The 223869-nt window shown below is 72.8% G+C and carries 202 protein-coding genes and 8 tRNA genes (1 of these 210 only partly in view); 154 read left to right on the top strand and 56 right to left on the bottom strand.

Going from position 1 to position 223869, the window contains the following annotated elements:
- Positions 1-595, bottom strand: partial view of a DMT family transporter gene (locus AB0N63_RS13655; RefSeq protein ID WP_365528297.1) — the 5' portion only. Its footprint begins 302 nt before the window's first position; only the first 595 of its 897 coding nucleotides appear in the window; the start codon lies at positions 593-595; its stop codon lies off the left edge, out of view.
- 750 nt (positions 596-1345) lie between these two features.
- Here AB0N63_RS13655 and AB0N63_RS13660 point away from each other — a divergent pair.
- From AB0N63_RS13660 to AB0N63_RS13675, 4 genes are all read left to right on the top strand, one after another.
- The gene (locus AB0N63_RS13660) at positions 1346-2296 is read left to right on the top strand and encodes a hypothetical protein (protein ID WP_365528299.1); all 951 of its coding nucleotides are present in this window, start codon (positions 1346-1348) and stop codon (positions 2294-2296) included.
- A gap of 178 nt (positions 2297-2474) precedes the next feature.
- The gene (locus tag AB0N63_RS13665; protein WP_365528301.1) at positions 2475-4022 is read left to right on the top strand and encodes an APC family permease; all 1548 of its coding nucleotides are present in this window, start codon (positions 2475-2477) and stop codon (positions 4020-4022) included.
- Between the two features lie 148 nt (positions 4023-4170).
- Positions 4171-5004, top strand: coding sequence for a molybdopterin-dependent oxidoreductase (locus AB0N63_RS13670; protein WP_365528304.1), 834 nt, complete (start codon positions 4171-4173; stop codon positions 5002-5004).
- Positions 4988-5614 carry a cytochrome b/b6 domain-containing protein gene (locus AB0N63_RS13675; protein ID WP_365528306.1) on the top strand — a complete coding sequence of 209 codons (627 nt, stop codon included), beginning with the start codon at positions 4988-4990 and terminating at the stop codon, positions 5612-5614. The genes AB0N63_RS13670 and AB0N63_RS13675 overlap by 17 nt, the downstream gene beginning before the upstream one ends.
- A gap of 30 nt (positions 5615-5644) precedes the next feature.
- On the opposite strand, the gene AB0N63_RS13680 is transcribed toward AB0N63_RS13675, so the two are convergent.
- The 3 genes from AB0N63_RS13680 to AB0N63_RS13690 all read right to left on the bottom strand — a co-directional run bounded on the left by AB0N63_RS13680 (position 5645) and on the right by AB0N63_RS13690 (position 8436).
- The gene (locus AB0N63_RS13680) at positions 5645-6409 is read right to left on the bottom strand and encodes an SDR family oxidoreductase (protein WP_365528308.1); all 765 of its coding nucleotides are present in this window, start codon (positions 6407-6409) and stop codon (positions 5645-5647) included.
- A 10-nt stretch (positions 6410-6419) separates the two neighbouring features.
- A complete protein-coding gene (locus AB0N63_RS13685) occupies positions 6420-7817 on the bottom strand; it encodes a gluconate:H+ symporter (protein ID WP_365528310.1) in 1398 nt (465 codons plus the stop codon).
- Positions 7818-7890: 73 nt separating this feature from the next.
- Complete coding sequence (locus AB0N63_RS13690; RefSeq protein ID WP_365528313.1) at positions 7891-8436, bottom strand: gluconokinase; 546 nt, start codon at positions 8434-8436, stop codon at positions 7891-7893.
- Positions 8437-8578: 142 nt separating this feature from the next.
- Between AB0N63_RS13690 and AB0N63_RS13695 the strand changes: the two genes are divergently transcribed.
- Positions 8579-9280, top strand: coding sequence for a FadR/GntR family transcriptional regulator (locus AB0N63_RS13695; RefSeq protein ID WP_365528315.1), 702 nt, complete (start codon positions 8579-8581; stop codon positions 9278-9280).
- A gap of 36 nt (positions 9281-9316) precedes the next feature.
- Here AB0N63_RS13695 and AB0N63_RS13700 read toward each other — a convergent pair whose 3' ends face one another.
- Positions 9317-9691, bottom strand: a complete 375-nt coding sequence (locus AB0N63_RS13700; RefSeq protein WP_365528318.1) for a YchJ family metal-binding protein — start codon at positions 9689-9691, stop codon at positions 9317-9319.
- A gap of 159 nt (positions 9692-9850) precedes the next feature.
- On the opposite strand from AB0N63_RS13700, the gene AB0N63_RS13705 reads away from it, so the two are divergent.
- Together AB0N63_RS13705 and AB0N63_RS13710 are read left to right on the top strand one after the other, a co-directional pair.
- Positions 9851-10162, top strand: a complete 312-nt coding sequence (locus AB0N63_RS13705) for a dsRBD fold-containing protein (RefSeq protein WP_365528320.1) — start codon at positions 9851-9853, stop codon at positions 10160-10162.
- Positions 10163-10172: 10 nt separating this feature from the next.
- Positions 10173-11465 carry a phosphoribosyltransferase family protein gene (locus AB0N63_RS13710; protein WP_365528323.1) on the top strand — a complete coding sequence of 431 codons (1293 nt, stop codon included), beginning with the start codon at positions 10173-10175 and terminating at the stop codon, positions 11463-11465.
- A 57-nt stretch (positions 11466-11522) separates the two neighbouring features.
- Here AB0N63_RS13710 and AB0N63_RS13715 read toward each other — a convergent pair.
- Positions 11523-11610, bottom strand: a tRNA-Leu gene (locus AB0N63_RS13715).
- 236 nt (positions 11611-11846) lie between these two features.
- On the opposite strand from AB0N63_RS13715, the gene AB0N63_RS13720 reads away from it, so the two are divergent.
- The 3 genes from AB0N63_RS13720 (at position 11847) to AB0N63_RS13730 (ending at position 14629) form a co-directional block, all read left to right on the top strand.
- Positions 11847-13172, top strand: coding sequence for a M20/M25/M40 family metallo-hydrolase (locus tag AB0N63_RS13720; protein WP_365528325.1), 1326 nt, complete (start codon positions 11847-11849; stop codon positions 13170-13172).
- A gap of 164 nt (positions 13173-13336) precedes the next feature.
- Complete coding sequence (chpH, locus tag AB0N63_RS13725; RefSeq protein WP_009187766.1) at positions 13337-13570, top strand: chaplin ChpH; 234 nt, start codon at positions 13337-13339, stop codon at positions 13568-13570.
- A gap of 192 nt (positions 13571-13762) precedes the next feature.
- Positions 13763-14629, top strand: a complete 867-nt coding sequence (locus tag AB0N63_RS13730) for a chaplin family protein (protein ID WP_365528328.1) — start codon at positions 13763-13765, stop codon at positions 14627-14629.
- 126 nt (positions 14630-14755) lie between these two features.
- Here the strand turns inward: AB0N63_RS13730 and AB0N63_RS13735 are convergent, their stop codons facing one another.
- Entirely contained in the window at positions 14756-14944 is a 189-nt protein-coding gene (locus AB0N63_RS13735) for a DUF5703 family protein (RefSeq protein ID WP_027758838.1), read from the bottom strand.
- Between the two features lie 47 nt (positions 14945-14991).
- Here AB0N63_RS13735 and AB0N63_RS13740 point away from each other — a divergent pair, with 47 nt between their 5' ends.
- Entirely contained in the window at positions 14992-15708 is a 717-nt protein-coding gene (locus AB0N63_RS13740; protein WP_365528331.1) for a hypothetical protein, read from the top strand.
- A 42-nt stretch (positions 15709-15750) separates the two neighbouring features.
- On the opposite strand, the gene AB0N63_RS13745 is transcribed toward AB0N63_RS13740, so the two are convergent.
- Together AB0N63_RS13745 and AB0N63_RS13750 are read right to left on the bottom strand one after the other, a co-directional pair.
- Complete coding sequence (locus AB0N63_RS13745) at positions 15751-18393, bottom strand: helix-hairpin-helix domain-containing protein (protein ID WP_365528334.1); 2643 nt, start codon at positions 18391-18393, stop codon at positions 15751-15753.
- Complete coding sequence (locus tag AB0N63_RS13750) at positions 18390-19373, bottom strand: aldo/keto reductase (RefSeq protein ID WP_365528336.1); 984 nt, start codon at positions 19371-19373, stop codon at positions 18390-18392. The genes AB0N63_RS13745 and AB0N63_RS13750 overlap by 4 nt, the downstream gene beginning before the upstream one ends.
- Before the next feature lie 222 nt (positions 19374-19595).
- Between AB0N63_RS13750 and AB0N63_RS13755 the strand changes: the two genes are divergently transcribed.
- Both AB0N63_RS13755 and AB0N63_RS13760 read left to right on the top strand, forming a co-directional pair.
- A complete protein-coding gene (locus tag AB0N63_RS13755) occupies positions 19596-20651 on the top strand; it encodes an LLM class F420-dependent oxidoreductase (RefSeq protein WP_365528339.1) in 1056 nt (351 codons plus the stop codon).
- A gap of 316 nt (positions 20652-20967) precedes the next feature.
- Positions 20968-21759, top strand: coding sequence for a ferritin-like domain-containing protein (locus AB0N63_RS13760; RefSeq protein WP_365528341.1), 792 nt, complete (start codon positions 20968-20970; stop codon positions 21757-21759).
- 65 nt (positions 21760-21824) lie between these two features.
- Here AB0N63_RS13760 and corA read toward each other — a convergent pair whose 3' ends face one another.
- A complete protein-coding gene (corA, locus tag AB0N63_RS13765; protein WP_365528344.1) occupies positions 21825-22826 on the bottom strand; it encodes a magnesium/cobalt transporter CorA in 1002 nt (333 codons plus the stop codon).
- 61 nt (positions 22827-22887) lie between these two features.
- Between corA and AB0N63_RS13770 the strand changes: the two genes are divergently transcribed.
- The 4 genes from AB0N63_RS13770 to mshC all read left to right on the top strand — a co-directional run bounded on the left by AB0N63_RS13770 (position 22888) and on the right by mshC (position 26547).
- Entirely contained in the window at positions 22888-23574 is a 687-nt protein-coding gene (locus tag AB0N63_RS13770; protein ID WP_365528347.1) for a histidine phosphatase family protein, read from the top strand.
- 103 nt (positions 23575-23677) lie between these two features.
- On the top strand, positions 23678-24268 hold the full coding sequence (locus AB0N63_RS13775) for a DUF3090 domain-containing protein (RefSeq protein WP_019986154.1): 591 nt from the start codon (positions 23678-23680) through the stop codon (positions 24266-24268).
- Entirely contained in the window at positions 24232-25074 is an 843-nt protein-coding gene (locus tag AB0N63_RS13780) for an SCO1664 family protein (protein ID WP_365528350.1), read from the top strand. The genes AB0N63_RS13775 and AB0N63_RS13780 overlap by 37 nt, the downstream gene beginning before the upstream one ends.
- A 243-nt stretch (positions 25075-25317) precedes the next feature.
- On the top strand, positions 25318-26547 hold the full coding sequence (gene mshC, locus AB0N63_RS13785; protein WP_365528352.1) for a cysteine--1-D-myo-inosityl 2-amino-2-deoxy-alpha-D-glucopyranoside ligase: 1230 nt from the start codon (positions 25318-25320) through the stop codon (positions 26545-26547).
- An 87-nt stretch (positions 26548-26634) separates the two neighbouring features.
- Here mshC and AB0N63_RS13790 read toward each other — a convergent pair whose 3' ends face one another.
- The 5 genes from AB0N63_RS13790 to AB0N63_RS13810 form a co-directional block, all read right to left on the bottom strand.
- Complete coding sequence (locus tag AB0N63_RS13790) at positions 26635-27705, bottom strand: PAC2 family protein (protein WP_365528354.1); 1071 nt, start codon at positions 27703-27705, stop codon at positions 26635-26637.
- A gap of 374 nt (positions 27706-28079) precedes the next feature.
- Positions 28080-29696 carry a glycerol-3-phosphate dehydrogenase/oxidase gene (locus AB0N63_RS13795; RefSeq protein WP_365528357.1) on the bottom strand — a complete coding sequence of 539 codons (1617 nt, stop codon included), beginning with the start codon at positions 29694-29696 and terminating at the stop codon, positions 28080-28082.
- Between the two features lie 9 nt (positions 29697-29705).
- A complete protein-coding gene (glpK, locus tag AB0N63_RS13800) occupies positions 29706-31244 on the bottom strand; it encodes a glycerol kinase GlpK (protein WP_365528359.1) in 1539 nt (512 codons plus the stop codon).
- 95 nt (positions 31245-31339) lie between these two features.
- A complete protein-coding gene (locus tag AB0N63_RS13805) occupies positions 31340-32134 on the bottom strand; it encodes an MIP/aquaporin family protein (RefSeq protein ID WP_365528362.1) in 795 nt (264 codons plus the stop codon).
- 359 nt (positions 32135-32493) lie between these two features.
- Positions 32494-33258 carry an IclR family transcriptional regulator gene (locus tag AB0N63_RS13810; protein ID WP_009187750.1) on the bottom strand — a complete coding sequence of 255 codons (765 nt, stop codon included), beginning with the start codon at positions 33256-33258 and terminating at the stop codon, positions 32494-32496.
- 305 nt (positions 33259-33563) lie between these two features.
- Between AB0N63_RS13810 and metH the strand changes: the two genes are divergently transcribed.
- The 3 genes from metH to AB0N63_RS13825 all read left to right on the top strand — a co-directional run bounded on the left by metH (position 33564) and on the right by AB0N63_RS13825 (position 40203).
- Positions 33564-37082, top strand: coding sequence for a methionine synthase (metH, locus tag AB0N63_RS13815; protein WP_365528366.1), 3519 nt, complete (start codon positions 33564-33566; stop codon positions 37080-37082).
- Positions 37083-37405: 323 nt separating this feature from the next.
- Positions 37406-38107, top strand: a complete 702-nt coding sequence (locus AB0N63_RS13820; RefSeq protein WP_365528369.1) for an HAD family phosphatase — start codon at positions 37406-37408, stop codon at positions 38105-38107.
- A gap of 491 nt (positions 38108-38598) precedes the next feature.
- Positions 38599-40203: an ABC transporter substrate-binding protein gene (locus AB0N63_RS13825; RefSeq protein WP_365528371.1), complete on the top strand. Its 1605-nt coding sequence runs from the start codon at positions 38599-38601 to the stop codon at positions 40201-40203.
- A gap of 114 nt (positions 40204-40317) precedes the next feature.
- Here AB0N63_RS13825 and AB0N63_RS13830 read toward each other — a convergent pair whose 3' ends face one another.
- Both AB0N63_RS13830 and AB0N63_RS13835 read right to left on the bottom strand, forming a co-directional pair.
- Positions 40318-40989: a response regulator transcription factor gene (locus tag AB0N63_RS13830; RefSeq protein ID WP_365528373.1), complete on the bottom strand. Its 672-nt coding sequence runs from the start codon at positions 40987-40989 to the stop codon at positions 40318-40320.
- A gap of 22 nt (positions 40990-41011) precedes the next feature.
- A complete protein-coding gene (locus tag AB0N63_RS13835) occupies positions 41012-42121 on the bottom strand; it encodes a PD-(D/E)XK nuclease family protein (RefSeq protein WP_365528376.1) in 1110 nt (369 codons plus the stop codon).
- A gap of 175 nt (positions 42122-42296) precedes the next feature.
- Between AB0N63_RS13835 and AB0N63_RS13840 the strand changes: the two genes are divergently transcribed.
- The 3 genes from AB0N63_RS13840 to AB0N63_RS13850 all read left to right on the top strand — a co-directional run bounded on the left by AB0N63_RS13840 (position 42297) and on the right by AB0N63_RS13850 (position 45629).
- A complete protein-coding gene (locus AB0N63_RS13840) occupies positions 42297-43811 on the top strand; it encodes a site-2 protease family protein (RefSeq protein ID WP_365528378.1) in 1515 nt (504 codons plus the stop codon).
- Between the two features lie 121 nt (positions 43812-43932).
- A complete protein-coding gene (locus AB0N63_RS13845; protein WP_009187743.1) occupies positions 43933-44835 on the top strand; it encodes a tRNA (adenine-N1)-methyltransferase in 903 nt (300 codons plus the stop codon).
- 215 nt (positions 44836-45050) lie between these two features.
- Positions 45051-45629, top strand: coding sequence for a hypothetical protein (locus AB0N63_RS13850; protein WP_365528381.1), 579 nt, complete (start codon positions 45051-45053; stop codon positions 45627-45629).
- Positions 45630-45698: 69 nt separating this feature from the next.
- On the opposite strand, the gene AB0N63_RS13855 is transcribed toward AB0N63_RS13850, so the two are convergent.
- A complete protein-coding gene (locus tag AB0N63_RS13855) occupies positions 45699-46004 on the bottom strand; it encodes a ferredoxin (protein WP_365528383.1) in 306 nt (101 codons plus the stop codon).
- A gap of 243 nt (positions 46005-46247) precedes the next feature.
- On the opposite strand from AB0N63_RS13855, the gene arc reads away from it, so the two are divergent.
- The 6 genes from arc to prcA all read left to right on the top strand — a co-directional run bounded on the left by arc (position 46248) and on the right by prcA (position 52414).
- On the top strand, positions 46248-48014 hold the full coding sequence (gene arc, locus AB0N63_RS13860; protein ID WP_365528385.1) for a proteasome ATPase: 1767 nt from the start codon (positions 46248-46250) through the stop codon (positions 48012-48014).
- A gap of 234 nt (positions 48015-48248) precedes the next feature.
- Positions 48249-49760, top strand: a complete 1512-nt coding sequence (gene dop / locus AB0N63_RS13865; RefSeq protein WP_365528388.1) for a depupylase/deamidase Dop — start codon at positions 48249-48251, stop codon at positions 49758-49760.
- A gap of 186 nt (positions 49761-49946) precedes the next feature.
- Positions 49947-50165 carry a ubiquitin-like protein Pup gene (locus tag AB0N63_RS13870; RefSeq protein ID WP_019986142.1) on the top strand — a complete coding sequence of 73 codons (219 nt, stop codon included), beginning with the start codon at positions 49947-49949 and terminating at the stop codon, positions 50163-50165.
- 290 nt (positions 50166-50455) lie between these two features.
- Complete coding sequence (locus tag AB0N63_RS13875) at positions 50456-50806, top strand: endonuclease VII domain-containing protein (protein ID WP_365528391.1); 351 nt, start codon at positions 50456-50458, stop codon at positions 50804-50806.
- The gene (gene prcB / locus AB0N63_RS13880; protein WP_009187736.1) at positions 50758-51603 is read left to right on the top strand and encodes a proteasome subunit beta; all 846 of its coding nucleotides are present in this window, start codon (positions 50758-50760) and stop codon (positions 51601-51603) included. Before AB0N63_RS13875 ends, prcB begins: the two co-directional genes overlap by 49 nt.
- Before the next feature lie 61 nt (positions 51604-51664).
- Complete coding sequence (gene prcA / locus AB0N63_RS13885) at positions 51665-52414, top strand: proteasome subunit alpha (RefSeq protein ID WP_365528395.1); 750 nt, start codon at positions 51665-51667, stop codon at positions 52412-52414.
- Between the two features lie 98 nt (positions 52415-52512).
- Here prcA and AB0N63_RS13890 read toward each other — a convergent pair whose 3' ends face one another.
- Positions 52513-53529 (bottom strand): LacI family DNA-binding transcriptional regulator, encoded by a 1017-nt coding sequence (locus AB0N63_RS13890; protein ID WP_365528397.1) that lies wholly within the window; start codon positions 53527-53529, stop codon positions 52513-52515.
- A gap of 180 nt (positions 53530-53709) precedes the next feature.
- Here AB0N63_RS13890 and AB0N63_RS13895 point away from each other — a divergent pair, with 180 nt between their 5' ends.
- The 16 genes from AB0N63_RS13895 to AB0N63_RS13970 all read left to right on the top strand — a co-directional run bounded on the left by AB0N63_RS13895 (position 53710) and on the right by AB0N63_RS13970 (position 70484).
- Positions 53710-54978, top strand: coding sequence for an MFS transporter (locus tag AB0N63_RS13895; RefSeq protein ID WP_365528399.1), 1269 nt, complete (start codon positions 53710-53712; stop codon positions 54976-54978).
- A 9-nt stretch (positions 54979-54987) separates the two neighbouring features.
- Positions 54988-56349, top strand: coding sequence for a Pup--protein ligase (gene pafA, locus AB0N63_RS13900; RefSeq protein ID WP_365528401.1), 1362 nt, complete (start codon positions 54988-54990; stop codon positions 56347-56349).
- A gap of 329 nt (positions 56350-56678) precedes the next feature.
- A complete protein-coding gene (locus AB0N63_RS13905; protein ID WP_365528404.1) occupies positions 56679-57698 on the top strand; it encodes an FKBP-type peptidyl-prolyl cis-trans isomerase in 1020 nt (339 codons plus the stop codon).
- A gap of 96 nt (positions 57699-57794) precedes the next feature.
- Positions 57795-58166, top strand: a complete 372-nt coding sequence (locus AB0N63_RS13910) for an FKBP-type peptidyl-prolyl cis-trans isomerase (protein ID WP_365528407.1) — start codon at positions 57795-57797, stop codon at positions 58164-58166.
- Positions 58167-58302: 136 nt separating this feature from the next.
- The gene (locus AB0N63_RS13915; protein WP_164393933.1) at positions 58303-59280 is read left to right on the top strand and encodes a WYL domain-containing protein; all 978 of its coding nucleotides are present in this window, start codon (positions 58303-58305) and stop codon (positions 59278-59280) included.
- Between the two features lie 18 nt (positions 59281-59298).
- On the top strand, positions 59299-60387 hold the full coding sequence (locus AB0N63_RS13920; RefSeq protein ID WP_365528410.1) for a WYL domain-containing protein: 1089 nt from the start codon (positions 59299-59301) through the stop codon (positions 60385-60387).
- Positions 60384-60677, top strand: a complete 294-nt coding sequence (locus tag AB0N63_RS13925) for a hypothetical protein (RefSeq protein ID WP_365528413.1) — start codon at positions 60384-60386, stop codon at positions 60675-60677. Before AB0N63_RS13920 ends, AB0N63_RS13925 begins: the two co-directional genes overlap by 4 nt.
- A gap of 10 nt (positions 60678-60687) precedes the next feature.
- Positions 60688-60882 (top strand): hypothetical protein, encoded by a 195-nt coding sequence (locus AB0N63_RS13930; protein ID WP_365528415.1) that lies wholly within the window; start codon positions 60688-60690, stop codon positions 60880-60882.
- Between the two features lie 305 nt (positions 60883-61187).
- A complete protein-coding gene (gene tatA, locus AB0N63_RS13935; RefSeq protein ID WP_365528417.1) occupies positions 61188-61469 on the top strand; it encodes a Sec-independent protein translocase subunit TatA in 282 nt (93 codons plus the stop codon).
- A 47-nt stretch (positions 61470-61516) separates the two neighbouring features.
- On the top strand, positions 61517-62482 hold the full coding sequence (tatC, locus tag AB0N63_RS13940; protein ID WP_365528420.1) for a twin-arginine translocase subunit TatC: 966 nt from the start codon (positions 61517-61519) through the stop codon (positions 62480-62482).
- A gap of 130 nt (positions 62483-62612) precedes the next feature.
- Complete coding sequence (locus tag AB0N63_RS13945; protein WP_365528422.1) at positions 62613-65465, top strand: DEAD/DEAH box helicase; 2853 nt, start codon at positions 62613-62615, stop codon at positions 65463-65465.
- 372 nt (positions 65466-65837) lie between these two features.
- Entirely contained in the window at positions 65838-67463 is a 1626-nt protein-coding gene (locus tag AB0N63_RS13950) for an ATP-binding protein (RefSeq protein WP_365528425.1), read from the top strand.
- A complete protein-coding gene (locus AB0N63_RS13955) occupies positions 67460-67867 on the top strand; it encodes a roadblock/LC7 domain-containing protein (RefSeq protein ID WP_009187722.1) in 408 nt (135 codons plus the stop codon). The genes AB0N63_RS13950 and AB0N63_RS13955 overlap by 4 nt, the downstream gene beginning before the upstream one ends.
- Entirely contained in the window at positions 67864-68277 is a 414-nt protein-coding gene (locus AB0N63_RS13960) for a DUF742 domain-containing protein (protein WP_365528428.1), read from the top strand. The genes AB0N63_RS13955 and AB0N63_RS13960 overlap by 4 nt, the downstream gene beginning before the upstream one ends.
- The gene (locus AB0N63_RS13965; RefSeq protein WP_365528431.1) at positions 68258-68878 is read left to right on the top strand and encodes an ATP/GTP-binding protein; all 621 of its coding nucleotides are present in this window, start codon (positions 68258-68260) and stop codon (positions 68876-68878) included. The genes AB0N63_RS13960 and AB0N63_RS13965 overlap by 20 nt, the downstream gene beginning before the upstream one ends.
- 43 nt (positions 68879-68921) lie before the next feature.
- The gene (locus AB0N63_RS13970) at positions 68922-70484 is read left to right on the top strand and encodes a cytochrome P450 (RefSeq protein ID WP_365528434.1); all 1563 of its coding nucleotides are present in this window, start codon (positions 68922-68924) and stop codon (positions 70482-70484) included.
- Between the two features lie 54 nt (positions 70485-70538).
- Here AB0N63_RS13970 and AB0N63_RS13975 read toward each other — a convergent pair whose 3' ends face one another.
- The 3 genes from AB0N63_RS13975 to AB0N63_RS13985 form a co-directional block, all read right to left on the bottom strand.
- Positions 70539-71492 carry an RluA family pseudouridine synthase gene (locus AB0N63_RS13975; protein WP_365528436.1) on the bottom strand — a complete coding sequence of 318 codons (954 nt, stop codon included), beginning with the start codon at positions 71490-71492 and terminating at the stop codon, positions 70539-70541.
- Positions 71493-71808: 316 nt separating this feature from the next.
- Positions 71809-72654, bottom strand: a complete 846-nt coding sequence (locus AB0N63_RS13980; protein ID WP_365528439.1) for a siderophore-interacting protein — start codon at positions 72652-72654, stop codon at positions 71809-71811.
- 126 nt (positions 72655-72780) lie between these two features.
- The gene (locus AB0N63_RS13985) at positions 72781-73686 is read right to left on the bottom strand and encodes a 5'-3' exonuclease (protein WP_365528756.1); all 906 of its coding nucleotides are present in this window, start codon (positions 73684-73686) and stop codon (positions 72781-72783) included.
- 189 nt (positions 73687-73875) lie between these two features.
- Here AB0N63_RS13985 and AB0N63_RS13990 point away from each other — a divergent pair, with 189 nt between their 5' ends.
- The 4 genes from AB0N63_RS13990 to AB0N63_RS14005 all read left to right on the top strand — a co-directional run bounded on the left by AB0N63_RS13990 (position 73876) and on the right by AB0N63_RS14005 (position 79292).
- Positions 73876-74967 (top strand): betaine/proline/choline family ABC transporter ATP-binding protein, encoded by a 1092-nt coding sequence (locus AB0N63_RS13990; RefSeq protein ID WP_365528442.1) that lies wholly within the window; start codon positions 73876-73878, stop codon positions 74965-74967.
- A complete protein-coding gene (locus AB0N63_RS13995) occupies positions 74960-77575 on the top strand; it encodes an ABC transporter permease/substrate binding protein (RefSeq protein WP_365528445.1) in 2616 nt (871 codons plus the stop codon). Before AB0N63_RS13990 ends, AB0N63_RS13995 begins: the two co-directional genes overlap by 8 nt.
- Positions 77576-78006: 431 nt before the next feature.
- Entirely contained in the window at positions 78007-78573 is a 567-nt protein-coding gene (locus AB0N63_RS14000; RefSeq protein WP_365528447.1) for an XRE family transcriptional regulator, read from the top strand.
- Positions 78573-79292, top strand: coding sequence for a helical backbone metal receptor (locus tag AB0N63_RS14005; protein WP_365528450.1), 720 nt, complete (start codon positions 78573-78575; stop codon positions 79290-79292). Before AB0N63_RS14000 ends, AB0N63_RS14005 begins: the two co-directional genes overlap by 1 nt.
- On the opposite strand, the gene AB0N63_RS14010 is transcribed toward AB0N63_RS14005, so the two are convergent.
- Positions 79204-80376: a TDT family transporter gene (locus tag AB0N63_RS14010; RefSeq protein WP_365528453.1), complete on the bottom strand. Its 1173-nt coding sequence runs from the start codon at positions 80374-80376 to the stop codon at positions 79204-79206. The two genes, AB0N63_RS14005 and AB0N63_RS14010, sit on opposite strands and share 89 nt — an antisense overlap.
- Before the next feature lie 70 nt (positions 80377-80446).
- On the opposite strand from AB0N63_RS14010, the gene AB0N63_RS14015 reads away from it, so the two are divergent.
- On the top strand, positions 80447-81418 hold the full coding sequence (locus tag AB0N63_RS14015; protein ID WP_365528455.1) for a LysR family transcriptional regulator: 972 nt from the start codon (positions 80447-80449) through the stop codon (positions 81416-81418).
- An 82-nt stretch (positions 81419-81500) separates the two neighbouring features.
- Here the strand turns inward: AB0N63_RS14015 and AB0N63_RS14020 are convergent, their stop codons facing one another.
- Positions 81501-82703, bottom strand: coding sequence for an amino acid deaminase/aldolase (locus tag AB0N63_RS14020; protein ID WP_365528457.1), 1203 nt, complete (start codon positions 82701-82703; stop codon positions 81501-81503).
- 1355 nt (positions 82704-84058) lie between these two features.
- Between AB0N63_RS14020 and AB0N63_RS14025 the strand changes: the two genes are divergently transcribed.
- The 3 genes from AB0N63_RS14025 (at position 84059) to AB0N63_RS14035 (ending at position 86992) form a co-directional block, all read left to right on the top strand.
- Positions 84059-84949 carry a hypothetical protein gene (locus AB0N63_RS14025; RefSeq protein WP_365528459.1) on the top strand — a complete coding sequence of 297 codons (891 nt, stop codon included), beginning with the start codon at positions 84059-84061 and terminating at the stop codon, positions 84947-84949.
- A gap of 116 nt (positions 84950-85065) precedes the next feature.
- Positions 85066-86220 (top strand): type VII secretion-associated serine protease mycosin, encoded by a 1155-nt coding sequence (gene mycP, locus AB0N63_RS14030; protein ID WP_365528759.1) that lies wholly within the window; start codon positions 85066-85068, stop codon positions 86218-86220.
- 34 nt (positions 86221-86254) lie between these two features.
- On the top strand, positions 86255-86992 hold the full coding sequence (locus AB0N63_RS14035) for an SseB family protein (RefSeq protein ID WP_365528461.1): 738 nt from the start codon (positions 86255-86257) through the stop codon (positions 86990-86992).
- A 34-nt stretch (positions 86993-87026) separates the two neighbouring features.
- Here AB0N63_RS14035 and AB0N63_RS14040 read toward each other — a convergent pair whose 3' ends face one another.
- Positions 87027-87425, bottom strand: coding sequence for a DUF1844 domain-containing protein (locus AB0N63_RS14040; protein ID WP_365528464.1), 399 nt, complete (start codon positions 87423-87425; stop codon positions 87027-87029).
- 369 nt (positions 87426-87794) lie between these two features.
- Here AB0N63_RS14040 and infC point away from each other — a divergent pair, with 369 nt between their 5' ends.
- The 10 genes from infC (at position 87795) to AB0N63_RS14090 (ending at position 98656) form a co-directional block, all read left to right on the top strand.
- The gene (infC, locus tag AB0N63_RS14045; RefSeq protein ID WP_365528466.1) at positions 87795-88469 is read left to right on the top strand and encodes a translation initiation factor IF-3; all 675 of its coding nucleotides are present in this window, start codon (positions 87795-87797) and stop codon (positions 88467-88469) included.
- Between the two features lie 109 nt (positions 88470-88578).
- A complete protein-coding gene (gene rpmI / locus AB0N63_RS14050) occupies positions 88579-88773 on the top strand; it encodes a 50S ribosomal protein L35 (protein WP_007829094.1) in 195 nt (64 codons plus the stop codon).
- Positions 88774-88884: 111 nt separating this feature from the next.
- Entirely contained in the window at positions 88885-89268 is a 384-nt protein-coding gene (gene rplT, locus AB0N63_RS14055; RefSeq protein ID WP_006141703.1) for a 50S ribosomal protein L20, read from the top strand.
- 163 nt (positions 89269-89431) lie between these two features.
- Positions 89432-90292: an RNA methyltransferase gene (locus AB0N63_RS14060; protein ID WP_365528471.1), complete on the top strand. Its 861-nt coding sequence runs from the start codon at positions 89432-89434 to the stop codon at positions 90290-90292.
- Between the two features lie 53 nt (positions 90293-90345).
- A complete protein-coding gene (locus tag AB0N63_RS14065) occupies positions 90346-91524 on the top strand; it encodes an ATP-binding protein (RefSeq protein ID WP_365528474.1) in 1179 nt (392 codons plus the stop codon).
- A gap of 196 nt (positions 91525-91720) precedes the next feature.
- Complete coding sequence (gene pheS / locus AB0N63_RS14070; RefSeq protein WP_365528477.1) at positions 91721-92839, top strand: phenylalanine--tRNA ligase subunit alpha; 1119 nt, start codon at positions 91721-91723, stop codon at positions 92837-92839.
- Complete coding sequence (gene pheT / locus AB0N63_RS14075) at positions 92839-95343, top strand: phenylalanine--tRNA ligase subunit beta (RefSeq protein ID WP_365528479.1); 2505 nt, start codon at positions 92839-92841, stop codon at positions 95341-95343. The genes pheS and pheT overlap by 1 nt, the downstream gene beginning before the upstream one ends.
- A 208-nt stretch (positions 95344-95551) precedes the next feature.
- Complete coding sequence (locus tag AB0N63_RS14080; protein ID WP_365528481.1) at positions 95552-96478, top strand: PP2C family protein-serine/threonine phosphatase; 927 nt, start codon at positions 95552-95554, stop codon at positions 96476-96478.
- 255 nt (positions 96479-96733) lie between these two features.
- On the top strand, positions 96734-98074 hold the full coding sequence (locus tag AB0N63_RS14085; protein ID WP_365528484.1) for a transcriptional regulator: 1341 nt from the start codon (positions 96734-96736) through the stop codon (positions 98072-98074).
- Positions 98075-98116: 42 nt separating this feature from the next.
- Positions 98117-98656 (top strand): NUDIX hydrolase, encoded by a 540-nt coding sequence (locus AB0N63_RS14090; RefSeq protein WP_365528486.1) that lies wholly within the window; start codon positions 98117-98119, stop codon positions 98654-98656.
- A 165-nt stretch (positions 98657-98821) separates the two neighbouring features.
- Here the strand turns inward: AB0N63_RS14090 and AB0N63_RS14095 are convergent, their stop codons facing one another.
- Positions 98822-99694, bottom strand: a complete 873-nt coding sequence (locus tag AB0N63_RS14095; protein ID WP_009187697.1) for a 3-hydroxybutyryl-CoA dehydrogenase — start codon at positions 99692-99694, stop codon at positions 98822-98824.
- Between the two features lie 172 nt (positions 99695-99866).
- Between AB0N63_RS14095 and AB0N63_RS14100 the strand changes: the two genes are divergently transcribed.
- On the top strand, positions 99867-101120 hold the full coding sequence (locus AB0N63_RS14100) for a family 10 glycosylhydrolase (protein ID WP_365528489.1): 1254 nt from the start codon (positions 99867-99869) through the stop codon (positions 101118-101120).
- A gap of 65 nt (positions 101121-101185) precedes the next feature.
- On the opposite strand, the gene AB0N63_RS14105 is transcribed toward AB0N63_RS14100, so the two are convergent.
- Both AB0N63_RS14105 and AB0N63_RS14110 read right to left on the bottom strand, forming a co-directional pair.
- Positions 101186-101389, bottom strand: coding sequence for a DUF1918 domain-containing protein (locus tag AB0N63_RS14105; protein ID WP_365528492.1), 204 nt, complete (start codon positions 101387-101389; stop codon positions 101186-101188).
- Positions 101390-101513: 124 nt separating this feature from the next.
- Positions 101514-102353, bottom strand: a complete 840-nt coding sequence (locus AB0N63_RS14110) for a DMT family transporter (protein WP_365528762.1) — start codon at positions 102351-102353, stop codon at positions 101514-101516.
- 466 nt (positions 102354-102819) lie between these two features.
- Here AB0N63_RS14110 and AB0N63_RS14115 point away from each other — a divergent pair, with 466 nt between their 5' ends.
- From AB0N63_RS14115 to AB0N63_RS14125, 3 genes are read left to right on the top strand one after another with little or no spacing between them, the layout of a single operon-like run.
- Positions 102820-104319 carry a PLP-dependent aminotransferase family protein gene (locus AB0N63_RS14115; RefSeq protein ID WP_365528495.1) on the top strand — a complete coding sequence of 500 codons (1500 nt, stop codon included), beginning with the start codon at positions 102820-102822 and terminating at the stop codon, positions 104317-104319.
- Complete coding sequence (locus tag AB0N63_RS14120) at positions 104316-104753, top strand: GNAT family N-acetyltransferase (RefSeq protein ID WP_365528497.1); 438 nt, start codon at positions 104316-104318, stop codon at positions 104751-104753. The genes AB0N63_RS14115 and AB0N63_RS14120 overlap by 4 nt, the downstream gene beginning before the upstream one ends.
- Positions 104754-104804: 51 nt before the next feature.
- On the top strand, positions 104805-105398 hold the full coding sequence (locus AB0N63_RS14125) for a histidine phosphatase family protein (protein ID WP_365528500.1): 594 nt from the start codon (positions 104805-104807) through the stop codon (positions 105396-105398).
- Here the strand turns inward: AB0N63_RS14125 and AB0N63_RS14130 are convergent.
- From AB0N63_RS14130 to AB0N63_RS14140, 3 genes are all read right to left on the bottom strand, one after another.
- A complete protein-coding gene (locus tag AB0N63_RS14130; RefSeq protein WP_365528503.1) occupies positions 105380-105823 on the bottom strand; it encodes a DUF6314 family protein in 444 nt (147 codons plus the stop codon). The two genes, AB0N63_RS14125 and AB0N63_RS14130, sit on opposite strands and share 19 nt — an antisense overlap.
- A 113-nt stretch (positions 105824-105936) precedes the next feature.
- Positions 105937-106362 (bottom strand): carboxymuconolactone decarboxylase family protein, encoded by a 426-nt coding sequence (locus tag AB0N63_RS14135; RefSeq protein ID WP_365528506.1) that lies wholly within the window; start codon positions 106360-106362, stop codon positions 105937-105939.
- Positions 106359-106790, bottom strand: coding sequence for a MerR family transcriptional regulator (locus AB0N63_RS14140; protein WP_365528509.1), 432 nt, complete (start codon positions 106788-106790; stop codon positions 106359-106361). The genes AB0N63_RS14135 and AB0N63_RS14140 overlap by 4 nt, the downstream gene beginning before the upstream one ends.
- Before the next feature lie 348 nt (positions 106791-107138).
- Between AB0N63_RS14140 and AB0N63_RS14145 the strand changes: the two genes are divergently transcribed.
- From AB0N63_RS14145 to AB0N63_RS14180, 8 genes are all read left to right on the top strand, one after another.
- Complete coding sequence (locus AB0N63_RS14145) at positions 107139-109937, top strand: YfhO family protein (RefSeq protein WP_365528512.1); 2799 nt, start codon at positions 107139-107141, stop codon at positions 109935-109937.
- A gap of 21 nt (positions 109938-109958) precedes the next feature.
- Positions 109959-110936 (top strand): glycosyltransferase family 2 protein, encoded by a 978-nt coding sequence (locus tag AB0N63_RS14150; RefSeq protein ID WP_365528514.1) that lies wholly within the window; start codon positions 109959-109961, stop codon positions 110934-110936.
- Positions 110936-111334, top strand: a complete 399-nt coding sequence (locus AB0N63_RS14155) for a GtrA family protein (RefSeq protein ID WP_365528517.1) — start codon at positions 110936-110938, stop codon at positions 111332-111334. The genes AB0N63_RS14150 and AB0N63_RS14155 overlap by 1 nt, the downstream gene beginning before the upstream one ends.
- Positions 111335-111446: 112 nt before the next feature.
- Complete coding sequence (gene argC / locus AB0N63_RS14160; RefSeq protein WP_365528519.1) at positions 111447-112475, top strand: N-acetyl-gamma-glutamyl-phosphate reductase; 1029 nt, start codon at positions 111447-111449, stop codon at positions 112473-112475.
- Between the two features lie 112 nt (positions 112476-112587).
- The gene (gene argJ / locus AB0N63_RS14165; protein ID WP_365528522.1) at positions 112588-113739 is read left to right on the top strand and encodes a bifunctional glutamate N-acetyltransferase/amino-acid acetyltransferase ArgJ; all 1152 of its coding nucleotides are present in this window, start codon (positions 112588-112590) and stop codon (positions 113737-113739) included.
- Positions 113736-114674, top strand: coding sequence for an acetylglutamate kinase (argB, locus tag AB0N63_RS14170; RefSeq protein ID WP_365528525.1), 939 nt, complete (start codon positions 113736-113738; stop codon positions 114672-114674). The genes argJ and argB overlap by 4 nt, the downstream gene beginning before the upstream one ends.
- Positions 114671-115855, top strand: a complete 1185-nt coding sequence (locus AB0N63_RS14175; RefSeq protein WP_365528530.1) for an acetylornithine transaminase — start codon at positions 114671-114673, stop codon at positions 115853-115855. The genes argB and AB0N63_RS14175 overlap by 4 nt, the downstream gene beginning before the upstream one ends.
- A 19-nt stretch (positions 115856-115874) precedes the next feature.
- Positions 115875-116426 (top strand): arginine repressor, encoded by a 552-nt coding sequence (locus tag AB0N63_RS14180; protein WP_365528532.1) that lies wholly within the window; start codon positions 115875-115877, stop codon positions 116424-116426.
- A gap of 368 nt (positions 116427-116794) precedes the next feature.
- Here the strand turns inward: AB0N63_RS14180 and AB0N63_RS14185 are convergent, their stop codons facing one another.
- The 5 genes from AB0N63_RS14185 to AB0N63_RS14205 are packed head-to-tail and all read right to left on the bottom strand — an operon-like array spanning position 116795 to position 121714.
- Entirely contained in the window at positions 116795-117532 is a 738-nt protein-coding gene (locus AB0N63_RS14185) for an FAD:protein FMN transferase (protein ID WP_365528764.1), read from the bottom strand.
- 55 nt (positions 117533-117587) lie between these two features.
- Entirely contained in the window at positions 117588-118370 is a 783-nt protein-coding gene (locus tag AB0N63_RS14190) for an FMN-binding protein (RefSeq protein WP_365528535.1), read from the bottom strand.
- 29 nt (positions 118371-118399) lie between these two features.
- Positions 118400-119782, bottom strand: a complete 1383-nt coding sequence (locus tag AB0N63_RS14195) for a ferredoxin reductase family protein (RefSeq protein ID WP_365528538.1) — start codon at positions 119780-119782, stop codon at positions 118400-118402.
- A 59-nt stretch (positions 119783-119841) separates the two neighbouring features.
- Positions 119842-120318 carry an FMN-binding protein gene (locus AB0N63_RS14200; protein ID WP_365528541.1) on the bottom strand — a complete coding sequence of 159 codons (477 nt, stop codon included), beginning with the start codon at positions 120316-120318 and terminating at the stop codon, positions 119842-119844.
- 43 nt (positions 120319-120361) lie between these two features.
- Positions 120362-121714: a ferric reductase-like transmembrane domain-containing protein gene (locus tag AB0N63_RS14205; RefSeq protein ID WP_365528544.1), complete on the bottom strand. Its 1353-nt coding sequence runs from the start codon at positions 121712-121714 to the stop codon at positions 120362-120364.
- A gap of 152 nt (positions 121715-121866) precedes the next feature.
- Between AB0N63_RS14205 and AB0N63_RS14210 the strand changes: the two genes are divergently transcribed.
- Complete coding sequence (locus AB0N63_RS14210; protein WP_365528546.1) at positions 121867-122616, top strand: response regulator transcription factor; 750 nt, start codon at positions 121867-121869, stop codon at positions 122614-122616.
- Positions 122613-124148, top strand: a complete 1536-nt coding sequence (locus AB0N63_RS14215) for a HAMP domain-containing sensor histidine kinase (RefSeq protein ID WP_365528548.1) — start codon at positions 122613-122615, stop codon at positions 124146-124148. Before AB0N63_RS14210 ends, AB0N63_RS14215 begins: the two co-directional genes overlap by 4 nt.
- 98 nt (positions 124149-124246) lie before the next feature.
- Here the strand turns inward: AB0N63_RS14215 and AB0N63_RS14220 are convergent, their stop codons facing one another.
- Positions 124247-124834 (bottom strand): pyridoxamine 5'-phosphate oxidase family protein, encoded by a 588-nt coding sequence (locus AB0N63_RS14220; RefSeq protein ID WP_365528551.1) that lies wholly within the window; start codon positions 124832-124834, stop codon positions 124247-124249.
- A 229-nt stretch (positions 124835-125063) separates the two neighbouring features.
- Between AB0N63_RS14220 and argH the strand changes: the two genes are divergently transcribed.
- The 4 genes from argH to AB0N63_RS14240 all read left to right on the top strand — a co-directional run bounded on the left by argH (position 125064) and on the right by AB0N63_RS14240 (position 129711).
- Complete coding sequence (gene argH, locus AB0N63_RS14225; protein WP_365528554.1) at positions 125064-126491, top strand: argininosuccinate lyase; 1428 nt, start codon at positions 125064-125066, stop codon at positions 126489-126491.
- Between the two features lie 89 nt (positions 126492-126580).
- The gene (locus AB0N63_RS14230) at positions 126581-127552 is read left to right on the top strand and encodes an aldo/keto reductase (RefSeq protein ID WP_365528557.1); all 972 of its coding nucleotides are present in this window, start codon (positions 126581-126583) and stop codon (positions 127550-127552) included.
- Positions 127553-127651: 99 nt separating this feature from the next.
- Positions 127652-128203, top strand: coding sequence for a helix-turn-helix domain-containing protein (locus tag AB0N63_RS14235; RefSeq protein WP_365528560.1), 552 nt, complete (start codon positions 127652-127654; stop codon positions 128201-128203).
- The gene (locus tag AB0N63_RS14240) at positions 128200-129711 is read left to right on the top strand and encodes an MFS transporter (protein ID WP_365528563.1); all 1512 of its coding nucleotides are present in this window, start codon (positions 128200-128202) and stop codon (positions 129709-129711) included. The genes AB0N63_RS14235 and AB0N63_RS14240 overlap by 4 nt, the downstream gene beginning before the upstream one ends.
- Positions 129712-129825: 114 nt before the next feature.
- Here the strand turns inward: AB0N63_RS14240 and AB0N63_RS14245 are convergent, their stop codons facing one another.
- Entirely contained in the window at positions 129826-130587 is a 762-nt protein-coding gene (locus AB0N63_RS14245) for a lysophospholipid acyltransferase family protein (RefSeq protein WP_365528566.1), read from the bottom strand.
- Between the two features lie 339 nt (positions 130588-130926).
- On the opposite strand from AB0N63_RS14245, the gene AB0N63_RS14250 reads away from it, so the two are divergent.
- From AB0N63_RS14250 to AB0N63_RS14260, 3 genes are all read left to right on the top strand, one after another.
- Positions 130927-132183: a glycerophosphodiester phosphodiesterase gene (locus tag AB0N63_RS14250; protein WP_365528569.1), complete on the top strand. Its 1257-nt coding sequence runs from the start codon at positions 130927-130929 to the stop codon at positions 132181-132183.
- A 74-nt stretch (positions 132184-132257) separates the two neighbouring features.
- On the top strand, positions 132258-132764 hold the full coding sequence (locus AB0N63_RS14255) for a sigma-70 family RNA polymerase sigma factor (RefSeq protein ID WP_365528572.1): 507 nt from the start codon (positions 132258-132260) through the stop codon (positions 132762-132764).
- Positions 132765-132809: 45 nt separating this feature from the next.
- Positions 132810-133307: a GNAT family N-acetyltransferase gene (locus AB0N63_RS14260; RefSeq protein ID WP_365528575.1), complete on the top strand. Its 498-nt coding sequence runs from the start codon at positions 132810-132812 to the stop codon at positions 133305-133307.
- A gap of 115 nt (positions 133308-133422) precedes the next feature.
- Here AB0N63_RS14260 and AB0N63_RS14265 read toward each other — a convergent pair whose 3' ends face one another.
- Positions 133423-133854, bottom strand: coding sequence for a hypothetical protein (locus AB0N63_RS14265; protein WP_365528577.1), 432 nt, complete (start codon positions 133852-133854; stop codon positions 133423-133425).
- Between the two features lies 1 nt (position 133855).
- On the bottom strand, positions 133856-134215 hold the full coding sequence (locus AB0N63_RS14270) for a hypothetical protein (RefSeq protein ID WP_365528579.1): 360 nt from the start codon (positions 134213-134215) through the stop codon (positions 133856-133858).
- Positions 134216-134872: 657 nt separating this feature from the next.
- On the opposite strand from AB0N63_RS14270, the gene AB0N63_RS14275 reads away from it, so the two are divergent.
- The 8 genes from AB0N63_RS14275 (at position 134873) to AB0N63_RS14310 (ending at position 146967) form a co-directional block, all read left to right on the top strand.
- Positions 134873-135928: an ATP-binding cassette domain-containing protein gene (locus tag AB0N63_RS14275; protein WP_365528581.1), complete on the top strand. Its 1056-nt coding sequence runs from the start codon at positions 134873-134875 to the stop codon at positions 135926-135928.
- On the top strand, positions 135925-136722 hold the full coding sequence (locus AB0N63_RS14280) for a methionine ABC transporter permease (RefSeq protein WP_365528584.1): 798 nt from the start codon (positions 135925-135927) through the stop codon (positions 136720-136722). The genes AB0N63_RS14275 and AB0N63_RS14280 overlap by 4 nt, the downstream gene beginning before the upstream one ends.
- A gap of 72 nt (positions 136723-136794) precedes the next feature.
- On the top strand, positions 136795-137634 hold the full coding sequence (locus AB0N63_RS14285; RefSeq protein ID WP_365528586.1) for a MetQ/NlpA family ABC transporter substrate-binding protein: 840 nt from the start codon (positions 136795-136797) through the stop codon (positions 137632-137634).
- A gap of 174 nt (positions 137635-137808) precedes the next feature.
- Positions 137809-138447: a GNAT family N-acetyltransferase gene (locus AB0N63_RS14290; RefSeq protein ID WP_365528589.1), complete on the top strand. Its 639-nt coding sequence runs from the start codon at positions 137809-137811 to the stop codon at positions 138445-138447.
- Positions 138448-138572: 125 nt separating this feature from the next.
- Entirely contained in the window at positions 138573-139790 is a 1218-nt protein-coding gene (gene cbiE, locus AB0N63_RS14295) for a precorrin-6y C5,15-methyltransferase (decarboxylating) subunit CbiE (protein WP_365528592.1), read from the top strand.
- A gap of 394 nt (positions 139791-140184) precedes the next feature.
- On the top strand, positions 140185-144648 hold the full coding sequence (gene cobT / locus AB0N63_RS14300; protein ID WP_365528594.1) for a nicotinate-nucleotide--dimethylbenzimidazole phosphoribosyltransferase: 4464 nt from the start codon (positions 140185-140187) through the stop codon (positions 144646-144648).
- 213 nt (positions 144649-144861) lie between these two features.
- The gene (gene cobA, locus AB0N63_RS14305; protein ID WP_365528596.1) at positions 144862-146094 is read left to right on the top strand and encodes a uroporphyrinogen-III C-methyltransferase; all 1233 of its coding nucleotides are present in this window, start codon (positions 144862-144864) and stop codon (positions 146092-146094) included.
- 54 nt (positions 146095-146148) lie between these two features.
- Positions 146149-146967 (top strand): RNA methyltransferase, encoded by an 819-nt coding sequence (locus tag AB0N63_RS14310; RefSeq protein WP_365528599.1) that lies wholly within the window; start codon positions 146149-146151, stop codon positions 146965-146967.
- A gap of 30 nt (positions 146968-146997) precedes the next feature.
- On the opposite strand, the gene AB0N63_RS14315 is transcribed toward AB0N63_RS14310, so the two are convergent.
- Entirely contained in the window at positions 146998-148449 is a 1452-nt protein-coding gene (locus AB0N63_RS14315; protein WP_365528601.1) for a protein kinase, read from the bottom strand.
- Between the two features lie 590 nt (positions 148450-149039).
- Here AB0N63_RS14315 and AB0N63_RS14320 point away from each other — a divergent pair.
- From AB0N63_RS14320 to AB0N63_RS14330, 3 genes are all read left to right on the top strand, one after another.
- Entirely contained in the window at positions 149040-149234 is a 195-nt protein-coding gene (locus AB0N63_RS14320) for a hypothetical protein (RefSeq protein ID WP_365528604.1), read from the top strand.
- Positions 149235-149438: 204 nt separating this feature from the next.
- Positions 149439-150377: an aminoglycoside phosphotransferase family protein gene (locus AB0N63_RS14325; RefSeq protein WP_365528606.1), complete on the top strand. Its 939-nt coding sequence runs from the start codon at positions 149439-149441 to the stop codon at positions 150375-150377.
- Between the two features lie 80 nt (positions 150378-150457).
- Positions 150458-150736: a zf-TFIIB domain-containing protein gene (locus AB0N63_RS14330; RefSeq protein WP_078511993.1), complete on the top strand. Its 279-nt coding sequence runs from the start codon at positions 150458-150460 to the stop codon at positions 150734-150736.
- A gap of 51 nt (positions 150737-150787) precedes the next feature.
- Here AB0N63_RS14330 and AB0N63_RS14335 read toward each other — a convergent pair.
- From AB0N63_RS14335 to AB0N63_RS14355, 5 genes are all read right to left on the bottom strand, one after another.
- A tRNA-Val gene (locus AB0N63_RS14335) sits at positions 150788-150859 on the bottom strand.
- Between the two features lie 40 nt (positions 150860-150899).
- Positions 150900-150971, bottom strand: a tRNA-Val gene (locus tag AB0N63_RS14340).
- Positions 150972-150993: 22 nt separating this feature from the next.
- Positions 150994-151065 (bottom strand) — tRNA-Val (locus tag AB0N63_RS14345).
- Position 151066: 1 nt separating this feature from the next.
- Positions 151067-151140, bottom strand: a tRNA-Cys gene (locus tag AB0N63_RS14350).
- Positions 151141-151177: 37 nt separating this feature from the next.
- Positions 151178-151250, bottom strand: a tRNA-Gly gene (locus AB0N63_RS14355).
- 221 nt (positions 151251-151471) lie between these two features.
- Between AB0N63_RS14355 and AB0N63_RS14360 the strand changes: the two genes are divergently transcribed.
- The 3 genes from AB0N63_RS14360 to AB0N63_RS14370 all read left to right on the top strand — a co-directional run bounded on the left by AB0N63_RS14360 (position 151472) and on the right by AB0N63_RS14370 (position 154456).
- Positions 151472-152509: a chorismate-binding protein gene (locus tag AB0N63_RS14360; RefSeq protein ID WP_365528609.1), complete on the top strand. Its 1038-nt coding sequence runs from the start codon at positions 151472-151474 to the stop codon at positions 152507-152509.
- A gap of 107 nt (positions 152510-152616) precedes the next feature.
- Entirely contained in the window at positions 152617-153438 is an 822-nt protein-coding gene (locus AB0N63_RS14365) for an aminodeoxychorismate lyase (protein ID WP_365528611.1), read from the top strand.
- 196 nt (positions 153439-153634) lie between these two features.
- Positions 153635-154456, top strand: coding sequence for a GNAT family N-acetyltransferase (locus AB0N63_RS14370; protein WP_365528613.1), 822 nt, complete (start codon positions 153635-153637; stop codon positions 154454-154456).
- A gap of 190 nt (positions 154457-154646) precedes the next feature.
- Here the strand turns inward: AB0N63_RS14370 and AB0N63_RS14375 are convergent, their stop codons facing one another.
- Complete coding sequence (locus AB0N63_RS14375; protein WP_365528616.1) at positions 154647-155195, bottom strand: DsbA family protein; 549 nt, start codon at positions 155193-155195, stop codon at positions 154647-154649.
- A gap of 234 nt (positions 155196-155429) precedes the next feature.
- Here AB0N63_RS14375 and AB0N63_RS14380 point away from each other — a divergent pair, with 234 nt between their 5' ends.
- Positions 155430-155879 carry a hypothetical protein gene (locus tag AB0N63_RS14380; protein WP_365528619.1) on the top strand — a complete coding sequence of 150 codons (450 nt, stop codon included), beginning with the start codon at positions 155430-155432 and terminating at the stop codon, positions 155877-155879.
- 258 nt (positions 155880-156137) lie between these two features.
- Entirely contained in the window at positions 156138-156290 is a 153-nt protein-coding gene (locus AB0N63_RS14385; protein WP_365528621.1) for a hypothetical protein, read from the top strand.
- A 77-nt stretch (positions 156291-156367) separates the two neighbouring features.
- Here the strand turns inward: AB0N63_RS14385 and AB0N63_RS14390 are convergent, their stop codons facing one another.
- Together AB0N63_RS14390 and AB0N63_RS14395 are read right to left on the bottom strand one after the other, a co-directional pair.
- Positions 156368-156928 (bottom strand): CGNR zinc finger domain-containing protein, encoded by a 561-nt coding sequence (locus AB0N63_RS14390; protein ID WP_365528623.1) that lies wholly within the window; start codon positions 156926-156928, stop codon positions 156368-156370.
- A gap of 299 nt (positions 156929-157227) precedes the next feature.
- A complete protein-coding gene (locus AB0N63_RS14395) occupies positions 157228-157641 on the bottom strand; it encodes an SsgA family sporulation/cell division regulator (RefSeq protein WP_004002642.1) in 414 nt (137 codons plus the stop codon).
- Between the two features lie 191 nt (positions 157642-157832).
- Here AB0N63_RS14395 and AB0N63_RS14400 point away from each other — a divergent pair, with 191 nt between their 5' ends.
- The 4 genes from AB0N63_RS14400 to AB0N63_RS14415 all read left to right on the top strand — a co-directional run bounded on the left by AB0N63_RS14400 (position 157833) and on the right by AB0N63_RS14415 (position 159492).
- The gene (locus AB0N63_RS14400) at positions 157833-158306 is read left to right on the top strand and encodes a TIGR02611 family protein (protein ID WP_365528625.1); all 474 of its coding nucleotides are present in this window, start codon (positions 157833-157835) and stop codon (positions 158304-158306) included.
- Between the two features lie 93 nt (positions 158307-158399).
- Positions 158400-158471, top strand: a tRNA-Val gene (locus AB0N63_RS14405).
- A 460-nt stretch (positions 158472-158931) separates the two neighbouring features.
- Positions 158932-159378: an SRPBCC family protein gene (locus AB0N63_RS14410; protein WP_365528627.1), complete on the top strand. Its 447-nt coding sequence runs from the start codon at positions 158932-158934 to the stop codon at positions 159376-159378.
- A gap of 39 nt (positions 159379-159417) precedes the next feature.
- A tRNA-Val gene (locus AB0N63_RS14415) sits at positions 159418-159492 on the top strand.
- A 136-nt stretch (positions 159493-159628) separates the two neighbouring features.
- Here AB0N63_RS14415 and AB0N63_RS14420 read toward each other — a convergent pair.
- Complete coding sequence (locus AB0N63_RS14420) at positions 159629-160357, bottom strand: 3'-5' exonuclease (RefSeq protein WP_365528767.1); 729 nt, start codon at positions 160355-160357, stop codon at positions 159629-159631.
- A 191-nt stretch (positions 160358-160548) separates the two neighbouring features.
- On the opposite strand from AB0N63_RS14420, the gene AB0N63_RS14425 reads away from it, so the two are divergent.
- The 4 genes from AB0N63_RS14425 to AB0N63_RS14440 all read left to right on the top strand — a co-directional run bounded on the left by AB0N63_RS14425 (position 160549) and on the right by AB0N63_RS14440 (position 165131).
- Positions 160549-161115: a DUF4365 domain-containing protein gene (locus tag AB0N63_RS14425; RefSeq protein WP_365528630.1), complete on the top strand. Its 567-nt coding sequence runs from the start codon at positions 160549-160551 to the stop codon at positions 161113-161115.
- Positions 161112-162413 carry a hypothetical protein gene (locus AB0N63_RS14430; protein ID WP_365528631.1) on the top strand — a complete coding sequence of 434 codons (1302 nt, stop codon included), beginning with the start codon at positions 161112-161114 and terminating at the stop codon, positions 162411-162413. The genes AB0N63_RS14425 and AB0N63_RS14430 overlap by 4 nt, the downstream gene beginning before the upstream one ends.
- A 101-nt stretch (positions 162414-162514) precedes the next feature.
- Positions 162515-164491, top strand: a complete 1977-nt coding sequence (gene thrS / locus AB0N63_RS14435; protein ID WP_365528634.1) for a threonine--tRNA ligase — start codon at positions 162515-162517, stop codon at positions 164489-164491.
- Positions 164492-164573: 82 nt separating this feature from the next.
- The gene (locus AB0N63_RS14440; RefSeq protein WP_365528636.1) at positions 164574-165131 is read left to right on the top strand and encodes an HIT domain-containing protein; all 558 of its coding nucleotides are present in this window, start codon (positions 164574-164576) and stop codon (positions 165129-165131) included.
- 9 nt (positions 165132-165140) lie between these two features.
- Here AB0N63_RS14440 and AB0N63_RS14445 read toward each other — a convergent pair whose 3' ends face one another.
- Together AB0N63_RS14445 and AB0N63_RS14450 are read right to left on the bottom strand one after the other, a co-directional pair.
- Positions 165141-166796: a hypothetical protein gene (locus AB0N63_RS14445; protein ID WP_365528638.1), complete on the bottom strand. Its 1656-nt coding sequence runs from the start codon at positions 166794-166796 to the stop codon at positions 165141-165143.
- 193 nt (positions 166797-166989) lie between these two features.
- On the bottom strand, positions 166990-169188 hold the full coding sequence (locus tag AB0N63_RS14450; RefSeq protein ID WP_365528641.1) for an elongation factor G-like protein EF-G2: 2199 nt from the start codon (positions 169186-169188) through the stop codon (positions 166990-166992).
- 321 nt (positions 169189-169509) lie between these two features.
- On the opposite strand from AB0N63_RS14450, the gene pgsA reads away from it, so the two are divergent.
- The 15 genes from pgsA (at position 169510) to AB0N63_RS14525 (ending at position 185192) form a co-directional block, all read left to right on the top strand.
- Entirely contained in the window at positions 169510-170184 is a 675-nt protein-coding gene (gene pgsA, locus AB0N63_RS14455; protein ID WP_365528643.1) for a phosphatidylinositol phosphate synthase, read from the top strand.
- Positions 170181-171089, top strand: coding sequence for a phosphatidylinositol mannoside acyltransferase (locus AB0N63_RS14460; RefSeq protein ID WP_365528646.1), 909 nt, complete (start codon positions 170181-170183; stop codon positions 171087-171089). The genes pgsA and AB0N63_RS14460 overlap by 4 nt, the downstream gene beginning before the upstream one ends.
- Positions 171086-172249 (top strand): glycosyltransferase family 4 protein, encoded by a 1164-nt coding sequence (locus AB0N63_RS14465; protein WP_365528648.1) that lies wholly within the window; start codon positions 171086-171088, stop codon positions 172247-172249. Before AB0N63_RS14460 ends, AB0N63_RS14465 begins: the two co-directional genes overlap by 4 nt.
- A gap of 191 nt (positions 172250-172440) precedes the next feature.
- Positions 172441-172983 (top strand): hypothetical protein, encoded by a 543-nt coding sequence (locus AB0N63_RS14470; protein ID WP_365528650.1) that lies wholly within the window; start codon positions 172441-172443, stop codon positions 172981-172983.
- Positions 172984-173186: 203 nt separating this feature from the next.
- A complete protein-coding gene (pdxS, locus tag AB0N63_RS14475; RefSeq protein WP_009187630.1) occupies positions 173187-174101 on the top strand; it encodes a pyridoxal 5'-phosphate synthase lyase subunit PdxS in 915 nt (304 codons plus the stop codon).
- A 7-nt stretch (positions 174102-174108) separates the two neighbouring features.
- Positions 174109-174720 carry a pyridoxal 5'-phosphate synthase glutaminase subunit PdxT gene (gene pdxT, locus AB0N63_RS14480; RefSeq protein ID WP_365528652.1) on the top strand — a complete coding sequence of 204 codons (612 nt, stop codon included), beginning with the start codon at positions 174109-174111 and terminating at the stop codon, positions 174718-174720.
- 79 nt (positions 174721-174799) lie between these two features.
- Positions 174800-175552, top strand: coding sequence for a YebC/PmpR family DNA-binding transcriptional regulator (locus AB0N63_RS14485; protein WP_009187628.1), 753 nt, complete (start codon positions 174800-174802; stop codon positions 175550-175552).
- A 114-nt stretch (positions 175553-175666) separates the two neighbouring features.
- Positions 175667-176215 carry a crossover junction endodeoxyribonuclease RuvC gene (gene ruvC / locus AB0N63_RS14490; RefSeq protein WP_365528655.1) on the top strand — a complete coding sequence of 183 codons (549 nt, stop codon included), beginning with the start codon at positions 175667-175669 and terminating at the stop codon, positions 176213-176215.
- The gene (ruvA, locus tag AB0N63_RS14495; protein ID WP_365528658.1) at positions 176212-176817 is read left to right on the top strand and encodes a Holliday junction branch migration protein RuvA; all 606 of its coding nucleotides are present in this window, start codon (positions 176212-176214) and stop codon (positions 176815-176817) included. The genes ruvC and ruvA overlap by 4 nt, the downstream gene beginning before the upstream one ends.
- Before the next feature lie 342 nt (positions 176818-177159).
- Positions 177160-178230, top strand: a complete 1071-nt coding sequence (ruvB, locus tag AB0N63_RS14500; protein WP_365528660.1) for a Holliday junction branch migration DNA helicase RuvB — start codon at positions 177160-177162, stop codon at positions 178228-178230.
- Between the two features lie 164 nt (positions 178231-178394).
- On the top strand, positions 178395-178889 hold the full coding sequence (gene yajC / locus AB0N63_RS14505) for a preprotein translocase subunit YajC (protein WP_365528663.1): 495 nt from the start codon (positions 178395-178397) through the stop codon (positions 178887-178889).
- Between the two features lie 131 nt (positions 178890-179020).
- A complete protein-coding gene (gene secD / locus AB0N63_RS14510) occupies positions 179021-180808 on the top strand; it encodes a protein translocase subunit SecD (protein ID WP_365528665.1) in 1788 nt (595 codons plus the stop codon).
- A gap of 4 nt (positions 180809-180812) precedes the next feature.
- A complete protein-coding gene (gene secF / locus AB0N63_RS14515; RefSeq protein ID WP_365528668.1) occupies positions 180813-181928 on the top strand; it encodes a protein translocase subunit SecF in 1116 nt (371 codons plus the stop codon).
- 5 nt (positions 181929-181933) lie between these two features.
- Positions 181934-182473 (top strand): adenine phosphoribosyltransferase, encoded by a 540-nt coding sequence (locus tag AB0N63_RS14520; protein WP_365528770.1) that lies wholly within the window; start codon positions 181934-181936, stop codon positions 182471-182473.
- A 205-nt stretch (positions 182474-182678) separates the two neighbouring features.
- Positions 182679-185192, top strand: coding sequence for a bifunctional (p)ppGpp synthetase/guanosine-3',5'-bis(diphosphate) 3'-pyrophosphohydrolase (locus AB0N63_RS14525; protein ID WP_365528671.1), 2514 nt, complete (start codon positions 182679-182681; stop codon positions 185190-185192).
- A gap of 98 nt (positions 185193-185290) precedes the next feature.
- Here the strand turns inward: AB0N63_RS14525 and AB0N63_RS14530 are convergent, their stop codons facing one another.
- Both AB0N63_RS14530 and AB0N63_RS14535 read right to left on the bottom strand, forming a co-directional pair.
- Positions 185291-186520 (bottom strand): DUF349 domain-containing protein, encoded by a 1230-nt coding sequence (locus tag AB0N63_RS14530; RefSeq protein WP_365528674.1) that lies wholly within the window; start codon positions 186518-186520, stop codon positions 185291-185293.
- 138 nt (positions 186521-186658) lie between these two features.
- Positions 186659-187498, bottom strand: coding sequence for a peptidylprolyl isomerase (locus AB0N63_RS14535; RefSeq protein ID WP_365528676.1), 840 nt, complete (start codon positions 187496-187498; stop codon positions 186659-186661).
- Positions 187499-187677: 179 nt separating this feature from the next.
- Between AB0N63_RS14535 and AB0N63_RS14540 the strand changes: the two genes are divergently transcribed.
- The 5 genes from AB0N63_RS14540 to rpsD all read left to right on the top strand — a co-directional run bounded on the left by AB0N63_RS14540 (position 187678) and on the right by rpsD (position 193047).
- Positions 187678-188385: an MBL fold metallo-hydrolase gene (locus tag AB0N63_RS14540; RefSeq protein ID WP_365528679.1), complete on the top strand. Its 708-nt coding sequence runs from the start codon at positions 187678-187680 to the stop codon at positions 188383-188385.
- 11 nt (positions 188386-188396) lie between these two features.
- Positions 188397-189659: a histidine--tRNA ligase gene (gene hisS, locus AB0N63_RS14545; protein WP_365528682.1), complete on the top strand. Its 1263-nt coding sequence runs from the start codon at positions 188397-188399 to the stop codon at positions 189657-189659.
- A gap of 321 nt (positions 189660-189980) precedes the next feature.
- Positions 189981-190637: a vitamin K epoxide reductase family protein gene (locus tag AB0N63_RS14550; protein ID WP_365528685.1), complete on the top strand. Its 657-nt coding sequence runs from the start codon at positions 189981-189983 to the stop codon at positions 190635-190637.
- A gap of 115 nt (positions 190638-190752) precedes the next feature.
- Positions 190753-192108: a replication-associated recombination protein A gene (locus AB0N63_RS14555; protein ID WP_365528688.1), complete on the top strand. Its 1356-nt coding sequence runs from the start codon at positions 190753-190755 to the stop codon at positions 192106-192108.
- 324 nt (positions 192109-192432) lie between these two features.
- Positions 192433-193047, top strand: coding sequence for a 30S ribosomal protein S4 (gene rpsD / locus AB0N63_RS14560; protein WP_009187613.1), 615 nt, complete (start codon positions 192433-192435; stop codon positions 193045-193047).
- A gap of 112 nt (positions 193048-193159) precedes the next feature.
- On the opposite strand, the gene AB0N63_RS14565 is transcribed toward rpsD, so the two are convergent.
- Positions 193160-195316: an AAA family ATPase gene (locus AB0N63_RS14565; protein ID WP_365528691.1), complete on the bottom strand. Its 2157-nt coding sequence runs from the start codon at positions 195314-195316 to the stop codon at positions 193160-193162.
- A gap of 162 nt (positions 195317-195478) precedes the next feature.
- Between AB0N63_RS14565 and AB0N63_RS14570 the strand changes: the two genes are divergently transcribed.
- The 13 genes from AB0N63_RS14570 to nusB all read left to right on the top strand — a co-directional run bounded on the left by AB0N63_RS14570 (position 195479) and on the right by nusB (position 208921).
- Positions 195479-195928, top strand: coding sequence for a DUF948 domain-containing protein (locus AB0N63_RS14570; RefSeq protein ID WP_365528694.1), 450 nt, complete (start codon positions 195479-195481; stop codon positions 195926-195928).
- Positions 195929-195937: 9 nt separating this feature from the next.
- Positions 195938-196297: a hypothetical protein gene (locus AB0N63_RS14575; RefSeq protein WP_365528697.1), complete on the top strand. Its 360-nt coding sequence runs from the start codon at positions 195938-195940 to the stop codon at positions 196295-196297.
- Complete coding sequence (gene alaS / locus AB0N63_RS14580; RefSeq protein WP_365528700.1) at positions 196297-198969, top strand: alanine--tRNA ligase; 2673 nt, start codon at positions 196297-196299, stop codon at positions 198967-198969. The genes AB0N63_RS14575 and alaS overlap by 1 nt, the downstream gene beginning before the upstream one ends.
- Positions 198970-198993: 24 nt before the next feature.
- Positions 198994-199458 carry a Holliday junction resolvase RuvX gene (gene ruvX, locus AB0N63_RS14585; protein WP_365528703.1) on the top strand — a complete coding sequence of 155 codons (465 nt, stop codon included), beginning with the start codon at positions 198994-198996 and terminating at the stop codon, positions 199456-199458.
- Between the two features lie 120 nt (positions 199459-199578).
- Positions 199579-201339, top strand: a complete 1761-nt coding sequence (mltG, locus tag AB0N63_RS14590; RefSeq protein ID WP_365528706.1) for an endolytic transglycosylase MltG — start codon at positions 199579-199581, stop codon at positions 201337-201339.
- Positions 201320-202159 carry a shikimate dehydrogenase gene (locus AB0N63_RS14595; RefSeq protein ID WP_365528709.1) on the top strand — a complete coding sequence of 280 codons (840 nt, stop codon included), beginning with the start codon at positions 201320-201322 and terminating at the stop codon, positions 202157-202159. Before mltG ends, AB0N63_RS14595 begins: the two co-directional genes overlap by 20 nt.
- Before the next feature lie 148 nt (positions 202160-202307).
- Positions 202308-203492, top strand: a complete 1185-nt coding sequence (aroC, locus tag AB0N63_RS14600) for a chorismate synthase (RefSeq protein WP_365528712.1) — start codon at positions 202308-202310, stop codon at positions 203490-203492.
- Entirely contained in the window at positions 203489-204007 is a 519-nt protein-coding gene (locus tag AB0N63_RS14605) for a shikimate kinase (protein WP_365528714.1), read from the top strand. Before aroC ends, AB0N63_RS14605 begins: the two co-directional genes overlap by 4 nt.
- The gene (gene aroB / locus AB0N63_RS14610; protein WP_365528717.1) at positions 204004-205095 is read left to right on the top strand and encodes a 3-dehydroquinate synthase; all 1092 of its coding nucleotides are present in this window, start codon (positions 204004-204006) and stop codon (positions 205093-205095) included. The genes AB0N63_RS14605 and aroB overlap by 4 nt, the downstream gene beginning before the upstream one ends.
- Positions 205096-205390: 295 nt before the next feature.
- Positions 205391-206353, top strand: a complete 963-nt coding sequence (locus tag AB0N63_RS14615) for a Pro-rich N-terminal domain-containing protein (protein ID WP_365528720.1) — start codon at positions 205391-205393, stop codon at positions 206351-206353.
- 401 nt (positions 206354-206754) lie between these two features.
- Positions 206755-207861 (top strand): aminopeptidase P family protein, encoded by a 1107-nt coding sequence (locus AB0N63_RS14620; RefSeq protein WP_365528722.1) that lies wholly within the window; start codon positions 206755-206757, stop codon positions 207859-207861.
- A gap of 47 nt (positions 207862-207908) precedes the next feature.
- On the top strand, positions 207909-208475 hold the full coding sequence (efp, locus tag AB0N63_RS14625) for an elongation factor P (protein ID WP_009187601.1): 567 nt from the start codon (positions 207909-207911) through the stop codon (positions 208473-208475).
- Positions 208476-208477: 2 nt separating this feature from the next.
- Positions 208478-208921, top strand: a complete 444-nt coding sequence (gene nusB / locus AB0N63_RS14630) for a transcription antitermination factor NusB (protein WP_365528725.1) — start codon at positions 208478-208480, stop codon at positions 208919-208921.
- 226 nt (positions 208922-209147) lie between these two features.
- On the opposite strand, the gene bldD is transcribed toward nusB, so the two are convergent.
- Positions 209148-209651: a transcriptional regulator BldD gene (gene bldD / locus AB0N63_RS14635; protein WP_019984640.1), complete on the bottom strand. Its 504-nt coding sequence runs from the start codon at positions 209649-209651 to the stop codon at positions 209148-209150.
- Positions 209652-209906: 255 nt separating this feature from the next.
- On the opposite strand from bldD, the gene pyrR reads away from it, so the two are divergent.
- From pyrR to AB0N63_RS14700, 13 genes are all read left to right on the top strand, one after another.
- Entirely contained in the window at positions 209907-210512 is a 606-nt protein-coding gene (pyrR, locus tag AB0N63_RS14640) for a bifunctional pyr operon transcriptional regulator/uracil phosphoribosyltransferase PyrR (protein ID WP_365528729.1), read from the top strand.
- Positions 210513-210660: 148 nt separating this feature from the next.
- Positions 210661-211638 (top strand): aspartate carbamoyltransferase catalytic subunit, encoded by a 978-nt coding sequence (locus AB0N63_RS14645; protein ID WP_365528732.1) that lies wholly within the window; start codon positions 210661-210663, stop codon positions 211636-211638.
- A 3-nt stretch (positions 211639-211641) separates the two neighbouring features.
- Positions 211642-212928: a dihydroorotase gene (locus tag AB0N63_RS14650; RefSeq protein WP_365528735.1), complete on the top strand. Its 1287-nt coding sequence runs from the start codon at positions 211642-211644 to the stop codon at positions 212926-212928.
- Positions 212925-213524 (top strand): hypothetical protein, encoded by a 600-nt coding sequence (locus AB0N63_RS14655; protein WP_365528738.1) that lies wholly within the window; start codon positions 212925-212927, stop codon positions 213522-213524. Before AB0N63_RS14650 ends, AB0N63_RS14655 begins: the two co-directional genes overlap by 4 nt.
- Positions 213521-214663, top strand: a complete 1143-nt coding sequence (carA, locus tag AB0N63_RS14660) for a glutamine-hydrolyzing carbamoyl-phosphate synthase small subunit (protein WP_365528741.1) — start codon at positions 213521-213523, stop codon at positions 214661-214663. Before AB0N63_RS14655 ends, carA begins: the two co-directional genes overlap by 4 nt.
- Positions 214656-217964 carry a carbamoyl-phosphate synthase large subunit gene (carB, locus tag AB0N63_RS14665; protein WP_365528744.1) on the top strand — a complete coding sequence of 1103 codons (3309 nt, stop codon included), beginning with the start codon at positions 214656-214658 and terminating at the stop codon, positions 217962-217964. The genes carA and carB overlap by 8 nt, the downstream gene beginning before the upstream one ends.
- A 119-nt stretch (positions 217965-218083) precedes the next feature.
- Entirely contained in the window at positions 218084-219199 is a 1116-nt protein-coding gene (locus AB0N63_RS14670; RefSeq protein ID WP_365528772.1) for a quinone-dependent dihydroorotate dehydrogenase, read from the top strand.
- Entirely contained in the window at positions 219196-220041 is an 846-nt protein-coding gene (gene pyrF, locus AB0N63_RS14675) for an orotidine-5'-phosphate decarboxylase (RefSeq protein ID WP_365528746.1), read from the top strand. The genes AB0N63_RS14670 and pyrF overlap by 4 nt, the downstream gene beginning before the upstream one ends.
- Positions 220042-220296: 255 nt before the next feature.
- Positions 220297-220620, top strand: a complete 324-nt coding sequence (locus tag AB0N63_RS14680) for an integration host factor (RefSeq protein ID WP_003977346.1) — start codon at positions 220297-220299, stop codon at positions 220618-220620.
- Positions 220621-220679: 59 nt separating this feature from the next.
- A complete protein-coding gene (gmk, locus tag AB0N63_RS14685; protein WP_027758538.1) occupies positions 220680-221273 on the top strand; it encodes a guanylate kinase in 594 nt (197 codons plus the stop codon).
- Positions 221274-221324: 51 nt separating this feature from the next.
- Positions 221325-221597 carry a DNA-directed RNA polymerase subunit omega gene (gene rpoZ, locus AB0N63_RS14690; protein ID WP_009187588.1) on the top strand — a complete coding sequence of 91 codons (273 nt, stop codon included), beginning with the start codon at positions 221325-221327 and terminating at the stop codon, positions 221595-221597.
- Between the two features lie 136 nt (positions 221598-221733).
- On the top strand, positions 221734-222936 hold the full coding sequence (coaBC, locus tag AB0N63_RS14695; RefSeq protein ID WP_365528749.1) for a bifunctional phosphopantothenoylcysteine decarboxylase/phosphopantothenate--cysteine ligase CoaBC: 1203 nt from the start codon (positions 221734-221736) through the stop codon (positions 222934-222936).
- Between the two features lie 237 nt (positions 222937-223173).
- Positions 223174-223869 (top strand): S-adenosylmethionine synthetase N-terminal domain-containing protein (locus AB0N63_RS14700; RefSeq protein WP_365528752.1); only part of this gene is annotated, 696 nt, incomplete at its 3' end.

Raw genomic sequence — 223869 nt, forward strand, 5'->3', positions numbered from 1 at the left:
AGCTGGTGAACAGCTCCGCCCAGCCGCCCGCCGAGAACCGCTGCCCGCTCACCCGGGTCAGCGCGTCCTGCACGCCGTACAGCAGCCCGGCCGCCACCGCCAGCAGCACCGGGCCCCAGTTCAGCCGGGACCGCTTGGCGTAGGCGGTCAGCACCAGCGCCGCCCCCACCATCGTCCCGATGATCAGCCAGTGCCGCAGCGGATCGGTGACCGCGGTGCCGGCCCGCGGCTGGCCGCCGAGGATGAACGCCGTCACCCCGCCCGCCAGCAGCGCCAGCCCCAGCCAGCCCTGGCGGCCCAGCGGCTGCCGGGTCTGTCTCTGCGACAGGGCCAGGGCGAACAGCAGGTTCGTCGCCAGCAGCGGTTCCACCAGGGAGATCTCACCCCGGCCGAGCGCTACGGCGCCCAGCGCCATGCCGGCGACCATCAGTCCGAGACCGCCGAGCCAGCGGGGCACCTTCACCAGGTCCAGCAGGAGCCGGGGTGAGAGGAAGTCGCTCAGTGGCGCCTGCTGCGCGGCGTTCTGCTGGAGCACGAATCCGAAGCCCAGGCAACAGGCGGCGCTCACGGCGAGAATCAGAACCAGAACCGACACGCTGCGTACCTCGATCATCCGGCCGGGCCACGGGGTGCGTAATGGCCGACTTTAGCGTCCCAAAGCACTGTTTGCCGCTGCTAGTACCCGGAACCGGGCAGCCGACTCCGTCACGACGCCCTCTGCGTCAGGGCGATGTCCCGGCCGTACGGTCATGGTGGGACCCTCGGTGGCGCCACGCCATGGTGTACGCCACACGGGTGAAGTCTGCTGGGGGACTTGACGGGAGGGGCCGGACGCCCCGTGGTGGGAGACCACCGGGTCCGCAGGTGACGCACCGCCGCTCCAGGGCGGGACACCGCCGACTCCGGGGTGCGGCGCCCCTGGCGCCGACGGAACCAGGCGGCCGACGCGAGGCGGTGCCCGCGTCCCGTCCGTGCCCTCCGGCCCCCGGACCGGCGGGCGTTCCTCCGTGGCGCCGTTCCCCATGCCGACGCGGTACGGCACCCGGGCCGACGCCCCGCGGGGCCCCGACCGAAGCGCTGCGGAGGCCCCACAAGTACCCATCGCATCACGCCAGTTGACGCGTGTAACGCACCGGCGGCCCTTGACGCCGAGTGTGGGCTGAGGGTTTGCTGTCCGTGATCGGCCGACGGTCGGCCGGTGACCGAAGGGCAGGCCGCGGCGAGCGGTCCGGACGGGGCGGCGCCGCTCCGACCCGCCCGCGGACACCGCACGAGAACCGGCGTGCGCAGCACGGACCCCACACGAACACAGCACCAACGAAGAGCGCGTAGAGGAAGTCCCGCGGTGCCCCCACCCCCGCCTCCCCTCGGCCGTGGCCGCAAACGTGCGGCCCACGCCTTCGACGCCGCTCTCGACGACGCCGAACTCGTCACCGCGCGGGCGGCGTTGGCACAGGGACGATGGCAGGCCGTGCGCACCCTGCTGACCGGCACCGGCGACGACTGGGACCGGCGCGGCCACCGTGTCACCGTCCTGGCCGAACCACCGCACACCGCGGCCTGGGTCCGCGACTGGCTGCTGGCCGAACCGGAGTCCGCCGACGCCTCCGTCCTGCTCGGCATGGCGCTCGTCCGGCGCGCCCTGCGCGGCGAGGAGAAGCCTGACCACGCCCGCGAGACCTGCCGGGCGGCGGCCGCCCTCGCGCCCGCCGACCCCACCCCGTGGCTCGGGCTGCTCCTGCTGGAGCGCGCCCTGGGCGAAGAGGCCGACGTGGTCCGTCTCTTCGACGAGGTACGGCTGCGCCACCCCGACCACCACCACGCCCACCACGCGATGGTGGCCGCGCTCGCCGAGCGCCACGCCGAGGCCGGCCCGGACCCGCTGCACGAGGTCTACGACTTCGCCAACTGGGCCGCCGAGCAGACCCCCGCCGACTCCCCGCTCGCCATCCTGCCCGTGGTCGCGCACGCCGAGCGCTACCGCGTCCTGGCCGCCGCCGGCCTCGCGACGGCCGACCCGGCGGCCTCCGGCCACTGGGCGGGCCGCCGGGCCCGGCAGGTGATGAAGTCCGCCTTCGACTGGTGGCTGGAGTGGGGCCAGGAGGGTCACCCACGGCACATGATCGACCTGAACTACCTCGCGCACGCCAAGCACTGCGAGGGCCGCGCCGCCGAGGCCGCCGCGTTGTTCCTCCGCATCGGCGAGCACGCCACCCCGACGCCGTGGTCGTACCCCGACCGCGACCCGTACACCGCCTTCCGCACCGCCCGTGCGAGCGCCCTGGGTACCGCCTAGCCCACCGGCCCGCACCGGCCCCGCGCACGACCGCAAGCCGCACGACCGCGCGCAGCGCGACCGCACCGAGGAGCAAGTCCGCAGGCCCGCACACAGAGCAAGCCGCGAGTCCGCGAGTCCGCAACCGGACATGAGCCACCCCCGCAAGCCTCCCGAGGCCCGAAAGGACGGTCCCCCGATGACGACGGGCAGTTCGAGCACGAGCAGACCCACCGCCGGCGGCGACGGCATCAGCACCTTCAAGGGACAGGAGCGGGCGCTGCGCGCCGACCGCCTCGGCACGGGCGGCCTGCTCCTGTCCGTGCTGGCCGCGACCGCCCCGCTGATGGTGGTCGCCGGCGTGATGCCCACCACGTACGCGGTGATGGGCATCGTCGGACAGCCCCTGCTCTTCGTGGTCCTCGGCGTGGTCCTGATCCTTTTCAGCGTCGGCTACGCCGAGATGAGCCGCCACGTCCACAACGCGGGCGCCTTCTACGCGTACATCTCCCGCGGCCTCGGCGGCACCGCCGGCGCGAGCGCCGCGCTCGTCGCGCTGGTGGCGTACAACGCTCTCCAGGTCGGCATCTACGGCATCTTCGGCTTCGAGGTCTCCAACCTCTTCGACACCTACGCCGACGTCACCGTGGCCTGGTGGATCCCGGCGCTGGCGGCCGTCGCCGCCGTCGGCGCGCTCGGCTGGCTGAAGATCGACGTCAACGCGCGTGTGCTCGGCGTCCTGCTGGTGATCGAGGTGGTCCTGGTGGTCGTCTTCGACGTGGCCGCGATCGGCGACCCCGCCAAGGAGGGCCTGTCCCTGCACGCCTTCAACCCCGACACCCTCTCCGGCGCCGGGATCGGCACCGCGCTGTGCTTCTGCATCGCGGCCTTCCTCGGCTTCGAGCAGGCCCCGGTGTACGCGGAGGAGACCAGCCGCCCGCATCTCCTCGTCCCGCGCGTGATGTTCCTGGCGGTGGCCGGCGTCGCCGTCTTCTTCGCCGTCAGCAGCTGGGCGCTGACCGTGGCCACCGGCCCGTCCGCGATCGTGGGCACCGCGCGCAAGGAGAGCGCGGGACTGCTGTTCACGCTCACCGAGTCCCGGCTCGGCGGCACCTTCACGGACGTCCTGCACGTCTTGTTCGTCACCGGCATGTTCGCGGCCATGCTCAGCTTCCACAACGTGGTGGCCCGCTACGCCTTCGCCATGGGCCGCGAGGGCCTGCTGCCCGCGGCGTTCGGCCGCACCTCCAGCGCCAGCGGCGCCCCCGCCACCGGATCGCTCTCGCAGACCGTCTTCTCGCTGGTCGTCGTGATCGCCTTCGCGGTCGCCGACGACAAGCCGGCCGGGGATCCCACCGCGCCCGTGCTGCACCTGTTCACCTGGGGCGGCAACATCGGCGCGCTCGGCGTGATCCTGCTGATGGCGGCGGCCTCCCTGTCGGTGATCGTCTTCTTCGTACGGCGCGGGGCCGCTGCGGCGCAGTCCTGGCGGCTGGTCACCTCCGCCCTGGCAGCCCTCGCCCTGCTGGTGATCGCCGTCTACACGGTCAAGGACTTCGACGTCCTGGTCGGCGCCGGACCCGGCTCGGCGCTCAGCCGCGTCCTGCCCGGCGTCATCGGCCTCGCCGTCGTCGTCGGCCTGGTCCAGGGCGCCGTACTGCGCAGGCGCAGGCCCGAGGCGCACGCCCGCATCGGGCTGGGCAACGAGGCGTTCCAACTGGACAAGGCGGCGGAGCCACAGCCGTAGCAACGTCTCCCGGGCGGCCTCCGGCGGCTGCCCGGGCGTTTCCTCGGCGGCTCCCGAGAAGGCGACGGAAGTCGGAAAAGATGACGGAAGTCTGACGAGTGCCCGCGTTCCCTGGCTCCGCGCGGGGCGCGGGTGCTCGAATGGAGGCGTGCATTCCGAACCGCCCGGACACCCGGGACCGCCCGAGGGACCCGAACCGTCCGAGAGCCCCGAACCGCCCAAGGGCCGCAGCCCCGCCGACGGCCGCGGCCCCGCCGAGGAGCCAGGCCCCCCGGAGGAGTCCGGCCGACCCGTCGGCCGCCGTGTCTTCCTCGCCACCCTCGGCCTCGGCGCCCTCGGCGTGGCCGCCGCGCCCACCCTGCAACGCGGTCTGGAGGACTTCCTCGGCGCCGCCTCCGGCCACGACCCCACGGGCCTGACCGGACTGCTCCCCAACGGCGGCGGCTTCCGCTACTACTCCGTCACCGCCTCCGTGCCGCACCGCGACGCCGGCGACTACCGCCTCACCGTCGACGGCCTGGTGGACCGCCCGACGACGTACACGCTGGCCGATCTCAGGGCCCTGCCGCAGACCCGCACGGTGCGCGACGTGCAGTGCGTCACCGGCTGGCGGGTGCCCCGCACGCCCTTCGAGGGCGTCCGGCTGTCCCGGCTGCTGGACGCGGCCGGAGTGCGCCCCTCGGCGAAGGCGGTCCGCTTCACCTGCTTCGACGGCGCCTACACCGAGAGCCTCACCCTCGCCCAGGCCCGCCGCCCCGACGTGCTGGTCGCGCTGCGCATGCGGGACGAGGACATCGGCCACGACCACGGCGGCCCGGTCCGCCTCTACGTCGCCCCCATGTACTTCTACAAGTCCGCCAAGTGGCTCTCCGGCATCACCGTCACCGACGAGGTGAGACCCGGCTACTGGGAGGAACGCGGCTACGACGTCGACGCCTGGGTCGGCCGTTCGAACGGACGCAGTGATGACCCCACGAGCTGACACCTGCGCACCGCCCGACGGCGCCGTCCGCCGCTTCGGCCCCGCCCAGCGGTGGGTGCACCGCGGCACGGCCGCGCTGATGGGGGTGTGCGTCGTGACGGCGGCCTGCCTCTACGTCCCCCAGCTCGCCGTCCTCGTCGGCCGCCGCGACCTGGTCGTCCGCCTCCACGAATGGGCCGGTCTCCTGTTGCCGCTGCCCGTCCTGCTGGGGCTGGCCTCCCGCGCCTTCCGCGCCGACCTGCGGCTGCTGGACCGGTTCGGCCCGCACGACAGGGTGTGGCTGCGGGCCGCGCTGCGCCGCGACAGGCGCCGCTCGGCGCGCCCGGCCGGGAAGTTCAACGCGGGCCAGAAGATCTACGCCGCCTGGATCGCCGGGGCCGCGCTCGTGATGCTCGGCACCGGGCTGCTGATGTGGTTCACCCGGCTCGCCCCGCTGACCTGGCGCACCGGCGCGACCTTCGTGCACGACTGGCTGGCCCTGACCGTCGGCGTCGTGCTGGCCGGTCACATCGGCATGGCCCTCGGCGACCCGGAGGCCCGTCGCGGCCTGCGCACCGGGCTGGTCAGCCGTCGGTGGGCGGAGAGCGAACACCCGCTGTGGCGGCCGTAGCCGTGTGCCTGAGCAGGATGCCCGGGACGGCTACAGCACGCTCGTCATGCCGCCGTCGACGTACAGCACCTGCCCGGAGACGAAGTCCGCGGCCGGCGAGACGAGGAACAGCAGCCCGCCGACCAGGTCCTCGGTGCGGCCCCACCGCCCGGCCGGGGTGCGCCCGCGCACCCAGGAGCTGAACTGCTCGTCCTCGACCAGCGGCCGGGTCAGCTCGGTCTCGACGTAACCGGGACCGAGCCCGTTGACCTGCACCCCGTACGGGCCCCAGTCGGCGCACATGCCCTTGGTGAGCATCTTCAGGGCGCCCTTGGCCGCCGCGTACGGCGCGATGCCGGGGCGGACCACCTCGCTCTGGAGCGAGCAGATGTTGACGATCTTGCCGTGGCCGCGTGCGGTCATCCGCCGGGCCGCCTCCCGGCCGACCAGGAAGGCGCTGGTGAGGTTGGTGTCCACGACGCGGTGCCAGTCGGCCTCGGTGAAGTCGAGCAGGGGCGCGCGCAGTTGCATGCCCGCGTTGTTCACCAGGATGTCGAGCGGGCCCACCCGCTCCTCGACGTCGGCGATGCCCGCGGCCACCGAGGCGCCGTCGGTCACGTCGAACGCGGCCGTGTGCACCCGGTCGCCGGGCAGCGCGGCGGCGGCCTCGGCCAGTGTGTCCGCGTCGCGGCCGTTGAGGACGACCGTGCAGCCGGCCTGAGCCAGACCGCGGGCCAGGGCCAGCCCGATGCCCCGCGAGGAGCCGGTGACCAGGGCCGTGCGGCCGGCGATGTCGAAGAGGGGGTGAGCCGTCATCGCCGTGCCCCTAGAGGATCAGGGAGAGCGCGAGGACCAGGGCCCCGGCCACCACGGACAGGATCGTCTCCATGAACGACCAGGTTTTGATCGTCTGCCCGACGTCCAGCCCGAAGTACTCCTTCACCAGCCAGAAACCGGCGTCGTTGACGTGGCTGAAGAACAGCGAGCCGGCGCCGATCGCGAGGACCAGCAGGGCGGTGTGGGTGGTCGACATGTCGGCCGCCAGCGGGGCGATCAGTCCGGCCGCCGAGACCGTCGCCACGGTCGCCGAACCGGTCGCGAGGCGGATCACCACCGCGATCAGCCAGGCCAGCAGCACCGCCGGGATCGACCAGTCCTTGGAGATGTCCAGGATCATCTGGCCCACGCCGCAGTCGATCAGCGTCTGCTTGAAGCCGCCGCCCGCGCCCACGATGAGCATGACGCCCGCGATGGGCATCAGACCCTTCTCCACGGTGGAGTTGATCCGCTCCTTGCTGAACCCGGCGGGCCGGCCCAGCGTGAAGATGCCCACGATCACCGCGGCCAGCAGCGCGATCAGCGGGGAGCCGATCACGTCGAACACGCGCTGCGTGGTGTCCGCCGGGTCGTCCACGACGATGTCGACGAGCGCCTTGGCCAGCATCAGCACCACCGGCAGCAGCACCGTGGACAGCGCGGCGGCGAAGCTCGGGCGGCGCTCCAGCTGCTCGGAGGCGCGCTGCGGGAGCATCCGGTCCGGGGCGGGCACGTCCACCCAGCGGGCGGCGACCTTGGAGAACAGCGGACCGGCGATGATCACCGAGGGGATCGCCACGACGATGCCCAGCGCCAGCGTCACGCCCAGGTTGGCCTTGAGCGCGTCGATCGCGACCAGCGGGCCGGGGTGCGGCGGGATCAGGCCGTGCATCACGGACAGACCCGCCAGCGCGGGTATGCCGATGCGCATCAGGGAGTAGTTGCCCCGCCTGGCCACCATCAGCACCACCGGGATCAGCAGCACGATGCCGACCTCGAAGAACAGCGGCAGACCGATCACCGAGGCGATCAGCACCATCGCCCACGGCATGGCCCGGCCCCCGGCCTTCGCCAGGATCGTGTCCACTACCTGGTCCGCGCCGCCCGAGTCGGCGAGCAGCTTGCCGAGGACGGCACCCAGCGCGATCAGCACGCCGACGCCGGCGACCGTCGAGCCCAGACCGGTGGTGAAGCTGGTGATCGCCTTGTCCAGGGGCGCCCCGGCGACCGCGCCGAGCACCAGCGACCCGATGGTCAGTGACAGGAAGGCGTGCAACTTGAACTTGGTGATGAGCAGGACGATGACGGCGATGCCCGCCAGGACGGCGATGCCCAGCTGAGCGTGTCCGGCCGAGGTGATCGGCGAGGGCGCGTCCGCTGCCAGCATCTCGACGCTGAGTCTGGTCACGGGGGTGATCCCTTGGGAGTGAAGAGGGGTGGGGTTCAGGTGTGCCGCGGCCGGCGGCCGTGGGGGAGAGACGTCACCGGGGGGACGGTGCGGCCCCGGCCGGCGGGGTGGCGGCGTCGAGGTCGTCCAGGGCGGCGACGGCGCGCGCGGTGATCTCCTCGGGAGATCCGGCCACGTCCACCGCCACGCCCCGCTCGTCCGCTTCGAGCGGCTGGAGCGTGGCGAACTGGGAGTCCAGCAGGGCGGTCGGCATGAAGTGCCCCTGACGGTGCCCCATGCGGTCCTCGATGAGCTTCCGGTCGCCCGTCAGATGGACGAAGACGACATCCGGAGCCGCGGCCCGGAGCCGGTCGCGGTACGACCGCTTCAGCGCCGAGCTGCTCACCACCCCGCCGAGTCCGGCCCGCCCGTGCGCCCAGGCGCCGATGGCGTCCAGCCACGGCCACCGGTCCTCGTCGTCGAGCGGCGTCCCGGCCGACATCTTGTCGATGTTGGCCTGCGGATGGAAGTCGTCGCCCTCGGCGTACGGGACGCCGAGCCGGTCGGCGAGCAGGGGACCGATCGTGGTCTTGCCCGTGCCGGCGACGCCCATCACCACGACGACGTGGGGGGTGCGCATCACTGCCTCGCTGTCTTCCTCGACATGCGACGCCGACATCCGGCGTCGCCACACTGAAACCTATTAGGTACGACGAATTCAAGAGTCTGTGACATATAAGTCTGACTTTTTCAGCGCGTGATCCACCCCGTACGCTGAGTCCATGACCACACCGGGCCGGGGGCTGCACGGCCGCGTCCTGGACGCCCTCGGCCCCGCCATCACCGCCGGCGACTACCCTCCGGGCAGCGTGCTGCGCACCGACGAACTCGCACAGAGTTTCGATGTGTCGCGCTCCGTGATGCGCGAGGCGGTCCGCGTGCTGGAGTCCATGCACCTGGTCGCGTCCCGCCGCCGCGTCGGCGTCACGGTGCTCCCGGCGCACGAGTGGAACGTCTATGACCCGCAGGTCATCCGCTGGCGCCTCGCCGGGGCCGACCGCGCCCGGCAACTGCGCTCCCTGACCGTGCTGCGCTCGGCGGTCGAACCCGTCGCGGCCGGCCTCGCCGCCCGGCACGCCACGCCCGAGCAGTGCTCGGAACTCACCGAGTGCGCCCTCGGCATGGTGGCCAACTCACGCGGCCACCGCCTGGACCAGTACCTCCTGCACGACGTCGCCTTCCACCGGGTGATCCTGTGCGCCTCGGGCAACGAGATGTTCGCCCGCCTCGGCGACGTCGTCGCGGAGGTGCTGACCGGGCGCACCCAGCACGAGGTCATGTTCGAGGACCCCGACCCGGCCGCCGTCACCCTGCACGTCCGGGTCGCCGAGGCGGTCCGCGCCGGCGACGCCGAACGCGCCGAGCAGCTCACCCGCGAGATCACGGTCGGCGCCCTGCAGGAACTGGACATCCTGGCGCCGTAGCGCACCGGGAAGCCCGTCAGCGCGGGCCGCCCGCCGCTACTCGGGAAAGTCCCCGTCGACGTACACCCACGCCCCCTCGACCCGCTCGAACCGACTGTGCTCGTGCAGTGAACCGCCCCGGTAGGAGGCGCGGAACGTCACGGTGCCGGTGGTGTGGAAGGCGGTGCCGCCCGTCGCGCCGAGGATCTCCAGCCCCCTCCAGCGCATCCCGGGGTCGAGTTCCAGCCGCACCGGCCGGGTCCGCGGGTGCCAGGTGCGCAGCAGATAGGCCGCGTCCCCGCGCACGAAGGCGCAGTACCGAGACCGCATCAGCGCCTCGGCGGTCGGCACCGCGGCGGCCCCCGAGTGGAAACGGCCGCAGCACTTCTCGTACGGCTCGGGCAGCCCGCACGGGCAGGAACGCGTGGTCATGGCCCCCATTCTGCCCGCGCCCGGCAGCCGCCCGGCAGCCGCCCGGCACCGGCCGCCGTGGTGCCGCCCCCGCCCGGCGGGGGCACAGTGGAAGGGACGACGAGCGAACCGGCGGCCACGAGCCGAGAACCGGTGACCACAGCTGAGGAGGGACGGACGATGACGCGACCCGCCGACAGCCGGCCCCCGTCCGTCAGGGAGTGGCGGCTGAACCTCTACCTGTCCGAACACGACCCGGACACCACGGCCCGGATCGTCCTGGACACAGGCGACAACGTCCTGGAGACCTGCGCGGAGGCCCGCCGCAACCCCTACGACCCGGCGGTCCCCGAGATCGGCGACGAACTCGCCGCCGGACGCGCCCTCATCGCCCTCGGCCACGATCTGCTGCGCGCCGCCGCGGGCGACATCGAGGCGGTCGGAGCGCCCGAGGCGACACCGCCCGCCCCGCTCTGGTCGCCCCGCGAGTGAGGCGCCGGCCGTGCTCTTCAGGGACCGCCCGGAGGCGGGCAGGCGGCTGGGCGACCGGCTGGCGCACCTGAGCGGACAGGACGTGGTGGTGCTCGGACTGCCCCGCGGTGGCGTGCCGGTCGCCGCCGAGGTCGCGGCGACCCTCGGCGCACCCCTCGACCTGTGCCTGGTGCGCAAGCTCGGCGTCCCCTCGCAGCCCGAGCTGGCCATGGGGGCGATCGGCGAGGACGGGGTGCGCGTGATCGACGAGGCCGTGGCCGGCCGGGCCGGGGTGCCGGACCGCGTCCTGGCCCGGGTCGAGGAACGCGAGCGCCGCGAACTGGACCGGCGCGCCGCCCGCTACCGCGGCGAGCGCCCGCCGGCCGCCGTCGCCGGACGGACCGTGGTGCTGGTGGACGACGGGGTGGCCACCGGCTCGACGGCCCGCGCCGCCTGCCGCACGGTACGCGCCCGGGGCGCCGCCCGGACCGTGCTGGCGGTGCCGGTGGCGCCCCCGGACTGGACGGCGCGGCTGGCCGGGGAGGCCGACGAACTGATCAGCCTGGAGACCCCGGCCGGCTTCTTCGCGGTCGGCCAGTTCTACGACGACTTCACCCAGCTCGACGATGACGACGTGGTGGCCTGTCTGCGCCGGGCGCGGGCGGGCGGAGCCCGCCCGGAGGTCGACCGGGAGACGGCACTGGACATCGGCCCCGCCCGTCTGACCGGGCGTCTGACGGTGCCCGCCGACGCGCTGGGCGTCGTCGTCTTCGCCCACGGCAGCGGCAGCGGACGGCACAGCCCGCGCAACCGCTTCGTCGCCGCCGGCCTCAACCGCGCCGGCCTCGGCACGCTCCTGTTCGACCTGCTCACCGAGGAGGAGGCGGGCGACCGGGCCAAGGTGTTCGACATCGGCCTGCTGGCGGCCCGCCTGGCGGCCGTCACCGACCACCTGCGCGCCCTGCCCGAAGCCGGGAACCCGCCCGTCGGCTACTTCGGCGCCAGCACCGGTGCGGCCGCGGCCCTGCGCGCCGCCGCCGCACCGAACGCGCGGATCGCCGCCGTGGTCTCCCGCGGCGGACGCCCCGACCTGACCGGACCCGCACTGTCCTCGGTGACGGCTCCCACCCTGCTGGTCGTCGGCGGCGCGGACCACACGGTCCTCGCCCTCAACCGTCAGGCCCAGACCCAGCTGACCTGCGAGAACCACCTGACGACCGTCCCCGGCGCCACCCACCTCTTCGAGGAGCCCGGCGCCCTGGAAGCGGTCACCGACCTGGCCCGCGACTGGTTCACGGACCACATGACCCCGGCCCACGGATGAGCGCACGAGGGACGACACACGAAAGCGGCGCCGACTCGGTCGGCGCCGCTTTCGCAGTGGTGTCCGAGGGGGGACTTGAACCCCCACGCCCGATAAAGGGCACTAGCACCTCAAGCTAGCGCGTCTGCCATTCCGCCACCCGGACAAGGTGTCTGTCGCGCGGGGTGTTCCCCTCGCGGCGACGAAGGAAACATTACCAGGCTTTCGAGCCGGCCCGATCACCCCGGTGCGCCGTGTGCGCCGTGCCCTGCGCCGCGCCGCCGATGTGAACGCGGTGTATCGGGCCGGGCCCTGTCTTGGGGCCACGGGCGGACGGGGGAGAGGATGAGTGGACCACCGGTACTCGAGGTGGACCACCAGCACACAGCGGGAGGAAGCAGCGTGAGCGAGACGGACACCGCCAGGGGCGTCACCGGCGAGGACGAGGTCGTGGACCTCTGCAGCGAGCTGATCCAGATCGACACCAGCAACTACGGCGACCACTCCGGCCCGGGCGAGCGCAAGGCCGCCGAGTATGTCGCCGAGAAGCTCGCCGAGGTGGGGCTGGAGCCGACGATCTTCGAGTCGCACCCCGGCCGCGCCTCCACCGTGGCCCGCATCGAGGGCGAGGACCCGTCCCGGCCCGCGCTGCTGATCCACGGCCACACCGACGTCGTGCCGGCCAACGCCGACGACTGGACCCACCACCCCTTCTCCGGCGAGATCGCCGACGGGTGCGTGTGGGGCCGCGGCGCGGTCGACATGAAGGACATGGACGCGATGACGCTGGCCGTCGTGCGCGACCGGCTGCGCAGCGGCCGCAAGCCCCCACGCGACATCGTGCTCGCCTTCCTCGCCGACGAGGAGGCCGGCGGCACCTACGGCGCCCGCCATCTGGTCGACCACCATCCCGATCTCTTCGAGGGGGTCACCGAGGCGATCAGCGAGGTCGGCGGCTTCTCCTTCACGGTCAGCGAGCAGCGGCGGCTCTATCTGATCCAGACGGCCGAGAAGGGCATGCACTGGATGAAGCTGACCGTGGCCGGCACCGCCGGGCACGGCTCCATGATCCACCGGGACAACGCCATCACCGAGCTGTCGGAGGCCGTCGCCCGCCTCGGCCGGCACAAGTTCCCGGTGCGGGTGACCAAAACCACCCGGGCCTTCCTCGACGAGTTGGGCGACGCGCTCGGCACCGAGCTGGACCCGGAGAACATGGAGGGCACCCTCGCCAAGCTCGGCGGCATCGCCAAGCTCATCGGCGCGACCCTCGGCAACACCGCCAACCCGACCCAGCTCGGCGCGGGGTACAAGGTCAACGTCATCCCGGGCGAGGCCACGGCGCACGTGGACGGGCGGTTCCTGCCCGGCTTCGAGGAGGAGTTCCTGGCCGACCTGGACCGCATCCTCGGCCCCCGGGTCAAGCGCGAGGACGTGCACTCGGACAAGGCCGTCGAGACCACCTTCGACGGCGCCCTGGTGGACGCGATGCAGTCCGCGCTGCTGGCCGAGGACCCGGTCGCCAAGGCGGTGCCGTACATGCTCTCCGGCGGCACCGACGCCAAGTCCTTCGACGACCTCGGCATCCGCGGCTTCGGCTTCGCCCCGCTGAAGCTGCCGCCGGAGCTGGACTTCGCTGGCATGTTCCACGGCGTGGACGAGCGGGTGCCGGTGGACGGTCTGAAGTTCGGCGTACGCGTGCTCGACCGGTTCATCGACGCCTCCTGAGGAGAGGTTCCGGCGCGCCTTTTCCGGCCCGGAAATTCGGGCGCGCGTACGAGAGTGACTGAGAAGGGTGAATGCGACGATAAGCTCGTAGCTCCAATGGTTCAGCCTCGTTACAGGTATTGCGATCGGCAAGGTGAGATCGCTTTTGCCAACGAGGAGGAATAATGATCAAGAAGGTCGTCGCTGCTGCGGTTGCCACCGGTGGACTGGTTCTCGCGGGTGCCGGCATGGCCGCCGCCGACTCCGGCGCCCAGGGTGCCGCCCTGCACTCCCCGGGTGTCGCCTCCGGCAACGTGGTGCAGGTGCCCGTGCACGTGCCGGTGAACGTCTGCGGCAACACGATCTCGGTGATCGGGCTGCTGAACCCCGCCTTCGGCAACACCTGCATCAACCACTGACGTTGTGCACCGCCCCGTGAGGGTCTGACCTCATCGACTCCGTGGGGGGTCTGAACCCGTCGGCCCCGAGAGCGCGCGCCATGCGCTCCGGGGCCGACCGGTTTTTCCGCGTGGTCACGACGGCGAATTCCCGATTCCGTCGCGAACGCGCGTTCCGGAAGGTTCGAAAAGTCGAAAGCAGGGATTCAGTACATGCGACAGGTCACCCGCAAGGGCCTGATGACCGTGGCCGCGGCCACCGGCGTGATCGCCGCCGCGAGCGGCGCGGCGCACGCCGACGCGGGAGCGTCCGGGTTCTCGTCCGGCTCGCCGGGCGTGCTGTCCGGCAACACGGTCCAGGTGCCGGTGCACATCCCGGTGAACGTCTGCGGCAACACCGTCAACGTCGTGGGGCTGCTCAACCCGGCGGCGGGCAACAAGTGCGCCAATCCGGGCGGCGGTGACTCGTCCGGGGGGAACGGCGGCAGCGGCCACGGCGGCTCGCACGCCGGTGGGCACGCGAGCGACTCGCCCGGCGTCGGCTCCGGCAACCACGTCCAGGTGCCGGTCGACGTCCCGGTGAACGTCTGCGGCAACAGCGTCAACGTGGTCGGCGTCGGCAACGCCGCGCTCGGCAACGGCTGCGCCAACGGAGGCCACCACAACCCGCCGGGCAACCCGGGCTCCCCCGGTAATCCGGGGAACCCCGGTCATCCCGGCAACCCGGGGACGCCTGGGAACCCCGGTACGCCGGGCAACCCTGGTACACCGGGCAACCCCGGGACCCCGGGTACGCCCGGGAACCCCGGAACCCCCGGCAACCCCGGAACCCCCGGCAACCCGGGCACTCCCAATCACCCCGGCACGCCGGCCACTCCGCCCGGCACGGGTGGCAAGACGCCCGGCGGTGCGGTGCACGTCAACCATCCGGGCACCCAGACCGTGACCACGCCCGGCAGCGGGGGACAGCTCGCCCACACCGGCAGTGAGCTGCCGATGGGCCTCGTCCTGCCGGTCGGTGCGGGCGCGCTGCTGGCCGGCGCCGTCCTGTACCGCAGGGCGCGGGCCACCCAGGTATGACGGGGCGGCCCCGACGGGTCCCGTGGTCCGGCCCCGGACCACGACCGTGAGGGCCGTGGACATGACAGAGCGGGCTCCGCGTGTGTACGCGGAGCCCGCTGCGGCGTCGGCTGCGGCCCCCTCAGCTCACCACGTGGCGCGCACCTGGCGGATGATCCGCCGACGCAGGCGCACCCTGCGACTGCCGTCGCGCAGCAAGCTCAGGCGGTACAGCTCCCAGTGTCCGTACTCGGCGTGGTCGGTCAGCAGACGGGTCGTCTCCTTGCGGGAGACCCCGCGCGGCACGTACACGTCGACAAATTCGTATTCCGGCATCGCATCTATTGTGCGGGCTGGGGCCCGGTACGGATAGCGTCTGCACTATGTCTGATGCTGCGCAGCCCACCGCTGCCGAGGTACGTGCCGCCGCCGAGGCGGTCAAGACCGCGCTCGACCGCCACCTGGCCGCGGTCGAACGCAGGTCGGGGGAGGACGACCCGGCCGTCTACGAGGCGTTCAACGAGCTTGCCGCGGCCGCGGAGGTGTACGACGAACTGCTCTACGACCGCTACGACGAAGTCACCCCCTTCGAGATCCCCGGTGAGGACTCGCTGCCGCCGTACACGGGGCCGGAGGAGCCGAACGCGATCAGCGTGCTGATCCGCCGCGACTACGCCGTGGCCGAGCCCCAGCGGCTGCTGGCCCAGGCCCAGCGGATCGAGGCCGCGGACGTGGAGGCCGGCGCCGGCATCGGCGCGGGCGCCACCGGGACGGTGCACGGCGCTCTCGGCACGCTCTTCGGCGAGTTCGAGGCGGACGAGATCGCCTCCCGGCACAAGGAGTTCGGTCTGGAGGAGGGCGACTCCACGCTCTGGGTCACTGCCTCGGACGAACCGGCCGACCCCGGCGAGTGGCTGGAGGCGCCCTTCGAACACGTCGATCCGCAGCAGGTGGTGTGCCGCTTCGACGTCAGCACGGTCTTCGACGACGACCTCGACGAGGAGGACGACGAGGACGAGGACGACATCGAGGACATGGTCACCACCGGTCTCGCCGAGGACGACGACGACATCGAACCGCTGGACACGACGGACCGTTAGGACCGTTCCGGGCGCGGCCCCCGGCCGCGCCCGGCCTCCGGGTCACGCCTCGGCCCCCTCCTCGGTCCGTGCTTGAGCGGCCTGGGCCGCCTGTGCGGCGAGCAGGAGGGACAGCCGGGTGGTGCGCGGTCTGGCCGGCACCTCGGCCACGGCCCGCGGCAGCGCCTGCTCCACCCCATGCACCACGGACAGATGGCGGCCGGCCCGGCTGAACGCCGTGTAGACCCACGGCCGGCTGAGCGCCTGCGCCGCGTCCCCCGGCAGCACCACGACCGCCGCCGGCCACCGGCCGCCCACGGCCTGATGCGCCGTCAGCGCCCATCCGTGCCGCACGGAGGCCTCCACCCGCTCCCTCGGCACGACCACGGGGACGCCCGAGCACGACAGGTGCAATCCCTCGGCGTCGGCCGCCACCACCCGGCCCGGCAGCGTACGGCCGGGGACGGGGGAGTAGGCGATCCGGTCGCCCGGGTCGAAGCCGCCGAACCGGCCGGGGCCCGGATTGAGCCGTTCCTTCAGCGCCGCGTTGAGCACGCGCGTGCCCGCCGCGCCGCCATGGCCCGGGGTGATCACCACCGTCTGCTCGGCCGGCACGCCGATCGCCCGGGGCACCGAGTCCGCGACGAGCTGCACCGTCCGGTGCACGGCCTCGCCCGCGTCGCGCACCGGGACGATCACGACCTCCTTGCCGGGCGCCGCGACCTGGGTCAGCTCGCCGACGCCGATGCCGGAGACCAGCTCGCCCAGCGGTCCCGGGTCCGGCAGCCGCGAGGCGATGTGCGGGCACACCCGGGCGGCCAGCAGATCGGCGAAGACCCGGCCGGGTCCCACCGACCACAGCACCGCCGGGTCCCCGGACAGAACCAGCCGGGCCCCGTCCGGCAGCGACTCCACGAGCAGGGCCGCCGTCTCCACGTCCAGTTGCGGGGCGTCGAGCACGACGAGGAGGTCCAGGTCGAGCGCGCCGTCGGCGTCCCGCCCCGGCCCCTCCGCACCCGACAGCAGCCCGGCCACGGTGGCGACGGCACGGCTCTGAGCGCCCCCGGGCACGCCGTCCCCTCCCTGCCCGGTCCGTGCGTGACCCGCGGGGCCGCCTTCCGTCCGTGGTGCGCGCCCCGCGTCGGGCGCGCCCTGGCCGGCGTCGGTCGCGCGGAGCAGTTCCGTGAAGCCGTCCCGGCCCAGGGGACTGTGGGTGGCCGCCCAGGCGCGCAGCCCGAGCACCCGTGCCCCCGCCAGCAGCCGGGCCGGTTCGGCACGGGACGCCTCACCGCCCGTGTGCAGCACCAGGCCGTGCCCCGACACCGCGCGGATCAACTCACCGGCCGAGCCCCGGGCCGCGGCCGCGGCCTGCTCCCAGCCCTCGGCCGTGCCGTGCTCGCCCGGTGCCGAGTTGATCAGCCGGGCCAGTCCGTCGGCCAGGCTCTCCTCGGCGAGCGCGTACCGCTCAAGGCCGACGAGTACCCGTACCGGCCGTTCCTCGCCGGTCTCCTCCCCGTCCCCGTCCCCGTCCGCTTCCGGGGCGGGGGCCGGTGCGCCCGGATCCTCCAGGGCGTCCTGGAACACCAGGGCCTCGCCCTCCGCGAGCGCGCTCTGCAGGGCCGCGTCCGCGTCGGGCACCCCGCGCAGAGCCAGCGCGGAGGTCAACGCCGGCGCCTCCAGGGACGTGTGCCCGGCGAGGGCCGCCTGCTCCAGCAGCCAGACCGTGAAGGCACGGCCGCGCCGCTCGTCGTCGGGGCGGCTCTCCGCGCCGAGCAGCGCCCGCGCGAAACCGTCGGCCTGCTCCGGCCGCACGCCCGTGATGTGCAGCAACTGCCACGGGTCGGCGCGCAGCCGGTCCGCCGCGCGCTCGCCGAGCGCCGTCGCCACCGGCAGGGCCAGCGACTCCGGGGCGCCGCCCGCGGTCAGCACCTGACGCACGGCCTGTACCGTCTCGGGCGCGGGCGCCGCGGGGACGGCGCCGGCCCCGGCCGTCACGGGGCCCGGCCGCCGGACCGGCTCGGGGGCCGCCCTGCGCCGCGCGGGCTCCGGCTCGGGCGGCGTGAACACCGCCGCCGCGGGCTTCTCGCCGCTCTCGACGGCCCGCACCGCCGCGAGCAGGTCGGCCGCCCGGCCGCTGAGCTTGGCCCCGCTCTCGACCGGCCCCTTCTTCTCGGCCTTCCGCCGCTCGATCCGCCCCCGCTCGGCCCGCTGCGCCGCCAGCTCGGCCTCCGCCTCGGACATCTTCCCGGCCGCACCCCCGGCGTCCGCGTCCGCCCCGGGACCGGAGCCCGCGTCCGAGCCCTCGCCCGCGTCCGCACCGGAGCCTGCGGCGGAGTCTTCCGCGCCCGCTTCGGCAACGCCCCGGCCTGCGTCTTCCACGTCCGCTGCGGAAGCCTCGCCCGAGGCTTCCGCGCCGGCCCCGGAGCCCCGGCTCGAATCCGGCTTCGCCGAACCGTTCGCGGCCGCGCCGGAGTCCTGAGCCCCGGCCTCCGAACCGGCCCCTGCGCCCTCGGCCGCCTCGCCGTCGTGCACCGTCTCGTCGCCCGCGGCCGTGCCCTCCGTCGCGTCCCCGGCCACCGCCTCGTCTCCCGGCACCCGGCCCTCGTCCGGCGTGCCCTCCCGCGGGTCCCGGGCCGCCGAGGGGTCCACCTCCGGGTCCGGGCTCCCCGGCCCGGCCTTCTGCGTGGTCTCCGGCTCCGTGCTCACAGCGTGCTCCAGTCGTGATCGGGATAGCGGTGCACGGGCGCCGACACATCGTCGAGAGCCCGGCAGATCTCGTCAGGAAGACTAAGCGCCTCCACTGACAACGCCGCCGTGAGCTGCTGGAGCGTGCGAGGACCGATGATGGGCGCGGTCACGCCGGGCCGGTCCCGGACCCAGGCGAGGGCGACCTGGAGCGGGGTCACCGCCAGCCCGTCCGCCGCCGTCGTCACCGCGTCCACGACGCGCCTCGCCGTGTCGTCGAGATAGGGCTCGACGAACGGCGCCAGATGCTCCGAGGCGCCCCGCGAGTCGGGCGGAGTCGCGTTGCGGTACTTGCCGGTCAGCACGCCCCGGCCCAGCGGCGAGGAGGGCAGCAGCCCGACGCCGAGGTCGAGCGCCGCCGGCAGCACCTCCCGCTCGACGCCCCGCTGCAGCAGGGAGTACTCCATCTGCGTGCTCGCCAGCCGAATCCGGGCGCCCGGCGCGGCCAGCTGCCAGGTCGCCGCCTTGGCCAGCTGCCAGCCGCAGAAGTTGGAGACCCCCGCGTAGCGCACCCGGCCGCTGCCGACGGCCAGGTCGAGGGCCTGCAAGGTCTCCTCCAGCGGCGTCCCGGGGTCGTACGCGTGCACGTGCCACACGTCGACGTGGTCCGTGCCGAGGCGGGCGAGCGAGGCGTCCAGGGCCGCCAGCAGATGGCCGCGGGAGCCGTCGAAACGGCGGTCCGGGTCGGGGACGCTGCCCGCCTTGGTGGAGACGACCAGGTCACGGCGGGGCACCAGGCCGTCCATGAGCCGCCCGAGCAGGTACTCGGCCTCCCCGTCGCCGTACACGTCCGCCGTGTCGACGAGGGTGCCGCCCGCCTCCCAGAACGCCTTCAGCATGTCCGCGGCGTCGTGCTCGTCGGTGTCCCGGCCCCAGGTCAGGGTGCCGAGCCCGATGCGGGACACGCGCAGGCCGGTACGGCCGAGATGCCTCTGCTCCATGGACGCCGAGATTACTGGCCAGGGGGCAGGCGCGGGCCACCCTGTGGACAACCCGCTCGCGCCCCTGTGGACAACCTCGTCCCGCCCCCGTGGACCAGCCCCGCGAGGCCCCCGACCGCCGCGCGAGGCGGCTGTCACACCCACGCGGTCTGCCGCATCCGAGCCGCCCCGCGCTACTGTCTCCCGCGACAGGAACGTTACTCAGCGGTAAGGGGATGCGGCATGCGGCTCGGGATCAATCTCGGCTACTGGGGCTCCGGGATGGACGCGGACAACCTGGCCGTCGCCCAGGAGGCGGACCGGCTCGGATACTCCGTGTGCTGGGCCGCCGAGGCCTACGGTTCGGACGCGGCCACCGTGCTCTCGTGGGTGGCCGCGCAGACCGAACGCATCGACGTCGGCTCGGCCATCTTCCAGATCCCGGCCCGCCAGCCCGCGATGGCGGCGATGACCGCCGCCACGCTCGACTCGCTGTCCGGCGGCCGGTTCCGCCTCGGCCTCGGCGTCTCGGGGCCGCAGGTGTCCGAGGGCTGGTACGGCGTCAGGTTCGACAAGCCGCTGGCCCGCACCCGCGAATACGTCGAGATCGTCCGCAAGGCCATGTCCCGCGAGCGGCTGACGTACGAGGGCGAGCACTGGACGCTGCCGCTGCCCGGAGGTCCCGGCAAGCCGATCAAGCTGACCGTGCACCCGCAGCGCGAGCACATCCCGCTCTACATCGCCGCCATCGGCCCGAAGAACCTGGAGCAGACCGGCGAGATCGCCGACGGCGCGCTGCTGATCTTCCCCTCAGCCGAGCACCTGGAGGAGACCGCGATCAAGCCGCTGCGGGCCGGCCGCGAGAAGGCGGGCCTGACGATGGACGGCTTCGACGTCTGCCCGACCGTGCCGCTCGCCCTCGGCGAGGACGGGGACGTGGCCGCGCTCGCCGACACCTTCCGCCCCTACACGGCGCTCTACGTCGGCGGTATGGGCAGCCGGCAGCAGAACTTCTACAACCGGCTGGCCCAGCGCATGGGGTACGAGCAGGAGGCCGCCGAGATCCAGGAGAAGTACCTGTCCGGCGACAAGCAGGGCGCCGCGGCCGCCGTTCCGCACGACCTGATCGACCGGACGACCCTGCTCGGCTCCGTCGACCGGATCGCCGACCGGATGAAGGCCTACGCCGCGGCCGGCGTCACCACGCTGACCCTCGCCCCCGCCGGTTTCACGCTGGACGAGCGGGTCGCCGCCCTCCGCGCCGGCACCGAGGCCCTGGAGCGCGCCGGTCTGGCCTGAGGCGCGCGGCACCACCACGGCGCCCGGCGGGGCCGCAGAGCCTCGGAGGGCGCGGTGTCACCGGCGCGGGGGAGTGTACGCGGCGCGGAACGAGGCCGCCTCGGGTTCTCGCGGCCGTGGTGGGGGCTCGGGGGACTTCCCCGCCACGGCCGCCGTCACCGGGAACAACGCCCCCCGCCCCGCCCGGTTACGGGCGCGCGGCGGGCAACCGCTGCGCCGTTCGGCCGAGCGGGCCCCGCCCGCTGTTGCGGCGCCCCCGCGCCCGCATTTGACTCGTCCTGCGCGACGGCCGGCGGTGCGGCGGGAAGGTGGCACGATGCTCTCACCCGGGAGCCTGTACCAGGAGATCCTCGACCACGACGAGTCCTTCCGGCTGTTCTGCTCGATCGCGGCCGGCGGAGAGGCCCAGGGCGGCTGGGAGAACGGGCGGATCGCCGCCCTCGCGCCCCCCGAGTGCCGCGACCTCGCGCCGAGGATCGCCCGCCACGGCGCGGACGAGGACAAGCACGGCCGGATCTTCCGCGCCCTGCTGCGCCGACGCGGCCTGGACCCGGTCCCGGTGCCGCCCGAGGCCGACTACACGATGCTCCTGGAACGGCGCGGCATCGGTCTCGCCCACCAGCGGCTGGAGTCCGACCGGCCCCTCACCGTGCACGACATCATCGTCTACCTCGCCCACAGCAGGGTCACCGAGCAGCGCGCCGCCGAGCAGATGGCCCTGCTGTGCCGGCACTTCGGCGACCATCCCGAACTGGGCCGGGCGGTGCGGATGATCGCCGCCGACGAGGACGCCCACCTCGCCTACTGCCACGAGGAACTGCTACGGCTGGCCGCCGCCGGGCACGGCCGCGCCATCCAGCGGACGCTGCGTGCCTGCGCGCTCGCCGAGATCGGCGTCCACCGCGACGTCAGCCTCGCCGTCACGGCCCGGATGGGCCGCATCCTCGGCTGGTCGCCGGCTCGCTCGGCGTTGCTCGCGGCCGGCATCCACGCCGTGCACCGCTACGAACGGCTGACCGGCTGGCGCCGGATGACGTCCCTGGCGATGCCGGAGCGCCGCGACCCCCTCGGCAGCCCGCCCGTACCGGCCCCTGAGCCCGCCGTCTGAGCCTGCCCCGCACGGCCGCCACGGCCCGCCGAACCCTCTCAGCCGCACGGCGGCCGCCCCGGCCCTTACAGCCACCCGCGCTGCTTGAACGTCCGGTACAGCACCACTTCCAGCACCGCCATCAGACCGATCACCGCCGGATACGCCCACACCCAGTGCAGCTCGGGCATGTGCTCGAAGTTCATCCCGTAGATGCCGGCGAGCATCGTCGGTATGGCGGCCATCGCCGCCCACGCGGAGATCTTGCGCATGTCGTCGTTCTGCTGGACCCCGGTCTGGGCCAGGTGCGCGGACAGGATGTCCGAGACCAGCCGGTCCAGGCTCTCCACGGACTCGTTGACGCGGGTCAGATGGTCGCTGACGTCCCGGAAGAAGGGCCGGGCCTTGTCGTCCACGAACGGCACCGCCGTCGCGAAGGCGCTCTGGCCGGTGCCGCCGAGGCGGGACATCGGCAGCGCCAGCGGACCCGTCGCACGTCTGAACTCGGTGATCTGGCGCTTGAAGTTGTAGATCCGCGAGGCGGTGTTGCGCGAGCCGCCCCGCTCCGGCGAGAAGACCTCCGCCTCCAGCTCCTCCAGGTCGGTCTGGAGTTCGGTCGCCACGTCCAGATAGTGGTCGACGACCGTGTCGGCGATGGCGTAGAGCACGGCGGTCGGGCCCTTGCCCAGCATCTCCGGCTCCTGCTCCAGGCGGTGCCGGACGGCGGTCAGCCCGTCGCCCTCGCCGTGCCGGACCGTCACCACGAACGAGTCGCCCAGGAAGATCATGATCTCGCCGGTCGAGACGGTGTCGCTGTGCGGCTCGTACACCACCGGCTTGAGGACCACGAACAGCGAGTCGTCGTAGACCTCCAGCTTGGGCCGCTGGTGAGCCTTCAGGGCATCCTCGACCGCCAGCGCGTGCAGCGCGAACTCCTCGCTGACCAGCGCGAACTCCTCCTCGCTCGGCTCGTGCAGGCCCACCCACACGAACCCGCCGGCCGCCCGTGCCTGGTCCAGGGCGTCGGAGAAGTCCTCCGGGCCCTCCGTGCGGCGCCCGTCGCGGTAGATACCACAGTCCACGATCACGGAGCGTGTTCTCCTCTCACCCGGCCCACGCCGGAGTCACCGGTACGCCTACCCTGGCCGCATGCCCACGTTGATCCTCGTCAGGCACGGACGCTCCACCGCCAACACGGAGGGACTGCTCGCCGGCTGGACCCCCGGCGTCGCCCTCGACGAGCGCGGCGCCGCGCAGGCCGCCGCACTGCCCGGCCGGCTCGCCGGCCTGTCGATCGCCGAGGTCGTCACCAGCCCGCTGCGGCGCTGCCAGGAGACCGTACAGCCACTCCTGGACGCACGGCCCGAGCTGAGCGCGCACACCGACGAACGCATCGGGGAGTGCCACTACGGCGACTGGTCCGGCCGCAAGCTCGCCGAACTCAAGGACGAGCCGCTGATGGAGGTGGTGCAGGCGCACCCCACGGCGGCGGCCTTCCCCGGCGGCGAGTCCATGCGCGCGATGCAGCACCGCGCCGCCGAGGCGGTGCGCGAGTGGAACGCGCGCGTGGAGCGGGACCACGGCCCCGACGCGGTCTACCTGATGTGTTCGCACGGCGACATCATCAAGTCCCTCGTCGCCGACGCGCTCGGCCTGCACCTCGACCTCTTCCAGCGGATCTCCGTCGAGCCCTGCTCCGTCACCGCGATCCGCTACACCCGGCTGCGCCCCTTCCTGGTGCGGCTCGGCGACACCGGCGACTTCGCCTCCCTGGCGCCCCGCGAGGAGTCCGCGGACGGCGACGCACCGGTCGGGGGCGGCGCGGGCGCGCCGTGATCGTCGGCCGCAGTAGGGTGAAGCGGTCGCCGCCGACCTCCCTCGGCAGCACCCCAGCCCCCCGCCCATCCAGTCGTTCCCCCCGATCCCATGGAGACAGGACGTGTCCCGTCAGGTGTTCCTCTACGACCCCCCGGACCGCTTCGTGGCCGGTACGGTCGGACTGCCCGGACGCCGTACGTTCTTCCTCCAGGCCACCGCCGGCTCCCGGGTGACCAGCGTGGCCCTGGAGAAGACGCAGGTCGCCGCGCTCGCCGAGCGCATGGACGAACTGCTCGACGAAGTGGTGCGGCGCAGTGGCGGCAACGCCCCCGTGCCCGCCATGGCCCCCGCCGAGATCGCCGACACCGCCCCGCTGGAGACACCCGTCGAGGAGGAGTTCCGGGTCGGCACCATGGCGCTCGCCTGGGACGGCGAGGAGCAGCGCATGATCGTCGAGGCGCAGGCCCTGGTCGAGCTCGACGCCGACACCGAGGAGGACCTCGCCGAGGCCGAGGAGCGGCTGCTCCAGGACGAGGAGAACGGACCCCCGATGCTGCGGGTCCGGCTCACCGGCACGCAGGCGCGGGCCTTCGCCAAACGCGCCCTCGACGTCGTCAACGCCGGGCGGCCGCCGTGCCCGCTGTGCAGCCTGCCCCTGGACCCGGAAGGACACGTATGTCCGCGACAGAACGGATACCGCCGCGGAGCGTGACGCCGGGCACGGCGTCCGACGCGGCCCGCGTCGAGCTGCTCGCCCACGGTGAGCTGACCGTACGCGGCCGCATCCGCGAGGCCTCCAACGCGGCGCTGTTCTGCACGGTCGCCCGCGACGGCCGGGAGGCGTCCTGCGTCTACAAGCCCGTCGCCGGGGAGCGCCCGCTGTGGGACTTCCCCGACGGCACCCTCGCCGGGCGCGAGGTGGCCGCCTACGAGGTCTCCGAGGCGACCGGCTGGGGCCTGGTGCCGCCCACCGTGCTGCGCGACGGCCCCTACGGCGAGGGCATGGTCCAGCTGTGGATCGACGCCGACCCGGAGGCCGCACTGCTCGCCCTGATCGACGCCGAGGAGCCCGGGCCCGGCTGGAGGGCCATCGGCTTCGCCGAGGTCGACGAGGACCGCACCGCGCTGCTGGTGCACGCCGACGACGCACGGCTGCGCCGGCTCGCCGTGCTGGACGCGGTGCTCAACAACGCCGACCGCAAGGGCGGCCATCTGCTGCCCACGGCGGACGGCCGGCTGTACGGCATCGACCACGGCGTCACCTTCAACGTCGAGAACAAACTGCGCACGCTGCTGTGGGGCTGGGCCGGCGAGCCGCTGCCCGCTGAGGCGCTCGGCGTCCTGAAGGGACTGCGGGACGCCCTCGGCGAGGGCGGCTCCCTCGCCGCCCGCCTGACCGGGCTGATCACCCCGGCCGAGACGGACGCCACGCGCGCGCGGGTGGACGCCCTGCTCGCTTCCGGCGTCCATCCCGAGCCGAGCGGCGAGTGGCCGGCGATCCCCTGGCCGCCGGTGTAGCGGCCGGGCGCCGCCCCGCCGGGAGCGCCGCATCCGCCGGCCCGGGCCGCCGGAAGTGCCCGCACCCCTTCGGCCGGGCCGGCCCCGAGGAACCGCACACGCGGGTCCCCACGAGCCGCGCACCCGGCTGGGAGCCGCTCCGGCAGGGGCTGCACACGCGCGGGAAACCGGCAAGAGCGCCTATCCGGCCATATGGCACGGTCCGGTTCGTTGACGGGACCGCGGTCCGGTTACGCTCATGACATGCATGCCTGGCCCGCTTCCGAGGTCCCCGCCCTGCCTGGTCAGGGTCGCGACCTGAGGATCCACGACACCGCGACCGGCGGACTGGTCACCCTCACCCCCGGTCCCGTCGCCCGTATCTACGTCTGCGGCATCACGCCGTACGACGCGACCCACATGGGTCACGCGGCGACCTACAACGCGTTCGACCTCGTGCAGCGCGTGTGGCTCGACACCAAGCGGCAGGTCCACTACGTCCAGAACGTGACCGACGTCGACGATCCGCTGCTGGAGCGGGCGCAGCGCGACGACCTCGACTGGGTCGCGCTGGCCGAGCGGGAGACGGCCCTGTTCCGCGAGGACATGACCGCCCTGCGGATGCTGCCGCCCCGGCACTACATAGGCGCCGTGGAGGCGATACCCGGCATCGTTCCGCTGGTGGAGCGGCTGCGCGAGCTGGGAGCGGCGTACGAGCTGGACGGGGACGTGTACTTCTCCGTCGAGTCCGACCCGCGCTTCGGCTCGGTCTCCCGCCTCGACGCCGCCGCGATGCGGCTGCTGTCGGCCGAGCGCGGCGGCGACCCCGACCGGCCCGGCAAGAAGAACCCGCTCGACCCGATGCTGTGGATGGCCGCCCGCGAGGGCGAGCCCAGCTGGGACGGCGGCTCGCTCGGACCGGGCCGGCCCGGCTGGCACATCGAGTGCGTGGCCATCGCCCTCGACCACCTCGGGATGGGCTTCGACGTCCAGGGCGGCGGCTCCGACCTCGCCTTCCCGCACCACGAGATGGGCGCCTCGCACGCCCAGGTGCTCACCGGCGAGTTCCCCATGGCCAAGGCCTACGTCCACGCCGGCATGGTCGCCCTCGACGGCGAGAAGATGTCCAAGTCCAAGGGCAACCTCGTCTTCGTCTCCCGGCTGCGGCGCGACGGCGTGGACCCGGCGGCGATCCGGCTGGCGCTGCTCGCCCACCACTACCGCTCCGACTGGGAGTGGACCGACCAGGTGCTCCAGGACGCCGTCGCCCGGCTCGGCCGCTGGCGCGCGGCCGTCTCGCGCCCCGACGGGCCGGCCGCCGACAAGCTGGTCGAGGAGATCCGCGACGCCCTCGCCGAGGACCTCGACGCCCCGGCCGCGCTCGCCGCGGTCGACGGCTGGGCGGCGCTCCAGGAGGAGCGGGGCGGCACGGACACGGGCGCGCCCGGTCTGGTGTCGCGCGCCGTGGACGCCCTGCTCGGCGTGGCGCTCTGACGGTCCGGCGGCCCGCCCGCGTGGTGGGCCGCCACAGCAGGGAGGGGCGGGGCGCTCACGAGCGCCCCGCCCCTCCCTGCTGCCGGCTCAGTCCTCGGACGAGTCCTCGTCGCCCGGCGCCGCATCGCTCTCCGGGCGCGGACCGGCGCCCGGCCGCGGGTCCGGTCCGGACCGTTGGTCCGGCTCCGGCTGCGATCCCGGCCCCGGCTCCGGCTTCGGCGGCATCGGCGGCCGGGTGCGGCCGCCGCCGGGGCTGTCGCGCAGGTACGAGCCGTCGCCGCCGTCCGCCGTGGCGTGGCCGCCCGACGCGGGGCCGCCGCCGTCCCGGCGCCGCAGATACCGCTCGAACTCGCGGGCGATGGCCTCGCCCGACGCCTCCGGCAGCTCGGCGGTGTCCCGGGCCTCCTCCAGCGTCTGCACGTACTCGGCGACCTCGCTGTCCTCGGCGGCCAGCTGGTCCACGCCCACCTGCCAGGCCCGCGCGTCCTCCGGCAGCTCACCCAGCGGGATGCGCAGGTCGAGCAGGTCCTCCAGCCGGTTGAGCAGGGCCAGCGTGGCCTTCGGGTTGGGCGGCTGCGAGACGTAGTGCGGCACGGCCGCCCACAGGGAGACCGCCGGGACGCCGGCGTGCGCGCACGCCTCCTGCAGGACGCCCACGATGCCGGTGGGACCCTCGTACTTGGTCTCCTCCAGGTCCATCCGGCGGGCCAGGTCCGCGTCCGAGGTGGTCCCGCTGATCGGGACCGGACGCGTGTGCGGGGTGTCGCCGAGCAGGGCGCCCAGGACCACCACCAGCTCCACCCCGAGTTCGTGCGCGAAGCCCAGCAGCTCGTTGCAGAACGAGCGCCAGCGCATGGACGGTTCGATCCCGCGCACCAGCACCAGGTCACGGGGTTTGTCGCCGCCGACCCGGACGACGGAGAGCCGCGTCGTCGGCCAGGTGATCTTGCGCACGCCGCCGTCCATGAACACCGTGGGGCGGTTGACCTGGAAGTCGTAGTAGTCCTCGGCGTCCAGCGCCGCGAACACCTCGCCCTTCCACTCCCGCTCCAGGTGCGCGACCGCGGTCGAAGCGGCGTCGCCGGCATCGTTCCAGCCCTCGAACGCGGCCACCATGACCGGGTCGATCAGCTCGGGAACCCCCTCGAGCTCGATCACCCAGCGCCTCCTTCCGACGTGCCCTCGCCTGACCCACCAACCTTACGGCGTTCGGCGGGGGCGCCCGCAGCCCCCGTGCACGGGGGAGTGAACGCATCACTACCCGTACGGGCCACCCGAACACCCATGATCGCCGATCCCGGACCTTCCGGTCGCCACGGCCCCCGGGCCGGAGGCGGCTGACCCTCCGTCACCCCGCGGCCCCGCTCCGTCGCCACGCGCCGGACCGGCCCGAGCAGCCCCGTGACCAGGGCGGCTGACGCGCCGTGAGGCGGCCCGAGCGAGCGGGACGCGGCGCACGCGGGCGCGCCGGAGGGCCGGCTCCCCCTGCGGAGGGCGCCGGCCCCGTACCGGTGACCGGGGTCACCCGGCGGTCACTTGCCGTCGAGCAGCCCCTGCACCTTCGCCCGGACCTCGTCCGTGGCCAGACCGCGGATCGTCAGCGTCGTACGGCGGCGCAGCACGTCGTCCGCCGTCTCGGCCCACTCGTGGTCGCGGGCCCAGACGACCTGCGCCCAGATCTCCGGGGCGTCGGGGTGGACCCGCTCGCCCAGCTCCGGGTTCTCGTTCGCCAGCCGGGCGATGTCGAAGGCCAGCGAGCCGTAGTGCGTGGCCAGGTGCCGGGCGGTGTCCGGGGCCATCCGCGGGCCGGGCGCCGGGCGGTCCACCAGCAGCCGGTGGGCGACCGCGCGCGGGTTGGCGATGCCCGGCAGCGGCAGCTTCTTCGGCAGCGTCGAGATCGGCTCGAAGTCGTCGCCGAGCGGGTGGCCGGGCAGCTCCTCCAGCTTCCTCATCACCGTGCGGCCGATGTGCCGGAAGGTGGTCCACTTGCCGCCCGCCACGGACAGCATCCCGCCCCTGCCCTCGGTCACCACCGTCTCGCGCTTGGCCTTGGCGGTGTCGCCGGGACCGCCCGGCAGCACCCGCAGACCGGCGAAGGCGTAGGTGATCAGCTCCCGCTGGAGCTGCTGGTCCCGGACGGAGAACGCGGCCTCGTCCAGGATCTGGGCTATGTCCTTGTCGTTGACGGACACGTCCGCCGGGTCGCCCTCGTACTCCTCGTCGGTGGTGCCGAGCAGCAGCATGTCCTCCCAGGGGAGGGCGAAGGTGATGCGGTACTTGTCGATCGGCGTGGCCAGCGCGGCCTTCCACGGCGCGGTCCGCTTCAGGACCAGGTGCGCGCCCTTGGACAGGCGGATGGACGGCGCGGCGTCCGGGTCCTCCATGCGGCGCAGGTGGTCCACCCAAGGGCCGGTGGCGTTCAGCACCAGGCGGGCGTTCACGCCGAACTCGTCGCCGGAGAGGCGGTCGCGCAGCTCCGCGCCGGTCACCCGGCCCTTGGTGAACCGCAGTCCGCTCACCTCGGCGTGGTTGAGGACGACCGCGCCCGCCTCGACGGCCGCGCGGACCGTCATCAGCGCCATGCGCGCGTCGTTCATCTGGTCGTCGCCGTAGACGGCCACGGCCCTGAGGTTCTCGGTGCGCAGCTCGGGCACGTCCCGCGCCGCCTTGGCGGGGGAGAGCAGGTGGCCCACGCCGTCGCCGAACGCGGAGAGTGCGGAGTAGGCGAACACGCCCGCCCCGAGCTTCGCCGCGCCGTGCGGCCCGCCCTTGTACACGGGGAGGTAGAAGGTGAGCGGGTTCGCCAGGTGGGGGGCCACCTGGCGGGAGACCGCACGGCGCTCGAAGTGGTTCTCCGCCACCAGCTTCACCGCGCCGGTCTGCAGGTAGCGCAGACCGCCGTGCAGGAGCTTGGAGGAGGCGGAGGAGGTGGCGCCGGCGAAGTCGCCGGCGTCGACCAGGGCCACCCTGAGGCCGGACTGCGCGGCGTGCCAGGCGGTGGAGATGCCCAGGATGCCGCCGCCGATCACGAGGAGGTCGTACGTCGCCTTGGAGAGCTGCTCCCGGGTCTCGGCACGGCTCGGGTTGGAGCCGGAGGCCGGGTGCGTCCCCAGGGCAGGCACGGACTGCAGGGTGGACTGACTGGTCATTGCGGTTTCTTACTCCTCGTCCTCGATCCAGCCCATGGTCCGCTCGACGGCCTTGAGCCAGTTCTTGTACTCACGGTCGCGGGTGTCCGCGTCCATGCGGGGGGTCCATTCGGCGGCCCGGCGCCAGTTCTGGCGCAGATCGTCGGTGGAGGCCCAGAAGCCGACGGCGAGACCGGCGGCGTAGGCGGCGCCGAGACAGGTGGTCTCGGCGACCATCGGGCGCACCACGGGGGCGTCCAGGAAGTCCGAGAGCGTCTGCATCAGCAGGTTGTTGGAGGTCATGCCGCCGTCGACCTTGAGGGCGGTCAGCTCCACCCCGGAGTCCTTGGTCATGGCGTCGGCGATCTCCCGCGTCTGCCAGGCGGTGGCCTCCAGGACGGCGCGCGCGAGGTGCGCCTTGGTGACGTACCGGGTCAGGCCGGCGATCACACCGCGGGCGTCGGAGCGCCAGTACGGGGCGAACAGGCCGGAGAAGGCCGGCACGAAGTAGGCGCCGCCGTTGTCCTCGACCGAGAGCGCGAGCGTCTCGATCTCGGCGGCGGTGGAGATGAGGCCCATCTGGTCGCGCATCCACTGCACCAGCGAGCCGGTGACGGCGATCGAGCCCTCCAGGGCGTAGACCGGCTTCTGGTCGCCGATCTGGTAGCCGACGGTGGTCAGCAGCCCGCTGTAGGAGTTGATGATCTTGTCACCGGTGTTCATCACCATGAAGGTGCCGGTGCCGTACGTCGACTTGGTCTCGCCCTCGGAGAAGCAGGTCTGGCCGAACAGGGCCGCCTGCTGGTCGCCGAGCGCGGAGGCGACCGGGATGCCGCCGAGCAGGTCGCCGAGGCGGCCGCCCTTGATCTCGCCGTAGACCTCGGCGGAGGAGCGGATCTCGGGCAGGATCGGCGTGGGCACGCCGATCGACTCGGCGATGCGCTCGTCCCACTGCATGGTGTGCAGGTTCATCAGGAGGGTGCGGGAGGCGTTGGTGACGTCGGTGACGTGCCGGCCGCCGTCGACGCCGCCGGTCAGGTTCCAGATGACCCAGGTGTCCATGGTGCCGAAGAGGATGTCGCCCGCCTCGGCGCGCTCGCGCAGGCCCTCGACGTTGTCGAGCAGCCAGCGGGCCTTGGGGCCGGCGAAGTAGGAGGCCAGCGGCAGGCCGGTCTCGCGGCGGAAGCGGTCCTGGCCGACGTTGCGGCCCAGCTCCCGGCACAGGGAGTCGGTGCGGGTGTCCTGCCAGACGATGGCGTTGTGGACGGGCTCACCGGTGTTCTTGTCCCACAGCACGGTCGTCTCGCGCTGGTTGGTGATGCCGATGGCCTTGATGTCGTCGCGGGTGATGCCGGCCTTCTCGACGGCGCCGGCGACGACCTCCTGGACGTTGGTCCAGATCTCGGTGGCGTCATGCTCGACCCAGCCCGGCTTGGGGAAGATCTGCTCGTGCTCCTTCTGGTCGACGGAGACGATGCGGCCGTCCCGGTCGAACACGATGCAGCGGCTGGAGGTGGTGCCCTGGTCGATCGCGGCGATGAACGGTCCGGCGGTGTGCGCGTCGGTCACTGTCTGCTCCTGGGGTCCGTGTGGCTGTGGTGCGGTGGATGCGGCGGTGCGGCGGGGGCCGGCGTCCGGGCCTTCGGCCGCGGACGCCGTGCTCGTCAGGCGAAGGCGATGTTGTAGATGCCTGCGCCGATGGCGCCGCCGATCAGCGGGCCGACCACCGGGATCCAGGCGTAGCCCCAGTCGGAGCCGCCCTTGTTGGGCAGCGGCAGCAGGGCGTGCACGATGCGGGGGCCCAGGTCACGGGCGGGGTTGATGGCGTAGCCGGTGGGGCCGCCCAGGGACAGGCCGATGGAGACCACCACGAGCGCGGTGATCAGACCGCCGAGGGGGCCGAGGCCGTTGCCGCTGTCGTTCAGGCCCTGGGTGAGGACCGCCAGGATCAGCACCACGGTGCCGATGATCTCCGTGGCGAGGTTCTGCACCACGTTGCGGATCTCCGGGCCGGTGGAGAAGATGCCGAGGACCGGGCCGGCACCCTGCTCCTGCGCCTCCACGGCCTTGGCCGAGGTCGACTGCGCGCCTGGGCCGCCGACGATCTCCTTGTCGGTCAGGTGCGCCTGGAACTGGCCGTAGTAGGCCAGCCAGACCAGCGTCGCGCCGATCAGGGCGCCCAGCATCTGGCCGCCGATGTAGGTCGGCACATTGGTCCAGTCGCCGTCCTTGATGGCGAGGGCCACCGTCACGGCGGGGTTGAGATGCGCGCCCGAGAGCGGGCTGGAGATGTAGACGGCCGTCATCACGGCGAAACCCCACCCGAAGGCGATGGCGAGCCAGCCGGCGTTACGGGCCTTGGAGGCCTTCAGGGTGACGGCGGCGCAGACGCCGCCGCCGAGCAGGATGAGTATGGCGGTACCGATGGTCTCGCCGATGAAGATGTCGGAGCTGGACACCCGCGACTCCTTTGTCCTTCGTCCAGGGGTAGCCGAACCCCGGGTCCCGCCGGGGGTCTGGCGCCCTCAGGGGTGAGAGCGATTCCGGCCTCTGGCGTTGTCACACTCTAACGCGTATTGCCGCAAGGTGTTCGACAATGCCGACCGATGGACGCGAGTCTCACCCGCCGCCCCATGGGCGTCAAGAGTTCTGTTGTCGAAAGCACGATCGTTACTGATCGGCCACCGCGCGCCGGTGCCGTCCGGGCCCGCCGGGCACGCGAAAAGGCCGGTACGGCGACTGCCGTACCGGCCCGGAGGGACGGGGTGCTGCCTGGTGCTGCCCGGTGGGACGGGCGGGGCTCCCGCCGTACTGGAACTCAGAAGCGCCCGGCGCCCAGGTCCCGGGAGACGGCGCGGGCGCAGTCGCGCACCGCGGCGATCAGCTCGGGGCGCAGTTCGCCGTCCGGCCGCACCCGCTCCACGGCGCCCGTGATGCCGACCGCGCCCACCGGCATCCGCCGCCGGTCGTGGATGGGCGCCGCGATGGACGCGACGCCCTCCCAGGTCTCCTCCACATCGGCCGCGTAGCCCCGCGCTCGTGTGAGGTCGAGGATGTGCTCGAAGTCCTCGACGCCGCACACCGTGCGGTCGGTGAACACCTTGCGCTCGGCCTCCAGCGCCTCGCTGTGCGCCACCGGGTCGTAGGCCGACAGCACCTTGCCGAGCGCGGTGGAGTGCAGCGGCTGCATCGCCCCGATCTCCAGCACCTGCCGGCTGTCGTCCGGGCGGAAGACGTGGTGCACGATCAGCACGCCCTGCTGGTGCAGCACGCCCAGATAGACGCTCTCCCCGCTCGACCGCGCGAGGTCGTCGGCCCACACGAGGGCACGCGCCCGCAGTTCGTGCACGTCGAGATAGGTGGTGCCCAGGCGCAGCAGCTCCGCGCCCAGCTGGTAGCGCCCGGAGGCGTCGTCCTGTTCGACGAAACCCTCCTGCTGGAGGGTGCGCAGTATGCCGTGCGCGGTGCCTTTGGCGAGGCCCAGCGACGAGGCGATGTCCGACAGGCCGAGCCGTCGCTCGCCGCCCGCGAGCAGCCGCAGCATCGCGGCCGCCCGTTCGAGCGACTGGATGTTCCGTGCCATCGCCGTCCTGCCCTCCGTCCCCTCGGCCGTCGGTGGTGATCTCGTCTACCGCCGTTCGGCAATGTCGAACACTACCGGTCGATGCCGACTCACCGCTAATGGTCGGTCGACACCTGTGACGACGTCCGTCGCCTCGACGTGACCCGGGGCCATCCTCGTCCGCCCCGTGGACGCCCTGAACATCAGGGCCCGGCCCCCGCTACGCTTGCGGCGTGCACCGTCCCCGGACAGCTCCGTGCCGAGCGCGCGGAACCGCCCGGGGAAGACGCAAAGCCGACAGCCGTCGCACCTAAGGGAGCCCCTTCATGGCCTCGTTGCCGCCGTCCCCTTCCGCCGACAGCCGGACCCGTGTGTCCGCCCTCCGCGAGGCGCTCGCCACCCGAGTGGTGGTCGCCGACGGAGCGATGGGCACCATGCTCCAGGCCCAGGACCCCACCCTCGAGGACTTCCAGAACCTCGAGGGCTGCAACGAGATTCTGAACGTCACCCGGCCCGACATCGTGCGCTCGGTGCACGCCGCCTACTTCGACGCGGGCGTCGACTGCGTGGAGACCAACACCTTCGGCGCCAACCACACCGCGGCCTCCGAGTACGAAATCGCCGACCGGGTGCACGAGCTGTCCGAGGCCGGCGCACGCCTCGCCCGCGAGCTGGCCGACGAGTACACGGGCCAGGACGGCCGCACCCGCTGGGTGCTCGGCTCCATCGGCCCCGGCACCAAGCTGCCCACCCTCGGCCACGTCGGCTACACCACCATCCGGGACGGCTACCAGGCCAACGCCGAGGGCCTGCTGGCCGGCGGCGCCGACGCGCTGATCGTGGAGACCACGCAGGACCTGCTGCAGACCAAGGCCTCGGTCCTCGGCGCCCGGCGTGCCATGGAGGCCACCGGGGCGGACGTGCCGCTGCTGGTGTCGATGGCGTTCGAGACCACCGGCACCATGCTCCTCGGCTCGGAGATCGGCGCGGCGCTCACCGCCCTGGAACCGCTCGGCATCGACATGATCGGCCTGAACTGCTCGACCGGCCCCGCCGAGATGAGCGAGCACCTGCGCTACCTCACCCGGCACTCCCGCATCCCGCTGCTGTGCATGCCCAACGCCGGCCTGCCCATCCTCACCAAGGACGGCGCGCACTTCCCGCTCGACCCCGAGGGCCTGGCGGACGCGCAGGAGAACTTCGTCCGCGACTACGGCCTGTCCCTGGTCGGCGGCTGCTGCGGCACCACGCCCGAACACCTGCGCCAGCTCGTGGAGCGGGTGCGCGACGTGGCCCCGGTGGAGCGCGACCCGCGCCCCGAGCCCGGCGCCGCCTCCCTCTACCAGACGGTCCCCTTCCGCCAGGACACCTCCTACCTGGCGATCGGCGAGCGCACCAACGCCAACGGCTCGAAGAAGTTCCGCGAGGCCATGCTGGACGGACGCTGGGACGACTGCGTGGAGATGGCCCGCGACCAGATCCGTGAGGGCGCGCACATGCTCGACCTGTGCGTGGACTACGTCGGCCGGGACGGCGTCGCTGACATGGCGGAACTGGCCGGCCGGTTCGCCACCGCCTCCACGCTGCCGATCGTGCTGGACTCCACCGAGGTCGAGGTGATCCGGGCCGGCCTGGAGAAGCTCGGCGGCCGGGCCGTGATCAACTCCGTGAACTACGAGGACGGCGACGGCCCCGAGTCCCGGTTCGCGAAGGTCACCGCGCTGGCCCGCGAGCACGGCGCGGCGCTGATCGCGCTCACCATCGACGAGGAGGGCCAGGCCCGCACCGCCGAGAAGAAGGTGGAGATCGCCGAGCGGCTGATCGAGGACCTGACCGGCAACTGGGGCATCCACGAGGAGGACATCCTCGTGGACTGCCTGACCTTCACCATCTGCACCGGCCAGGAGGAGTCCCGCAAGGACGGCATCGCCACCATCGAAGGCATCCGCGAACTGAAGCGGCGCCACCCGAAGGTGCAGACCACGCTCGGCCTGTCCAACATCTCCTTCGGCCTCAACCCGGCCGCCCGGATCCTGCTGAACTCGGTCTTCCTGGACGAGTGCGTCAAGGCCGGTCTGGACTCGGCGATCGTGCACGCCTCCAAGATCCTGCCCATCGCACGCTTCGACGAGGAGCAGGTCACCACCGCCCTGGACCTGATCTACGACCGCCGCCGCGAGGGCTACGACCCGCTGCAGAAGCTCATGCAGCTGTTCGAGGGCGCCACGGCGAAGTCCCTGAAGGCCGGCAAGGCCGAGGAACTGGCCGCCCTCCCGCTGGACGAGCGCCTCAAGCGGCGCATCATCGACGGCGAGAAGAACGGCCTGGAGGCCGACCTGGACGAGGCGCTGACGCAGCGTCCGGCGCTCGACATCGTCAACGACACCCTCCTGGACGGCATGAAGGTCGTCGGCGAGCTGTTCGGCTCCGGCCAGATGCAGCTGCCGTTCGTCCTCCAGTCCGCCGAGGTGATGAAGACGGCCGTCGCCCACCTCGAACCGCACATGGAGAAGTCCGACGAGGCCGGCAAGGGCACCATCGTGCTCGCCACCGTGCGTGGCGACGTGCACGACATCGGCAAGAACCTCGTCGACATCATCCTGTCCAACAACGGCTACAACGTCGTCAACCTCGGCATCAAACAGCCCGTCTCCGCGATCCTGGAAGCCGCCGACGAGCACAAGGCCGATGTGATCGGCATGTCCGGACTGCTGGTGAAGTCCACGGTGATCATGAAGGAGAACCTGGAGGAGCTGAACCAGCGCGGACTGGCCGCCACCTACCCGGTGATCCTCGGCGGCGCCGCCCTGACCCGGGCCTACGTCGAGCAGGACCTGCACGAGATCTACGAGGGCGAGGTCCGCTACGCCCGCGACGCCTTCGAGGGGCTGCGGCTGATGGACGCCCTCATCGGCGTCAAGCGGGGCGTGCCCGGCGCCAAGCTGCCCGAGCTGAAGCAGCGCCGGGTGCGCTCCACGGCCGCCGTCCAGGTCGAGGAGCAGCGTCCCGAGGAGGGTCACGTCCGCTCCGACGTGGCCGTCGACAACCCGGTCCCCGAGCCGCCGTTCTGGGGCACCCGGGTGATCAAGGGCATCCAGCTCAAGGAGTACGCGAACTGGCTGGACGAGGGCGCTCTGTTCAAGGGCCAGTGGGGGCTCAAGCAGGCCCGCACCGGCGACGGGCCCACCTACGAGGAACTGGTGGAGACAGAGGGCCGGCCCCGGCTGCGCGGCCTGCTGGACCGGCTGCACACCGAGAACCTGCTGGAAGCCGCCGTCGTCTACGGCTACTTCCCGTGCGTGTCCAAGGACGACGACCTGATCGTCCTGGACGAGCGGGGCAACGAGCGCACCCGCTTCACCTTCCCGCGCCAGCGCCGCGGCCGGCGGCTGTGCCTGGCCGACTTCTTCCGCCCGGAGGAGTCCGGCGAGCAGGACGTCGTCGGCTTCCAGGTCGTCACCGTCGGCTCCCGCATCGGCGAGGAGACCGCACGGCTGTTCGCCTCCGACGCCTACCGCGAGTACCTGGAGCTGCACGGCCTGTCCGTGCAGCTGGCCGAGGCCCTCGCCGAGTACTGGCACGCCCGGGTCCGCGCCGAACTCGGCTTCGGCGGCGAGGACCCGGCCGACGTGGAGGACATGTTCGCCCTGAAGTACCGGGGCGCGCGCTTCTCCCTCGGCTACGGCGCCTGCCCCGACCTGGAGGACCGCGCGAAGATCGCCGACCTGCTCCAGCCGGAGCGCATCGGCGTCCACCTCTCCGAGGAGTTCCAGCTCCACCCGGAGCAGTCCACGGACGCGATCGTCATCCACCACCCGGAGGCGAAGTACTTCAACGCCCGCTGAGGCGGTCCGGGAGGGCGGCGGGCGGGATCGCCAGGTCCGCCGCCCTCCCGGCCTCGGGCGCCCGCCGACGTGCGGTTGCTCCGGGCGGCGTGCGGCCATGACGTCCGCCGTCCGGCTCGCGGGCGGCCCACGGGGCTCGTGGCGCCGCGGCCCGCCCGCTGTCCGGTTTCCCCGTTCGGCGTCCGGCGAACGGGGGTACGCGGAAGCGTGGCGCGTCGTCCATGAGCCGTTCGTACCGATCACGTCGTAGACTGGTCGGTCCACTGCAGGCCGGTTCCCCGCGCGGGAACCGGCCTGCTCGTCCCTCAAGGAGGTGCGCCAGGATGACCAGTACGGTCCCCGCGCTCGGAACCCGGTACTCGGACGGCTCAGCTCTCCAGGCCGTGCTCCTCGACATGGACGGCACCCTGGTGGACACGGAGGGCTTCTGGTGGGACGTCGAGGTCGCGGTGTTCGCCGCCCTCGGACACACCCTGGACGAGGCCTGGAGACACGTCGTCGTCGGCGGTCCCATGACCCGCAGCGCCGGCTTCCTGATCGAGGCCACCGGCGCCGCCGTCACCCTCGCCGAGCTGACCGTGCTGCTGAACCAGGGTTTCGAGGAGCGTATCGGGGGCGCCGTGCCGCTGATGCCGGGCGCCGCGCGCCTGCTGTCCGAACTGTCGGCGCACCGGATCCCCACCGCCCTGGTCTCCGCGTCCCACCGGCGCATCATCGACCGCGTGCTCGCCGCGCTCGGCCCGCAGCACTTCGACCTGTCCGTCGCCGGCGACGAGGTGGCCCGCACCAAGCCGTACCCCGACCCGTATCTGCTGGCCGCCACCCGCCTCGATGTGGACCCGGCCCGGTGCGCGGTCGTCGAGGACACCGCGACCGGCGTCGCCGCGGCCGAGGCGGCCGGCTGCCACGTGGTCGCCGTGCCCTCCATCGCCCCCATCGCCCCCGCCCACCGGCGCACGGTCGTCGCCTCGCTCGAAGAGGTGGACCTGCCCTTCCTGCAGGGTCTGGTCACGCACACGTGTTAGCCGCCCGCAGGGCATCGAGGGGGTGCCGGACCGGGCGTCCGTGAGGATGCCGGACCGGGCGTGAGCGGGTGTGCCGGAACGGCGTCCGGCGCGGGCCGGACCGCCCCTCCGGCGCGCCCCGGAAAGCACGCTAAACACGCCGGACGGCTGAATTCCGCTACGGCTGCGCAGAGTTGTCGAGGTGACGTTCATCACCTGCATCAGGGTCGACAGGGAAGGCGCGATGTGCTTCCCGCCCCCTTTCCGGCAAGGTGCGCGTGCCCTTGTGTCCCGTTTGGTGAGACGCTGCACGAATCCTTCCACTGGCGCGTTTTCGGTGTGTCCACACCCGGTTCCGCTGTGTGATGACACCCCGCCTCCGGCGGCCGGGAGCCGCCGCGCGGGCGCGGACTAATCTCGTCGCGAGTACATCGAACCAACCCCGTGATCCGCCGCGACACACCCTCAGCACGCCGGGTACACGGACCTGACAGCCCTGGAGAAACCCGAGCATGAACCGCAAGACTTTGGTGCTGCCGGCCGTCGTCGGCCTGCTCGCGCCGGTACTCGCCGCGTGCGGCGGGTCCGACAGCGGAAGCGACAGCGGTAACGCCATCGTCGTCGGCACCACGGACCGGTTCACCGCCTCCGAGGACGCACCGGCCCCCCTCGACCCGGCCTTCGCCTACGACGTCGGCACCTGGAACATCCTGCGCCAGACGGTGCAGACCCTGATGATCCAGCCCAAGGGCGACGGCGACCCCGTCCCCGAGGCGGCCGAGAAGTGCGGCTTCACCGACAGCGGCAACGAACGCTACGCCTGCACCCTGCGTGACGGCCTGGAGTTCGCCAACGGCGACAAGGTCACCGCGGCGGACGTGAAGTACTCCGTCGACCGCGCCCGCGCCATCAACGCCGACAGCGGTGTCGCCGCCCTGCTCTCCACCGTCGACACGGTCGAGACCCAGGGCGACCGCGAGGTCATCTTCCACCTCAACACCGCCGACGCCACCTTCCCGTACAAGCTGTCGACGCCCGTCGCGGGCATCGTCAACCCCAAGGACTACGAGAAGAACAAGCTGCGCGACGGCTTCCAGATGGACGGCTCCGGCCCGTACACGATGAAGGCCGACGTCAAGAACGGCGAGATGGTCGACGCCGTCTTCACCAAGAACCCCAAGTACAAGGGGACGCTCCAGCTCAACAACGACAAGGTGCAGATCCGTTCCTTCGCGGACGCCGACGCCATGGGAACCGCCCTGGACAAGGGTGACATCGACGTCATGTCCCGCACCATGTCGCCCGAGCAGATCAAGAAGCTCTCCAACGCCTCGGGCGGCAACGTCGACGTGGTCGAGATGCCCGGCCTGGAGATCCGCTACCTGGCCTTCAACACCGACGCCCCCAGCGTCAAGGACAAGGCCGTCCGCCAGGCCATGGCGCAGATCGTCAACCGCAGCGCCCTGGTCGCCAAGGTCTACGGCACCCAGGCCGAGCCGCTGTACTCGCTGGTCCCGGCGACCATCACCGGCCACTCCAACTCCTTCTTCAACAAGTACGGCGACCCCAGCGACAGCAAGGCGCGCACGCTGCTGAAGAAGGCCGGCATCACCACCCCGGTGAAGCTGACGCTGCACTACACGACCGACCACTACGGTTCGGCCACCAAGCAGGAGTTCCAGATCCTGCAACAGCAGCTCAACGCCAGCGGCCTGTTCGACGTCGGCATCGAGGGCACCGAGTGGAAGGTGTTCCGCCCGGCCGAGCAGAAGGGCTCCTACGACGTCTACGGGATGGGCTGGTTCCCCGACTTCCCGGACGCCGACAGCTTCCTCGCACCGTTCCTCGACAAGAACAACTTCCTCGGCTCGCCCTACGTCAACGACAAGATCCGCAACGAGCTGATCCCGCAGTCCCGCCGCCAGGCCGACCGGCTCTCCGCCTCCAGCAGCCTGACGGACATCCAGGACGCCGTCGCCGATGACGTCCCGGTGCTGCCGCTGTGGCAGGGCAAGCAGTACATCGCGGCCCGCGACGACATCACGGGCGCCGCGTACGCCCTCAACTCCGCCTCGACGCTCCAGCTGTGGCAGCTCGGCCGGGGCGTGAGCAGCTGACGCCGCATCACCCGCACGAGCGAGGGCGCCCCTCCCGGAACTCCGGGAGGGGCGCCCTCGCTCGTGCCGGCGGTCGCACCGGGCCGGTCCCGCGGGAGCCGTACCGGCGAACCGCTACTGCGCGCCCGGCCGCACCAGACCGCTCTCGTACGCGTACACCGCCGCCTGCACCCGGTCCCGCAGCCCCAGCTTCGTCAGCACGTGCCCCACATGCGTCTTGACGGTCGTCTCGCTGACGAACAGGTCCGCGGCGATCTCCGCGTTCGACAGGCCGCGCGCCACCAGCTTCAGCACCTCCACCTCACGCTCGGTGAGGGTGTGCAGGGTGTCCGGCACCGGCTCCTCGCCCGAGGGCAGATGCGTGGCGTACTTGTCCAGCAGCCGGCGGGTGATGCTCGGCGCGAGCATCGCCTCGCCCGCCGCCACCACACGGATCGCCTGCACCAGCTCGTCGGCGGGAGCGTCCTTCAGCAGGAAGCCGCTCGCCCCGGCGCGCAGCGCCTCCACCACGTACTCGTCGAGATCGAACGTGGTCAGCACCAGCACCTTCGCCGGGCCGTCGCGCTCGGGACCGGTGATCTGCCGGGTCGCCTCCACGCCGTCCATCCGCGGCATGCGGATGTCCATCAGCACCACGTCGGGCTGCAGCGCCCGCACCTGGTCCAGGGCCTGCAGACCGTCGCCGGCCTCGCCCACGACCGCGAGATCCTGCTCCGCCTCCAGGATCATCCGGAATCCGGTGCGCAGCAGTGGCTGGTCGTCGACCAGTAGGACGCGGATGGCCACGTGAGTCTCCTTCGCCGGTTCCCTAGTCCACGCCCATTCTGCCCTGCACCGGCGGTGCGGCCGGTGCCAGGGGCAGCGGGTAGGGCGGGGGAGTGCCGCCGAACTCCGGGCAGTGCGCCCGGTGGTCGCACCAGCCGCACAGCTTGGTGGGCCGCGGCCGCCAGTCACCGGTCTCGGTGGCCTGCCGGATCGCCTCCCACAGCGCGTGCAGCTTGCGTTCGATCCGCTCCAGATCGGCCGGGACCGGGTCGTACGTCAGCACGTCGCCGCTGCCCAGGTACACCAGCTGGAGCCGCCGCGGGACGACCCTCTTCAGCCGCCACACCACCAGGGCGTAGAACTTCATCTGGAACAGGGCGCTCTCGGCGTACTCGGGACGGGGCGCCTTGCCCGTCTTGTAGTCGACGATCCGCACCTCGCCCGTCGGGGCGACGTCCACCCGGTCGATGATGCCGCGCAGCCGGAGCCCTGAGGCCAGCTCCGCCTCCACGAACAGCTCCCGCTCGGCCGGCTCCAGACGGGTCGGGTCCTCCAGCGTGAACCAGCGCTCCACCAGCCGCTCCGCCTCCGACAGCCAGCGCGCCAGCCGCTCACCGTCCGTGTCGTCGGCGAACAGCTCCACCAGCTCCGGCCGGGACTCGCGCAGCCGGTCCCACTGACCGGGGATCAGCGCCCTGGCCCGGGGCGGGGTGCGCTCCGCGGCCGGCGCGTCGAACAGGCGCTCAAGCACCGCGTGCACCAGGGTGCCGCGCGTCGCCGCCTCGCTCGGCTTCTCCGGCAGCCGGTCGATCACCCGGAAGCGGTACAGCAGCGGGCACTGCATGAAGTCCCCGGCCCGCGAGGGCGACAACGAGGCCGGCGGCACCGCCGCCCGGCCCGCGCCGGCGGCCGCGCCGTCCGGCGCTGTCACTTCCGCGTCCGCTCCGCCCGCGCCGTCCGGCGCCGCCATGCCCGTGTCCGCGCCGTCCGCCGGCTCCTCGTCCGTCGCCGTCCCGCCCACCGCCTGCCCGGTGGCCGTCCGGGCGCCTGCCGCCTGGGCCGGCACCGTCGGGGCCGTGGCCGGGGCGGGGCCGGACTCCGGTGTCCGGTCCGGTGCGGGCTCCGGTGTCGGGGCCTCCGTGCTCGTCTCCATGCCCCAGACCCTACGGCCGGCCGCCGACAGTGACCCATTCGTGCCGACCGACCTGCGCGCCGACGGGGCAGATGTCAGGGGTGCCGGGCTGGACCGCGCGCCGCCGCCGCATACCATCGACCCGAGACCTCCCGTCCGGCAGGCACGGGAAACGCGCTTCGAACGAGGGGACACCGTGGACGTGAGCGGCGGAAGCGGGCAGCCGCGGTCCGGCAACGACGAGCCGGCGCAGTCCCCGGCGGACCCCACCACGCCGGACGGGCCCCGTACGGCCCCGGCCCCCGGACGGAAGACCGAGGAGACGCCGAAGGCCTCCGGCGACAACCGTCCCGGCAGCGCCCCCGAACCCACCGGCGGCCCCACCGACCGCGACCACGCCGGCGACAGCCCGGGCACGGGCGGCGCACCCCCGCCGCCCTCACCCCCTCAGCGCCCCCCGGCCGGAGCCCATGGCACCGGCCCGGGCGCCGACGCCCACCCCGACCGCGCCCACGCGCACTCCGCCCCCGGCGGCCCCCGCCCGCCCCGCCGCCCCAGGGAACCCGGCGGCGGCATCCTCATGGGCCGCCCCTTCGGCGTCCCCGTCTACGTCGCACCCAGCTGGTTCCTCGTCGCCGCCCTGATCACCTGGGTGTTCGGCGGCCAGCTCGACCGGGTCCTGCCCGAGCTGGGCGCCGCCCGCTACCTGGTGTCCCTGTTCTTCGCCGTCGCCTTCTACGGCTCCGTCCTCGTCCACGAACTCGCCCACACCCTCGCCGCCCTCCGCTTCAAGCTCCCCGTGCGCCGCATCCAACTCCAGTTCTTCGGCGGCGTCTCGGAGATCGAGAAGGAGGCCGAGACCCCCGGCCGCGAATTCGTCCTCGCCTTCGTCGGACCCCTGCTCTCCCTGGTCCTCGGCGGCGTCTTCTACCTCGCCCTGCAACCCGTCGAACGCGGCACGGTCCCCGGCGTCCTGCTCGCCGCCCTGATGATCTCCAACCTCATCGTCGCCGTCTTCAACCTGCTGCCCGGCCTCCCCCTGGACGGCGGCCGGATGCTGCGCGCCGTCGTCTGGAAGATCACCGGCAGGCCCATGAGCGGCACCGTCGCCGCCGCCTGGGTCGGCCGTGCCCTCGCCGTCACCGTCCTCATCGGCCTGCCCTGGGTCAGCCAGTCCGGCGCCCTCGGGGACGCCGCCGAGGGCAGCGTCGGCGTGGACACCGTCACCGACGCCCTGCTCGCCGCCATCATCGCCGCGATCATCTGGACCGGCGCCGGCAACAGCCTGCGCATGGCCCGGCTGCGCGAACACCTCCCCGAACTGCGCGCCCGCACCCTCACCCGCCGTGCGGTGCCCGTCGAGACCGGCACCTCCCTGGCCGAGGCGCTGCGCCGCGCCAACGCCGCCGGCGCCCGCGCCCTGGTCGTCGTGGACGGCCACGGCGAGCCCCTGGCCATCGTCCGCGAGTCCGCGATCGTCGGCGTGCCCGAGCACCGCCGCCCCTGGGTGTCGGCCGGCGAACTCGCCCAGGACCTCACCGAGGGCATGCGGGTCTCCGCAGAGCTGGCCGGCGAGCAGCTCCTGGACGTCCTGCGGGCCACCCCGGCGACCGAGTACCTCGTCGTCGAGGAGACCGGCGAGATCTACGGCGTGCTGTCCGCCGCCGACGTGGAGCGCGCCTTCGTCAAGGCCATGGCCCGCCCCTCCTGAACCGGCCGCACCCCCGCCCCGTCCGGGCGCCGTGCCCGCGAAGCCGGAGCACCGGTTTCCCGGGGCGGTGGTCCGCGCAGCGGTGGTCGGCGGCCCTCCCAGGGGCCGGTAGGCTGGTCACATGTCCGAACCGACCGGTGCCGCCCGCCGTCGCGGGCCCTTCAAGGTCGGGGACCAGGTACAGCTGACCGACCCCAAGGGCCGCCACTACACGTTCACGCTCGAGGCCGGGAAGAACTTCCACACCCACAAGGGTTCCTTCCCGCACGACGAACTGATCGGCGCACCCGAGGGAAGCGTTGTCCGCACCACCGGCAACGTCGCCTACCTCGCGCTGCGTCCCCTGCTCCCCGACTACGTCCTGTCCATGCCCCGCGGGGCAGCCGTCGTCTATCCCAAGGACGCGGGGCAGATCCTCGCCTTCGCCGACATCTTCCCCGGCGCCCGCGTCGTGGAGGCCGGCGTCGGCTCCGGCTCGCTCAGCAGCTTCCTGCTGCGCGCCATCGGCGACCAGGGCATGCTGCACAGCTACGAGCGCCGTGCCGACTTCGCAGAGATCGCCCAGGCCAACGTCGAGCGCTACTTCGGCGGCCCGCACCCCGCCTGGCAGCTCACCGTCGGCGACCTCCAGGACAACCTGTCCGACACCGAGGTCGACCGGGTCATCCTCGACATGCTCGCCCCCTGGGAGTGCCTGGAGGCCGTCTCCAAGGCGCTCGTCCCCGGCGGCATCCTGTGCTGCTACGTCGCCACCACCACCCAGCTCGCCCGGACCGTGGAGTCCATCCGCGAGATCGGCTGCTTCAACGAGCCGACGGCCTGGGAGACGATGATCCGCAACTGGCACATCGAGGGCCTGGCCGTCCGCCCCGACCACCGCATGATCGGGCACACCGGCTTCCTGCTCACCGCCCGGCGCCTCGCCGACGGCGTCGAGCCGCCCATGCGCCGCCGCCGCCCCGCCAAGGGCGCCTACGGCGAGGACTACGAGGGTCCCAACGCCGACGGCGGCGCCGGCCGCTGAGGCGGCCCCCCGCCGCACACAACGAACGGGCGCCGTGGCGCAGTTCCCGACCCCGGTCGGGAACTGCGCCACGGCACCCTCACGTTGGGCGGGGCGACACGGCCCCGCGCGGCAGAGAGCGGAACCGGGTACCCACCCCACCGTTCCCCCGCACTGTGACGTGTGGCACGATGCTGGCCACCCCACCGGCACAGCCCTCACGGGAGACACTCCTAGTGCAGCACTCCGCCGTCCCGGACCTGGCACACACGCACACCCGCCCCGTCCACTGGGTCGCCACCGCGACCGCCGTAGCCGGTGTGATCGCCCTCTCCTCGGCCCTCCAGCCCGGCTCCGCCACCGCCGCCCAGTCCGGGCCCGGCGAGACCAGGAGCGCCCCCGCCGCCGTCGCCCCGCCCAGCACCACGGGCGTGACCTTCCCCGTCGACTGCGGCCCCGTGAAGGCGGTCGTGGCGAAGAAGGCCACCGGGGACCTCGACGGCGACGGCCGGCCCGAGACCGTGGCCGTCGTCCACTGCGACGCCTCCATGGGCACCCCGCCCGACGGCGTCTACGTCCTCACCCGGGCCCGCGGCGCGACCGCGCCGCGCGTGGTGGCCACCCTCGTCGACCCCAAGGACCGGTACACCGTCACCGACTTCGCGGTACACGCAGGCCAGATCACCGCCACCCTGCTCGGCTACTCCTCGCCCGACGTGCCCAATTGCTGCCCGGACCTCAAGGAGGGCGCGAAGTGGCAGTGGAAGAACGGCGCGTTCGTCCGTTCCGCTCCCGCCCGGGCCCGCAGTATCTGACGCATCCGAGTCCCTTGCCCGCCACGCGTGTGAGAAATCAGACAGCAGTGACGACAGGCGCTCGTGCGATCACTCCGCGTCAGGTCCGTACACTTCCACCCTGTCCGAAACACGCCGCACATGGATGCACTCGCCGGGGCACTCCCGCGCCGAGTCCACCACGTCCGTGAGAAGCGGCAGCGGCACGGGCGTTGTCGCCCCCCTGGCCTGGAGCAGCTCGTCGTCCGCGCCCTTCACGTAGGCCAGACCGTCGATGTCCAGCTCGAACACCTCGGGCGCGTACTGCGCGCAGATCCCGTCACCGGTGCACAGGTCCTGGTCGATCCAGACCTCCAGTGCCTCGCCGCCGTCCGCGGTCTGCTGCTGCACGCTCACATCTCCTGACCTGTCACGTCGAACCGCGCGGGAATCCGGCCAGCTCTGACGGGTGTTGAACGACTCGACCCTACCTCTGACGGCTTTCCAATCGCGTTCGGTGGGTATTCCCCTGGCGTGAGGGAGAGCGCAAGGGTGAAGATCGGACACACCCCGACAGTCTTTGTGATCTAGGGGTTTCAATCGACACCCACCCAGGTAGGGTCTGGAAGCGTCCAGCTCCCCTTGGAGGAGGTGAGGACCGTGGCAGCCCACGACGACGACATGAACCGCGGCATCCGCCCGGGACGAGGGTCCGACGACCCGGCCGGGCAGATCGCCTACCTTGAGCAGGAGATCGCCGTCCTGCGACGCAAGCTCGCCGACTCTCCGCGACACACGAGGATTCTCGAAGAGCGGATCGTCGAGCTGCAGACCAATCTGGCCGGCGTGTCCGCGCAGAACGAACGACTGGCGAACACGCTCCGCGAGGCCCGCGACCAGATCGTGGCCCTCAAGGAAGAGGTCGACCGGCTGGCCCAGCCGCCCGCCGGCTTCGGCGTCTTCCTGCAGGCCAACGAGGACGGCACGGCCGACATCTTCACCGGCGGCCGCAAGCTGAGGGTGAACGTCAGCCCCAGCGTCGAGCTCGACGAGCTCCGGCGCGGCCAGGAAGTGATGCTCAACGAAGCGCTCAACGTGGTCGACGCGATGGAGTTCGAGCGCGTCGGCGACATCGTCACCCTCAAGGAGATCCTCGAGGACGGCGAGCGCGCCCTGGTGATCGGGCACACCGACGAGGAGCGGGTGGTACGGCTCGCCGAGCCGCTGCTGGACGTCACCATCCGCGCCGGCGACGCCCTCCTGCTCGAACCCAGGTCCGGCTACGTCTACGAAGTCGTGCCCAAGAGCGAGGTCGAGGAACTCGTCCTCGAAGAGGTGCCCGACATCGGCTACGAGCAGATCGGCGGCCTCGGCAACCAGATCGAGATGATCCGGGACGCCGTCGAGCTGCCCTACCTCTACCCGGACCTGTTCAAGGAGCACGAACTGCGCCCGCCCAAGGGCGTCCTGCTCTACGGGCCGCCCGGATGCGGCAAGACGCTCATCGCCAAGGCCGTCGCGAACTCGCTGGCCAAGAAGGTCGCCGAGGTGACGGGCCAGGCCGCCGGCAAGAGCTTCTTCCTCAACATCAAGGGCCCCGAGCTGCTGAACAAGTACGTCGGCGAGACCGAGCGGCAGATCCGCCTCGTCTTCCAGCGGGCCCGGGAGAAGGCCAGCGAGGGCACCCCCGTCATCGTCTTCTTCGACGAGATGGAATCCCTCTTCCGCACCCGCGGCTCCGGCGTCAGCTCGGACGTGGAGAACACCATCGTCCCGCAGCTCCTCGCCGAGATCGACGGCGTGGAGGGCCTGCAGAACGTGGTCGTGATCGGCGCCTCCAACCGCGAGGACATGATCGACCCCGCCATCCTGCGGCCCGGCCGGCTCGACGTGAAGATCAAGATCGAGCGTCCCGACGCCGAAGCGGCCAAGGACATCTTCGCGAAGTACCTCACCGAGCGTCTCCCGCTGCACGCGGACGACCTCTCGGAGCACGGCGGCGAGAAGGACGCCACGGTCCAGGCCATGATCCAGACCGCGGTCGAGCACATGTACGCCGAATCCGAGGAGAACCGCTTCCTGGAGGTCACCTACGCCAACGGCGACAAGGAAGTCCTCTACTTCAAGGACTTCAATTCCGGTGCCATGATCGAGAACATCGTGGGCCGGGCCAAGAAGATGGCGATCAAGGACTTCCTGGAGAAGAACCAGAAGGGCCTGCGCGTCTCCCACCTCCTCCAGGCATGCGTGGACGAGTTCAAGGAGAACGAGGACCTGCCCAACACCACCAACCCGGACGACTGGGCCCGGATCTCCGGAAAGAAGGGCGAGCGGATCGTCTACATCCGCACCCTGATCACCGGAAAGCAGGGCGCGGACACCGGACGCTCCATCGACACGGTGGCGAACACCGGTCAGTACCTGTAAAAACGGGGCGGCTGCGGGTTCCCACGGAGGGTACCCGCAGCCGACCTGTTTTCCAGGGCCACGCATGGAGCAGGCAATGACGCAAATGATCTCCCCACCAGCGCAGAGGCGTTCTAGGCTCTTTCGTACCGCCGGGTCGCGCAGTGCGGGGACGGGCACCGCACCGGCACCCGAGCATCAGCGGTACTTGAGCGCCGCCCTCGACCGAGGGCGCCGCCGGGCAAGGAGGGCCGCATGACCGTACGGCGAGTGATGGGCATCGAGACGGAGTACGGGATCTCCGTCCCCGGTCACCCGAACGCCAATGCCATGCTCACCTCGTCCCAGATCGTCAACGCCTACGCCGCGGCGATGCACCGGGCCCGCCGGGCCCGCTGGGACTTCGAGGAGGAGAACCCGCTGCGGGACGCCCGCGGCTTCGACCTCGCCCGCGAGGCCGCCGACTCCAGCCAGCTCACCGACGAGGACATCGGCCTGGCCAACGTCATCCTGACCAACGGCGCCCGGCTCTACGTCGACCACGCCCACCCCGAGTACAGCGCCCCCGAGGTGACCAACCCGCGCGACGCCGTCCTGTGGGACAAGGCCGGCGAGCGGATCATGGCCGAGGCCGCCGAGCGGGCCGCCCAACTGCCCGGCGCGCAGCCCATCCACCTCTACAAGAACAACACCGACAACAAGGGCGCCTCCTACGGCACGCACGAGAACTACCTGATGAAGCGGGAAACCGCCTTCTCGGACATCGTGCGCCACCTGACGCCCTTCTTCGTCTCCCGCCAGGTCGTCACGGGCGCCGGCCGGGTCGGCATCGGCCAGGACGGCCACGAACACGGCTTCCAGCTCAGCCAGCGCGCGGACTACTTCGAGGTCGAGGTGGGCCTGGAGACCACCCTCAAGCGGCCCATCATCAACACCCGCGACGAACCGCACGCCGACGCCGAGAAGTACCGGCGGCTGCACGTGATCATCGGCGACGCCAACCTCTCGGAGATCTCCACCTACCTCAAGCTCGGCACGACCGCGCTGGTCCTGTCCATGATCGAGGACGGCTTCATCGCCGTCGACCTGGCCGTCGACCAGCCCGTACGCACCCTGCACCAGGTCTCGCACGACCCCTCGCTCAAGCGTCTGATCACGCTGCGCAGCGGCCGGACGCTGACCGCGGTGCAGCTCCAGATGGAGTACTTCGAGCTGGCCCGTAAATACGTCGAGGAGCGCTTCGGCGCCGACGCCGACGACCAGACCAAGGACGTCCTGACCCGCTGGGAGGACACCCTCAACCGGCTGGAGAACGATCCGATGAGCCTGGCCGGCGAGCTGGACTGGGTCGCGAAGCGGGAGCTCATGGAGGGGTACCGCCGCCGTGACGGCCTCGACTGGGACGCCGCCAAGCTCCACCTGCTCGACCTCCAGTACGCCGACGTGCGCGCCGAGAAGGGCCTGTACAACCGTCTGGCGGCCCGCGGCCGCATGAAGCGCCTGCTGGAGGAGAGCGAGGTCGACCGGGCCCGCAGGAAGCCCCCGGAGGACACCCGGGCCTACTTCCGCGGACGGTGCCTGGAGCAGTACGCCGACGACGTGGCGGCGGCCTCCTGGGACTCGGTCATCTTCGACCTCCCGGGCCGCGACTCCCTCCAGCGCGTCCCAACCCTGGAACCGCTTCGCGGAACGCGTAATCACGTCAAGGAGCTGCTGGACCGCTGCCGCACGGCGGAGGACCTGGTCAGGGTCCTGTCCGGCCACTGAATGGGTACTCGAACCGGGCCGGCCGACCGGGGTGGAAACCCCGGCGCCCGGGAATCATCGAGACGGGCCCCGTACGTTGCGGAAACTGCGGGGCCGATGTCGGACCCAACTTGTAGGGTCTGATCATCACCGATCGGCCGTAATGCCGACCATGTCGGGCGAACCGAACTGAGCGGGGTGAGGGTTATGGCGACCAAGGACACCGGCGGCGGGCAGCAGAAGGCCACGCGCTCGACCGAGGAGGTCGAGGAGCAGGCACAGGACGCCCAGGCGAGCGACGACCTGAAGGAACGCCACGAGAAGCTGAGCGACGACGTCGACGACGTCCTGGACGAAATCGACGATGTACTCGAGTCCAACGCCGAGGACTTCGTGCGTTCCTTCGTGCAAAAGGGCGGAGAGTAAAGGTCCAGTCGGCCTTCCTGCTTGGAAGCGAAGGTACGGGGGTGGATGTGTCCGGCGGTCCACACACGAAGGGCTGCAGGAAGCACAAGCAGGAGCTGCCTCTTGCCGCGTTCGCGCGCGACAGGAATCGGCGTGACGGCCCCAGGCGCATTGCCGGTAGTGCGTGGCGGAATGCAGTGCCGCGCACTACCGGCGCCGCCGGGAAGCCATCGGCAAGCAGGTCCGCGAGAAGGCCGGCGTCCCGGCAGGGCGCAAGCTCCGCCGGACGTGCGGCGAGATCGAGCCTCACCGTGAGCGGCATCGGAACGCCACGGCCTCGGACGGCCTGTCCACTCGCTGCAGGGCGTGCGGGGCGCTCCGCGGGCGGCGGGCGTCAGTACGCCCTCACCGAAGCCGAGCGCGACGAGCTGGTCGTCTTCCAGGGGGGCGTCTGCTGCGTATGTCTGTCGGCCCTTCCCGAGCATGTGGATCACCGCCATGAGACGGGTAGGGTCCGTGGCGTACTGTGCTTCAGCTGCAATGCCGCACTGGGGCAGTTCAAGGATCGGCCCGATGCCATAAGGCGGGCTGCTGCATATGTGGAAGGAAACGCGTGGAAGCCAACACTCGTAGCACCGGGCGTCTACCGGCTGCCTTCCTGACGCCTGGGTCCTCGTCCTTCATGGACTTCCTCGCCGAGCATCAGCCGGAGCTGTTGCCCGGCAAGCGGCAGCTGCCGCCCACCCAGGGCGTCATCGAGGCGCCGCACGGCACCACGATCGTGGCCGTGACCTTCCCGGGGGGCGTCGTGCTGGCCGGTGACCGGCGGGCGACCATGGGGAACGTCATCGCGCAGCGGGACATCGAGAAGGTGTTCCCGGCGGACGAGTACTCGGCCGTCGGCATCGCCGGCACGGCCGGTCTGGCCGTGGAGATGGTCAAGCTGTTCCAGCTGGAGCTGGAGCACTTCGAGAAGGTCGAGGGAGCGCAGCTCTCGCTGGAGGGCAAGGCGAACCGGCTGTCGACCATGATCCGTTCCAACCTGGGCATGGCCATGCAGGGGCTGGCCGTGGTCCCGCTGTTCGCGGGTTACGACGTGGACCGTGACAAGGGCCGCATCTTCTCCTACGACGTCACCGGCGGCCGCAGCGAGGAGCACGGGTACGCGGCGACCGGCTCGGGTTCGATCTTCGCGCGCGGCGCCATGAAGAAGCTGTACCGCGAGGACCTGTCCGAGGCCGAGGCGACGACTTTGGTGGTGCAGGCCCTGTACGACGCGGCAGACGACGACTCGGCGACCGGCGGTCCCGATGTCGCCCGCCGGATCTATCCGATCGTCACCGTGATCACCGATGACGGCTTCCGCCGACTGACCGAGGACGAGTCCTCCGAGATCGCCCGCTCGGTGCTGCAGCGGCGTCTGGAGCAGCCCGACGGCCCGCGGGCCGCGCTGCTGTAGGCGGCGGCGGATTCTCGTCCAGGGTGATCCAGTGACCACAACAGAAAGGGACGGATAACCGGTGTCGACGCCGTTCTATGTCTCACCCCAGCAGGCCATGGCCGACCGGGCCGAGTACGCCCGCAAGGGCATCGCCCGCGGCCGCAGCCTGGTAGTGCTGCAGTACGCCGACGGCATCGTGTTCGTCGGTGAGAATCCGTCCCGTGCGCTGCACAAGTTCAGCGAGATCTACGACCGGATCGGCTTCGCCGCGGCCGGCAAGTACAACGAGTACGAGAATTTGCGCATCGGCGGTGTGCGCTACGCCGACCTGCGTGGTTACACGTACGACCGGGACGACGTGACCGCGCGCGGTCTGGCGAACGTCTACGCGCAGACGCTGGGCACGATCTTCTCCAGTGCGGCGGAGAAGCCGTACGAGGTGGAGCTGGTGGTCGCCGAGGTGGGGGAGACCCCGGAGGGTGACCAGATCTACCGGCTGCCGCACGACGGTTCGATCGTGGACGAGCACGGCTCGGTCGCGGTCGGCGGCAACGCCGAGCAGATCAGCGGCTATCTCGATCAGCGTCACCGGGACGGGATGACGCTGGCGGAGGCGTTGAAGCTGGCGGTGCAGGCCCTGTCCCGCGACACCAACGGCAGCGAGCGGGAGATCCCCGCCGAGCGCCTGGAGGTGGCGGTGCTGGACCGTACGCGGCCGCAGCAGCGCAAGTTCAAGCGCATCGTCGGACGCCAGCTGGCGCGGCTGCTGGAGGGCGGTACGGCGGACACCGCGCAGGACTCCGACGACAACGGCGACGAGGAGAAGTAGCCGCCGCCCCCCGCACTCCCCGGAAGCCCCGGCCGACGACTCGGCCGGGGCTCCCGGCGTCCTGGGGCCCCGGCGCCCCAAGGGGCCGCTCAGGCGCCTCAGGGGGCGCCGGGCGGGGCCGTGGAGCCCCGGACCACCAGTTCCACGGGGATGTCGCCGCCGTCGGGCGTGCGGCCCTCCAGGACCGCCAGCAGGGCCCGCATGCCGTGCTCGCCGAACAGTTCGGCGTCCAGCCGGACGGTGGTCAGCTCGGGGTCGACGGCGGTGGCGAGGCCGAGGTCGTCGACGCCGGTGACGGAGATGTCGTCCGGGACCCGCAGGCCGAGGCGGCGCAGTGCCTTGTACGCGCCGACGGCCAGCTTGTCGTCGTCGCAGACCACAGCGGTCGGCCGGGGCCCCGGGGCGTTCAGGGCGGCCTCGGTGGCGGCGCGGGCGTCCTCGACGGCGATGGCGGCGCGGGCGGTGCGCAGGGAGGCGCCGGGCGCCGCGCCGAGGCGCGCCGCCAGTTCCCGGGCCCGCACCTCGAAGGTCCAGGACGGCACATCGGCGGCCAGGTGCAGGAAGCGGCGGTGGCCGAGGTCCAGCAGATGGGCGGTGACCTGCCGCATCGCGTCGGCGATGTCCAGGTTCACGGTCGCCGCGCCGAGGCTGCCCGCGGGGTCGCTGTCCAGCATGACCAGCGGGAGGCGGTCGCCGCGGATGGCGGTGAGGGCGTCCGCGGCCATCGAGGAGGCGATGACGCCGTCCAGGGCGGCCTGGGCGGAGGCGAAGGGGTTGCGGGCGGGGCCGACGCCCTCGGGGGAGGGGTAGAGGACCACGCCGAAGCCGTGCTCGGCCGCGACGCGGGCGGCGCCGGTGTAGACGCCGGCGAAGAACTCGGTGGTCAGCGCCGGGACGACGAGGAGCACGGTCCGGGTGTGGCCGAGGCGGAGGTTGCGGGCGGCGAGGTTGGGCCGGTAGCCGAGGTCGTCGGCGGCCCGGCGCACCCGTTCGGCGGTGGCCTCGGAGACCCGGCCGCGCCATTTGTCGCCGAGCACCAGGGAGACGGCTGCCTGGGAGACCCCGGCTGCCTGGGCCACGTCACGGCTGGTGGGGCGCGTGCTTCCTCGTGCCACCGTGGGGCCGCTCCTTGTCGTTCGGTCGTCGTCCGGTCGTCGTCGGGGCGCGCTGTCCTCGTCGGCCGCCGGCCGGTCCGGTCGCCCGCCGGTACCGTCGGCTCGTCTGGACTGCGACCAGCGCACATGGTACGTATGGCGACAGACGTTATACGTAAAACTTGACCATGGAGGCGCGCGATGGCCGCGGGACTCGCGGGATACCTGGAGATCCTCAGGACGCGGCACGCCGCTCGGCTGCTGACCGGCACGCTGGTGGGCCGGCTGCCCAACGCCACGGCGGCCATCGCGATCGTGCTGTTCGTGCGCGCGGGGGGCGGCAGCTACAGCCTGGCCGGGGCGCTGGCCGCCGTCTACGGCGTGGCCAACGCGATCGGGCAGCCCGTGCTCGGCCGGCTGGTGGACCTGTACGGACAGCCCCGGGTGCAGCTGCCCGCGGCGCTCGCGGCGGCCCTGGCGATGACCGCCTTCGCCCTGACCGGCGCCGAGCCGCGCGCACTCGCCTACCCGGCCGTCGCGGCGGCCGGGCTGTTCACGCCGCCCCTGGAGGGCGGTCTGCGCGCCCTGTGGCCGTCCGTGCTGCGCCGGGAGGGGCAGGTGCACACCGCGTACGCCATGGACGCGGTGGCGCAGGAGGTCATGTTCACCGTGGGACCCCTGCTGGTCACCCTGTGCGTGTCCCTGTGGTCCGCCCGGGCGGCGCTGATCGTGCTGAACGCGCTCGGGGTGCTGGGGGCGCTGTCCGTGGTCCTCTCCCCGCCCTCGCGGGCGTGGCGCTCGGCGCCGCGGGAGGCTCACTGGCTCGGCGCGCTGCGCTCGCCCGGCCTGCTGGCCCTGCTCGCGGCGTTCCTCTTCGTCGGCGTGGCGCTCGGCTCCATCACGGTGGCGTCGGTCCCGTACGCGGACGACCACGGCGGCGACGCGGTGTACGGCTGGCTGATGGCGGCGCTGGGCCTGGGCGCGCTGGCCGGCGGCACCGTCTACGGGGCACGGCAGTGGGCGGGCGTGCCCGAGCGGCGACTACGGGTGCTGGTGGCGCTTCTGGCGGCGTGTTACCTGCCGCTCCTGCTGCTGCCGGGCGCGGTGGCGATGGTGGCGCTCACGGCGCTCGCGGGGGTGTTCCTGGCGCCGTGCATCGCCTGCGCGTTCGTCATCGTGGACCGGCACGCGCCGGCCGGGACGGTGACCGAGGCGTTCTCCTGGCTGGTGACCACGTTCACGGTGGGCGCGTCGGTGGGGACGGGGGTGGCTGGGCCGGTGGTCCAGGCCGGCGGGGCGCTGTGGGGGTTCGCGGTGCCGGGGGCCGCCGGGGGCCTGTCGTTGCTGGTGCTGCTGGCCACCGGGCGGGTGCTCGCAGCTCCCGCCGGAGGGGCGGTCGTTGCGGCTTCATCGGAAAATGATCCAAATCGTGCTGCCGAACCCCGTTTCAGCTCGGGGGATCGGGCGTAATGTTCAGTCATGGACCGCCGCATTTTCGGGCTGGAGAACGAGTACGGCGTCACGTGCACGTTCAGGGGACAGCGCCGCCTGTCGCCTGACGAGGTGGCGCGGTACCTCTTCCGCCGTGTCGTGTCATGGGGCCGCAGCAGCAACGTGTTTCTGCGAAACGGCGCCCGGCTCTATCTCGACGTGGGGTCACATCCGGAATACGCCACACCCGAATGTGACAATGTGATCGAACTGGTCACCCACGACAAGGCCGGCGAGCGCATTCTCGAGGGACTCCTGGTAGACGCGGAACGACGCCTGCACGAGGAGGGAATCGCGGGCGACGTCTACCTCTTCAAGAACAACACCGACTCGGCGGGCAACTCCTACGGCTGCCACGAGAACTATCTGGTGGCCCGGCACGGGGAGTTCTCCCGGCTCGCGGACATCCTCATCCCGTTCCTGGTCACCCGGCAGCTGCTGTGCGGCGCGGGCAAGGTCCTGCAGACGCCGCGCGGGGCCGTGTACTGCGTGAGCCAGCGGGCGGAGCACATCTGGGAGGGCGTCTCCTCGGCGACGACCCGGTCGCGGCCGATCATCAACACCCGCGACGAGCCGCACGCCGACGCCGAGCGCTACCGCCGGCTGCACGTCATCGTCGGCGACTCGAACATGTCCGAGACGACGATGCTGCTGAAGGTCGGCGCCACCGATCTGGTGCTGCGCATGATCGAGGCGGGCACCGTGATGCGCGACCTCACCCTGGAGAACCCGATCCGGGCGATCCGCGAGGTCAGCCACGACATCACGGGCCGCCGCAAGGTGCGCCTGGCCAGCGGCCGGGAGGCCTCCGCGCTGGAGGTGCAGCGCGAGTACTACGAGAAGGCCGTGGACTTCTGCGAGCGCCGCGGCATCCGCACCGGCACGGTGGAGCGGGTGCTGGAGCTGTGGGGCCGCACGCTGGACGCGATCGAGGCGGAGGACCTCGACCGGATCGGCACCGAGATCGACTGGGTGATGAAGTACAAGCTCATCGAGCGGTACCGGGCCAAGCACAACATGACCATGTCCCATCCGCGGGTCGCCCAGATAGACCTCGCGTACCACGACATCCACCGTCGCCGTGGCCTGTACTACCTGCTGGAGAAGAAGGGTCAGGCCACCCGGATCTGCAACGACTTGAAGATCTTCGAGGGCAAGTCGGTTCCCCCGCAGACCACTCGGGCGCGGCTGCGCGGCGACTTCATCCGGCGGGCGCAGGAACAGCGCCGTGACTTCACCGTCGACTGGGTGCACCTGAAGCTGAACGACCAGGCGCAGCGGACCGTGTTGTGCAAGGACCCGTTCCGTTCGGTGGACGACCGGGTGGAGAAGCTCATCGCCGGAATGTGACCGGAAGGCGAGCGATATGCGGTGAGAGCGGGATTCCGCGGAAATGCGGGAACGCCGCACAGGCGCCGTACGTTTCGCGTACGGCGCCTTCGCATGCCCTGTGACCGCGGTGGTTTCGGGCTTCGCGAGGGAGGTTCGCGCTTCGGGGATTCGACTGCGTGCCCCCGCTTCGGCGTCCGCTTGCGCCGGCCGCGCGGCCGGCGCAAGCGGACGCTTGTCGCGGTCCGACGGCCGAAACCGGTGCGGGCCGCAGCCGGTATCGGGGGCTGATCGTCAGTAAGGTAGCGCGCACGCCATCCACAGGACCGACCGATTACGAGGCCCCCACCGTGCGCCGACGCTCTCTACTGATTTCCGTACCCGCGGGACTGGTCACGCTGGCCGCCTGCGGCAGCGACAAGTCCGACTCGGGCAAGACCAGCGACAGCGCTTCCCCGGCCCCCTCGTCGTCGCCGTCGGCCGCGGCCACCTCCGCCCCGCCGGCGCCGAAGATCGTCTCCGGGCCGCTGCCGGCCATCACCGCGGGCACGAAGTTCGGCGAGAAGCCGACCGTCGCCAAGGGGACCGGCCAGCCCTCCAAGGACCTGGCCGTCAGGACGGTGATCGCCGGCGGCGGCCGCACCCTGGCGGAGAACGACTACGTCCAGGCGCACTACCTCGGCCAGATCTGGGACACCGCCAAGGTCTTCGACAACTCCTACGACCGCAAGGCGCCGCTGCTCATCCAGCTCTCCCAGGGCACCGTCATCGACGGCTGGCGCTATGCGCTGACCGGCAAGAAGGTTGGCAGCCGGGTCCAGTTCGCGGTGCCGCCCACCTGGGGCTACGGCCCGCAGGGCAACGCGCAGGCGGGTATCAAGGGCACCGACACCCTGGTCTTCGTCGTGGACGTGCAGAACGCCTTCAACGCCAAGAGCTCGGCCAAGGGCAAGGTCGTGCAGAAGACGGACGCGAACCTGCCGACCGTGGGCACCGCCACCGACGGCAGCGCCCCCGAGATCACGATTCCCAAGACCGCCGCGCCGAAGAAGCTGGTCGCCGAGTACGTGATCGAGGGCGACGGCCCCGTGGTCAAGGCGGACAGCACCGTGCTGGTCCAGTACAAGGGCGTGCTGTGGGACGGCGGCAAGGAGTTCGACTCGACGTACAGCCGCAAGTCGCTGACGTCCTTCTCCCTCCAGCAGGTCGTCAAGGGGTGGGCGCAGGGCCTGACCGGCAAGAAGGTCGGCAGCCGGGTGCTGATCGTGATCCCGCCGGCCGACGGCTACGGCGACAACCCGCCGCCCAACAGCGGCATCAAGAAGGACTCCACGCTGGTGTTCTCGGTGGACATTCTGGCGGCGATGTAGCGCGCCACGCTGCGCGGCCTCCGGCGCGGCCGCGGCGGGCCGGGGGATGAAAGACTGTCCGCGTCACGTGTCGTACACAAGCAGGAGCGTTAAGACGTGAGCATCGACAAGCCCGAGATCGACTTCCCGGGCGGCCAGCCCCCGGCGGACCTCGAGATCAAGGACATCTGGGAGGGCGACGGTCCCGAGGCGCAGGCCGGGCAGACCGTCACCGTCCACTACGTGGGCGTCGCCTTCAGCACCGGCGAGGAGTTCGACGCCAGCTGGAACCGGGGCACTCCGTTCCGCTTCCCGCTGGGCGCCGGCCGTGTCATCCAGGGCTGGGACCGGGGCGTGCAGGGCATGAAGGTCGGCGGCCGCCGCCAGCTGACCATCCCCGCGCACCTCGCCTACGGCGACCAGAGCCCCACCCCGGCGATCAAGCCCGGTGAGACCCTGATCTTCGTGGTGGACCTGCTCGGGGTCTGATCCCCGAGCGGAGTCGGACCGGATCCGATCACCTGGGGCCCACGCCTGTCCGGCGTGGGCCCTCGGCTTTTGCCGGTGCGGTGCGGGGCGGTACGGTCAACGGTCGTAAGGACCATGAGGAAGGCGAAAGGCATCGATGGCCATTGCCAAGGCGGAGCGGCTGATGAACCTGGCACTGTGCCTGCTCGGGACGCGCCGGCCGCTCAGCAAGCGCGAGCTGCGCGACTCCATCGAGGCCTACGTCGAGGCCTCCGGACCGGGCAGGGGAGCGGGCGGCAGCGACGACTCCTTCAACCGCATGTTCGAGCGTGACAAGGACGACCTGCGCGAGCTGGGCCTCGTCATCGAGACCGTCGAGAGCCTGGACGGCGAGATCGGCTACCTGGCCCGTCGGGACAGCAACCGGCTGCCGCCCATCACCCTGGACGCCGAGGAGGCCGCCGCCCTGGGCCTGGCCGCCAAGGTCTGGCAGCAGGCCCGGCTGGCCGGCGCGGCCAGCGGCGCCCTGCAGAAGCTGCGCGCGGCCGGCCTGCTGGAGGACGTCGACCCGTTCGAGGCGCACGGCGCCCTGGAGCCGCGCATCCCGGTGCACGAGGCCGCCTTCGAGCCGCTGATGCTGGCCTGCCGCGACCGCCGCCCGGTCGCCTTCGACTACCGCAAGGCGAACGCCGCCCGCCCCGAGACCCGGCACGTCGAGCCGTGGGCGCTGGAGTGCTGGCGCGGCCACTGGTACCTGGCCGGCTTCGACCGCGACCGCGGCGCCGAGCGGGTGTTCCGGCTGTCCCGGATCACCGGCAAGGTCCGCTCGCGCGGCGCCGCCTTCACCGCGCCGGTGCCCGACGTCGTCACCGTCCGCGAGACCGTGGCGAGCTGGGCCGGCGAGATCGCCGACCGCACCGCCCGCATCAGGCTGCGCTCCGGCGCCGGCTACCCGCTGCGGGCCAAGGCCACCGCCGTACGGGAACTGGGCGACGGCTGGGACGAGTTGGAGATCCCGTACGGACATGGGCTGGACGCCTGGCTGGTGGAGTTCGGGCCGGACGTGGTGGTCCTGGAACCCGCGGAACTGCGGGCCGACGTGGTGGACCGGCTGCGTGCCGTGGCCAAGGGCTGAGGGGGAGCGAGCAACACAGTGGCAGGCAAACCGGTCAGGCCCGCGAACGCCATCGACCAGACCCGGCGGATGCTCTCCCTGGTGACCTATCTCCGGGAGCGCCCCGGCGCCCGCGTCGAGGACGTGGCGCGCGCCTTCGGCATCACCGAGGACGAGCTGGTCTCCGACCTCGACGTGCTGCCCATGTGCGGCACCAGCTTCCGCGGCGGCGACCTGCTGGACATCGACACCGACGGCGAGCGCATCTGGTGGCACAACCCGGCGGCGCTCGGCGCGGACGCCGCCGAACCGCTGCGGCTGGCCGCCGACGAGGCCACCGCCCTGCTGGTGGCCGCCCGCGCGGTGGCCACCCTGCCGGGGCTGCGCGAGAGCGACCGGCAGGCGCTGCTGCGGGCCACCGCCAAGGTGGAGACCGCGGCCGGCGAGGCGGCGGGCGCCAGCTCCCGGCTGTCGGTGACCTTCGAGTCCGAGGGCGGTGTCTTCGCCGACGTGGACCGGGCGATCTCCGAGCGCCGCAGGCTGTGGATCCGCTACTACTCGCCCGCCCGCGACGAGGTCACCGAACGCGAGATCGACCCCATCCGCCTGGTCAGCGTCGGGCACACCTATGTGGAGGCCTGGTGCCGCCGCTCCGAGGCGCGCCGCACCTTCCGGCTGGACCGGGTCGCCGAGATCAAGATCCTCGACGAGCCGTCCGCGCCGCCCGAGGTGGAGCTGCGCGACCTGTCCGAGGCGCTGGTGCAGCCGGCCGCCGAGGACCCGGAGGTCGTCGTGGAGGTCGGCCCCGGCGGCCGCTGGGTCGCCGAGTACTACCCGCACGACAGCGCCGATGAGCTTCCCGACGGCGGGCTGCGCATCACCCTGCGCACCCCCGACCCGGCCTCGCTCAGACGACTGGCGCTGCGCCTGGGCCGCGACGGCCGGATCGTCGCGCCGCGCGAGCTGGCCGACAGCGCCCGGAGGGCGGCCCACGAGGCGCTGGCCGCGTACGACGGAGTCGACGCGGAGGACACCGCCGGCGTTGCCGGGAGGGAACCCGCCGGACCCGCCGCGGGCGGCCGGGCGGTGCCGGACGGGCGGTACGACAGGCAGGAGCAGGGACTGTGAGCGAGACGGCGACGACCGGGGCGACCGGGATGTCGGTGGCGGCCGCGTTCGCCGGGATGCGGAGCGTGGCCCCCGTGGTGTTCCGCGCCGGCTGCCCCGACTGCCGGGGCCGCTTCGAGCTGGGCGCGAGTGCGCTGCTGCTGGCCATCGGCGCCAGCAGCCGCACCACCTTCTACTCCTTCACCTGCCCCGACTGCGGGGCCGCGGTGCGCAAGCCGGCCGGCGAGCGGATCGTCGAGCTGCTCACCGGCGGCGGGGTCCGCACCCTGCGCCTGCACTCGACGGTCTAGGCTCGGGGTCATGTTCTGGCCGATGCTCGCGGTAGCCGCGGGGTTCCTGGGTCTCGCCGTACTCGGTGTGTTCGCCGTCCGCGTCTTCGTGGAGGCGCGCCGGCTCGGCCGGCAGGTCTCGGAGTCCGCGAACCGGATCAGCCGGGCCGCCGAGGAACTGGAGCGGGCCTCACTGAGCGCCGCCCGGGCAGTGGACTCCCTGTGAGCCCGACGGCCGGTCCGCACCGCCCGGTGCCGCGCACCGCCCCGGCGCCGCGCGACCGCCGTGCACCGCGCCGGGGGAGTCGTGCGGCACGGGCGGTTCCACACCTGTCATGCTGTCGGCGGGGAAAGGTACGCTGCTCGGGCGGACCGGAGAACGAGGCCCGGACCGCGGACGGGAGTACGCCCGGGGATTGCCTCGCGTTCACCCCTGAGCGTTACGATCGCTGCCGGAACGACCGCTCGGACCCCAGTCCGGCCGATCGGACAGCATCCCACCCAGCCGCCTCGGTGAGAAGGTAAAGACTTATGTTCGGAAGGCTCGGAGCCCCCGAGATCATTCTCATCCTCGTCGTCATCGTCCTGCTGTTCGGCGCGAAGAAGCTTCCGGACATGGCGCGCTCGCTCGGCAAGTCCGCCCGGATCCTCAAGAGCGAGGCCAAGGCGATGAAGGAGGAGAGCCGCACGGCCTCCGCCCCGCCGCCGGCCGGCGACGAGCAGCCCCCCGCGCAGCGCACCATCAAGGCCGCCCCCGGCGACGTGACGAGCTCGCGCCCGGTGAGCGAGCCGTCGGACACCACCCAGCGCTGACGCACGGCCGGACGTCACCGGCCTGCCGCACGAGATGAGGATGTGGGTTGCTCAAGCCTGCCCGCAAGAAGGAGAAGGATCCCGAGGGGCGGATGCCCCTCACGGATCACCTTCGTGAGCTCCGCAACCGGCTCGCGAAGGCGTTGCTGGCCATCGTCGTGGTCACGATCGTCGCCGCCTTCTTCTACTACGACATCATCAACTTCCTGACCAAGCCGATCCTCCACTCGGTCGGCTGCGGGAGGACGTTCCAGGAGCTGGCGAACGCCAAGGCCCCCGCCGACACCGGCAGCACGGCCAAGTGCGCGCAGATCACGATCAACGGTCTGCTGGCGCCCTTCACCATGGCCCTCCAGGTCTCCCTGATGGCCGGTGTCGTCTTCGCCTCGCCGGTCTGGCTGTACCAGCTGTGGGCCTTCATCGCCCCCGGCCTGCACAAGCACGAGAAGAAGTACGCCTACGCGTTCGTCGGCACCGGCGTCCCCCTCTTCCTCGCCGGCGCGTTCTTCGCCTACAAGGTGCTGCCCACCACGGCGAAGGTGCTGCTCGACTTCACGCCCGCCAACGTGAACAACCTGCTGCCGCTGGACGACCTGCTCCAGCTGGTGACGCGCATGGTGATCGTCTTCGGCCTCTCCTTCGAGCTGCCGCTGCTGCTGATCATGCTGAACCTGACCGGCATCCTGACCGGCCGGCGCATGCTCGGCTGGTGGCGCGGCATGATCATCGGGATCACCGTCTTCGCGGCCGTCGCCACGCCGAGCACCGACCCGGTGTCGATGCTGGCACTGGCCGGCCCGATCTGGGTGCTGTACTTCGGCGCGGTCGTCTTCTCGCTGCTCAACGACCGCCGCAAGCGCCGTCGCGAGGCGGCCGGCCCCGCCGACGACGAGGCCTCCGACCTCGACCTCACCCCCGAGGACATCGGCGAGACCGAGTCCGTCGGCGCCGCCCGCGCCCTGCCCGAGCAGAGCAGCGGCGACCGCGTCAACGGCTACGACGACGTGACCTGACCCGCGGCCCGCACCGCCTGCGCCAGGTCCCGCGGGCGGGCGCCCGCCCGCCGGTCGCGGAAGGCCGGCCGCTCGCCACCACGAGCGGCCGGCCTTCCGCGTGTCCGGGCCCGGCGGCGTGATCGCGGTATTGATCGTCCCGTTGTCAGTGCGGCCCGGTACGCTCGAAAGCACGATGACAGAGGATCTCTCACCGGCCGAGCGGTACGCGGCAGCGCGCAGACGAGCTGCCGAGCAGGCCACCGCGCTCGCGGGCTTCCGCGAGATGTACGACTTCGGCCTCGACCCCTTCCAGATCGAGGCCTGCCAGGCCCTCGAGGAGGGCAAGGGCGTGCTGGTCGCCGCGCCCACCGGCTCCGGCAAGACGATCGTGGGCGAGTTCGCCGTCCACCTCGCCCTCCAGCAGGGCCGCAAGTGCTTCTACACGACGCCCATCAAGGCGCTGTCCAACCAGAAGTACTCCGATCTGTGCCGCCGCTACGGCAGCGGCAAGGTCGGCCTGCTCACCGGCGACAACAGCCTCAACTCCGACGCCCCCGTGGTCGTGATGACCACCGAGGTGCTGCGGAACATGCTGTACGCCGGCTCCCAGACGCTGCGCGGCCTCGGCTATGTGGTGATGGACGAGGTGCACTACCTCTCCGACCGCTTCCGCGGCGCGGTCTGGGAGGAAGTGATCATCCACCTGCCCGAGTCGGTGACGCTGGTGTCGCTGTCGGCGACCGTGTCCAACGCCGAGGAGTTCGGCGACTGGCTGGACACCGTCCGCGGCGACACCCAGGTGATCGTCTCCGAGCACCGGCCGGTTCCGCTGTTCCAGCACGTGCTGGCCGGCCGTCGGATGTACGACCTGTTCGAGGAGGGCGAGGGCCACAAGAAGGCCGTCAACCCCGACCTCACCCGGATGGCCCGCATGGAGGCGAGCCGCCCCTCCTACCAGGACCGCAGACGCGGCCGGGCCATGCGCGAGGCGGACCGCGAGCGCGAGCGCCGCCAGCGCTCCCGCATCTGGACGCCCAGCCGTCCCGAGGTCATCGAGCGGCTGGACGCCGAGGGCCTGCTGCCCGCGATCACCTTCATCTTCAGCCGCGCCGCCTGCGAGGCCGCCGTCCAGCAGTGCCTGTACGCGGGCCTGAGGCTCAACGACGAGGAGGCGCGCGACGAGGTGCGCGCCCTGGTCGAGGAGCGCACCGCCGCCATCCCGCGCGAGGACCTGCACGTCCTCGGCTACTACGAGTGGCTGGAAGGACTGGAGCGCGGCATCGCCGCCCACCACGCGGGCATGCTCCCCACCTTCAAGGAGGTCGTCGAGGAGCTGTTCGTGCGCGGGCTGGTCAAGGCGGTCTTCGCCACCGAGACCCTCGCCCTCGGCATCAACATGCCGGCCCGCTCGGTCGTGCTGGAAAAGCTCGTCAAGTGGAACGGCGAGCAGCACGCCGACATCACCCCCGGCGAGTACACGCAGCTCACCGGCCGGGCCGGCCGCCGCGGCATCGACGTGGAGGGCCACGCGGTGGTCCTGTGGCAGCGCGGCATGAACCCCGACCACCTGGCGGGGCTGGCCGGCACCCGCACCTATCCGCTGCGCTCCAGCTTCAAGCCGTCGTACAACATGGCGGTCAACCTGGTCGAGCAGTTCGGCCGGCACCGCTCGCGCGAGCTGCTGGAGACCTCCTTCGCCCAGTTCCAGGCCGACAAGTCGGTGGTCGGCATCTCCCGGCAGGTTCAGCGCAACGAGGAGGGCCTGGTCGGCTACAAGGAGTCGATGACCTGCCACCTCGGCGACTTCGGCGAGTACATGCGGCTGCGCCGGGAGCTGAAGGACCGGGAGACCGAGCTGGCCCGCCAGGGCGCGGCGCAGCGCCGCGCCGAGGCCGCCGTCGCCCTGGAGAAGCTCAAGCCGGGCGATGTCATCCACGTCCCCACCGGCAAGTACGCGGGCCTGGCCCTCGTCCTCGACCCCGGACTGCCGGCCGGCCGGTCCAACGGCCACCGGGGCCTGGAGCACCAGGACGGCCCGCGCCCGCTGGTCCTGACCGCCGAGCGGCAGGTCAAGCGGCTCGCGTCGATCGACTTCCCGGTGCCCGTCGAGCCGCTGGAGCGGATGCGCATCCCCAAGTCGTTCAACCCGCGCTCGCCGCAGTCCCGCCGGGACCTCGCCTCCGCGCTGCGCACCAAGGCCGGGCACATCCCGCCGGAGCGGGCCCGCAAGCGGCGCTCGCAGGCGGCCGACGACCGGGAGATCGCCCGGCTGCGCACCGCCCTGCGCGCCCACCCGTGCCACGGCTGCTCCGACCGCGAGGACCACGCCCGCTGGGCCGAGCGCTACCACCGGCTCCAGCGCGACACCAGGCAGCTGGAACACCGCATCGAGGGGCGTACGAACACCATCGCGCGTACCTTCGACCGGATCGTCGCCCTGCTCACCGAGCTCGACTACCTGCGCGGCGACGAGGTGACCGAGCACGGCAAGCGGCTCGCCCGCCTCTACGGCGAACTCGACCTGCTCGCCAGCGAGTGCCTGCGCGAGCGCGTCTGGGAGGGTCTGGGCCCGGCCGAACTCGCCGCCTGCGTCTCGGCGCTGGTCTACGAGGCCCGGGTCAGCGACGACGCCATGGCGCCCAAGGTGCCCTCCGGCAAGGCGAAGGCCGCGCTCGGCGAGATGGTGCGCATCTGGGGGCGGCTGGACGCGCTGGAGGAGGAGTTCCGGATCAGCCAGACCGAGGGCGTCGGCCAGCGCGAGCCGGACCTCGGCTTCGCCTGGGCCGCCTACGAATGGGCGTCCGGCAAGGGTCTCGACGAGGTGCTGCGCGAGGCGGAGATGCCGGCCGGCGACTTCGTGCGCTGGTGCAAGCAGGTCATCGACGTCCTCGGGCAGATCTCGGCGGCGGCGCCCACGGAGAACTCGACCGTGGCGAAGAACGCCCGCAAGGCGGTCGACGGACTGCTGCGCGGGGTGGTCGCCTACTCGTCGGTGGGGTGACACCCGCCGGACACCGGCAGCGGGGCGTGACCTCACGGCTGAAGCCGTGAGGTCACGCCCCGCTGCGTCTCTTCACCCGCTCCGGTGAGCCGGATCCGCACATCCGTACGCTGTCACCCTCCGCGTTCGAACGGAATCTCCGCGTGCAAATCACCAGAGCGTACTCCTCGGGCGTCCCGGGTTTCAGGTGCTTGCCGAATATGACACGGCGATGATCCGGTCGAACTAGGCTCGCCCGCAGCGCACCGAGTTGAGATGTATTCGTGCGCTTGTTCGCTGATATCCCTAGCGCCCCGAAGATTCCGACTGTTCCATGACCTACCCCACCGGAAGCTGCCCCGAACCCCAGCCGATTCGTCTCAGAGGGCTTACATGGTGAGTGTTCAACCGCCCCCCGGCGGCCGCGAACTTCCCTACGCGCGCGTGCTGTTGCTGCCGACCGTACTGATGGCGGCGGCCTCCGGGGCCGCCGTCGCCCTGGTGACGGCCCCCGCCCGGATCGCCGTCGGCTGCTGCGGCGCCGTCGCCACCCTGCTCGTGCTCGCCACCGCCGCCGAAACCGTCCGCCGCGGCCGCGTCATCCGACGGCAGCAGGCCGAGCACGAGCAGCGGACCACCTACCTGGAACGCCGCCTGGCCGGACACGACGAGGAGATCACCTACCTCGCCGACGAGATCCTGCCCGCCACGGTCGAGTACCTGCGCAACGGACACACCCCCCAGGAGGTGTTCCGCGACCTCATCGACGGCGACCCCGAGTGGCACCGGCTGCCCGACGCGCAGCGCGCCGTGGTCCGCATGATCCTGGGGATCGTGGACCACGAGGAGAACATGCGGGACTCCACGCAGCGCTCCTTCGTCAGCATCGCCCGCCGCGTCCAGGCCATCGTCCACCAACAGGCCTCGGAACTGCGGGAGATGGAGGAGGACCACGGCCGCAGCCCCGAGGTCTTCGACGACCTGCTGCGCATCGACCACGGCACCGCGCTGATCGGCCGCCTAGCCGACTCCGTCTCCGTCCTCGGCGGCGGCCGGCCCGGCCGCCAGTGGCCCAACCCGGTCACCCTCTACAGCGTGCTGCGCGGCGCCATGTCCCGGATCCTCGAGTACCGGCGCATCGAACTGCACTCCATCGCCAAGGTCAACATCAAGGGAACCGACGTCGAGCCGGTCATCCACGCCGCCGCCGAACTCCTCGACAACGCCACCCGCTACTCCCCGCCGCACACCAAGGTGCACGTCACCGCCATCGAGGTGCAGAGCGGTGTCGCCATCGAGATCGAGGACGGCGGCGTCAGCCTCAACGAGGAGTCCCGCGCCCGTATCGAGAAGATGCTGGAGGAGGCCAAGGCCGGCATCGACCTCCAGGAGATCGGCGAGGAGCCCCGCCTCGGCCTCGCGGTCGTCGGGCGGCTGTGCACCGCGTACAACATGCAGGTCTCGCTGCGCTCCTCCGCCTACGGCGGCGTCCGCGCCGTCCTGGTGGTGCCCAGCGACATGATGACCACCGACCCCGCGCCCGGCCTCGCCCACGGCATCGGCGCCACCTCCATCCCGCTGCCCGGCGCGGACGCCCTGGAGGGCCCCAAGCGCGCCCCCAAGAAGCGCCGCCCCACCAGCCCGCGCATCCCCGCCTCGGTGTCGATGGAGGACGACGTCCCCGTCGTCACCGAGTGGACCGCCAACGGCCTGCCGCAGCGCCGCAGCAAGGTCACCGTCCCGCTCAGTCAGCGCATCGCCGAGCAGATCGCCGCCGACCGAGCCGAGGAGGAGGCACGGGCGCAGGGCCGGTCCCTGTGGACCCGGCCCGAACCCGAACCCGCGCCCGTCGAGAACGAACCCGAACCCGGCCTGTGGGTCGAAGCCTTCTGGGACGGTCTGAAGAAGGACAACCCGGGCCCCGACCCGACCGCGTTCACCCAGAACCCGACCGCTTACATGCACCTGATCGAGAAGCCGGCCCGCGCCGAGGCCGACGACGAGGGGGACCGCAAGTGATCCAGCAGCGTGCCAACTTCGACTGGATGCTCAAGGAACTGGACGACGGCGTACCCGGCATCGAGATGATCGTGGTGCTGTCGGCCGACGGCCTGCGCATCGCCCGCTACGGCGGCGACCCCGACGCCGCCGACCGGGTCGCCGCCGCCTGCGCCGGACTCCAGAGCCTCGCGACCGCCGTGGCGGGCGAGATCCCGGGCAGCGACGGCCGGATGAAGCTGGTCGTCATCGAGATCAACGGCGGCTACTTCTACCTGATGTCCGCCGGCGCCAACGCCTACCTCGCCGTACTCGCCGACATCCGCACCGAACCCGGCATGATGAGCGCCCGCATGCGCGACCTCGTGGTCCGCATCGGCGCCCATCTGACCAGCCCGCCCCGCCGCAACGGGCAGACCGTATGACGCCTCCGCGGCGCCAGAGGCGCACCCCCGCCCCCGCTCCCGAACCGGCCCCGCCGCCCGAACCGGCCGAAGGGGGCCGGGAGAAGAACCCCGAGCGGCTGTACGTCGTCGCCGGCCCGGGCGAGGACGGCGCCCGCGCCGCCGTCGACCTGGTGACGCTGATCGTGGCCCGCGCCGAACCGCCCCCGTCCGCCAGCCCCGAACACGCGGCACTGCTCAGGCTGTGCTCCGCCCCGCTGTCCGCGGCCGAACTCTCGGCCTACCTCAACCTGCCGTTCAGCGCGATCACGGTCCTGATCACCGAACTGCTGACGGCCGAACTGGTACAGGCCCGCGCCCCCGTCGTCCGCCAGGCGGTGCCCGACCGTTCCCTCCTCGAAGCGGTGATGCATGGACTTCAACGGCTCTGACACCCTGCCCGGCCCCCGGACCGAGGACCAGCTGCCGCACACGGCCCAGGCCGCGGCGAAGATCGTCATCGTCGGCGGCTTCGGGGTCGGCAAGACCACGATGGTCGGCTCGGTCAGCGAGATCAGGCCGCTGACCACCGAGGAGACCATGACCCAGGCCGGCGTCGGCATCGACGACGACTACGGCTCCGAGTCCAAGACGGCCACCACCGTGGCGATGGACTTCGGCCGCATCAGCATCACCGACCAGCTGGTGCTCTACCTCTTCGGCACCCCCGGTCAGCAGCGCTTCTGGTTCCTGTGGAACGGCCTGTTCGAAGGAGCGCTCGGCGCGGTCGTCCTGGTCGACACCCGCCGCCTGGAGGTCAGCTTCGAGGTCATGGGCCGGCTGGAGGAGCGCGGTGTGCCCTTCGTCGTCGCCATCAACTCCTTCCCGGACGCGCCCCGTTACCCCCTCGCCGAACTGCGCCAGGCGCTCGACCTCTCGGCGGACATCCCGATGGTCGAGTGCGACGTACGGCGCCGCGCCTCCAGCCGGGACGTCCTGCTCACCCTGGTGCGCTTCCTGCATTCGCTCGCCCTGACCGGCCCGGCCGGCTGAGCCCCACGCCCCCTCCCCCTTCTTCGCCCCGAAAGCGACCGCCGTGACGCCTGAACCCCACTCCCTGACCGGTCCGGACGACCTCACCGCCGCACCGCCCCCGGGCTGCCCCGCGCACGCCGTCGGGCCCGGGGGCCTGCATCGGCTCCACGAGGTGCGGAACCTGCGCGCGCTGTACCGCCGGCTCCGCGAGGAGCACGGCCCGGTGGCGCCCGTGCTGCTCCACGACGACGTACCGATCTGGGTGGTCCTCGGCCACGCGGAGAACCTGCACATGGTGCGCACGCCCTCGCAGTTCACCCGCGACAGCCGCATCTGGACCCCGCTCACCGACGGCCGGGTCAAACCCGACCACCCCCTCATGCCGCACTTCGCCTGGCAGCCGGTCTGCTCCTACGCCGAGGGCGAGGAGCACAAGCGGCTGCGCGGCGCGGTCACCAGCGCCGTGGCGACCATCGACCACCGCAGTCTGCGCCGCCACATCGGCCGCGCCACCCAGCGGCTGGTCAACCGGTTCTGCGAGACGGGCCACGCCGACCTCGTCGACCAGTTCGCCGAGCATCTGCCGATGGCGGTGATGTGCCAGGTCCTCGGCATGCCCGAGGAGTACGACGACCGGATCGTGCAGGCCGCCCGGGACATGCTCAAGGGCACCGAGACCGCGATCGCCAGCAACGCGTACATCATGGACTGTCTGAGCCGGCTCACCGCGCGCCGCCGGGCCGAGCCGACGGACGACTTCACCAGCCGTCTCATCGCCCACCCGGCCGGCCTGACCGACGACGAGGTCGGCGCCCATCTGCGGGTCGTGCTCATCGCCTCCTACGAAGCCACCGCCAACCTGCTGGCCAACACCATCCGCCGGGTGCTCACCGACCCGGGCTTCCGCGCCCAGCTCAACGGCGGCCAGATGACCGTGCCGCAGGCGGTCGAGCAGTCCCTGTGGGACGAGCCGCCGTTCAGCACCATCCTCGGCTACTTCGCCAAGGAGGACACCGAACTCGGCGGCCGGCGCATCCGGCGCGGCGACGGGCTGCTGCTCGGCATCGCCCCCGCCAACGTCGATCCCCGGGTGCGGCCCGATCTCTCCGCCGACATGCAGGGCAACCGCTCCCACCTCGCCTTCAGCGGCGGGCCGCACGAGTGCCCCGGCCAGGACATCGGCCGCGCCATCGCCGACGTCGGCGTCGACAAGCTGCTGATGCGGCTGCCGGACATCCAGCTCGACTGCCCCGAGGAGGAACTGCGCTGGACGGAGTCGATCGCCTCGCAGCACCTGGTGGAACTGCCGGTGCGGTTCACGCCGCGCCCGCAGCAGGACGTGACGTCGCAGCCGAGCCACACGCCGATGCCGATCCCGCAGGCGCGCGCCGCCTGGGACATCAGCACGCTGCGCGATCCCGCGCCGTCCGCCGGCCCGTCGCCCGCCGGGGCCCACGGCACGCCGGCCGGGGCGCCCCGCCCGCGTACCACGGCCGCGCCGGGCACCCTGCTGGAGGAGCCGCCGCCCGTACGGGGGACCGCCCCCGGGACGGACACGACCGGCGGGCCGGACCGCCCGGCGGGCGTCTGGCAGCGGTTCCTGCGCTGGTGGCGGGGCGAGTGACGGCTGAGACCGGGGCCCGGCCGCGGCCGGCGGACCCCGGCAGGTGAGGAACGCTCACCGTCCGGTCGGCCAGGTCTCCGGGTCGGACCAGGCCCGGAGGGTCCGCCCGCTGCGGAAGCGGTGTTCCACCCCCGTGACCGGGTCGGTGAACTCCAGTGCGCGTGCCAGCAGTTGGAGGGGGCGGCTGAAGTCGCCGGGCGGGCCGTCGGGGGTCACCACCGGGTAGAGGGGGTCGCCGAGGATCGGCACGCCGAGCGCGTTCATGTGCACCCGCAGCTGATGGGTCTGCCCCGTGCGGGGAGTGAGCCGGTAGCGGGCCGGACCGCCCGGCCGGTGCCCGACCAGCTCCACGTCCGTGACCGCGTTCGGCTCGCCCGGCACCTCCTCGGCGGTCAGCACCCCGCGCTCCTTCACGATCCGGCTGCGCACCGTGCGCGGCAGCGCGAGGCCCGGGGCGTACGGGGCGACGGCCTCGTACTCCTTGCGGACCCGCCGGTCGCGGAAGAGCGTCTGGTACGCGCCGCGCTCCTCGGGCCGCACCGTGAAGAGCACCAGTCCGGCGGTGAGCCGGTCCAGGCGGTGCGCCGCGCCGAGGGTGGGGAGGCCCAGCTCGCGGCGGAGCCGGGCCAGCGCGGTCTCGGTGACGTGCGAGCCGCGCGGGGTGGTGGCGAGGAAGTGCGGCTTGTCCACGACGACGATGTGCTCGTCGCGGTGGACCACCACCAGCGGGAACGGCACCGGCGTCTCGGTGGGCAGCTCTCGGTGGAACCAGACGAACATCCCGGGCTCGTACGGCGCGTCGGGCGCCACCGCCCGCCCGTCGGCCGCGACGATCCGCCCGGCCGCGAACATCTCCTCGACCGCGCCGGGCGCCGCCCCCGAAAGCCGCTCCACCAGATGCTCCCGCACGGTGGCCCACGGTCCCTCGGCCGGCAGCCGCACCCGCACCGGGTCCACCCCGTGACGCTGGGGCAGGGGAGCGGGCGGAACACGGGTACGGCGTCTCATCCGCCGAAGCCTACGAGCCGGCGCGGGCCGGGGAAAACCGCCGGCACGCCACGCACGCCCGCGCCGGGGTGGCGTGCCGGCGCCGGACATCCGGGCGAGTGCCGGGTGGCCGGCGGGCGGCCTGCTGGGACGGGTGGCCGGGCGACGCTGGGCGGCCGAGTGCCGAGGCGAGCGACGGGCGGTGGGTGACGGGCGCGCGACCGACGGGCCGGGCGCGCGGCGGACGGGGCGGGCGCGCGGCGGACGGGGCGGGCCGAACGGCCGGGCAGGTCGAAGGGGTGGCGCCCGATGCGGGGGCCACCCCTTCGCTCATGTCTCACGCGGCCGGGGCCGTGCCTTCCTGTTCGGCCTCGATGCGGGCGTTCCAGTCCCGCTTGGAGGCCTGCCAGCCGTCCTCGTTGTGACCCAGGCGCCAGTAGCCGGAGATCGACAGGTCCTCGCGCGGGACGCCCCGCTCGACTCGCAGCAGCCGCCGCAGTTCCTTCACGAACCCGGCCTCGCCGTGCACGAACGCCTGCAGCCGGCCCTCGGGCCAGCGCAGCGCCCGGACCGCCTCCACCAGCGCCTCGCCGACCGGGCGGTCGCCGCGGTGCAGCCAGACCACCGGCACGTCGGAGTCGATCTTCTGCTCCTCCTCGGGGCCGGAGACCTCGATGAAGGCGTGCGCGGTGACGCCCTCGGGCATGGCCTCCAGGGAGCGGGCGATGGCCGGCAGGGCGCTCTCATCGCCGGCGAGCAGATGCCAGTCGGCGCCCGGATCGGGGGCGTAGGCGCCGCCGGGGCCCATGAAGCGCACCGTCTCGCCCGGTCCGGCCAGCGTGGCCCACGGGCCGGCCAGGCCCTCGTCGCCGTGCACCACGAAGTCGAGGGTCATCTCGCGCAGCTCCGGGTCCCAGGCGCGCACGGTGTAGGTGCGGGTGACCGGCCACTGCTCGCGGGGGAACTCCGCGCGGATGCGCTCCATGTCGAAGGGTTCGGGGTAGGTCACGCCCTCGGCCGGGAACAGCAGCTTCACGTAGTGGTCGGTGTACGTGTCGGCCGAGAACCCGGCCAGTCCCTCGCCCCCGAGCACCACGCGCTGCATGTGCGGGGTCAGCCGCTCGGTACGGACGACCTGCGCGGTGTGCGCCCTCCGCGGCTTGCGCGCCGGACGTTCTGCCATGACGGCCTCCCAGTCTCCCATGCTTAGGCTTACCTAAGTTAGCACCTTCCCGTCGCCGCCACCGTCGTACTTGAACGCCTCTTGACCTTGTACCGGCAAACGCCTCCCGCGCGCGGCCACGGGCCCTCACGCCGCCAGCGTGGTCAGCAGCCGTTGCAGGGAGCCGCCGAGCCCCCAGCGGGCCGCCAGCTCCCGCAGGGCGTCCGCGTCGCGCGGGGCGCGGGGCAGCGCGGTCGCGACCTCGGGCAGGGGCACGTCGGCCGCCACACGGACCACCTTCGGCGCCACCGCGAGGTACGGCCGCGCCGCGTCGAGCCGCTTGCGCTGCGCCGGCGTCAGCTTGGCCCTCGGGTCGTCCACGGCCGCCAGGATGCCGGCCAGGTCGCCGAACTCGGCGAGCAGCTTGGCCGCCGTCTTCTCGCCGACGCCGGGCACGCCCGGCAGTCCGTCGCTGGGGTCGCCGCGCAGCAGCGCCAGATCCGCGTACCCCTTGCCGTCGACGCCATACTTCTCCCGCAGCACCGCCTCGTCGGTGGTCTGGAGGGTGCCCACGCCCTTGACCGGGTACAGCACGCGCACCCCGCGCGCGTCGTCCACGAGCTGGTAGAGGTCCCGGTCGCCGGTGACGATGTCCACCGGGCCGTCCGCCCGCGCGGTGAACGTGCCGATCACGTCGTCCGCCTCGTACCCCGCGACGCCCACGCGGGCGATGCCGACCGCGTCCAGGACCGCTTCGATCACCGGGACCTGCGGGGAGAGGGTGTCGGGCACCTCCTCCTCGTCCGGGCCGCCCGGGTGCTCCTCGGCGACGCGGTGCGCCTTGTAGGAGGGGATCAGCTGCACCCGCCAGTGCGGCCGCCAGTCCGCGTCCATGCAGGCCACCAGCCGGTCGGGCCGGTGGTCCTTGACCAGGCGGTCGATGAAGTCGAGCAGTCCGCGCACGGCGTTCACCGGGGTGCCGTCCGGGGCCCGGACCGACTCCGGGACGCCGAAGTAGGCACGGAAGTAGAGGGATGCGGTGTCGAGGAGCATCAGTCGTCCGGTCACGCCCCGATCATGCCGTACGGCACCGACAGCCCCCGGAAGCCTTGTGAGGCAGGACACTTTTTCGTTTGGTCTTCGAAGGTCTGGGCAGGCGCGCGCCCGAGCCAGAAGTAGTTGCGTTATTCAACTGTTATCCGCTTCCGGCTCCGTCCCTGTCCCCGACGACGTGAGGTGCGCGTGACATCAAGGCTTGAGGCCGAACACCTGTACAAAGTGTTCGGCAGACGACCCGACAAGGCGGTGGACAAGCTCCGGCAGGGCGCCGACCGCAAGGAACTGCGCGCCGACGGCGCCACCGCCGCGGTGATCGACGCCTCCTTCACGGTGGCCCCCGGCGAGATCTTCGTGGTGATGGGCCTGTCCGGCTCCGGCAAGTCCACCCTGCTGCGCATGCTGAACGGACTGCTGGAACCCACCGCGGGCCAGGTCCGCTTCGACGGCCAGGACCTCACCGCGCTCAGCGACCGCGAGCTGCGCGAGGTCCGCTCCAGGAAGATCAGCATGGTCTTCCAGCACTTCGCGCTCTTCCCGCACCGCAGCGTCCGCGAGAACGCCGCCTACGGACTGGAAGTGCAGGGCGTGCCCCGCGCCGAGCGCGGACGCCGCGCCGACGAGGCGCTCGCCCTGTGCGGCCTGGCCGGCTGGGAGGACTCGTGGCCCGACGAGCTGTCCGGCGGCATGCAGCAGCGCGTCGGCCTCGCCCGCGCCCTGGCCACCGACGCCGACCTGCTGCTGATGGACGAGTCCTTCAGTGCCCTGGACCCGCTGATCCGCCGCGACATGCAGGACCAGCTGCTGCAGCTCCAGAAGACCCTGAAGAAGACCATCGTGTTCATCACCCACGACCTCAACGAGGCCATGCGCCTGGGCGACCGCATCGCCGTCATGCGGGACGGCCGGATCGTGCAGACCGGCACCGCCGAGGACATCCTGCTGCGCCCCGCCGACGACTACGTCGCCTCCTTCACCCAGGACGTCGACCGCTCCCGCGTGCTGACCGCCGAGTCCGTCATGGACCGCGACGTACGCGGCGACGAGGCCGACTGCGGCTGCGAGACGGCCGCCCCGGACACCCCGTTCACCGAACTGTGCGCGATCAGCGCTCGCGTGTCCCACCCCGTCGCCGTCCTGGACGAGCACCGCGCCCTGGTCGGCGTCGTCCCGCGCCAGCACCTGATCGGCTTCCTCGGCGACGAGAGCGCCGACACCCCCGAGCCCTGCGACACCCCGCGGGCCAAGGGCGGCGAGAAGGCGGTGGCCCGTGCCTAGGATCCCGCTCGGCGACTGGGTCAACTCGGCGGTCGACTGGCTGCTCGACCACATGGCCTGGCTCTTCGACTTCTTCAAGACCGTCTTCACCGGCGCCTACGACGGCATCGACGCCGTCCTCCAGGCGCCCGAGCCGCTGCTGCTCGCGGGCATCTTCGCCGTGCTCGCCTGGTGGCTGCGCGGTTCCCTCGCCGGTGTCCTCACCTTCGTGGGCTTCGCGTTCATCGACTCCATGGAACTGTGGTCGGACGCGATGGTGACCCTGTCGCTGGTCCTGGTCGCCACCCTGATCGCGCTGGTGGTCTCGGTGCCGGTCGGCATCTGGGCGGCGCGCTCGGACCGGGTAGGCGCCGTGGTGCGCCCGGTCCTGGACTTCATGCAGACGCTGCCGGCGATGATCTACCTCATCCCGGCCATCCTGTTCTTCGGCACCGGCGCCTCCGCCGGCATCGTCGCCACCCTGATCTTCGCCCTCGCCCCCGGCGTGCGCATGACCGAGCTGGGCATCCGGCAGGTCGACAAGGAGCTGGTCGAGGCCGCCGAGGCGTTCGGCACCAACCCGCGCGACACGCTCCTGCGCGTCCAGCTGCCGCTGGCCCTGCCCACGGTGATGGCCGGCGTCAACCAGGTGATCATGCTCGGTCTGTCCATGGCCGCCATCGCCGGCATGGTCGGCACCGGGGGCCTCGGCGGCGACGTCAACGAGGCCATCGGCCAGCTCAACGTGGGCCTCGGCTCCGAGGCCGGCGTCGCCATCGTGATCCTCGCGATCTACCTCGACCGGATGACCGGCGCACTCGGCACCCAGGTCTCCCCGCTCGGCCGGCGCGCCGCCGCGCGGGCCCGCGCCGCCGGCGGCCTGAAGATCTGGTCCTACCGGCCACGCCCGCAGATCGCCGTGATAGGCGTGGTCGTCCTCGCCCTCGTGGCCGGCGGCATGGGCGTCTTCGGCTCCGGCTCCGGCGGCGCCACGGCGGCCGGCGGCACGGACGTCGGCAAGGGCAAGAAGGTCACCCTGGGCTACATCCCCTGGGACGAGGGCGTCGCCTCCACCTTCCTGTGGAAGGAGATCCTCGAACAGCGCGGCTACCAGGTGGAGGCCCGGCAGTTCGACGCCGGACCGCTCTACACCTCCCTCGCGCAGGGCAGCGTCGACTTCGAGACCGACTCCTGGCTGCCCACCACCCACGCGCAGTACTGGAAGAAGTACGGCAAGCAGCTGGAGGACCTCGGCTCCTGGTACGGCCCCACCTCCCTGGAGCTGAGCGTCCCGGCGTACATGAAGGACGTCGACAGCCTCGACGACCTCAAGGGCAAGGCGGCCGAGTTCGGCGGGAAGATCACCGGCATCGAGTCCAGCGCCGGCGAGATGGGCCTGCTCAAGAGCAAGGTCCTCAAGGAGTACGGCCTGGACAAGGAGTACAAGGTCGTCGACAGCTCCACGCCCGCGATGCTCGCCGAGCTGAAGCGCGCCTACAGCAAGAAGGAGCCGATCGTCGTCACGCTCTGGTCCCCGCACTGGGCGTACAGCGACTACCGGCTCAAGAAGCTGAAGGACCCCAAGGGCGCCTGGGGCGCCGGCGACGGCGTGCACACCCTGGCCCGCAAGGGCTTCACGGCCGAGAATCCGGTCGTCGGCACCTGGCTGAAGAACTTCAGGCTCGGCGAGAAGCAGCTCACCGGCCTGGAGGCCGAGATCAACAAGGCGGGCAAGGGCCGGCAGCAGGACGCCGTGCGCACCTGGCTGAAGTCCAACCCCGGCCTGGTCGACAAGCTCGCCCCGGTGCCCGGCGGCTCCGGCGCCAAGCCTGCCGAGGCGAAGCGGGCGCTGAACGTCGCCTGGTTCCCCTGGGACGAGGACGTCGCCGTCACCCACCTGTGGAAGACCGTCCTGGAGCGCCGCGGCTACAAGCTGAACCTCAAGCAGATGGACGTCGGCCCCGTCTACACCGGCCTCGCCGGCGGCGACATCGACCTCAACTTCGACGCCTGGCTGCCCTACGCGCAGAAGAACTACTGGGACAAGAGCAAGGACAGACTCAAGGACCTCGGCACCTGGTACCAGCCGACCTCCCTGGAGATCGCCGTGCCGTCCTACGTCAAGGACGTGAAGTCCCTGGCGGACCTCGAGGGCAAGTCCTCCCTGTTCGGCGGGAAGATCATCGGGATCGAGCCGGGCACCGGCGAGATGGACCTGCTCAAGAACAAGGTCCTGCCCGGCTACGGCCTGGACAAGGAGTACAAGGTCGTCGACGGCTCCACGCCCGCGATGCTGGCCGAGCTGAAGCGCGCGTACGCCAAGAAGCAGCCCGTGGCCGTCGTGCTGTGGTCCCCGCACTGGGCCTACAGCCGCTACGACCTGACCAAGCTGACCGACGGCAAGAAGCTCTTCGGCGTCGGCAACACCGTGCGCACCATCTCCAGCCTGAAGTTCCCCGAGCAGTATCCGCAGCTCACGAAGTGGATCAGGAACTTCCGGATGAGCGAGGCCGAACTCGGCAGCCTGGAGAGCGAGATCAACCAGCGGGGCCAGGGCCACGAGGACCAGGCGGTCGACGCCTGGCTGGGACAGCACCCCGACGTGGAACAGCGGATGACCGCCGCCTGACCGCGCCGCCGCACACCGCCCGAGGGGCGGGTCTCCCCGGACGGGCGGGCCCGCCCCTCGGGCGTGCGCGGGACGGCGGCGCGAATCGGCCAACCACGGAGAGCGACCCTCACACCCCGGCCTCCGGCCGTCCGGCGGGCCGCGCCGCGGCCGCGGCGCCGATCGGGCGGTGCGGACCGCAGAGGACGCCGCCGGCCCCGCCGGCCCACCCGCCCCGCCCCCGCCACCGGACCCCCGGCGCACCTCGGCGGAGCCCTTGTCCACTGGCGCGAACCATGAGGTCCCCACTACGGCATCCTTAAGGCAATGCGAAGCCCGCGTGAAACGGTTTGCCGAACATGCGTAGGGTGCAGAGAAGTCATCAGGAGACGTGCGCCCGCGAGCGGTCCCGCACCGGAGCGGACCGACGAGCGAAGGAGGGAGCCGCAGCGATGGGCGACAACAAAGAGCAGCCCCTTCGCGTGGGCGCCGCCGTACGGCGGCGACGGCGCGCGCTGGACCTCACCCTCGCCGTCGTGGCCCAGCGCAGCGGCCTGTCGGTGCCCTTCCTCAGCCAGGTCGAGAACGACCGGGCCCGGCCCAGCCGCGGCTCGCTGGAGAAGGTCGCCGACGCGCTGCGCACCACCGCCGTCGAACTGCTGGCGGCGGCCGATCCGGCGTGCAGCGTCGACGTGGTGCGCGGTGAGGCCGCCGAACTGGAGCCCGAACCCAAGGTGCGCTCCCTGGTGCGCGGCCACCACCAGCTGCACGCCTCCGAGTTCACCGGCGACCACGACGCCGGCCGCGAGTTCCAGCACCGCAACGACGAGCTGATGTACGTCGCCGACGGCGCGGTGGAGATCGAGGCGGAGGGCCGCGCCTACCGGCTGGCGCGCGGCGACACCATGTACCTCACCGGCGGGGTCCGCCACCGCTGGCGGGCGACCGTCCCGGACACCCGGGTGATCGTCGTCGCGGTGGCCGAGCACATCGAGGCGGTGCAGGACCGGACGCGCTGATGCGGGTCGTCTCCCTGGTGCCCTCGCTCACCGAGGCGATCGCCGTGACGCTGCCCGGCGCGCTGGTCGGCGCGACCGACTGGTGCTCCCGCCCGGCGGACCTCGACGTCGTGCGGATCGGCGGCACCAAGAACCCGCGGGTCGAGCGGATCGCCGCCCTGGCCCCCGATCTGGTGGTCGCCAACGAGGAGGAGAACCGCCCCGCCGACCTCGACGCCCTGCGCGCCGCCGGGATCGAGGTGCTGGTCACGCGGGTGCGCAACCTGCCCCAGGCCTTCCCCGAACTGGCGCGGGTGCTGGCCGCGTGCGGGGCGCCGGGCCCGCCGCGCTGGCTGGACGAGGCGGAAGCCGCCTGGTCCGCGCCGCCGGTGCCCGCACCCCGCAGGAGCGCCGTGGTGCCGATCTGGCGGCGGCCGTGGATGGTCCTCGGCCGGGACACCTTCGCCGGCGACGTACTGGCCCGCCTCGGCGTCGGGCACCGCTACGCCCACCACCCGGAGCGCTACCCCCGCATCCCGGTGGAGGAGCTGCGGGCGGCCGCGCCGGACCTCGTGGTCCTGCCCGACGAGCCGTACCGCTTCACCGCCGACGACGGACCCGAGGCATTCCCCGGCCTGCCCTGCGCACTGGTCAGCGGACGGCACCTGACGTGGTACGGGCCCTCGCTGGCCGAGGCTCCGCGGGTGCTGGGCGAGGCGCTGCGAGCAGCGCTCCGCTGACCAGCCCGCGCGCGGTGTGCACGGCCGCCGCGGCCCACGCGACGACCAGGACGGCGTACAGGAGGACCGCCAGGCCCTGGTACACGGCGAGGTGGGTGTGCCGGGCCAGCGCCGAGGCGCCCGTCACGCAGGTGCCAACGGGGAACGTGAAGGACCACCACGTCATCGCGAACCCCATGCCCCGCCGCGCGGCCCGCACCACCTGCGCCGCGGCGAAGGCGGACCAGAGCGCCGCGAAGCCCATCACGGGGACCCCGTAGAGGACGGCGAACGCGGTGAAGGCGGGGCCGTAGGGGGCCGGCAGGGCGCCGGGGGCCGCGTCGGCGAACGCCCCGGCGGCGGTGGTGGACTGGCCGAGCGGGCCGAGCACCAGGAACAGCGTCGGGGTGAGCGCGAGCGGCAGCGGCCCGGCGATCAGCAGCCGCCCCAGCACCAGCGGCAGCAGGGCCAGCGTCGCCAGCAGGCTCAGCCCGAACATCGCCACGCACCCCAGCAGCAGCGTCTGCCGCGCCTGCCCGGCCGGGAGATGCGCGACGAGGGCGGGCCCGAGCGCCGCGGAGACCATCGGCGCCACCACCGGCAGCAGCCACACCGGCGTCGCCTGGTGCGGCTCGATCCGGTGGTGCACGGCCATCAGGTACGGCACGGCCACCGCCGCCACCAGACCTACCGCCGTGCCCGCCGTGAACAGCACGGCGTCCAGGGCGAGCGCGGGCGAGGCGCCGATCCAGTCCCGGCCCACCGACAGGGCGCCGCCGCCCACCGCCAGCAGCGCCATCGCCAGACAGCCGTGGAAGGGGGCCGCCGCCGGGTCCAGCAGATGGGCACGGGCCTGGTCGCGATGGTGGACCCAGTGCAGGGCGCGGGCCGTCAGCAGCACCGCCAGCAGGAGGAGCGAGAGGCACCAGACGGCCGTGCACAGGGGGCTCAGCCCCGGCACGTGCACCGGCAGCGCACCGCCCGCCGAGCCGACGGCGGCGGTGCCCATGACGGAGCCGTACCAGTTGGGGCCCAGATGCCGCACGGCCGGGAAGCGGGGCCGGGACGGGGCCCGGAGGGAGGGGGAACGTACTGCGGTGACCATGGGGCCAGGTTGTCGCGGGGCAGCATCCTCCACCAGGGGCTTTGTCTCTATCAGGGCATAAGCTGGATTTATGGGAGGGCTGAGGAGGACACCACGGACGACCGCGGACGGCGGCGCGGAAGGCGCGGAACGGCCGGTCCCGGGGGCACTGGCGCACCGCGTGCCGGACCTCGGCGCGCTGGAACTGCTGCTCGCCGTCGCCCGGCTGGGCAGCCTCGGCGGGGCGGCCCGCGAACTCGGCATCACCCAGCCCGCCGCCAGCAGCCGCATCCGCTCCATGGAACGGCAGCTCGGCCTGGCCCTGGTGGACCGCTCGCCGCGCGGGTCCCGGCTCACCGACGCGGGCGCGCTGGTGACGGACTGGGCCCGGCGGGTCGTGGAGGCCGCGGAGGCCTTCGACGCGGGGACGCAGGCCCTGCGCGACCGCCGCGACTCGCGGCTGCGGGTCGCCGCCAGCATGACCATCGCCGAGTACCTGCTGCCCGGCTGGCTGATCGCGCTGAGGGGACATCGGCCGGACACGGCGGTGTCGCTGCTGGCCGGGAACTCGGCGACGGTCGCCGAGCGGCTGCTCGCCGGCGAGGCCGACCTCGGGTTCGTGGAGGGCGTGTCGGCGCCGGCCGGCCTGGACTCCGTGGTGATCGCCCACGACCGCCTGATCGTGGTCGCCGCCCCCGCCCACCCCTGGGCCCGCCGCAGGCGGCCCCTGGGCGCGGCGGAACTGGCCGCCACGCCGCTCATCCTGCGCGAGAGGGGCTCCGGCACCCGCCAGGTCCTGGACGCCGCGCTCGGCGGCCTGGCCCGCCCGCTGATCGAACTGTCCTCCACCACGGCCGTGAAGGCCGCCGCGGTGAGCGGGGCGGGTCCCGCGGTGCTCAGCGAACTCGCCGTGGGCGACGAGCTGACCCTGCGCCGCCTGGTCACCGTCCCGGTCGAGGGCGTCGCCCTGCGCCGGGCCCTGCGCGCCGTCTGGCCGGCCGGCCACCGCCCGGCGGGCCCGGCCCGCGAACTGCTGTCGCTGACGCGGTCGGGCGGCGGGTGAGTGGGCGCTCCCGAGGGAAGAGCCGGCTCCCCCAGGGAGGTGGCTTGAAGGGCTGCCGGGGCCGACTGCCGAGAGGGAGGAACTAGAGGTACGTGTGGCCCTCGCCCCGGTACGTCGGCACGGACGCCGTCACCCGGTCGCCCTCGACCAGGTGCAGCGTGTCGAACCGCTCGCACAGCTCGCCCGCCTTGGCGTGCCGGAACCACACCTTGTCCCCGATCAGCAGATCGTCGGCGGGCGAGCCGAGCAGCGGCGTCTGCACCTCGCCGGCGCCCTCCTGCGGGTCGTAGCGCAGCCCCTCGGGCAGATACGGCACCGGCAGCCGGTCCGGGCCGGCCGCACCCGAGGCCGGGTAGCCGCCGCCGAGGACCGTGACGGCGCCGACGCCCGGCCGGCGCACCACGGGCTGCGCGAACAGCGCCGCCGGACGGCCCCGGAACGACGTGTAGTTGTCGAACAGGCGCGGCACGTACAGCCCGGAGCCCGCGGCGATCTCGGTGACCGCGTCCTCCCCGGCGGTGTGCTGCACACTGCCCGTGCCGCCGCCGTTGACGAACTCCAGGCCCGGCGCCACCGCGCGGACCGCCCCCACCACGGCCGCCCGCCGCTCGGCCAGCTCCCGCCGGGCGGCCGTCTGCATCAGCCGGATCGCCCGCGAGCGCAGCGGCCGCCCGGCCACCGCGTCGCCGACGCCCGCGACATGGCCCTCGTACGCCATGATCCCGACCAGCTCGAACCCCGGTCGCCGGACCACCGTGCGGGCCACCTCGGCGATCTCGGCCGGGGAGTGCAGCGGGGAGCGGCGCGCGCCGACGCGCACCCGGCCGCCGAGCAGCCGCAGCGAGGTGTCCAGCTCCAGGCAGACCCGGACGGTCTCGCGTCCGCCCTGGCGCGCGGCGTCGATCAGATCGAGCTGGGCCGGGTCGTCCACCATCACCGTGACGGCGGCGGCCAGTTTCGGATCGGCGGCGAGTTCGGCGAAACCGGCGCGGTCGGCGGAGGGGTAGGCCAGCAGCACGTCCTCGAACCCGGAGCGGGCCAGCCACAGCGACTCGGCCAGCGTGAACGACATGATGCCCGCGAAACCGTCCCGGGCCAGGACCCGTTCGAGCAGGGCGCGGCAGCGCACGGACTTGCTCGCCACCCGGACCGGCTTGCCGCCGGCCCGGCGGACGAGGTCGTCGGCGTTGGCGTCGAACGCCGCCAGATCGACGATCGCGACGGGGGCGTCGAGGTGGGCGGTGGCCCGGTCGTACCGGGCCCGGTCGGCGGCACGCGCAGTCATGAGCGAAGCCTGCCAGACAGGATTACCGCAGGGTAGGGGGACGTTCCGGGCAGATGCCCCGGGGTCGCCGTCCGGGTTCCCGCCCACCCGGATTCAGCCCGTAGAGTGACGCGCACGTTCGGCGGAACGACGCGCCGGTCGCGGCCGTGGAGTTGAGCCGGGATGGCACTTCGTCCGTACGGGTATGCGTGCCCGGTGACGACGCGTCGGAGCCGGGCGGTGCGACGAGGACGGCCGCGCGCCGGGAAGCGGCCCGGGCACGAGGAAACGGGGGGTGCATGAGCACGGACGCGCGCCACGCTCCCATACCGCCGCGCCCCTCCGACCCGCCGCCCCCGCCCCCTGCCTCCGCCCGCTTCCCCGACACCCCGCCCCCGCGCCCCGCGGCCCCGCCGCGACCCACCGCCCCCGAATCAGCCGAGGGCGGCCCGGGACCGAGCGGTGCCACGCCCGTCGGGCCCCGCGCTGCCGGGACGGCCGGCAGCGGCCCGCGGTCCACCGGCGGTACGCGCCCTGGACCCGCGCCCGCCGGGACCACAGGCGGTCCGAGGCCGAGCGGTGCTACGCCCCCCGGACCCGCCGCTGCCAGGGCGGCCGGCGGCGGCCCGCGGCCGAGCGGGGGCATGCGCCCCGGGCCTCGCGCCGGCGGAGCCGCCGGCGACGGCCCGCGGCCCACCGGGAGTACGCACCCCGGCGCCCCCGACTCCGGCCGGGCCCCGACGAACCGCCCCGCCCCCCGCGTCCAGGACGCCGCACCCACCCCGACAACCCCACCCCGCCCGCCCACGGAGGCCCGCACGCCCGCCGGGCGGACGGTCCAGCCCACCGCCCCGGCCGCGTCGCCCCGTACCGGTGACCCGGCGGCGCGACCGGGCGCCGCACCGGCGGCCCCGACTACCGGCGCACCGGCCGGGTGGCCGGGTGCCGCGACGGCCGCGCGGGCCGCCGACGTGCCGTCTGCCCGGCCCACCCGCCCTGCGGCGCAGCCTCGTGCAGACGACCCTGCCGCCGAGGCGCCGCGGTCCTCGGGCGCACCGGCCCGGTGGCCGGGTGACGCGACGGCCGCGCAAGCCGCCGACGTGCCGGCGGCCCCGCGCCGTACCGGCGGTTCCGCCGGCCGGCTGAGTGCCCCGTACGGCGGCACGCGGGCCGGGCGGGACGCCGTCACGGCCGGGGGCCCGGTCGCCGGCCCGGCGGCAGGCCGGCGGGCTGACGCGGCTGCCGTGGGGCGCGGCGGCACCGGGCGGCCGGGCGACACCGACCCGGACACGACGCGGCTGCGCCCCATCCCCCCGCACCGGTCGCCCGAGCCCGCACCCGCCGCTCCGCCCCGGCCCGTTCCGGGCCGGGCCTGCGTGGCGTCGCCCGACCCCGCCCTGTCCTGGAGCGCGGCCGCCGCCCCCGGCGCCGTGCTCGACGCGCCGCGGGCTCACTTCGCGTTCGGCGAGCCCGAGGGGTACGACGAGCACGGGCGGGCCCGTGCCCTCGGCGGGCGGGTACGGCCGCGCACCGCCGCGGTGGCCGCCTGCGTCGTCCTCGGGCTCGGGCTCGTCGGCGGCGCCGTGACCGGCAGCTGGCTCACCGGTGGCTCCGGAGACGGCGGCGCGGCCACCGCCTTCGCCACCGCCGGGGGCCTGTGGCACAACGTGCCCGTCGACCAGCTCTTCCCGCCCACCGTCCGGGGCGACGGCGCCGGCCCCGGCGGCGCCGACCGCACCTGGACCCGCGTCGCCGTCGCCCCGGACGGCGACTGCGCGGACGCCTTCGACCCGCAGCTGCGCAAGGCCCTGGCCCCCGTCGGCTGCGCCCGCCTGCTGCGCGCCACCTACACCGACGCCACCCAGAGCTACGTCACCACCGTCGGCCTGCTCTTCACCGGGGCCGACGCCCCCGCCATGACGTCGCTGGCCGCCCGCTTCAAGAGCGAGGGCCTGGCCCGCCGCACCGACCTCATGCCCCGCCCGTACGCCGCCAGGGGCACCGTCGCCGAGCACTTCGGCGACAGACAGCGCGCGTCCTGGACCGTCTCCGTGCTCACCGAGGCCCCGGTGGTCGTCTACGCCGTCTCCGGCTGGGCCGACGGCCGCACCGTGGACGCCCCGGAGCCCGCCGCCGACGCGATGCGCGCCGGCGCCACCACCGCGCCCGCGCAGGCGGGCCTCGGCCACGAGGCACAGGGACTGGCCGACCGCATCGAACGAGGCTTCCGCAAGACCGCCGCCCCGGCCACGGAGAAGCCCTCGTGACAGCCGCCCCCACCAGCACCGCACCCACCGGCACCGGCCCCTTTGGACCCGCCCCCACGAGCGCCGCGCCCGCCGAAGCGGCCGCCCGGCGGCCCGCCGCCCGCCGCGCCGCCGCCCTGGGCGTCCTCCTCGCCGCCTCCCTCGCCCTGGTCCCGGCCGGCGCCGCGTACGCCGACGGCATCCGCGCCAAGCAGTGGGCCCTGGACGCCCTGCACACCCAGCAGCTCTGGCGGACCACCAAGGGCAAGGGCGTCACCGTCGCCGTCCTGGACACCGGCGTCGAGGCCGACCACCCCGACCTCGACGGCAACGTCCTGCCCGCCAAGGACCTGATCGGCTTCGGAGCGCGGCCCGGCGACCGCGACTGGGCCCGCCACGGCACCGCCATGGCCGGCATCATCGCCGGACACGGCCACGGCCCCGGCGACGCCGACGGCGTCATGGGCGTCGCCCCCGAGGCGAAGATCCTCCCCGTCCGGGTGATCCTGGAGGACGGCGACTCCGCCCGCACCCGCGCCCGCACCACCCGCGGCGGCGCCCTCGCCGACGGCATCCGCTGGGCCGCCGACCACGGCGCCGACGTCATCAACCTCTCCCTCGGCGACGACTCCGACTCCGCGCACCCGGAGCCCGCCGAGGACGAAGCCGTGCAGTACGCGCTGAAGAAGGGCACCGTCGTCGTCGCCTCCGCGGGCAACGGCGGCGACAAGGGTGACCACGTCTCCTATCCGGCCGCCTATCCGGGTGTGATCGCCGCGACCGCCGTCGACCGCTACGGCACCCGGGCCGCCTTCTCCACCCGCCGCTGGTACGCAACGGTCAGCGCGCCCGGCGTCGACATCGTCATCGCCGACCCCGACCACAAGTACTACGAGGGCTGGGGCACCAGCGCCGCCTCCGCCTTCGTCTCCGGCGCCGTCGCCCTGATCAGGGCCGCCCACCCGGACCTGACGCCCGCGCAGATCAAGAAACTCCTGGAGGACACCGCCCGCGACGCGCCCGTGGGCGGCCGGGACGACTCCCGCGGCTTCGGCATGATCGACCCCGTCGCCGCCCTCGACGCGGCTGCCCGGCTGCGCCCCGAGGGCCTGCGCACGACCGCCTACGGCAGCGAGTACTTCGGCCCCGGCCCCGACACCGCCGGGAGCGACCACGACACGGCGGACTGGGCCGGCTCCCTCGCCGGCTGCGCCGGGGGAGTGCTCCTGGCCGTCGCCGCGGTGCTGTGGCGGCGCGGACGCGGCACCCGTGGCTGGGCCGAGGGACCCTGAGAGAGCCGTGAGTGGCCCGGATAGGCTCGGGAACGTGGCGAACAAGAACATCCCCGACCCCGGCTACTCCGACGACGACGGTTCCGCCGACCCCCGGCTGAGCGCCGCCCTCGCCGCCTGGGCCGAGGACCGCACCGCCGTGGACCCGGTGCTCCAGGCCCTCGAGGGCGCCCGGCTGCTCGTCCCCGTCGTCGCCGTGCTGGGCGAGGTGGAGGAGGACGAGAACGGCTTGCGTCGCGAGAAGACCAGCGACATGGCGGTGCCGACGCTGAAGGCCGGCCACCGCACCGCGCTGCCCGCGTTCACCTCCACCGACTCCCTGGCCCGCTGGGACCCGGCCGCCCGCCCCGTCGCCGTACCCCTGCACCAGGCCCTCCAGGCCGCCGCGCACGAGAAGGCGGACACGGTGGTGCTGGACATGGCGGGGCCGGTGCCGTTCGAACTGACCGGGGCCGCGCTGCGCGCGCTCGCCGAGGGCCGTACGACGGCCGACCCGCTCGCCGACCCGGCGGTCGTCGCGGCCGTACGGGAGGCGGTGGCCGGCGACGCGGCCGTGCTGCGCGCCCACCTCGGGCCCGGGCGGGCCGACGGCACCCTCGCTCTGGTGCTCGACCCGGCCGCCGCCGTGGACCCGTCCGACACCGCGCGCGCCGTCGCCGCCCGGCTGGCCGCCAGCGACACGCTGAGGGCCCGCCTGGTGCGCGGCCTCGACCTGGCACTGCTGCCGGCCGGGGCGACGCCGCCGGGCGAGCCCTTGTACGTACGGGGGTGAACGCCGCATGCGTACGGCGATCGGGGCGAGCGGGTCAGCCGTAGACCGGGCCGGTGTACTTCTCGCCCGGGCCCTGGCCCGGCTCGTCCGGGACGACCGACGCCTCGCGGAACGCCAGCTGGAGCGACTTCAGGCCGTCGCGCAGCGGCGCCGCGTGGAAGGAGCTGATCTCGGTCGCGCTCGCGTCCAGCAGACCGGCGAGCGCGGTCACCAGCTTGCGGGCCTCGTCCAGGTCCTTGTACCTGTCGCCCTCCTCGGTCAGACCGAGCTTCACGGCGGCGGCGCTCATCAGGTTGACGGCGACCGTCACGATCACCTCGACCGCGGGGACCTCCGCGATGTCACGGGTCATGGCGTCGAAGTCGGCGACGCCGGGATTCTCGGGGCTCTCCGCGGCGTGCTCGGAGGGCTGCTCAGAGGGGGTCTCACTCATGCCCCACACGATAGGTGCAGCGCGGACCCGCGCCGCACGGCGGGCGTGCCCGGCCCGATTGGCCGCGCCCGGCCGATCCTGCTAACCTTGTGTAACGACCGGTCGGACACGTATGCCTCACGGCTCACGTGCCGGCCCACAAGTGGAGGCTTTCGAACTCCCACCTGACCGCCCCCCGGGCGGCGGGTCACCGGTCAGACGGCCCCGTCCCGGCGACGGCGGTCCGTCCGAACAGCGCGCCCCGTGGCCTCACGGCGGTCGCTCCGGTAGTTCGAGGAGCCCCGCCTGTGATCGTCCGGGGCATTTTTCGTGTCTCGGCGCGGTTAGGTCTGTCGAACAGAGACGTACGCGGCCGTCCGCCAGACCGCCGTGTGGTGCTACCGAGGAGGATCCATCAGCGCCGAGCCCCGCATCAACGACCGGATTCGCGTTCCCGAGGTGCGACTTGTCGGTCCCAGTGGCGAGCAGGTGGGCATCGTCCCGCTGGCCAAGGCACTGGAGCTTGCGCAGGAGTACGACCTGGACCTGGTCGAGGTCGCGGCGAACGCCCGTCCGCCCGTGTGCAAGCTCATGGACTACGGGAAGTTCAAGTACGAGTCGGCCATGAAGGCCCGTGAGGCGCGCAAGAACCAGGCGCACACGGTCATCAAGGAGATGAAGCTCCGGCCGAAGATCGACCCGCACGACTATGACACCAAGAAGGGTCACGTCGTCCGGTTCCTCAAGCAGGGCGACAAGGTCAAGATCACGATCATGTTCCGTGGTCGCGAGCAGTCCCGGCCGGAGCTGGGTTACCGGCTGCTGCAGCGCCTCGCGGAGGACGTCCAGGACCTCGGTTTCGTGGAGTCGAACCCGAAGCAGGACGGCCGCAACATGATCATGGTTCTCGGTCCGCACAAGAAGAAGACCGAGGCGATGGCCGAGGCCCGCCAGGCGCAGGAGGCCCGCAAGGCCGACGCGAAGGCCAACCCCGGCCGCTCGCAGAACGCCGCGGACATCGAGGCGCCCGCCGAGGAACCGGCCGAGGAGCACGCCGAGGCGTGACCCCCGGGACGCCTGTCCCAGGATGTAACCGAAACAAGAGCGACGCTCCACCGTGCCCGGTTCTCGCGACCGGGCACCGGAGCGCCACCGACGAGGAGAGAACGGCGCTATGCCGAAGAACAAGTCGCACAGCGGTGCCAGCAAGCGCTTCAAGGTCACCGGCTCCGGCAAGGTGCTCCGTGAGCGCGCCGGCAAGCGCCACCTGCTCGAGCACAAGTCGTCCCGTCTGACGCGTCGCCTCACCGGCAACGCCGAGATGGCCCCGGGCGACGCCAAGAAGATCAAGAAGCTTCTCGGCAAGTGACGCCGCGGGCGCCCGATCGGCTGATCCGGCTCGCCCCACGTCTTTACCGGGACCCAATCGTTTCCGGGCCGTGTGAGCACACCCACGGCCCCGCTACAAGGAGTTAATCAAGTGGCACGCGTCAAGCGGGCAGTCAACGCCCACAAGAAGCGCCGGGCGATCCTCGAGCAGGCCTCCGGCTACCGCGGTCAGCGCTCGCGTCTGTACCGCAAGGCCAAGGAGCAGGTCACCCACTCGCTGGTCTACAACTACAACGACCGCAAGAAGCGCAAGGGTGACTTCCGCCAGCTGTGGATCCAGCGCATCAACGCCGCTGCCCGCGCGAACGGCATCACGTACAACCGCTTCATCCAGGGTCTGAAGGCCGCGAACGTCGAGGTCGACCGCAAGATCCTGGCCGAGCTGGCCGTGAACGACGCGAACGCGTTCGCCGCGCTCGTCGAGGTCGCGCAGAAGGCCCTGCCGAGCGACGTCAACGCGCCGAAGGCTGCGTGACGCTGCGCCGGCTTTGAGCCGGTGACTGTCAGGACCCGCAGGCTCCAGGGCCTGCGGGTCCTGTTGTCGGGGCGGGGCGCTGTTGGTCGGCTGCGGGTCCGGTGTGGCCGGGCGCGCAGTTCCCCGGCCCCTTGGTGCCATCACGAGTTCCGAAAGTAAGAGGATGTCCTCCGCCAGTCCCGAGCTGATCTCCCCCCGGTCCTCGCGCGTGAGCGCCGCCCGCCGGCTGGCCAGGCGGAACTTCCGGGGGAAGGAGCGGCTGTTCCTCGCGGAGGGGCCGCAGGCCGTACGGGAGGCCGCCGGGCACCGGCACGGCGGACAGGCCACGCTGGTCGAGCTGTTCGCCACCGTCGACGCCGCGGAGCGCTACGCCGACATCATCGGCGAGGCCCGCACCGCCGGCGCCCGCGTGCACCTCGCCGCCGACGAGGTCATCGCCGACATCTCCACCACCGTCACCCCGCAGGGCCTGGTCGGCGTCTGCCGGTTCCTCGACACGCCGTTCGCGGACATCCTCGCCGGCCGCCCCCGCCTCGTCGCCGTCCTCGCCCACGTGCGCGACCCCGGCAACGCCGGCACCGTGCTGCGCTGCGCCGACGCCGCCGGCGCCGACGCGGTCGTCCTCACCGACGCCTCCGTGGACCTGTACAACCCCAAGGCCGTACGCGCCTCCGTCGGCTCGCTGTTCCACCTGCCCGTCGCCGTCGGCGTCCCCGTGGAGCAGGCCGTGGCCGGACTCAAGGACGCCGGGGTACGCATCCTCGCCGCCGACGGCGCCGGCGAGCACGACCTCGACGACGAGCTGGACAAGAACACCATGGGCGGGCCCACCGCCTGGGTGTTCGGCAACGAGGCCTGGGGGCTGCCGGAGGACACCCGGGCCCTCGCCGACGCCGTCGTGCGCGTCCCGATCCACGGAAAGGCCGAGAGCCTGAACCTCGCCACCGCCGCCGCCGTATGTCTCTACGCTTCGGCCCGCGCCCAGCGCGCCTTCGGAGGATGCCGGTCCGTCGCCCACAGCTAGTAGGGTGACCAGCTCGGGGGCCTGCTGCACCGGCTGAGAGGTGGGGTACGGGGATGAGTGTCGGCACCGGCGGCGCACCGGACACGGACGCCGCGCGCCCACCGCACGTGCCCCGGCCCGGCGGCCACGGCCCCGCCCGGCAGCCCGGGTCCGCCTTCGCCCACGACCTCGGCATCGACCCCGACGAGCTGCCCGACGGGCTGGTGGTGGCCGACCAGGACGGCCGGGTCGTCCGGTTCAACGCCGCCGCCGCGCGCATCACCGCCACCCCCGCCGAGCGCGCCCTCGGCCGGCCGCTGGAGGAGGCGCTGCCGCTTGAGGACCTGGAGGGCCGCCGCTGGTGGCAGCTCACCGACCCCTACGGCGGCCTCGCCATCCGCGCCGGCCAGCCCGAACGCAACCTGCTGCTGCCCGGCGGCCGGGAGGTCCTCGTCTCGGCGAAGTACGTCCGCACCCGCCCCGCCGGGCCCGTCCGCCGGGTCGTCGTCTGCCTGCGGGACACCGAGGCCCGCCGCCGCACCGAGCGCAGCCACGCCGAGCTGATCGCCACCGTGGCGCACGAGCTGCGCTCGCCGCTGACCTCGGTCAAGGGCTTCACCGCCACCCTGCTGGCCAAATGGGACAGGTTCACCGACGACCAGAAGCGGCTCATGCTGGAGACCGTCGACGCCGACGCCGACCGCGTCACCCGGCTGATCGCCGAACTGCTCGACATCTCCCGCATCGACTCCGGCCGCCTGGAGGTGCGCCGCCAGCTCGTGGACATCGGCGCCGCCGTCGGCCGGCACGTCCAGGCCTACGTCGCCGCCGGACAGCCCGCCGACCGGTTCCTCGTCCGGGTGGAGCAACCACTGCCCGACCTGTGGGCCGACCCCGACAAGATCGACCAGGTGCTGAGCAACCTGATCGAAAACGCGGTGCGCCACGGCGAGGGAACCGTCACCATAGACGTGACACCCGCGGTGTCCTCCCGGGACGGGGACGACGCGGCGGGCGCAGCCACGTCGGTCACGGTGAGCGACGAGGGTCCCGGCATCCCGGAGGAGTCCATGAATCGCGTCTTCACCCGCTTCTGGCGGGGCAGCAAGCGCGGCGGCACCGGCCTCGGGCTCTACATCGTCAAGGGCATCGTCGAAGCGCACGGCGGCACCATCACGGTCGGACGCGCCCCGGGCGGCGGCGCGCGGTTCCGATTTACCCTGCCCGTGGGCACCCCGGCGCACCTGCTCTGACCCCCCGCCGAGGACCCACGGGCGCTTTCCCTCCGCTCAGCCCCGTTAGACTCGGCCTTTGGCACCTTTGCGTCCCAGGAACGGAGACGAGTCGTCCACCAGGCGGAGACGGCTCGTCCACGAGTCGGTGACGGGACCGTCAGCATGGGGGTACCTCCCAGCGGTAGCTGGGGGACAATCGGAAGCACGGGAAGAGATGTCGGCACCGAATAAGTCGTACGACCCTGTCGAGGTCGAGGCGTTGAAACCGGAAGAGATCGAGCGCATGCGGGACGAGGCGCTCGCCGCCTTCGCCGCCGCGGACTCCCTCGACGCGCTCCACGAGGCCAAGGTCGCCCACACCGGCCCGGCCTCTCCGCTGGCCCTCGCCAACCGCGAGATCGGCGCCCTGCCGCCGCACGCCAAGGCCGACGTCGGCAAGCGCGTCGGCATGGCCCGCGGCGCGGTGAACAAGGCCCTCGCCGCCCGCCAGGGCGAGCTGGAGGCGGAGCGCGACGCCCGGGTCCTGGTCGAGGAGGCCGTGGACGTCACGCTGCCCTACGACCGGGTGCCGCCCGGCGCCCGGCACCCGCTGACCACGCTCTCGGAGCGCATCGAGGACGTCTTCGTCGCCATGGGCTACGAGGTGGCGGAGGGCCCCGAGGCCGAGGCGGAGTGGTTCAACTTCGACGCCCTGAACATCGGCCCGGACCACCCGGCGCGCAGCGAGCACGACACGTTCTTCGTGCGGGGCGCCGACGGCGCGGACTCCGGTGTCGTCCTGCGCACCCACACCTCGCCCGTGCAGGCGCGCTCCATGCTGACGCGCGAGCTGCCGATCTACGTGATCTGCCCCGGCCGCGTGTACCGCACGGACGAGCTGGACGCCACCCACACCCCGGTCTTCCACCAGGTCGAGCTGCTCGCCATCGACGAGGGCCTGACCATGGCCGACCTCAAGGGCACCCTGGACCACATGGTGCAGATGCTGTTCGGCGAGGGCATGAAGACCCGGCTGCGGCCGAACTTCTTCCCGTTCACCGAGCCGTCCGCCGAGATGGACATGGTGTGCTACGTCTGCCGCGGCGCGTCCGTCGGCAACCCCGACCGCCCCTGCCGCACCTGCTCGTCCGAGGGCTGGATCGAGCTGGGCGGCTGCGGCATGGTCAACCGCCGGGTGCTCATCGCCTGCGGCGTCGACCCGGAGAAGTACAGCGGATTCGCCTTCGGGTTCGGCATCGAGCGGATGCTGATGTTCCGCCACAACGTCGAAGACATGCGAGACATGGTCGAGGGTGACGTCCGGTTCACCCGGCCGTTCGGGATGGAGATCTGATGCGGGTCCCGCTTTCTTGGCTGCGGGAGTACGTCGACCTGCCGGCGACGGAGACCGGGCGCGACGTCCAGGCCAAGCTCATCTCGGCCGGTCTCGAGGTCGAGACGGTCGAACAGCTCGGCGCCGACCTCAAGGGGCCGCTCGTCGTCGGCCAGGTGCTCACCATCGAGGAGCTGGAGGGCTTCAAGAAGCCGATCCGGTTCTGCACCGTCGACGTGGGCCGGGCCAACGGCACCGGTGAGCCGCAGGAGATCGTCTGCGGCGCCCGCAACTTCGCCGTCGGCGACAAGGTCGTCGTGGTCCTGCCCGGCGCCGTCCTGCCCGGCGGCTTCTCGATCAGCGCCCGCAAGACGTACGGCAAGACCTCCCACGGCATGATCTGCTCCGCCGACGAGCTGGGCATGGGCGACGACGGCACGCACGGCATCATCGTGCTGCCGCCCGAGCACGAGGTCGGCACCGACGCCATCGAGCTGCTCCAGCTCGTCGACGAGGTCCTCGACATCGCCGTCACCGCCAACCGCGGCGACTGCCTGTCGATCCGCGGCGTCGCCCGCGAGGCCGCCATCGCCTACGGCCGCCCGCTGCTCGACCCAGCGCTGCTGGACGTGCCCGCGCCCAACGCCTACGGGTACCCGGTGAAGGTCTCCGACCCGTTCGGCTGCGACCGCTTCACCGCCCGCACGGTCACGGGCCTGGACCCCGAGGCGCGCTCCCCGATCTGGCTCCAGCGCCGCCTGCAGAAGGCGGGCATGCGCCCGATCTCGCTCGCCGTCGACGTCACCAACTACGTGATGCTCGAACTGGGCCAGCCGCTGCACGCCTACGACCGTACCCGCGTCCAGGGCGCCATCGGGGTGCGCCGGGCCGAGCGCGGCGAGCAGCTCACCACCCTCGACGGCGTCACCCGCACGCTGTCCACCGAGGACCTGGTCATCACCGACGAGCGCGGCCCCATCGGCCTCGCGGGCGTCATGGGCGGCGCCGACACCGAGATCGACGACACCGACGGCACCACCACCGAGGTCGTCATCGAGGCCGCCCACTTCGACCCGGTCGCCATCGCGCGCACCGCCCGTCGGCACAAGCTGGGCTCCGAGGCCGCCCGCCGCTTCGAGCGCGGCGTCGACCCGCAGGCCGCCTCCGCCGCCGCGCAGCGCACCGTCGACCTGCTGGTCCTGCTCGCCGGCGGCACCGCCGACGCGGGCGTCACCGAGGTCGTCGCGCCGTCCGCGCCGCGCACCATCACCATCCCGGCCGACCACCCCGACCGGGTCGCGGGCGTCACCTACGGCCGGGAGACCGTCGTACGGCGGCTCCAGCAGATCGGCTGCGACGTCTACGGGACGGACGAGCTGATCGTCACCGTGCCGTCCTGGCGTCCCGACCTGGCCGACCCGAACGACCTGGCCGAAGAGGTCATCCGCCTGGAGGGCTACGAGAACCTGCCCTCCACGCTGCCCCGCCCGCTGCCCGGCCACGGACTGACCGACCGGCAGCGGCTGCACCGCCGGGTCGGCCGCGCGCTGGCCGGCGCGGGCTACGTCGAGGCGCTGAACTACCCGTTCCTCGGCGAGGCCGTCTTCGACCAGCTCGGCCTGGACGCCGACGACCCGCGCCGCACCGTGGTCACCCTCGTCAACCCGCTCTCCGACGAGGAGCCCGCCCTGCGCACGACGCTGCTGCCGGGCCTGCTCGGCGCGCTGCGCCGCAACGACGGGCGGGGCAGCCACGACCTGGCGCTGTTCGAGACCGGGCTGGTCTTCCGGCCCACCGGCCATGAGCAGGTCCCGGCCCGGCTGCCCGCCGACCGCAGGCCCACCCAGGAGCAGCTGGCCGCACTCGACGCCGCCCTGCCGCGCCAGCCGCGCCGGGTCGCCGTCGTCCTGGCCGGCGCCCGTGAGCAGGCCGGCTGGTGGGGCGAGGGCCGTCCGTCCGACTGGGCCGACGCCGTCGAGGCGGCGCGGATCGTGGCCCGCGAGGCCGGTGCGGAGCTGATCGTCCGTGCCGACCAGCACGCCCCGTGGCACCCCGGCCGGTGCGCCGCGCTGTACGTGCGGGTGGACGGCGAGGAGGTCCTCGCCGGTCACGCCGGTGAGCTGCATCCGCGGGTCGTGAAGGCGATGCACCTGCCGGAGCGCACCTGCGCCATGGAGATCGAGCTGGACCTGCTGGAGCAGGCCGGCGACGGCATCGTGCGGGCGCCGCGGATCTCCTCGTTCCCGGTCGCCACGCAGGACGTCGCCCTGGTCGTCGACAAGCCGGTCCCGGCCGCCGAGGTCGAGGCCGCGCTGCGTGAGGGCGCCGGTGAGCTCCTGGAGGCCATCCGCCTGTTCGACGTCTACGAGAACGCCGAGCAGCTCGGCGACGGCCGCAAGTCGCTGGCCTACGCGCTGCGTTTCCGCGCCCCCGACCGCACCCTGACGGTGGACGAGGCGTCCGCCGCCCGGGACGCCGCGGTGGCGCTGGCCGCCGAGCGCACCGGAGCAGTGCTGCGCGGCTGACGGGCGCACAGTGGTGCACGAGGGGCGGGTCCGGGCCCACGGAACCCGCCCCTTACCCATGACCTGCATAAATGCACCCCTGGGAATGCTCACTCATTCGGGTGAGAACACCTGTGATCCGGGCCCCGCCGGGTAGGCGCTGGACACAATCGGACCGGCCCCGCAGGGCTGGACCGCGCTGTCAGCGCCTTCTCGGGGAGCCATGGTCATGATCCGCCTCAGGGCCGGGACGCAGCGTGGGATGCGGCCGGGCGCCGTGTTCCTCGCCGTGGGCACCGGCATCGTCCTGCACGCCCGGCGGACCATCCTGCACGAGCTGCGCCAGGCCCGCGCCGTCGCGGGCGCCGCCCAGGACGCGCTGCTGCGCCCCCTGCCCCCGCACCTCGCCGGGCTCGGCCTCGCCGCCGCCCAGCTGTCCGCCGACCGGGGCGCGGCCGTCGGCGGCGATCTGTACGAGGTGATCGCCACCGAGCACGGCGTCCGCGTGGTGATCGGCGATGTGCGCGGCCACGGTCTCGCCGCCCTCGGCACCGTCGCCGCCGTCCTCGGCAGCTTCCGCGAGGCCGCCCACGACGAGCCCCGACTACCGGACCTCTTACGCCGGTTGGAGCGCGCGCTCGCCCGCCACCAGTGCACCCGCGAACCGCACCACCCGGCCGCCGAGGACTTCGTCACCCTGCTGCTCCTGGAGATCGCCGACGACGGCCGCCTGAAGGCCCTCAACTGCGGCCACCCCTGGCCGCATCGGCTGCGCGGCCGGCGCGCCGAGCCGCTCTCCACCGCGAGCCCGCTGCCGCCGCTCGGCGCGTTCCCGCTGCCGTACGAGCTGCCCACCGCCGACCTGGGCCGCCATCTGCCGGGCGACACCCTGGTCCTGTACACGGACGGCGTGGTGGACGCCCGCGACGCCCGGGGCCGCTTCTTCGCGCTGCCCTCGGTCCTCGCCGAGGTGGCCCGCGCCGGGCCGCTGTCCTCGCGGGCGGTCCTGCGCGCCGTCTTCACCGCCCTGCTGCGGCACACCGGCCACCGCCGCTCCGACGACGCGGCGGTCCTGGTCATCCGCAACGACCGCGACCTGCCGAGGGCGACCCGGACCCGCCCGCGCCGCCGGCCGTCCGACGACACCTCCCGCTGACGGCGCGCCCGGTGGGGCCGCCCGCCCCGCCACGGAGTGTCGGGCAGGCGGCGGGGCGGGCGGCGTGGCAGCGGGCCGCCGCACTGTTCGAGGGGGGAGCCGGCGGCCCGGCCGGCCTCTTGACGAGGCACCTCAGTCAACCGACCGCCCACCGACCGCGACAGCGCGCACACGGTACGGATGCGCGCACTCGGTTCACACCCCGTGTGAACCCGCCCGCACTACGCTGTCCGCACCGAGCCACGGGGGGCCCACATGCAGCCCAACACTCTGCTCGACGCGATCCTGGACGAGGCGGGGATCTCGCACGCGGGCCTGGCCGCGCACGTCAACCGGGCGGGCCGCGCCCGCGGTCTGACGCTGCGCTACGAGCACACCGCCGTGGGCCGGTGGCTCAAGGGCCAGCGGCCCCGCGGCCAGGTGCCCGACCTGATCTGCGAGGTGCTTGCCGCCCGGCTGCGACGGCCCGTCACCCTGGACGACATCGGCCTCGGCGTACCCGGCGAACCGGCCGCCCCGCACACCACCCCGCTGTCCGGCTTCGTGGACCGGGCCACCGCCCTGTGGCGCTCGGACGAGCAGCAGCGCCCGCACGTCCTCGGGGCGCCCGCGGTGACCGGCACCCCGGCGGTGATGCCGGTGTGGGAGTGGGAGAACCCGCCCGAGGACGTCGACGTCTCCCGGGGCGGGCGGCACCGGGTCACCGCGGCGGACATCGAGATGCTGCGCGCGGCCCGCACGCACTACGAGCAGATGTACCGCAAGGCCGGTGGGGTGGCGACCCGCAGCCGGGTCGTGGGCTTCCTCAACGCCGAGACCGCGCCGCTGCTGCGCGGCGGCTACACCGACGCCACCGGCCGCCGACTGCACCGGGCCGCCGGCGCGTTGGTGGCGATCGCGGGTATCTGCGCCTACGACTCAGACGCGCACGGCCTCGCTCAGCGCTACTTCCACCAGGCGCTGCGCCTGGCCAAGGCCAGCGGCGACCGGGGGCTCGGCGCCTATGTCATAGCGCTGCTGGTCAACCAGTCGCTGTTCATGCGCGAGCACCGCCAGGCCGTCGCGTTCGCCGAGGCCGCGCTGCGCGCCGCCGGCCGGGACATCACCCCCGCGCTCGCCTCCGACCTGTACGCGATGCAGGCCAAGGCCTACGCCCACCTCGGCGACGGCACCGGCGCGCTGGCCTGCATCCGGCGCGCCGAACAGGCCGCCGAGCGCATCCGGCCCGGCCACGAGCCCGACGAGACCGGCTACGTCCAGCCGGGCCTGGTCAACGTCCAGGCGGCGGAGGCGCTGCTCAGCCTCGGCGATCTGGCCGCCGCCGAGGAGCACGCCACGGCCGCCGTCGACACCCCCGCGCACGACCGGGGCCGAGTGCACCGCCTGGCCATGCTCAGCACGATCGAACTGCGCCGGGGCAACGCCGACAAGGCGGTGGCCACGGCCGTGCTGATGGCCGAACAGGCCCGCGGGATGGAGTCGCAGCGGCTGCGGGACCGGCTGCGCGCGGTGCGCGAGCACCTGGTGCGCAACGGCTGCGCGGGCACGGCGGAGGTGGCCGAACTCATCGACGGGGCCCTGCGCGTTCCCTTGTGACGCTGCGATATTGCCACTGACCTGACGGAAGGTGGCAGAACCGTGCAGTGGACGAAACAGAACGAACAAACTGTGTACGCAAACCGCTGGTTCACCGTCAACCTCGCGGATGTGGAGCTGCCGGACGGCCGGCATCTGGACCACTTCCTGATCCGGCTGCGGCCCGTCGCCGCGGCCACCGTGGTCAACGAGGCCAACGAGGTGCTGCTGCTGTGGCGGCACCGCTTCATCACCGACAGCTGGGGCTGGGAACTCGCGGCGGGCGTCGTCGAGGACGGCGAGGACGTCGCCCGCGCCGCCGCCCGGGAACTGGAGGAGGAGACGGGCTGGCGCCCCGGCCCCCTGCACCACCTGATGAGCGTCGAGCCGTCCAACGGGCTCACCGACGCCCGGCACCACATCTACTGGACCGACCGCGCCGAGTACATCGGCCATCCCGTGGACGACTTCGAGTCCGACCGCCGTGAATGGGTCCCCCTCAAGATCGTCCCCGACCTGATCGCCCGGGGCGAGATCCCGGCCGCGAACATGGCGGCGGCCTTACTCCTCCTGCACCACCACCGCCTCACCCAGGAAGGGTGACGCTTCTCCCCACACCCGCTACCGAGGGGCGCGGGGAACCGCGCCGAAGGGGATAAGGGGGCGACGCCCCCAGGGACGGGAAGGGGCGGCGGGGACGAAACCCTCGGACCCCCGCCGCCCACTCACCCGCACCCAGCACCTTCACGCGGCCCGGCGCGGCAGCCCTCACCCGTAGGTGTAGAACCCCGACCCGGACTTCCGCCCCAGCCGCCCCGCGTCCACCATCCGCTGAAGCAGCGGCGGAGCCGCGTACAGCGGCTCCTTGTACTCCTCGTACATCGAGTACGCGACGGAGGCGACGGTGTCCAGCCCGATCAGGTCGGACAGCTTGAGGGGCCCCATGGGATGCGCACACCCCAGCTCCATGCCGTTGTCGATGTCCTCCCGGCTGGCGATCCCCGACTCGAACATCCGGATCGCGGACAGCAGATACGGGATCAGCAGCGCGTTCACCACGAAGCCGGACCGGTCCTGCGCACGGATCGCGTGCTTGCCCAGCACCTTCTCGGTGAACAGCTGCGCCCGGCTCAGCGTCCCCTCGGACGTGGTCAGCGCCGGGATCAGCTCGACGAGCTTCTGCACCGGGGCCGGGTTGAAGAAGTGGATGCCGATGACGTGGTCGGGCCGAGAGGTGGCGACCGCCAGCTTCACCAGCGGAATCGAGGAGGTGTTGGAGGCGAGGATCGCGTCCGGGCGGGTGACGACCTGGTCGAGGACCTGGAAGATCTCGGTCTTGACCTGCTCGTTCTCCACCACGGCCTCGATCACCAGATCGCGGTCGGCGAACTCGCCGAGATCGGTGGTGAAGCTCAGGCGCGCCTGGGTGGCGTCCCGCTCCTCCTCGCTGATCTTGCCGCGCTCGGCGGCCTTGGCCAGGGAGTTGAACAGCCGGGTACGGCCGATCTCCAGCGCCTCGCCGGTGGTCTCGGCGACCTTCACGTCCAGGCCGGACCGGGCGCACACCTCGGCGATGCCCGCGCCCATCTGGCCGCAGCCCACCACACCGACGCGTGCAATGTCTGCCGAAATGCCGGTCACATCGTCCCTTTCGCAGATCCTACGGGGGTGCACAGGCGGCCATGGGTCCGGTGCCTGCTCCGAACGTGCACGTTACCCCCTGTCGTAACGATGATCGATCGCCCGGGTCGTGCATGCTGACCCGGTACACGATCCGTGACGGTGCGGATCCGGGGCGTACGGGGAGTGCTGGATGAGCCGAGTGACCCGGCGGGCGTTCACGGTGGCCGCTCTGTCGACGCTGGCGGTGACGCACGGCGCGAGCACCGCACCGGCCGCGCCCCAGCCGCCGGGCGGGGCGGCCGGGCCGCGTGGCAAGCGGGCCGTGACCGAGATGCGCGGCATGTGGCTGGCGACCGTGAGCAACCGCGACTGGCCCTCGCGCACCGGACTGAGCGTCGCCCGTCAGCGCGGCGAGCTGACCGCCCTCCTCGACGCCGCGGTGCGCCGCCGCCTCAACACGGTCTTCCTCCAGGTGCGGCCCGCCGCCGACGCGCTGTGGCCGTCGCCGTACGAGCCGTGGTCGCAGTTCCTCACCGGGACGCAGGGCAGGGACCCCGGCTGGGACCCGCTGGGCACCGCCGTCGCCGAGGCGCACGCGCGCGGCCTGAAGCTGCACGCCTGGTTCAACCCGTACCGGGTCGCCCTCACCGCCGACCGGAGCCGGCTCGCCGCCTCCCACCCGGCCCGCAAGCACCCCGACTGGGTGGTGGCCTACGCCGGCAAGCTCTACTACAACCCGGGCCTGCCCGAGGTACGGGCCTTCGTGCAGGAGGCGATGCTGGACGCGGTGCGCAGGTACCCCGTGGACGGCGTGCACTTCGACGACTACTTCTATCCGTACCCGGAGGCCGGCCAGACCTTCGACGACGCGGCCGCCCACGCCGAGTACGGCGGCGGTTTCGCCGGCCGGGCCGCCTGGCGGCGGGACAACATCGACAAGCTGGTGCGCGAGACGGCCGCCGCCGTCGCCCGCGTCCGGCCCGGCGCCCAGTTCGGGATCAGCCCCTTCGGCGTGTGGCGCAACGCCGACACGGACGCGCGCGGCTCGGCCACCAAGGCGGGCGCGCAGTCGTACGACGATCTGTACGCGGACACCCGCACATGGGTGCGGGAGGGATGGATCGACTACATCGTCCCGCAGCTGTACTGGTCCATCGGCACGGCCGCCGCCGACTACGCGAAGCTGGTGCCCTGGTGGGCGGAGACGGCACGGGGCAGCCGCACCCGGCTGTACGTGGGGGAGGCGCTGTACCGGGCGGGGGAGAAGGACTCCGCCTGGCGGGACCCCGACGAGCTGTCGCGGCACCTCACGCTGGCGAAGAAGTACCCGGAGGTGCACGGGCACGTGTTCTTCGCAGCCAAGGAGGTCGCCGCCGACCCCGCCGGTGCGATGGCGCGGGTGGTCGCCGCCCACTACGGGCAGACGGCGAACGCCCCGCGCTGAGCAGAGAGTTCAGGTCCCGGCCGGCGCCGCGCCCCGCCGGGCCGGCGCCGCCCGGGCCCGCTCCCTCAGCGCTGTTGCCGTTGTTCCTCGTGGTGCCGGATCTGGCAGTCGGGGCCGGGAGACATGACGGCCTCGTGCCCGTCCGGGAAGCGGACGCGGTAGGGCGGGTTGCCCTCCGTTCCCATGACCTCGACGACTTCGGTGATCTGGTCGTGCTGGCCGACCACCCTGCCGTGCTGGACGAGCTTGTCGCCCACGGTTGCGCGCATTGGCGGGCCTCCTCACCAGGTCTGAGAGCAGCTGTCCTCGGATTTCGAGTCTACGGCGCGGAGCGCGGCCGAACCGGTGTGCGGCGGAACCGGGATGTGCGGTCGGTACCGGAGTGCTCGCCGGTCAGCCGCGCGCCCGCTGGGTGACGGCGATGCAGACGAGCACGGCGGCGGCCGTCACGGGGGCGGCCGGCGTCAGATGCTCGCCGAGCAGCAGCACCGACCACACCAGTGTGAGCAGGGGCTGCGCCAGCTGCAACTGGCTGGCCTTGGGGATGCCGACGGACGCCATGCCGCGGTACCAGACGACCATGCCGAGGAACTGCGAGCCGGCCGCCAGCCACAGTACCCCGGCCACGCTGTGCGCCCCCAGGCGCACCGGCTCGTACGCCAGGGCCAGGACCGCTCCCGGCACGGTGACCGGCAGACACAGCACCAGCGCCCAGCCGACGACCTGCCAGCCGGGCATGACCCGGGCCAGCCGGCCGCCCTCGGTGTACCCGGCGGTGCACACCAGCAGCGCGCCGAAGAGGTAGGCGTCTGCGGCGGTCAGCGCGCCGCCGCTCTGCCGCACCGTGAAGGCGACCACGGCCGCCGCGCCGATCAGCGAGGCCGCCCAGAACGTCCGCGAGGGGCGGGCGCCGACACGCAGCGCGGACAGCAGCGCCGTGGTCAGCGGCAGCAGGCCGACGACGACGGCGGCGTGCGCGGTGGTCGAGGTCTCCAGGGCGAGCGTGGTGAGCAGCGGGAAGCCGAGGACCACGCCGAGGGCGACGACGGCCAGCCCGGGCCAGTGCCGGCGCGCGGGCGGCGCCACCCGCAGCGCCAGCAGGCAGCCGCCCGCGATCACGGCGGCGAGCACACTGCGCACCCCCACCAGCGCCCAGGGCCCGAACCCCTCCAGCCCCCAGGCGGTGGCGGGGAAGGTCAGCGAGAAGACCACGACCCCGAGCCCGGCCTGCACGAGCCCGCCCCGGGCCCGCTGCGGGGCACCGGCTCCACCGCCCGGTGACGCCCCGGCCCCGGCGACGGGCGCGCCCGCCCGGCCGGCGGCCGTGACGCCCGGCCCGGCGACGACGGAACCCGCCCCACGCCGACCGGCCACGGCCCGTCCGGCGCCCGTACGACCGGTGTCCGCGCGGTCGCCGCGCAGGCGCCCCGTGCCGGTCCCGCCCGCGTGCGGGTCACCGGCCTCCGATCCGCCGGCCGTGGGGCCGCTCGCCGTCGGCTCGGCGGTGCGGCGGGCGGTGATGTGCGCCCCGCCGGTGGCCGCGGGTTCCTGCGGGCCGAGGGGGGCGGCGGCCGGCGTGTCCGTGGCGGTGGCGTCCGGAGCCGGGGTGGCCGTGGCCGGGTCGGCCGGGAAGTCGGACGGCGACGGCCCGGTGTTCACCGCTATCGCGGTCCGGTCGGTAGCGCTACTCTTAGCTCTCATGCACGAGCGTAGCAGTGTCGGTGAACTCGCCCAACTACTGCGGCAGGAGCTGAACCGCTACTCACCCGGCGGAAAGCTGCCGTCCAGTCGCGCCCTGGTCGAGCGGTACCGGGTCAGTCCGGTCACCGTCTCCCGCGCCCTGGCGCAGCTCGCCGCCGAGGGACTGGTGGTGACCCGCCCCGGCGCTGGCGCCTTCCGCGCCGCACCGCGGTCGCCCGCCGCCCCCGTCGGCGACACCTCCTGGCAGACCGTCGCGCTCAGCGCCGACGCCGGGGGCGAGCCCGTGCCCCGCACGGTGGACGCCTCCGGGGTCACCGTCTCGCTCGCCGCACCGCCGCCCGGGGTGGTCGAGTTCAACGGCGGCTATCTGCACCCCGGCCTCCAGCCCGAGCGGGCCATGGCCGCCGCCCTCTCCCGAGCCGGCCGCCGCCCCGGCGCCTGGGCCCGCCCGCCGCTGGAGGGACTGCCGGAGCTGCGCGAGTGGTTCGCCCGGCACATCGGCGGCCCCGGCGGCACGGTCACCGCCGCCGAGGTGCTGATCGCCGCCGGCGGCCAGTCCGCGCTGACCACGGCGCTGCGCGCCCTGGCCCCGCCCGGCGCCCCGGTGCTCGTGGAGTCGCCGACCTACCCGGGCATGCTGGCCGTCGCGCGGGCCTCCGGACTGCGTCCCGTACCGGTGCCGGTCGACACCGACGGCGTACGGCCCGGACTGCTCGCCGACGCCTTCCGCGCCAGCGGCGCCCGGGTGTTCGTCTGCCAGCCGCTGTTCCAGAACCCCACCGGCGCGGTCCTCGCCCCGCCGCGCCGCGCGGAGGTGCTGCGGATCGCCCGCGAGGCCGGCGCGTTCGTCGTCGAGGACGACTTCGTCCGCCGGCTCGCCCATGAGGACGCGGGACCGCTGCCGCCCCCGCTGGCCGCCGAAGACCCGGACGGTGTCGTCGTGCACGTGGGCTCGCTCACCAAGGCCACCTCGCCGAGTTTCCGGGTGTGCGCGCTCGCCGCCCGCGGACCCGCGCTGGAACGGCTGCGCGCCATCCAGGTCGTGGACAGTTTCTTCGTGCCCAGGCCGCTCCAGGAGGCCGCCCTGGAACTGGTCGGCTCGCCCGCCTGGCCCCGCCATCTGCGCGCCCTGGCGGCCGAGTTGAGGGCCCGCCGGAACACCATGACGACCGCGCTGCGGCACGTGCTGCCGGAGCTCACCCTGCCGCACGTCCCGTCCGGCGGCTACCACCTGTGGCTGCGCCTGCCCGACGGCGCGCACGAGTCCGACCTGGCCACCGCCGCCCTGCGCGCGGGCGTCGCGCTCACTCCGGGCCGTCCCTACTTCAGCGCCGAACCCCCCGCCGCCCACGTCCGGCTGAGCTTCGCCGCGGTCGCCGGGACCGCCGAGATCGCCGAGGGCGTACGCCGGCTGCGGGCGGCCTGCGACGAGCTGCTCGGGCCGGGACGGGAAAACGGATCGACACCGCCGCCGGACCTTGCCACCCTCCTGCCATGACCGACACCCCGCAGCTCGCCCACGGCTACGAGATCTCCGCCGACCCCGCCCGCATCGACGCCGAGCGCGTCCACCACTGGCTGTCCACCGACGCCTACTGGGCGCTCGGCCGCACCCGCGACAAGCAGGACCGGGCCATCGCCGGCTCGCTGAACTTCGGGGTGTACGACACCGCCTCCGGCGCGCAGGTGGCGTACGCGCGCGTGGTCACCGACGAGGCGACCTTCGCCTGGCTGTGCGACGTGTACGTCGACCCGGCCGTCCGCGGCAAGGGCATCGGCACGGCGCTCGTCGGCGCCGTACGCGACCACCTGCGGCCGTACGGACTGCGCAGGGTCCTGCTCGCCACCGCCGACGCGCACGGCGTCTACGAGAAGATCGGCTTCCGGCCGCTGGACCGTCCGGAGCGGTGGATGGCGCTCGCTTTCGACTGACACCGTGCGCCACCCCTTGACCCGCACCCCCGTGCGGCCCACGATCGCCGCATGGCACTACGGGTCACGTTCGTCGCCGCCGCGCGCAACTCCCCGCTGCTGGCCGAACGCTTCGACGACGACCGGCCGCTCGACCAGTCGGGCTGGGACGAGGTGCGCCGGGTGGTGCCCGACCTGCTGCCGCTGGCCGCCGCCGATCTGCGCTACTGCTCGCCGACCCCGCGCAGCCGCGCCACCGGCGATGCGCTCGGCTTTGCCCCGCTCGCCCAACTCGCTTTGCGCGACTGCGACATGGGCCGCTGGCGCGGGCTCACCCTGGGGGAGGCGATGGCGCGGGAGCCGCAGGCCGTGGACGCCTGGCTCGCCGATCCGCGCGGGACACCGCACGGCGGGGAGTCGCTGCTGTCCTTCATCGGCCGGGTCGGCGACTGGCTGGACACCCGGCCCGTCGAGGACGGCGGCAGCGTCGTCGCCGTGGCCGAACCCTCGGTGATCCGCGCCGCCCTCGTCCACGCGCTGAACGCGCCCCCGGCGACGTACTGGAACCTCGATGTGCGCCCGCTGTCGACGACCACCGTCACCGGCCGCGCGGGACGCTGGAACCTGCGCTTCGAGGGGGCGCGGGCTCAGGCCTCCCGGGCGTAGTCGGTGACCAGCACCAGGTCCTTCGCCGGGCCGCCCACCCGCCACACCGTCCGCCAGTGGTCCGCGTCCCGGACGGTGAACTCGCCGCGGTAGAGATCGGCCGCGCACGGATGCCCGGCCACATGCCGTCCGGTGCGCAGATCCAGGTCGTGGAAGGGCCGCCCGTCCGCGAACCGCACGTCGGCCGTGCCCGGCACGTCGCCCGGCAGGAACCGCAGGGCCCGCGTCGCCGGCCGGGTCACGCCCCGCCAGGTGAACTCCCCGGACTCCTCGTGCAGCAGCCCGCCGCCGTCGAGCGGACCGAAGACGGTCGTCCCGGTGAAGACGCCCTCCTCGCCCCCGGCCAGATCCCGCACACTCCGCTCGACACGCCAGCGCCCGGCCAGATACGCCAGCACGTCGGCCACGGGCCACCACGCGTCCATCGTCGTCCCTTCCCGCACCGCCGGGCACTCGCCAGCCGCACACCCGCACGCCTGTAAGGCCGCACGGCCCCCGGCCACACCCCGAGCTTACGAGTCCCCCCCGCCCCCGAGGATCACGCTCCCCGCACGGGCGCCTCGCCCACCGGCAGCAGCCCCCGCTCGGCGAAGACCTTCTTCGCGGCGAACGTCGCGTTCAGCGCCCTCGGCATCCCGCAGTAGACCGCCGAGTGCAGCAGGGCCTCCGTGATCTGCTCCGGTGTGAGGCCCACGTTCAGCGCCGCGTTGACGTGCACGTCGAGCTGCGCCTCGCAGCCGCCGAGCGCGGTGAGCGCGCCCAGGGTGACCAACTGGCGGTCGCGTGGCGCGAGCTGGGGCCGGTCGTAGATCTCGCCGAAGGCCCAGGCGACGACCTGGTGGCCCAGCTCCGGGCTGACGTCGGCGAGCGAGTCGACGACCCGCTGCCCGGCCTCGCCGTCGACCCGGGTCAGGACCTCCAGGCCGTGGGCGAAACGCTCCTCGCGGCTGCTGTTCCCGCTCATGCGGTGTCTCCCGTTCCCGGCTGCCCGGGCATCGCGCCGAGCAGCCCTTCGTAGTGTCGGATCTTGTCGTCCAGCGCGCCCGCGCTGCGCCGCAACGCCCGCATGCGAGCCGCCAGTTCCGCGCGGTGCTCGCGGAGCATCGCCAGCCGCTCGGCGACCGTCGCGTCCCCCGCCGCCCGCAGCCGCGCGAAGCGCTGCATGTCGGCGATCGACATGCCGGTCTCGCGCAGCCGCAGCAGGAACTCCAGCCAGGCCAGGTCCGCGGCCTCGTAGCGCCGCTGGTTGCCGCCGGTGCGGCCGACCCGGGCGATCAGCCCGGCCTTCTCGTAGTAGCGCAGGGTGTCGTGCGAGAGGCCGGTGCGCTCGGCGACCTCGGCGATGGTCAACGTGGCTTCCCGGCCCCCTGGGAGGGGCTGTCCGCTGGTCATGGGAAGACCGTAGGACCTGGAGCGTGCTCCAGGTCAAGCACTGCCCGTGAGGTCTCCCGCCGAGCGCCTCGCCGGCCCCCCGCGCGGCCCCGCCGGACACCGGTCCGCGGCGGCTGTGGACAGTTTTAACCACGGGATCATTCGAGGGATGAGGCCCGTTCTCCCGGCCGTCACGGAATTCCTCGACATTCCCCATGTCGCATTCCATGTTCGCGGCGTTTTCCACGGGCGACGAAGACACCTGCCACACCGACCTCTCGCCCGGGCCGACGAATGGACGGCGCCCGGGGAACCACCTCCCCGGCCGAGACGCACTGTGTCCCGAAAACGCCTGGGAGCCTGCCGGAAATGCAACGCCCGACCCTGCGGGAAAAACCGAGGCAGGCCGCCGCCCTGCTCGCCGCGGTGCTCACCGTCACCGCGTTCTGCGCGGCCGATGCCGTCGCCGGCAGCTACCCCTTCGGCCCGCGCACCCGCGCCGTCAACGACCTGGGCAACCAGTACGTGCCGTTCCACGCCCACCTGTGGGACCTGCTGCACGGCAGGGCCGACGGCGGACTGCTCGTCAACTGGCAGTCCGGCTACGGCTCCAGCTTCCTGCCCGACCTCGGGACGTATCTCGGCAGCCCGTTCGCGCTGCTCGTGGCGCTCTTCCCGCGCGACGAGATCGACCTCGCCGTCTACGCGGTCACCGTCCTGAAGACGGCGTGCGCCGGCGCGGCCATGGCCTGGCTGCTGCTGCGACTGCGCCCGGGACGCTGGTGGGCGGCGGGACTGCTCGGCGCGGCCTACGCCCTGTGCGGCTGGTCCGTGGCGGACGCCTCGTACAACCCGATGTGGCTCGACGGCCTCGTCGCCCTGCCCCTGCTGTGCCTGGTCGGCGAGTGGGCGCTGGCCGGGCGGCGCCGGCTGCTCGGCGTGGTGGTCGTCGCGCTCGCCTGGATCGCCAACTTCTACACCGCCTACATGGCCACCATCGGCGCCGCCCTGGTGCTGCTGCTGCGCATGTGGCTGTCGGGGCTGCCGCGCCGCCGGGCGCTCACCACGGCCGGCCGGGCCGCGGCCACCGTCGTCCTCGGCGTGGGCCTGTCCGCCCCGCTGGTCGCGGTGATCTACCTCGGCACCAAGCACGCCTACCCGGGCCGGATCACGCACTTCGCACCGGTGGGCGCCGAGGACCTGCTGGCCCGGCTGCTGCCGACCACCTACGGCTTCGGCTCACCGGCCCTCTTCGTCGGCACCACCACGTTGCTGCTCGCCCTCGCGCTGCCCTTCCACCGGGCGGCCCCCCGCCGGGTGCGCGCCGGATGGCCGCTGCTGGTGACCGCGGTCACCCTGTCGATGCAGTGGACGCCCACCCATCTGGCCTGGCACGCCTTCGCCACCCCGAACGGCAGCCCGTACCGCCAGGCGTTCGTGCTGTGCGCGCTGCTGGTGATCGCCGCCTGGCATTCGCTGTCCTACGGCGTGCCCGACCGGCGGGCGCTGGGCGCCGCGACCGCGCTGCTCGCCCTCGTCGCGGCCCTGGCGAGCGGCAGCGGCCTGGTGCGTTCCTTCGCCTGGCCGGTCCTGCTGGCCGGCGCGGCGTGCGCCCTCGGCGGCCTGCTCCTGCTGGCCCGCACGGAGACCGGGCGTGCCGCGGGCGCCGCGGAAGCCGTGGGCGCCCCGGCCCCCGCGCCGGAAGCCCCCGCCGGCCACCGCACCGCCCCGGACCCCGCCCGGGAGGCGCCCGCCGGCCCCCGCGCCATCCCCGCACACGGAGACCGCACCGCTCCCGGGTCCCGCGCCCCCGCCCGCCCCCTCCTCGCCGTCCTCGCCGTCGTCCTGCTGATCGGCGCGCAGCTCGGCGAGGCCACCGCCACCTCCGCCGTCGCCACCCGGCTGCGGCTGAACCACCTGGACGACTACGCCCCCTGGGGCACCCGCCAGCAGCGGCAGGCGGACCTGGTCGCCGAGGCCGACGGCTGGCCCCGCTACCGCACCGACCCGGGCCGCGAGCAGACCGTGGGCAACGATCCGATGGTGGTCGGCGGCCAGGGCGCCCAGTACTACAGCAGCCTCACCGCCGACGTCCTCAGCCGGATGCTCACCGCCCTCGGCGACGGCTGGACCTCGCGGGGCCGCAATCTGCAGAGTCTGGACAACGCGGTCACGGACGCGGTCTTCTCCGTCGGCGCGCGGGTGCACTCCCCGCCCGACCAGCACCAGCGCTGGAATCCGCGCGACCGCGGCCCGGCGACCCTGACCCGCGAGGACGTGCCGCCGCTGGTCACCGTACGACCGGCCGCCGAGGCGGCGCGGGGTCTGCGCGGTGTCGCGGCGCTCGGACCGTCGCCGTACCGCAACCAGGAACTGCTGCTCGGCACCCGCGTCTACACCGTGCCCGCCCTCACCGTGCGCACCGCCTCCGGCGAGCCGCCGCGGCCCGGTCACGACGACCCGCCCGGCGTGGTGATCGACGCTCGCCGCACGGCGGACGCCGCACGCCGGCCGACGATCACCGCCCGGTGCCCGGCCGGCAGCGAGGTCTACCTGTGGGCGCCGCACTACTCGGGCACGGCCCGCCTGACGGCCGCCCCGGGCGCCCCGTACGGTCCGACCGGGCGGTTCACCGCGGACGCGGCCAAGATCGCCGCCATGCAGCGGCTCGGCGCCGTGCCGGCCTCCGGGCGGCTGCGGATCGAGCTGACCCCGAGCCGCGCCGGCACCGTCCCGGACCAGGCGGTCGGCTGCCTGGACACGGCCCGTCTGGGCACCGCCGTCCAGCGGCTCAAGACCACCGGCGCCACCGAGGTCACCGTCTCCGACGGCACCGTGCGGGCGACGCTCCCGGCCGGCAGCACGGGAACCGCCGTCCTGGCCGCTCCCCGGATCGCCGGCTGGCGGTGCGCCGCGGGCGACGCCGCCGCCACGCCCGCCCGGCAGTACTACGGCCTGATCGCCGTCCCCCTCGACGGCTCCGCCACCGCCGTCACCTGCACCTTCCACCCGCCGGGCCTGCGCCTGGGCGCGGCCGCCGGCGGCGTCTCGCTGCTGGCCCTGGCCGTGCTCGGCGCCGTCGCCGCCGTCCGCCGCCGGCGGACCGCCGGCCGCCGCGCACTCCCGACGACCACATCACCGCGCGAGCGCACCACCGCCGCGCTCTGACCGCGCCCTGGGGGAGAACCCATGCTCATCTCGATCGTCGCACCCTGCTACAACGAGGAAGACGTCATCGAACGCTTCCACGAGGCGGTCCAGAAGGTCGCCGACGACCTGCTGCCGCTCGGCCACGACATGGAGTTCGTGTACGTGGACGACGGCAGCCGCGACCGCACCCTGCCCCTGCTGGAGCAGCTGGCCGACCGCGACCCGCGGGTGCGCTACGTCTCCTTCAGCCGGAACTTCGGCAAGGAGTCCGCCCTGCTCGCGGGACTGCGGCACGCCGCCGGGGACAGCGTCGTCGTCATGGACGCCGACCTCCAGCACCCGCCGGAGCTGATCCGGCGCATGGTCGACCTGCGCGGCGAGGGCTACGACCAGGTGCTCGCCCGGCGCAGCCGGGCCGGCGACCGCTTCACCCGCACCCTCACCGCCCGTCTGTACTACCGGCTGGTCAACCGGCTCGTGGACGTGGAACTCAAGGACGGCGTCGGCGACTTCCGGCTGCTGTCACGGCGCGTGGTGGACGCGGTGCTGGAGCTGACCGAGTACAACCGCTTCTCCAAGGGCCTGTTCGCCTGGGTGGGCTTCCCCAGCACGACCTTCGAGTACGAGAACGCGGTACGCGAGCACGGCCGCAGCTCCTGGACCCTGAAGTCGTTGCTCAACTACGGCCTGGACGGGCTGCTGTCGTTCAACAACCGGCCGCTGCGGGCCGCTCTGCACCTCGGCATGGGCCTGCTGCTGTGCGCCGGGCTCTACACTGCGTGGATCGTGGGCGCCGCTCTCGTCAACGGGGTCGAGACACCCGGCTACGTCACGATCATCACCGCCGTCACCGCGCTCGCCGGGGTGCAGATGGTGATGCTCGGCGTCATCGGGGAGTACACCGGCCGGATCTACTACGAGGTCAAGGGGCGCCCGCACTTCCTGGTGAAGGCGAGCAACGTGGAAGCGACCGACGGCCGTGCGCCGCGCGGCACGAAGAAGGACCTCATTCCCTGATGACCCAGACGCTCGCCCGCCCGGTGGCGCGGCAGATCCTGACGTTCGCCGTCGTGGGTGTGGTGAACACCCTCACGTACTACCTGCTCTACCTGTTGTTCCTCACGCGTCTGCCCTATCTCGCGGCGCACGTCCTCGCGTTCGCGATCAGCATGGTCGGTTCTTTCTTCCTCAACGCGCGGTTCACCTACCGGATCCGGCCGACCTGGCGGAAATTCCTGCTGTTCCCGCTGACCAACGCCACCAATTTCGTGATCACCACGGCGGGCGTCTACGTGATCGTGGACGTCCTGCACGCCGGCAGCCGGTTCGCCCCGCTGCTGGCCTCGGCCGCGGCGATCCCGGTGACCTTCGTCGTGTCCCGCATGATCATGCTGCCCAAGGTGGACGCCGTCTGAGCCGGGCCGGGAGGGCTCGCCGCCGGGTGACCGGCCGGTCAGGGCGCCCGCCGCACAGGATTGCATAAACGTGCAGCGATACGTATAGTCATGCCATCGAGGAGGAGGGTTCATGGCTGTACGTGTGGCGGTCGCCGGAGCGAGTGGATACGCGGGCGGAGAAGCGCTGCGGCTGCTGCTGGCGCACCCCGGGGTCCGGATCGGCGCCCTGACCGGCAACTCCAACGCCGGACAGCGGCTCGGCGCGCTCCAGCCGCATCTGCTGCCCCTGGCCGACCGGGTGCTCACCGAGACCACCCCCGAAGCGCTCGCCGGTCACGACGTGGTATTCCTCGCCCTGCCGCACGGCCAGTCCGCGGCTGTCGCCGAACAGCTCGGCCCCGACGTCCTCGTCGTCGACATGGGCGCCGACTTCCGGCTGACGGACCCGGCCGACTGGGAGACGTTCTACGGCTCCCCGCACGCCGGCACCTGGCCCTACGGCCTGCCCGAACTTCCGGGCGGCCGCGCTGCGCTGGAGGGGTCCAAGCGCATCGCGGTGCCCGGTTGCTACCCCACCGCCGCCTCCCTCGCCCTCGTCCCGGCGTACGCCGCATCCCTGGTGGAGAACGAGGCCGTGGTCGTCGCCGCCTCCGGCACCTCCGGCGCGGGCAAGGCTCCCAAGCCCCACCTGCTGGGCTCCGAGGTCATGGGCTCCATGTCCCCGTACGGCGTCGGCGGCGGCCACCGGCACACCCCCGAGATGATCCAGAACCTCAGCGCGGCGGCGGGGGAGCGGGTCACGGTCTCCTTCACGCCCACCCTCGCCCCGATGCCCCGCGGCATCCTCGCCACCTGCAGCGCGAAGGCCAGGGAAGGCGTCACCGCCGAAGCGGTGCGCGCCGCCTACCACAAGGCGTACGCCGACGAGCCGTTCGTCCACCTCCTGCCCGAGGGACAGTGGCCCGCCACCGCCTCCGTGTACGGCTCCAACGCCGTCCAGATCCAGGTGGCGTACGACCCGGCCGCCCACCGGGTCATCGCGATCAGCGCCATCGACAACCTGACCAAGGGCACCGCGGGCGGCGCCGTGCAGAGCATGAACATCGCCCTCGGTCTCGACGAGACCACCGGACTTTCCACGATCGGAGTCGCTCCGTGAGCGACGCACGCGCGGCCACCGGGCCGCAGACGACGACGATGCCCGCACCGGCGCGCCGCGCGGGCGACAGCGACACCGGCCGCTACCGCGGCGGAGCGAACGAGGAGATGCAGTGAGCGTCACGGCAGCCAAGGGATTCCAGGCGGCGGGGATCGCCGCCGGGATCAAGGAGAACGGCAACCCGGACCTGGCCCTCGTGGTCAACACCGGGCCGCGCCGCGCCGCCGCGGGCGTCTTCACCTCCAACCGCGTCAAGGCGGCCCCGGTGCAGTGGTCCGAGCAGGTCCTCAGGACCGGCCGGCTGTCCGCCGTCGTCCTCAACTCCGGGGGCGCCAACGCCTGCACCGGCCCCAAGGGCTTCCAGGACACCCACGCCACCGCCGAGAAGGCCGCCGAGGTCCTCGGCACGGGCGCCGTCGAGGTCGCCGTCTGCTCCACCGGCCTCATCGGCGTCCTGCTCCCGATGGACAAGCTGCTGCCGGGCATCGAGACGGCCGCCGCCCAGCTCTCCGAGCACGGCGGTGAGAAGGCCGCCATCGCCATCAAGACCACCGACACCGTCCACAAGACCTCCGTCGTCACCAAGGACGGCTGGACCGTCGGCGGCATGGCCAAGGGCGCGGGCATGCTCGCCCCCGGGCTGGCCACCATGCTCGTCGTCCTCACCACCGACGCCGACCTCGAGGCCGAGGCCCTGGACCGGGCGCTGCGCGCCGCCACCCGGGTCACCTTCGACCGCGTCGACTCCGACGGCTGCATGTCCACCAACGACACCGTGCTGCTGCTCGCCTCCGGCGCCTCCGGGATCAGCCCGGACTTCGACGCGTTCGCGGACGCCGTCCGCGCCGTCTGCGACGACCTCGGCCAGCAGCTCATCCGGGACGCCGAGGGCGCCAGCAAGGACATCAAGGTCGAGGTGGTGGGCGCCGCGACCGAGGCCGACGCCGTGGAGGTGGGCCGCTCCATCGCCCGCAACAACCTCCTCAAGTGCGCCATCCACGGCGAGGACCCCAACTGGGGCCGTGTCCTGTCCGCGATCGGCACCACGAAGGCCGCCTTCGAGCCCGACCGGCTCAACGTCGCCATCAACGGCGTCTGGGTGTGCAAGAACGGCGGCGTCGGCGAGGACCGGGAGAAGGTCGACATGCGCTACCGCGAGGTGCACATCGTCGCCGACCTCGCCGCCGGGCCCGAGACCGCCGTCATCTGGACCAACGACCTCACCGCCGACTACGTCCACGAGAACAGCGCCTACTCCTCATGAGCAACGGAAGCACGCGCAAGCACACCGCGCTCCCCAAGGCCCAGATCCTCGTCGAGGCGCTGCCCTGGCTGACCCGCCACCACGGCAAGACGGTCGTCATCAAGTTCGGCGGCAACGCCATGGTGAACGAGGAACTGAAGGCCGCCTTCGCCCAGGACGTCGTCTTCCTGCACCACGCGGGCCTTCGGCCCGTCGTCGTGCACGGCGGCGGCCCGCAGATCAGCGCCGCCCTCGACCGGCACGGCATCGTCAGCGAGTTCAGGGCCGGCCTGCGCGTCACCACCGAGGACGCCATGGACGTCGTACGGATGGTGCTGGCCGGACAGGTGCAGCGCGAGCTGGTGGGGCTGCTCAACCAGCACGGCCCGCTCGCCGTCGGCCTCACCGGCGAGGACGCGCACACCATCACCGCTGTCAAGCACACCCCCGAGATCGACGGCGAGCCGGTCGACATCGGCCGGGTGGGCGAGATCACCGAGATCGACACGGGCGCCATCGAGGCCCTGCTCGCCGACGGCCGCATCCCGGTCGTCTCCTCGATCGCCCGTTCCCAGGACGACCACCATGTCTACAACGTCAATGCTGATACGGCGGCTGCGGCACTCGCTGCGGCACTGGACGCCGAGACCCTCATGGTCCTCACCGACGTCGAGGGGCTCTACGAGGACTGGCCGAACTCCGACGAGGTGATCAGCCGGCTCACCGCGAGCGAGCTGGAGAAACTCCTGCCGGACCTGTCCTCCGGCATGGTGCCGAAGATGGAGGGCTGTCTGCACGCCGTCCGCAACGGCGTCACCACCGCCCGCGTCATCGACGGGCGCGTCCAGCACTCGATCCTGCTGGAGATCTTCACCGACGAAGGCATCGGCACCATGGTCGTACCCGACGAGCAGCCGGACGCGGCGCCCGACCAGCAGGAACAGGGGGAGTCATGAGCAACGACGAACTGACCGCACGGTGGCAGGGCGCCCTCATGAACAACTACGGCACCCCGCGGCTGCCGCTCGTGCGCGGCGCCGGCACCCGGGTCTGGGACGCCGAGGGCACCGAGTACCTGGACCTCGTCGGCGGCATCGCCACCAACGCCCTCGGCCACGCCCACCCGGCGATCGTGGAGGCGGTGAGCCGGCAGATCGGCTCGCTCGGCCACATCTCCAACTTCTTCATGGCCGAGCCCACCGTCGCCCTCGCCGAACGGCTGCTCCACCTCTTCGGCCGCGAGGGCCGCGTCTTCTTCTGCAACTCCGGCGCCGAGGCCAACGAGGCGGCCTTCAAGATCGGCCGGCTCACCGGACGCACCCGCATCGTCGCCACCGACGGCGGCTTCCACGGCCGGACGATGGGCGCCCTCGCGCTCACCGGTCAGCCCGGCAAGCGCGAGCCGTTCCAGCCGCTGCCCGGCGACGTCACCCACGTCCCCTACGGCGACGCGCACGCCCTGGCCGCCGCAGTCACCGAGGAGACGGCGATGGTCGTCATCGAGCCGATCCAGGGCGAGAACGGCGTCGTGGTCCCCCAGGCCGGCTACCTCAAGGCGGCCCGCGCCATCACCGCCGCGACCGGCGCGCTGCTGGTCCTCGACGAGGTGCAGACCGGCGTCGGCCGCACCGGGCACTGGTTCGCGTACCAGGCCCACGAGGGCGTGCTGCCCGACGTCGTCACCCTCGCCAAGCAGCTCGGCGGCGGACTGCCGCTCGGCGCGACCGTCGCCTTCGGGCGCGCCGCCGAACTGCTGCGGCCCGGCCAGCACGGCACCACCTTCGGCGGCAACCCGGTCGCCTGCGCCGCCGCGCTCGCCGTCCTCGACACCATCGAGGACGAGGGCCTGCTGGAGAACGTCAAGCGGCAGGGCGAGAAGCTGCGCGAGGGCGTCGAGTCCCTCGGCCACCCGCTGGTCGACCACGTGCGGGGGGCCGGACTGCTCCTCGGTATCGTGCTCACCGGGCCGTACGCGCAGCGGGCGCAGCAGGCGGCGCAGGAGGCCGGCATCCTCGTGAACGCGCCCGCCGCCGACGTCATCCGGCTGATGCCGCCGCTGAACCTGAACGACGACGACGTGGACGCGTTCGTCCGGGCGCTGCCCGGCATCCTGGACGCGGCCGAGGGGGACGGATGATCCGGAGAATGGGACGACGATGAGCCAGGCGCCAGACCACGGGCAGAACGACGCCGGGGCCGCCGGGCCCGCACTGCCGCAGACCCGCACCGCGCGGCACCGCCGGATCGTGGACATCCTCAACCGGCAGCCGGTGCGGTCGCAGAGCCAGCTGGCCAAGCTGCTGGCCGACGACGGGCTGAGCGTCACCCAGGCGACGCTGTCGCGGGACCTGGACGAGCTGAACGCGGTGAAGATCCGCAACACCGACGGCGACCTGATCTACGCGGTGCCCAGCGAGGGCGGGTTCCGCACCCCGCGGGCGCCGCTCGGCGGGTCGGTCAAGGAGGAGCGGATGCGGCGGCTCTCCCAGGAGCTGCTGATCTCCGCGGAGGCCTCCGCGAACCTCGTCGTCCTGCGGACCCCGCCGGGTGCGGCGCAGTTCCTGGCCTCGGCGATCGACCAGGCCGAGCTGCACGACATCCTCGGCACGATCGCCGGCGACGACACGCTGCTGCTGATCAGCCGCGACCCGTCCGGCGGCCAGGCCCTGGCAGACCACTTGCTCCGTCTGGCCCAGAACGGGGGCTGACCCCCGCCGGGTTTGAGACCCGGCGGGGCTCGGAGGGGGTGGTCGCGGTGGATCGCCGGGCGCGGGCCGGTCGCGGCCGCTCGGGCAGTTCCCCGCGCCCCTGGGGAGCGGCCGTCGGCCGCGAGCCACACGCCCCTCGTAGCCGCGGGCACATCGTGGCTCCCCCGGGTGCCTTGAGGGCCTGGGAGGCGCCCCCGGGCGGAACGGGTGGGCTGGCGGCGCCCCCTGCTCGAAGAGCTCGGGAGAGGCGCCCCTTCAAGCGGGGGTGAGCGCTTCCCGTCCCCGCTCAGCCCCACCGCCGCGCACCGGTCGCCTCACCGGCACCGCCGCGCACCGATGAATTGGACCGCACCGGCCGGAGGCGTACCTCACCCCAGCCGCGCGCCCAACCCGCCCGTGCACCGCACCTCGTCCCCCGCGGTGATCAACAGCGCCTCCACCCCCGGCAGCGACTCCAGCCAGGCCAGCCCCTCCCGCGCCCCCATCGCGAACGCAGCCGTCGCCCAGCAGTCAGCCCACACCAGCCGCGGCGCGACCACCGTCACCGAGAGCAGATCCGTCACCGCGGCGCGCCCGGTGCGCGGGTCCACGATGTGGTCGCCCCGCTCCGCCGTCCCCGAGGTGGCCACCGCGAGCTCCGGCGCCCCCGCCGCCGACACCACCGCGGCCAGCCCGCCCGGTCTGAGCGGGTCCGACACCCCCACCCGCCACGGCCGGTCCGCCCCTGGCGAGCCCAGCAGCTGCACGTCCCCGCCCCCGTTCACGCTGACCCCGCCGGCGCCCGCCGACGCCACGAGCCGCGCCGCCCGCTCCGCCGCCCATCCCTTGACGACCCCGGTCGGGTCCAGCCGTCCCTGGTAGCGCAGGCTGAACCAGCCGTCGCTCGTCCGCTCGGCCTCGGCCCCCAGCGCCAGCACCTCGGCGACCAGCGGATCGCACTGCGCCACGGTCAGCTCACCGCGGACCAGCCGCGACACCTCGCTGTCGGCCCGGTAGGTGCTGAACACCTCGTCGACCCGGTGCAGCCCGGCCACCGCCTCCCGCAGCGCGGCCCGCACCGCCTCCGGCTCGCCGCCGCGCACGTCGAAGGAGAACACCGTTCCCATGACCTCCTCCGCGTGCCGCAGCACGGCGGGCGCCCCGGCCTGCCCGGTCACGGCGTCAGCCGCCGACCTGGTCGAGCGCCGACTGCAGCGACGTACGGTAGCCGCCGCTGGTGTAGGTGGCGCCGGACACGGCGTCGATGTCGGCGTTGCCGGCCGCGACGGCCTCCTGGTTGAGCCTGGGGACGGCCATGGCGGTCTTCTGGCCGCTGAGGCCGCCCTCGGGGGCCCGCACGGCCTCGGCCTTGACGACCTTCCCGCCGCTGACCGTGATCCGTACCTGCACGGGCCCGTACTGGGTCTGCGCGACCTTCCCGGTCACGGTCCGGGCCGCACCCGCACCGCTTCCGGAGGCACCTGCCCGCGCACCCGCACCCGCGCCGGCCTTCATCCGGTCGAGCGCCGACTGCAAGGACTTGCGGTAGCCGCCGCTGGTGTAGGTGGCGCCGGACACGGCGTCGATGTCGGCGTTGCCGGCCGCGACGGCCTCCTGGTTGAGCCTGGGGACGGCCATGGCGGTCTTCTGGCCGCTGAGGCCGCCTTCGGGGGCCCGCACGGCCTCGGCCTTGACGACCTTCCCGCCGCTGACGGTCAACCGGACCTGTACGTCGCCGTACTGCGTCGGGGCCGCGTCGCCGGTCAGGGTCGTGGTACCGCCCGGCACGGCCCCGTTGCCGCCCTGCGGCGACTCCTGCCCGGCCGAGGGCGCCCGCGGCGCCGATCCGGCCGTCGACGCCGCGGCCGGATCGGCGGCCGGCTTCAGCGACAGCAGCAGCACGATGCCGGACACGGTGGCCGCACCCGCGAGCACCGCCCGGCGGACGGGGTGGCTCTTCCTCATCGCTTCCTTGTCTCCTGACGTCCCGTCGCTCACATCTCGAACGACTCGTGATGGATACGGCGGGCGGGAACGCCCGCGCCGCGCAGCGCCTCGTACACCGACCGCGCGAAACCGGGCGGCCCGCACATGAACACGTCGTGGCGGTCGATGTCGGCGATCTTCCGCCGCAGCGACTCGGCGGAGATGTCCGGCCGTTCGCCGTCCGGGCTGTTGACCGCGTACATCAGCCGCGCGCCGCGCTCGTCGGCGATCTTCGCCAGCTCGTCCCACAGCGCCAGGTCCTGGGTGCTGTTGGCCCGGTAGAGCAGGGTGATGTCCCCGGCCGCGCCAGGCAGCGTCTCGAACAGCGCCCGCATCGGCGTGATGCCGACGCCGCCCGCCACCAGCAGCACCTTGCCCCGGCTGCGCCGGGCGGCGGTCAGGGCCCCGTAGGGCCCCTCCGCCCACACCCGGGTGCCGGGCCGCAGTTCGCGCAGCCGCGCGCTGTGGTCGCCGATCGCCTTGACGGTGATCCGCAGCAGCCCCGGCCGGGGCGCCGCCGACAGCGAGTACGGGTGCGAGCTGAACCGCATGCCCGGGGCCAGGAACCGCCAGCGGAAGAACTGCCCCGCCTCCGCGCCCATCCGGTGCAGTCTGCGGCCGCTGATCAGCACCGACACGATCCCCGGCGTCTCCTCGACCACCGCCTCCACCCGCATCCGGTGCTTGAGGTTCAGCCGGACCGGGGTGAGGATGCGGTACCACACCACGAGCGCGGTCACCGTGCCGTACAGGGCGTACCAGACGGTCTTCGCGGCCGGCTGGACGGCGAAGTCGTTGCCGGTGGTGATCTGGTGCCAGAACGTCAGGAACACCGCCGCGTAGGTGAGCAGATGGACGTGGTACCAGGTGTCGTACGGCAGCCGGCGGCGCACCGCGCCGACGGAGGTGAGCCCGATGAGCACGAACAGGCCCGTGCCGATCGCCGCCTTGCCCATGTCCGGCAACTGCTCCACGGACTCCACGGTCTGCCGGACGATGTCCCCGAGCGACCGCCCCGCCTGCACCGCGTAACCCCACATGGTGAGGAACACGTGCGCGAGGACCAGGCAGAGCGTGTACCGGCCGCTCATGGCGTGCCAGCGGGCCACCCGGTCCGAACCGACCCGCCGCTCCAGGGCGGGCACCCGCGCCATCTGGAGCACGACCAGCGCCATCAGGTACCCGGCGAGCAGCCCGGTGATCCGGCCCGCGTTGAGGATCCGGCCGCCGTTCCCGGCGACGGACGGGGTGTTCGTCCACCACAGCCACACGACCCCCGCCGCCCCCGCCCCGACGGCGGCCAGCAGCAGGGCGGCCGGGGAGCGGCGGGGCCGGATCCGGCGCATCGTCTGCCGCCGCGCGGCACGTCCTCCTGCAAGCGTGGTGGTCACGGTTCCTCCGTGGCGTTTCGACCGTCGACCCACAGATACGCGGCGTACCTGGGGAGTGTTCAGCCGACCGCAGAGTCCAGGGCGGACTGCAGCGAGCGGCGGTAGCCGTCACTCGTGTACGTGGCCCCGGACACCGAGTCGATGTCCGCGTTCTGCGCGGCCAGTGCCTCTCTCCTCAGCTGGGGTATCGCGTAGCTGTTGATCTCCTGGTCTCGGGGGTTCTCGGTGGGGTAGACCACCGCGGTCACGTCGGTGATGCGGCCGTCCTCCAGCGTGATGCGCACCTGGACCGGTCCCCAGCGGGTCTGCGCGCTCTCGCCGGTGACGGCCCTCTTGCCGGTGGAGCCGCTCGCGCCGCCGGACTTCGCGGCGCCGCCCGGGGCGCCCGCGCCGGCGGACGCGGCCGGCGCGGGCGCCGCGGCGATCCGCGGCGGGGTGTGCGGCTTCAGCGCCAGCAGCATCACCAGCCCGGAGACGGTGGCGGCGCTCGCCAGCACCACCCGGCGCAGCGGACGGTTCTTCCTCAACGCGTGCACGACGGCCTCACGACTCCTTCGACGGGCTCGGTTCCCACGGCTCTCACAGTTCGAACGACTCGTGGTGGATGCGGCGGTCGGGAACCCCGGCGGCGCGCAGCACCCCGTACAGCTCCTGGGCGAAGGAGTGCGGCCCGCACAGGTACACGTCGTGCCCGGCGAGGTCGGGCACCCGCGCGCGCAGCCACGCGTCGGTGAGCGCGGGGCGTTCGCCGTGGGGGCCGTTGAGCAGGTACAGCACCCGCGCTCCGCGCCACCGGGCGACCGCCTCAAGCTCGCTGCCCAGCGCCAGGTCACGCGCCGAGCGCGCCCGGTACAGCAGGGTGACCTCGCCGGGCAGCGTCTCGAACAGCGCCCGCAGCGGAGTGATGCCGACCCCGGCGCCGATCAGGAGCGACCGGTGCGTGGCGCCGCGCTCGGCGGTCAGCGCGCCGTACGGGCCCTCCGCCCAGACCCGGGTGCCCGGCCGCAGCTGCGCCACGGCCGCGCTGTGGTCGCCGAGCGCCTTGACCGTGATGCGCAAGCGGTCCGGCTGCGGCGGCGCCGACAGGGAGTACGGCGTCGACGTCCCGCGCAGGCCCGGCGTGAGGAACCGCCAGCGGAAGAACTGCCCCGGCAGCGCGCCGAGTTCGTCCATCCGGTGGCCCCGCACGACGACCGAGTACACCCCGGGCGCCTCCTCGTGCACCGACTCCACCCGCATCCGGTGCCGTCGGTTCAGCCGCACCGGCACGAGGACGCGGTACCACAGCACCAGCGCGGCGACCCCCAGGTACAGCGCGTACCAGGCGGCCGTGGCCGCGAACCGGCCGTGGAACTGGTCGCCCAGGGTGAGCTGGTGGAAGAAGGCGAGGAAGACGGCGGCGTAGGTGAGCAGGTGCACGCCGTACCAGAACTCGTGGCTGGTGCGGCGCCGCACCGCGCGCGCCGAGGTGACCCCGACCGCGAACAGGATCAGGGTGCCCGCGGTGGCCTTGAGCATGTCCGGGTAGTCGAGGACCACCGTCACCGTCTCGTGCACGAGTGAGGCCCGGTCCTGCGCCGCGTACCCGGCCAGGATCGAGGCGATGTGCGCGAGGAGCAGGCACACCGTGTACCGGCCGGCCCGCGCGTGCCAGCGGATCACCCGGTCCGAGCCGATCCGCCGCTCCAGGAGCGGCGGCCGGGCCGTCAGGGCGACGAGCACCGCGCAGGCGTAGCCGCACAGCAGCCCCGTGATCCGTCCCGCGCCGGTCAGCCAGCCGGCCGCGCCGACCACCGTGGCCGTGTCCTCCCACCACAGCGCGACCGCCGCCGCCGCGCCGCCCCACAGCACGGCGAGCACCGCGGCCGCCGGGGAGCGCCGGGGCCCCGGGGCCACGGGCGGCGCCGCCCGTCGCTGGTACACCGTGGTCATGTCGTCCCGTCCTCTCGCCGGTCCAGGACGCCACTGTGCGGGCCGAACCTCTGAGAACGCTCTGAAACCGGTGGCAGCGCGGCGCACTCACAGCGAACTCAGAGCACCCCCCGCCTCCGCACCGGCCGGCGACAGGCGATGCTGGAAGGGCCATGCACAGCTCCCGCCCGCCCCAGCCGGGGCCGCCCGCCCTCACCCGTCCGGACGGCACGCCCGTCCGCGTCCTCGTCGTCGACGACGACCCGGACCTCGCCGAGGTCCTCTCCGGCGCCCTGCGCTACCAGGGCTGGGAGGTCCGCACCGCCGAGGACGGGGCGTCCGCCGTCGCCGAGGCCCGTGCGCTGCGGCCGGACGCCGTCGTCCTCGACGTGATGCTCCCGGACACCGACGGCCTCACCGTGCTGCGGCGGCTGCACGAGGTGCGGCCGGACGTCTGTGTGCTCCTGCTGACCGCGCGGGACGCGGTGGAGGACCGCATCGCCGGGATCACCGCGGGCGGCGACGACTACGTGACCAAGCCGTTCAGCCTGGAGGAGGTGATCGCCCGGCTGCGCGGGCTGCTGCGGCGCGCCGGGATGGCCCGGCAGCCGGCCGACGGCCCGCGGCTGACCGTGGGCGATCTGGTCATGGACGAGGACGCTCGCGAGGTCACCCGGGCCGGAGAGCTGATCGAGCTGTCGCCGACCGAGTACGAGCTGTTGCGCTTCCTGATGCGCAACCCGCGCCGGGTGCTCAGCAAGGGACAGATCCTGGACCGCGTCTGGTCCTACGACTTCGGCGGCCGGGCCCATGTGGTCGAGCTGTACATCTCCTACCTGCGCAAGAAGGTGGACGCGGGCCGCGAGCCCATGATCCACACGGTACGCGGCGCCGGTTACGTGCTGAAGCCGGTCCGGCCGTGAGAGCGCCGGCGCGGCTTTGGGCGCGGCGGGGCGGACGCCTGCCGCTGCCGCGCACCCTGCGGGCCCGGCTCACCCTCGGTCTGGTGGTGCTGCTCGCGCTGAGCTGTGCGGCCGTCGGGGTGGCCGCGGTCGTCGAGCTGAACGGCTTCCTCACCGGCCGGCTCGACCAGCAGTTGCAGCAGACGGGCACCGGCTTCCCCCAGAGCCTCGAACACGGCGCCGCAGGGAGCGGGCGGAACACGAAGCCGTCCGACCACGACGGTGACGAACACGGTGACACCCGCCGCCAGGCCGCGGCCACGTTCGGCGCCCGGCTGGTGGCGGGCCGGATCACGAACGCGGCGGTGGTTCCCTCCGACGCCCATCCCGGCTTCGCCGTCACCCTCACCGCCGCCGACCGCGCCGCCCTGGCCGCGCTCCCGGCGGACGGCGCCGGGCACACGGTGCGCCTGTCCAAACTGGGCGGCTACCGGCTGGCGGCATGGCCGGGCCGGGACGGCGACGTCCTGGTCACCGGGCTGCCGACGGAGCCCGTCCGGGCCGCGGTCCACCGGCTGGAACTCGTCGCCGGCGGCGTCTTCGGCCTCGCGCTGGCCACCGCCGGCGTCACCGGGGCGCTGTGGGTGCGCTGGTCGCTGCGTCCGCTGAGCCGGGTCGCCACGACCGCCGCCAGGGTCAGCGAGCTGCCGCTGGCCAGCGGCGAGGTCGCGCTGCCGCCCAGGACCGGCGGGGCCGACCCGCACGGGGAGGTGGGCCGGGTCGCCGCCGCCTTCGACCGGATGCTCCACCACGTCGAGGACGCGCTGACCAAGCGGCACGCCAGCGAGGAACGGCTGCGCAGCTTCGCCGCCGACGCCAGCCACGAGCTGCGCACCCCGGTCGCCTCGGTGCGCGGCCACGCGGAGCTGGCCCTGCTGCATCCGGGACCGGTGCCGCCCGAGGTGACCAGAGCGCTGGAACGCATCGCGGCCGAGTCCGCCCGGATGGGCGAGATGGTGGACGAGATGCTGCTCCTGGCCCGCCTGGACGCGGGCCGCCCGCTGGAGCGCCGCCCCGTGGACCTCACCCGCCTCGTCCTGGACGCGGTGACGGACGCCCGCGCCGCCGGTCCCGGACACCACTGGACCATGGAGCTGCCGGAGGAGCCCGTCACGGTGACGGGTGACGCCCACCGGCTGCAACAGGTGCTGGCCAACCTGCTGGCCAACGCCCGTCTGCACACCCCGGCGGGCACCGAGGTGACGGTGTCCCTGGCCGCGCTCCCGGACGCCGGCGGCGCCGCGACCGTGCTGCGGGTCCACGACGACGGTCCCGGCGTCCCCGAGGAGAGCCAGCCGGGCGTGTTCGAGCGCTTCGCGCGCGCCGACCGCCGACGCGCCGACACCTCCGGCGGCGCCGGGGCGGGCCTGGGCCTCGCGATCGTGGCGGCGGTGGTGCGGGCACACGGCGGGAGCGTGACGCTGGCCAGTCGGCCGGGCGCGACGACGTTCACGGTGCGGCTGCCGCCCGACGGCGCCCACACCGGTACGTAGGCGGACGCGACCGGGAAGCAGGTACGTGGGGGGACGCACCGGGGACACGGGCGGCCCGCCGGCGCCTCACATCCGCGCCGGACGCCCCGCCGCCCGCCTCACACCGGTGACGGCGGCAGCGGGAGCGGCAGGCCCGGGAGGCCGTCCAGGCTGTGGGCCACGTGGTCCTTCTTGGTGAAGTAGTCGCTCAGCGAGGCGTCGTCCTCACGGGCGAAACGGCGGCCGTGCAGGTCGCGGTCCTGCTCGTAGGACATGAAGGGCACGGCGTAGCCGCAGGTGTCGCGGATCAGTTCGGCGTGCACGACGATGACCGCGCGCAGCCCGTGCGCGGTGGGGTCGATGCCGGGGAAGCGCGCCACGAGGTCCGTGAAGCGGGGGTCGTCGCGGAAGACCGGTTCGCCCCGGCCGTGGACGCGCACGATGTCGGGCGGGCCCTGGAAGGCGCACCACATGAGGGTGATCCGGCCGTTCTCGCGCAGGTGTGCGATGGTCTCGGCGTTCGAGCCGGCGAAGTCCAGATAGGCCACCGTCAGGTCGTCGAGCACCGCGAAGGAGCCCTTGAGGCCCTTGGGGGAGAGGTTGACCGTGCCGTCGCCGGACAGCGGCGCGGTCGCGGTGAAGAAGAGGGGCTGTTCCTCGATGAACGTACGCAGCCTGCCGTCGATGCGGTCATAGGTCTTTCCCATGTCCGACCATTATCCCTGGAGTTCGTTCGGCTGTCTAAGGAATTGCCGATCGTCTCGCGTACCGGGCACCCTCCCGCTCGATTGACGAATCATGCATAGCACTGCATACTCATGCATGACGCGAGTCGCCTCCGCATATCGGCCTGCCGGCCGCCCCCGCCCGCGACGGCCGGGGGCGGCCGCTCGCACCGAGGCGCGCACAGAGACAACTCTCCGAGGAGCAACGCAAGTGAGCAGCAACAGCGGTGACGTACGGCTCTGGGGCGGCCGTTTCGCCGACGGTCCCGCCGAGGCCCTGGCGAAGCTGTCCGCGTCCGTCCACTTCGACTGGCGGCTCGCGCCCTACGACATCGCCGGCTCCCGCGCCCACGCGCGTGTGCTGCACCAGGCCGGCCTGCTCACCGAGGACGAGCTGACGCGGATGATCGCCGGGCTGGACAAGCTGGAGGCGGACGTCGCCGACGGCTCCTTCACCGGCACCATCGCCGACGAGGACGTCCACACCGCCCTGGAGCGCGGGCTGCTGGAACGCCTCGGCGCCGACCTCGGCGGCAAGCTGCGCGCCGGCCGGTCCCGCAACGACCAGGTCGCCACCCTCTTCCGCATGTACCTGCGCGACCACGCCCGGATCATCGGCGGCCTGATCGCCGACCTCCAGGACGCGCTGGTCGGCCTCGCCGAGGCACACCCGGACGTGGCGATGCCCGGCCGCACCCACCTCCAGCACGCCCAGCCCGTGCTCTTCGCCCACCACGTCCTCGCCCACGTGCAGTCCCTGTCCCGGGACGCCGAGCGGCTGCGCCAGTGGGACGAGCGCACCGCCGTGTCGCCGTACGGCTCGGGCGCGCTGGCCGGTTCCTCCCTCGGGCTCGACCCGGAGGCGGTCGCCCGCGACCTCGGCTTCGAGCACGGCAGCGTCGGCAACTCGATCGACGGCACCGCCTCGCGCGACTTCGTCGCCGAGTTCGCCTTCATCGCCGCGATGATCGGCGTCGACCTCTCCCGGATCGCCGAGGAGATCATCATCTGGAACACGAAGGAGTTCTCCTTCGTGACCCTGCACGACGCCTTCTCCACCGGCTCGTCGATCATGCCGCAGAAGAAGAACCCGGACATCGCCGAGCTGGCCCGCGGCAAGTCCGGCCGCCTGATCGGCAACCTGACCGGCCTGCTCGCCACCCTCAAGGCCCTCCCGCTCGCCTACAACCGCGACCTCCAGGAGGACAAGGAGCCCGTCTTCGACTCCTGCGACCAGCTGGAGGTCCTGCTCCCCGCCTTCACCGGCATGCTGGCCACCCTCACCGTGCACCGCGAGCGCCTGGAGGAACTGGCCCCGGCCGGCTTCTCGCTCGCCACCGACATCGCCGAGTGGCTGGTCAAGCAGGGCGTGCCGTTCCGCGTCGCGCACGAGGTCGCCGGCGAGTGCGTGAAGGCCGCCGAGGCCGACGGCAAGGAGCTGGACGAGCTGACCGACGAGCAGTTCGCCAAGATCTCCGCCCACCTCACCCCCGAGGTGCGCACCGTCCTCGACGTCCCCGGCGCCCTCGCCTCCCGCAGCGGACGCGGCGGCACCGCTCCCAGCGCGGTCGCCGTCCAGCTCGCCGAGGTGAAGGCGGACGTGGCGGCCCAGCACGCGTGGGCGGACGCCAAGAAGTAGCCGTACCGGCGGGAGGGGACCCCGCCCGGCAGGGCCTCGCGGGTTACGTTGGTCGGCAGCCGCACGGAACCGACCGAACGGAGCCCGCGATGCCCTTCGCCAGGCTGGCCCACGTCACCACCCCCACCCGCCGCCTCGGCCTCGGACTCGCGGCCGTCGGACGCCCCGGCTACATCAACCTCGGCCGGGACCGCGACCTGCCCGCCGAGCGCACCGTGGACGCCCTGCGGGCCCGTACGCACCAGCTGCTGGACGCGGCCTACGCCCAGGGCGTGCGCTACCTGGACGCCGCCCGTTCCTACGGCCGCTCCGAGGAGTTCCTCGCCGACTGGCTGCGTGCCCGCCCCGAGGCCGACGACGTGGTGATCGGCAGTAAGTGGGGCTACACCTACACCGCCGACTGGCGCACCGACGCCGAACGCCACGAGGTCAAGGACCACGGCCTGGCCACCTACGAACGGCAGCGCGCCGAGACCGCCGCACTGCTCGGCGACCGGCTCGACCTCTACCAGATCCACTCGGTCACCCCGGACAGCCCCGCCCTCACCGACAAGGACCTGCACGCCCGGCTCGCCGAGGCCGCCGCGCAGGGTCTGACCATCGGCTTCTCCACCAGCGGACCCGCCCAGGCCGACGCCGTCCGGGCCGCCCTCGCCGTGACCGTCGACGGCGAGCCCCTGTTCCGCACCGTCCAGTCGACGTACAACGCCCTGGAGACCTCCGCGGGACCGGCTCTCGCCGAGGCCCACGACGCCGGGCTCACCGTGATCGTCAAGGAGGGCATGGCGAACGGGCGGCTGGCCGGGCCGGACGCGCCCGAGGCGCTGCGGGCCGTGGCCCGGGAGACCGGGCTCGGCTGCGACGCGCTCGCCCTCGCCCTGGTCCTGCGCCGCCCGTGGGCCGGCGTCGTGCTGTCCGGCGCGGCCACCGTCGACCAGCTCGGCTCCAACCTGCACGCCGCCGCCGTCGACCTGGACGACGCCCAGGCGGCCCGCCTCGACGCCCTGGCCGAGGAACCGCACGCCTACTGGGAGCGCCGCGGCCGGCTTCCCTGGCACTGACCCCCTCCGCCCCTCGCACAGGGCGCCGCAGGCAGCTCCTTGTGAGACGTACATGCCCTGCGTGAGACGTTGGTGTCTCATGTGGGTTACTGTTGTCTCATGGCTGTCGATCGTGACCACGTGCTGCGCACCGCCGCGGCCCTGCTGACCCGCAAGTCCACCGCGACGATGGACGAGGTCGCCAGGGCGGCCGGCATCAGCCGCGCCACGCTGCACCGGCACTTCGCCGGGCGGGACGCGCTCGTACGGGCGCTGGAGGCGCTCGGCATCGCGGAGTGCGAGGCCGCGCTGGACGCCGCCCGGCCGGACGAGGGCCCGGCCCGCGACGCCGTGCACCGGCTGATCCGCGAGATCGAGCCCGCGGCCGGCCTGCTGGCCTTCCTCTACACCGAGAACCAGCTGTTCGAGGGCGAGGAGCAGAACCAGGGCTGGACGCGGATCGACGAACGGATCGAGGCCCTGTTCCGGCGCGGCCAGCGCAGCGGCGAGTTCCGCATCGACCTCAGCCCGGCCTGGCTCACCGAGGCGCTGTACGGCCTGATGGCCTCCGGCGCCTGGGCGGTGGGCGAGGGCCGGGTCGCCCCCAAGGACTTCACCTACATGATCGTCGAGCTGCTGCTCGGCGGCGCATTACGGAGAGAGGAACCATGACCAGCACCCTGCGGCCGGCGTACGCGGCGGAGGTGGAGAAGCGCCCGGGCCGCTGGCTCGCGCTCGCCGTCCTCGTCCTCGCCGTGCTGCTGGTGGCCGTCGACGCGACCGTCCTCGGTCTCGCGACCCCCTACATCAGCGAGGACCTGAGGCCCTCCGGCACCCAGCTGCTGTGGATAGGCGACGTCTACTCGTTCGTCATCGCCGGACTCCTCGTCTCCATGGGCAGTCTCGGCGACCGGATCGGCCGCAAACGCATCCTGTTGGCCGGCTCCGCCGCGTTCGGCGCGCTGTCCGTGCTCAACGCCTACGCGACCACGCCGGAGACGATGATCGCGGCCCGGGCGCTGCTCGGCGTGGCCGGCGCGACCCTGATGCCCGCCACCCTGGCCCTGATCCGCAACCTCTTCCACGACCCGCGCGAGCGCAGCCTCGCCGTCGGCATCTGGGGCGCCACCGCCTCCGCCGGCATGGCGGTCGGCCCGATCGCCGGCGGGTTCCTGCTGGAGCACTTCTGGTGGGGCTCGGTCTTCCTCATCAACCTGCCCGTGATGGCGGTACTGGTCCTGGTCGGCGTCCGGTTGCTGCCCGAGTCCCGCAACCCGGACCCGGGCCCGTGGGACCTGGTCAGCGTGCTGCTGTCGCTGGTCGGCGTCATCGGTGTCGTCTACGCGATCAAGGAGGCCGCCGCGCACGGCGTCACCGGAGCCGTCCTCGGCGCCGGGCTGCTGGGCGCCGCCGCGCTGTACTGGTTCGTCCACCGCCAGCTGACCCTGCCCGCACCGCTGCTGGACGTACGGCTGTTCCGCAACCGCGGCTTCAGCGGCGCGGTCCTCGCCGACCTGCTGACCGTCCTCGGCATGTCCGGGCTGGTGTTCTTCCTCTCCCAGTTCCTGCAACTGGTGCAGGGCAGACACCCGTTCGAGGCGGGCCTGGCCGAACTGCCCGCCGCCGTCGGCGCGGTCGCGGCCGGGCTCGTGGCCGGCCGCGCGGCCCGCCGGTTCTCGGTACGGGCCGTGGTCTCCGGCGGACTCGCCGCCGTGGGCGTCGCCCTGGCCGCGCTGACCACGCTCAGCGCCTCGACCGGCTATCCGCTGCTCGGCACGGCCCTGCTGGTGGTCGGCGTGGGCGCCGGCTTCTCCTTCACGGTGACCGCCGACGTGATCCTCGCCGGGGTGCCCAAGGAGCAGGCGGGCGCGGCCTCCGCGGTCTCCGAGACGGCGTACGAACTCGGCGCGGCCCTCGGCATCGCCCTGCTCGGCTCCATCGTGACCGCCGCCTACCGCGGCTTCACCGGACCGGCCGGCACCCCGCCGCAGGCCCGCGAATCACTGGGCGGCGCGGTCCAGGCGGCGCAGGGGCTCCCGCCCCGTACGGCCGGGACGATGCTCACCGCGGCCCAGGACGCCTTCGTCCACGGCCTCCACCTGGCCTCGGGCGCGGGAGCAGCGGTCCTCCTGGCGGCCTCGGCAGCGGCGTGGTTCCTGCTGAAGGGCCAGAGGCTCTGAAATCCGCTGCGAGAGGCGCCCCGAAGGGCGCGCGGGGAACCGCGCGCCCGGCCACAACGGCACCCGAAGGCCGCCCCACACACGAACGACGCCCCCGAAAGAACCGCTGGAGGCTTACGCCGCCTTCGCCTTCGTGGCGTACATGTCCACGTACTCCTGCCCGGACAGGTGCATGACCTCCGCCATCACGGAGTCCGTCACCGCCCGCAGCACGTAGCGGTCCCGGTCCATCCCCTCGTACCGGGAGAACTCCATCGGCTTCCCGAACCGCACCGTCACCTTGCCGGGCCGCGGCAGCCCCGCGCCCCCCGGCTGGAGCTTGTCCGTGCCGATCATCGCGAACGGCACGACCGGCGCGCCGGTCATCAGGGTGAGCCGGGCGATCCCGGTGCGCCCCCGGTAGAGGCGGCCGTCGGGGGAGCGGGTGCCCTCGGGGTAGATCCCGAAGATCTTGTCCTCCTCCAGGATGCGGCGGCCGGTCATCAGCGCCGCGACGCCGCCCCGGCCGCCGTCGCGGTCCACGGGGATCATGCCGACGCCGGTGAAGAACCAGGCCATCAGCCGGCCCTTGACGCCCTTGCCGGTGACGTACTCGTCCTTGCCGATGAAGAAGACCTGGCGGTCGCAGACCAGCGGCAGGATCATCGAGTCGATGAAGGTGAGGTGGTTGCCCGCGAGGATGACCGGACCGTCGCCGGGAATGTGCTCCGCGCCCTCCACCTGTGGGCGGAACATCAGGCGCATGATCGGACCGAGCACTGCCTTGATGAGCGCGAAGCGGGACAACGGGCCCTCCGGTGTCAAGGGATTGTCTGAGGATCTGTACGAGTCTGTGCAGGTGAGGACGATACTCGGGGGCCGGACCCGATTGCACATCGGGCTCACCACCTCTTACGTACCGTTGACATACGTTTACCTGCGCCAGGGCTCCGGCGCACCCCGGTGACCGGCGCGCCGCGACGTGACACGGGTCGCACACCGCCCCCGGAGCGGTACGGCCGCCGCCGGCCGGCAGGGGCCGTGGCGGGCCCGCGCACCGGCGCGGCGGCCACGCGATCCGACTTCCCCGCACACGGAGGGTCATGCGACGGCCCGTCACCCCACCGCTCCCGTACGCCATCCGGCGTCACCCGTGTGTTCGGCACGCGGTCTCCCGGCCGTCACACGGGCGCACCTACGATCCGCTCACCGACGACGAGACAGCAGGAGGCGGTCATGGGAGCGCTGCAGCCGGACGAGCGGGGCGGCACAGGGGAGTGCGACGAGCGGAACACGCGGGGGGAGAGAGGCGGGGCGGGCCGCGGGACCGGACGCCGGGCGCTGCTCGGCGCGGCCGTGCTCGGGGCCGGCGGCGCCGTGCTCGCCCTGCCCGGCACGGCCACGGCGGCGGGCGGCGCCGCGGCGGGCACGGCCGGCGGTCGCCGGGGCGGCGGGCTCCGCAGCCTGCCGACGCCCACGATCATCGGCCACCGGGGCGCCAGCGGCTACCGTCCCGAGCACACCTTCGGCTCCTACGAGCTGGCCCTCGACCTCGGCGCGCACGTCGTCGAGGCCGGCGACCTGGTGCCCACCCGCGACGGCCACCTGGTGTGTCGCCACGAGCCCGAGATCGGCGGCACCACGGACGTCGCCGACCACCCCGAGTTCGCCGGCCGGAAGACCACCAAGACCCTCGACGGGGTGCCCACCACCGGCTGGTTCACCGAGGACTTCACCCTCGCCGAGCTGAAGCGGCTGCGCGCGATCGAGCGCATCCCCGCCAACCGCCCGCACAACACCGTCTTCGACGGCCGCTGGGAGATCCCCACCTTCGAAGAGGTCCTGAAGTGGCAGGACGAGCAGACCCGCAAGCGCGGCCGGCAGGTCTGGATCTACCCCGAGACCAAGCACCCCACCTACTTCCGCGCGCTGGGCCTCGGCCTGGAGGAGCGGGTCGCGAAGCTGCTGCGCGAGCACGGCAAGGACCGCAGGGACTCCCCGGTCATCCTCCAGTCCTTCGAGCCCACCAGCATCCAGCGCCTCAACCGGCTCGTCGCCAACCCGCTCGTGGTGCTGCTGTCCGACGCCGGCTCCCGCCCGTACGACTTCGTCGCCACCGGTGACCCGCGCACCGTCGCCGACCTCGTCACGCCCGAGGGCCTCCAGGAGATCGCCTCCTACGCGCAGGGCATCGGCCCGACCCTCGACCTGGTCGTCCCCAAGGACGCCGACGGCAACCTCGGCGCGCCGAGCACCCTGGTCCGCGACGCGCACGCCGCCGGGCTGCTCCTGCACCCCTACACCGTCCGCCCGGAGAACTCCTTCCTGCCGCCGAAGCTGCGCAAGGGCACCGCCAAGGACGCCTACGGCGACGTCTTCAGCCTCTACCGGGCCTACTTCGCCACCGGCATCGACGGCGTCTTCACCGACACCGCCGACCTGGGCCTGCTCGCCCGCGAGGACTTCCTGAACCACCGGTCCGTCAACCACTGACCCGACCCGTCCCCGTCCCAGTGAACCGCGGCCGTTCCGGCAACCCGTGCCGGGACGGCCGCGTCGTGCCGCATATGACGCACGACATGCTCACCGCCCTGCGCCCCCTGCTCCTGGCCGAGGCCTCCGCGGAGGCACATGCCGCCGGAACCGAGCCGGGCGACCTGGAACAGGCGGTCTGGCTGCGGCTGCTGGAGCGCCTGGAGGCGGACGGCCCGCCGCCCGACCCGCAGGGCTGGCTGCGCCGGGCCGTCCGCTCCGAGGCCCGCCGCACCCGACGCACCGTCAGCATCGAACGCCCCTACGGCCTGGAGCCCGCCGACGACAGCGAACGCGGCCCCGAGCACCTCGCCCTGGCCGCCGCCCGCGGCCGGGCCCTGCACGACGCGGTGCGCAGACTGCCCGGCCGCTGCCCCCGGCTGCTGGAGGCGCTGCTGTCGCCGCGGGACCTCACCTACCGCGAGATCGCCGGGGAGTTGGGTATCTCACAGGGCAGCCTCGGGCCGGAACGCTCCAGATGTCTGGGATGTCTGCGACGACTGCTGGCGCCGGAGGTTGCGGCCCGCCAAGCGCGGGGATAGGTGTGGGGGACGACAGGCGATCAGGTGAGCGGGAGGCGTGCGCACATGGGCATGAGCGTGACCATCTCTGCGGCGACCGAGCAGGACGCGGAGCAGATCTTCAGGTTGCAGTACCTGTGCTTCCAGGGCGAGGCCGCGCTGTACGGCAACTACCGCATCGCCCCGCTCGTGCAGAGCCTCGACTCCGTCCGCGAGGAGGTCGCCGAGGACTGCGTCTTCGTGGCGCGGCTCGGCGAGGAGGTCGTCGGCTCGGTACGGGGCCGGGTGACCGAGGACGGAGCCGCCGCCATCGGCAGGCTCTGCGTCCACCCCCGCCTCCAGGGCCACGGCATCGGCGCCCGGCTGCTGCGCGCGGCCGAGACGGCGCTGGCCGACGAGCGCGGCGCGACCAGGTTCCGCCTGCACGCCGGCCACCGCAGCGAGGGCAACCTGCGGCTGTACCGGCGCGTGGGCTACGAGGCGGTCGGCACCTCCCCGGGCGAGGACGGCGTACCGCAGATCGTCCTGGAGAAGCCGGCCGGCACCTACGTGGCGACCGCCTGACGCGAGGCCGTACGCGACGCCGCGCGGCCACGGAACGCCGCGCGGTCGTGCGGAACGCCGCCGCGCGGCCGGTCGGGACGGCGCTCCGGCGGCGGGCGCCGTCGGCCCGGTGGGCTCAGGGGGCCGACGGCGCCCGCTCGCGGGCGCGACGCAGCCAGTACAGGGCCGACAGCGGCAGCAGCACCGGGATGAACAGGTACTCCATGCCGTAGTCCGACCACACGGTGGAGTCCGCGAACGCCGACGGCTCGACCAGCGTCCAGGTCCCGACCCCCAGCACGCCCACCAGCTCGGCGGCGCAGCACACCAGCGCCGCCCTGCGGGCGGCCTCACCGCCGCGCACCAGCGAGTACGTGATGAAGCCGTAGACCACGCCCGCCACCGCCGACAGCGAGTAGGCGAGCGGCGCCCGGCCGAAGTCGGTCGCGATCTGGTAGACCGAACGGGACACCGCGCCGACGACCATCACGCCGTACAGCCACACCAGCAGCGTGCCCGGCCCGCTGATGAGCCGGTTGCGCGCCGGCTTCTCCTCGACGGCGGTCATCTCAGCCTCCCCAGATGTCATAGAGCCGCACCTCCAGAACGGCCAGGACGACACCGCCGGCCGCAGCCGTCACCGAGCCCCAGCGCGTGCGCTCGCCCAGCGACATGAACCCGGCCGCAGGGACGCAGGCGAAGGCGCCCAGCAGGTACGCCACGAAAATCGTCGTCCCCTGGTCCGGCTTCTCGCCCCGCGCCAGCGCCACGACCCCGATCGCCAGCTGGACCAGCGCCAGCACCGAGACCACGGCCATGCCGATGAAGTGCCAGTCCTTCGTCGGCTGGTCACGGTAGGCCGCCCAGCCGCACCAGGCGGCGAGCAAGAGCGCGGCGACCCCGGTCACCAGCGTCAGGACAGCAAGCATGCCGACGACCCTATTACGCACCGGACCCCGCCCGGCCCCCGGCCCGGGGCGCGAGGGGGCCGAGCCGCCCGGGGTGCGACGGGGCCGGCCGTCCGTGACGCCGGACGGCCGTGGTGTTGGCCACAGCACGGGACCGGACCGCCGGGGGGCGGCGGTGCCCGGCGGGCGCCGGCACGGTGTCCGCGCTGGTCAGCGCCGCGCACAGCGCGCGGCCGTCTCCATGCCGCACCGCGTCCACGGTTGTCCAGTATCCGGACGGCGGTGTCCTCTCAGCAGCCCGGGTCTGGTTTACTGACCGCATGACCACGACGAGCTGCCGCACCCCTGCGACCGAGGCGACGATGACGCCCGGTGCTCGTTGTATGTGTCCTACGCGTCGAATGTGCGCCTTCTAGAGGGCCCCCGCATCACCTGAGCCTCGCGCCCCGAAGCGAGTGCCCGCTCATGTCCGCGCCCGCGTCCGGCCCGCCCGGCGCACCGCGGCCGAGCCCGTCCCGCCGCCCGCAGCGGCGCGGGACCGCCCCCAGCGCGCGCACGTCCCTCCTTCCGCCCCCGGCACAGCCAGGGCAGGCGCGCCGCGCGCCGGTCGCACCCGACCATGAACGCCGTGCCCGGCGCCCACGACGCGCCGCGCACTCGACAGTGACGGAAACCCACGTGATCACCACATCGGGCCTCACCAAGGTCTACCGCTCGCGCGGCCGCGAGGTCACCGCCCTCGACGGCGTCGACCTGCACGTCCGCGAGGGCGAGGTGTTCGGCGTCATCGGCCAGTCCGGCGCCGGCAAGTCCTCCCTCATCCGCTGCGTCAACCTGCTGGAGCGGCCCACCTCCGGCACGGTCACCGTCGCCGGCCAGGACCTCACCGCCCTCGCCGGCCGCGGCCCGCGCGCCGGAAAGGAACTGCGGCGGGCCCGCAGCCGGATCGGCATGGTCTTCCAGCACTTCAACCTGCTCTCCTCGCGCACCGTCAAGGACAACGTCGAGCTGCCCCTGGAGATCCTCGGCAGGTCAGGGAAGGAACGTTCCCGCAGGGCGCTCGAACTGCTCGACCTGGTCGGCCTGGCCGACAAGGCCGGCGCCTACCCCGCCCAGCTCTCCGGCGGCCAGAAGCAGCGCGTCGGCATCGCCCGCGCCCTGGCCGGCGACCCCAAGGTGCTGCTCTCCGACGAGGCCACCAGCGCCCTGGACCCGGAGACCACCCGCTCCATCCTCCAGCTGCTGCGCGACCTGAACCGGCAGCTCGGACTGACCGTCCTGCTCATCACGCACGAGATGGACGTCGTGAAGTCGATCTGCGACTCGGCGGCGCTCATGGAGAAGGGCCGCATCGTGGAATCCGGCACCGTCAGCGAACTCCTCGCCACCCCCGGCTCACAGCTGGCCGCCGCGCTCTTCCCGGTCGGCGGCGACGCCACCGGCGAGGACCGCACGGTCGTCGACGTCACCTTCCACGGCGACGCCGCCACCCAGCCCGTCATCTCCCAGCTCGCCCGCACCTACAACATCGACATCTCGATCCTCGGCGCGGCCATCGACACCGTCGGCGGCCTCCAGGTCGGCCGGATGCGCATCGAACTGCCCGGCCGCTACGAGGACAACGTCGTGCCCATCGGCTTCCTGCGCGAGCAGGGCCTGCAGATCGACGTCGTCGACAGCGCGGCCGACGCCCCGGCGGACCGGTCCCTGCTGGTCAAGGAAGGTGCCAAGTGACCTGGTCCGAGATGCAGCCGCTGCTGTCCCAGGCGTGTTGGGACACCCTCTACATGGTCGGCTGGTCCACGCTCATCGCGGTCGTGGCCGGCCTCCCGCTCGGCGTCCTGCTGGTCCTCACCGACCGCGGCGGCCTGCTCCAGGACATCGCCGCCAACAAGATCCTCGGCCAGCTGGTGAACGTCGCCCGCTCGATGCCGTTCATCATCCTCATGGTCGCCCTGATGAGCTTCACCCGCTGGGTGACCGGCACGACCATCGGCCGCGACGCCGCCATCGTGCCGCTGGCCATCGGCGCCATCCCGTTCTTCGCCCGCCTGGTCGAGACGGCCGTGCGCGAGGTGGACGGCGGCCTCGTCGAGGCCGTGCAGGCGATGGGCGGCAACACCTGGACCGTCGTGCGCAAGGTCCTCGTCCCCGAGTCCCTGCCCTCGCTGATCGCCGGCGCCACCACCACGATCGTCGCCCTCATCGGCTACTCCGCCATGGCCGGCACGGTCGGCGCCGGCGGCCTCGGCGACATCGCCATCCGCTACGGCTACCAGCGCTTCGAGACCCAGCTGATGTGGATCACCGTGGCGGTCCTCGCCGTGGTCATCTCCCTCATCCAGTTCGCCGGCGACTTCGCCGCCCGCGCCCTGCACCGGCGCGGCGGCCGAGGCGGCCCGGCCCCCAGGCTGCGCCTGCTGAAGGCCAAGGAGCCCGCGGCGGCCGACGCGACCCGCCCCGGCACAGCTCCCGCCGACGCGGTCCCCGGCGAAGCCGCCCCGGCCGAGGTGAGCAAGGCCCGCTGAGACCGCCCACCGCACCCCCGACTCCCCGTCCACCCAAGACGGGGCGCACCACCCCTAGGAAAGGCACTTTTCGTGCGTAACACCGCCAAGATCACCACCGCCGTCCTGGCCGCCGGAGCCCTCACCTTCGGGCTCTCCGCCTGCGGCGGCTCCGACTCCGGCTCCGGCAAGGCCGACCCCGACGCCACGCTGACGGTCGCCGCCACGCCCACCCCGCAGGGCGAGATCCTCACCTACGTGAAGGACCACCTGGCCAAGAAGGCCGGCCTCAAGCTGGAGGTCAAGGAGTTCACCGACTACGTGACGCCCAACACGGCCGTCCAGCAGGGCCAGGTGGACGCCAACTACTTCCAGCACAAGCCGTACCTCGACGACTTCAACAAGAAGAACGGCACGGACATCGTGCCGGTGCCCGGCGGCACCGTGCACCTGGAGCCGCTCGGCGTCTACTCCAAGAGCCTCAAGAAGCTCACGGACCTGAAGCACGGCGCCACCGTCGCCCTGCCCAACGACACCACCAACGAGGCCCGCGCGCTCAAGCTGCTGGAGGCCAACGGCGTCCTCAAGCTCAAGTCGGGCGCCGGCTACGACGCCACCCCCAAGGACGTCACCGACAACCCCAAGGGCCTGAAGTTCAAGGAGCTGGAGGCGGCCCAGCTGCCGCGCTCCCTCGGTGACGTCGACGCCGCGGTGATCAACGGCAACTACGCCCTGGAGGCCAAGCTGAGCCCGGCCAAGGACGCGCTGGCCGCCGAGTCCGCCCAGGGCAACCCGTACGCCAACTTCCTCGCCGTGAAGAAGGGGAACGAGAAGGACCCGCGGGTGGTGAAGCTCGCCAAGCTGCTCACCTCGCCCGAGGTGAAGAAGTTCATCGAGGACAAGTACGACGGCGCGGTCGTGCCCGCGTTCTGATCCGCCCACCGCGCCACGGAACACCGACCGGCGCGCCCGCGGCACCACATCCGGGGTCCTTCCACGCCACCCGGCCGGCGGGGGAGGACCCCGTGGTGCGTCCGGGGCCCGGGATACTGCATGCTGGACAGTTCAGCAGCCCTGACGGTATTTCCGAAGGTTACGGAGCGGCGCATGACGAGCACCTTCCCCAACATCTCCATCAGCACGGAGCGGTTGGTGCTGCGTCCCCTCGACGAGGACGACGTCGCCGCCCTGACCGAGATGATGAACGACGAACAGGTCGCGGCCTGGACCGACGTCCCCCAGCCCTTCACCGAGGAGGGCGCCCGGACCTGGATCACCGAGTACGCCCCGGCCGAACGCGCGGCGGGCCGCGGCCTCGACCTCGCCGTCACCGAGTTCCTCACCCAGCGCCTGGTCGGCCTCGTCCAGCTCGGCCGCACCAACTGGCACATACGCTCCACCGAGCTGTCGTACATCGTCGCGCCCTGGGCCCGTGGCGAGGGCTACGCCTCCGAAGCCGCCCTGGCCACCGCCCAATGGCTGTTCGGCGACCAGAAGTTCGAGCGCATCGAACTGCGCACCGCCGCCGGCAACACCGCTTCCCAGCAGGTCGCGCAGAAGATCGGCTGCATCAGCGAGGGCGTCCTGCGCAACGCCTGCATAGCCCACGCGCGCGCCGAGGACGGCACCTGGACCGACGTGCGTACCGACTTCATCGTGTGGAGCCTGCTGCCCGAGGACCTCGACGGAGCCGGCGGCGAACTCGCCGACGCCGACGGATTCACCTCCTTCGCCGACTGGAACTGACGGCACGGACCGTTCGGCGGTACGGCCCGCCGCGCGTCCCCCGCCCGCACCGGGTAATCTCACGGAGCCCGACCTCGGGCGACCGCCACCCTGACGACCTGCGACATCCCTGGAGACTGACGACGATGGCCGACCGGGTCACGGTGATCGGCTGGGACGGTTCGCCGCTGACCGACGCGGCACGCGGCGCACTGGGCGCCGCCACCCTCGTCGCGGGCGCGGCCCACCACCTGGCCCTGCCCGAGGTGCCCCCCACCGCCGAACGCATCCGCCTCGGCAGCGTCGCCCTCGCCGCCCGCCGCATCGCCGGCCACCGGGGCACCGCCGTGGTGCTCGCCGACGGCGACCCCGGCTTCTTCGGCGTCGTACGCACCCTGCGCGCACCCGAGTTCGGCCTGGAGGTCGAGGTCGTCCCCGCCGTCTCCTCGGTGGCCGCCGCCTTCGCCCGCGCCGGAATGCCCTGGGACGACGCCCAGGTCGTCGTCGCCCACAAACGCACCCTGCGCCGCGCGGTGAACGTCTGCCGTGCCCACACCAAGGTCGCCGTGCTGACCGCCCCCGGCGCCGGCCCCGCCGAACTCGGCCTGCTCCTGGACGGCGTCCACCGCACCTTCGTCATCTGCGAGGAACTCGGCACCGACCGCGAACAGGTCACCGTCGTCACCTCCGACAAGGCCGCCGACCACACCTGGCGCGACCCCAACGTCGTCATCGTCATCGGCGGCCGGCCCGGCGCCGGCGAGTACGGCGGCTGGATCGCCGGCCGCGACCCGGCCGCCGGTCCGCGCGGCTGGACCCAGCCCGCCGAGGCCTACGACGGCGTGCTCGGCGAGGGGGAGACGGAGCTGCTCCGCGCCGCCCAACTCGCCCGCCTCGGCCCGCGCCTCGGCGACCTGGTGTGGGACATCGGGTGCGGCAGCGGCGCGTTCACCGCCGAGGCCGCCCGAAGCGGCGCCGCCGTCATCGCCGTCGACCGCGACCCGGACGCCTGCGCCCGCACCGAGGCCGCCGCCCGCCGCTTCGGCGTCCAGGCCCAAGTGGTGCTCGGCGACGCCCCGCACACCCTGGAGAACCTCCCCGAACCCGACGTCGTACGCGTCGGCGGCGGGGGAGTGGGCGTCGTGGACGCCGTCGCCGACCGCCGCCCGCAGCGCATCGTCACCCACGCCGCCACCCGCGACGCCGCCGAACTCATCGGCCGCGGACTGACCGAGCACGGCTACCGCGTCGAGTGCGCCCTCCTCCAGTCCGTCCAACTCGACACCCGGGCCTGGACGGAGACCGAGCGGAGCGTCGCGTTCCTGCTCACCGGGGAACTCGGCCGCGACGAGACCCCCCGCTGAGAGCCCGCGCCGGACGACCGGACGGGGCCGCGAGAGCGCGCCCCGTGATCGGTTTGTCGTACCGCGCGCGGTAGGCTGGCCGATCGTTGTACCGCACTGGGTGGTCCGGAGCTTCGTTCGTCAATGTCCGGAAAACCCGCCCGTTTTGCGGTGGGTGTGGTACGGCGGAACCGGAGGACGCGCAACGTGGCGCAGTCCACAGCGAGCGGTGGCGGATCACGCTGTCGCGACGGCCGGACGACCGCGACAATGCCACTGAATGGCTTTGTCGCCTTTTTTGGGCGGGTCGTTCGTGCCGCTGGGCACGCACGCTCGTTCTTCACTGCGGGGCGGTCGGTGCGCCGCTCCCGGTGAGCTGGTCGTAGAAGCACTAACCGATGGGCGAGGGGTACGCATGACCGACACCGGCCAGATCCCGGGCGAGGGGCTGCCGGAGAGCGCAGGCATGGTGGAGCAGCCGGGCGTCCCCGCGCACGGCGTGTACACCTACCTCTCCGAGTCTCCCGCCGAGGACGAAGACCTGCTGCTCCCGGGCTCCCACGGCGCCTGGGGCAACGAGGTGCCCCCGCCCGCGCCGGAGCCGGTCGTCGAGGCCGTCCACCAGCCGGGCCCGCACGAGCTGTCGGGCCGCGACAGCGGTTCCGTCGACCTCGGCGGCGTCCTGCACCCCGACCCGGTGGGCGCGCCGCCCGTCGCCGCCGCGCCGCCGCGCCGCCCGCTGCACCTCGGCCCGCCGATCCCGGACGCCTCCGCGAGCCCGGTGCGCTCGCTGGCCGACCGGGGCCCCGCCGACGTACCGGCCCGGCCGTCCGGCCCGGCCGCCCCCGGCCCCGAGCACCTGGACGCCGCGCAGACGGCGCCACAGGCCGCCGCCCCCTGGGGCGCGCAGGCCGCGCAGCCGGGCGTCGCGGCTCCCGTGACGGCGCCGGCCGGCGTACAGGGGACGGCCGTGGAGCCGCCCGTGGAAGCGGTCGCCCCCGCCGCCGAGCCCGTGGACGCCGCCCAGGCCGCCGTGGCCCGCCTCGCCGCCCACGCCGGTGCCCCGGCCGCCGCGCCCGCTGCGGAGGCCGTCGTCCCGGCCGAGGCGGCGACCGCGCGGGAGCCCGAGGACGCGCAGCTCCCGGCGGAGCCGGGCACGGACGCGCAGGCCGCGGGTGCTCCCGCGGCCGGCCAGGCGCCGCAGGCGGCCCCGGCAGCTCCGGCCGAGCAGATCCCGCAGGACCAGGCCCAGCCGCAGGACCAGGCGCAGGGCGAGGTCGTGACCGGTTCCGCCGAGGCGGACCATGTGACGGTGGCCGCTCCCGACGCCGGTGCGGAGAGCGACGCCGCAGCCGGGGCCGCCCCGGTCTCCGAGGCCGCTCAGGCTCCGGAGCAGGCCGCCGCCGAGGGCGCACCGGCTCAGGCGGGAGTACCCGCCCCGGATGCCGTCCGGTCCCCGGAGGACGGCCAGGGCGACGCCGAGGCCGCGCGGGGTCCCCAGGATGCGGTCCAGGACGCGCGGGTCGCGCAGGCGGCGCAGCTTCCGGAGGGCGCGCAGGCGGCTCCGACGGGCGCCGCCCAGGGCGTCCGGGCGGTGGGCGGTGACGCGGCCGTGGCAACCTCGGAGGCCGCCGTGACGGCCGAGGCCGCCGGCGCTCCCGAAGCGGCTGCCCCTGAGGCCGTCGCCGGTGGTCCTGAGGGGACCGCCCAGGCCGTCGCCTTTGGTCCCGAGGCGGTTGGACCTCAGGCCGCCGTTGGCGTCGATGCCGCGCAGGCGGACGCCGCCGCCGAGGCGTCCGCCCCCGCACCGGAGCAGGTCACCCCCGGCGGCCGGGCCGCCGCCACCGAACCGGGCGCTGCTCCCGAGCAGCAGGCCGTCCCGGAGCCGGCCCGTGCCGTCGCCGAGGTCAACGGTCCGGAGCAGTCGCCCGCCGCCGGCCAGACCACCGCCCCGGCGCAGGCCCCCGTCTCCGAGGGGCCCGCCCCTGAGCAGGGTTCCGTCCCCGAGCAGACCCTCGCCGCCGAGCAGGCCCCCCTGGCCCGGTCGGCCCCCGAGACCCAGACCCCGCAGGCCGCGGAGGCCGCCCAGGCCGGAGAGGTCCCTCAGCACGTCCAGGCGACGGAGGCGACCCCCGTGGCCGCCCCCGCGCCCGACGCCGCCCCACCGCACCCGCAGGCACAGCCCGGGACCACTCCCGCCCCGGAAGCAGCGGTCGCCCCCGCCCCGGAGGCTGAAGCCACCTCCGCCCCCGAGGCCGCCCCCGCCCCGGAGGCAGCGGCCGCCCCAGCGCCGCACCCCGAGGCCGCCCCCGAGCCCCAGGCCGTGACCGCCCCGCAGGCCCCGGCCGGAATCGTCCCCGCCGAGGCGGCCGACCAGGCCCAGCCGGCGTCGCCCGCCCCCGCGCAGGCCCCGGAAGCCGACCCGCGGAGCACCGTACCCGGCGCCGCGGCCCCCGAGGCATCCGCTCCCGAGGCGCCCACCGCCCCCCAGGCGGACGTCCCGGAGGCCACGCCCGCGGCGACCGGCGCTCCCGAGCCCGCCGACGCCCCCACGGACGCCGCGCCCGAGCAGGCCGGCGCGGTCCAGCCCCTCGCCGCCGCCCCGGCCGACGCCGCCCAGCCCCAGACGGCCCCCGTGCCCACGGCCGACCAGTCGGCCCCCGTGCCCACGGCCGACCAGTCGGCCCGACCGGCCGACGCCGCCGCCGGGTTCGCCGCCCCCGCGGTCGCCGCGGCCGAGCCCCCGCACGACCCCCAGCCCCAGCCCGGCCCGCACGCCGAGCAGGGCGGGCAGGCCGAGCCGGCCGACGGCGGCGCCCTCCCCGAGGTTCCCGCGCAGCACCACCCCGACCTCGCCGTGGGCCACGTCGTCGCGGTCGAGGCCTCCGCGCCCCTCACCCCGCAGCAGGCCCCGGAGCCGTACGACGCACCGGCCGAGCGGCCCGCCGAGCCCCAGGGCGAGACGGCGGAACCCCACGTCACCGTCCCCGCCCCCCGCGACGGCGACAGCGTGCCCGCCGCGCCCGGCGAGGCGCCGGGAGGACGGGCGGACCAGCACCCGGACGACCCGGACGCCCGGGCCGCCGCCGAGGAAGAGCACCAGGAAGAGAGCACGGCCGCAGTGGCAGAGGCGCGACAGTCCAGCGGCCCGGCCGCGCCCGGCTACGGCGAGGCCGAGCGCGAGGCCGTGCTCCGCGTGATGCGCGAGCGCCGCGACATCCGCAACGGCTTCCGCGGCGACCCCATCCCGCACGAGGTGCTGCTGCGCGTCCTGGAGGCCGCCCACACCGCGCCGTCCGTGGGCCACTCCCAGCCCTGGGACTTCGTCGTCATCCGCTCCGCCGAGACCCGCCGCGCCATGCACGAACTGGCCATGCGGCAGCGCGACGCGTACGCCAGGTCGCTGCCCAAGGGCCGCGCCAAGCAGTTCAAGGCGCTGAAGATCGAGGCCATCCTCGAGACCCCGGTGAACATCGTCGTCACCGCCGACCCCACCCGCGGCGGCCGGCACACCCTCGGCCGGCACACCCAGCCGCAGATGGCGCCCTACTCGGCCGCCCTCGCGGTGGAGAACCTCTGGCTCGCCGCCCGCGCCGAAGGACTCGGCGTCGGCTGGGTCAGCTTCTTCGACGAGCGCGAGATGGTCCGCACCCTCGGCCTGCCCGAGCACCTGGAGGTCATCGCCTACCTGTGCGTCGGCTACGTCGACGAGTTCCCGGACGAGCCCGAGCTGATGCAGGCCGGCTGGTCCAAGCGCCGCCCGCTGTCCTGGGTCGTGCACGAGGAGACGTACGGCCGCCGTGCCCTGCCCGGCGAGGACCCGCACGACCTGCTCGCCGAGACCGTCGCCGGGATCAGGCCGCTGGACGCCAAGGCGCTCGGCGAGGCCTGGGAGCGGCAGAAGCGGATGACCAAGCCGGCCGGCGCGCTCGGCATGCTGGAGATCATCTCCGCGCAGCTGTCCGGGCTGTCCCGACAGTGCCCGCCGCCGATCCCGGAGCCCGCGGCCGTCGCGATCTTCGCCGGCGACCACGGTGTGCACGCCCAGGGCGTCACCCCGTGGCCGCAGGAGGTCACCGCCCAGATGGTGGGCAACTTCCTCGACGGCGGAGCGGTCTGCAACGCCTTCGCGACCCAGGTCGGAGCCGAGGTCTGCGTCGTGGACGTGGGCGTCGTCGCCGACCTCCCGGCCAGCCCCGGTTTGCTGCCCCGCAAGATCCGCGGCGGCACCTCCGACATGACCGCCGGGCCCGCGATGACCCGCGAGGAGGCCAAGAAGGCCATCGAGGTCGGCATCGAGACCGCCCGCGACCTGGTCGCGGCCGGCAACAAGGCGCTGCTCACCGGTGAGATGGGCATCGCGAACACCACCGCGTCGGCCGCCCTCATCTCCGTCTACACCGGCGCCGACCCCGCCGAGGTCACCGGCCGCGGCACCGGCATCAACGACGAGACGCTCGCCCGCAAGACCGAGGTCGTCCGCCGCGCCCTGGAGCTGCACCAGCCGGACCCGGCCGACCCCATCGGCGTCCTCGCCGCGGTCGGCGGCTTCGAGCACGCGGCCATGGTCGGCCTGCTCCTCGGCGGCGCCTCCCTGCGTACGCCAGTGATCCTGGACGGCGTCAGCGCCGGTGCCGCCGCCCTGGTCGCCCGCGCCATCGCCCCCGAGGTGCTGGCCGCCTGCATCGCCGGCCACCGCAGCGCCGAGCCGGGGCACGTGGCCGCCCTCAACAAGCTCGGGCTGCGCCCCCTGGTCGACCTGGACCTGCGCCTGGGGGAGGGCACCGGCGCGCTGCTCGCCCTGCCGCTGGTGCAGAGCACGGCGCGGGCCATGCACGAGGTGGCGACGTTCGACTCGGCGGGCGTCACCGAGAAGTAGCCCGGCCGAGACAGCCGGGCCGCGGCGGCCGAGCCGCGGCCCGGGCCGGGGGAGCGCGCCCCGCGCGCACCCCCGGCCCGGCCGTACGCTGAACCCACGTCTAGAATCCGCACGTCAGGGCCGCTCCGGAGCCGTAGCGCCCCGTCCCCACCGCTTCGACCGCCGTCACGGCGCCGCCCTGCCGTGACCGCCAGGACGAGGAGCCGCACTCCCATGGCCGAACACCCCGCCTATCCCGTAGGCCTCCGTCTGACCGGGCGTCGCGTGGTCGTCCTCGGCGGCGGCCAGGTCGCCCAGCGCCGGCTGCCCGCGCTGATCGCGGCCGGCGCGGACATCGTGCTCGTCTCACCCGAGGCGACCCCGTCGGTGGAGGCGATGGCGGACGCGGGCGAGATCGCGTGGGAGCGCCGTCCCTACCGGGAGGGCGACCTCGCGGACGCCTGGTACGCGCTGATCGCCACCAGTGACCACGACGCCAACACCCGCGCCTCCGCCGAGGCGGAAGCCCACCGGGTGTGGTGCGTCCGCTCCGACGACGCCGACGCGGCGACCGCCTGGACCCCGGCCACCGGCCACAGCGAGGGTGTCACCGTCGCCGTGCTCACCACCGACGCACGCGGCCGCGATCCCCGGCACACCGCCGCGATCCGTGACGCGGTCGTCGAGGGCCTGCGCGACGGCACCCTCGTCGCCCCCCACCACCGCACCCGCACCCCCGGCGTCGCCCTGGTCGGCGGCGGCCCCGGCGACCCCGACCTGATCACGGTGCGCGGCCGCAGGCTCCTCGCCGAGGCCGACGTCGTCATCGCCGACCGGCTCGGCCCGCGCGACCTGCTCGCCGAACTCCCGCCGCACGTCGAGGTGATCGACGCGGCCAAGATCCCCTACGGCCGGTACATGGCGCAGGAGGCCATCAACAACGCGCTCGTCGAGCACGCCAAGCAGGGCAGGTCGGTGGTCCGCCTCAAGGGCGGCGACCCCTACGTCTTCGGGCGAGGCATGGAGGAGCTGCAGGCGCTCGCCGAGGCCGGCATCCCCTGCACCGTGGTTCCCGGCATCTCCAGCTCCATCTCGGTGCCGGGCGCGGCCGGCATCCCGGTCACGCACCGCGGGGTGGCGCACGAGTTCACCGTGGTCAGCGGGCACGTGGCCCCCGACGACGAGCGCTCCCTGGTGGACTGGCCGAGCCTCGCCAAGCTCACCGGCACCCTCGTGATCCTCATGGGCGTCGACAAGATAGGCAGGATCGCCGAGACGCTCGTCGCCCACGGCAAGTCCCCCGACACCCCGGTCGCCCTGGTCCAGGAGGGCACGACCGCCGCCCAGCGCCGCGTGGACGCCACCCTCGCCACCGTCGCCGAGACCGTGCGCGCCGAGGACGTGAAGCCGCCGGCCGTCATCGTCGTCGGCGCGGTCGTCGCGGTGGGCCCGCCCGCCGCCGGCTGACCCGCGCCGCCCGAGACCGTCGCACCGCACCCAGGACAAGGCAGTGACACCCCCGTGGCCGAACTCAGCACCGTCGACGACCCCGCCGACCCGCGTCTGCACGACTACACGGACCTGACCGACGTCGAACTGCGCCGCCGCCGCGAACCCGCCGAGGGCCTGTTCATCGCCGAGGGCGAGAAGGTCATCCGCCGGGCCCTCGACGCCGGCTACGCGGCCCGGTCCATGCTGCTGTCCGCCAAGTGGGTCGAGCCCATGCGCGATGTCATCGACGGTCTCACGGCCCCGGTCCACGTCGCCGCCCCCGACGTCGCCGAGCAGGTCACCGGCTACCACGTGCACCGTGGCGCGCTCGCCGCCATGCAGCGCAAGACCCTGCCCGCCGCCGCCGACGTGCTGCGCACCGCCCGCAGGGTCGCGGTCATGGAATCGGTCAACGACCACACCAACATCGGCGCGATCTTCCGCTCGGCCGCGGCCCTCGGCATGGACGCCGTCCTGCTCTCCCCGGACTGCGCCGACCCGCTGTACCGCCGCAGCGTCAAGGTCTCGATGGGGGCGGTCTTCTCCGTGCCCTACGCCCGCCTCGACCGCTGGCCGGGCGACCTGGAGCCGGTCCGCGCGGCCGGATTCACGCTGCTGGCCCTCACCCCGCACGAGAAGGCGAAGCCGCTGGACGAGGTCGCCCCGCACCGGATGGACCGGGTCGCGCTGCTGCTCGGCGCGGAGGGCACCGGCCTGTCACCGCGTGCCTTGTCGGCCGCCGACGAGTGGGTCCGCATCCCCATGTCCCACGGCATCGACTCCCTCAACGTCGGCGCGGCCGCGGCGGTCGCCTTCTACGCGGTGACCGCGGGCCGCCCGACGGACTGAGCGGAGTCCCGCCGCCCGCCCGGGGCCGGGTCACCGACCGGTGACGGAATCCGACGCGGAGTCCGTGGCCGGGACGGCCGGGGCCGCCGCGTGAGCGGGTCCCGTCACCGCGCCGCCGTCGCCGCCGAGACCCCGCGCGGGCCCCTGGCAGCCCTGCGCCGCCGCGATGCCGAGGGCGACCAGCAGCGTCACCACCACGAACACGAACAGCCGCTGCCGCAGCAGCCGGGGATTGGCGGGCCGCCGGCCGGTGGAGGTGTTGCGCGGCCGCGGCCGGGTGGCGCCGCCCCGCGGAGCCGGACGGGCGCCGCCGCTCGGCCGGGAGCCACCGCGCGAGGCCGGGATCGGCCGGCCGCCCTGGTCACGGGCGCGCGGCGCACCGCCGCCGCGGGGGGCGCCGCCCGTACGCGGCGGAGTTCCGCTGCGCGACGGCGGCACCGTGCCGCGCGGGGCGGGCGTGGCCTGCGAGGAGCCCTGCGGACGCCGCCGCCCGCGTGGCTCGGCGTACCCGGACCGCGACTGCCCGGGACGGCCGGCGCGCTGCTGCTCCGGGTAGGTGGCGCGCTGCTGGTCGGGATAGGTGTCGGCGAGCCGGCCGGTCGGCCGGTCCGCCTCCGCGGCACGCGGCGCCGGCGGCCGCAGATCGCCCAGGCCCTGCGCCTCGCGCGCGGCGATCTCCTTCAGCCGGAGCGACAGCTGCAGCGTGCTCGGCCGCTCCTCCGGGTCCTTGGCCAGGCAGGCCCGCACGAGCGGGGCCAGCGCGTCGGGCACACCGTGCAGTTGCGGCTCCTCGTGCACCACGCGGTACAGCATCACCTCGGAACTGCCGTGCCCGAACGGCGAGTCGCCCGTCGACGCGTACGCCAGCGTGGCCCCCAGCGAGAACACGTCGGTGGCCGGGGTGACGGCGGCCCCGCGCACCTGCTCGGGGGCGAGGAAGCCGGGCGAGCCGACCGCGGTGCCGACATGCGTGAGTGTCGAGGCGCCGGTCGCCCAGGCGATGCCGAAGTCGATGATCCGCGGCCCCTTCGGGGACAGCAGGATGTTGGACGGCTTCAGGTCCCGGTGCACCACCCCGGCCTCGTGCACGGCGACCAGTCCTTCGGACAGCGCGGCGCCGATCGCCGCCGTCTCCGCCGCACCGAGCGCGCCCTCGTCGGCCACCTTGTCGTGCAGGGACGGCCCGGGCACGTACTGCGTGGCGAACCACGGCCGGTCCGCCTCCAGGTCCGCCGCCACCAGCCGCGCCGTGCACCCGCCCCGGATCCGGCGGGCCGCCGAGACCTCGCGGGCGAAGCGCGAACGGAACTCCTGGTCCTCCGCGAGATCCGGCCGGATGACCTTCAACGCCACCCGCTGGCCCTTGCGGTCGGAGCCGAGGTAGACCACGCCCATCCCGCCCGCGCCGAGCCGTCGGTGAAGCCTGAACGAGCCGACGACGCGCGGGTCCTCGCGCCTCAGGCGCATCATCGCCATGTTCATCCCCGCTGCCCGGTCCCTGTGACGAGCCACAGCTTACGTTTCCGGGGCCGTTCCCGCGCATAGGCCGCGCCCTCTCGACCCGACCGATTGTCATTGCCCCACGGGCCACTTGAGGGACGGTCAGCGAACCGGCGGGCCGGTCGGCCAGGTCCCCCGGAGTGCCCCAACCGCTCGCCGCGTCAAGGGGGTTGGCGTCCTCCCGCGCGCCCGGAGGAAGCGGCCCACCGGTGCGCGCGACCCGGCGGACGGCCCCGGTCCGGCGGTGGACGCGCCCGACCGGCGGGGGAGGACACCGGACCACCCGGACTTGACGGAAGTGAGCGAAGTCACCAGGGGAACCGTACCAACCCGGGACACTCCGGGCGTCCCCTCCGGGAAGACCCCGAGACCCGGCGCGACGTCTCCACCCAGGGGAGTACGCCCCGATGCCCGGCTCATCCTCCCGGAGGCCCGGCAAGGGGTACGAGGGCATGACGCCCGGCCGCCGCCACGCGCCTACATTTGAGTTCAGGCGGTGGGCGCAGCACTCGTCCCCCGAGGTCAGGCGCCCGCCGCCGCCGACGACAACCGACACGGTCAGGAGAGGGACCATGGCCCACACGGCACCGCGGACATTCCTCCGCGGACAGGGACGCGGCACGCGCCCACGCCGTACGGGCCGTCGCCACCCCTTGGTGGCGACGCTGATGGCCCTTCCCCTGGCGGCCCTGCTCCTGCTCGTCTTCGACGGCTGGGAGACGGTGGCCACACAGGCGTCGTCCGTGGGCGTGATGCTGGGGCGCTGAGCGGCGTCCCCAAGCCCGGAAGAGCGGTCCGGGCGGGGACATCCACCCATGAAACCCCGTGGGGACGGGGGTGCGGCGGACGGCAGGATGCCGGCGCAGCTGGGGAGCTGCGCCGGCATTGTCTTTCCCCCCTCTCCTCCCGTACGCCCCGTAAGCGCACGCACCTCGTAAGCTCACGGTCGCCGCCGTACCCGAGGGAGCCCCGTGACCGCCGACGCCCTGCTGCCCGAGCTGACCGCGCGGGCCGTCCGGGCCGCCCACCACGACGCGGACGGCTGCCCCTGCGAGGCGGGCGTCCTCGCCGTCCGCCCCGACGCCACGGTCGTCCGGCACGCCGGCGCCGTCGCCAAGGCCCACGCCCCCGGCACCGACCCCGGCCCGCTCGCCCTGCGCCTCGCCACCGCCGCCCACCTGCCCGGCGTCCTGCTGCCCCCGCTCGCCCCGGACCCCGCCCCGCTCCACGACCGTCTCGTCACCCTCTGGCCCTACGGCGCCCCCGTGGACCCCGACGACCCCGACGCCGCCCCCTGGGAAGCCGCCGCGACCCTCCTGGCCCGGCTGCACCGCAGCCCCGTCCCGCCCGGCCTGCCCCCGATGCGCGGCCCGGCCAAGGCCGCGCAGGCCGTCGCCCGCCTCGCCGCGACCGCCCCGGATCACCCCGCCGCGCCCACCGTCCTGCGCGCCTGGGCCACGCTCCCCGCCTGGGCCCGCGCCGAGGCGCCCATGCCCGGCCCGGGCCACCTCTGCCACGGCGACCTCCACCTCGGCCAACTGGTGCGCCATCCGGCCCCGGACGGCCCCTGGAAGCTGATCGACGTCGACGACCTCGGCGTCGGCGCGCCGGCCTGGGACCTCGGCCGCCCCGCCGCCTGGTTCGCCTGCGGACTGCTTCCGCCCGAGGCGTGGAGCCGGTTCCTCGCCGCCTACCGCGCGGCGGGCGGACCGGCCGTCCCGGCGGCCGGCGACCCGTGGGCCGCCCTGGACAGCGCGGCCCGCGCGCTGACCGCGCAGACCGCCGCGCTGGCCGTCGCCAAGGCGACCGAGGCCGGCCGCCCGGTGGACGAGGTCGAGCAGGCCGTGGTGGACGCCTGCGACCGAATGAGCCGCCGTCCGCCCCCGTTGGCCGACGTCCCGCCGAAGTAGGGTGCAACCGACCGCGGTCGGACGGAGTCTGTCCCGGCGGTACCCGAAGCAGAACCCACCGGCGAGGAGTTGAGCCGAGCATGCAGTGTCCGAAGTGTCATGCGCCGATGCACACCTACAACCGCAACGGCGTCCAGATCGAGCAGTGCAGCGGCTGCCGCGGCATCTTCCTCGACTACGGCGAGCTGGAGGCGCTGACCCGCCTGGAGGCCCAGTGGACCCAGCCCGCGCCGCCCCCGCCCGCCCCACAGGCCTACCCGGCCCCGCCCGCCCCGGCCTGGGGCGCGCCGCACGGCGGCCACTACGGCCACGGCCACCACCACAAGAAGAGCTTCGGCCGCATGCTGTTCTCCAGCTGAGCCACGACGAAGCCCCCGGCCGTACGAGACGGCCGGGGGCTTCGGGCTGTGTGGACGATACTGGGATTGAACCAGTGACCTCTTCCGTGTCAGGGAAGCGCTCTCCCGCTGAGCTAATCGTCCTCGGGACCGAGATCGTACACCGACGACCACGGGCACTGCGTGCGCGATACTGGGATTGAACCAGTGACCTCTTCCGTGTCAGGGAAGCGCTCTCCCGCTGAGCTAATCGCGCGGGTCGAAGCCTGGGGCTTCAGTGGACGATACTGGGATTGAACCAGTGACCTCTTCCGTGTCAGGGAAGCGCTCTCCCGCTGAGCTAATCGTCCTTGGAGGTGGAGACGGGATTTGAACCCGTGTAGACGGCTTTGCAGGCCGTTGCCTCGCCTCTCGGCCACTCCACCAGGAGTGCTGGGGGACCGGGAGTCCCCTCTTCCTGCGAGCGGACGACGAGGCTCGAACTCGCGACCTCAACCTTGGCAAGGTTGCGCTCTACCAACTGAGCTACGTCCGCCTGTCGGTTCGGTCCGCTTCCGCGTCCCGGCGACGTGTTGAACTCTAGCGGATTCCCCGGCCAGTACAAAAACGCGTTTGCGCAGCGTGCTGCGGTGCGTCCCGCCGACCACCCGGTCGCACCCGTGCCCGTGCCCCCGCCCGCGCCACCGGCCGGGCTCAGCGCAGGTCACCGGGGTCACCGCACGGTCACCGGCCCGGGCGCGCCATAGACTCGACCGCGTGTCCGATCTGCCTGCCCTCGCCCGCTTCGGCGACCGTCTGGCCACCGGCCTGACCGACGTCACCAGCGATCCCGCCGCCCTGGACTCCAGCGGCTTCTGGGCCGTCGCCGCCGACTACGAAGGCCGCCTGACCTGCGCCCGCTTCCGCGACGTACGGGAGGCGCCGGTACCCGCGCCCGGCCGCTGGCGCGGCCCCGCGGCCGGCGACTGGACGTCGTCCCTCGACCGCGCCGCGTACACGGCGGGCGTGCGCCGCATCCGCGAGCACATCGCGGCCGGCGACGTCTACCAGGTGAACCTCTGCCGCGTCCTCTCCGCGCCCGTCCCGCCCGACGCCGACGTCGACGCCCTGACCGCCGTGCTCGCCCACGGCAACCCGGCCCCCTACGCCGGAACGATCCGCCTGCCCGGACACGGCGTGGAGATCGCCACCGCCTCGCCCGAGCTCTTCCTGCGCCGCGCCGGCCGCACCGTCGAGTCCGGGCCGATCAAGGGCACCGCCCGCACCGAGGCCGAACTGCTGCCCAAGGACCACGCCGAGAACCTGATGATCGTGGACCTCGTCCGCAACGACATCGGGCGGATCTGCACCACCGGCAGCGTCACCGTCCCCGACCTGTGCGCCGTCGAGAAGCACCCCGGCCTGGTCCACCTCGTCTCCACGGTCCGCGGCGAACTGCGCCCCGGCGCCGGCTGGCCCGACCTGCTGGCCGCCGCCTTCCCGGCCGGCTCCATCACCGGCGCGCCCAAGTCGAGCGCCCTGCGGCTCATCGACGCGCTGGAGACCGCCCCCCGCGGCCCCTACTGCGGCGGCATCGGCTGGGTCGACGCCGACCGCGGCACCGGCGAGCTGGCCGTCGGGATACGCACCTTCTGGATCGACCGGAGTCCCGGCGGCGCGGCCGTCCTGCGGTTCGGCGCCGGCGCCGGCATCACCTGGGACTCCGACCCCGAGGGGGAGTGGCGGGAGACCGGGCTGAAGGCCGCCCGGCTGCTCGCGGTAGCGTCGGGGACGTACGCGGAGACCGGGCTCTGACCCGTCGGCCCCGCGCCCGGCCGGCTACCCGGGGGACGCGGCCGGCCGGCGGGCCGGGCCCCGGCCGACGCGGCGCACCCGGCACCGACTTGTGAGGTAGGGAAGCAGTGAGGATCTGGCTCGACGGCGGGCTGCGGGACATCGAGTCCGCGCGCGTCTCCGTCCTCGACCACGGCCTGACCGTGGGCGACGGCGTCTTCGAGACGGTCAAAGCGGTCGACGGGAAGCCCTTCGCGCTCACCCGCCACCTGGACCGGCTGACCCGCTCGGCACGCGGCCTCGGCCTGCCCGACCCCGACCACGACGAGGTCCGCCGCGCCTGCGCCGCCGTCCTCGACGCCAACCCGATGCCGCTCGGCCGGCTGCGCGTCACCTACACCGGGGGCCACGGCCCGCTCGGCTCCGACCGCGGCGACCAGGGCCCCACGCTGGTGGTCGCCCTCGGCGAGGCCAGCCGCCGCCCCGACTCCACCGCCGTCGTCACCGTCCCCTGGACCCGCAACGAACGCGGCGCGCTCACCGGCCTGAAGACCACCTCGTACGCCGAGAACGTCGTCGCCCTCGCCCACGCCCACCGCCACGGCGCCTCCGAGGCCCTGTTCGGCAACACCGTCGGACAGCTCTGCGAGGGCACCGGGTCCAACGTCTTCGTCGTCCTCGACGGTCAGATCCACACCCCGCCGCTCGCCTCCGGCTGCCTCGCGGGCATCACCCGCGAGCTCGCCGTCGAGTGGACGGGCGCCAAGGAGACCGACCTGCCGCTGGACGCGCTCGACCGGGCCGAGGAGGTCTTCCTCACCTCCACCCTGCGCGACGTCCAGGCCGTCCACCGCGTCGACGGCCGCGAACTGCCGGGCACGGCGGGGCCGGTGACCGCCGAGGCCATGCGGATCTTCGACGAGCGCGCGGGCGACGACCTCGATCCGTGAGGACCGGACCCCGGCTCCGCTCGGCGCCCTCCGGCCGGCGACCGCGCGCCCGTGACGGCCGGGACGGTCCGCACCGGTGCGGACGGCTCCGCGCGGCCCGGTCCGCGGAAGGCCCGGTCGGTGAAAAGCTCGTGGGGCGGGAGCCGGGCGCGTCATCCGGCTGACCGGCGGCCCCGCAGAGGGTAGAAATCGTTCGATGACCACGACCCTGCGGCCCGTCGAGCCGCTTCAGCAGCACGACGACGGGACCCGTTCACGCCGCTACCAGGTGTGCGTGAACAGCCGTCCCGTCGGCGCGGTCCACCTCGCGACCCACCCCTTCTTCCCGGCCACCGCCCGCCTCCTCGACCTGCGCGTCGAGGAGCCGGACCGCGGCCGGGGCCGGGGCACGGTGGCCGCACTGGCCGCCGAGGAGGTGGTGCGCGGCTGGGGCTGCGAGTGGATGGAGGCCCTGGTGCCCGCCGACGCCGAGGCCGCCCTGCGGCTGGTCACCGCGCTCGGCTACGTCCAGCGCAACCGCCGCCTGGAGAAACGGCTCGGCGACGTCCCGCCCGAACTGCCCGCCGGCAGCCGGGGCCGGGAGCTGACGGACGCCGAGTACGCGAGATGGCTGGCGGACGGCACGGAGAGCTACACCCGGACCTGGACCGAGCGCGGCGTACCGGAGGAGTCGGCCCGGGCCAAGTCCCAGGACGACTACGCCCGGCTGCTGCCGCAGGGACCCGCCACCCCGAACACGCGGATCAGCCTCCTGGAGCACGAGGGCGTCCCGGTCGGCACCGTGTGGGTGGCCCTCGACGAGGACCGCGCCTTCGTCTACGACGTCGTGGCCGACGAGCGCTTCCGCGGCCGGGGCCACGGCCGCTCGCTGATGCTCCTGGCCGAGCGGCACGCGGTGGCCGCCGGGAAGAACCGGATCGGACTGAACGTGTTCGCCGGCAACACCCCGGCCGAGCGGCTCTACGAGTCCCTCGGCTACGAGCCGACGGTGTACGCCATGCACAAGCAGCTGCTCTAGCCCACCCACCGCCGGTCCGGTCCGGCCCGGGAACCCCCAGGGGCGATCGCCCAGGGGCGCCGGGCCGGCTGCCCCCGGCGGACGAGGTGGCGCGTCGGAGGAGTCGGCGGGTTGCCGATGGCGCCCGTCGGGTCATTCCCCGGGGTGCCCGCAGGGCCCGCCGAACCGGTCAGAGGCGCCGGCCACCGGTTCAGCCGTTCCGCCCGGCCTCCGCCTCGGCTCCGCCCCCGGCCGCCAGCAGCCGGTCCACGATCGCCTCGACGCGCTCGCGCAGCCCCTCCTGGCTCTTGCCGCCGTCCAGACGCTCGCCGCCGACGACGTAGGTCGGGGTGCCGGTCACCCCGATCGCCTTGCCCTCGGCCTGGTCGGCGTCCACGATCAGGATGTGCCGGCCGTCGATGAGCGCGGTGTCGAACTCCTCGGCGTCCAGGCCCAGTTCGCGGGCGGTCTCGACCAGGAACGACTCGCCCCGCCGGCCCAGCTCCTCGACCCCGCCGAGCACCGCCTCCACGTACGGCCACAGCCGGCCCTGCTCGGCGGCCTCCTCGGCGGCCTGCGCGGCGGCGAAGGCGTGCTTGTGCTTCTCCAGCGGGAAGTGCCGCAGCCGCAGCTCCAGCCGGTCGCCGTATCGGGCCCGCAGGGCGCGCACATCGTCCAGTGCACTGCGGCAGTCCGGGCACTGCAGCTCGCACCAGACGTCGAGGACCGGGACGGCGGATGCGGAGGAGGAGTCGCTCATGCGACCAGTCTTCCAGGACTGCCGCGCAGGGCCCAATCCGCTCGGCGGCGCCCCGGCCTCCGGCGGAGCCCCGGCCCTCGCCCGCTCCCGGCGGACCCGGTCACCGGTACCCGCGGAGGAGGCGACCCGGAGATCTCCCTGATGTCCGCCGGGAGCGTGGCCGCGGGGGAGGGGAGAGGTGCAGGATGGAAGGGACGAACTGCCCGACCGGCGAGCCATGCCCTGGAGGACCGGATGATTGCCGAGACCGTCTGCTCCGCCGTCTCCGCGGCCGGCCTCGGCATCGCCGCGGTCACGGCCTACCGCAAGCGTTTCCTCGCGGCTGCCCGCATCGCCGCCTACTCCCTCGTCCCGGTCGCCCTGGTGATGACCGGCGTCGTCGGCTGGCTCGCCGACACCGCCTTCAGCCTCACGGCCTGGGCCGGCTTCGCCCTGCTCGGCTGCGCCTGGCTGCTCTTCGTGACGACCCGCGCGGTGGAGCGCCGCCGGGGCGGCACCCGCAAGGAGCGCAGGGCGGCGGCCCGCGCTGCGAGCGGCGAGGCGGTGGCCCCGGCCGCGTCCGCGCCGTCCCTGGGCGCCGCCGGCCCGGCCGCCCGGCCCGCCGCCGCACGGCCGCAGGCCAAGCCCCGGGGTGAGGACGACTTCAGCGACATCGAGGCGATCCTCAAGAAGCACGGCATATGACGACCGGCCCGGCGGCCGACGGGCCGGCCCGTCGCGCGCACGGATGACCCAGGACGTCCGGGCCGTCCGGACTGCCGGACGGCCCGGGGGTGGCCGCTGGACGTCCACATGCTGAGCCGGAGATGTCCAAGGGGTGTCGCGGAAGTGATCAGTACCCGGGCCGATCCGAAACGAAGATCACGGAAATCGGCGAACTCCCGGACATTCCGCGCGTGTTGATCGCGCCGGCGGTGCACCCTGCGTCATCATCGCCGCGAGATGGTGGACACGACACAGAGTGAGGTCGCGCCGGCGAAGGACAAGCCGCGCGGTTGCCTCTTCGCCCTATCCCAGCCGCCGCTGATGATCTTCCTTGCGGTGATCGGGAGTCTGCTGCTCATGGCTGCGCTGCACGACCTGCTGTTGCTGTGAGCCGTACCGTGGGTCCTCGGCGTCACCCGCCGGGGACCACGACATCACCGTGGACCACCGACGCCGGCGCCGGGCCGTCAGCCCGTGGCCTCCTTGCGCCGCGCCCGGTACGCGGCCACATGCAGCCGGTTGCCGCAGGTCCGGCTGTCGCAGTACCGCCTCGACCGGTTGCGGGACAGGTCCACGAAGGCTCGCCGGCAGTCCGGGGCCTCGCAGCGCCGCAGCCGCTCCTGCTCCCCGGCGACCACGAAGAAGGCCAGCGCCATCCCGCAGTCCGCGGCCAGGTGGTCGGCCACCGAGGCGCCGGGCGCGAAGTAGTGGACGTGCCAGTCGTAGCCGTCATGGTCCGTCAGCCGCGGCGTGGTGCCCGCGGCGGCCACCAGCTCGTTGATCATGGTGGCGGCCGTACGGGCGTCCGGGGCCGCGAAGATCCCGGCGAACCGGCTGCGGATCCGGCGCACCGCCGAGAGGTCGAACTCCGAGAGCACGCCGATGTCGCTCACCTCGTGGCTGCGCACGAAGTCAGCGAGCGCGGTGACGTCCGCCAGCCCGTCCGGCGCCGCGTCGTCCTCCGGCGCGGTGTTCACCAGATCGACCACGGTGTCCAGTGCGCACCGGGTGTCGTGGGTGATCAGCACGTTTCGCTCCCTGCCCTGGGGATCGGGCACACGCCCGTCGATGCTGGCCGATGGTAGTGGCTCGGCCGTCACCCGGGCAGGCGCGGCGACACGCGCGCCGGGCCACTGCGGGCGCACGGGCGCTCCGGCCGCCCCCGAGGCGGCCGGAGGTCACCGTGCGTCACCGTGGCCGGTGGCGTGCACGGGCACACCGGCACCGGCTCCCCGCGGGGAACCGGCACCGGCGCCTTCTGTGCGGTTGTCCTGCCCCGAGCCGTCTCCCCGAGTGGACGGCGACGGGCAGCTCGAAGGGCCTCTCGCTAACTCTCCGCGAGGATGTGCGAGAGCTCCTGATCGAGATCGAAGTGCCGGTGTTCCGTGCCGGGGGGCACGGCGGCGTCCGTTCGCTTCAGGAAGGACTCAAGGGCCCGCGCCGGGGCCTCGAGCAGTGCCTCGCCCTCCGGAGAGCTCAGGGCGATGCACACGACCCCCTGACCATGACTGCGCGACGGCCAGACACGGACGTCGCCGGTACCAGTGGGACGGTGAAGCCCCTCGGCGAGGAGGTCGCGGGCGAACACCCACTCGACGGTTTCCTCGGCTCCGGTGTGGAAGGTGGCGTGCACGGCGTAGGGGTCGGCCGTGTCGTACCGCAGGCCTGCGGGGACAGGCAGGGAGGACTCGCTCGACACAACGAGGCGCAGGTGCAGCTCGCAGCTGACCGTGGTGTTCATAAGCGCCAGGGCCTTTCGCTCAGTGTGCGCTCGGGGATTCGCACGTCGGCGAAATCGACATGCCACCTACGGTGCCGTTGTAAACCCCTCTGAGTGTTTTGCCTGGCTTTACGTAACTCTTCCGGCCGAGAACCGGTTCGGGCGGTACGGCCATTCCGGTGACCGGTTTCTCTCCGGTAGGGTTTCGGCGTATGAATACGGGGAGTGACCAGCCGGGCCGGGTTGCCGCGGGGTCGGACGGAGCGACGATGGAGGGAACCGGGAAAGAGGCCGCCGAGGGGCGCGACCGGCAGGGGCTGGGCTCGCGGGCGCCGGAGTTCGTCCGGTCCCGGCGGGCGCTGCATCTGAGCTGGCAGGTCGGCGTCTTCGTCGTCGGTCTCGCGGTCGTCGCCGCCGGTGTGGTCATGCTGCCCCTGCCCGGTCCGGGCTGGGTGGTGATCTTCGGCGGCATGGCGATCTGGGCGACCGAGTTCGTCTGGGCGCAGCTCGTCCTGCGCTGGACCAAGCGCAAGGTCACCGAGGCGGCGCAGAAGGCCCTCGACCCCGAGGTCCGTCGGCGCAACGTCATCCTGACGGTGACCGGCCTCGTGATCGCCGCGGTGCTGGTCGGGATCTACGTGTGGAAGTTCGGTCTCGTCATGCCCTGGAGCATCCACCGCCAGTGACCGGCCCCCGGACCTGCCCGGCCCGCCCCGGACCCCGGGCCGGACCGTGGTCCCGAGCACCGGCTGACATGCGGTAATGTTCTTCCTGTGCCCGGGCGATTAGCTCAGTGGGAGAGCGCTTCGTTCACACCGAAGAGGTCACTGGTTCGAACCCAGTATCGCCCACCCGGAAAGGACGGCCCGTCCGCGATCACGCGGACGGGCCGTCGTTTTTCGTTTCGGCCGTGAGAGGCGAATGCGCTTCGCCGAAGCCGATGTGACGGACCGTTATTCACGAAGGGCGCCGGAGAACGCGCCGACGGATCAATCGGACGATTGCGCCTTCAGGGAAGGACCGTCCGCTGATCGAGCAGAACAAACAGATCAAGAGGAAGACGGACATTAAGACCTATCCGTCTTTCCGGGGGAAGTCCCGGAGTGGCTTCCGCTGAAAAGCCCGGGAGGTCAAGTATTTCCCGAAACACCGTCACATTCCTTGCCGCACAGGGCTACAGGAGCGGGCGGGTGGAATCGGCGGACCGGCCGGGCGCCGCCCGCCCGGTGTGGTCGGCGCCACCCCGTACGACATGAGCAGCCCTACTCGGATCCCGTCGGCCCCGGACAGCACCGGGCACACTGGACCGCCATGGACTGGACCCACTACCGCTTCCGTGCCCGGTGGAGCCTGAGCGCACCGCCCGCCGCCGTCTACGACGCGCTGGAACAGGTCGAGGACTACCCGTGCTGGTGGCCCCAGGTGCGGGAGGTGCGGCGCACCGACGCCGACACAGCCGTCCTGCGGATCCGGTCCCTGCTGCCCTACGACCTCTGCTTCACCGCCCGGGAGACCCGCCGCGACCCCGCGGCCGGCGTCCTGGAGGCAGCGATGACCGGTGACCTCGACGGCTGGGCCCGCTGGACCCTCACCCCGCACGGCACCGGCTCCCTCGCCCGCTACGACCAGGTCGTCGACGTGAACAAGCCACTTCTCAGGCGCCTCGCCGTGCCCGGCAGGCCGGTCTTCCGGCTCAACCACCGGCTGATGATGCGCTCCGGACGACGAGGACTGGCCACTCGTCTCCGAGCGGTTTGAAGGAAGGGCGCCGGGACCTGTATTGTTCAGTGCGTTCCCGGGCGATTAGCTCAGCGGGAGAGCGCTTCGTTCACACCGAAGAGGTCACTGGTTCGATCCCAGTATCGCCCACCATCGCGAGAGCGACGTGTGTCCACCGGCAGTACGGACCACGTCGCTCTCGTCGTGTTCCCCCACGGCGGAGCGCGCCGGAAGACCGGGAGCACCGGGCACCGGGCCACCGGGGGCACCGGGTGCCGGGACACCCCGCTCAGGCCGCCGCCCGGAGCTCCGGCCGCAGCGGCCACGACGGGTCCACCGTCTCCTCCGTGCCGCTGCGCGCGAACCACGCCTGCAGTCCACGTGCCTGCGCCGCGTGCCACCCCGCCTGCAACGAATGCAGCTCGGCCGGCGACAGCCGTTCCAGCCGGGTCGAGAAGCGCCGGCCGAGCGCGCGGACGACCTCCAGCGCCGCCAGCGCGTCAGCCGCCGCGTCGTGCGCGTCCGCCAGCGCCACCTCGTAGTGCGCGCACAGATCGGTCAGCGTGCGCCGCCCCTTGCGATACCGGTCCAGATGCTTGTCCAGCACCCGCGGGTCCAGCACCCGAAGCGGCGAACCCTCGAACCAGCGCTCCAGCGACGACGCCCGGTGCCGGCGCAGCTCCCGGTCCAGCAGCGTCAGATCGAACGGCGCGTTCATCACCACCAGCGGCCGGCCCCGCGCCGCCTGCTCCGCCAGCTGCTCGGCTATCTCGTACATCACCGGAGCCGGCCAGCGCCCGGTGCGCTGCAACCGCTCCTCCGTCAGCCCGTGCACCGCCGTCGCCTCCGGCGGCACCGGGACACCCGGGTTCACCAGCCAGCGGGACACCCGCGGCCGCGTACCCGGAGCGTCCTGGACGACGACGGCGGCCGACACGATGCGGTCGGTCTCGACGTCGACGCCCGTGGTCTCGGTGTCGAAGGCGGCCAGCGGCCCCTCGTACCAGCAGCACGTCATGTCGACCACAACTCCTCGTTCACCTCGGGCAGCTGACGCACCGTCTTCCGCCCGTTTGGTGATACCCGGCCCGTTTGCGCCGTACGCCGGAAGGAGACAACAGGAGTACGGGTCTTTGCAGTTCACGGACCCGCTGCGGGGATGCACCCGACCCGATCTTTCAACTCCTCAGGCCAGAAAGGCTGTCGGTCATGGCGATAGCGCAGCCCGAGCGGGGCGGGCTGCTGCCCGAACCCGCGGGCGCCCTGCGCGGCACACTCGCCACCACCGCCTGCATGGAGACCCTGCAGGTGGGCTATCTGCACGCGGTCGCCGCGGCGGCCGGCTGCTCCCTGTCCCAGCCCTTCCCGGACAACGGCATCGACTGGCACGTCAGCCACAGCGCCCCCGGCCACACCGTCGACGACGAGGTGACCATCAAGGTGCAGCTCAAGTGCACCTATCAGCTGCCGCCCCACCCCCCGGGCCGGTACTTCTCCTTCACCCTGGACAACGCCCACCTGGCGAAGCTCGCCCACACCCCGGTCTCGGTGCACAAGATCCTCGTCGTGATGATCGTGCCCCGCTCCCAGGACCAGTGGCTGCGGGCCGGACACGACCGGCTCGACCTCAGGCACTGCTGCTACTGGGTCAACCTCGCCGGCCACCCGATCACCGGCCGGACCCGCACCACCGTGCGGATACCGACCGCAGGCATCTTCGACGACCGCGCCCTGTGCGAGATCATGACGCGGGTCGGGACGGGAGGCAGACCATGACCCACCGCCCCCCGGGCGACCCCGCCCACCGCCCGCTCGGCGACCCCGCTCACCGCACACCGGGCGACCCGGCCCACCGTACCCACGGCGAACCGCCCCGGCCGGCCCGCCCGCACCCCGTCGACACGTCCTGGCACACCACGCCACCGCCCGCCGACCTCGACCCCGCCGTCCTCGCCGCGCTGCTGCGCCGGCACGGCTGGCAGCGGCGCGGCGGCGCCGCCGGACGCTACGGCCGCTGGTCCCCACCCGGCCCCGGCGGCGACCGGACCAGCCTCCTCGTGCCCGAGAGCCGGGCCTTCCCCGACAGCGACGACCTGCTCGGCGAAGCGCTCGACGCCCTCGCCCGCAGCCGCACCCCCGCCGCCCGCGAGGTCCTCGTCGCCCTCACCGTCCCGAGCGACGAGATCCACTGGTGGCGCGACGTGCCCGGCGGACCGGCCGGCCCCGGCGCCGCCCCCTGGACCGTCCAGGAACGGCTGCGCTCCGCCGCCCGGCAGACCCTGCTCGCCGCCGCGCTCGCCACCCGCGCCCGGGCCGGCTACCACGGCGCCCGCCACCGGCGCTCGGCCGCCGCCGCCCTCGAACACGTCCTCGTCGGCTCCGCCACCGACGGCCGCGGCCTCACCGCCTTCGTTCCCGTCGCCCCCGGCCGCCCGCTCGCCGTCCGCCTCCACCAGTCCCTCCACGCCGTCCGTGAGGCCGTCGACTACCGCCGGGCCACCGGCTCCATGGACGCCTTCGACGGCGCCGTCCGGGCCGGCGCCAGCCGGGAACTCACCGAGGCCCTGGTCGCCCTGGTGCGCGGCACCGAGGGCGCCCGGATCGCCGTCGACTGGGCGCCCGCCGCGGGCGCCCCCGCCGACTGCGCCGCCGGGGCCGTCGAGTTCTCGCCCGGCGACCTGCCCGTGCTGCGCGAGGCCGGTGCCCGCTATCTGCGCGCCGAGCCGTCCGTGCCCGCGCGGATCACCGGCGCCGTGGTCCGCATGCGCAGGCCGCAGCCGCACGGCGAGGGCACGGTACGGCTGCGGGTGATCTCCGGCGCCGAGGTGCCGTACATCCGGGTCGCCCTGGACGAGGAGGACTACCGCACCGCCGGGCACGCCCATCTCGTCGGCCTGCCGGTACGGGTGCTCGGCCGGCTGGAGAGCCGCGGCGGCTTCCGCCGGCTCACGGGCGCCTGCGAGGTCGCGCCCGTGCCGGTGGACGACGAGGAACGCGACCGGCTGATGAAGTGGCTGCGGGAGGACCCGGGCGGCCCGGACCTGTTCGGCGGGACGTGCCCGGCCGAGGGCTGACGGTGACCGTTTCGCGATCGGCGGCCCCGGGTCGGTACGATTCCCGTCATGCGCGCGCTCCCTGTACGGCGCCGCACCCCACCTGCAGTCAGGAGAGTCCGGTGTCAGACGTCCGTGTGATCATCCAACGCGATTCCGAGCGGGAAGAGCGCACGGTGACGACGGGCACCACGGCCGCCGACCTCTTCGCCGGCGAGCGCACCGTCGTCGCCGCCCGCGTCGGCGGCGAGCTGAAGGACCTGGCGTACGAGGTCAAGGACGGCGAGACCGTCGAGGGCGTCGAGATCTCCTCCGAGGACGGCCTGAACATCCTGCGCCACTCCACCGCGCACGTCATGGCGCAGGCCGTGCAGGAGATCTTCCCCGAGGCCAAGCTGGGCATCGGCCCGCCGGTCCGCGACGGCTTCTACTACGACTTCGACGTCGAGAAGCCGTTCACGCCCGAGGATCTCAAGGCCATCGAGAAGAAGATGCAGGAGATCCAGAAGCGCGGCCAGAAGTTCTCCCGCCGCGTCGTCACCGACGACGAGGCCCGCGAGGAGCTGGCCGACGAGCCGTACAAGCTGGAGCTGATCGGCCTCAAGGGCTCCGCCTCGCACGACGACGGCGCGGACGTCGAGGTGGGCGCCGGCGAGCTGACGATCTACGACAACCTGGACGCCAAGACCGGCGAGCTGTGCTGGAAGGACCTCTGCCGGGGCCCCCACCTGCCCTCCACCCGCCTCATCCCGGCGTTCAAGCTGATGCGCAACGCGGCCGCCTACTGGCGCGGCAGCGAGAAGAACCCGATGCTCCAGCGTATCTACGGCACTGCCTGGCCGTCGAAGGACGAGCTGAAGCAGTACCTCGACTTCCTCGCCGAGGCCGAGAAGCGCGACCACCGCAAGCTGGGCAACGAGCTGGACCTGTTCTCGATCTCCGACCAGATCGGCTCCGGCCTCGCCGTCTTCCATCCCAAGGGCGGCACGATCCGCCGGGTCATGGAGGACTACTCGCGCCGCCGGCACGAGGAGGAGGGCTACGAGTTCGTCTACACCCCGCACGCGACGAAGGGGAAGCTCTTCGAGACCTCGGGCCACCTGGACTGGTACGCCGACGGCATGTACCCGCCCATGCAGCTCGACGAGGGCGTGGACTACTACCTCAAGCCCATGAACTGCCCGATGCACAACCTGATCTTCGACGCGCGCGGCCGCTCGTACCGCGAACTGCCGCTGCGTCTGTTCGAGTTCGGGACCGTGTACCGGTACGAGAAGTCGGGCGTCGTGCACGGCCTGACCCGCTCGCGCGGCTTCACCCAGGACGACGCGCACATCTACTGCACCCGTGAGCAGATGGCCGAGGAGCTCGACAAGACGCTCACCTTCGTCCTGAACCTGCTGCGCGACTACGGTCTGACCGACTTCTACCTGGAGCTGTCCACCAAGGACCCGGAGAAGTTCGTCGGCTCCGACGAGGTCTGGGAGGAGGCCACCGAGACCCTGCGCCAGGTCGGCGAGAAGCAGGGTCTGGAGCTGGTCCCGGACCCGGGCGGCGCCGCGTTCTACGGCCCGAAGATCTCCGTCCAGGTCAAGGACGCCATCGGCCGCACCTGGCAGATGTCCACGGTCCAGCTCGACTTCAACCTGCCGGAGCGCTTCAACCTGGAGTACACGGCCGCCGACGGCTCCAAGCAGCGGCCGGTCATGATCCACCGCGCGCTGTTCGGCTCCATCGAGCGGTTCTTCGCGGTCCTGCTGGAGCACTACGCGGGCGCGTTCCCGGCGTGGCTCGCTCCGGTGCAGGCGATCGGCATCCCGATCGGCGAGGCCCACGTGGAGTACCTGGAAAAGTTCACGGCGGCGGCCCGCAAGAAGGGCCTGCGCGTCGAGGTCGACTCCTCCTCGGACCGCATGCAGAAGAAGATCCGCAACGCCCAGAAGCAGAAGGTGCCGTTCATGGTCATCGCGGGCGACGAGGACATGGCGAACAACGCCGTCTCCTTCCGCTACCGCGACGGCTCCCAGGAGAACGGCATCCCCTTCGACGAGGCCATCGCGAAGATCGCGAAGGTCGTCGAGGAGCGCACGCAGGTCTGAGCGGCGGGCACCACGGCGACGGGCGGCCCCCGGTGATCACCCCTCACCGGGGGTCTTTCCCTGCCCCCGGGCGGGAAGCCATATGCTGACTGGCATGACGAGTGAGCCGGAGCAGCAGATCGGAGTGGGGACGCAGGACGCGTTCCAGCGCCTGTGGACGCCCCACCGGATGGCCTACATCCAGGGCGAGAACAAGCCGACCGGCCCAGGGTCCGGCGACGGCTGCCCGTTCTGTTCCATCCCGGCCAAGTCCGACGAGGACGGCCTGGTCGTGCGGCGCGGTGAGCACGTGTACGCGGTGCTCAACCTCTACCCGTACAACGGCGGCCATCTGATGACCGTCCCCTACCGGCACGTCGCCGACTACACCGACCTCACCACTGCGGAGACCGCCGAGCTGGGGGAGCTGACCAAGCAGGCGATGCGGGCGCTGCGCGCCGCCTCCGGCGCGCACGGCTTCAACATCGGCATGAACCAGGGCTCGGTCGCCGGCGCAGGCATCGCCGCGCACCTGCACCAGCACGTCGTCCCCCGCTGGGGCGGCGACACCAACTTCATGCCGGTGATCGGCCACACCCGCGTGCTGCCCCAACTCCTCGCCGACACCCGCAAGATGCTCGCCGAGGCCTGGCCGGCGTAACCGCGGGCGCTACGCGTCGTAGAGATCGGCCTTCCGCGGGGACACGTCCTGTACGGCGCCGCTGAGGACGGACGAGCGGCTGCCGAACTTCTCGACGTCCACGCCGTTGTCGCGGAGCGTCTTGAGGGCCGCCGCGTGCACCACGCGCAGCACCGGTGTGGCGGCGCGCAGCGCGTCGTCGGCCATGAAGCGGTGCCGCCAGGGCTGGTCGGCCCAGGCGTGGCGCAGGCCGAACGGCTCGGGCAGGGTGAGGCTGCCGCCGAGCCAGTTCAGCAGCGGCGGGTACCAGGTCAGGGGGGCGCGGGCGGCGAGCCGTACGACCTCGTCGGGGTCGATGAGGGGGAGCTTGACCTTGCGGGTCTCCCAGAACCGGAACGCCTTCTGCACCTCCTTCTCCTTGGCCGCGGGCTTCTCGTTGAACAGGGGGTTGACGGGGCCGAGGGCGTGGCCGGTGACCTCGATGCGCAGGGTCTCGTGCAGCACGGTCACGGTGATCATCATGGTGATGACGAGGTGGCCGTCCCACAGGGTCCACTGGACGCCGAGGTAGTGCCGGTCGCCGCTGCCGAACTGCTGCTTGTTGCAGATGTCCTGGACGGCGTGGGTGCGGACGGTGTAGGCGTCCACGTCGGCGCCGGTGGGCCGGGAGACCTCCTTGGCGTTCTCGCCGACGGGGGTCACGATCCAGTGGGTGATGGTGGGCTTGGTGAAGCCGCCGGTGTTGATGGGGGTGCGTTCCAGCATGCCGAGGCCGCCCTGGATGGCGGTGATCACGTCCCAGCTGCGGAAGGGGTGGAAGTCCTTGCCCGGCTCGGCGGAGACGAGGTCCTCGGCGAGCTGCCAGCTGCCCCACCGGGTGCCCATGCCGAGGATGCCCTTGGGGCCGGCGTAGAAGACGGAGTTGGAGCGCTGTTCGGCGCCGAGGCGAGCGAGCTCCTTGCGGACCTGTTCGGCGGCGTCGCCGGGGCTGCCCGGCACGGCCTCGGGGATCTTGGCGCCGATGCCGCCGCCGGACAACAGGCTGGACCAGCGTTCCCTGAGGTCGTGGGCGGTGCGCTCGCAGATCCGCTTGGCCCAGAACCAGCCGATGACCGGCATGACGACGGCGGCGCGCCCGTACCAGGCCCAGAAGCCGTGGAAGGGCGTCTTGATCAGGAAGAGCAGGGCGAGCGCGCCCATGGCGAGCAGCAGGGCGGTGCCCAGGGCGCCGACGCGCCTGTCCTCGCGGCGGCTCACGTTGACGCGTAGCGTGAACACCAGCAGCCAGAGCGCGAATCCGGGCAGGAAGAGGACGCCGCACAGCACGGTGACGGCGCTGAGCCAGTTGTCGCGTTCGCGGCGGATGCGGTGGGCCGCGAGGCAGTGTTCGACCACCACCTGGGGTTCGATGCCGAAGGCCTGGATGAGTGGTTTGCGTCCGGCGCCCAGGGTGCGGTCGATGACCGCGCGGGAGAACGCCTCGCCGAACCTGGGGCGGAAGATCTTCGCCCAGGGGCGGGGAGGCGTGACGGTGGACTGGTGCCACTCGTTGTCCGCGTCCTTGATCTTGGTGAGTTCGTCGTCCCGGTAGGCCGCGGAGGCGAGCGCGTAGGTCGCCGCCGTCTGGCCCGCCGAGCCCGAGAGGGGCACCTGTGCCCCGGGACTGAAATCAAATCCGTCCGTCACTGCCGCCCCCACTGCCGCCGCGTCTGCTTCTGCGGCCTTCCCGACTTCCTTGCCCCGCACACCTGTTGATCAGGTCATCAGCGTATCCGGCCCGGTGCGCGCGCGGAGGTGGACGGCCGAAGCCGCCCACCTTTTCGGAGCGAAGCGTTCCGTCCCCCTGCCGGGCCGCCGGGTTGTGCGCCGGGCGCGCCTGCTAGGAGGCTTCGCGCTCCTGCTGGCGGATCCGTTCGGCGACCTGCGGCGGCATCGGTTCGTGCCGTGCGTAGCGGCGGTCGAAGCGGGCGGAGCCGTGGGAGAGGGACCGCAGGTCGACGGCGTAGCGGCCGATCTCGATCTCGGGGACCTCGGCGCGTACGAGGGTGCGTCCGCCGCTGATCTGCTCGGTGCCGAGGAGGCGGCCGCGGCGTCCGGACAGGTCGCTCATGACGGCGCCGACGTAGTCGTCGGGGACCAGGACGCCGATCTCGGCCACCGGTTCGAGCAGATGGATCCTCGCGTCGGCGGCGGCTTCCCGCAGGGCCAGGGCACCGGCGGTCTGGAAGGCGGCGTCGGAGGAGTCCACCGAGTGCGCCTTGCCGTCCAGGAGCGTGACGCGTACGTCGATCAGCGGGTGGCCGGCGGCGACGCCCTTGGCGGCCTGGGCGCGGACGCCCTTCTCCACCGAGGGGATGAACTGGCGCGGGACCGCGCCGCCGACGACCTTGTCGACGAACTCGATGCCGGAGCCGCCGGGCAGCGGTTCGACCTCGATCTCGCAGATGGCGTACTGGCCGTGGCCGCCGGACTGCTTGACGTGCCGGCCGCGTCCGGTGGACCGGTCGGCGAAGGTCTCCCGCAGGGAGACACGGTGCGCAACGACGTCGACCTGGACGCCGTAGCGGCTGCGCAGCCGTTCCAGGGCGACGTCGGCGTGGGCCTCGCCGAGGCACCACAGGACGACCTGGTGGGTGTCCTGGTTCTGTTCCAGGCGCATGGTGGGGTCCTCGGCGACGAGCCGGGCCAGTCCCTGGGAGAGTTTGTCCTCGTCGGCCTTGCTGTGCGCCTGGATGGCGACCGGCAGCAGCGGGTCGGGCATCTGCCAGGGTTCCATCAGCAGTGGGTCGCCCTTGGCCGAGAGGGTGTCACCGGTCTCGGCGCGGGTCAGTTTGGCCACCGAGACGAGGTCGCCGGCGACGGCGTGCGGCACCGGGTGCTGCTGTTTGCCGAACGGGGCCGACAGCGCGCCGATGCGTTCGTCGACGTCGTGGTCCTCGTGGCCCCGGTCGGCGAGCCCGTGCCCGGAGACGTGCACGGTCTCGTCGGGGCGCAGGGTGCCGGAGAAGACGCGGACCAGGGAGACGCGGCCGACGTAGGGGTCGGAGGAGGTCTTGACGACCTCGGCGACCAGCGGGCCGTCCGGGTCGCAGGGTTTCAGCACCCGGGGCCTGCCGTCGATCGTGGTCACGGCGGGGGCCTGCCGCTCGGGCGGGGTCGGGAAGCCGCGGACGACGAGGTCGAGGAGTTCGACGGTGCCGATGCCCTGCCTGGCGCCCTCGGCGGCGGGGGCGGCCGCCAGGACCGGGAAGAAGGAGCCGCGGGCGACGGCCCGCTCCAGATCCTTGATCAGGGTGTCGAGGTCGACCTGCTCGCCGCCGAGGTAGCGGTCCATGAGGGTCTCGTCCTCGCTCTCGGCGATGATGCCCTCGATGAGCCGGTTGCGGGCCTCCTCCAGGTCGGGCAGCTGGTCGGCGCCTGGTTCGGACTCCTTGCGCTCGCCGGTCGAGTAGTCGAACAGCTTGCGGGTCAGCAGCCCGACCAGGCCGGTGACGGGGGCGTGCCCGTCGCCTCCCTCGGGGCCGCGCAGCGGCAGGTAGAGCGGCAGGACGGCATCGGGGTCGTCCGCCCCGAACGCGTCGGCGCACACCCGGGTCATCTCCTCGAAGTCGGCGCGCGCCGATTCCAGGTGGGTGACGACGATGGCGCGGGGCATGCCGACGGCGGCGCACTCCTCCCACACCATGCGGGTGGAGCCGTCCACACCGTCGGAGGCCGAGACGACGAAGAGGGCCGCGTCCGCCGCGCGCAGACCGGCCCTGAGTTCCCCGACGAAGTCGGCGTATCCGGGAGTGTCCAGCAGGTTGATCTTGATGCCCTCCCATTCGACGGGCACCAGGGACAGCTGTACCGAGCGCTGCTGGCGGTGCTCGATCTCGTCGTAGTCCGAGACGCAGCCGCCGTCCTCGACGCGGCCCGCCCGGTTCACCGCCCCCGCCGTCTGCGCGAGGGCTTCCACCAGTGTCGTCTTGCCCGATCCGGAGTGGCCGACCAGCACCACATTCCGTAGGGACGTGGGTCGGTCGGCCGTCACTGCCCTGCCGGCGGCTCCGGGGTGTGTGTGCGCCTTGTCGCCCATGGTCCTGCCTCCCGTTGACGGTGAGGTCCGTGTGGGCGCGGACACGCGGCACCGCGTGCACTGGCGGCTCCTGCGACGCCCGCGGTCCTTCGAGCTTTCCACTCCCGTCATGCCGCGTCCATACGAAGGACCGCGAAGCCCTCCGGCCCCGTTCACCGAAGGGCGCTCGTGAGAGGTCCGTGCGCCGTCGGCGCGCGCCTCCCCGGGGGCCGCGAGCGGGCGGGCTGCGGTGCCCGGGCGTCACGCTCCCGCGCGCGTGGCTACGATGGGCCAGCCGGGGCCACCAGGGGCCGTCCGGCCACACCGACCGTCGGGAAGGCCATGCTGAACAAGTACGCGCGTGCATTCTTCACGCGTGTCCTCACACCGTTCGCCGCGTTTCTCATCCGCCGGGGCGTGAGCCCGGACACGGTCACGCTCCTCGGCACCGCCGGAGTGGTCGCGGGTGCGCTGGTCTTCTACCCCCGGGGCGAGTTCTTCTGGGGCACGGTCGTGATCACGCTGTTCGTGTTCTCCGACCTCGTCGACGGGAACATGGCCCGCCAGCTCGGCCGCTCCAGCCGCTGGGGCGCCTTCCTGGACTCCACCCTGGACCGGGTGGCGGACGGCGCGATCTTCGGCGGGTTCGCCCTCTGGTACGCGGGGCGGGGCGACGACAACGTGCTGTGCGCGGTGTCGATCTTCTGCCTGGCCAGCGGACAGGTGGTGTCGTACACCAAGGCGCGCGGCGAGTCGATCGGCCTGCCGGTCGCCGTCAACGGTCTCGTCGAGCGCGCCGAGCGGCTGGTGATCTCGCTGGTGGCGGCCGGGTTCGCGGGTCTGCACAAGTTCGGCGTGCCGGGCATCCAGTACCTGCTGCCGATCGCCCTGTGGGTGGTGGCCGCCGGCAGCCTCGTGACGCTGATCCAACGGGTGGTCACGGTCCGCCGTGAGTCCGAGGAGGCCGAGGCGGAGGCCGCCCGGCAGGAGAGCCAGGGGAGCGGAGCGGCGAAGTGAAGGCCCAGGAGCGCCTGACCGACGCCCTCTACGGCCTCGGCTGGAGCACCGTGAAGAAGCTCCCCGAACCGGTCGCCGTACGGCTCGGCCGCACCATCGCGGACATCGCCTGGAAGCGGCGCGGCAAGGGCGTCGAGCGGCTGGAGCGCAACTACGCGCGCGTGCTGCCGGACGCGGGCCCCGAGCGGCTGGCGGAGCTGTCCCGCGCGGGCATGCGGTCGTATCTGCGCTACTGGATGGAGTCCTTCCGGCTGCCGGCCTGGAGTCCCGAGCGGATCCGCGGCGGGTTCGCGCCCAAGGACGTCCACCACCTCACCGACGGTCTGGCAGCCGGCCGGGGCGTCATCCTCGCCCTGCCGCACCTGGCCAACTGGGACCTGGCCGGAGCCTGGGTGACCACCGAGCTGAACACGCCGTTCACCACGGTCGCCGAGCGGCTGAAGCCGGAGACGCTCTACGACCGTTTCGTCGCCTACCGCCAGGGCCTCGGCATGGAGGTCCTGCCGCACAGCGGGGGCTCCGCCTTCGGCACGCTGGCCCGGCGGCTGCGCGACGGCGGCCTGGTCTGCCTGGTCGCCGACCGCGACCTGTCCGCCTCCGGTGTCGAGGTGGACTTCTTCGGCGCGGCAGCCCGGATGCCGGCCGGACCCGCCCTGCTCGCGCAGCAGACCGGCGCCCTGCTGCTGCCCGTCACCCTCTGGTACGACGACTCGCCCGTCATGCAGGGCCGCGTCCACCCCCCGATCGAGGTACCGCCGGAGGGGACGCGGCGGGAGAAGGCGGCCGCGATGACGCAGGCGCTGGCCGACGCCTTCGCCGGCGGGATCGCCGAGCATCCGGAGGACTGGCACATGCTCCAGCGGCTGTGGCTCGCCGACCTCGACCCGGCGAAGGGACCCGCGTGAGAATCGGGATCGTCTGCCCGTACTCCTGGGACGTGCCCGGCGGCGTCCAGTTCCACATCCGCGACCTCGCCGAGTACTTCATCCGCCTCGGCCACGAGGTGTCCGTCCTCGCCCCCGCCGACGACGACACCCCCCTGCCGCCGTACGTCGTCTCGGCCGGGCGCGCGGTGCCGGTGCCGTACAACGGCTCGGTGGCCCGGCTGAACTTCGGCTTCCTGTCCGCCGCGCGGGTACGGCGCTGGCTGCACGAGGGCCGCTTCGACGTCATCCACATCCACGAGCCGACCTCGCCGTCCCTCGGCCTGCTGACCTGCTGGGCGGCGCAGGGCCCGATCGTCGCCACCTTCCACACCTCCAACCCGCGCTCACGGGCCATGGTCGCCGCGTACGCCATCCTCCAGGCGGCGCTGGAGAAGATCAGCGCCCGGATCGCGGTGAGCGAGTACGCCCGGCGCACCCTCGTCGAGCACCTGGGCGGCGACGCGGTGGTCATCCCCAACGGCGTCGACGTGGACTTCTTCGCCCGGGCCGAGCCGCGGCCGGAGTGGCAGGGCGGGACGATCGGCTTCATGGGACGTATCGACGAGCCCCGCAAGGGCCTGCCGGTGCTGATGCGGGCGCTGCCGAAGATCCTCGCCGCCCGGCCCGGCGCCCGGCTGCTGGTGGCCGGCCGCGGCGACGAGGAGGAGGCCGTCGCCTCGCTCCCGGCGCACCTGCGCTCCCGCGTCGAGTTCCTCGGCATGATCAGCGACGAGGACAAGGCGCGGTTCCTGCGCAGCGTCGACGTGTACGTCGCGCCCAACACCGGCGGCGAGAGTTTCGGCATCATCCTGGTCGAGGCCATGTCCGCGGGCGCGCCGGTCATCGCCTCCGACCTCGACGCCTTCGCGCAGGTGCTCGACCAGGGCAAGGCGGGCGAGCTGTTCGCCAACGAGGACGCGGGCGCGCTCGCCGAGGCCGCGGTACGGCTCCTCGCCGACCCCGCCCGCCGCGCCGAGCTGCGCGAACGCGGCAGCGCTCACGTCCGCCGCTTCGACTGGTCGACCGTCGGCGCGGACATCCTGTCGGTCTACGAGACGGTGACGGCGGGCGCGGCGGCGGTGGCCGCCGACGACCGCGCCACGGGCCTGCGCGCCCGCCTGGGGCTGGCCCGCGACTGAGGCCGGGTTTCCGCCGGGTGCGGCGGGGGCCTGAGGGGGCCACTCCCGTCGGCCCCTGGCCCGCAGCGCGATCCGCCCGCGGGCGGCCCGGAGCCCGGAGGGGAGTCTGCGGACGGCCGGGACGCCCGGCGCCCGCAGCGCGGTCCGCCCGCGGGCGGACGTCCCGCCGCGCACCGGTAGCCTTGCCGCCCGTGACCGCAACGTTCATCTGGATCCTTGTCGCGCTCGTCGCCGTCGGGCTGTACCTGAGCTGGACGGCGGGGCGGCTGGACCGGCTGCACGCCCGGATCGACGCCGCCCGCGCCGCGCTCGACGCCCAGCTGCTGCGCCGCGCCTCCGTGGCCCAGGAACTGGCCACCTCCGGAGTGCTCGACCCGGCCGCCTCGATCGTGCTCTACGAGGCCGCGCACGCCGCCCGGCAGTCCGAGGAGGACCAGCGCGAGGTCGCCGAGAGCGAGCTGAGCCAGGCGCTCAGGGCGGTGTTCGCCGAGGCGCCGCAGGTGGAGGCGGTCCGCGAGGCGCCCGGGGGAGAGGAGGCCGCGCGCGAGCTGACGGAGGCCGTGCGCAGGGTCCCGATGGCCCGCCGCTTCCACAACGACGCGGTGGGCGCGGCCCGCCGGCTGCGCGAGCACCGCAAGGTCCGCTGGTTCCGGCTGGCCGGCCACGCCCCCTTCCCCCTGGCCTTCGAGATGGACGACGAGCCGCCGCCCGCCCTGGTGGACCGGGGCGCGTAGCCCCGCCCGGGGCCCGGCAGGGGCGCCGTATCCGCGAGGCAGGCCCGGGGCCGGTCCGCGCCATGCGCCGTACCCCGAGAACGTAGCCGCGGCGCCCCCGAAAAGGATCCACCGTCTCACCATTGGCCCTTGCCGTGGACTGGTCCACTCGCGTTTCCTCACTCGTGCACCAACCCCCTCTTTTCCCCCGAGTGAGGTCACCCGTGTCCACCACGCTTTCCGACTCCGCCCAGACCCCCGAGACCGGCACCGCCCGGGTGAAGCGCGGCATGGCCGAGCAGCTCAAGGGCGGCGTGATCATGGACGTCGTCACCCCGGAGCAGGCGAAGATCGCCGAGGACGCGGGCGCCGTCGCGGTCATGGCCCTGGAGCGGGTCCCGGCGGACATCCGCAAGGACGGCGGCGTGGCCCGCATGTCCGACCCGGACATGATCGAGGGCATCATCGACGCCGTCTCCATCCCGGTGATGGCCAAGTCCCGCATCGGCCACTTCGTCGAGGCGCAGGTGCTCCAGTCCCTCGGCGTGGACTACATCGACGAGTCCGAGGTCCTCACCCCGGCCGACGAGGTCAACCACTCCGACAAGTGGGCCTTCACCACCCCCTTCGTGTGCGGCGCCACCAACCTCGGCGAGGCCCTGCGCCGCATCGCCGAGGGCGCGGCCATGATCCGCTCCAAGGGCGAGGCCGGCACCGGCAACGTCGTCGAGGCCGTCCGCCACCTGCGCCAGATCAAGAACGAGATCGCCCGGCTGCGCGGCTACGACAACAACGAGCTGTACGCCGCCGCCAAGGAGCTGCGCGCCCCCTACGAGCTGGTCAAGGAGGTCGCCGAGCTGGGCAAGCTCCCGGTGGTGCTGTTCTCCGCGGGCGGTGTGGCCACTCCCGCCGACGCCGCGCTGATGCGCCAGCTCGGCGCCGAGGGCGTCTTCGTCGGCTCCGGCATCTTCAAGTCCGGCGACCCGGCCAAGCGCGCCGCCGCCATCGTCAAGGCGACCACCTTCTACGACGACCCGAAGATCATCGCGGACGCGTCCCGCAACCTCGGCGAGGCCATGGTCGGCATCAACTGCGACACCCTGCCCGAGACCGAGCGCTACGCCAACCGCGGCTGGTAATCACTCCATGAGCGACGAAGCCCCTGTCATCGGCGTCCTGGCCCTCCAGGGCGACGTACGGGAGCACCTCATCGCCCTGGCCGCGGCCGACGCCGTGGCCAGGCCGGTCAGGCGCCCCGAAGAACTCGCCGAGGTCGACGGCCTGGTCCTGCCCGGCGGCGAGTCCACCACCATCTCCAAACTCGCCGTCCTGTTCGGCGTGATGGACCCCCTCCGCGCGCGCGTGCGCGGAGGCATGCCCGTGTACGGCACCTGCGCCGGCATGATCATGCTCGCCGACAAGATCCTCGACCCGCGCTCGGGCCAGGAGACCGTCGGCGGCATCGACATGATCGTGCGCCGCAACGCCTTCGGCCGGCAGAACGAGTCCTTCGAGGCCGCCGTGGACGTCGAGGGCGTCGCGGGCGACCCCGTGGAGGGCGTCTTCATCCGCGCCCCCTGGGTCGAGTCGGTCGGCGCCGGCGCCGAGGTGCTCGCCGAGCACGACGGCCACATCGTCGCGGTCCGCCAGGGCGACGCGCTGGCCACGTCGTTCCACCCCGAGCTGACCGGCGACCACCGGGTGCACGCCCTTTTCGTCGAGATGGTGCGCGCGAAGCGGGCCGCGGAGTCCTTGTAGGATCTCCGGGGGTACCTCCCGGCTGCTTCAGGTCCGGGGGCGTTCGTACAGGATGGGTTTACGCGAAGGAGACAGGCAGATGTCCGGCCACTCTAAATGGGCCACGACGAAGCACAAGAAGGCCGTCATCGACGCCAAGCGTGGCAAGCTCTTCGCGAAGCTGATCAAGAACATCGAGGTCGCCGCGCGCATGGGCGGTGTCGACCTGGACGGCAACCCGACGCTCTACGACGCCGTGCAGAAGGCCAAGAAGCAGTCGGTGCCCAACAAGAACATCGACTCGGCCATCAAGCGCGGCGGCGGCCTGGAGGCCGGCGGCGCCGACTACGAGACGATCATGTACGAGGGCTACGGTCCGAACGGTGTCGCGGTGCTCATCGAGTGCCTCACCGACAACCGCAACCGTGCCGCCTCCGACGTCCGCGTCGCCATGACCCGCAACGGCGGCTCCATGGCCGACCCCGGCTCGGTGTCGTACCTGTTCAACCGCAAGGGCGTCGTGATCGTCCCCAAGGGCGAGCTGACCGAGGACGACGTCCTGGCCGCCGTCCTGGACGCGGGCGCCGAGGAGGTCAACGACCTCGGCGAGAACTTCGAGGTGCTCAGCGAGGCCACCGACCTGGTCGCGGTCCGCACCGCCCTCCAGGAGGCCGGGATCGACTACGACTCGGCCGAGGCCAACTTCGTCCCGACCATGCAGGTCGAGCTGGACGAGGAAGGCGCCAAGAAGATCTTCAAGCTGATCGACGCGCTGGAGGACAGCGACGACGTGCAGAACGTCTTCGCCAACTTCGACGTCAGCGACGAGGTCATGGAGAAGGTCGACGCGTAACACCCCGCGCGCACGGCGACCCAGACGGGCCGGAGGGACGCGTCCCCCGGCCCGCCGCCGTTGTCGGTGGCACCCGATAGCCTGCACGAACAGCAGCAGACGGAAGGGACGGGCGTGCGCGTACTGGGGGTGGACCCGGGGCTGACCCGGTGCGGAGTCGGCGTCGTGGAGGGCGTCGCCGGTCGGCCGCTGACCATGATCGGCGTCGGCGTGGTCCGCACGCCCGCGGACGCCGACCTCGGCCACCGCCTGGTCGTCGTCGAACAGGGCATCGAACAGTGGCTCGACGAGCACCGCCCGGAGTTCGTCGCGGTGGAGCGCGTCTTCAGCCAGCACAACGTGCGCACGGTGATGGGCACCGCCCAGGCCAGCGCCGTCGCCATCCTGTGCGCCTCCCGCCGCGGCATCCCCGTCGCCCTGCACACCCCCAGCGAGGTCAAGGCCGCCGTCACCGGCAGCGGACGCGCGGACAAGGCCCAGGTGGGCGCCATGGTCACCCGGCTCCTGCGGCTGAGCGCGCCCCCGAAACCCGCCGACGCCGCCGACGCTCTCGCACTCGCCATCTGCCACATCTGGCGGGCCCCCGCCCAGAACCGGCTCCAGCAGGCCGTCGCCCGGCACGCGGCCGGAACTCCGATGACATCGAAAGGCCGTACGGCATGATCGCCTTCGTCAGCGGCGCCGTCGCCGCCCTCGCCCCCGACACCGCGGTGATCGAGGTGGGCGGCGTCGGCATGGCCGTCCAGTGCACCCCGAACACGCTGTCGACGCTGCGGATCGGGCAGCCCGCGAAACTGCACACCTCCCTGGTCGTACGCGAGGACTCGCTCACTCTGTACGGCTTCGCCGACGACGACGAGCGCCAGGTCTTCGAACTCCTGCAGACCGCCAGCGGCGTCGGCCCCCGCCTCGCCCAGGCCATGCTCGCCGTGCACACCCCCGACGCCCTGCGCGGCGCGGTAGCCACCGGCGACGAGAAGGCGCTCACCGCGGTGCCCGGCATCGGCAAGAAGGGCGCCCAGAAGCTCCTGCTGGAACTCAAGGACCGGCTCGGCGCACCGGTCGGCGCCCCCGCCGTCGGCGTCCCCGTCACCCAGGGCTGGCGCGACCAGCTGCACGCCGCCCTGATCGGCCTCGGGTACGCCACCCGGGAGGCCGACGAGGCCGTCGCCGCGGTGGCCCCGCAGGCCGAGGCGGGCGGCGGCGCGCCCCAGGTGGGACAGCTGCTGAAGGCCGCCCTCCAGACCCTGAACCGGACCCGCTGACAGGCGGCCGGCCGGGCCGCCGACCCGGGCGACGGCCGGGACCGCGTCCCGCCCGCCGCGACACGGGCCCGGCCCCCGGTCCGGGCCCTGGCCCGGAGGACAGCCCCTGACCTGCGGTCCTGGCCCAGAGCCGGTCCCCGGCCCGGGCCCCTGCTCCGGCGACGGCCCCTGACCTGCGATGCTGACGTGGGACCGGCCCCCGATCCACGATTCCGGCATCGGCCCGGCCCGGCCCGCCGATCGTCGCAGCGGCCCTGGCGCCGACCCGGAACCGGCGAGCCCCGCCGGCCCCGACCCCGAACCGAGCCCGCCGACCACCACTCTCCCCGAGGCTGAGCAGACATGAACTGGGACGACACGACCGACACGCCCGCCGGCGAACGGCTGGTGGGCTCTGTCGCCGACCGTGAGGACCAGGCCGTCGAGGCCGCCCTGCGGCCCAAGGACCTGGGCGAGTTCATCGGCCAGGAGAAGGTGCGCGAACAGCTCGACCTCGTGCTGCGCGCCGCCCGCGCGCGCGGCGCCACCGCCGACCACGTGCTGCTCTCCGGCGCGCCCGGCCTCGGCAAGACCACCCTGTCGATGATCATCGCCGCCGAGATGGGCGCCCCCATCCGGATCACCTCGGGACCCGCCATCCAGCACGCCGGCGACCTCGCCGCCATCCTCTCCTCCCTCCAGGAGGGCGAGGTGCTCTTCCTCGACGAGATCCACCGGATGTCCCGGCCCGCCGAGGAGATGCTCTACATGGCGATGGAGGACTTCCGCGTCGACGTCATCGTCGGCAAGGGTCCCGGCGCCACCGCCATCCCGCTGGAGCTGCCCCCCTTCACCCTGGTCGGCGCCACCACCCGGGCCGGCCTGCTGCCGCCCCCGCTGCGCGACCGGTTCGGCTTCACCGCGCACATGGAGTTCTACGAGCCCGCCGAACTGGAGCGCGTCGTGCACCGCTCGGCGAGCCTGCTCGACGTCGAGATCGACACCGCCGGTGCCGCCGAGATCGCCGGCCGCTCCCGCGGCACCCCCCGGATCGCCAACCGGCTGCTGCGCCGGGTGCGCGACTACGCGCAGGTCAAAGCGGACGGCGTCATCACCCGTGAGATCGCCGCCGCCGCCCTCGCCGTCTACGAGGTCGACCCGCGCGGCCTGGACCGGCTCGACCGGGCCGTGCTCCAGGCGCTGCTGAAGCTGTTCGGCGGCGGTCCCGTCGGCCTGTCGACACTCGCGGTGGCGGTGGGGGAGGAACGTGAGACCGTGGAAGAGGTCGCCGAGCCCTTCCTCGTACGGGAGGGCCTGCTCGCCCGCACCCCCCGCGGGCGTGTCGCCACCCCCGCGGCGTGGGCGCATCTCGGACTGACGCCGCCGCGCTCGCAGACCGCGGGAAACGGACAAGGGGACCTGTTCGGGGCGTGATGCGTGCGGCATTGGCCCGACCAGGAACCCAGGTGCCATGCTGAGCGTTGTTCCATGCACGCGGACTCGCTTAGACTCCGCCGATGCCGCCCTTGTCGACGGCACGCACACCCCCAACCATCAGGCCGCTCACCATCGCGGTCGTGTGAAGGAAGTTCCGACCCGTGAGTCTCGTGACCCTCCTCCCGTTCATCGTGCTCATCGGGGCCATGTTCCTGATGACCCGGTCGGCCAAGCGCAAGCAGGCTCAGGCCGCCGACATGCGGAACCAGATGCAGCCCGGCAGCGGAATCCGCACCATCGGGGGCATGTACGCCACGGTCAAGGAGGTCAACGACGACACGGTCCTCCTTGACGCCGGGCCGGGCGTGGAGCTGCTGTTCGCCAAGAACGCCATCGCCACCGTCCTGTCCGACGACGAGTACAACCGCATCGTCCACGGCATCGAGCACGACCTGAAGTCCGACGCCGACCTCGTTCCCGACGACGCCTCCTCCCTCACCGAGACCGACGAGCCCGCCGCCGACGCTTCCACCGCCTCCGACGACAAGCCGATCGACCTCGGGAAGAAGGACGCGGCCGAGGAGCCGGCCGACGCCGCCGAGGCGAAGGCGGACGCAGAGCCGAAGAAGACCGACGGCGACTCCGAGGCGAAGTAGTCACCCTCCAGGGCGCGCGGCACCGCCCGCGCGCCCTGGGACGTGTTCACTTCGCGCGGGATCCCGACACCATGTCATGGCCGCCACCGGGCTGACCCGGCGCGGAGCGGCCCGAGAGGGAGTACGAGAAGGTGGCAGCACCTAAGAAGGGCCGGAGCGCGAGCGCCCAGAGCAAGCCATGGCGCTCGCTGGCCCTCATCCTGATCGCCATCGTGGCGCTCACCGGCGGCATGTTCGCCTCGGGGAACACCACCCCGCGTCTCGGCATCGACCTGGCCGGCGGCACGAGCATCACCCTGCGGGCGGTCCCCGAACGCGGTCAGGAATCCGCGATCAACAAGACCAACATGAACACGGCCGTGAACATCATGGAACGCCGTGTCAACGGTCTTGGCGTCTCGGAGGCCGAGGTCCAGACCCAGGGCGACGACAACATCATCGTCAACATCCCCAAGGGCACGAACTCCAAGCAGGCCCGGGAGCAGGTCGGCACCACCGCGAAGCTGTACTTCCGTCCGGTCCTCGCCACCGAGGTCTCCGCCGGCGCCGCCACGGCCAGCCCGTCGCCGAGCGCCTCCTCCAGCCCCTCGGGCAAGGCGTCCGCCAGCCCTTCGGGCAAGGCGACGGAACAGTCCGGCGACAAGGCGACCTCCGGCTCCGCGAGCCCGTCGGCGACGGCGACCCAGCAGGGCCGCGCCGTCACCGGCGCCCTGAAGGCCGACGCCACGCCGTCCGGTAAGGCGTCCTCCAGCCCGAAGGCATCCACCAGCGCCGCCCCGTCGCCGAGCGGCAGCGCCGGCGCCGACGCCACCGCCAAGCTCCAGGCCCAGTACACAGCGCTCGACTGCTCCAAGGAGAGCGTGCGCGCCACCGCCGGCAAGGGCGTGCTGCCCACCGAGCCCACCGTGGCCTGCGGCAAGAACTCCTCGGGCGTGTGGCAGAAGTACATCCTCGGCCCGGCCGCCGTCGACGGCACCGACGTCAAGAAGGGCCAGGCGGTCTTCGACACCCAGGGCGCGGCCGGCTGGATCGTCCAGCTCGACTTCACCGGCTCGGGCGCGAAGAAGTTCGCCGACGTCACCGGCAAGCTGGCGCAGAACCAGTCGCCGCAGAACCAGTTCGCCATCGTGCTGGACGGCGAAGTGGTCTCCGACCCCTACGTCAAGCAGGCCATCACCGGCGGCAACGCCGAGATCTCCGGCAGCTTCGACCAGCAGTCCGCGCAGAGCCTGGCCAACATGCTCTCCTACGGCGCCCTGCCGCTGACCTTCAAGGAGGACAGCGTCACCACCGTGACGGCCGCGCTCGGCGGCGACCAGCTGCACGCCGGCCTGATCGCGGGCGCCATCGGCCTCGCCCTGGTCGTCGTCTACCTGCTGATCTTCTACCGCGGCCTGTCGCTGATCGCCATCCCCTCGCTGCTGGTCTCGGCGATCCTCGCCTACGTGATCATGTCGCTGCTCGGCCCGGCCATCGGCTTCGCGCTGAACCTGCCGGCGGTGTGCGGCGCGATCGTCGCCATCGGCATCACCGCGGACTCGTTCATCGTGTTCTTCGAGCGCATCCGCGACGAGATCCGCGAGGGCCGCTCGCTGCGCCCCGCCGTGGAACGCGCCTGGCCGCGCGCGCGCCGCACCATCCTGGTCTCCGACTTCGTCTCGTTCCTGGCCGCCGCGGTGCTGTTCATCGTTACCGTCGGCAAGGTGCAGGGCTTCGCGTTCACGCTCGGCCTGACCACGCTGCTCGACGTGGTCGTCGTCTTCCTGTTCACCAAGCCGCTGATGACGATCCTGGCCCGCAGGAAGTTCTACGCGAACGGCCACAAGTGGTCCGGCCTCGATCCCAAGGCCCTGGGCGCCAAGCCTCCGCTGCGCCGTACCCGCCGCCCCGCCCGCCCCGTCGACACGAAGGAGGCGTGAGCGTATGTCGAAGATCGGCAGCCTCGGCGCCCGACTCCACCGTGGCGAGGTCGGCTACGACTTCGTCAAGAACCGCAAGATCTGGTACGGCATCTCCATCCTGATCACCATCACGGCCATCCTCGGCCTGGCGGTGCGCGGCCTGAACATGGGCATCGAGTTCCAGGGCGGAGCGGTCTTCACCACCCCCAAGCACATGACGACCTCGGTCAGCCAGGCCGAGACGTACGCCCAAGAGGCCTCCGGCCACGACGCGATCGTGCAGAAGCTCGGTGACGGCAGCCTGCGCATCCAAATCGCCGGCATCGACACCGGCAAGTCCGACGAGATCAAGGACACCCTCTCCAAGGACCTGAAGGTCAACCCGGAGCAGATCAACGCCGACCTGGTCGGCCCCAGCTGGGGCAAGCAGATCGCCAACAAGGCCTGGGAGGGCCTGGCGATCTTCATGGTCCTGGTCGTGATCTACCTGGCGATCGCCTTCGAGTGGCGGATGGCGCTGGCCGCCCTGGTCGCCCTGATCCACGACATCACGATCACCACCGGCATCTACGCCCTCGTCGGCTTCGAGGTCACGCCGGGCACCGTGATCGGTCTGCTGACCATCCTCGGTTACTCGCTCTACGACACGGTCGTCGTCTTCGACAGCCTCAAGGAGCAGACGAAGGACATCACCAAGCAGACGCGCTGGACCTACAGCGACATCGCCAACCAGTCGATCAACGGCACGCTGATGCGCTCCATCAACACCACCGTGGTCGCGCTGCTGCCGGTGGCGGGCCTGCTGTTCATCGGCGGCGGCGTGCTCGGCGCGGGCATGCTCAACGACATCTCGCTGTCGCTGTTCGTCGGCCTCGCCGCCGGCGCGTACTCCTCGATCTTCATCGCCACGCCGCTCGTCGCCGACCTCAAGGAGCGCGAGCCGCAGATGAAGGCCCTGCGCAAGCGCGTCCTGGCCAAGCGGGCGCAGGCCGGCGCGCAGGGTGAGCCGGCGGCCCAGGGCGCCGACTCGTCCTTCGGCGAGGAGCCCGAGGACGCCGCCCCCGCGGTCGTCGGCCCGCGCGAGCAGGGCGCCTCCCGCAGCCGGGGCCGTGGCCGGCCCTCCGGGAAGCGCCGGTGACCGCGATGACCGACATCCAGGAACTGCTGCTCAGCCGCATCCGCGACGTGGAGGACTACCCGGAGCAGGGCGTGATGTTCAAGGACATCACCCCGCTCCTGGCGGATCCGGCGGCGTTCACCGCCCTGACCGACGCGTTCGCCGAGATCGCCGAACGCGCCGGCGCCACGAAGATCGTCGGCCTGGAGGCCCGCGGCTTCATCCTCGGCGCCCCGGTCGCCGTCCGCGCGGGCCTCGGTTTCATCCCCGTGCGCAAGGCGGGCAAGCTCCCCGGAGCCACCCTCCGCCAGGCCTACGACCTGGAGTACGGCTCGGCGGAGATCGAGGTGCACGCCGAGGACCTGACCGCGGGCGACCGCGTCCTGGTCGTGGACGACGTCCTCGCCACCGGCGGCACCGCGGAGGCCTCCGTGCAGCTGATCCGCCGGGCGGGCGCCCAGGTCGCCGGCGTCGCCGTCCTGATGGAACTCGGGTTCCTCGGCGGCCGGGCCCGGCTGGAACCGGCGCTGGACGGAGCGCCCCTGGAGGCGCTGCTCCAGGTCTGACCGAAGCGCGGATACGGGACGAAAACGCCGTATCCGTACAGACGGCACCACAGAGACGGGCCCGGAGGAATCCGGCGCCCGTCTCAGGTGTTTGCACAGTGAACAGCCCGCACACCGGACTGAAGGCGATCCCGCGGCCCGGGATCGCTACCATGGGGTTTCCGGAGCCTGACCGGGGGACCCGGATCGCGCACGAGGAGTCCTCTTGCCAGACGAGGCCCAGCCACTGACCGCCGCCAAGCCCGAGTCCGCCTCGGCGTCCGCGGCGAAGCCCGCGCCCAAGGTGTCGAACGCGAAGAACGACACCCGGCGGGCGGTCGAGCACGCCCAGTCCGCGCCGGTCGAGAAGACCGCCGAGGCCGCGCGCCCCAAACCCGCTCCGCCCGTGCGCTCCGCCGGCGGGACCGGGACCCGCTCCGGCTCCTCCAACCGCGTCCGCGCCCGCCTGGCCCGCCTCGGCGTGCAGCGCGCCAACCCGTACAACCCGGTCCTGGAGCCCCTGCTGCGGATAGTGCGCAGCAACGACCCCAAGATCGAGACCTCGACGCTGCGCCAGATCGAGCGCGCCTACCAGGTCGCCGAGCGCTGGCACCGCGGCCAGAAGCGCAAGAGCGGCGACCCGTACATCACGCACCCGCTCGCCGTCACCACCATCCTCGCCGAGCTGGGCATGGACCCGGCCACCCTGATGGCCGGGCTGCTGCACGACACCGTCGAGGACACCGAGTACGGCCTGGAGGACCTGCGCCGCGACTTCGGCGACGTGGTCGCCCTGCTCGTCGACGGCGTCACCAAGCTGGACAAGGTCAAGTTCGGCGAGGCCGCACAGGCCGAGACCGTGCGCAAGATGGTCGTCGCCATGGCCAAGGACCCCCGCGTCCTGGTCATCAAGCTCGCCGACCGCCTGCACAACATGCGCACCATGCGCTACCTCAAACGCGAGAAGCAGGAGAAGAAGGCGCGCGAGACCCTGGAGATCTACGCGCCGCTCGCCCATCGCCTGGGCATGAACACCATCAAGTGGGAGCTGGAGGACCTCGCCTTCGCGATCCTCTACCCCAAGATGTACGACGAGATCGTCCGCCTCGTCGCCGAACGCGCACCCAAGCGCGACGAGTACCTGGCCATCGTCACCGACGAGGTCCAGGCCGACCTGCGCGCCGCCCGTATCAAGGCGACCGTCACCGGCCGCCCCAAGCACTACTACAGCGTCTACCAGAAGATGATCGTCCGCGGCCGCGACTTCGCGGAGATCTACGACCTGGTGGGCATCCGCGTCCTGGTCGACACCGTCCGGGACTGCTACGCCGCCCTCGGCACCGTGCACGCGCGATGGAACCCGGTCCCCGGCCGGTTCAAGGACTACATCGCGATGCCCAAGTTCAACATGTACCAGTCGCTGCACACGACGGTCATCGGTCCCAACGGCAAACCGGTCGAACTGCAGATCCGCACCTTCGACATGCACCGCCGCGCCGAGTACGGCATCGCCGCGCACTGGAAGTACAAGCAGGAGGCCGTCGCCGGCGCCTCCAAGGTCCGCACCGACGCGCCCAAGTCGTCCGCCAAGGACAAGGACGCCATCAACGACATGGCGTGGCTCCGGCAGTTGCTGGACTGGCAGAAGGAGACCGAGGACCCCGGCGAGTTCCTGGAGTCGCTGCGTTTCGACCTCTCCCGCAACGAGGTCTTCGTCTTCACGCCCAAGGGCGACGTCATAGCGCTCCCGGCCGGCGCCACCCCCGTCGACTTCGCCTACGCCGTGCACACCGAGGTCGGCCACCGCACGATAGGAGCCCGGGTCAACGGCCGTCTGGTGCCACTGGAGTCGACCCTGGACAACGGCGACCTGGTGGAGGTCTTCACCTCCAAGGCGACCGGCGCCGGGCCCTCCCGGGACTGGCTCGGCTTCGTCAAGTCACCGCGCGCCCGCAACAAGATCCGCGGCTGGTTCTCCAAGGAGCGCCGCGACGAGGCGATCGAGCAGGGCAAGGACGCCATCGTCCGCGCCATGCGCAAGCAGAACCTGCCGATCCAACGGATCCTGACCGGCGACTCCCTGGTCACCCTCGCCCACGAGATGCGCTACTCCGACATCTCCGCGCTCTACGCGGCGATCGGCGAGGGGCATGTCTCGGCGCAGAACATCGTCCAGAAGCTCGTCCAGGCCCTCGGCGGCGAGGAGGCCGCCACCGAGGAGATCGACGAGGCGATGCCGCCCGCGCGCGGGCGCGGCCGCAAGCGCCGCTCCAACGCGGACCCGGGCGTCGTCGTCAAGGGCGTCGACGACGTGTGGGTCAAGCTGGCCCGCTGCTGCACCCCGGTGCCCGGCGACCCGATCATCGGCTTCGTCACCCGCGGCAGCGGCGTCTCCGTGCACCGCAACGACTGCGTCAACGTCGAGTCGCTGTCCCGCGAGCCCGAGCGCATCCTGGACGTCGCATGGGCGCCCACCCAGTCCTCGGTCTTCCTGGTCGCCATCCAGGTCGAGGCGCTGGACCGCTCCCGGCTGCTGTCGGACGTCACCCGCGTCCTGTCCGACCAGCACGTCAACATCCTCTCCGCGGCCGTCCAGACCTCCCGCGACCGCGTCGCCACCTCCCGCTTCACCTTCGAGATGGGCGACCCCAAGCACCTGGGCCACGTCCTGCGGGCCGTACGCGGCGTCGAGGGCGTCTACGACGTCTACCGGGTCACCTCGGCACGCAACCGCACCTAGCGAACCCAGCGGGCCTGGCGGGCCGCGGACACACGACGAGGGCTCCCGTACACGCCGTACGGGAGCCCTCGGTCATCCGCGAAGCGGGAAGCGGCGTGTCAGCCGCCGAACTCCTGCAGGCCCTTCAGGGCCTGGTCCAGCAGCGCCTGACGGCCCTCCAGCTCCCTTTCCAGCTTGTCGGCCCGGGCGGTGTTGCCCTGGGTGCGCGCCTGCTCGATCTGGCCCCGCAGCTTGTCCACGGCGGCCTGGAGCTGATCGGTCAGCCCCTCGGCACGCGCACGCGCCTCCGGGTTCGTCCGGCGCCACTCGGCCTCCTCGGCCTCCTGAAGGGCGCGCTCCACCGCGTGCATCCTGCCCTCGACCTTGGGCCGGGCGTCGCGCGGCACATGGCCGATCGTCTCCCAGCGCTCGTTGATCGAGCGGAAGGCGGCCCGGGCGGCCTTCAGATCGGTCACCGGCAGCAGTCGCTCGGCCTCCTCGGCCAGCTCCTCCTTCAGCTTGAGGTTCTCCGCCTGCTCGGCGTCGCGCTCGGCGAACACCGAACCGCGCGCCGCGAAGAAAACGTCCTGGGCGCCGCGGAAACGGTTCCACAGATCGTCCTCGTGCTCCCGCTGCGCCCGGCCCGCGGCCTTCCACTCGGCCATCAGATCCCGGTAGCGGGCCGCCGTCGGACCCCAGTCCGTCGAACCCGACAGCGCCTCCGCCTCGGCGACCAGCCGCTCCTTGATCCGGCGGGCCTCCTCGCGCTGCGCGTCCAGCTGCGCGAAGTGCGCCTTGCGCCGCTTGGAGAACGCCGAGCGGGCGTGCGAGAAGCGGTGCCACAGCTCGTCGTCCGACTTGCGGTCCAGCCGCGGCAGCCCCTTCCAGGTGTCCACCAGCGCCCGCAGCCGCTCACCGGCCACCCGCCACTGGTCCGAGCGGGCAAGGTCCTCCGCCTCCGCGACCAGCGCCTCCTTGGAATGCCGGGCCTCGTCCGTCTGCCGGGCGCGCTGCGCCTTGCGCTCCTCGCGCCGGGCCTCGACGGTCTCGACCAGCTTGTCCAGACGAGCGCGCAGCGCGTCGAGATCACCGACCGCGTGGTGCGCGTCGATCTGCTCCCGCAGGTGATCGATGGCGGCCTGCGCGTCCTTCGACGACAGGTCGGTGGTCCGCACTCGCTTCTCGAGGAGGCCGATCTCCACAACCAGGCCCTCGTACTTGCGCTCGAAGTAGGCCAGCGCCTCCTCGGGGGAGCCGGCCTGCCAGGAACCGACGACCTGCTCGCCGTCGGCCGTCCGCACGTACACGGTCCCCGTCTCGTCGACGCGGCCCCACGGGTCGCTGCTCACAGCGCCTCCTCCACATGATGCCCGCGAGGGGGCTTCGTGGCTCCCCCGGGCATCGTCCACAGTTTCGTCACGGCCAACATAGGCGACCGGCGGGTTGCCTGTCCGCATCCAGCGCGACCGAAATTACGCAGTTGACGATCAGGATTTCGCGACCGTGGCCTTGTTGATGACGACCGTCGCGTTGGGCGCCCCGTCGCCGGCCCCGGTGTTCTCGCCTGCGGCGGCGATCTTCTTCAGCACCTTCAGCCCGGACTCTGAAATCGTACCGAAGGGGGTGTAGTTGGGCGGAAGCTGGCTGTCCTGGTAGACGAGGAAGAACTGGCTGCCGCCGGAGTTGCGGCCCTGGCCGCTGGAGGCGTTGTACTGGTTCGCCATCGCCACCGTGCCCGCCGGGTAGACGTTGCCGCTCAGGCTCTTGTCCTTGAGGTTCTCGTCCGGGATCGTGTAGCCCGGACCGCCGGTGCCCTGCCCCTGCGGGTCGCCGCACTGGAGCACGTAGATGCCGGCGGTGGTGAGCCGGTGGCACTTGGTGTGGTCGAAGAAGCCCTGGCCCGCCAGGAAGTCGAACGAGTTCACCGTGTGCGGAGCCGCGCCCGCCTTCAGCGCGATGTCTATGTCACCGCACGTCGTCGCCAGCTTCATCGTGTACTTCGCCGACGTGTCGATCCTCATCGCCGGCTCCTTCTTCCAGCTCAGCTTCTTCACCGAGCCCGCGGCCGGCTTGGCGCACGGGTCCGGCGCCTTGCTGGTGGCGCTGGGGGAGGCCTTCGCACCCGCGTTCGACTTGCTGTCGTCCTTGTCGCTCTTGAGGGCCCCGGTCGTGTACAGCGCCGCACCGGCGATGACGACCACGCCGAGCACCGACGCGATCACCGAGTTGCGCACACGCGCCCTGCGCCGCGCATCGGTGCGCCGCTGCTGCTGCCGCAAGAACTTCTCCCGGGCGAGCTGACGCCGCCGCTGCTCCTGGCTGACCACCGGGTTCTCTCCTCATGCGTCTCATGTGTCGACCGGTACGCGCGCGTCCCGTGAGCCGACCGCCTGCGTGTGCCCCGTACCGTATATGGGTTAGCTGAGGATCCGGCAGCGCCGGTAGGCTCGGATCACAGGCCTAGCCGCCCGATGCCCTCCCTTATCGACACAAACGAAGGACGATCGTGCTCATTGCCGGGTTCCCCGCCGGGGCCTGGGGGACGAACTGCTATCTCGTCGCCCCCGCCGCCGGTGAGGAGTGCGTGATCATCGACCCCGGCCACCAGGCCGCCCGAGGCGTCGAGGAAGCGCTGAAGAAGCATCGGCTCAAGCCCGTCGCCGTCGTCCTCACCCACGGCCACATCGACCACGTGGCCTCGGTCGTCCCGGTGTGCGGAGCACACGGCGTACCGGCCTGGATCCACCCGGCCGACCGGTACATGATGAGCGACCCCGAGAAGGCCCTCGGCCGCTCCATCGGCATGCCGCTGATGGGCGAGCTGACCGTGGGGGAGCCGGACGACGTCGAGGAACTGGCCGACGGCGCCAGGCTGGAGCTGGCCGGTCTGGAGTTCTCCGTCGCGCACGCGCCGGGCCATACCAAGGGGTCGGTGACGTTCCGGATGCCCGAGACCGCGGACATCCCGCAGGTCTTCTTCTCCGGGGATCTGCTGTTCGCCGGCTCCATCGGACGCACCGACCTGCCCGGCGGTGACATGGCCGAGATGCTCGACTCGCTGGCCCGCGTGTGCCTGCCGCTCGACGACTCGACCGTGGTGCTGTCCGGCCACGGCCCCCAGACGACCATCGGCCAGGAGCGCGCCACCAACCCGTATCTGCGGCAGGTGGCGGCCGGCCAGGGAGCGGGCGACGCTCCCCGACGAGGAATGTGACGAGAGACTTCGTGAGCACCTTCAAGGCCCCCAAGGGCACCTACGACCTGATCCCGCCGGACTCCGCGAAGTTCCTGGCGGTGCGCGAGGCCATCGCCGCCCCGCTGCGCAACTCCGGCTACGGCTACATCGAGACGCCCGGCTTCGAGAACGTCGAACTCTTCGCGCGCGGTGTCGGCGAATCCACCGACATCGTCACCAAGGAGATGTACGCCTTCGAGACCAAGGGCGGCGACAGGCTCGCCCTGCGCCCCGAGGGCACCGCCTCCGTGCTGCGCGCCGCCCTGGAGGCCAACCTGCACAAGACCGGCAACCTGCCGGTCAAGCTCTGGTACTCCGGCTCCTACTACCGCTACGAGCGCCCCCAGAAGGGCCGCTACCGCCACTTCTCCCAGGTGGGCGCCGAGGCGATCGGGGCGGAGGACCCGGCGCTCGACGCCGAGCTGATCATCCTGGCCGACCAGGCCTACCGCTCGCTGGGCCTCAGGAACTTCCGCATCCTGCTCAACAGCCTCGGCGACAAGGAGTGCCGTCCGATCTACCGCGCGGCGCTCCAGGACTTCCTGCGCGGCCTGGACCTGGACGAGGACACGCTGCGCCGCGCGGAGATCAACCCGCTGCGCGTGCTCGACGACAAGCGCCCGGACGTGCAGAAGCAGCTCACCGACGCCCCGCTGCTGCGCGACTACCTGTGTGACGCGTGCAAGGCGTACCACGAGGAGGTCCGCGAGCTGATCACCGCGGCCGGCGTCTCCTTCGAGGACGACCCCAAGCTGGTCCGCGGTCTGGACTACTACACGCGCACCACCTTCGAGTTCGTGCACGACGGCCTCGGCTCGCAGTCCGCGGTCGGCGGCGGCGGCCGCTACGACGGCCTGTCCGAGATGATCGGCGGCCCCGCGCTGCCCTCGGTCGGCTGGGCGCTCGGCGTGGACCGCACGGTCCTCGCCCTGGAGGCGGAGGGCGTCGAACTCCAGCTGCCCGCCACCACCAGCGTGTTCGCGGTCCCGCTCGGCGAGGAGGCGCGCCGGATCCTGTTCGCCAAGGTCACCGAGCTGCGCAAGAACGGCGTCGCCGCCGACTTCTCCTACGGCGGCAAGGGCCTGAAGGCGGCCATGAAGGCGGCCAACCGCTCGGGTGCGCGCTACGCCCTGGTGATGGGCGAGCGCGACCTGGCCGAGGGCGTCGTCCAGCTCAAGGACATGGAGTCCGGCGAACAGGTGGCCATCGGCGTGAACGAGATCGTGGCGGAGCTTGAGTCAAGGCTCGGCTGACGCTTTCCGCGCGTCCCAGGGCGCCGGATCCCCGCGAGGGGTCCGGCGCCCTGGCGTACGGGAGCCTCGGCTCGCGCGTGTGACGCCGGACGTGGACGCACCGGCGGGCCGTCAACCTCATGCGCTCCCGTTCGCCATGCCGGGCGGTTTCGGCGGACCGGGGTGAACACCGCTCCCGGCCGCCGCTGCCGGTCCTGCCAACGGTGGCCGCATCCCCTTCGGCCGCTTCCTTATCTCCATCGAACGGTGAACACGCGCGCGCGTGCGGCACAATGGCCCTGCCCGAAGCACCTCCGACTCTCGAGCGACGGAATCGGCGTGATGAGCAAGACGACAGTCAAGGACGTCTCCATGGAGCCCGACTCCGAGCCCGCGGCCCCCGGACCCCGGACGGTCGGCGGCAGCCGCGCCCTCGCCCTGCTGCTGGTGGTCTGCGGCGCCGCCGGACTGCTCGCCGCCTGGGTCATCACGATCGACAAGCAGAAGATCCTCGAAGGCAAGCTGAGCGGCAAGACCTTCACGCCGAGCTGCAGCATCAACCCGATCATCTCCTGCGGCAGCGTCATGGAGAGCAAGCAGGCCTCGGTCTTCGGGTTCCCCAACCCCATGCTCGGCCTGGTCGCGTACGGCATCGTGATCTGCGTCGGCATGAGCCTGCTGGCCCACGCCCGCTTCCCCCGCTGGTACTGGCTCACCTTCAACGCCGGCACGCTCTTCGGCGTCTGCTTCGTGACCTGGCTCCAGTACGAGTCGCTGTACCGGATCAACGCCCTGTGCCTGTGGTGCTCCCTGGCCTGGGTCGCCACCCTCACCCTGTTCTGGTACGTCACCTCCTTCAACATCCGCAACGACTTCCTGCCCGCCCCCCGCGCGGTGAAGTCGTTCCTCGCCGAGTTCACCTGGGTGCTCCCGGTCACCCACACCGGCGTCATCGCCATGCTGATCCTCACCCGCTGGGGCAGCAGCCTCTGGGCCTGAGCCGCCGGGTCCGGACCTCTCGCCCCGAGCCGCCGGGCCCGCGCCCCCCGGCCCGAGCGGGCCGCCGGGTCCGGTGGCCGACGGCGTTGTCGGTGGCGTGCCATAGGGTTTCCGTGTGGAGCCCGACCTGTTCACCGCCGCAGCAGAAGAACGCCAGGAGAAGGACCCGGCCGCCAGCCCGCTGGCCGTCCGGATGCGCCCGCGCACCCTCGACGAGGTGGTGGGCCAGCAGCACCTGCTGAAGCCCGGCTCGCCCCTGCGCCGACTGGTCGGCGAGGGCGCGGGCGGCCCGGCCGGACCCTCCTCGGTGATCCTCTGGGGCCCGCCCGGCACCGGCAAGACCACCCTCGCCTATGTCGTCTCCAAGGCGACCAACAAGCGCTTCGTGGAACTGTCGGCGATCACCGCGGGCGTCAAGGAGGTCCGCGCGGTCATCGACGGCGCCCGCCGAGCCACCGGCGGGTACGGCCAGGAGACCGTCCTCTTCCTCGACGAGATCCACCGCTTCAGCAAGGCCCAGCAGGACTCCCTGCTCCCGGCGGTGGAGAACCGCTGGGTGACCCTGATCGCGGCCACCACCGAGAACCCGTACTTCTCGGTGATCTCCCCGCTGCTGTCCCGCTCCCTGCTGCTCACCCTCGAACCCCTCACCGACGACGACGTGCGCGGCCTGCTGCGCCGCGCCCTCACCGACGAGCGGGGCCTGAAGTCCGCCGTCGCCCTGCCCGAGGACACCGAGGACCATCTGCTGCGCATCGCCGGCGGCGACGCCCGGCGGGCGCTGACCGCGCTGGAGGCCGCCGCCGGCGCCGCCCTCGACAAGGGCGAGGACGAGATCTCCCTGACCACGCTGGAGGAGACGGTCGACCGGGCCGCGGTGAAGTACGACCGCGACGGCGACCAGCACTACGACGTCGCCAGCGCCCTGATCAAGTCCATCCGGGGCTCCGACGTCGACGCCGCCCTGCACTACCTGGCGCGGATGATCGAGGCCGGCGAGGACCCCCGGTTCATCGCCCGCCGGCTGATGATCTCCGCCAGCGAGGACATCGGCCTGGCCGATCCGAACGCGCTGCCGATCGCCGTCGCCGCCGCCCAGGCCGTCGCCATGATCGGCTTCCCCGAGGCCGCTCTCACCCTCAGCCACGCCACCATCGCCCTCGCGCTCGCCCCCAAGTCCAACTCGGCGACCACGGCGATCGGCGCCGCCCTGGAGGACGTGCGCAAGGGGCTGGCCGGGTCCGTGCCGCCGCACCTGCGGGACGGCCACTACAAGGGCGCCGCCAAGCTCGGCCACGCCCAGGGCTACGTCTACCCGCACGACCTGCCCGAGGGCATCGCCGCCCAGCAGTACGCGCCGGACGCCCTCAAAGACCGCGAGTACTACAGCCCGAGCCGGCACGGCGCCGAGGCGCGCTACGCGGACGCGGTCGAGTGGACCCGCAAGCACCTGGGCCGCAAGCGTCCGTGAGCACCTCGGTCGGAAGCGGTCAAGGCAGCCTGTAGACTGCTGCGGAGTGCTGAGTCCCGTGCCGTCAGAGCGGGACAACCAGCCGGAGCCCCGGTTCGTCACGGACCGGCTCCAGGAGCGTCGCGCACCGTCGAACGGTGTCGCGGGCAGCCCACCACCACCCGGAGTCCCGGGACAGGTCGGTGGGCCACTCGCGTGCTGCACGTATGTGCCCAGACCAGGGAAGCGGCTGCCCGGCAGGTCCCTCGTGGACCAGCGGGTTTTCCCGGCTGCGGATGCGACCTCCGTAACCCTGACGAGCCGAACACTACGAAATGAGAGACAGTGGCGAACCAGTCCCGCCCCAAGGTGAAGAAGTCGCGTGCCCTCGGCATCGCGCTGACCCCGAAGGCCGTCAAGTACTTCGAGGCCCGTCCCTACCCGCCGGGCGAGCACGGCCGCGGCCGCAAGCAGAACTCGGACTACAAGGTCCGTCTGCTCGAGAAGCAGCGTCTGCGCGCGCAGTACGACGTGTCCGAGCGTCAGCTCGTCCGCGCCTACGAGCGTGCCTCCAAGGTCCAGGGCAAGACCGGTGAGGCCCTGATCGTCGAGCTGGAGCGCCGCCTCGACGCGCTGGTCCTGCGTTCGGGCATCGCCCGCACGATCTACCAGGCCCGCCAGATGGTCGTCCACGGCCACATCCAGGTCAACGGCCAGAAGGTCGACAAGCCGTCCTTCCGTGTCCGTCCGGACGACGTCGTGCAGGTCCGCGACCGCTCCAAGGAGAAGACGCTCTTCACGATCGCCCGTGAGGGTGGCTTCGCCCCCGAGGGCGAGACCCCGCGCTACCTCCAGGTGAACCTCAAGGCCCTGGCGTTCCGCCTGGACCGCGAGCCGAACCGCAAGGAGATCCCGGTGATCTGCGACGAGCAGCTCGTCGTCGAGTACTACGCCCGCTGATCACCGGCAGGCCGTAGCACCGCCTCGACCCGCCGTCTCCCCGCCCGCCCGGGTGGAGGGGACGGCGGGTCCGCGCGTTTTTGGGCCACCCGGACGGCGACTGACCGGCCGGTCAGTCGCCGTTCGACAACTGGGACCGCAGCCGGCGGGCCGGTCCCGGGGTCCGCGGTGCCGGCAGCCGCCGCAGCGACCGGGCGCGCGAGCCGCGCAGTGCCCGGGTCACCGCAGCCTCCCGGCTGAGCCCCGTCCCCTGGCGCACACACTCCGTGTACCGCTCGTCGCCCAGCAGCTCCCGGGCCATCGCCTCGCACAGCTCGTGCGGCGCGTTGTAGTGCGCCGAACCGAACAGCCGCAGCCCCACCGACGGCCACATGCCGGCCGCCGCGCCCTGGAGCACCGCCGCCTCCACCGCGTCGCCCTCGGCCACCGTCACCAGGGCCAGCAGCTCCACCGCCAGCACCGACCCCAGCAGATCACGGAACCCGTGCGCGCTGCCCAGACAGTCCACCAGCAGCTCACGGGCGCAGACCAGATCCCCCTCCCGCCAGGCCGCGTACGCCAGGACGTACAGCGCGTACGCGCGCGTCCAGCGCTCGCCGTGGTCGTCGCAGACCCGGCGGACGTCCTCGCACAGCCGTACCGCGTCCGGCAGATCGCCCTGGAACGCCCGCGCCATCGCCAGCTCCACCTGACCCATCAGCACGGTGCTGTTCAGCTCGCCGAGCTCCCGGTACCGCTTCAGCGCCGAGCGCAGCAGCGTCTCCGCGCGGGCCACATCGTCCGTGATCAGCGCCAGACAGCCGGTGCGGTGCTCCGCGTAGGCCAGCGCCGTCGCGCTCGCCGTGCGCTCGGCGCTCTCCCGGCACTCGCGCAGCGCGGCCAGTGCCGGCACCGTGTCCCCTTGCAGGATCGCCACATAGCCGAGCATCGCCAGCGCCCGCAGCCGGGACTGTTCGTGCCCGCCGTCCAGCTCCACCGCGCGCCCCAGCCAGTGCCGGCCCTCCGACAGCCGCCCGCACCCGGCCCAGCAGAACCACAGGCAGCCCGCCAGGTACTGGCCCAGATGCGCCTCGTCCGGGCCGGTCATGCAGTACTCCAGGGCGGCGCGCAGATTCGGCAGCTCCGCCTCGATCCGCGCGGCCACCTCCCGCTGCCGGGGCGAGAACCACTCCAGCTCGCACCAGGTGGCCAGCCCGACGTACCAGTCGCGGTGCCGGCGCCGCAGCCGTTCCGCGTCCCCGGCCGCCACCAGCCACTGGGCGCCGTAGGCGCGCACCGTGTCCAGCATCCGGTAGCGCACCCCGGCCGCCGTCTCCTCGCGCGCCACCACCGACTGCGCCAGCAGCTCGGTCAGCACGTCCAGGACGTCGTCGGAGGGCAGCCCGCCGCCGCTGCACACGTACTCGGCGGCCTCCAGGTCGAACGGCCCGGCGAACACCGAAAGCCGCGCCCACAGCAGCCGTTCCGCGGGCGTGCACAGCTCATGGCTCCAGCCGATCGCCGTGCGCAGCGTCCGGTGCCGGGGCAGGGCGTCCCGGCCGCCGCCGGTCAGCAGCCGGAACCGGTCGTCCAGCCGCTCCAGCAACCGCCCCGGCGACAGCGCCCGCAGCCGGCCCGCGGCCAGCTCGATCGCCAGCGGAATGCCGTCCAGGCGCCGGCAGAGCTCCCGCACCGCCGGATCGCCGCCGTCCACCGCGACGTCCTGCTGCGCGGCCCGGGCCACCAGCAGCTCCGCGGCGTCCTCCGCGCCCAGCGGCGCCAGCGGGAACAGCCGCTCGCCCGCCACCCCCAGCGGCCGCCGTCCCGCCGCCAGCACCGTCAGCCCCGGCGCCCGCCTCAGCAGCTCGGCCACCAGATCCGCGCACGCCTGTGCCAGATGCTCGAACCCGTCGAGCACCAGCAGCAGCCGGCGCCCGGCCAGATGCGCGAGCAGGGCCTCGCGCGGCGGACGCGTGGTGTGGTCGGTCAGCCCCAGCGTCTCCACCACGGCGTGCTCCAGGAACTCAGGGTCCCGAAGCGGCGCCAGCTCCACGCGCCACACGCCGTCCGGCGCCCCCGAGCGGGCCGCGGCCCGCGCCGCCAGCCGCGACTTGCCGACCCCGCCCACGCCGGTCACCGTCACCAGCCGCGCGGCGCCGAGTGCCCGTGCCAGCGCGTCCAGTTCGGCCGCGCGGCCGACGAACGCGTCGAGTTCGGCGGGCAGACCGCCCGCCGCACCACTGCCCGGGGACGGCTCGGCCGGCGTGGAGTCACGCATGGGGTCTCGCATGGGACACGGAGCGTACTGAACCGTAATCGGTCCGTACAAACGCCGGTCGCCGTCGCGCGGCGCGGCGGCGGTAATCCGGTGCGGAGCCCCGCCCCGGGCGCGATAGGCTCGGTGTACGACTTTCTCGATGTTCTCGAAGTTCAGGCACGTTTCAGGGAGCGGGTGCGCACAGTGTCCGGTGGTGAGGTGGCCGGGATCCTGGTGGCCGTCTTCTGGGCGATCCTGGTCTCCTTCCTCGCCGTGGCGCTGGCGAGGGTGGCCCAGACGCTCAAGGCGACCACCAAGCTCGTGGCGGACGTGACCGATCAGGCAGTTCCGCTGCTGGCCGACGCCTCGCAGGCGGTGCGCTCCGCGCAGACCCAGATCGACCGCGTCGACGCCATCGCCTCCGACGTCCAGGAGGTCACGTCCAACGCGTCCGCGCTGTCGACGACCGTCGCCTCCACCTTCGGCGGCCCCCTGGTCAAGGTCGCCGCCTTCGGCTACGGCGTGCGCCGGGCCCTGGGCGGCCGCAAGGAGGACGTGCCCGCCAAGTCGTCGAGGCGTACCGTGATCGTGGGCCGCACCGTCCCGGCCGCGCGGCGGGGGAAGCGGAACAACCGGGAGAAGTAAGGACTAGCGATGTTCCGCCGTTCGTTCTGGTTCAGCACCGGCGTCGCCGCCGGTGTGTGGGCCACCACCAAGGTCAACCGCAGGCTGAAGCAGCTGACCCCCGAGTCCCTCGCCGTCACCGCGGCGAACAAGGCGCTGGAGACCGGTCACCGGCTCAAGGACCGCGCGGTCGGCTTCGCGCTCGACGTCCGCGACAACATGGCCCAGCGGGAGGCCGAACTCGGCGAGGCGCTCGGCATCAACGCCCCCGTCGACCCCGAACTCCCCGCACCCAGGCGGTTCGCCGCCATCGAGAACCACACCAGCCCGAAGTACGTCGACGGTTCGACGTACCCGACGTACTCGAACAACCGGAATGAGGACCACTGATGGAGTCGGCTGAGATCCGCCGCCGCTGGCTGAGCTTCTTCGAGGAGCGCGGGCACACCGTCGTCCCTTCGGCGTCGCTCATCGCGGACGACCCGACTCTGCTCCTCGTCCCGGCCGGCATGGTGCCCTTCAAGCCCTACTTCCTGGGTGAGGTCAAGCCGCCGTTCCCGCGCGCCACCAGCGTGCAGAAGTGCGTGCGCACGCCGGACATCGAAGAGGTCGGCAAGACCACGCGGCACGGCACCTTCTTCCAGATGTGCGGCAACTTCTCCTTCGGCGACTACTTCAAGGAAGGCGCCATCAAGCTCGCCTGGGAGCTGCTCACCAGCCCCCAGGACAAGGGCGGTTACGGCCTCGACCCCGAGCGCCTGTGGATCACCGTCTACAAGGACGACGACGAGGCCGAGCAGATCTGGCACGAGGTCGTCGGCGTGCCCAGGGAGCGCATCCAGCGCCTGGGCATGAAGGACAACTTCTGGTCCATGGGCGTGCCCGGCCCCTGCGGCCCCTGCTCCGAGATCAACTACGACCGCGGCCCCGAGTTCGGCGTCGAGGGCGGCCCCGCCGTCAACGACGAGCGGTACGTGGAGATCTGGAACCTCGTCTTCATGCAGTACGAGCGCGGCGAGGGCACCGGCAAGGACAACTTCGAGATCCTCGGCGACCTGCCGAGCAAGAACATCGACACCGGCCTCGGTCTCGAACGCCTCGCCATGATCCTGCAGGGCGTGCAGAACATGTACGAGATCGACACCTCGATGGCCGTCATCAGGAAGGCCACCGAGCTGACCGGTGTCGCCTACGGCGACGCCCACGCCTCGGACGTGTCCCTGCGCGTGGTCACCGACCACATGCGCACCGCCACCATGCTCATCGGCGACGGCGTCACCCCGGGCAACGAGGGCCGCGGCTACGTGCTGCGCCGCATCATGCGCCGTGCCATCCGCAACATGCGGCTGCTCGGCGCCACCGGCCCGGTCGTCAAGGACCTCGTCGACGTCGTCATCGGCATGATGGGCCAGCAGTACCCGGAGCTGGTCACCGACCGCGAGCGCATCGAGAAGGTCGCCCTCGCCGAGGAGAACGCCTTCCTGAAGACGCTGAAGGCCGGCACCAACATCCTCGACACCGCCGTCACCGAGACCAAGCAGTCCGGCGGCAGGGTCCTCTCCGGCGACAAGGCGTTCCTGCTCCACGACACCTGGGGCTTCCCCATCGACCTCACCCTGGAGATGGCCGCCGAGCAGGGGCTGTCCGTGGACGAGGAGGGCTTCCGCCGCCTGATGAAGGAGCAGCGGGAGCGCGCCAAGGCCGACGCCCAGGCCAAGAAGACCGGCCACGCCGACATGGGCGCCTACCGCGAGATCGCCGACACCGCCGGCGAGACCGACTTCATCGGCTACACCGATACCGAGGGCGAGTCCACGATCGTCGGCCTCCTGGTGGACGGCGTGTCCTCCCCGGCCGCCACCGAGGGCGACGAGGTCGAGGTCGTCCTGGACCGCACCCCGTTCTACGCCGAGGGCGGCGGCCAGATCGGCGACACCGGCCGCATCAAGGTCGACTCCGGCGCCGTCATCGAGATCCGCGACTGCCAGAAGCCGGTCCCGGGCGTCTACGTCCACAAGGGCGTCGTCCAGGTCGGCGAGGTCACCGTCGGCGCCAAGGCCCACGCCTCGATCGACGGTCGCCGCCGCAAGGCCATCGCCCGCGCCCACTCGGCCACCCACCTCACCCACCAGGCGCTGCGCGACGCCCTCGGCCCGACGGCCGCCCAGGCCGGTTCCGAGAACCAGCCCGGCCGCTTCCGCTTCGACTTCGGCTCCCCCTCCGCCGTCCCGACGGCCGTGATGACCGACGTCGAGCAGAAGATCAACGAGGTGCTCGCCCGCGATCTCGACGTGCACGCCGAGGTCATGGGCATCGACGAGGCCAAGAAGCAGGGCGCCATCGCCGAGTTCGGCGAGAAGTACGGCGAGCGCGTGCGGGTCGTGACCATCGGCGACTTCTCCAAGGAGCTGTGCGGCGGCACCCATGTGCACAACACCGCCCAGCTGGGTCTGGTGAAGCTGCTCGGCGAGTCCTCGATCGGCTCGGGCGTGCGCCGTATCGAGGCCCTGGTCGGCGTGGACGCCTACAACTTCCTCGCCCGGGAGCACACGGTCGTCGCCCAGCTCCAGGAGCTGGTCAAGGGCCGTCCGGAGGAGCTCCCGGAGAAGGTCTCCGCCATGCTCGGCAAGCTGAAGGACGCCGAGAAGGAGATCGAGAAGTTCCGCGCCGAGAAGGTCCTCCAGGCCGCCGCGGGGCTCGCCGAGTCCGCCAAGGACGTGCGGGGCGTGGCCCTGGTCACCGGCCAGGTCCCGGACGGCACCACGCCGGACGACCTGCGCAAGCTGGTCCTGGACGTGCGCGGCCGCATCCAGGGCGGCCGGGCTGCCGTGGTCGCCCTGTTCACGGTGAACAACGGCAAGCCCCTCACGGTCATCGCCACCAACGAGGCCGCCCGTGAGCGCGGTCTGAAGGCCGGCGACCTGGTCCGCACCGCCGCCAAGACGCTCGGCGGCGGCGGTGGCGGCAAGCCGGACGTCGCCCAGGGCGGCGGCCAGAACCCGGCCGCCGTCGGCGAGGCCGTCGACGCGGTCGAGCGCCTGGTCGCCGAGACCGCCAAGTAAGACAAGGAAGAGACGGCCGAGAAAATGCGCAGAGGACGTCGGCTCGCGATCGACGTCGGGGACGCCCGGATCGGGGTCGCCTCGTGCGACCCCGACGGGATCCTCGCCACCCCCGTGGAGACGGTGCCGGGCCGGGACGTCCCCGCGGCGCACCGTCGCCTCAGGCAGCTCGTCGAGGAGTACGAGCCGATCGAGGTCGTCGTCGGGCTCCCTCGCTCCCTCAAGGGGGGCGAGGGCCCCGCCGCAGTCAAGGTCCGCGCGTTCGCGGGCGAACTGGCCAAGGGCGTCGTCCCGGTCCCGGTCCGCCTGGTGGACGAGCGGATGACCACCGTGGCGGCCAGTCAGGGGCTGCGCGCCTCCGGGGTGAGGTCCAAGAAGGGACGCTCCGTGATCGACCAGGCCGCCGCCGTCATCATCCTGCAGCAAGCCCTCGAATCCGAACGGGTGTCAGGTGAACCAGCCGGCGAGGGCGTCGAAGTGGTCATCTGATCGCGATACGGTAACGTTCCGCGCGATGCGCCGGTGTTCGAACAGCCGACGCACAGCAAGAGGCGGGACGGTGCCGGGCGACACGCTGCGTGACCGCTGCCTCGCGGCTCTAGGGGATCGATGACTGAGTATGGCCGGAGCCCAGGCTCCGAACCGTGGCATCCGGAGGACCCGTTGTACGGGGACGGCGGATGGGGAGGACAGCAGGGTCACCCGGACCCGCAGTCTCCTTACGGCGGCCTGCCGCAGCACCACCCGCAGCATGCGCAGCAGCAGCACCCGCAGCAGTACGGCGACTGGAGCCAGGGCGGCCAGCCCGGTTACGGCGAGCAGTACCCGCAGCACTACGACCCGCAGGGCGGCCAGCAGCAGCCGCAGCACCACGGCCGGCCCCAGCACCACGGTCACCAGGACCGGCACCAGTACGACCCGCAGTACGGGGCCCAGCTCCAGGATCAGCACCAGCAGGGCGGCTGGGACGGCGGCGCCGGCCAGCAGCAGCCGCAGCCGCCGTACGTCACCGACCCCGTCGACCCGTACGGCCAGCAGGCCGTGGCCTACGGTGCCGAGCAGCCCGACCTGTACGGCACCCCCGAGGCCTACCCGCCGCCGGAGCCGCCGGGCCGCCGCAGCGCCGATCCGGAGCCGCGGCGCGACTGGGACCCGGACCCGGAGGAGGACCACGCCTTCTTCGCGGGCGGCGACGACGAGGACGACGACGCACCGGGTGCGGACCAGCCGGCCGCGGGCCGCGGCCGCGCCGACCGCAAAGGGCGCGGCGGCAAGACCAGGAGCGGCAAGAAGCGCCGCAACGGCTGCGCCTGCCTGGTCGTGGTGCTGGTGTTCGGCGGGGGTGCGGCCGGTGTCGGCTACTACGGCTACCAGTTCTACCAAAATCGTTTCGGCGCGGCACCGGACTACGCGGGCGACGGCACCGGCGAGACGGTCACCGTGGAGATCCCGCAGGGCGCCGGCGGCTACGACATCGGCCGCGCGCTGAAGAAGGCGGGCGTGGTCAAGAGCGTCGACGCCTTCGTCGCGGCCCAGTCGCACAACCCGCAGGGCAAGCAGATCCAGGCGGGCGCCTATCTGCTGAAGAAGCAGATGTCGGCGGCGAGCGCCGTCGCGATGATGCTGGACCCGACGAGCCAGAGCAGCGTCCTGGTGAAACCGGGCGAGCGCAACTCCGAGGTCTACAAGGCGATCGACAAGCAGCTCGATCTGTCGGCGGGCACGACCAAGAACATCGCCGCCAAGCAGTACAAGAGCCTCGGCCTGCCCTCGTGGGCCGATGACAACGGCCAGATCATGGACCCGCTGGAGGGCTTCCTCTACCCGGGCACCTATCCGGCGGCCAAGGGCATGAAGCCCGAGGCGGTCCTGAAGGACATGGTCAAACAGGCCGACCAGGCCTACAGCCGTTACGACGTCGTGGCGAAGGCGAAGGAGTTCGACCTCGCCGACCCGCTGGAGTTCGTCACGGTCGCGAGCCTCGTGCAGGCCGAGGGCAAGACGCACGACGACTTCCGCGCCATGGCCGAGGTGATCTACAACCGCCTCAAGCCGACGAACACCGAGACCAACCAGAAGCTCCAGTTCGACTCGACCTTCAACTACCTGATGGGGCAGAGCAAGATCCACATCAGTGAGAAGGAGATCAACAGCAACCAGAACCCGTACAACACGTACACCCACAAGGGACTCCCGCCCGGACCGATCGGGAACCCCGGCGACGACGCCCTGAAGGCGGCACTGAACCCGACCGACGAGGGCTGGCTCTACTTCGTGGCGACCGACGGTATGAACAAGACCGAGTTCGCCAAGAATCTGGCCGATTTCAATAAGCTCAAGGACAAGTTCAATGCCAGCTCGGGCCACTGACGCCCGCCGGGCCGCCGTGCTCGGTTCGCCCATCGCCCACTCCCTCTCCCCGGTGCTGCACCGCGCCGCCTACGGGGAACTGGGACTCGCGAACTGGTCGTACGACCGGTTCGACGTCGACGAGGCCGCCCTGCCCGGCTTCGTCGAGAAGCTCGGGCCCGAATGGGCGGGACTGTCGCTGACCATGCCGCTGAAGCGGGCCGTGATCCCGCTGCTGGACGAGATCAGCGAGACGGCGGCCGCCGTGGAGGCCGTCAACACCGTCGTCCTCACCGAGGACGGCCGCCGCACCGGCGACAACACCGACATCCCCGGCATGGTCGCCGCGCTGCGCGAGCACGGCATCGAACAGGTCGACTCGGCCGCCGTCCTCGGCGCCGGCGCCACCGCCTCCTCCGCGCTGGCCGCGCTCGCCCGGATCTGCACCGGCGAGGTCACCGTCTACGTCCGCAGCGAGGCCCGCGCCGCCGAGATGCGCCAGTGGGGCGAACGCCTCGACGTCGAGGTCCGCACCGCCGACTGGGCCGACGGCGCACGGGCGCTGCACGCCCCGCTGGTCATCGCCACCACCCCGGCCGGCACCACGGACGCCCTCGCCCAAGCGGTCCCCGAGCGGCCCGCCACCCTCTTCGACGTGCTCTACGACCCCTGGCCCACCGCCCTCGCGGCCCGCTGGTCCATGTCCGGCGGCGCCGTCGTCAGCGGCCTCGACCTCCTGGTCCACCAGGCCGTCCTCCAGGTGGAACAGATGACCGGCATCACTCCGGCCCCGCTGGACGCCATGCGCCACGCGGGCGAGGAGGCACTGGCCGGCCGCTGACCCGCCCGCGCGGGCGGCCGTCGCGCGTCCGCCTGCTGGACCGGCGGCCGGTTCCGGTCCCCGGACGTGGGAGGATCGGAGGCGGCGGGCCAGGGCCGCGCACCCGGTCGCGCCGTCGCAGTTCCAGGCGCGAATATGAGGAGCACCGTTGAGCAGGTTGCGTTGGCTGACCGCGGGGGAGTCGCACGGGCCGGCACTCGTCGCCACGCTGGAGGGCCTTCCCGCCGGCGTGCCGATCACCACGGAGATGGTGGCTGACCACCTGGCCCGGCGGCGGCTGGGATACGGCCGTGGCGCCCGGATGAAGTTCGAGCGGGACGAGGTCACCTTCCTCGGCGGTGTCCGTCACGGCCTCACCCTCGGCTCCCCGGTGGCGGTCATGGTGGGCAACACGGAGTGGCCCAAGTGGGAGCAGGTCATGGCGGCCGACCCGGTCGACCCCGCGGAACTGGCCGAGCTGGCGCGCAACGCGCCGCTGACCCGCCCCCGTCCAGGGCACGCGGACCTCGCCGGTATGCAGAAGTACGGCTTCGATGAGGCGCGGCCGATTCTGGAGCGGGCCTCGGCGCGGGAGACCGCGGCGCGGGTGGCGCTGGGCGCGGTGGCGCGGTCGTACCTGAAGGAGACGGCCGGCATCGAGATCGTCTCGCACGTGGTGGAGCTGGCGGCGGCGAAGGCCCCGTACGGCGTGTACCCGACTCCGGCGGACGTGGAGCGGCTGGACGCCGACCCGGTGCGTTGTCTGGACGCGGACGCCTCGAAGGCGATGGTCGCCCAGATCGATCAGGCCCACAAGGACGGTGACACGCTCGGCGGCGTGGTCGAGGTGCTGGCGTACGGGGTGCCGGTGGGCCTCGGCTCGCATGTGCACTGGGACCGGCGGCTGGACGCGCGCCTCGCGGCGGCCCTCATGGGCATCCAGGCGATCAAGGGCGTCGAGGTCGGCGACGGCTTCGGCCTGGCCCGGGTGCCCGGTTCGCAGGCCCACGACGAGATCCTCACCACCGACGGGGGCATCAGGCGGGCCACGGGCCGCTCCGGCGGCACCGAGGGCGGTCTGTCCACCGGTGAGCTGCTGCGGGTGCGGGCGGCGATGAAGCCGATCGCCACCGTGCCGCGTGCGCTGCAGACGGTGGACGTGGCCACCGGCGAGCCGGCGCAGGCCCACCACCAGCGCTCCGACGTGTGCGCCGTCCCGGCGGCCGGCATCGTCGCCGAGGCCATGGTGGCCCTGGTCCTCGCCGACGCCGTCGCGGAGAAGTTCGGCGGGGACAGCGTGCCCGAGACCCGCCGCAACGTCCGTTCCTACCTCGAGAACCTGGCGATCCGATGAGCGCTGCGCCGCTGGTCGTGCTGGTCGGCCCGATGGGCGTGGGCAAGTCCACGGTCGGGCGGCTGCTGGCCGACCGGCTGGGGGTCGGCTACCGCGACACCGACGACGACATCGTCGCCGAGCAGGGCCGCGCCATCCCGGACATCTTCGTGGAGGAGGGCGAGCCGGCCTTCCGTGCCCTGGAGAAGGAGGCGGTGCGGAGGGCGGTCGCCGAGCACGGGGGCGTTCTCGCCCTCGGCGGCGGCGCGATCCTCGACGCCGACACCCGCGCCCTCGTCGCCGCGCTGCCCGTGGTCTACCTCTCGATGGACGTCGAGGAAGCCGTCAAGCGCACCGGTCTGAACGTGGCCCGCCCGCTGCTGGCGGTCAATCCGCGCAAGCAGTGGCGGGAGTTGATGGAGGCGCGCCGGAACCTGTACGAAGAGGTCGCCACCGCGGTGGTGGCCACCGACGGCCGCACGCCCGAGGAAGTGGCCCAAGCCGTCCTGGACGCAGTGGAGTTGAAGGAAGCATGAGCGAGGCAGTGACGCGGATCCAGGTCGGCGGCACCGCCGGCACCGACCCGTACGAGGTCCTGGTGGGCCGCCGGCTCCTCGGTGAACTGGGCGGGCTGATCGGCGAGAAGGCCCGACGCGTCGCCGTGGTCCACCCCGAGGCGCTGGCGGAGACGGGTGAGGCGCTGCGCGCCGATCTGGCCGATCAGGGGTACGAGGCGATCGCGATCCAGGTGCCGAACGCCGAGGAGGCCAAGACCGCCGAGGTGGCCGCCTACTGCTGGAAGGCGCTGGGGCAGTCCGGCTTCACCCGTTCCGACGTGATCGTGGGTGTGGGTGGCGGCGCGACCACGGACCTGGCCGGTTTCGTGGCCGCGACGTGGCTGCGCGGAGTGCGGTGGGTGGCCGTGCCGACGACGGTGCTGGCGATGGTGGACGCGGCCGTGGGCGGCAAGACCGGCATCAACACCGCCGAGGGCAAGAACCTCGTGGGCGCCTTCCACCCGCCCGCGGGTGTGCTGTGCGACCTGGCCGCGCTGGACTCCCTCCCGGTCAACGACTACGTCTCGGGGCTGGCGGAGGTCATCAAGGCGGGCTTCATCGCCGACCCGGTGATCCTGGACCTGGTCGAGTCCGACCCGGCGGCCGCCCGGACTCCGGCCGGGCCGCACACCGCCGAACTCATCGAACGGTCCATCCGGGTCAAGGCCGAGGTCGTCTCCGCCGACCTGAAGGAGTCGGGGCTGCGGGAGATCCTCAACTACGGGCACACGCTGGGCCACGCCATCGAGAAGAACGAGCGCTACAAGTGGCGGCACGGCGCGGCCGTCGCGGTCGGCATGCACTTCGCCGCCGAACTCGGCCGCCTGGCGGGCCGGCTGGACGACGCCACCGCCGACCGCCACCGCACCATCCTCGAAGCGGTCGGCCTGCCCCTCAACTACCGTTACGACCAGTGGCCCAAGCTGCTGGAGAACATGAAGGTCGACAAGAAGTCCCGCGGCAACCTGCTGCGCTTCATCGTGCTCGACGGCCTCGCCAAGCCGACGGTCCTGGAGGGCCCCGACCCGGCCGTCCTCCTGGCCGCGTACGGGGAAGTGGGGCAGTAGGTCCCGCCGGACGGCGGGGGAGTGGGGCGGCAGGTCGTGCGGTGCGGCGAGTCGGTGAGGCCGTGGGCCCCGCCGGGCGGTGGCCGAGCGGGCGGTGACCTCTGCGGGGCGGCGGCGAGATGGGCGGTACGTCCCACCGGGCGCCGTCCGTCCCATTCGCCGGGCGGCGGCGGGCACTTCGACCCGGCCCCGGCCGTTCACCACATGGCGGCCGGGGACGGTACCGTTCGGTACAGAGCGGGGTTCGGGCCCGCCGCCAGCGCCCATTGCCTTGTACGAGACGGAGTGGCACCGGATGCAGCACGCAGTGGGTTCTCCGCTGCCGCCGCCCCACCAGCCGGGGCACGGACCGGCCGCCGGCCGGCCGCAGGCCGCACACCACCCGGGTCCCTACCACCCGGACGCACACCAGGGCTCCGCCCCCATACCTCCGCCATCGGCGCCCGGCCGCCCGGGCGTGCACCCGTCCCCGCCGCACCAGCCCCCACCGGGCCGGACCGACGGACAGCCGATGCCGCTCCACCAGCCGCCGCCCGCAGGCGGCCACCCCGCCGGTCCACCGTCGCCGCCGCAGCCTCCGGCGCAGCCCGGCGCCGTACCGGCTCCGCCCCCGGACGCCACCGGACACGTCCGGCTGCCACCGGGCGGCCCCGTCGTGATGCCGAGCGTGCCGCCGGCCCACACGGTCCCCGATCCGACGACCACCACACTCGCGGTGCTGCTCATCGGTCCGGCCGGGGCCGGCAAGACGAGCGTCGCCAAGCACTGGGCCGAGCACCGCCGGGTGCCCACGGCGCACATCAGCCTGGACGACGTCCGCGAGTGGGTCCGCTCCGGTTTCGCCAACCCGCAGTCCGGGTGGAACGACAATTCCGAGGCGCAGTACCGCCTGGCCCGTCGCACCTGCGGCTTCGCCGCGCGCAACTTCCTCGCCAACGGCATCTCGTGCATCCTCGACGACGCCGTCTTCCCCGACCGTCCGGTCGTCGGCCTCGGCGGCTGGAAACGGCACGTCGGCCCCGGCCTGCTGCCGGTGGTGCTGCTGCCCGGCCTGGACGTCGTCCTGGAGCGCAACGCCGAGCGCAGCGGGAACCGCCGCCTCACCGACGAGGAGGTCGCCCGCATCCACGGCCGCATGGCCGGCTGGTACGGCTCGGGCCTCCCCATCATCGACAACTCCCAGCTGGACATCCCCACCACCGCCCAGGTCCTGAACGAGGTCCTCACCAGAGCCCTCGCCAGCCCCCCGACCTGGTGAGCCCCGCCGGACCCTGCATCCTCTTCGGCTGCGGGCCATGGTGCCGCCGGGCGGGGCCGGCGGGCTCCCGTCCGTGGCTGCGGGCAGTCGTGCCTCCCCCAGTGCTCAAGGGCCTGGGAGGTGCCCCCAGGGCGGCACGGGTGGGCCCCGGCACACCCCCTTGCTCGTAGAACTCGGGGGGCGTCCCTCCAGCGTGGGCCGGCGCCCCGCCCCCAGCGCACCGCCGCCCGGCCCCGAAGCGACCCAGCCGAACCGCCCCGCGAGCAGCGCACCCACAGCTCCGTGCGCGGCGCACCCATCCAGCCCGCCGCGCGCAGCGCACCGCACCCCGCCCGCCGGAGGCGAACCCACTCGGCCGCTCTCGACCGGCAATTTCCGGCCACCCCTCTTACGCTCGGTTCATGTCAGAGGTGTACGCGGCCCGCCGAACCCGGCTACGGGAGCGCTGCAACGCGGGCGGCAGCGCGGCGGCGCTGGTGACTCGTCCCGCCAATGTGCGGTACCTCGCGGGCGCCGCCCCGCACGGTGCCGTCCTGCTCCTCGGAAAGCGCGAGGACCTTCTGGTGTGCCAGAGCCCACCGGACGACCGGCCCTGCGAAGGGCGCCCCGACGACAACCTGCGGGTGCAGATCCTGCCCCAGCCCGGCGGCGACCCGGCCGTCGCGGCGGCAGGCCTCGCCCAGGCCCAGGACGCCGACTCCCTGGCCGTGGAGGAGCACCACCTCACCGTGGCCCGCCACCGCGCGCTCACCTCGGTGACCCCCAGACTGCGGCTGACCGACCTCGGCAGCGCGGTCGAGCAGCTCAGGGTCGTCAAGGACGAGGAGGAGATCTCCTGCCTGCGGATCGGCGCCGAGATCGCCGACCAGGCCCTGGGCGAACTCCTGGAGTCCATCCTCGTCGGCCGCACCGAACGCCACCTGGCGCTGGAACTGGAGCGCCGCCTGGTCGACCACGGCGCCGACGGACCCGCCTTCCCCACCTCCGTGGCCACCGGCCCGAACTCCGGCCGTCGCGGCCACCGCCCCACCGACCGCAGGGTGGAGGAGGGCGACTTCCTCTCCGTCTGCCTCGGCGCCGCCTACCGCGGCTACCGCTGCGAGATCGGCCGCACCTTCGTGATCGGCACGTCCCCCGCGGACTGGCAGATCCAGCTGTACGAGCTGGTCTTCGCCGCCCAGCGGGCCGGCCGGGAGGCGCTGACGCCGGGCGCGGCGTACCGCGAGGTGGACCGCGCCGCCCGGCAGGTGCTGGACTCCGCGGGCTACTCCGAGGGTCTCCAGTCGCTCACCGGACACGGTGTCGGACTCGAAATCGACGAGGACCCGCAGTTGGCCCCCTCGGCCATGGGTAAACTGGACGCTTGCGTGCCGGTCACCGTCGAACCGGGGGTCCACCTCCCGGGACGGGGCGGTGTCCGGATCGATGACACGCTCGTCGTACGCCCCGAGGCGGACGGCGGACCCGAGCTACTCACCATCACGACCAAGGAGCTGCTCGCGCTATAGGTGCGTGCCCCGGGGTCGTCCACGTCAGTCCAGGAGATTCCGCAACCGTGGCTTCCACGAACGACCTCAAGAACGGCCTGGTGCTCAAGCTCGAAGGCGGCCAGCTCTGGTCCGTCGTCGAGTTCCAGCACGTCAAGCCCGGCAAGGGCCCGGCCTTCGTGCGCACCAAGCTCAAGAACGTGCTCTCCGGCAAGGTCGTCGACAAGACCTTCAACGCCGGCGTCAAGGTCGAGACGGCCACCGTCGACAAGCGCGACATGCAGTTCTCCTACATGGACGGCGAGTACTTCGTCTTCATGGACATGGAGACCTACGACCAGCTGATGGTCGACCGCAAGGCCGTCGGCGACGCCGCCAACTTCCTGATCGAGGGCTTCACCGCCACGGTCGCCCAGCACGAGGGCGAGGTGCTCTTCGTGGAGCTGCCGGCCGCCGTCGAGCTGACCGTCCAGGAGACCGAGCCGGGCGTCCAGGGCGACCGCTCCACCGGCGGCACCAAGCCCGCCACGCTGGAGACCGGCCACCAGATCCAGGTCCCGCTCTTCATCACCACCGGTGAGAAGATCAAGGTCGACACCCGCACGAGCGACTACCTCGGCCGGGTGAACAGCTAACCGTGGCTGCCCGCAACACGGCCCGCAAGCGCGCCTTCCAGATCCTCTTCGAGGGCGACCAGCGCGGTGTCGGCGTCCTCACGGTCCTCGCGGACTGGGTCCGGCTCTCCCGCTCCGACACCCGGCAGCCGCCGGTCAGCGAGTACACGATGCAGCTGGTCGAGGGGTACGCCGAGCACGCGACCCGGATCGACGAGCTGATCGCGCAGTACGCCGTCGGCTGGACGCTGGACCGTATGCCGGTCGTCGACCGCAACATCCTGCGGCTCGGCGCGTACGAGCTGATCTGGGTCGACGAGACCCCGGACGCCGTCGTGCTGGACGAGATGGTGCAGCTGGCGAAGGAGTTCTCCACGGACGAGTCGCCCTCGTTCGTCAACGGCCTGCTCGGTCGGCTGAAGGACCTCAAGCCCTCGCTGCGCCGCGACACGGGCACCGAGGCCTGACGGATCCGGCAGCGACCGGATCCCGGCAGGCGTACGAGGCACGCCTGTGCCGAGGGGCCCGCAGCGTCACCGCTGCGGGCCCCTCGGCGTTCCGTGCGCCTCCCGGTGCCCGGGTGCCCCCGCAGGGCCGCAGAAGGCCGCCGGGGTGGCCGGAACCATGTGGTTCCGGCCACCCCGGCGGCACGTTTCTTCAGTTGTCTTCCGAGACCTGGGCGGCCGGCGGGGCTCAGGCCTCCTCGTGGGCCGCCACCGCGCGCCGCGCGTCCGCGTCCAGCACGCCCCAGCTGATCAGCTGCTCGGTGAGGACCGAGGGCGACTGGTCGTAGATGACGGCGAGCGTGCGCAGGTCGTCCTGGCGGATCGAGAGCACCTTGCCGTTGTAGTCGCCGCGCTGCGACTGGATCGTCGCCGCGTACCGCTGCAGCGGGCCGGCCTTCTCGGCGGGCACCGTGGCCAGCCGCTCCAGGTCGAGGACCAGCTTCGGCGGGGGCTCGGCGGCACCGCCCGGGGTGGTGCCCGGCAGCAGCTCCTGCACGGGGACCCCGTAGAAGTCCGCCAGCTCGGCGAGGCGCTGCACGGTCACGGCACGGTCGCCGCGCTCGTACGACCCGACCACGACCGCCTTCCAGCGTCCCTGGCTCTTCTCCTCGACACCGTGGAGGGAAAGGCCCTGCTGGGTGCGGATGGCCCGGAGCTTGGCCCCGAGCTGTTTGGCGTATTCGCTGGACATATGGCTCCCCGGAACACTGTGTCGACGCGGCTGGACGGGATTCCACGCCGCGCGGCTGGTAACTCACTGTGAGGTTACGCAGCGTTACTCTGCCGCGTCAAGCCGAATGGTGCGGCCCGCCGCTTCCGTGCTAACGATCCGCCGTCGCGCCGAGGGGGTGAGCGGAGCGGTCCCCGGCACCTGCTACCGTGGTTGGCGCAAATCCGACGTCCTTTAAGGTCCGTCCCGTGAGGCGGAGAAGGAGGTCCGTTTCGTATGGACAAGATCGACAAGCAGGACGCACACGCCGCGGCGCGAGCGTCCGACGCGCGGCCCGTTCTCGAAGCCCCCGACATCGCCCGGGTGCTGACCCGGATCGCCCACGAGGTCGTCGAGCGCGCCAAGGGCGCCGACGACGTCGTGCTCCTCGGCATCCCGACCCGGGGCGTCTTCCTCGCCCAGCGGCTCGCCGCCAAGCTCGAGCAGATCACCGAGCGCAAGATCCCGGTCGGCTCGCTGGACATCACCATGTACCGCGACGACCTGCGCATGCACCCGCCGCGTGCGCTGGCCCGCACCGAGATCCCCGGTGACGGCATCGACGGCCGCCTGGTCGTCCTCGTGGACGACGTGCTCTTCTCCGGCCGCACCATCCGCGCCGCCCTCGACGCGCTCAACGACATCGGGCGCCCCCGCGCGGTGCAGCTCGCCGTCCTCGTCGACCGCGGCCACCGCGAACTGCCCATCCGCGCCGACTACGTCGGCAAGAACCTCCCCACGTCGCTGCGGGAGACGGTCAAGGTCCAGCTCGCCGAGGAGGACGGTCGCGACACCGTGCTGCTCGGTGCCAAGCCGGACGCCGCGGGCGAGTCGCAGCACTAGCCCACGCGCGCGTACCCGCCGACGCGCGCCCCGCGCCCGTGCCCGTACGCGCGCCCGCGCCCGGTCATGCCTTCCGGGGCCCCGCCACGAGCCGCCGCGCCCGCCCCGGCCCCGCCTCCCGAATGAACTTCCTTACGGAGCCTGACAGATGCAGCGTCATCTCATCTCGGCCGCCGACCTCACCCGCGACGACGCCGTCCTGATCCTCGACACCGCCGAGGAGATGGCCCGGGTCGCCGACCGGCCGATCAAGAAACTGCCGACCCTGCGCGGCCGTACCGTCGTCAACCTCTTCTTCGAGGACTCCACCCGCACCCGGATCTCCTTCGAGGCCGCCGAGAAGCGGCTGTCCGCGGACGTCATCAACTTCTCCGCCAAGGGCTCCAGCGTCTCCAAGGGCGAGTCCCTGAAGGACACCGCGCAGACCCTGGAGGCCATGGGCGTCGACGCCGTCGTCATCCGGCACGGCGCCTCCGGAGCCCCGTACCGCCTGGCCACCTCCGGCTGGATCGACGCCGTCGTCATCAACGCCGGTGACGGCACCCACCAGCACCCCACCCAGGCGCTGCTCGACGCCTTCACCATGCGCCGCCGCCTGATCGGCCGCGACGCCGGGCTCGGTCAGGACCTGTCCGGCCGGCGCGTCACCATCGTCGGCGACGTCCTGCACAGCCGGGTCGCCCGCTCCAACGTCGACCTGCTGCACACCCTCGGCGCCGAGGTGACCCTGGTCGCCCCGCCCACCCTGCTGCCGGTCGGCGTCGAGTCCTGGCCCTGCGAGGTCTCCTACGACCTCGACGCCACCCTGCCCAAGTCGGACGCCGTGATGATGCTCCGCGTCCAGCGCGAGCGCATGAACGCCGCCTTCTTCCCCACCGAGCGCGAGTACTCGCGCCGCTACGGCCTCGACGGCGAGCGCATGGCGCGGATGCCCGAGCACGCCGTCGTGATGCACCCCGGCCCGATGGTCCGCGGCATGGAGATCACCGCCGAGGTCGCCGACTCCCCGCGCTGCACCGTCGTCGAGCAGGTCGCCAACGGCGTGTCCATCCGGATGGCCGTCCTCTACCTGCTGCTCGGCGGCAACGAGCCCGCCGTCACCCACACCCGCACCGAGGAGAAGTAGAAGATGAGCAAGATCCTGATCCGCGGTGCCAAGGTGCTCGGCGGCGAGCCGCAGGACGTGCTGATCGACGGCGAGACCATCGCCGAGGTCGGTGCCGGTCTCAGCGCCGAGGGCGCCGAGGTCGTGGAGGCCGACGGCAAGGTGCTCCTGCCGGGCCTGGTCGACCTGCACACCCATCTGCGCGAGCCCGGCCGCGAGGACTCCGAGACCGTCCTCACCGGCACCCGCGCCGCCGCCTCCGGCGGCTACACCGCCGTCTTCGCCATGGCCAACACCTTCCCCGTCGCCGACACCGCCGGCGTGGTCGAGCAGGTCTGGCGGCTCGGCCGGGAGCACGGCTACTGCGACGTGCAGCCCATCGGCGCCGTCACCGTCGGCCTGGAGGGCAGGAAGCTCGCCGAACTCGGCGCGATGCACGAGTCCGCCGCCGGCGTCACCGTCTTCTCCGACGACGGCAAGTGCGTGGACGACGCGGTGATCATGCGCCGCGCCCTGGAGTACGTGAAGGCCTTCGGCGGCGTCGTCGCGCAGCACGCGCAGGAGCCGCGGCTGACCGAGGGCGCGCAGATGAACGAGGGCGTCGTCTCCGCCGAGCTGGGCCTGGGCGGCTGGCCGGCCGTCGCCGAGGAGTCGATCATCGCCCGGGACGTGCTGCTCGCCGAGCACGTCGGCTCCCGCGTCCACATCTGCCACCTCTCGACCGCCGGCAGCGTCGAGATCGTCCGCTGGGCCAAGTCCCGCGGCATCGACGTCACCGCCGAGGTCACCCCGCACCACCTGCTCCTCACCGACGAGATGGTGCGCACCTACAACCCGGTCTACAAGGTCAATCCGCCGCTGCGCACCGAGCGCGACGTGCACGCGCTGCGCGAGGCCCTCGCCGACGGCACCATCGACATCGTCGCCACCGACCACGCCCCGCACCCGCACGAGGACAAGGACTGCGAGTGGGCCGCCGCCGCCATGGGCATGGTCGGCCTGGAGACCGCCCTGTCCGTGGTCCAGGCCACCATGGTCGACACCGGACTGCTGGACTGGGCCGGCGTCGCCGACCGCATGTCCCTCACCCCCGCGCGGATCGGCCGCGCCACCGGGCACGGACGCCCCGTCTCGGCAGGTGAGCCCGCCAACCTCACCCTCGTCGACACGGCATACCGTGGGCAGGTGGACCCCGCGGGCTTCGCCTCGCGCAGCCGCAACACCCCCTACGAGGGACGTGAGCTGCCGGGCCGTGTCACCCACACGTGGCTCCGGGGCAAGGCCACGCTCGTCGACGGGAAGCTCACGTGACACCTGCAACACTGCTCGCAGCCGGCTACGCCGCCCGGATCGCCGCCGAGGAGAAGTCGGCCGCGGTCACCGACTGGGGCGCCCGCATCGGCTGGCTGGTCGGCCTCGCCCTCTTCGTCGCGCTCGTCTACTGGCTGATGCGCGAGGGCTGGAAGTGGCGCGGCACCCTCCAGGGCGATCTGCCCGAGCTGCCCGGCGCGCCGGAGGAGCCCGGGGCGGCGAGACTGACGATGACCGGCCGGTACCACGGCTCCACCACCGCCGGTCAGTGGCTGGACCGCATCGTGGCGCGCGGCCTGGGCACCCGCAGCCGCGTCGAGCTGACGCTCACCGACGCGGGCCTGGACGTCGTACGCCCTGGCGCGCCGGACTTCTTCGTCCCGGCCGCTCAGCTGCGCGGGGCCCGGCTGGACAAGGGCATCGCCGGCAAGGTCCTCACCGAGGGCGGCCTGCTGATCGTCACCTGGACGCACGGCGACCGGCTGATCGACTCCGGTTTCCGCTCCGACCGGGCGGCCGAGCACGCCGAGTGGGTCCAGGCCCTCAACTCCATGATCGAAGTCGAAACGAACACCACGGAAGGCGTCGAACGATGACCACCTCCTCTAGGGGAACCGCGAGGGTTCCCGCCGTACTCGTCCTGGAGGACGGCCGGATCTTCCGCGGCCGCGCCTACGGGGCCGTGGGGGAGACGTTCGGCGAAGCCGTGTTCTCCACCGGCATGACCGGCTACCAGGAGACCCTCACCGACCCGTCGTACCACCGCCAGGTCGTCGTCATGACGGCCCCGCACGTCGGCAACACCGGCGTCAACGACGAGGACCCCGAGTCGCAGCGCATCTGGGTGGCCGGCTACGTCGTGCGCGACCCCGCGCGCGTCCCGTCCAACTGGCGCGCCAAGCGCTCCCTGGACGAGGAGCTGGCCGCGCAGGGCGTCGTCGGCATCAGCGGCGTCGACACCCGCGCCCTCACCCGCCACCTGCGCGAACGCGGCGCGATGCGGGTCGGCATCTTCAGCGGCGACGCCGTCCAGGACGACGCCGCGCTGCTGGCCCGCGTCCAGGAGGCCCCCGAGATGGTCGGCGCGGACCTCTCCGCCGAGGTCGCCACCCGGGAGGCGTACGTCGTCCCGGCGATCGGCGAGAAGAAGTTCACCGTCGCCGCCGTGGACCTCGGCATCAAGGGGATGACCCCGCACCGCATGGCCGAGCGCGGCATCGAGGTGCACGTCCTGCCCGCCACCGCCACCGTCGAGGACGTCTACGCCGTCGAGCCCGACGGAGTGTTCTTCTCCAACGGCCCCGGCGACCCGGCCACCGCCGACCACCCGGTCTCGGTGATGCGGGGCGTCCTGGAGCGCGGCACGCCGCTGTTCGGCATCTGCTTCGGCAACCAGATCCTCGGCCGCGCGCTCGGCTTCGGCACCTACAAGCTGAAGTACGGTCACCGTGGCATCAACCAGCCCGTGCAGGACCGTACGACCGGCAAGGTCGAGGTCACCGCGCACAACCACGGCTTCGCCGTCGACGCCCCGACCGACCAGGTCTCCGAGACCCCCTTCGGCCGGGCCGAGGTCTCCCACGTCTGCCTCAACGACAACGTGGTGGAGGGCCTCCAGCTCCTCGACAAGCCGGCCTTCAGCGTCCAGTACCACCCCGAAGCGGCGGCCGGCCCGCACGACGCCGCCTACCTGTTCGACCGCTTCGTTTCCCTGATGGAGGGCCAGCGTGCCTAAGCGCACCGATATCCAGTCCGTCCTGGTCATCGGCTCCGGCCCGATCGTCATCGGCCAGGCCGCCGAGTTCGACTACTCCGGCACCCAGGCGTGCCGCGTCCTGCGCGCCGAGGGCCTGCGGGTGATCCTCGTCAACTCCAACCCGGCGACGATCATGACCGATCCGGAGATCGCCGACGCCACGTACGTCGAGCCGATCACCCCCGAGTTCGTCGAGAAGATCATCGCCAAGGAGCGCCCCGACGCCCTGCTGCCCACCCTGGGCGGCCAGACGGCCCTGAACACCGCGATCTCGCTGCATGAGAACGGCGTCCTGGAGAAGTACGGCGTCGAGCTGATCGGCGCCAACGTCGAGGCGATCCACAAGGGCGAGGACCGCGACCAGTTCAAGCTGGTGGTCGAGGAGGTCCGCAAGAAGATCGGGCACGGCGAGTCCGCCCGCTCGGTGATCTGCCACACCATGGACGACGTCCTCCAGGGCGTCGAGACCCTCGGCGGCTACCCGGTCGTGGTCCGCCCCTCCTTCACCATGGGCGGCGCCGGCTCCGGCTTCGCCCACGACGAGGAGGAGCTGCGCCGCATCGCCGGCACCGGCCTCACGCTCTCCCCGACCACCGAGGTGCTCCTGGAGGAGTCCATCCTCGGCTGGAAGGAGTACGAGCTGGAGCTGATGCGCGACAAGAACGACAACGTGGTGGTCGTCTGCTCCATCGAGAACTTCGACCCGATGGGCGTGCACACCGGCGACTCGATCACCGTCGCCCCGGCGATGACGCTCACCGACCGCGAGTACCAGATCCTGCGCGACATCGGCATCGCCGTCATCCGCGAGGTCGGCGTCGACACCGGCGGCTGCAACATCCAGTTCGCGGTCGATCCGGAGGACGGCCGGGTCATCGTCATCGAGATGAACCCGCGCGTCTCGCGCTCCTCGGCGCTGGCCTCCAAGGCCACCGGCTTCCCCATCGCCAAGATCGCCGCCAAGCTCGCCGTCGGCTACACGCTGGACGAGATCCCCAACGACATCACGCAGGAGACCCCGGCCTCCTTCGAGCCCACGCTCGACTACGTGGTCGTCAAGGCCCCGCGGTTCGCCTTCGAGAAGTTCCCGAGCGCCGACTCCACCCTCACCACCACCATGAAGTCGGTCGGCGAGGCCATGGCCATCGGCCGCAACTTCACCGAGGCCTTCCAGAAGGCGCTGCGCTCCCTGGAGAAGAAGGGCAGCCAGTTCACCTTCGTCGGCGAGACCGGCGACAAGACGGCGCTGCTCGAAGAGGCCGTACGCCCCACCGACGGCCGGATCAACACCGTGATGCAGGCCATCCGGGCCGGCGCGACCCCCGAGGAGGTCTTCGCGTACACGAAGATCGACCCGTGGTTCGTGGACCAGCTCTTCCTGATCAAGGAGATCGCCGACGAGCTGGCCGAGTCCCCCGAGCTGACCCGCGACCTGCTCGCCGAGGCCAAGCGGCACGGCTTCTCCGACCAGCAGATCGCCGAGATCCGCGGCCTGCGCGAGGACGTGGTGCGCGAGGTGCGGCACGCGCTCGGCATCCGTCCGGTCTACAAGACCGTCGACACCTGCGCCGCCGAGTTCGCCGCCAGGACCCCGTACTTCTACTCCTCCTACGACGAGGAGACCGAGGTCGCGCCGCGCGAGAAGCCCGCCGTGATCATCCTCGGCTCGGGCCCCAACCGCATCGGCCAGGGCATCGAGTTCGACTACTCCTGCGTCCACGCGTCCTTCGCGCTGTCCGACGCCGGGTACGAGACCGTGATGGTCAACTGCAACCCGGAGACCGTCTCCACCGACTACGACACCTCCGACCGGCTCTACTTCGAGCCGCTCACCCTGGAGGACGTCCTGGAGATCGTCCACGCCGAGCGGCAGGCCGGCCCCGTCGCCGGCGTCGTCGTCCAGCTCGGCGGACAGACCCCGCTGGGCCTGTCCCAGGCGCTCAAGGACAACGGCGTGCCGATCGTCGGCACCTCGCCCGAGGCCATCCACGCCGCCGAGGACCGCGGCGCCTTCGGCCGGGTGCTCGCCGAGGCGGGCCTGCCCGCCCCCAAGCACGGCACCGCCACCACCTTCGCCGAGGCCAAGACCATCGCCGACGAGATCGGCTACCCGGTCCTCGTGCGCCCCTCCTACGTCCTGGGCGGCCGGGGCATGGAGATCGTCTACGACGAGGCCCGCCTGCAGACCTACATCGCCGAGTCCACCGAGATCAGCCCGTCCCGCCCGGTCCTGGTCGACCGGTTCCTGGACGACGCCATAGAGATCGACGTCGACGCCCTCTACGACGGCGAGGAGCTGTACCTCGGCGGCGTCATGGAGCACATCGAGGAGGCCGGCATCCACTCCGGCGACTCGGCGTGCGCCCTGCCGCCGATCACCCTGGGCGGCTTCGACATCAAGCGGCTGCGCGCCTCCACGGAGGCCATCGCGCGCGGTGTCGGGGTGCGTGGTCTGATCAACATCCAGTTCGCGCTGGCCGGCGACATCCTCTACGTCCTGGAGGCCAACCCGCGCGCCTCCCGCACCGTCCCCTTCACCTCGAAGGCGACCGCGGTGCCGCTGGCCAAGGCCGCCGCCCGGATCTCGCTGGGCGCGACCGTCGCCGAGCTGCGCGCGGAGGGCCTGCTGCCCAAGAGCGGCGACGGCGGCACGATCCCGCTGGACGCGCCGATCTCCGTCAAGGAGGCCGTCATGCCGTGGTCGCGCTTCCGCGACATCCACGGCCGCGGCGTGGACACCGTCCTCGGCCCGGAGATGCGTTCCACCGGCGAGGTCATGGGCATCGACTCCGTCTTCGGCACGGCGTACGCCAAGTCGCAGGCCGGTGCCTACGGCCCGCTGCCCACCAAGGGCCGCGCCTTCATCTCGGTCGCCAACCGGGACAAGCGTTCGATGATCTTCCCCGCCCGTGAGCTGGTCGCCCACGGCTTCGAACTGCTCGCCACCTCCGGCACCGCCGAGGTGCTCAAGCGCAACGGCATCAACGCCACCGTCGTGCGCAAGCAGTCCGAGGGCACCGGCCCGAACGGCGAGAAGACCATCGTCCAGCTCATCCACGACGGCGAGGTCGACCTCATCGTCAACACCCCCTACGGCACCGGCGGCCGCCTCGACGGCTGGGAGATCCGCACGGCGGCCGTGGCGCGGTCCGTGCCCTGCCTGACGACCGTCCAGGCGCTCGCCGCGGCGGTCCAGGGCATCGACGCCCTCAACCACGGCGACGTGGGCGTGCGCTCGCTCCAGGAACACGCCGAGTTCCTGACCGCGGCCCGCGACTAGCAGCCAGCCCCGAGGGGGACACCGGAAACGGTGTCCCCCTCTTCATGAGCCCCCTCATGCCCCTCTTGACGCGACGGACGCATGAGACGCCTCATGACGACACCGAGGACTTCTCCGAGATGTACAAGATCTTCTTCCGCCTCGTCTTCCGGCGGATGGACCCGGAAGCAGCCCACCACCTCGCCTTCCGCTGGATCCGTCTCGCCGCCCGGATCCCCGTGCTGCGCACCTTCCTCGCCGCCGCCCTGGCCCCCCGCTGCAAGGAGCTGCGCACCGAGGCCCTGGGCCTGCGCATGCACGGCCCGTTCGGCCTCGCCGCCGGTTTCGACAAGAACGCCGTCGCCATAGACGGCATGTCCATGCTGGGCTTCGACCACGTGGAGATCGGCACCGTCACCGGCGAGCCCCAGCCCGGCAACCCCAAGAAGCGGCTGTTCCGCCTCGTGGCCGACCGGGCGCTGATCAACCGCATGGGCTTCAACAACGACGGGTCGCTCGCCGTCGCCGCCCGCCTGGCCTCGCGCACGCCGGTCTTCAGGACCGTGGTCGGCGTCAACATCGGCAAGACCAAGGTCGTCCCCGAACAGGAGGCCGTCGGCGACTACGTGAAGTCCGCCGAGCGCCTGGCGCCGTACGCCGACTACCTCGTCGTCAACGTCTCCTCGCCCAACACGCCCGGCCTGCGCGACCTGCAGGCCACCGAGGCGCTGCGCCCGCTGCTGAGCGCGGTGCGCGAGGCCGCCGACCGGGCCGTGCCGGGCCGCCGCGTGCCGCTGCTGGTCAAGATCGCCCCGGACCTCGCCGACGAGGACGTGGACGCGGTCGCCGACCTCGCCGTGGAACTGGGCCTGGACGGCATCATCGCCACCAACACCACCATCGCGCGCGAAGGCCTCGGCCTGACCTCCGACCCGGCCCTCGTCCAGGAGACCGGCGGCCTGTCCGGAGCCCCGCTCAAGGCTCGCTCCCTGGAGGTGCTGCGCCGCCTGTACGCGCGCGTGGGCGACCGGATCACCCTCGTCGGCGTGGGCGGCATCGAGAGCGCCGAGGACGCCTGGCAGCGCATCCTGGCCGGCGCCACGCTGGTCCAGGGCTACAGCGCCTTCATCTACGAGGGCCCGTTCTGGAGCCGAACCCTCCACAAGGGCCTGGCCGCGCGCCTGCGCAACAGCCCCTACGCCACCCTCGCCGACGCGGTCGGCGCCGATGTGAAGAAGGCGGGAGAAACCGTATGAGCCCCCTGGAACCCTTCGGCGCGCGTCTGCGCCGCGCCATGGACGAGCGGGGGCCGCTGTGCGTCGGCATCGACCCGCACGCCTCCCTGCTCGCCGAGTGGGGGCTGGACGACGACGTGGCGGGCCTGGAGCGGTTCAGTCGCACCGTCGTGGAGGCGGTGGCCGACCGGGTCGCCGTGCTCAAGCCGCAGAGCGCCTTCTTCGAGCGGTTCGGCTCGCGCGGCGTGGCCGTGCTGGAGACGGCGGTGGCCGAGGCGCGCGCGGCCGGCGCGCTCGTCGTCATGGACGCCAAGCGCGGCGACATCGGCTCGACCATGGCCGCCTACGCCGAGTCCTTCCTGCGCAAGGACGCCCCGCTGTTCTCCGACGCGCTGACCGTCTCGCCCTACCTCGGCTACGGCTCGCTGCGGCCCGCGGTGGAGCTGGCCCGGCAGAGCGGCGCGGGTCTGTTCGTGCTGGCGCTGACCTCCAACCCGGAAGGCGGCGAGGTGCAGCACGCCCGGCGCTCCGACGGCCTGGACGTCGGCGCGACCATGCTCGCGCACCTGGCCGCCGAGAACGCGGGGGAGCGGCCGCTGGGCTCCTTCGGCGCGGTGGTGGGCGCCACGCTCGGCGACCTGTCCTCCTACGACCTGGACGTCAACGGACCGCTGCTGGCGCCCGGGATCGGCGCGCAGGGGGCCACGCCGGCCGATCTGCCGGCCGTCTTCGGCGCGGCGGTGCGCAATGTCGTCCCGAACGTCAGCCGGGGTGTTCTGCGTCACGGTCCCGACGTCGCCGCACTGCGGGGCGCCGCGGAGCGTTTCGCGGAGGAGATCCGGGCGGCGGTGGCCGCCGGCTGAGACGCGGGCCGGACGGTCCGGGGTCCGCCGGAGTCTGGATTCCTCCCCGAATCCGGGGCAGTATGTCCTAAATGTCTGGCCTGAGCGAGGCTGACCAGGACTTTTCCGCTGTTCTCGCTGACTCTTGGGCCCTCGACCGCTAGTCTCCGTCGAGAGCGCACGGGCAAGCGTGTCGCCCGTAGCTCCCCTGGTGTGGGGCGAAACGCCTCCTCACCGGTCCGTATCCGACAGTTCGACATCCGAGGTGACGTAGGCGTGGCTCTTCCGCCCCTTACCCCTGAACAGCGCGCAGCCGCGCTCGAAAAGGCCGCCGCGGCTCGCCGGGAGCGGGCCGAGGTCAAGAATCGACTCAAGCACTCCGGCGCCTCCCTGCACGAGGTCATCAAGCAGGGCCAGGAAAACGACGTCATCGGCAAGATGAAGGTGTCGGCCCTTCTTGAGTCCCTGCCGGGCGTGGGCAAGGTCCGCGCCAAGCAGATCATGGAGCGACTCGGCATCTCCGAGAGCCGCCGGGTGCGCGGCCTCGGCTCCAACCAGATCGCTTCCCTGGAGCGTGAGTTCGGCAGCACCGGTTCCTGAGTCGAGGGTCCCCGGGACGCGCGTCCCGGGCACCCCGCGATTGCTGGAATAATCGCTGCATGGCTGTAACACCCCGGGGGGCGACCCCCGTACCCCCGGACGCACGTCCGCGGCTGACCGTGCTCTCCGGCCCTTCCGGGGTCGGCAAGAGCACGGTCGTCGCCCATATGCGCAAGGCGCACCCCGAGGTCTGGCTCTCGGTGTCGGCGACGACCCGCAAGCCCCGCCCCGGTGAGCAGCACGGCGTCCACTACTTCTTCGTCACCGACGAGGAGATGGACAAGCTGATCGCCAACGGCGAGCTGCTGGAGTGGGCCGAGTTCGCGGGCAACCGCTACGGCACGCCGCGCGCCGCCGTGCTGGAGCACCTGGAGGCCGGCGTGCCGGTCCTGCTGGAGATCGACCTCCAGGGCGCCCGGCAGGTCCGCGAGACCATGCCGGAGGGCCGCCTGGTCTTCCTCGCCCCGCCCTCCTGGGAGGAGCTGGTGCGCCGGCTCACCGGCCGCGGGACCGAGCCGCCCGAGGTGATCGAGCGCCGGCTCGAGGCCGCCAAGATCGAGCTGGCGGCCGAGCCGGAGTTCGACGAGACCCTGGTCAACACCTCCGTCGAGGACGTGGCGCGCGAGCTGCTAGCCTTGATGGACGTCGTGTGATCGTCACTGGTCATGCTGACTGAATCTTTCCCATCCATCGGAAGGTAGAGCGTGTCCTCTTCCATCTCCGCGCCCGAGGGCATCATCAACCCGCCGATCGACGAGCTCCTCGAGGCCACCGACTCGAAGTACAGCCTCGTGATCTACGCGGCGAAGCGCGCCCGCCAGATCAACGCGTACTACTCGCAGCTCGGCGAGGGCCTCCTCGAGTACGTCGGTCCGCTCGTCGACACCCACGTCCACGAGAAGCCGCTCTCCATCGCCCTGCGCGAGATCAACGCGGGTCTGCTGACCTCCGAGGCCATCGAAGGCCCGGTGCAGTAAGTCCGCACCGCGCAGGTCTCACCCGCGCACCTCAGTAGGTTTCTCCACAGGCCCGGCAGCGCGACTGCCGGGCCTGTGGTGTGTCATAGAAGGCGTGCGCCGCCCGGCGCACCGGGGCCGAGTCCGGGGAGAGACGGTGGACAAGCCGAAGGTCGTTCTGGGGGTCAGCGGCGGCATCGCCGCCTACAAGGCGTGCGAGCTGCTGCGGAGACTGACCGAGTCCGGGCACGACGTCCGGGTGGTGCCCACCGCCTCCGCGCTGCACTTCGTGGGCGCCGCCACCTGGTCCGCCCTGTCCGGCAACCCGGTCGCCACCGAGGTCTGGGACGACGTCCACGAGGTGCCGCACGTCCGCATCGGCCAGCACGCCGACCTGGTGGTCGTGGCCCCGGCGACGGCCGACATGCTCGCCAAGGCGGCCCACGGCCTCGCCGACGACCTGCTGACCAACACCCTGCTGACCGCCCGCTGCCCGGTGGTCTTCGCCCCGGCCATGCACACCGAGATGTGGGAGCACCCGGCCACCCGGGAGAACGTGGCGACGCTGCGCCGCCGCGGCGCCGTGGTCATCGAACCTGCGGTCGGCCGGCTGACCGGCGTCGACACCGGAAAGGGCCGGCTGCCCGACCCGGCGGAGATCTTCGAGGCCTGCCGCCGCGTCCTCGCCCGGGGCGCGGCCGAGCCCGACCTCGCCGGCCGGCACGTCGTCGTCAGCGCCGGCGGCACCCGCGAACCCCTCGACCCGGTCCGCTTCCTCGGCAACCGCTCCTCCGGCAAGCAGGGCTACGCGCTGGCGCGCACGGCCGCGGCCCGCGGCGCCCGGGTCACCCTGGTCGCCGCCAACACCGGTCTGCCCGACCCGGCGGGCGTGGACGTCGTCCCGGTCGGCACGGCCGTGCAGCTGCGCGAGGCGGTCCTGAAGGCCGCAGCGGACGCCGACGCGGTCGTCATGGCCGCCGCCGTCGCCGATTTCCGTCCCGCCTCCTACGCCACCGGAAAGATCAAGAAGAAGGACGACCAGGAACCGGAGCCCATCGTTCTGGTGCGTAATCCGGACATCCTCGCCGAGATATCGGCCGACCGGGCGCGGTCCGGACAGGTGATCGTGGGCTTCGCCGCCGAGACCGACGACGTCCTCGCCAACGGTCGCAAGAAGCTCGCCCGCAAGGGCTGCGACCTGCTGGTGGTGAACGAGGTGGGGGAGCACCGCACCTTCGGCGCCGAGGACAACGAGGCCGTGGTGCTGGCCGCGGACGGCGGCGAAACCCCGGTGCCGCACGGCCCCAAGGAGGCCCTGGCCGAAACCGTGTGGGACCTGGTGGTCGCCAGACTGCGATGAGTGCTTCGCTTCGCCGCACGATCCACTCGCATCCCTCACCCGACGCGTGGCGACCCTGGCCAAGGCCGCCGTGCATTGGGCAGAATGCCCGTGCCGCAGGTCACAGCGTTCCCGAGAGGCGAGACGGGTGGGCCGGTGGCCGAGCGCGACCGATAAACTGTTCCACGGACGGCCGGGCGCAGCCCCGCGTCATCCGCCCATGATCAGCCAGCAGCCGCTGCAACCCCAGGGAGCGTTGTGTCCCGTCGTCTGTTCACCTCGGAGTCCGTGACCGAGGGTCACCCCGACAAGATCGCTGACCAGATCAGCGACACGATTCTCGACGCGCTCCTGCGCGAGGACCCGACCTCCCGGGTCGCCGTGGAGACGTTGATCACCACCGGCCTGGTGCACGTGGCCGGCGAGGTCACGACCAAGACCTACGCGGACATCGCGACCCTGGTCCGCAACAAGATCCTCGAGATCGGCTACGACTCCTCGAAGAAGGGCTTCGACGGCGCCTCCTGCGGTGTGTCGGTGTCGATCGGCGCGCAGTCCCCGGACATCGCGCAGGGTGTGGACACGGCGTACGAGACCCGGGTCGAGGGCGACGACGACGAGCTGGACCGGCAGGGCGCGGGCGACCAGGGCCTGATGTTCGGCTACGCCACGGACGAGACGCCGACCCTGATGCCGCTGCCGGTCTTCCTGGCGCACCGCCTGTCCAAGCGGCTGTCGGACGTGCGCAAGAACGGCACGATCCCCTACCTGCGCCCGGACGGCAAGACGCAGGTCACCATCGAGTACGACGGTGACAAGGCGGTCCGTCTGGACACCGTGGTCGTCTCCTCGCAGCACGCCTCCGACATCGACCTGGAGTCGCTGCTCGCCCCGGACATCCGTGAGTTCGTGGTGGAGCCGGAGCTGGCGGCGCTGCTGGAGGACGGCATCAAG

The organism is Streptomyces sp. NPDC093260, from assembly GCF_040683715.1.
GTDB classification, from domain to species: domain Bacteria; phylum Actinomycetota; class Actinomycetes; order Streptomycetales; family Streptomycetaceae; genus Streptomyces; species Streptomyces sennicomposti.

Excerpts from the sequence above, each read along its gene's own strand:
- AB0N63_RS13665 (WP_365528301.1), top strand. The coding sequence starts at position 2,475 with ATGACGACGGGCAGTTCGAGCACGAGCAGACCCACCGCCGGCGGCGAC.
- AB0N63_RS13675 (WP_365528306.1), top strand. The coding sequence starts at position 4,988 with ATGACCCCACGAGCTGACACCTGCGCACCGCCCGACGGCGCCGTCCGC.
- AB0N63_RS13680 (WP_365528308.1), bottom strand. The coding sequence starts at position 6,409 with ATGACGGCTCACCCCCTCTTCGACATCGCCGGCCGCACGGCCCTGGTC.
- AB0N63_RS13690 (WP_365528313.1), bottom strand. The coding sequence starts at position 8,436 with ATGCGCACCCCCCACGTCGTCGTGGTGATGGGCGTCGCCGGCACGGGC.
- AB0N63_RS13695 (WP_365528315.1), top strand. The coding sequence starts at position 8,579 with ATGACCACACCGGGCCGGGGGCTGCACGGCCGCGTCCTGGACGCCCTC.
- AB0N63_RS13700 (WP_365528318.1), bottom strand. The coding sequence starts at position 9,691 with ATGACCACGCGTTCCTGCCCGTGCGGGCTGCCCGAGCCGTACGAGAAG.
- AB0N63_RS13705 (WP_365528320.1), top strand. The coding sequence starts at position 9,851 with ATGACGCGACCCGCCGACAGCCGGCCCCCGTCCGTCAGGGAGTGGCGG.
- chpH (WP_009187766.1), top strand. The coding sequence starts at position 13,337 with ATGATCAAGAAGGTCGTCGCTGCTGCGGTTGCCACCGGTGGACTGGTT.
- AB0N63_RS13730 (WP_365528328.1), top strand. The coding sequence starts at position 13,763 with ATGCGACAGGTCACCCGCAAGGGCCTGATGACCGTGGCCGCGGCCACC.
- AB0N63_RS13735 (WP_027758838.1), bottom strand. The coding sequence starts at position 14,944 with ATGCCGGAATACGAATTTGTCGACGTGTACGTGCCGCGCGGGGTCTCC.
- AB0N63_RS13740 (WP_365528331.1), top strand. The coding sequence starts at position 14,992 with ATGTCTGATGCTGCGCAGCCCACCGCTGCCGAGGTACGTGCCGCCGCC.
- AB0N63_RS13750 (WP_365528336.1), bottom strand. The coding sequence starts at position 19,373 with ATGGAGCAGAGGCATCTCGGCCGTACCGGCCTGCGCGTGTCCCGCATC.
- AB0N63_RS13755 (WP_365528339.1), top strand. The coding sequence starts at position 19,596 with ATGCGGCTCGGGATCAATCTCGGCTACTGGGGCTCCGGGATGGACGCG.
- AB0N63_RS13760 (WP_365528341.1), top strand. The coding sequence starts at position 20,968 with ATGCTCTCACCCGGGAGCCTGTACCAGGAGATCCTCGACCACGACGAG.
- AB0N63_RS13770 (WP_365528347.1), top strand. The coding sequence starts at position 22,888 with ATGCCCACGTTGATCCTCGTCAGGCACGGACGCTCCACCGCCAACACG.
- AB0N63_RS13780 (WP_365528350.1), top strand. The coding sequence starts at position 24,232 with ATGTCCGCGACAGAACGGATACCGCCGCGGAGCGTGACGCCGGGCACG.
- mshC (WP_365528352.1), top strand. The coding sequence starts at position 25,318 with ATGCATGCCTGGCCCGCTTCCGAGGTCCCCGCCCTGCCTGGTCAGGGT.
- AB0N63_RS13795 (WP_365528357.1), bottom strand. The coding sequence starts at position 29,696 with ATGACCAGTCAGTCCACCCTGCAGTCCGTGCCTGCCCTGGGGACGCAC.
- AB0N63_RS13810 (WP_009187750.1), bottom strand. The coding sequence starts at position 33,258 with ATGGCACGGAACATCCAGTCGCTCGAACGGGCGGCCGCGATGCTGCGG.
- metH (WP_365528366.1), top strand. The coding sequence starts at position 33,564 with ATGGCCTCGTTGCCGCCGTCCCCTTCCGCCGACAGCCGGACCCGTGTG.
- AB0N63_RS13820 (WP_365528369.1), top strand. The coding sequence starts at position 37,406 with ATGACCAGTACGGTCCCCGCGCTCGGAACCCGGTACTCGGACGGCTCA.
- AB0N63_RS13825 (WP_365528371.1), top strand. The coding sequence starts at position 38,599 with ATGAACCGCAAGACTTTGGTGCTGCCGGCCGTCGTCGGCCTGCTCGCG.
- AB0N63_RS13835 (WP_365528376.1), bottom strand. The coding sequence starts at position 42,121 with ATGGAGACGAGCACGGAGGCCCCGACACCGGAGCCCGCACCGGACCGG.
- AB0N63_RS13845 (WP_009187743.1), top strand. The coding sequence starts at position 43,933 with ATGTCCGAACCGACCGGTGCCGCCCGCCGTCGCGGGCCCTTCAAGGTC.
- dop (WP_365528388.1), top strand. The coding sequence starts at position 48,249 with ATGACCGTACGGCGAGTGATGGGCATCGAGACGGAGTACGGGATCTCC.
- AB0N63_RS13870 (WP_019986142.1), top strand. The coding sequence starts at position 49,947 with ATGGCGACCAAGGACACCGGCGGCGGGCAGCAGAAGGCCACGCGCTCG.
- AB0N63_RS13895 (WP_365528399.1), top strand. The coding sequence starts at position 53,710 with ATGGCCGCGGGACTCGCGGGATACCTGGAGATCCTCAGGACGCGGCAC.
- pafA (WP_365528401.1), top strand. The coding sequence starts at position 54,988 with ATGGACCGCCGCATTTTCGGGCTGGAGAACGAGTACGGCGTCACGTGC.
- AB0N63_RS13915 (WP_164393933.1), top strand. The coding sequence starts at position 58,303 with ATGGCCATTGCCAAGGCGGAGCGGCTGATGAACCTGGCACTGTGCCTG.
- AB0N63_RS13930 (WP_365528415.1), top strand. The coding sequence starts at position 60,688 with ATGTTCTGGCCGATGCTCGCGGTAGCCGCGGGGTTCCTGGGTCTCGCC.
- tatA (WP_365528417.1), top strand. The coding sequence starts at position 61,188 with ATGTTCGGAAGGCTCGGAGCCCCCGAGATCATTCTCATCCTCGTCGTC.
- AB0N63_RS13950 (WP_365528425.1), top strand. The coding sequence starts at position 65,838 with ATGGTGAGTGTTCAACCGCCCCCCGGCGGCCGCGAACTTCCCTACGCG.
- AB0N63_RS13960 (WP_365528428.1), top strand. The coding sequence starts at position 67,864 with ATGACGCCTCCGCGGCGCCAGAGGCGCACCCCCGCCCCCGCTCCCGAA.
- AB0N63_RS13965 (WP_365528431.1), top strand. The coding sequence starts at position 68,258 with ATGGACTTCAACGGCTCTGACACCCTGCCCGGCCCCCGGACCGAGGAC.
- AB0N63_RS13975 (WP_365528436.1), bottom strand. The coding sequence starts at position 71,492 with ATGAGACGCCGTACCCGTGTTCCGCCCGCTCCCCTGCCCCAGCGTCAC.
- AB0N63_RS13980 (WP_365528439.1), bottom strand. The coding sequence starts at position 72,654 with ATGGCAGAACGTCCGGCGCGCAAGCCGCGGAGGGCGCACACCGCGCAG.
- AB0N63_RS13985 (WP_365528756.1), bottom strand. The coding sequence starts at position 73,686 with ATGCTCCTCGACACCGCATCCCTCTACTTCCGTGCCTACTTCGGCGTC.
- AB0N63_RS14000 (WP_365528447.1), top strand. The coding sequence starts at position 78,007 with ATGGGCGACAACAAAGAGCAGCCCCTTCGCGTGGGCGCCGCCGTACGG.
- AB0N63_RS14005 (WP_365528450.1), top strand. The coding sequence starts at position 78,573 with ATGCGGGTCGTCTCCCTGGTGCCCTCGCTCACCGAGGCGATCGCCGTG.
- AB0N63_RS14010 (WP_365528453.1), bottom strand. The coding sequence starts at position 80,376 with ATGGTCACCGCAGTACGTTCCCCCTCCCTCCGGGCCCCGTCCCGGCCC.
- AB0N63_RS14015 (WP_365528455.1), top strand. The coding sequence starts at position 80,447 with ATGGGAGGGCTGAGGAGGACACCACGGACGACCGCGGACGGCGGCGCG.
- AB0N63_RS14020 (WP_365528457.1), bottom strand. The coding sequence starts at position 82,703 with ATGACTGCGCGTGCCGCCGACCGGGCCCGGTACGACCGGGCCACCGCC.
- AB0N63_RS14040 (WP_365528464.1), bottom strand. The coding sequence starts at position 87,425 with ATGAGTGAGACCCCCTCTGAGCAGCCCTCCGAGCACGCCGCGGAGAGC.
- rpmI (WP_007829094.1), top strand. The coding sequence starts at position 88,579 with ATGCCGAAGAACAAGTCGCACAGCGGTGCCAGCAAGCGCTTCAAGGTC.
- AB0N63_RS14060 (WP_365528471.1), top strand. The coding sequence starts at position 89,432 with ATGTCCTCCGCCAGTCCCGAGCTGATCTCCCCCCGGTCCTCGCGCGTG.
- AB0N63_RS14065 (WP_365528474.1), top strand. The coding sequence starts at position 90,346 with ATGAGTGTCGGCACCGGCGGCGCACCGGACACGGACGCCGCGCGCCCA.
- pheS (WP_365528477.1), top strand. The coding sequence starts at position 91,721 with ATGTCGGCACCGAATAAGTCGTACGACCCTGTCGAGGTCGAGGCGTTG.
- pheT (WP_365528479.1), top strand. The coding sequence starts at position 92,839 with ATGCGGGTCCCGCTTTCTTGGCTGCGGGAGTACGTCGACCTGCCGGCG.
- AB0N63_RS14080 (WP_365528481.1), top strand. The coding sequence starts at position 95,552 with ATGATCCGCCTCAGGGCCGGGACGCAGCGTGGGATGCGGCCGGGCGCC.
- AB0N63_RS14085 (WP_365528484.1), top strand. The coding sequence starts at position 96,734 with ATGCAGCCCAACACTCTGCTCGACGCGATCCTGGACGAGGCGGGGATC.
- AB0N63_RS14100 (WP_365528489.1), top strand. The coding sequence starts at position 99,867 with ATGAGCCGAGTGACCCGGCGGGCGTTCACGGTGGCCGCTCTGTCGACG.
- AB0N63_RS14105 (WP_365528492.1), bottom strand. The coding sequence starts at position 101,389 with ATGCGCGCAACCGTGGGCGACAAGCTCGTCCAGCACGGCAGGGTGGTC.
- AB0N63_RS14115 (WP_365528495.1), top strand. The coding sequence starts at position 102,820 with ATGCACGAGCGTAGCAGTGTCGGTGAACTCGCCCAACTACTGCGGCAG.
- AB0N63_RS14120 (WP_365528497.1), top strand. The coding sequence starts at position 104,316 with ATGACCGACACCCCGCAGCTCGCCCACGGCTACGAGATCTCCGCCGAC.
- AB0N63_RS14125 (WP_365528500.1), top strand. The coding sequence starts at position 104,805 with ATGGCACTACGGGTCACGTTCGTCGCCGCCGCGCGCAACTCCCCGCTG.
- AB0N63_RS14130 (WP_365528503.1), bottom strand. The coding sequence starts at position 105,823 with ATGGACGCGTGGTGGCCCGTGGCCGACGTGCTGGCGTATCTGGCCGGG.
- AB0N63_RS14135 (WP_365528506.1), bottom strand. The coding sequence starts at position 106,362 with ATGAGCGGGAACAGCAGCCGCGAGGAGCGTTTCGCCCACGGCCTGGAG.
- AB0N63_RS14140 (WP_365528509.1), bottom strand. The coding sequence starts at position 106,790 with ATGACCAGCGGACAGCCCCTCCCAGGGGGCCGGGAAGCCACGTTGACC.
- AB0N63_RS14145 (WP_365528512.1), top strand. The coding sequence starts at position 107,139 with ATGCAACGCCCGACCCTGCGGGAAAAACCGAGGCAGGCCGCCGCCCTG.
- AB0N63_RS14150 (WP_365528514.1), top strand. The coding sequence starts at position 109,959 with ATGCTCATCTCGATCGTCGCACCCTGCTACAACGAGGAAGACGTCATC.
- AB0N63_RS14155 (WP_365528517.1), top strand. The coding sequence starts at position 110,936 with ATGACCCAGACGCTCGCCCGCCCGGTGGCGCGGCAGATCCTGACGTTC.
- argC (WP_365528519.1), top strand. The coding sequence starts at position 111,447 with ATGGCTGTACGTGTGGCGGTCGCCGGAGCGAGTGGATACGCGGGCGGA.
- argB (WP_365528525.1), top strand. The coding sequence starts at position 113,736 with ATGAGCAACGGAAGCACGCGCAAGCACACCGCGCTCCCCAAGGCCCAG.
- AB0N63_RS14175 (WP_365528530.1), top strand. The coding sequence starts at position 114,671 with ATGAGCAACGACGAACTGACCGCACGGTGGCAGGGCGCCCTCATGAAC.
- AB0N63_RS14180 (WP_365528532.1), top strand. The coding sequence starts at position 115,875 with ATGAGCCAGGCGCCAGACCACGGGCAGAACGACGCCGGGGCCGCCGGG.
- AB0N63_RS14185 (WP_365528764.1), bottom strand. The coding sequence starts at position 117,532 with ATGGGAACGGTGTTCTCCTTCGACGTGCGCGGCGGCGAGCCGGAGGCG.
- AB0N63_RS14190 (WP_365528535.1), bottom strand. The coding sequence starts at position 118,370 with ATGAGGAAGAGCCACCCCGTCCGCCGGGCGGTGCTCGCGGGTGCGGCC.
- AB0N63_RS14205 (WP_365528544.1), bottom strand. The coding sequence starts at position 121,714 with ATGACCACGGTGTACCAGCGACGGGCGGCGCCGCCCGTGGCCCCGGGG.
- AB0N63_RS14210 (WP_365528546.1), top strand. The coding sequence starts at position 121,867 with ATGCACAGCTCCCGCCCGCCCCAGCCGGGGCCGCCCGCCCTCACCCGT.
- AB0N63_RS14220 (WP_365528551.1), bottom strand. The coding sequence starts at position 124,834 with ATGGGAAAGACCTATGACCGCATCGACGGCAGGCTGCGTACGTTCATC.
- AB0N63_RS14230 (WP_365528557.1), top strand. The coding sequence starts at position 126,581 with ATGCCCTTCGCCAGGCTGGCCCACGTCACCACCCCCACCCGCCGCCTC.
- AB0N63_RS14235 (WP_365528560.1), top strand. The coding sequence starts at position 127,652 with ATGGCTGTCGATCGTGACCACGTGCTGCGCACCGCCGCGGCCCTGCTG.
- AB0N63_RS14240 (WP_365528563.1), top strand. The coding sequence starts at position 128,200 with ATGACCAGCACCCTGCGGCCGGCGTACGCGGCGGAGGTGGAGAAGCGC.
- AB0N63_RS14245 (WP_365528566.1), bottom strand. The coding sequence starts at position 130,587 with ATGTGCAATCGGGTCCGGCCCCCGAGTATCGTCCTCACCTGCACAGAC.
- AB0N63_RS14250 (WP_365528569.1), top strand. The coding sequence starts at position 130,927 with ATGGGAGCGCTGCAGCCGGACGAGCGGGGCGGCACAGGGGAGTGCGAC.
- AB0N63_RS14255 (WP_365528572.1), top strand. The coding sequence starts at position 132,258 with ATGACGCACGACATGCTCACCGCCCTGCGCCCCCTGCTCCTGGCCGAG.
- AB0N63_RS14260 (WP_365528575.1), top strand. The coding sequence starts at position 132,810 with ATGGGCATGAGCGTGACCATCTCTGCGGCGACCGAGCAGGACGCGGAG.
- AB0N63_RS14265 (WP_365528577.1), bottom strand. The coding sequence starts at position 133,854 with ATGACCGCCGTCGAGGAGAAGCCGGCGCGCAACCGGCTCATCAGCGGG.
- AB0N63_RS14270 (WP_365528579.1), bottom strand. The coding sequence starts at position 134,215 with ATGCTTGCTGTCCTGACGCTGGTGACCGGGGTCGCCGCGCTCTTGCTC.
- AB0N63_RS14290 (WP_365528589.1), top strand. The coding sequence starts at position 137,809 with ATGACGAGCACCTTCCCCAACATCTCCATCAGCACGGAGCGGTTGGTG.
- cbiE (WP_365528592.1), top strand. The coding sequence starts at position 138,573 with ATGGCCGACCGGGTCACGGTGATCGGCTGGGACGGTTCGCCGCTGACC.
- cobT (WP_365528594.1), top strand. The coding sequence starts at position 140,185 with ATGACCGACACCGGCCAGATCCCGGGCGAGGGGCTGCCGGAGAGCGCA.
- cobA (WP_365528596.1), top strand. The coding sequence starts at position 144,862 with ATGGCCGAACACCCCGCCTATCCCGTAGGCCTCCGTCTGACCGGGCGT.
- AB0N63_RS14315 (WP_365528601.1), bottom strand. The coding sequence starts at position 148,449 with ATGAACATGGCGATGATGCGCCTGAGGCGCGAGGACCCGCGCGTCGTC.
- AB0N63_RS14320 (WP_365528604.1), top strand. The coding sequence starts at position 149,040 with ATGGCCCACACGGCACCGCGGACATTCCTCCGCGGACAGGGACGCGGC.
- AB0N63_RS14330 (WP_078511993.1), top strand. The coding sequence starts at position 150,458 with ATGCAGTGTCCGAAGTGTCATGCGCCGATGCACACCTACAACCGCAAC.
- AB0N63_RS14370 (WP_365528613.1), top strand. The coding sequence starts at position 153,635 with ATGACCACGACCCTGCGGCCCGTCGAGCCGCTTCAGCAGCACGACGAC.
- AB0N63_RS14375 (WP_365528616.1), bottom strand. The coding sequence starts at position 155,195 with ATGAGCGACTCCTCCTCCGCATCCGCCGTCCCGGTCCTCGACGTCTGG.
- AB0N63_RS14380 (WP_365528619.1), top strand. The coding sequence starts at position 155,430 with ATGATTGCCGAGACCGTCTGCTCCGCCGTCTCCGCGGCCGGCCTCGGC.
- AB0N63_RS14385 (WP_365528621.1), top strand. The coding sequence starts at position 156,138 with ATGGTGGACACGACACAGAGTGAGGTCGCGCCGGCGAAGGACAAGCCG.
- AB0N63_RS14395 (WP_004002642.1), bottom strand. The coding sequence starts at position 157,641 with ATGAACACCACGGTCAGCTGCGAGCTGCACCTGCGCCTCGTTGTGTCG.
- AB0N63_RS14400 (WP_365528625.1), top strand. The coding sequence starts at position 157,833 with ATGAATACGGGGAGTGACCAGCCGGGCCGGGTTGCCGCGGGGTCGGAC.
- AB0N63_RS14410 (WP_365528627.1), top strand. The coding sequence starts at position 158,932 with ATGGACTGGACCCACTACCGCTTCCGTGCCCGGTGGAGCCTGAGCGCA.
- AB0N63_RS14420 (WP_365528767.1), bottom strand. The coding sequence starts at position 160,357 with ATGACGTGCTGCTGGTACGAGGGGCCGCTGGCCGCCTTCGACACCGAG.
- AB0N63_RS14425 (WP_365528630.1), top strand. The coding sequence starts at position 160,549 with ATGGCGATAGCGCAGCCCGAGCGGGGCGGGCTGCTGCCCGAACCCGCG.
- AB0N63_RS14430 (WP_365528631.1), top strand. The coding sequence starts at position 161,112 with ATGACCCACCGCCCCCCGGGCGACCCCGCCCACCGCCCGCTCGGCGAC.
- AB0N63_RS14440 (WP_365528636.1), top strand. The coding sequence starts at position 164,574 with ATGCTGACTGGCATGACGAGTGAGCCGGAGCAGCAGATCGGAGTGGGG.
- AB0N63_RS14450 (WP_365528641.1), bottom strand. The coding sequence starts at position 169,188 with ATGGGCGACAAGGCGCACACACACCCCGGAGCCGCCGGCAGGGCAGTG.
- pgsA (WP_365528643.1), top strand. The coding sequence starts at position 169,510 with ATGCTGAACAAGTACGCGCGTGCATTCTTCACGCGTGTCCTCACACCG.
- pdxT (WP_365528652.1), top strand. The coding sequence starts at position 174,109 with ATGAGCGACGAAGCCCCTGTCATCGGCGTCCTGGCCCTCCAGGGCGAC.
- AB0N63_RS14485 (WP_009187628.1), top strand. The coding sequence starts at position 174,800 with ATGTCCGGCCACTCTAAATGGGCCACGACGAAGCACAAGAAGGCCGTC.
- ruvA (WP_365528658.1), top strand. The coding sequence starts at position 176,212 with ATGATCGCCTTCGTCAGCGGCGCCGTCGCCGCCCTCGCCCCCGACACC.
- ruvB (WP_365528660.1), top strand. The coding sequence starts at position 177,160 with ATGAACTGGGACGACACGACCGACACGCCCGCCGGCGAACGGCTGGTG.
- secF (WP_365528668.1), top strand. The coding sequence starts at position 180,813 with ATGTCGAAGATCGGCAGCCTCGGCGCCCGACTCCACCGTGGCGAGGTC.
- AB0N63_RS14520 (WP_365528770.1), top strand. The coding sequence starts at position 181,934 with ATGACCGACATCCAGGAACTGCTGCTCAGCCGCATCCGCGACGTGGAG.
- AB0N63_RS14550 (WP_365528685.1), top strand. The coding sequence starts at position 189,981 with ATGAGCAAGACGACAGTCAAGGACGTCTCCATGGAGCCCGACTCCGAG.
- AB0N63_RS14565 (WP_365528691.1), bottom strand. The coding sequence starts at position 195,316 with ATGCGAGACCCCATGCGTGACTCCACGCCGGCCGAGCCGTCCCCGGGC.
- AB0N63_RS14575 (WP_365528697.1), top strand. The coding sequence starts at position 195,938 with ATGTTCCGCCGTTCGTTCTGGTTCAGCACCGGCGTCGCCGCCGGTGTG.
- alaS (WP_365528700.1), top strand. The coding sequence starts at position 196,297 with ATGGAGTCGGCTGAGATCCGCCGCCGCTGGCTGAGCTTCTTCGAGGAG.
- ruvX (WP_365528703.1), top strand. The coding sequence starts at position 198,994 with ATGCGCAGAGGACGTCGGCTCGCGATCGACGTCGGGGACGCCCGGATC.
- mltG (WP_365528706.1), top strand. The coding sequence starts at position 199,579 with ATGACTGAGTATGGCCGGAGCCCAGGCTCCGAACCGTGGCATCCGGAG.
- AB0N63_RS14595 (WP_365528709.1), top strand. The coding sequence starts at position 201,320 with ATGCCAGCTCGGGCCACTGACGCCCGCCGGGCCGCCGTGCTCGGTTCG.
- AB0N63_RS14605 (WP_365528714.1), top strand. The coding sequence starts at position 203,489 with ATGAGCGCTGCGCCGCTGGTCGTGCTGGTCGGCCCGATGGGCGTGGGC.
- aroB (WP_365528717.1), top strand. The coding sequence starts at position 204,004 with ATGAGCGAGGCAGTGACGCGGATCCAGGTCGGCGGCACCGCCGGCACC.
- AB0N63_RS14615 (WP_365528720.1), top strand. The coding sequence starts at position 205,391 with ATGCAGCACGCAGTGGGTTCTCCGCTGCCGCCGCCCCACCAGCCGGGG.
- AB0N63_RS14620 (WP_365528722.1), top strand. The coding sequence starts at position 206,755 with ATGTCAGAGGTGTACGCGGCCCGCCGAACCCGGCTACGGGAGCGCTGC.
- bldD (WP_019984640.1), bottom strand. The coding sequence starts at position 209,651 with ATGTCCAGCGAATACGCCAAACAGCTCGGGGCCAAGCTCCGGGCCATC.
- pyrR (WP_365528729.1), top strand. The coding sequence starts at position 209,907 with ATGGACAAGATCGACAAGCAGGACGCACACGCCGCGGCGCGAGCGTCC.
- AB0N63_RS14645 (WP_365528732.1), top strand. The coding sequence starts at position 210,661 with ATGCAGCGTCATCTCATCTCGGCCGCCGACCTCACCCGCGACGACGCC.
- AB0N63_RS14650 (WP_365528735.1), top strand. The coding sequence starts at position 211,642 with ATGAGCAAGATCCTGATCCGCGGTGCCAAGGTGCTCGGCGGCGAGCCG.
- carA (WP_365528741.1), top strand. The coding sequence starts at position 213,521 with ATGACCACCTCCTCTAGGGGAACCGCGAGGGTTCCCGCCGTACTCGTC.
- AB0N63_RS14670 (WP_365528772.1), top strand. The coding sequence starts at position 218,084 with ATGTACAAGATCTTCTTCCGCCTCGTCTTCCGGCGGATGGACCCGGAA.
- pyrF (WP_365528746.1), top strand. The coding sequence starts at position 219,196 with ATGAGCCCCCTGGAACCCTTCGGCGCGCGTCTGCGCCGCGCCATGGAC.
- gmk (WP_027758538.1), top strand. The coding sequence starts at position 220,680 with ATGGCTGTAACACCCCGGGGGGCGACCCCCGTACCCCCGGACGCACGT.